The sequence below is a fragment of the Rhizobium anhuiense genome, from assembly GCF_003985145.1.
Lineage (GTDB): Bacteria > Pseudomonadota > Alphaproteobacteria > Rhizobiales > Rhizobiaceae > Rhizobium > Rhizobium anhuiense.
In genome coordinates, this window is sequence record NZ_ML133521.1 from 227430 (window position 1) to 453122 (window position 225693).

Here is a 225693-nt window from a genome sequence, read left to right on the forward strand (position 1 = left end):
GATCTTCTCGATCCTGCTGCCCGATACGTTCCCGACCGTGTTGAACATCCGCTCGATCGTTTCCGACAAGGCAATCATTGCGCTTCTGTCGCTCGCCGCGATGATCCCGATGGCGTCGGGCCGCATCGATCTCACCGTCGGTTATGGCATCGTGCTCTGGCACATTCTCGCCATCAGCCTGCAGACGGCCTACGGCCTGCCCTGGCCGGTCGCAGTCCTCATCGTTCTCGCACTCGGCGTCTTCACCGGCTTCATAAACGGCCTGCTGGTGGAGGTCGCGAAGATCGACAGCTTCATCGCGACGCTCGGCACAGGAACGGTTCTTTACGCGCTTGCCCTCTGGCACACCGGTGGGCGACAGGTGGTCGGCGTCCTGCCGGAAGGTTTCTATGCGCTGAACGGCACCATGCTGTTCGGCCTGCCGATCACCGGCTTCTACGTGCTGCTGATCGCCATCTGCATGTGGATCGTGCTCGAATACCTGCCGATCGGCCGGTATCTCTACGCCATCGGCGCCAATCCGAAGGCCGCCGCCCTCAATGGCATTCCGGTCCGCAAATTCGTGATCGGCGCCTTCGTCACCTCGGGGCTGCTGGCGGCCCTGACCGGGGTCCTGCTCGCCTCGAAGCTGCGGATCGGCCAGGCAAGCGTCGGCCTCGAATATCTGCTGCCGGCGCTTGTTGGCGCATTTCTCGGATCGACGACGATCAAGCCCGGACGGGTGAACGTCTGGGGCACCTTGATCGGCGTCATCATCCTGGCGGTCGGAATTTCCGGAATTCAGCAATTCGGCGGATCGTTCTTCGTCGAACCGCTGTTCAACGGCGTCACCCTGCTGATTGCCATCGGCATAGCAGGTTACGCCCAGCGCAAACGCGGAGCTGTGAGGAGGATCACACCCGCATCCAAATGAGGATGCCGGCTCATCCCGGCATTTCACAACAAACAAAATGGAGGAGTGAACATGAAGCGCAGAATGTTATTGCAGGCAACGGTCGCAACCGTCGCCGTTATGCTGAGCATCCCGGCATTGGCCGATTCCATGGCCGACGCCAAGGCCGTGGTCGACAAGTATGCTTCCAAGGTAAGCGCCTGGGATGGCCCGACGAGCGGCCCCAAGGGCGCGACCGGAAAGAACATCGTCATTCTTGCCGCCGATATGAAGAACGGCGGCATCCTCGGCGTGGTCAATGGCGTTCAGGAAGCGGCAGGCGCGCTGGGCTGGACGGTGAAGGCGCTCGACGGCGCCGGTTCGATCGGCGGGCGGACCGCCGCCTTCGGCCAGGCCATGGCGCTGAAGCCGGATGGTATCATCATCAACGGCTTCGACGCGGTCGAGCAGAAGCCGGCGATGGAAGCGGCCAAGGCTGCCGGCATTCCGATGGTTTCCTGGCATGCGGCGTCGGCTGTCGGTCCGGTTCCCGAAGTCGGTGTCTTCGCAAACGTCACCACCGATGCGATGGAAGTGTCGAAGTCCGCGGCGGATTGGGCCTTTGCCGATGCCGGCGGCAAGCCCGGCGTCATCATCTTCACCGACTCCACCTATGCGATCGCGATCGCCAAGGCCGATCGCATGAAGAAGGAGATCGAGGATCTCGGCGGCACGGTGCTCGAATATGTCGACACGCCGATTGCCGAAACCTCTCAGCGCATGCCGCAGCTCACCACCTCGCTTCTGCAGAAATATGGCGCGAAGTGGACGCATTCCCTGGCGATCAACGACCTCTACTACGACTTCATGGGACCTTCGCTCGCCTCAGCCGGTATTGCAGGCGACGGAAAACCGGTGAACGTCGCCGCCGGCGACGGTTCGGAGAGCGCCTATCAGCGGATCCGCGCCAAGCAGTTTCAGGCCGTCACGGTCGCCGAGCCGCTCAACCTTCAGGGCTGGCAACTCGTCGACGAATTGAACCGCGCCTTTGCCGGCGCTCCCTGGTCGGGCTACGTCTCGCCGCTGCATGTGGTAACGAGCGCAAACGTCGAGTTTGACGGCGGACCGAAGAACAGCTTCGATCCCGACAACGGTTACCGCGATCAATACAAGAAAATCTGGGGCAAATAAGCCTTTCAGTCAGGGCGTATCGACCGATACGCCCTGATATTCCGACAACACACCACCATCGATCCAGCTCCGGCGAGTTTTGGAAAAGAGACCCTATGATCATTCGTTATGCTTTGTTTGAAGGCGAAATCCATCCCGGCAGAGAAGCGGAATTCCGCGCATTCGTGCGGCAGCGGCTCGTCCCTCTCTGGACGAAGTTTCCGGGCGCCGAGGAAATCCGGGTACTGGACGGAATGGAACGAGACGAAGGCGCCCCGATCTATGCCATGGCGCTCGCCATTCGTTATCCCGATATGGATGCGGTGAAGGCGGCACTGCTTTCCGGTGTGCGGTCCGAGAGCCGCGAAGTCACCGGCGAACTCCTGCAACTCTTCACCGGCAAGGTGCATCACCACGTATTCTCGGCCAACGAATACGCACCGGCCTGACATCAGGCGAGTTTGACGTCGACGCCGGTTCGGGCGAAGGTCGATTACTCCGGCCGTCGCCTGCTCTTATCAACAGAAGAGACCTATTAAGCGCCGCGGACGATGTCCCAGGCGCTTTTTTTACGCCTGCTCACCCCGATCATCCTGCGAAGGTGCCGGATGCGATCGTTCCGGATGCTCGACTTTTGGGGACAATTTTCCACCAGCGACGCTTTTATTAAACTAAATAGTCTACCGATTTAGTAGATTATCCGCCATTTTACCGTGCATCGTTCCTGCAAACAACAATCCGAAACGGGAAGATTGACGATGACATTGGCAAAGACATTCAAAATTGCGTTGTTCAGTCTGCTTGGTCTCAGTGCCGTTCATGGTCCGGCGGCGGCCCAGGCAGATGCCCCCCTGCTTGCCAAAGTGCCGCCAGGCACGGTGCTGACGATCGGCGATCCGGTCACCCAGAAAGCTCTCGAAGTGTCCGGCCTCGACAAAGAGCTCAGTTTTGAAGTGAAATGGGCCAATATCAGCGGCGGGCCGCAGACGTCGGAAGCTTTTCGCGCCCATGCGCTTGATGTCGGATCGGTGGCCGAGATCCCCTCGATCTTCGCCAACTGGAACAACCTGCCCGTCCGCAATATCGCCTATCGCGAACGTCGTGACCCAATCGCCAATCCCATCTACCGCTTCGGTATCGCACCCGGCGCAGCCGTCAAGACGCTGGCCGATTTCCGCGGCAAACGCATCGCCTTCAGCCCGGGCCAGGCCCAGGGCACGCTCGTCCTTCGGGCGCTGCATGCGGCAGGTCTGAAGAGCAGCGACGTCACCCTGGTGGAACTGCCGAGCACCGGCGACGTCTATCCGAAGGCATTGGCGAGCAAGCAAGTCGATATCGCGCCGCTCGGCGGTGTCTATATCAGGCGGTACATCAGCCAATATGGATCGGACGGAGCGACCCTCGTGGAGCATGGCCTGCGGGACGATCCGAGCCATCTTTATGCGCCGCAATGGGTTCTCGATGATCCCGCCAAGGCGGCAGCTCTCTCCGAATATGTTGGCCTGTGGGCACGCGCCACCGAATGGGTGAACCGCAATCCGGACCTCTGGATCAAGGAATATTATGTCGGTCAGCAGGGCCTCAGCCAGGAGGATGGGGAATTTCTCGTCAAGCTGACCGGCGAACAGATCGTTCCCGCCGATTGGAGCGAAGTGAAGAAGCGCCACCAGGAAACCATCAACCTGCTGGCGGACGAGCTCGGCTACCAATCTTTCGATGTGGAAACGATTTTCGACAACCGTTTCGAAAAGCTCGGTGCCGCGGCTCTCGCCAAGAGCCAGTAACGTTCGACGTCCCTTCGGAGAGGAGACCTGAAGCATGGCAACCACTTGGGATGCAGATGAGGCGAAACTATCCCTGACATCAGGCGGGAGAGTTGCGCATCGAGTTTCACGAACGGCAAGGCCGGCCGGCTCGACTGGCTCCGCCGGCCCTCGCGCCCGTCGTAGGCTGGGTCCAGGACCCGCAATCCCTTTCGGGCTGCAGATCGGGCCGGCATTGCTTGTCCTGACCTGGGTCGTCGGCTCGGCGCTCGGATGGATCGACCCGCGCATCCTGTCGGCGCCGTGGACGGTCATCGAGGCTTTCGCAAGGCTGATAGAGCAGGGCCGCCTGCAGGACAATTTCGTGACGTCGGCGACGCGCGCCCTGCTCGGCCTGAGCATCGGATTGCTGATCGGTACGCTCCTGGCGGTTGTCGCCGGCCTGTCCCGGATCGGCGAAGCCCTGATCGATGGTCCGGTCCAGATCAAACGCGCGATACCGACGCTGGCCCTGATCCCCTTGCTGATCCTGTGGTTCGGCATCGGCGAGGGCATGAAGGTCACCACCATCGTGCTTGCCGTCATCGTGCCGATTTACATCCACACCCATAATGCGCTCCGCAGCATCGACAGCCGTTATGTCGAACTGGCCGAGACGCTGCGCATGAGCCAGAAGGACTTCATCCTTCAGGTGGTGCTGCCGGGCGCCTTGCCGGGTTTCCTCTTAGGCCTGCGGTTTGCCGTTACCCTCTGCTGGGTCTCTCTCGTCGTGGTCGAGCAGATCAACGCCACCAGCGGGCTCGGCTACATGATCGATCTTGCCCGCAATTACGGGCAGACCGACGTCATTCTCGTCGGCCTGGTGGTCTATGTGCTGCTGGGTCTCATTTCGGACGGTCTCGTCCGTCTGCTCGAACGGAGGGTCCTCTCATGGCGCCGCACCCTGGCAAACTGAAGCCCGCGACCAAGGCCGTCCACGTGCGGAACCTCGTACGCCGGTTTGCGAAAAAGACCATCCTTGACGGCGTCGATCTCGACATCGAGGAAGGCGAATTCGTCGCCCTGCTCGGCCGAAGCGGCTCCGGCAAAAGCACGTTTTTGAGGGCTCTTGCCGGTCTCGATCACGATGTCGAGGGCACCGGCACCCTCGAGACGCCGGAAAGCCTTTCGGTGGTTTTCCAGGATGCCCGCCTGCTGCCGTGGCGCAGCGTGATCCAAAACGTCACGCTCGGCCTGGCCGGCACCACCGGTCAGGAAGCCGGAAGGAAGGCTTTGGCGGAAGTGGGACTTGAAGGGCGGGAAACGGCGTGGCCGAACCAGCTTTCGGGCGGCGAGCAGCAGAGGGTCGCCCTTGCCCGTTCGCTGGTGCGGGAGCCGGCCCTACTTCTCGCCGATGAGCCGTTCGGCGCGCTCGACGCGCTGACCCGGCTGAAGATGCACGATCTGCTGCGGGAATTGTGTGCAAGGCACCGTCCTGCGGTGCTGCTCGTCACCCACGATGTCGACGAGGCGATTTCGCTGGCCGACCGGATACTGGTCCTCGACGAAGGCCGTCTCATCGAGGATCTCAAGATCGATCTGCCGACGCCGCGCGATCATGGCGATCCGCGCTTTGCACAATTCCGCGCCCACCTCCTCAGCCGGCTCGGGGTCGACCTCCCGGGCCGCAAGGCTGCCTGAAACGGGCAGCAGCTCAATTTGATCTGGAGATAAGCCAATGAGCACATCGAAACGGCAAATGCGGCTTGGCGCGTTCATCATGGCGACCGGCCATCATATCGCCGCCTGGCGCCATCCGGAGGCGCAGGCCGATGCCGGCCTCAATATCGATCACTACCGGGAGCTCGCCCAAACCGCCGAGCGCGGCAAGTTCGATCTCGTCTTCGTCGCCGATAGTCCTGCGGGATGGGACCGCGCCAAGGACCCGGAAGCGCTTCGTCGCACCGCCCAGGGCGCGCATTTCGAGCCCCTGACCCTCTGGGCCGCCCTCTCGCAGGTCACCAAGCATATCGGCTTCGTCGCGACCGCATCGACGACCTATGAGGATCCCTATCTTCTCGCCCGCAGGTTTGCGTCGCTGGACTACATCTCCAAGGGCCGTGCGGCCTGGAACGTCGTCACGACGGGCGCGGATGTTTCGAAGAATTTTTCGATCGCCGGCCATCCCGCCCATGCCGATCGTTATGAGCGGGCCGAGGAATTCGTCGACCTGGTGAAGGGCCTGTGGGATTCCTATGAAGACGACGCCTTCATCCGCGATAAGGAGAGCGGCGTCTATCTCGATCCCGACAAGGTGCATCTCGTCGATCACAAGGGCAAGTTCTTCTCGGTGGCCGGTCCGCTCAACGTCGGCCGTCCGGTTCAGGGCTATCCTGTCATCGTGCAGGCCGGCGCATCCGAACCGGGACGCGAGCTTGCCGCCCGCACGGCCGAGATGATCTTTACCGCCAACCAGACTCTCGAGGATGCGCAGGAATTCTACTCCGACGTCAAAGGCCGGCTCGCCCGCTACGGCCGCCGGCCGGACGAACTGCTGATCAGTCCCGGGATATTCCCCGTTCTCGGCGGCACGGAAGCCGAAGCCCAGGCGAATTACGACTATATCCAATCCCTGGTTCATCCCTCCATTGCCTGGAATATCCTCGCCCGCCACTACAGGGGCGTCGATCTTTCCGGCTACTCGCTTGACGACCCCGCCCCGCCCCTGCCCGATAATACCGAACTTAACAAAAGCCGCCTCAAGCTGGTTTCCGACCTGGTGTCGCGCAACAATCTGACACTGCGCCAGTTCTATCTGGCGGTCGCCACCGCTCGCGGCCACCGGACGGTTGTCGGAACACCCGAGCAGATCGCCGATGCGATGCAGACATGGTTCGAGAACGGAGCCGCCGACGCCTTCAACATCATGCCGCCGGTGCTGCCCACGGCGCTGACCGATTTCGTCGATCAGGTCGTCCCCATCCTGCGCAAGCGCGGCCTGTTCCGGCACGAATATGAAGGCACGACGCTGCGGGAGAACCTCGGCCTCCAGCGCCCGCCGAATGGCTTCGCACTTCAGGTGCAGCAGCAAAAGGCGCAGGCCGCCGTATGATCTCCCGGGGGCTTCCCGGTTTCCGTGTTCCGATCACCGACAGAACTGCAGCATCGCATGAGCAATCATTCCGAATTTCTCTGGTATATTCCCAACGACGTCAGACCCGGTCATCGCGGCGATTCCGCCGTCGAGAACCACAACAGCCTGGATACGCTGACCAGCCATGCGCGGGCGCTCGAAGAGCATGGCTGGAAGGGGGCGCTCATTGGCACCGGTTGGGGCCGCCCCGACACGTTCACCGTCGCGGCCTCGCTCGCCGCACGGACCACCACCTTCGAACCGCTCATCGCGATCCGCCCTGGCTATTGGCGACCGGCGAATTTCGCATCCGCGGCGGCGACACTGGACCACCTCACAGGCGGCCGCGTGCGGATCAACATTGTGTCGGGCAAGGACAACTTAGCCGCCTACGGCGACAGCGAGGGCGATCAGGCGCATCGTTATAGCAGGACCAGGGAGTTCATGCGTCTGGTCCGCCGATTGTGGACGGAAGAAAACGTCACCTCGGCGGGCGAGCACTTCCGGGTCGCCGAATCCACCGTCGCGCCACGTATAGAGGTTCGTGGCGACCGTCGGCACCCCAAGTTCTATTTCGGCGGCGCCTCGGAGGCGGCCGAGCGGGTGGCCGCGGCCGAGGCCGATGTCCAGCTTTTCTGGGGTGAGCCGTTGGATGGTGTCCGCGAGCGGATCGACCGGCTCAAGGCGCTGAGCCGGGAGCTGGGCCGCGACCTCCCGCCGCTGGAATTCGGCCTGCGGATCACGACGCTGGTCCGCGACACCACGGAACAGGCCTGGGCCGACGCCGAGGCGAAGGTCGCCGAGATGGCGAGAAACAAAGGTACCGGCTGGCACGATCACCAGCGTGTGCTCGCCGTCGGCCAGCAGCGGCTTCTCGAGCTGCATGAGCGCGGCGACGTGCTCGACGACAACCTCTATACGGCGCCGGGCAAGTTCGGCGGCGGCGGTGCCGGCACCACCTGGCTGGTCGGCTCGGCGGCGGATGTCGCCCGCTCGCTGCGCAAATACCAGGATCTCGGCATCACCCACTTCGTGCTGTCCGACACGCCCTATCTCTCCGAGATCAGGCGGCAGGGCGATCAGCTCCTGCCGCTGCTACGCGGCTGAGGCAGAAGCAGGAATTCCTCGCCGCCCATGCGGATTGCCAGGCTACCTTCCCTCCCGGCATCGCCCAGCAAGCCGGCAACGTGGCGCAGAACGATATCGCCGATGGAATGAAAAGATGTCGTTGATGCTTTTGAAATGGTCGATGTCGACCGATAATAGGGCGGCATGGGTCAGGCTGGAACCGACCCAGTCCGAGTGCGGCATTCCCGGTCCAGGTGCATGGCGCTGTCGAGCAGTTCCCGCCAGCTCGCTGCCGGGTTCTCGTCATGCTTTGACTCGGAAGAAGCCCGGCGTGCCACCTCCGCCCCATTTCTTTCCACGCCGCATCGTCCATGAGAACCTCTAACAATTCTCAAAGTGTTGGGCTTAACAACCGGCGAACTCCGCTGATCGGCATCGACTCGCTGTCCTAATACAACCGGAAAGACTCGTAATTATTGTTGGTCATTCGCCGAGATCGTCGCTCGAATCGGGCGCAAGAAAAGTGCTACGGTCTAATCTTACAACATAAGATCTGTGCAAATTCTGCCGGACAACTTATCATATTCTCTTGATGCGGGCATATGCCCAGCGAATGCGCAAATTTCCGCGAAAATATACGAAAAGCGCTGCAGAATGGCGCCCTGTCGGCTCCGTTTACACTCTATAAAATATATTCGCCTAAATTTTTTGATGTCGGAGCGACGGTCTCAGGATCGTCACCTATGCCATGATGGCGCACCAGGCCCCGAAATCTCGCATAATATCGACGTTGTTACTTTGACACACCGCCTCGCATCTTGGGCGCGATGGCTCCGCGCACTCACAGGGTAAACGCGCAAGGGCATGCAAATGGCATCGTTCCGGCGCGCAAACGCGCCTTTCGGCGCATTCGGGGACAGATCGAGGGCCTCGCATTTGAACGAGATATCACGCGCGACCCTGGCGACCAGACACGTTTCAACAAACCTCGCCCACACGATGGAGAGTGCGAATGAAGAGCATTAAGAGTTTCGGGATCGCGGTGCGTCTCACCCTTGGCTTCAGCTTCCTGGTTCTGCTGATGGCCGGCCTGACCATCTATTCGGCGGTCAAGGTCGCTGAGATCAACGACAATCTTGAAACGATCAACGACGTCAACAGCGTCAAGCAGCGCTTTGCCATCAACTACCGCGGCAGCGTGCACGATCGGGCGATCGCGATCCGTGACGTCACTCTGGTGACCTCTGCCGATGAGCGGAAGACTGCCGAGGCATTGATCGAAAAGCTGGCCGCGTCTTACGCCGAGAATGAAAAGCGCATGGCGGAGATGGTTGCATCGCCGGCAGGTGCGACGGAACAGGAAAAGACCATTCTCAGCGAAATCGCCGACATCCAGGCGAAGACCAATCCGCTGGTCGCCCAGATCATTGCGCTGCAGGAGAAGGGCGACGGCGAGGCAGCCCGCAAGATCCTGCTCGAACAGGCGAGGCCGGCCTTCGTTGCCTGGCTTGGCGCCATCAACAAATTCATCGACTATCAGGAAGCGCTGAACAAATCGATCGGCGGCGAGGTTCGCAGCGCGGCGAGCGGCTTCAATCCGATAGCGATGACTGCGCTCGGCATTGCGGCTGTTCTGTCCATCATTGCCGCTGCCATCACCGCACGCACGATCGTCGGCCCGCTGGCAAAACTTCAGCTTTCGCTGAAGGCTATGGCCGAGGGCAATCTCGACGGCGACCGTCGCCTCGAAGCGCGTGGCGACGAGATCGGCAGGCTCGCACGGGCCGTGGCCGGCTTGCGCGACGCCATTTCGGCAAAGGCCGAACGGGAAGCCGATGCGGAAGCCAAGAGGTCGGTAGCGGAACGGCACCGGCTCGAGCAGGATGCCGGCGAACGCCGCACCCTGGCCGAGCAGACGGACCAGGCTGTCGGCCGGCTGGGCACCGCATTGCAGGCGCTGGCCGACGGTGACCTCACGCAGCAGATCGACACGCCGTTCATTCCGTCTCTGGAAAAGCTCAGAGCCGACTTCAATTCCGCGGTCGAAAAGCTCCGCGCCGCCATGCAGAAGGTTGCCCAGAACGCCAGCGCCATCGCCGGCGGCGCGCAGGAGATCCGCTCCGCCTCGGATGATCTCGCCAAGCGGACCGAACAGCAGGCTGCATCCGTCGAGGAAACGGCGGCTGCGCTGGAGGAGATCACCACCACCGTCGCCGACTCGAGCAACCGGGCTCAGGAAGCCGGCCAGCTCGTTCGTAAGACGAAGGAAAATGCGGAACGCTCGGGCAGCGTCGTTCGCGATGCGGTCGACGCCATGGGCAAGATCGAATCCTCCGCCACCGAAATCGGCAGCATCATCGGCGTCATCGATGAAATCGCCTTCCAGACGAACCTGCTGGCGCTGAATGCCGGCGTCGAAGCGGCGCGCGCCGGCGAAGCAGGCAAGGGCTTTGCCGTCGTCGCCCAGGAAGTGCGCGAGTTGGCGCAGCGTTCGGCCAAGGCGGCCAAGGAAATCAAGGAACTGATCAACGCGTCGAATGGCCATGTGAAAAGCGGTGTCGCCCTGGTTGGCGAGACCGGAAAAGCCCTGCAGGAAATTGCAGTGCAGGTACAGCAGGTCGACGGCAATGTCGTGGCGATCGTCGGCGCTTCGCAGGAGCAGGCGACGGGGTTGAAGGAGATCAATGCCGCCGTCAACAAGATGGATCAGGGCACCCAGCAGAACGCCGCCATGGTGGAAGAAGCGACAGCCGCCGCCCATAGCCTCGCCAAGGAAGCCGACGCGCTGTTCCAGTTGCTGGGCCAGTTCAACATCGGCGGAGCGGTGGCGCCGAAGCGCATATCGCAGCCCGCTGCCGTGGCACAGCATGCTCAACCGGTGGCCTCGCCGGCGCGCCAGATGATTGCCAAGGTGGGCAAGTCGTTCCAGGCGAATGGCAATGCGGCGCTGGCCGGCGATTGGGAAGAGTTTTAAGTCGAGCTGATCCCCCTCCAGCTTGTGCTGGAAAGCAAATGGTTACGAAGGGCAGCGTTTGCTGCCCTTCGTATTTTCATCCTAGGCCCGAGCCGGAACCTTGGCCGGAAGCAGGGCGTTGACCACGACCGCAACACCGATGTTTGCCGCAAGCGCCAGCAGTCCCGTGTAGACGGTGAAGGGTTCGCCGCCGAGGCTGATCAGGTGCAGAGGTTTCCAACCGGCATCCCAGACGAGGAAGGTGCCGCCGCAGAAGCCGACGAACCAGCCGGCAAGCAGGCCGGGTGCGCGGAACCAGTTGGTATAGAGACCGAACACCAGGGCCGGAAGTGTCTGCAGGATCCAGATGCCGCCGAGCAGCTGCAGGTCGAGGGCGAATTGCGTCGGCAGGAAGATGATGACGAGAAGCGCGCCGACCTTCACCACCAGCGACGTCACCTTGGCGACCTTGGCCTCACCCGCATCGCTGACTTTGGGATCGACATAGGCTTTCCAGAAATTGCGGGTGAAGAGATTGGCGGCGCCGATGCTCATCACCGCTGCCGGCACCAGCGCGCCGATGGCGATCGCCGCAAAGGCGAAGCCGGAGAACCAGCCCGAAAACAGCGTCTTGAACAGCGTGGGAACGACGTCATTGGCGCTGTCGAGCTTCAGGTTGGCGGCGTGGCCCATATAGCCGAGCAGCGCCAGAAGGCCGAGCAGCAGCGTATAGGCGGGCAGCATGATCGCATTCTTGCGGATCGTCTTGCCGCTGTTGGAGGCAAAGATGCCCGTCAGCGTATGCGGATACATGAAAGCCGCGAGCGCCGAACCCAAAGCGAGCGTGGCATAGGCGACATACTGGTTGCCGCCGAGCAGCAGGCTGCCGGAACCCTTGGCCTGGAAGGCCGCGTCAGCCGAGGCAAAGACATTGGCGTAGCCTCCGAGCTTCGACGGGATCAATGCGACGGCTGCGATCACGACGATATAGATCATGATGTCCTTGACGAAGGCGATCAGAGCCGGCGCGCGCAGACCCGCTGAATAGGTGTAGAGCGCCAGCACGATGAAGGCGATCGCCAGCGGCAGTTCGCCATGCAGCCCGAGTGCCTTCAGCACCGCCGTCATGCCGACGAGCTGCAGGGCGATGTAGGGCATGGTGGCGATGACGCCGGTTGCCGCCACCGCGAGTTCGAGACTGCGCGATCCGTATTGACCGTGAACGACGTCGGCCGCCGTCACATAACCGAAATCCTTGGCGCGTTTCCACAAAACCGGCATGACCATGAAGACGAAGGGATAGACGACGATGGTATAGGGCAGCGCGAAGAAGCCGTAGGCGCCGACGGTATAGACCAGCGCCGGGACGGCGATCACGGTGTAGGCGGTATAGAAATCACCGCCGACGAGGAACCAGGTGATCCAGGTGCCGAAGTTGCGTCCGCCAAGGCCCCATTCATCGATATGGGCGAGTGTCTCCGGCTTGCGCCAGCGGCTGGCGACGAAGCCCATGACGGTGACGAGCGCGAAAAAGAAGATGAAGACGGCAAGCGCCGTGCCGTTGATGTCAGTCGTCATGGCGGGTGCTCCGATAGGCGATCCAGGTCAGCGTCGCGGTGATCGGCACCCAGAGAAGCTGATACCAGTAGAAGAACGGAAAGCCGAAAAGAGCCGGCTCGCGGAGATTGTAGAATGGCGGCCAGAGCAGACCTATAAACGGAATGACAAGCAGCCAGAGCGCTGCCTTGCTACGTGGTTTTTCCATGTCGGGATCCCTTTCAGGCGCCGCGGGCGGCGGTCGCCATGTTCCAGTTGTCGGCGTGGAAGGCAGGTCTGTCAGCCGGCGGCCGCGGCAGGCCCGGTTCGGGTCGCTTGCGGTTTTCCGGTCGATCGGAAGCTGATGTAACGCATGTGAATTCCTCCCAACGGCTCGCACTCGGCCAGCCGTGAGGGGAGTCCTAGGACGCTGGTTTCATCCCCACAAGATGGGTGCAAGGGTGAAATGCCGGGGCCTACCCAGAAGTGGGTAGGCGCGAATTCACGTCGACTTTTGCAACGATGCCGTGGTCGAGCGCATAGCGGATGAGGCCCGCCGTGGTTGCGATGCCGAGCTTTTTCTTGAGATTCTTGCGATGGGTTTCCGCCGTGGCGGAGCTTATCCCGAGCGCCTCGGCGATCTCCCGGTTGCTCCTGCCGGCAACGATCAGCCCGAGAATGTCGCGTTCGCGCGGTGTCAGGGGATCGCTCCCCTCCTCCACCCGCTCGCCCATCAGCGCGTCGAAGACGCCGGAGGAGAAATAGGTGCCACCGCCTGCGACGGTCTCGATGGCCGAGACGATCTCGTCGGTAGAAACGTCCTTCAGGATATAGCCGGCTGCGCCATGCATGACCGAGGAGGAAATATATTCGCGGCTGTCATGCATGGAGAGCATCACCACCCGCGCCTGGGGCAGTTCGTTCCGGAACAATTCGATCGCATCGATGCCGCTCAGCTTCGGCATGTTGATGTCCATCAGCACGACCTGCGGCAGAACCTGCCGGCCGATGTCGAGCCCCGTTTGTGCGAGCCCCGCCGTGCCGGCGACTTCGATATGGTCGAATGTTTCGAGCACTGCCTTCAACCCGTCCAGCACCAGCGGGTGGTTGTCGATCAACAGCACCCTGATTTTCAGGCGTTCCGTCATGCGGCTTCCGCCTGCCGATCGGCGGGACGATTGGCCGATTTCGGCAGCATCGCCGTCAGCGTCGTGCCGGTCTCGCTGCTGTTGATCAGCAACAGACCGCGGAAGTGGGCCATCCGTTCCTGCATGTTGCGCAGGCCAAGACCCGATCTGCCGGATAAGTCGCCCCTGGCGCCGTCGAAGCCGGTGCCGTTGTCGGTGACGGTCATGCGGGCGCGGCCGCCGTCGCTCCAGAGCTTGACCGAGAGTTTGGAGGCGCCCGAGTGGCGTTCGACATTGTTGAAGGCTTCCTGGGCGACGCGATAGAGCGCGGTGCTCGCCTCGGCCTTCAGCGTGTCGGTGAAGCCCGAAGCATCGATCTTCGTCTCGATCCCCGTCCGCTCGGCGAAATGATAACACAGCGCCTCTAACGCCGCCGTCAGGCCGAGATCGTCGAGCACACGCGGCCGCAGATCGTGCGACAGCCGCCTGATCTCCTTGATGGCGCCGTTCAGCGCCTCGACGCCGCGGTCGATGGTAAGAGCGGCATCGTCGACATTGGTCCTGACCTTGCGGCCGGCAAGGTCCATCGCATAGCGCACGCCGACGAGATTCTGGGAAATGCCGTCATGCAGCTCGCGCGCAAGCCGCGCGCGCTCTTCTTCCTGGGTGTCGATGACCCGCTGCGTCAGCGCCTTGAGCCGGCTGTCGGCCATGCGGCGCTCGTGGAAAGTCAGCAGCATGCAGGTGGTGAAAACGACGAGCACCGAAGGCACGGCGATCAGCGCGACGATGATGAAGGTCCGTCTGATGTTGGCGCGCATGTCGGCATTGGCGGCGGCACTCTGGGCAAAGACATCGTCGAGGTAAACGCCGGTGCCGACCACCCAGTGCCACTTGTCGAGACTGACGACGAAGGAGAGCTTGTCGGCGATCTGTCCGGTCGATGGTTTCTGCCATTTGTACTGATGCAGGCCGCCGCCCGCTTTTGCCGTGGCGATCAGTTCGGCAATGACCTTGTCGCCATCCGGATCGGTCAGGTCGAGCCAATTGTGCCCGTGCCGGAACGTCTGGCGCGGATGGACGATATTGTTGCCGTCATAGTCGTAGACGAAGAAATATCCGTCCTTGCCGTAGTCGAGCGAGGTCAGAATCGCCGCCACCTGCTGCTTGGCAGCCTCGTCGTCGGCGCCGGCCTTGTCGTAGATCGTCTGGATGGCGGACAGGGCAAGGTTGGTCAGATTGAGGATTTCGGCTTCCTTGGTCTTCAGCATGTTCTGCTCGAACGTATCGATGCTGTTCTTGGCGAGGTTTGCCGATTGCCATGTGATGAAGGTGGTGATCGCAAGGATCGAAATGACGAGCGGGACGATCGCCAATGCGATGATCTGGTGTCGTAGCGTCAACGATCATTCCTCCCGAGAATGTGTGCCCGGAATTATGCCCTTTGCCGAATGCGAGTCCAGCGGCTTGTCCGCGCGGCCGCGCCAGCGCTATTCCAGCGGCACGAACAGACCGAGCTTGACGTCGCGCAGCACGACATTCGTGTGCATGCGGCGGATCTGCGGATTGTCTGCCATGATCAGCGCAGCGATATCGTCATAATGTTCGACGTCGCGGGCGGTGACGATCGCGATCAGATCGACCGCGCCCGTGACGTAATAGACCTGCTGTATGTGATCCTGCTTCTCCGCCCACAGGCGGAACTTCGCCAGCGCGTCGTAATTGTCCCGCTCGATCTCCATCCCGACGATGAACACCATCGCCGTTCCCGTCGCCTTGCGGTCGACGACGGCCACCTCCGCCTTGATGATCCCCTCCTCGCGCAGCCGCTTCAACCGTCTTTGCACGGCCGAGACCGACAGCCCGATCCGTTCGGCGATCGTTTCGGCTTTCAGCTGGCAGTCGCGCTGAACGATATCGAGAATGTCACGGTCAAAACGATCCAGTTGTTCCATTGTTCAGTCCAATTCTCGCTGCGGCACTTCGCGGTTTCTGCCGCATTCGCCGCGTGAGGAAGATTATTTTGCACAAATTATGCAGAAGAGACAAAAATTGCGCGAAAAAACCGCGTTATTTTATCATTATCCTTCGCAAATCCAGTCCAGCCGGAACCATGCATGTCGGATCAACCCTTTCCTGCTCTTCGCGTCGAAGATCTTCATAAAAGCTTCGGCTCGCAAGAGGTTCTCAAGGGTATTTCGGCGCAAGCCCACAAGTCTGATGTGATTTCGATCATCGGCTCGTCGGGCTCCGGCAAGAGCACCTTTCTCCGATGCATTAATTTCCTGGAAACGCCGGATCGTGGCCGCATCGCCGTGAACGGCGAGGAGATCGCGCTGAAGATGGGGCGGGACGGCCGGCTGCAGCCGCGCAGCTGGCGGCAGATCGAACGGCTCCGGACCGGGCTCGGAATGGTCTTCCAGAGCTTCAATCTCTGGGCTCATCGGACGGTGCTGGAAAACGTCATCGAGGCGCCGGTGCACGTGATGGGCATTTCCCGGCGCGAGGCCGTCGAAAAAGCCGAGGCCCTGCTCCACAAGGTCGGGCTCTTCGACAAGCGTCACGCCTATCCGGCTTTCCTCTCGGGCGGCCAGCAGCAGCGCGCGGCGATTGCCAGAGCCCTCTGCGTCGATCCCGATGTCATGCTGTTCGACGAACCGACATCGGCGCTTGATCCGGAGCTGGTCGGCGAGGTCCTGAAAGTCATCCGCGATCTCGCGGAAGAAGGCCGGACCATGCTGATCGTCACGCATGAAATGCGCTTTGCCCGCGATGTCTCGAGCCGTGTTCTCTTCCTGCATCAAGGACGGATCGAGGAGGAAGGTCCGCCGGAGCAGATATTCGGGGCGCCGGTCAGCGCCCGCTGCCGGGAATTCACCGGTCTCAGCGCCCACTGATGCCGACCGCTCTCTCATCGACAACACAAACCAGGAGAATCCTGCGAATGAAACTGCTCCCCACGCTTTTCGCCGGCGCGGCACTCGTGCTTTCCGCCGTCACCGCACAGGCCGAAGTCCGCTTCGGCGTCATGAACGAATCCTATCCGCCCTTCTTCGCCAAGGACGCGTCGGGCCAATGGCAGGGATGGGAAATCGACCTGATGAATGCCGTCTGCGAAGAGATGAAGGAGAAATGCTCGATCGTCGACATTTCCTGGGACGGTCTCATTCCGGCGCTCCAGAGCAAGAAGTTCGACGTGATCTGGTCGTCGATGTCGAACACCGCGGAACGCTCGAAGGTGATCGACTTCACCGACAAATATTACAACACGCCAAGCACCCTGATCGGTCCCAAGGACCAGAAGCCGGGCGCCACCGCCGAGGACGTGAAGGGCAAGACCATCGGCATCCAGGTGTCGACGATCCAGTCGGAATATTACAAGAAGTATTTCGCCGGCGCTGCCGAGGAAAAGACCTACCAGACGCTCGACGAGGCTTTTCAGGACCTCGCCTCCGGCCGTATCGACTATGTCTTCGGCGATTCACTGGCGCTTGACGCTTTCCTGAAAAGCGATGGCGGCAAGGATTGCTGCGCAAAGGCGGGCGACGTCGCCGACGACAAGGAGATCCTCGGCGCCGGCGTTTCGGGCGGCCTGCGCAAGGAAGACACGGAGCTGAAGGCCAAGCTGAACGCGGCCATCGCTGCAGTCCGTGCCAACGGCCAGTATGACGCCATCACCAAGAAATACTTCGATTTCGACATCTACGGCGCGAAGTAAGCAATCCCGATAATGGCGACCGCGCAACAAGGTATTCTGGACCTGCTGTCTCCCTATCCTCCGGGATGGGGCGGCGTTCTCTTGGCAGGTGCGGTCTCCACGGTCGCCATCTCGGCTTGCGCTTTCGCGATCGGCCTCCTGCTCGGCACGGGCGGCGCGCTGGGGAAGCTTTCGGGCAATCGCCTGCTCCGCCTGCTGCTCGATCTCTATACCACGCTGATCCGCGCCGTTCCCGAACTGATCCTGATCGTCGGGCTCTATTATGCCGGCACCGACGGCCTCAACCGGCTGCTCGCCGTGTTCGACCTGCCGCCGGTCAATGTGAATGGTTTCGTCGCGGCCGTTGCGGTGCTGGGCTTCGTGCAGGGCGCCTACATGACGGAGGTGCTGCGCGGCGCGATCCTCGCCATTCCCGTCGGCCAGATCGAAGCTGCCAAGGCCTTCGGCATGGGGCCGGTGCTGCGGTTTCGCCGCGTCCTGCTGCCGGCGCTCTTGCCGAACGCCCTGCCGGGTCTTGCCAATCTGTGGATGTCGGTCACCAAGGACAGCGCGCTGGTCGCCGTCGTCGGCTATCAGGAATTGGCGCTCGCCACCCGTCTTGCCGGGGCAAGCACAAAACACTACTTCGTCTTTTTCCTTGCTTCGGCCCTTCTCTACCTCGCTATCACGCTCGTTTCCAACCTCGTCTTCAAACTGATCGAGGGGCGGGTACGGCGGGGGCAGCCGCGCCTTGCCTGAAGAAAGCGCCCCATGAGTTTCACCTGGATCTCTTCCTATTGGCCGCTGCTTCTGACGGGCGCCTGGCAGACCATTTGCCTGCTGGTGATCTCTGTGGTGTTCGGCTTTGCCCTCGCCATCGGCCTCGCCTTCGCGCAAGTCAGCGGCGGCAGGCTGACGCGGCTACTGGCGCGGGGCTACTGCACCTTCTTCCGCGGCACGCCGCTGCTGATACAGCTGTGGCTTCTCTACTATGGGGTGGGATCGCTGCTGCCGATGATCCCCGGTATCCGCCAGAGCCTGTTCTGGCCGATCCTGCGCGAGGGCTTCTTCTTCGCCGCCGTCAGTTTCACCCTGAACTATGCGGCCTATGAGGCGGAGGTATTGCGCGGCGCGCTGCTCGCCGTTCCCAAGGGTGAGCTCGAAGCCGGCCGGGCCTTCGGCCTGTCGCCCTGGATGCTGACCCGCCGCATCTGGCTGCCGCGCGCCATTCGCATCGCCCTGCCGACCATTGCCGGAGAGATCGTCATGCAGCTCAAGGCGACGCCGCTCGCCTTTACGGTGACAGTGATGGATCTCTATGCCGTGGCGAACAAGGTCCGGCAGGACACGCTGCTCGTCTATGAACCGCTGCTGGTCGTCACCCTCTTTTATCTCGCCTTGACCGCAGTGGTCGCCCGCGTCTTCCGAGGTCTCGAAGCGCAGGTGCCGGTTCGCCGTTAGGCGGACGGAAAGGGACTGGCCCATGAACTACCTCGCGCACGAACCACGTGCATCTCGCCCACTTTGTTATGAAAAGCCCGCCGCCGGCCACGGCGCGACGGCCTGAATGGAGACCTCTTCATGAGCACGACGCGAATTCTCGATGGCGGCATGAGCCGCGAGCTGCTGCGGCTGGGCGCCGAACTGAAACAGCCGGAATGGTCGGCATTGGCGCTGATCAACGCGCCTGATATCGTTCGCAAGGTCCACCAGGAATTCATTGCCGCCGGCTCCGAGGTCGTGACGACGAACAGTTATGCGCTGGTGCCCTTTCACATCGGCGAGGATCGGTTTTGGAAGGAAGGGCCGGCGTTGATCCGTCTCGCCGGTCGGTTAGCCCGCGAGGCGGCAGATGCCGTCTCGCATCGCAAGGTGCTGGTCGCCGGCTCGCTGCCACCGATCTTCGGCTCATACGAGCCACAGAACTTTCAGCCGTCGCGGGTGCAGGACTATCTCGAGGTGCTCGTCGAAAACCTCGGCCCCTTCGTCGATATATGGCTCGGCGAGACGCTGAGCCTGATCGCCGAGGCGGAGGCCGTCCGCAACGCGGTGGCGGCATCAGGCAAGCCGTTCTGGATTTCCTTCACATTGGCGGATGACGAGGCAGCCATCGGAGGCGGCGAACCGAAGCTTCGCTCCGGCGAAACCGTCGCTGACGCGGCGTCCTGGGCGGTGTCATCGGGCGCTGAAGCCTTCCTGTTCAATTGCAGCAAGCCCGAGGTCATGCAGGCGGCCGTGGAGACGGCGGCGCGCGTCTTCCGGACAATGGACGCTTCCATCGAGATCGGCGTCTATGCCAACGCCTTCGAAGGGGAAACAGGCGAAGCGGCCGCCAATGAAGGGCTGCATGAAACCCGCAACGATCTGAATGACGATGCCTATTCGCGTTACGCCTGCTCCTGGGCCGAAGCCGGCGCGACGATCATCGGCGGCTGCTGCGGGATCGGCGCCGCCCATATCCATCGGCTCAAGAAGACGCTCTTGAGTTGACGCGGCACGTAGGCCGCGCCGCGGCGACTGTTATTCAGCTTTCGGCGCCGTTTTCTGCAGTTCGAGGAGGAGCTTGATCAGCTTCGGCGCCATCTCCCGTATTTCTGAAAGATGGACGGCGCTCAGCCGCGTCAGCAGCGCGTCCGCCTTGTCGGTCAGCAGAATCGTCTGGCGGCGCCTGTCGGCCGGATCGGCATGACGTTCGACCAATCCGGCATCCGACAGCCGCCCGACAAGTTCGGTCGCCGTATGCGGCGCGATGATCAGCCGCTCGGCCAACATGCCGATGGTTACGGCACCGCCGCGTTGTCCCTTGATCGCCAGCAGCGCCTGATGCTGTTGCGTCGGCAGTCCTTCCGACTGGGCGGCGGAGGCGCTGAAGTCCATGAACTGGCGAAGCGCGAACCGGAGGTCGGCGAGAGCCTGGTAATCTTCCTGTCTGAGCGGCGGCGCGGTCTTCTTCAAAGCCATTCTCCTTTGCCGCAGCGGCTGCCCAGGTTGGAAGCCATTCGGCCATCTCGAATAGAGGGGCAGTCGCCAGCCGGTCAAGGGAGGCATCTTATGAGACATGATCGTCTTCATGTTTTCGTCCCTTGATTTATATCGTATCACGATATATTGACGCCCCTCAAGCGTATCCGTTCCGCGTAGCAGAGGCTTCCATGGCGCAGCATCAACCAAGCAACCGGCCGCACGATTTCACCGGCGGTCTTTCCCGGCGTGAGGCCGGAGATTTCACCACCGACCGGCGGGTCCTCCTGCTGGTTGGCATGTCCATCATTGTCGGCACGGCAGGCGCGTTTGCCGCCTGGTGTCTCGTCAGCCTCATCGCGCTGGTGACGAATGCCATCTGGTTCGGGCAGATCGGCATCCGGCCCGCCTCTCTGGCTGCGGTGCCGCGCTCGCTATGGGTGGTTCTGGTTCCGCCGCTCGGCGGACTGGTCATCGGGCTCATGGCCCGCTTCGGGTCGGAGAAGATACGCGGCCACGGCATTCCGGAGGCGATCGAGGCCATCCTGATCGGCGGCAGCCGGATGTCACCGAAGGTCGCGATCCTCAAGCCGCTGTCATCGGCAATCTCCATCGGAACCGGCGGTCCGTTCGGCGCCGAGGGGCCGATCATCATGACCGGCGGTGCGATCGGCTCGCTGTTCGCCCAATTCTTCCACATGAGTGCCGCAGAGCGGAAGACGCTGCTCGTCGCGGGTGCCGCCGCAGGCATGACGGCGATCTTCGGCTCGCCGATCGCCGCGGTCATGCTGGCGGTCGAACTCTTATTGTTCGAATGGAAGCCGCGCAGCTTCATTCCGGTCGCCGTCGCCGCTTGCGTATCGATCTGCTGGCGTCCGCTGCTGTTCGGTACCGGTCCGCTGTTCCCGACCCACTTTCAGCCAGACTTGCCCTGGTGGGGGATTTTCGCCTGTGCGGCGATGGGCATCATCTCAGGCCTGCAATCGGGATTGCTGACGACACTGCTCTACCGGATCGAGGATCTGTTCGAGGCCTTGCCGATCCACTGGATGTGGTGGCCGATGCTCGGCGGTCTCGTCATCGGCCTCGGCGGCCTGATTGAACCGCGAGCAATGGGCGTCGGCTACGACATCATCGATGGCTTGCTCAACAACCGGCTGCTCGCGCCGGCTGTGATGTCGATCCTGCTGGTGAAGACGGTCATCTGGCTGTTTGCCCTGTCGTCGGGCACCTCGGGCGGCGTGCTTGCACCGCTTCTGATTTTCGGCGGCGCTCTCGGATGGCTGGTCGGGCTTGTTATGCCGGGCAACGATCCCGGCTTCTGGGCGCTGCTCGGCATGGCGGCGATGATGGGCGGAACCATGCGCGCGCCGCTGACGGGAACCTTCTTCGCGATGGAGATCACCGGCGACATCAGCACGCTCGTTCCGCTGCTTGCCGCAACGGTTACGGCCTATGCCGTCACGGTTTTGCTGCTGCGCCGCTCGATCCTCACCGAGAAGATCGCACGCCGCGGCCAGCATATCACCCGCGAATATGGCGTCGATCCGTTCGAGCTATCGCGGGCAAGGGAGATCATGATCAGCGATGTCGATACGCTTCCGGTCACCATGACGGTGGGAGAGGCGTGCGACTTCTTTGCCTCGCTGGAGAAAACGCACCGGATCTATCCGGTGGTCGATGCAGGAGGCAAATTGGCAGGCATCGTATCGAGGGCTGACGCCCTGCTCTGGCAGGGGAATTTGGACCTCGCCGGACAGACGCTTGCGGAAAATGTGACAGACGCGTCCGTTCCTGTCGGGCATCCGGATGATACGGTCGCATTCATCGCCGACCTGATGCTGTCGACCGGCGACGGACGCATTCCGATCGTCGATCCGACCTCAGGGAAATTGTGCGGCCTGATCGCCCGCAAGGATCTCCTGCGGCTGCGCAGTTCCTACCGGTCGGCGGAACTGGATCGGCGGCCGTATCTCACCGCCGGCTCAAAGAGCAGGGCGCAATAGCGGTCCGCTGATGTTCTCTCCCTCGCTCCTGCTACTGCGGCGCGCCACATGGAACAGGTTCCATGTGGCGCGCGCTGACGACTGAAGATGTCAGTGCAGTCCGAACAGGTTCAGCAACTCTTCGCGGTGTCGGACGAATTCCGGGGCGCTGCGGTCGCGAGGACGGGGCAGATCGATTTCGATCAGGCGCGGCTCGCTGCCTTTTTCCCGTGGCAGGATCAGGATCCGGTCGGCGAGATAAATCGCTTCCTCGAGATCGTGGGTCACGAGAATGGTGGTGACATCCTCATCGCGCCAGATCCGTGCTAGCTCCTGCTGCATGCCGATCTTGGTCATTGCGTCGAGCGCGCCGAGCGGTTCGTCGAGCAGCAGGATCTCCGGCTGGACGGCAAGCGCCCGGGCGATCCCGACGCGTTGGGCCATGCCGCCGGAGAGCTGCCGGGGATAGGCCGCCTCGAATTGCTGCAGGCCGACGAGCTTGACATAATGGCGCGCCCGCGCCCTCGCCTGCTCACGTGACAGACCTCTTGTTTCCAGCCCGAAGGAGACATTGTCGAGCACATCAAGCCAGGGAAGCAGCCGCGGTTCCTGGAAGATGACGGCGCGCTCCGCGCCGACGCCGCACACCGCCTTGCCGTCGACGAGAACCTCTCCCGTGTCGGAATCCTCAAGACCTGCCAGAACCCTGAGCAGGGTCGTCTTGCCCGAGCCGCTGGCGCCGACAATGGCGAGGCTTTCGCCGGAGCGGATGTGGAGGTTGATATCCTTGAGAACCTCTAGCTGTGTCCCGTTCAACTTGTAGGATTTGGAGAGGTGACGGATCGTTACCTCTCCGCGGCTCGTGTCCTCAGCGATGCTCATCACGGTTCCTCAGTTGCTTGCCGGCTTGGCGTCGGCGGCAAAGAGGATGTCCTTGGCCGCCAGCTGGCCTTGCTTCAGCTTGCCTTCGCGAACCAGGACGTCGATCCAGAACTGGATGTCGCGCTCGACCGGCAGGCCGCCGGCGCGCACGCCGTAGCCGCGGAAATACTGTGCGATATCCGCGTTCTCGCCACGCTCGCTGAGCGCCTTGGCCAGGATCTTCTTGGTTTCCTCAGGATGCTCGCGGGCATAGTCGAGGGCGCGGGCCGACTGCTCGACGAAAATCTTCGAAGCCTCCGGATGCTGCTGAATGAAATCGCGGCGCAGTACCACAAAGCCGCCGGCAATGTCTCCAAGCACGTCGGTATCGTCGAAAATCGCCCGCAGACCGCCGTTCTTCAGCGCTGCACCCTCGAAGGTCGTCTGCCAATAGCCGAAGGCGGCGATATCGACCTGCTTGGAACGCAGCACCTGCTCGAGCTGCGGCCCGGGGACGACGACCTGATTGGCGACGTCGGTCGGCAGGTCGACGGAATGCAAGGCCTCGCGGATGGTATAGTCGAGATGGGCGCCGAGCGTATTGACCGCGATGCTCTTGCCGGCAATGTCCTTGATGCCTTTGATCGGGCTGTCTTCCAGCACGTAGAAGGTCGACTGCACCTCGTCGTTGATGCCGTTCGAAGGATAGGCGGCGACGAAATCATTGCCGCCGATGATCGAGTTCAGGACGGCGGAGGTTGCAGCGCTGCCAATCTCGACGTCACCGGATGCCAGAGCGATGAGGGAGGCCGGGCCGCCCTGGGCATAGCCGACATTTTCCAGCGTGATGCCCGTGCCTTCGAAATAGCCGAGCTCGGCGGCGAGTTCATGGGCGGCAAGGCCGCCCTGGCTGGCGAGGTAGCGCAGCTTCACCGTGTCGGTGGCTGCGGCCGGTGTGGCAAGGCCGAGAGCGATCACGGCCGGCAGAAGGAGGTTGCGGGGATGGAATGTCATGTGGTGGTCCTTTTCGGAAGAGGAAAATCGGTGGAAGCAGTCAACGGCCCGGCTGAGACCAGCGGCAGAGGCGGCGCTGCAGGAGAACGAGCAAGGCATTGGCGGCAAGCCCGAGGAAGGCGAGCAGAAGGATCGCCGCAAACATCAGCGGAATCTGGAAATTGTACTGGGCGTTCATGACCTGGAAACCGATGCCCTTGTTGGCGCCGATCATCTCGGCGGCAATCAACAGCAGAAGCGCAGTCGTCGCCGAAAGGCGCAGGCCGACGAAGATTGCAGGCACCGAGGCCGGCAGGATGACGCGGCGGAAGATGGTCAGCGGCCCGGCGCCGTAGGTCCGCGCCATCTCGATCAGCTTCTTGTCCACTTCCTTGACGCCGCCGATCGTGGCGAGCAGGACCGGAAACAGCGTCGCCCAGAAGATCACGAAGATCTTCGATGTTTCGCCGAGGCCGAGCAGCAGGATGAAGACCGGGTAGAGCGCCAGCGCCGAGGTCTGGCGGAAGAGCTGCAGGATCGGATCGAGCGCCTGTTCGACCAAGCGAAACTGGCCCATGAACAGGCCGAGCGGAATGCCGATTGCGACGGCAAAGGCAAAAGCGGTTCCCGATCGCTGCAGACTGATGGCGATGTCATCGAGCAGCGCGCCGTTGGCCAGATTGGTCCAAAGGGCCGACAGGATCACGTTCAAGGGCGGGAAGACGGCGGGATTGACCCAGCCCCTGGTGCTCGACACCTGCCAGAACAGGAGGAAGCCGATGAGAAGGCCGTAGCGCGGCAAAAGCGATGCGAGCACTCCGCGCAGGCGGGAGGCGAGAATGGAAATATGGCTTTCGCTGTTTTTCAGGCGGCCAAAGCTTCTCGGGAGAGTCTGGTTGATTTCATAGGTCATGGCCGCTCCTCACTCTGCCGCCTGGAGAGCTGCATGTCCTGCAGTCCACCGATTGGTCGGGAAAGGCAGGCCGAGGTTCTCCCGCAGCGTCTTGCCCTCATAGGCGGTGCGGAACAGGCCGCGGCGCTGCAGTTCCGGGATGACCAGATCGACGAAATCGTCGAGCGCCGTCGGCAGCCAGGGCGGCAGAATGTTGAAGCCGTCGGCGGCTTCGTTCTCGAACCAGTTCTGCAGCGTATCGGCGATCTGCTCGGGCGTTCCGACGATGGTGTAGTGACCGCGGGCGGATGCGATCCACTGATAGAGCTGGCGAATGGTGAAGTTGTTTTCATCGGCGATCTGGCGGATGAGCGCCTGGCGGCTCTTCATGCCTTCGGTCGGCGGCGCCGGCGGCAGAGGCCCGTCGAGGTCATAACCGTGCAGATCGAGCGTGCCGCCGGTCAGGCCATTGAGGAGGCCGATCCCGTCCTCTTCGACGATGAGCGAGGTCAGGCGGTCGTATTTCTCGCGTGCCTCCGCCTCGGTCCTGCCGACGAAAGCGGATACGCCGGGCATGACCAGGATGTGATCCGGGTTTCGGCCGAGACCGCGGGCGCGGGCCTTGATGTCCCGGTAGAACTCCTGGGCGGTTTCGATATGCTGGTGGGCGGTGAAGATGACCTCGGCCGTTGCCGCGGCGAGTCCGCGTCCGTCTTCGGATTGGCCGGCCTGGACGATGACGGGATGCCCCTGCGGCGACCGCGAGACGTTGAGCGGACCGCGCACGCTGAAATGTTCGCCGCGGTGGTCGGTGTCGTGCAGCTTCGACGGGTCGAAGAATACGCCGGTATCCTTGTCCCGGATGAAGGCGTCGTCTTCGAAGCTTTCCCAGAGTTTGCGGACGACGTCGACATGCTCGGCGGCACGGCGATATCGGTCGGCATGCGGAAGCTGGGTGTCGCGGTTGAAGTTCTGCGCCGTCAGGTCGCCCGTCGTGGTGACGACGTTCCAGCCGGCGCGGCCATCCGAGATCAGATCCAGCGAGGCGAATTTGCGGGCGGTCGTGTAAGGCTCCTCGTAGGTCGTCGAGGACGTGGCGATAAAGCCGAGATGGGTGGTGAAAGGCGCAAGGGCGGAAAACAGGGTCACCGGTTCGAAGCCGGCGACGCGGGCATTGCCGCCTTCACGCGCCCCGCCGAAACCGACGGCCAGTCCGTCGGCGAGGAAATAGGCATCGAAGAGCCCGCGCTCGGCCGTCAAAGCGAGGCGTTTGTGGAACTCGAAACTGGTCGCGCCGTCGGCCGGCTGGTCGGGATGCCGCCATGAGGCAACATGCTGTCCGCCACCGGGAAGAAATGCCCCAAGCCTGATTTTCCGTGTCATGTCGCGTCCTCTCCGGTTGCCGTCAACAGTCTGGCCTTCCCCAAGGCCAAGTATAAATGCGCTGTTGGACCACTAAGATACGTTCTCCATAAATTTTATAGAGAAACTTAATTTCATAGTTTCGGAGGAAGCGTGAATAGATTTCCGGGATCGGCTTGAAACTCGAAATTGAACGATCGAGGCCGCCGCCCCTCGAATTATAGGGCAGGCCGACAGGCGGCATTCTACAGGCGTGACAAAGAGCCGCCTGGGGCGGTGATAAGGAGATCATCCGGCGTTCCCTCGCACGAATGTCCGTGCCGCCGGATATCAATATCCTGATTTGCTCAGGCTTCAGCCTCGTTTGGGCCGGGTCGGAGCATGATCCAGTCCGGCGGCGGCCTTCTTCAGGCAGTCGAGGTAGCGGTCGCGGTTGGCGATGCCGTCGTCGCGCGGGGTGACGAGGCAGAGCGTTGCGGCGGCATGGCCTTCTTCGCCGCGCACCGGCACGGCAAAACAATGGGTGAAGCTGTCGACGATGCTGTTGAAAGTGAAGAGACCTTCACGCTCGGCTTGGCGCACTTCGGCGATGAAGGTTTGCGGCTCCAGCCATTCGCCGTTCGGCAGGCGGAAATCCTGCGGCGGAATGAAGTTCAGAATGTCCTGATCGGACAGATGCGCGACGAGCAAGCGGCCTGACGCCGTCCACGGGATCGGCACCGATTGGCCGACATCCGTCGAAATGCGGAAGGGGCGTGCGCCTTCGCGCATGCGCACGACCGTATATCTGTTTCCATCCAGCATGCAGAACTGCGCCGTTTCCCGCGTCTCGTCGGCAAGCTGTTCCAGTGCGGCCTCGCATTCGCGGGTGAAATCGAAATGGTTCTCATAGGCTGCGCCGAGGAAATAGAGCTTGCGGCCGAGATAGACACGCCCCTCGCCGCCGGTGAATTCCAGAATGCCGTTGCTCAGCAGCAGGTTGACGAGTTCGTAAACCGATGAACGCGGCGCGCCGATCTGCGCGGCAATTTCGTTTGGCTTCAAGGCCTGCCGCTTCTGGCGCAGGAAATCGAGGATCTCGAAGGCGCGGTCGAGCCCTCGGGCGCGCTTGCCGGCTGCTTCGTCCTGAACTGCATCCATTCTTTCGATCCTTTTTTGTCCGGCCAAGCTTTTCAAGCCCTCTGCCGCATCTGTCAATCGATCCGGTCATTCATCGCGGATGAAATTTTTCCACCCCTCTTGCGGGGTAGAAAAATCAGCATAAGATCACCTCGTCCGGTATATAGATCATATGTACAATATATTGGACAAAGATGGCAAGCCGTCAACGCTGCCGCTCACAAAAAAGGGGATCGACATGAAGAATTTTGAAAACAGCATTTCTGCTTCGCTGCGCCGCCTTCTTGCGGGCGCTGCCGCCGCGGCGGCCCTCCTCGTCTTTTCCACAGGCACGGCCTCGGCCGCCGCCAATTGCATCAAAGATGACAGGAAGGCGCCCTATACGATCGGCTGGGCGAACATCTATTCGGTGCCGACCTGGATGAAGCAGACCGAAGGCACCATCACGGCTGAAGTGGAGGAGCTGAAGAAGGCGGGCCTGGTGAAGGACCTGATGATCACGGACGCGCAGGGCAACGCCCAGACGCAGATCCAGCATATTCAGTCGATGATCGACGCCAATGTCGACGCCATCGTCGTGATCGCCGGTTCCTCCAATGCGCTCGACCGCGTCATATCGGATGCCTGCGACAAGGGCATCGCCGTCGTGAATTTCGACAGCCTTGTCAATACCGACAAGGTGACCGCCAAGATCAACACCGATTCCAACGAATGGGGCGCGACCGCTGCCAAGTGGATGGTCAGCCAGCTCGGCGGCAAGGGCAAGATCATCATCATGAACGGCCCGGCCGGCATTTCGGTGAGCGACGACCGCCGCAAAGGCGCCCAGCCGGTCCTCGATGCCAATCCGGGTCTCCAGGTGATCACCGAGACGAATACGGAATATAACGTCGCGCCGGCGCAGGAAGCGATGACCAGCCTGCTCTTTGCCAATCCCGAAATCGACGGCGTGCTGTCGCTCGGTGGCGCGCTGTCGGCCGGCTCGGTCCTTGCCTTCGAGCGTCAGGGCCGCGAGCAGGTGCCGACGACCGGTGAAAACGCCCGGCAGTTCCTGGAACTCTGGAAGGAGAAGGGCCTGAAGGGCTGGGCGACGATGCAGCCCAACTGGCTCGGCGCGCTTTCCGTCTATACCGCCGTGCAGGCGCTGCAAGGCAAGGATGTCCCGGCCTTCGTCAAGGTGCCGCTGCCCGTCATCGACGACAGCACGATCGGCAGCTACCTCGCCCGGGCCGACAAGTTCCCGGCTGACGGCTATATCTACTCCGATTACGACCAGGCGCTCTTCGACAAGCTGCTCGCCAAGTAATCCGCCCAAATAATCCGACCAAGTAACTCGGGTTGAGGAAAGCCGTCATGACGGAAGAACGACCCCTGCTGGAAGCCCGGCAGGTGTTCAGGGGATTTTTCGGCAATCCCGTTTTGAAGGGCGTCGATATCGCCCTTCTGCCGGGCAGGGTTCACGCCCTGCTCGGCGAAAACGGCGCCGGCAAATCCACATTGATCAACCTCCTGTCCGGTGCTCTCCAGCCGGACAGCGGTTCCATCCTCGTCGACGGCAAGCCCGTCGGGCGCTTCAGCCCGGCGGCGGCGCGCGCGGCAGGTATCGCCGTCGTTCAGCAGGAGCTGAGCCTGACGGCCAGTCTGTCGATTGCCGAAAACATCGGGCTCGGGGCATTTCCGCGTCGCTTCGGTCTGATCGATTATAAAGCGCTTCATCGCGGCGTGTCGGATGTCTGCGACATGGTCGGGCTTACCGAAGCGCTCGACATGCCGGTCGCCGATCTCGCGCTCGGCCGCCGTCAGATGGTCGAGATCGCCAAGGCGCTGTTCCGCAAGCCGCGCGTGCTGATCCTGGACGAGCCGACTTCGTCGCTCTCCGCCCACGAAGCCGGCATCCTTGCCCGTCTGATCGAGACGCTCAAGGACCGCGGCACGGCACTTCTTTATATTTCCCACCGCCTCAATGAGGTGCAGGCGCTCTGCTCGCATGTCACGGTGCTGAAGGACGGCCTGGTCACCGCCGACCAGTCGCTCTCCGGCATCGACGGCGAGGGCCTGGTGCGCCTCATGGTCGGCCGCGAGACCGGCGACCTGTTCCCGCCGCGCGCCGCCACCAAGTCCGGCGAAACACGCATCAGCGTCGAAGGTTTCTCCGCCGGCATGGTGCGTGACGTCGGCTTCTCCGCCCGCGCCGGCGAGATCGTCGGCATTGGCGGGCTCGTCGGACAAGGGCAGGAAGACCTGCTGCTCGGCCTTTACGGCGCGATTCCAGCCTCAGCCGCTCGCGCGGAAGTATCCGGCAAACCCGCCCTGCCCGCCGATGTCGGCGAGGCGAATGCGGCGGGCATCGTCTATGTCCCTGCCGACCGCAAGCATGAGGGGCTGGTGCTGCCCCACTCCATCGCATCCAATCTCATCCTGCCCTCGCTCGGACGGCTCGCTCGCAACGGCTTACGCGACCGGCCGGCGGAAAACGGCCTGGTCGCCGATCTCGCGCGCAGGCTGACGATCAAGGGCGACACGGCCCGCCCGGTGCAGGCGCTTTCCGGCGGCAACCAGCAGAAGGTGGCGCTCGCCAAATGGCTGCCGCTCGATCCTTCCGTTCTGCTGCTCAACGATCCGACGCGCGGCGTCGACATCGAGACCAAGCGGGAAATTTACCTCATGCTCCGCGCTTTCGCCGCCGAGGGGCGGCTCGTCATCCTGGCCAGTTCCGATACGCCGGAGCTCGTGCATCTTTGCGACCGTGTCGTGGTTCTGCGCGAGGGGCGCGTCGCGGCGGTGCTGTCGCAGGATGCGATCAGCGAAGGGGCGATCGTCGGCGCGGCCATGGGCATCGCGACCGCGACGTAGGGAGAGGCGGCATGAGCACAATTTCATCATCCCGGCTCTACGGCTCGATCCAGCTCCGCCGCAACCGCGGCCTTGCCGGTCTCTATCTGGTCGTCGCCGCCTTTCTCATCCTCTATGCGCTGCTCTTTCCCGGCATCCTTTCCATCGGCGGCTTCTCCAAGTTCACGCAGAACTGGTTCCCGCTGGCGCTCGTCACCATGGCGCAGGCGCTGCTCATGCTGAACGGCGGCATCACGCTGGCGATCGGCCCGCTCGTCAGCCTTGGAGCGGTGATCGCCGCGACGACGATGGAAGGAGCGCTCGGCGTGCCGGGCGGCATTCTCGCGGTCTCGCTCGCCGGTCTTTCGATCGGCGCCGTCATCGGCGCCATCGTCACGTATCTGAGGCTGCCGGCGATCATCGTCACGCTTGCCGGCTCCTTCATCATCGGCGGTGTGGCACTCATCCTGCTGCCGCGGCCGGGCGGGTTCATTCCCGACTGGCTGTCGACCACGCTGGCCGGCCACACGCCCGTCGCTTTCCTGCTGCTCATCGTGATCCTCGTGCTCTGGAAGGTCTTTCTCGCAACCCCGCTCGGCCTCGGCATCTACGCGGCCGGCGACAATCCGGTCGGCGCATTCCGCTCCGGCGTCCCGGTCGAGCGGGTGAAGGTCGCAGCCTTCGCGCTGTCCGGTCTGCTTGCAACGCTGACCGGTTTGTTCGTCGCCGCGCAGACCGGCTCGGGTGATCCGGTGATCGGCACGCCCTTCACGCTGAACTCGATCGCCGCCGCCGTGCTCGGCGGCGTCGGTTTCCTCGGCGGCAAGGGCACGATGCGCGGCGCGATCTGCGGCAGCCTGCTGCTCTCGGTCATGATCAACGTCATGTTCTTCCTGGGTTTCCCGCCGGTCGCGCAATATGTCGCGCAAGGGCTGATCATCGTTGGGGCGGTCGCTGTTCCGGAACTTCTTGGGGTATGGAGGGCAAGGCGATGAACATGATCCGATCCGCGTTCCGCAATCCGCCGCTCCTGACCCTGCTTCTGGTCGCACTCGTCTGGATCGTCGCAAGCCTCTCGCTGCGTGGTTTCGGCGCCTATGGCCACCTGCGCTACCTGCTCGAACTCGCCGCGGTGATCGGCATTGCCGCCGCCGGGCAGACGCTCGTCATCCTGATGGGCGGCATCGATCTCTCCGTCGGAGCGGTCATCACCGTCACGGCGATCCTGCTGCCGCTGATTTCGCCGGCCTGGGACCCGACCGGCCTTGCCGGCATCGTGGCGGCCCTTGCCATCGCCACCGGCATCGGCCTGATGAACGGCGCCGGTGCTGCCTATCTTCGCGTGCCGCCGATCATCATGACGCTTGCCATGGCGACCTTCCTGCAGGGCCTGCTCGTCATCATCGCCGGCGGCAGCGCCGTCACTGTCAGCAATCCGGCGGTCATCCTGCTCGGGCAGGCGCGGCCGCTCGGCATCCCCTCGGGCATCATCCTGTGGCTCGTCGTTTCGATCGTCGTCCTGCTGCTCGTCCACCGCATGCCGATCGGCGCCCGTTTCCTGGCGCTTGGGGCGAACCCGCTGGCGGCCCGGCTTTCCGGCGTCAGCGTCACGCGCAACACGCTGGTCGGCCATACCCTGTCGGGCTTTTTCGCCGGTCTTGCCGGCATTCTCGTGCTCGGCATGAACCGGCAGGGCTATGTCGGCATCGGCGATCCCTATCTCTTGACCTCGATCGCCGCCGTCGTGCTCGGCGGCACCTCCATCCTCGGCGGGCGCGGCACCTATGCCGGGACCGTTCCGGGGGCGATCCTGCTTGTGACGACGACGGCGTTGATCACGGTCGTCAATGCCTCGCCCGGCTGGCGGTCGATCATGTTCGGCACGCTGATCCTCGCCCTTCTGCTGGTTTCCGGCCGGGAGGCGCGCCGATGACCGAACTCTATGACGGGCCGGTGATCGACCCGCACCATCACCTCTGGGACCTTACGCTGCAACGTCATCCCTGGCTTCAGAAGGCGCGGGCATCAGGCGAAGAGATGGTTTTCGGCAGTTTAGCGCCGATCCTGCGCGACTACGGCATCGACGATTATCGCGCCGATGCCGCCCGCCAGAATGTGGTTGCCACGGTGCATGTCGAGGCCGGCTGGTCCGTTGCCTATCCGCTGGAAGAGAGCCGCTGGCTGGATGGCCTCGACCGCAGCTCCGGCGTGGCACACCGTTATATCGCCCGCATTCCCCTCGACGGGCCGGACGCCATGCGCCTGCTCGAGGCGGAAGCGGCAAATCCCAACGTCGTCGGCATCCGCGATATTTTGAGCTGGCATCCCGATGTGGCGAAGAGTTTTGCGTCGCGCGCCAACCGCATGAGCGATCCCGCCTGGCGGGCGGGCCTGGCGCACGCCACGCGGCTCGGGCTGGTCTTCGATCTGATGCTCTATCCCTGGCAGATGAGCGAAGCGCTCGACCTGGTGCGCGCCTTTCCGCAAACGCTTTTCGTGCTCAACCACGGCGGTAGCCCCACCGACCGGACGGCGGATGGCATGGCGCTCTGGCGTGACGGCCTGCGGGCGCTCGGCAACGAGCCGAATATACGCCTGAAGATCTCCGACCTCGTCGCCTACGACAATGATTGGACGCTCGAAAGCCTGCGGCCGGTGATCGAGCATTGCCTCGATTGTTTCGGCCCGGCGCGGGCCATGTTCGCAAGCGACTTTCCGGTTGCGGGCCTGCACGCCTCTTTCGACGAGGTCTATCAGGTTTTCCGCACGGTCGCCGCGCAACTCTCCTACGACGAGCAGCGCGCTTTGTTCTTTGCCACCGCCAATGACACCTATCGCCTCGGCATCGCCGATCCGGCCGAGATCAGGGACTGCCATGTCTGACCTTCATACCACGACCGAAAACCTACTGATCGACGAGCGGGTGCGCGGCTTTCCGCCAGGCAATCCGCCGCTCCCGCTGGATGCCATCGGCAGGCAGGGATGGAAGCCCTATGACGGCAGGATGGCCCTGCCGCTGATCTCGCTCGACCGGCAGGCTTTCTTCGACAATGCCGAACTGATGATGATCTATGTGAAGAGCCATGGCGCCGAAATCGCCCCCCACGCCAAGACGCCGATGTCGACGGCGCTGTCGGAGGCGCTTCTGGCGGCGGGCGCCTGGGGCACGACGGTCGCCGATATCCGTCAGGCGGCCGTGTTGCTCAAGGCCGGACAGCGCCGGCTGATCCTCGCCAACGAGATCGGTGGAGCTGCCGCCGCCCGCCGGCTGGCGGCCCTGCTCGGCCAATATCCCGATGCGGAACTGCATATTTTCGTGGATTCGACGGCGCTCGTCGAGGCTCTTTGCGCCGCATGGCAGGAGCGTGCCGATCTGCCGCCTCTTGGCCTGCTGGTGGAGTTCGGCGCCGGCCGCGCCGGTGCCCGCAGCGCCGCCGCCGCCGAGGCAATTGTCGAGGCGATCCTTGCCGTGGAGACTCCGACCTTCCGGCTGACCGGCATCGCCGCCTATGAGGGCGCGGCGGCCACCGCCGATGCGCAAGAGACGATGCGTCGCATCGACTCGCTGATGGCGGTGACATCCGATTTTCTGCCGAAGCTGCGCGCCCGCATCGGCGACGAGCGGCCGCTCCTCGTCACATCAGGCGGCTCGGTGTTTTTCGACCTTGTGGTTGCCAGGCTTTCAGCCGCCGTTGCGGCCGATCCGGCCTGCCGGCTGGTGCTGCGCAGCGGCGCGATCTTCTTCCACGATCACGGCATCTACGAGCGCGGCCTTGCCGGCCTCGATGCACGCGGCGGCTTGCGCATCGGAGGCGAGATGATTTCCGCGGCCGCGGGTTTCCGTCCGGCGCTGCGGGTTTGGGCCGAGGTGCTGTCGCGACCGGAGCCGCGGCTTGCAATCTGCGGCATGGGCATGCGCGACGTGGCGATGGACCAGGGCCTGCCGCGGCCGCTGGCGCTCTACCGCAATGGTGCGCATCTTGCCGATCTCGAAGGCGCCGAAGTGTTTCGCCTCAACGATCAGCACGCCTTCATCAGCCTTGCCGATGGCAGCGACGTTTCGGTCGGCGACGTCATCGAGTACGGCATCTCGCATCCCTGCACCTGCCTTGACCGGCATGCCATCCTTTACGGGCTCGATCCGGACCATTCGGTGACGGCGGCCTATCTGACCAGCTTCGGCTGAACTCTCCCTCCAAAAGCAAGAAAAGGAAAACCTGCTTATGATCCAGCGCTATCAGAAAGGCTCGCGTATGAGCCAAGCCGTCAGCTACGGCGGTCTCGTCTATATTGCCGGCCAGGTCGCGGAAAATCGCAAGGCGGGCATTGAGGACCAGACCCGCGATGTGCTCGGCAAGATCGACGCCCTGTTGAAGGAGGCCGGGATCGACCGTTCGCGCCTCATCGCCGTCAACGTCTTCCTGCCGGCGATCGTCGATTTCGAGGCGATGAACAGCGTCTATGACAGCTGGATCGACATCGAAAACCCGCCGGCGCGCGCCTGCACCGAAGCTCGTCTCGCCGATCCCGATCTGCGCGTCGAAATGACCGCGATCGCCGCGCTGTAACGGCATCGCAACCGCCCGCACTGGAGAGATCATGCATAGCGGTCTCGTCAATCCGATCGACTTTTCGCGCGAGGGCCGGCAGGCCGGCCACCTCGCCATTCCCTATTCGATCGACCGTTCGCCCTATTATCAGATCCGCATTCCGGTCCTTCGCCTGAAAAATGGCGAAGGGCCGTCCTTGCTGCTGATGGCGGGCAATCATGGCGACGAGTATGAGGGTGAACTCCAGCTCGGACGGTTGATGCGGCTGTTGGACGCCGCGGAAATCCGTGGCGCCGTCACCATCCTGCCGATGGCGAACCTGCCGGCGGTGATGGCGGCCAAGCGCTGCTCGCCCTTCGACGGCGGCAATCTCAATCGGGCCTTTCCCGGTGATCCCATGGGGTCGCCGACGGCGCGGATGGCGCATTTCCTCGAACATGAACTTTTTCCGCGTCATGACGCCGTGCTCGACCTGCATTCGGGCGGCACCTCCATGGCGCACTTGCCCTGCACGCTGATCGAGCGGCAGGCCGATGCGGCCCGCTTCGAACGGTCCGTTTCGCTGATGCGGGCGATGGGCGCGTCGCATGCCTTCATCGCCGATAACGGGCCGACGGCGCCGACATCGATGGGCGCTGCGGCAAGGGCAGGAATCGTCGGTCTTTCCGGCGAGTTCGGCGGCGGCGGAACCGTGACGCCCGAGACGATGGCTTTCACGGCGGCGGCGATCGACCGGCTGCTCGTCACACTCGGCATTATCGAGCGTCCGGTCCTGTCGCGCTCGCCGCTCGCCGAGCCCGGGCCGTTGCAACTGCTGTCGCTATCCCGGCACAGCCAGGGCATCTATGCGAACCGCAGAGGCTGGTTCGAGCCGGCTGTTGCCCTCGGCGCCACCGTTGCCGCCGGCGATCTGGCCGGATGGTATCATGATCTCGAACGGCTGGAGCAGCCGGAGGAAGAGTTGCGTTTTGCCGAGAGCGGCATCGTCATTTCCCACAGGCTGCATTGCGACAGCCAGGCCGGCGACTGCCTGATCCAGGTCGCCGAACCCATCACATCCTGAAGAGCGCCGATCTGCTCAAGTGATGGCATCGACTGCCGCCTTGACCCAGTCGAGACGTTTGGCCGGGATCAGGCCGTAATTGTAGAAGTTCACGCCGTCAGCGCCGGCATCGACGGCGGCCCTGGCGCGCGCTGCCAGCACCGCAGCCGCGCTGACCTCGGGATAGAAGACGCGCAGGCCCACCCCGAGAAATTTGTCCGGCCCGATTGCCGCCCGGCCGGTCCGGATGACATCGCCGATGGCATCAGGCGCCATGTCGTAGCAGCATAGGATCGCCCCGTCGCAGAGCTTGCCGGCGGCTGCGAGATCGACGCCGCCGAGCCAGCCGTCCTTCAGGTCGATCAGCACGACGCGTGTCGCCGGGTCGGCGGCCGCCTTGATTTCGCCGATCAGGCTGGTCACCGGCTCGCTGCGCCAGGTGAGATAGGCATGCAGGTCGGGATGGTCGCGGAAGGCATCGATGCCGGCTGCCGGGAAGTCCGGGAACTGCGGTTCCGGGACAGCCCTTTCGCAGAGCTCGGCGATGAAGCGCGCGACCGAGCGGCGCGCGCCTTCGACCGGCACGCCGGTCTTTTCGGCGCGCGCCGTGCAATGGTCGCAGAAGCAGAGCGATAGCAGGAAGTCGTCTTCGGCGTTCAGGCCGACGCCGTCTTTTTCGTGGTGGTATTCATGCGCGAAGCCCATGAAGTTCGGGCTCTCGAGTTCCACCATGTCGGGCCGGTAGTTCGTCGTGATGTCGCGCACGAGGGTGACGGCATAGTCCCGCGCCGCCGGGCTGGAGGGGCAGAGATTGTAGTAGTTGGCATTGCCGAAGGCGTTTCGCGTCACATGATCGGGATGCAGCATGCCGAGGCGGCTATTGTGCAGGCAGACCGTCCAGCAGGAGACCTTGAGGCCCGTCGCATCGCGCGCCCTGACGAGCGCATCCAGCATGTCGCCGCGCTCAGTGACATTCCCGGCCATCAGCGGCCGGATCAGCTTATCCTGCCAGAGGCTTTCATCCGGTCGGAAATAGACCGTTCCGTCCTCGGGAAAATAGGCCTTCTGCTGCGGGCTGCGCGGCTGAAGGAAGCGGCCGGCATGATAGGAGGTCGCCAGGCTGACCGTGTTCAGGCCCGCGCGGCCGCCAAGCTCGGCGGCAAACGCGCTGAGCCCCTGATCCTGGATGTCCCAGGGATAAGTCCACATGGAAAGATGCATCGCCCGCTCCGTCAAATCTGTCCACTTTATAGAACATGTGTCCATAATAGTGTCCACACTGAATTTGAGCGCGGGCCTCTGCGCTCCCGCCATAGAGCGGGAGCGCAGAGGTTGCGGGCTTAGGCTCTCGCGAGCGACGTCTGCTTCGCGGCATTGTCGATTGCCAGGCGGCCAGGGCCGGCAAAGGCGAGATAAAGGAATACGAAGCAGAACAAGATGGCGGACTCGCCCATGTTGAGCGCCGGCCAGAAGCTTTGCGGCGCATGCGCCATCCAGTAAGCGGCCGCCATTTCGCCTGAAGCGATGAAGGCGGCGACGCGGGTGTAGTAGCCGACCGTCATCAGCAGGCCAGTGATGACCTCGATTGCACCGGCGACGAGGATCATCGTCGGCAAAGGCGACGGTATGCCCGGGATGGCGGCCGGGAATTGAAAGAATTTCATCGTGGCATGTTCAAGGAACAGCAGCGCGGTGACGATCCGCAAAATGGCGAGGATATAAGGCGTCCACTTGGTCGTGTCTGGCATGGTATTTCTCCTGAATGATGGTTTTGATGTTCAAGCGGCGGCCGCCTTGAGCTCGATGTTCTCTTTCCAGAGATTCATCACGAGCTTCAGAGGGCCTTCGACATAGTTGGTGAATGCCGGCATGGAAGCCGGTTCGCGGCCGGCCTTTGCCGCCAGGAAGGCGACGATGTCATCCGACTCGGCAATGTAACGGCCGGGTTCGAGCCGGGCGGCGGGGAAGCTTATCTTGGCGAGATGTGGGCCGAGTTCGGCGCGCACGTCATCCTCCGCCGGCGATCCGGAGACAAATTCGCGGATCTCGACGTCTTCGTTCAAGCCTGCTTCGAGCAGGAACAGCCGGACCTTGAAGCAGAACGGGCAGTTCTGCTTGAAGTAGAGGATCGGTTTCAGGGTGTTGTCGGTCATTGCAGATCTCCCTTGGAAAGGATGGGCCGTGGTGTTGCGCCGAAACGGAAGCTGGATGCGGTGAGCCCGCCGGCAAAGTCGGTCTGGTGATAGGTGACGGCGCCCGGTTCGCTCCCTGCGGCGCCGACCGCGACCATCAGCGGGATAAGATGATCTTCTCTTGGATGCGCGGCGCGGGCGAGCGGCGCCCGCTCCCAGTGTAACAACCGCTCGGCACGTTCTTCGGGCGGCGAACGGAGCAGGGTCTGATGGAGCCAGGCATCGAATTGCCGGGACGGCTCGCGTCCGCTGCCATCCTGGAAAGCCCTCAGATTGTGATAGCTGAGACCGCCGCCGATGATCAGCACGCCCTCGTCGCGCAACGGCGCCAGCGCCCGCCCGACCTTAAGGTGGACGGCGGGATCGTACCCGGCATGGATGGAGAGCTGGACCACGGGCATGTCTTCTTCGGGGTAGAGCGGCTGCATGATGCCGTAGGTGCCGTGATCGAAGCCTCGGGCGGGATCGAGCCAGGCGTCGATGCCGCCGGCCTGCAGCAATTGCTGGACATGCCGTGCGAGTTCGGGAGAGCCCGGAGCGCCATATTTTACGTGGTAGAGATATTCCGGGAAGCCGTAAAAGTCGTAGAGCATCCCCGGCCTTTCGCCGGAGGAGACAGCAAAGCCCTGCTCCTCCCAATGCGCCGAGACCATGAGGATCGCCTTGGGCGCATCGCCGAGTTCGGCCCGCATCTTGATCAGCGACTGCTCGAGCTTGTCGAAGTTGCGACGGAACTCGCCGCTCATATAGGGCCAGGGACCGCCGCCATGACTGACGAAATAGGTGGGAAGACGAAGACTGGTCACGGATTGCATTCTTTCGAAGCGATACTGGCATGGGACCAGGAAATCTGGTTTCGTCAGCCAAATTCGTCGTTTCGTGTCAATTGATCAATCACGCTTTCGTTGAGAGAACGTTTCCCTTATGTTGATAATCGATGGATACGTTAACGAGCCTGCGCGTCTTCTGCACTGTGGCGGAATTGAAGAATTTCACGGCCGCCGCCGATCGTCTCGGTCTCTCGCCGGCCATGGCGAGCAAACATGTGATGCACTTGGAGAAACGGCTGGGAAGCCGGTTGCTCAACCGTACCAGCCGCTCTGTCAGCATGACCGAGACCGGCACGCTCTATTTCAACCAGGCCAGGCTGTTGCTCGACGGCCTGGACGAGGTGGAAGACGCCGTCAGCAATGTCACGGTGACGCCGCGCGGGACCTTGAGGCTAAGTGTCCCGATGTGGTTTGCGAACACCCCGATTGCCCGCGTGATCGCCGAATATCATCAGCGCTATCCCGACGTGTGCTTCGACATGGATTTCAGCGGCCGGCTGGTCAATCTCGTCGACGAGGGCTTTGACCTGGCGCTCCGCGCCACGTCGCCCGACCGGCTCGATCCCGGCCTCATCGCGCGGCCGGTGATGGACGTCCCTTTTCATCTTGTCGCGTCCCCTGCCTATCTCACGCGCACCGGCCGGCCATCGAAAGTCGGCGACCTCAACGGGCATTCGATCTTGCTCTACAAAGGCATGAATTCCAGCGGCAGCATGACTCTCGACGGACCGAAGGGCCAGGCGACGGTGAAGTTCCGCCCCGTCATGCTGAGCGAAAACGAGATCATGCTGCACCTGGCCGCATTGGAGGGCATGGGTCTGGTCTTCCTGCCGGCGTGGATGACGCAGACCGATATCGCCGAGGGCCGGCTGGAAGTGGTGCTCCCCGAAGAGGTGATGTTCAGCACGACCCTGCACGCCGTCTATCCCAGCAGGAAATATCTGTCCGCCAAGGTCCGCACCTTCATCGACTTCCTGGCTTCGCGAAAGAACCTCTGCTCTGAGACCGGCGAGAACCGGCCGACAGGCTGACCTGCATCAATCGAACACGCGTTGATTGGCGGCATTCTCGGTGTAACGCGCGCGGGCTCGCTCGAGCCGCTCCGGGCCGCCGACCTGCGGAACGGCGACATCCCACCAATGGCCGCCTGCGTCGCTTCCAGGAACCGCATCGGTGTCGATCACCAGAACGCTCGGAATGTTCCGCCCCCGCGCGGCGGCGATGCGTGCCTCGAGTTCGGCGATCGACCCTATCTTTTCGGCACGGGCGCCCATCGAGGCGGCGTGCGCGACAAAGTCGATCTCGGGCTGCACATCGACATTGCAGTCCTTGTACATGTTGTTGAACTCGGCGCCGCCGCACTCGATCTGGAGACGGTTGATGCAGCCGTAGCCGCGATTGTCGGTCAACACGACGGTGAACGGCACCCGCCGCATGACGGCGGTGGCGAGTTCCGAATTGGCCATCATGTAGGAACCGTCGCCGACGAAGCAGATGACGTCCTTGTCGGGGCGCGCGAGCTTGATGCCCATGGCGCCTGCCACTTCGTAACCCATGCAGGAGAAACCATATTCCATGTGGTATCCGCCCTTGGCGGACTGCCACAGCACCTGCAGTGCGCCCGGCATGGTGCCGGCCGCGCACATGACCACGGAGGTTTCCGTCGCCGCCCGCTGCACGGCGCCGATGACCTGTGCGTCGGTGGGCAGGTTTCCAGGCCCGTCCGTATCCGGTGCCGCCGTCACGCGCTCGACCGTTCTATGCCAATCGGTCCTGCTCCCGGCGTCGACGTCGGGCCCGCGATAGGCCTCGAGAGCTGCGGACAAGCGCGTGAGCGCGATCCGGGCATCGCCGACGCAGGGCAATGCCGAATGCTTGGTCGCGTCGTATCCGGCAAGGTTGATCGAGGCGAGCCGCCGCGTGGGATTGCGGAAAAGCGCCCAGCTGCCGGTGGTGAAATCCTGGAAACGCGTGCCGATGCCGATCACGAGATCCGCTTCGGCGCAAAGGGCGTTGGCCGACGCCGATCCGGTCACGCCAGGCGACCCGAAATTCAGCGGGTGCTCCCAGCTGTTGGCGCCCTTCCCGGCTTGCGTTTCGACAAAGGGGATATGGTGCTTCTCCGCGAATGCGGCGAGCTCGGCCTCGGCCTCAGAATAGATGACGCCGCCGCCTGATATGATGACTGGCCTGCGCGCAGCCCGGATGGCGTCGGCAAGATCTTCGACCTCCCGCGGGTCCGGTTCGGGACGGCGGATGCGCCAAGCTTTCGGTTCGAAAAATGCTTCCGGGTAGTCGTAGAGTTCTGCCTGCACATCCTGGCAGAATGCCAGCGTGACCGGGCCGCAACTGCCCGGATCGGTCATGACCGCCAGGGCGCGCGGCAGGCAGGTCAGGAGATGCTCGGGACGGGCGATCCGGTCGAAATAGGCCGAGACCGGCCGGAAGCAGTCATTGACGCTGACGGTTCCGTCGTTGATGTCCTCGATCTGCTGCAGCACCGGCTCGGGGCGGCGGTTGGCAAAGATGTCGCCGGGTATGAACAGCACGGGCAGTCTGTTGACATGGGCAAGCGCACAGGCCGTGATCAGATTGGTGGCGCCCGGGCCGATCGAGGACGTCACCGCCTGGGCGCGCCTGCGCTTCAGGGTCTTCGAATAAGCGATCGCCGCATGCGCCATGGTCTGTTCGTTCTGGCCGCGCCAAGTGGGAAGGGCATCGCCGATCCCATGCAGGGCCTCTCCGATACCGGCCACGTTGCCGTGACCGAAGATCGCCCAGACGCCTTCGATGAAGCGCTCGCCATCCTCCGTCATCTGCACCGAAAGCCATTTCACCATGGCCTGCGCCGCAGTCAGTCGTATCGTTCTCATTCTGCTGCCTCCTGTACGCGCGCCCGTGCGCCGTCCCAGACCGCGCAGAGCCTGGAGTATCGTGTCGCCATCTCCTCGACGGCCTCTTCGTCACCGATCGTGCCTTCGAACCAGCCGCGGGCGACCGAGCCGAAGATCGTCCGGCCGACGGCAAATCCCTTGACGAGCGGGAAGCGCGCGGCAACTTCGAAGCTCGCCTTCAAGAGGTCCTCCGGCGCATCCAGGCCGAGGACGACGATCCCTCTGGTATGACGATCGTTTTCCTCGATGGCGGCGCAGACCCGCGCCCATGATTCGGGTTCGTCCAGCGGCTCGAGCTTCCACCAATCGGGATAAATGCCTTCGGCATAGAAGCGGCGGATCAGTATCGCGGTCGTATCCGTGGTGACGCTAGCGACCTTAGAGGGGATGACCTCAAGCAGGAATTCCAACCTGTTGCGGCGCGACGCCACGTAAAGCCGCCGCACTTCCGCCAGTTGCCGGTCCCAGGTCGCATCGTCGTCATCAGGGTGGCAGAAACAGAGCACCTTGACGACGTTCTCGCGCGCCCATTCCGAAAGTCCCCCGCAATCGGGACCGAGCGACGGCTCCAGGCTAAGCGGCCGCGACCCCGGCCATTCGCAGGGTCTGCCGATCCACAGGCCGGTCCCGGAGGCGGCATGGAGCGCGCGCCGGCCGATCCGGTCGTCGCAGAGGACCCCGTAGCCGGATCGCCCCTTCTGCACTGCCAGGGCGGCCTGAAGGCAGAGTTCCTTGAAGGCGCCGCCCTTCGACGGCGTGTAACCCGTCATGCTTTCGAGCTGCATCCGGTGATCGAAGGCGAAGACGCGCATCTCGGACCAGTCGCCATGCCGGTTGGTCGACCAGTGTAGCTGCTCCAGCGCGGCATCATTGCGCAGGTCGGGGCGCGTCATGCCGCGCTTAAGGAAGAAATTCAGCTCCTGAAGTGACGGATAGGCCGGCGTGCAGCCGTGACGGGAGACGGCAAAAGCGCCGCAGGCATTGGCGTATCGGAGTGCGGTCGGCCAATCCTCGCCGTCAAGCCAGCCTTTCAGCAGCCCGGCGAAAAAACCGTCTCCGGCGCCGAGAACGTTGAAGACTTCGACCGGGAAACCTTCGCCTGAAATGCCCTCGTCGAGATTATCCGATATCGCATCTTCGAATGCGACCGCTCCCTTGGCGCCGCGTTTGCAGACGAGCGTCGCCGCGGTGACGGCGCGCACGGTCCTGAGCGCCGCCACGGTATCGGTCGTCCCGCCGGCGATGTGGAATTCTTCCTCGGTTCCGACGATCAAATCGAACAGATGAAGCGTCGCCTGCAGTTTTTCGGTCACCTGCCCACTTGCCACATAGCGGCTTTCCCCCTCGCCATGACCGGCCACACCCCAAAGGTTCGGACGATAGTCGATGTCGAGAGCCGTCCGGGCGCCATGCTTGCGAGCAAAGGCGAGCGCCTTCAGCACGGCGGCTTCCGTGCGCGGATGCGACAGATGTGTTCCCGTCACCAACACCGAGCGGGCGCTGGCAACGAAGGCCTCGTCGATATCCTCCTCGCAAAGCGCCATGTCGGCGCAGTTTTCCCGGTAGAATATCAGCGGGAACCGTTCCTCGTCGCGGATGCCGAGGATGACGAGTGCCGTCAGGCGCTCGGGATCGGTCACCACACCCCTACCGTCGACACCATGTCGGGCAAGCTCCTCGCGGATGAACCGGCCCATATGCTCATCGCCCACCCGGGAGATCAGCGCCGAGTTGAGGCCCAGTCGCGCCGTGCCGCAGGCGATGTTGGTCGGACTGCCGCCGATATATTTTTCGAACGATCCCATATCCTCCAGCCGTCCTCCGACCTGTGCGCCATAGAGGTCGACGCCGGCTCGCCCGATCGTGATCACGTCCAATGTCTTGGTCATGTCGGTTTCCTCGCAGTCCTATTGAAATCTGTCTTGGTGATCGGTTTGGGCATCGCCGGCCTCTTCGCAGCAAACGACGAATGCAGGGGGGCGCGGGCGAATGTCGCCCGCGCCTGCCCATCAGCGGCTGATCGTTGCCTGCAGCGCATCGATGGAGGACTGGATGCCGGCCTCGGTCGACATGGTGAAGTCTTCCATTTCCAGGCTGACCCAACCGTTGTAACCGACCATGCGGACGACGGAGAAGAATTCCTTCCACCACTGCAGATCATGTCCGGCACCGACGGCAACGTAGTTCCAGGTGCGGTTGGCGACATCAGTGACGTCCTTGAGTTCAAGGAGACCGTTGACATCGGCAAGCCCGCGTTCGATGCGCGTGTCCTTGCCATGGCAATGGTGGATTGCGTTTCCAAGCGCCCGGGCGGAGGCGATCGGGTCGGCACCCTTCCAGAACAGGTGACTGGCGTCGAGGTTCATGCCGACGGTCGGGCCGACCTCGTTGCGCAGACGGAACAGAGTCTCGGGGTTCCAGACGAGCATGGCCGAGAAGTTTTCCAGCGCATACTTCTCGACGCCCACTTCCTTGGCAAGCTTCACGAGATCATGCCAGAGTGGGAATGCGCGGTCCTCCCACTGGTAGCGATCGCGCTCGGGCATCTCCTCCGGCCAGCTTTTCGTGTAGACCAGCCAGTTCGGAACCATGTCGCCGGGTGCGGCTTCCGGCAGTCCGGACATGGTGACGATGGTCTTCACGCCGATTTCACCGGCGAGACGGATCGTCTGCTCCATCTCCTTGCGGTGGCGCTTGCCCATGTCACCCGGATCGAGCGGGTTGGCCGAGCAATTGAGGGCAGCGATTTCCAGGCCCCGCGCTTCAATTTCCTTGAGCTTCGTCTTCAAGAGACCCTTGTCGGCAAGCAGCTCGTCGGCGCGGAAATGCGGCGCACGAGACCAGCCGCCGCCGGTCATCTCGATGCCTTCGACACCCAGTTTGACGCATTTGTCGAGCATGTCGGTGAAGGAAAGGTCGCCCATCACGTCGGTGCAGATCGATAGTTTCATGTCATTGTCTTTCTAAAAGCGGGGTTGGGGACGCGCCTGGGAGGAGGATGGAGGAGATCCGGCACGTCCCCTGGTTGATCAATTGAACTCGACCCAAGCCGAACCTGCGTCTGCCGAGCGGACGCAGTTTTCAAGCCAGCGCACACCTTCGGTGCCGGCTTCGATGCCGGGATAATGATGGTTCTTGAGGAAGGCCTCGTCGCCGCGGCGTTTTGCGTCGATCGCCTGGGCGATCCAGAGGTAGATGTTCGCCCAGCTGTCACCGAGGCCCTCGGTATGCAGCGCGCCCATGCGATCGCAGGCGAGGCTTTCCTCTTCGAGGTAGGGCATGCCGTGGTGCAGGGTGCGGTTCGGTTCGCCCTGCACTTCGTAAATCAGCTGATCGGGATGGGAATCGGACCATTCGATCGAGGCCTTGGAACCGACGAAACGGTAGCGCTGCGAACCCATATTGCCGGCATTCACCGAGGACACCCAAAGACGGCCCCGGGCGCCGTTGTCGTAATGCATGAGAACGGTCGCGTGGTCTTCGAGCGGCGCACGGGTCGGAATGAAGGCCTTGCGGTCGCAGAGCAGCTTTTCGATCTTCATATGCGGCAGCACCACTTCGGAGAGATAGTAGAGGTGCGTGCCGATATCGCCGAGAACGAAGGTCGGACCGGCGGTCTTGGGATTGGTGCGCCACTTCACGGCTTCGCCGGCGCCGATATCGTCGCCCGCGTTGAAGCCGTGGGTATATTGCATGTCGACAATTCTTATATCGCCGAGCATGCCCTTCTTGACCATCGCCGCCATCTGATGAACCAGCGGATGGCCGGTGAAGCCGTAGGTGACGCCGACGATCAGGCCCTTCTTTTCGGCGAGTCTCGCGACCTCGTCACATTCGGCGACGGTGAAGAACAGCGGCTTTTCGCAGATCACATGAAGGCCGGCTTCGAGGCATGCCTTGGTGATCTCGTAATGGGTGAAGTTCGGGGTGGCGATCGAGACAACCTCGACACCGTCCTCGCGTCCGGCCTCCTTGGCGAGCAACTCCTTATAGTCATCGTAGCACCGGTCGGCGGCGACGCCGAGCTTCGTGCCGAAGTCGCGCCCGCGCTCGGCGTCGAGATCGAAGGCGCCGCAGACGAGCCGGTATGTGCCATCGCGCTGGGCGCCGGTTCTGTGCTTGTAGCCCACCTGCCCGGTGCGGCCGCCGCCGACCATGCCCCAGCGCAGCGGGCGCTCGATGGTTCTTTCTCCGTTGATCATCTTCTGTCCTTCCAGGAATGAATGTCTGTGATGTTTGAGCGTTCTGGGCAGAACCCCGGTCGCGGTCGCTCGCGCCAATCACCTGGCTGCATCGCGAAGCGCTGGAGGGGCATCGCGCGTTATTTCGCGGTCCAGTACTTGTCGACAAAGCGCTGCATTTCGGCGCGCATGAACTTGCCGGAGTGGTCGGCCTTGTCCTCCCAGGCGAAAACACATGCGGTCATGATGCCGTCGAACCCGATCTCGGCCAGCGTGCTGAAGAAATCCTCCCAGGGAACCTCGCCCTGGCCGATGTTCAGGTGCTGGTGCACCCTGGCCTGCGTGCCCGGAGGGTTGAGGATGTAGCGGAGCCCGGAGGAGGCCTTGTGATTGAAGGTGTCGCCGACATGGACATGGGCGAGCACGTCCTTTGCTTCCCGGAGCATCGCCTTGGTGTCGTCACCGAAATAGAAGGTATGCGGCGCGCAATAGAGAAACTTGACGTTCTTCGAGTTGACCGTCCTGATGATATCGAGTGCTGGCTGCAGGGTTTCGCACCAATCCTCGGGGTGCGGTTCGACGTGCAGATTTATGCCTTCCTTTTCAAAGATCGGCACCAACTCTTCCATCGAACGCCACCAGGCTTCTTCGCAGGCCTCGATCATGGAACCGGTATGGCAGCAGTAGCACGAACCCTTGTCCGGGTGGGGCCCGCGGCCGAATTCCGAATTCATCGTGTCGACGCCGAGTTCGACACTGATCTCAATGGCGCGCTTCCAGTGCTTGACGGCAGCTTGCCGCTCATTTTCATCGTTCGAGGCCCACCGGTACATCGGCAAGATCGAGGCAATGCCGACCTTGGCGTCGGAAAGTGCTTTCTTGAATGCTTTGGCGCGGGCCGGAAACACCCGCGGCGCCTTGAACCACTCGAGAAAATCGGCCCGCGGGCTGAGTTCTATCCACTCGTATCCGAGTTCGGCCACTTTCGAGGGCAATTCTTCGAGTGAGAGGTGGCGATGCATAAAGGGGTCGATTGCTATCTTCATGGCTGTTACCTGTCCGATGATTGTGCTGGGCCATCCCGCCGGCGTAGGCGAGCTCATTAGAGTTTCTGGAGTTCATCCGTTGCGGCGGTCGCTCAGACCGGCGGGGGATGTCCGCTGTGCGCCGTCGAATACGCTTCGATTTCGGCTTCGAGTTCGGCCATGGCCTCGCCTCCTGCCATCAGGTCGGTGATCTCTTCGCGTGTCTTTTCGCCCTTGCGGAAATCTGCCGCCTTCGCACCCTTGATGAGCACCGCGAAGTGGTCTCCCACCGTCATGGCGTGAATGACGTTGTGGGTGATGAAAATGACGGCGAGGCCGCGACGGCGCGCTTCCAGGACAATGCGCAGCACATGCGCCGCCTCCTTGACGCCGAGAGCCGCGGTCGGCTCGTCGAGGATCAGCACTCGGGCGCCGAAGTGGACGGCTCGGGCGATTGCCAGGGATTGCCGCTCCCCGCCCGACAGACCGCCGATCAGGCGATCGCCATCGTCGATACGGGTGATGCCGAACTCGCGCACGGCCTTGACGGCGATTTCATTTGCGGCTTTGCGGTCGTAGATCTTGAACGGGCCGAAGCCCTTGGTCAGCTCCCGCCCCACGAAGAACGAACGGCCGATGCTCATCAGCGGAAAGGTGCCGCCGAACTGATGCACCGTTGCGATGCCGAGGTCTGCAGCTTCGCGCGGATTCTGGAAGACGATCGGCCGGCCTTCGAACTTCACCGTGCCGCTCGTCGGCTTGTAGACACCGGCAAACGTCTTGATCAGGGTGGACTTTCCCGCGCCGTTGTCACCCAGCAGGCAAAGCACTTCACCGGGATGAACGCTCAATGTGATGTCGTAGAGCACATCGATCGGGCCGAAGGACTTGTTGACGTTTTCAAGTTCAAGAATTGGGCCAGCCATGTCTCAGCTCTCACTTCTTCTTCTTGGGTGAATAGGTCAGCGCCATCTGGCGGAACGTATTGTTCATCAGGACGGCCACGAGCAGCATCACGCCGATGATCAGGCTCGACCAATTGCGGTCGAAGGTCGTGAAATAGATGCCTTGGTTGACGACGGCAAAGGTGATCGTGCCGAAGAAGATCCCGATCACGGACCCGAAGCCTCCGGTCAGCAGCACACCTCCGACGACGACCGAGATGATCGAGTTGAAGATGAATGTCATCCCGCCCGAAACCTGCGCGGAATTGAACAGGATGGCTTGGCACATGCCGACGAAGGACGCGCTCATCGCCGAGAGGACGAAGAGAACCATCGTCAGGCGGGTCGTCGGAATGCCGGCGTTGCGGGCACTGACCTTGTCGCCGCCCATCGCGAAAATCCAGTTTCCGTAAGGCGAGAAGTGAATGAAGAAGATGAAGATCGCGGTGATGGCCACCCACCACAGAATGATCACCTGAAACGATCCGCCCAGGAATTGCCCGAAAAGGAACTTTGCCCAAGGGTCGGCCGTCAGTGCCACGCTCGTCGTGCCGGTGACGAGAACCGAGGTGCCAAGCATCAGGCCCTGTACCGCAAAGAGGGTGCCGAGCGTAACGATCAGCGAAGGCACGGCCGTGTGCACGACGAGGTAGCCGTTGACCAGCCCGACGATGAGGCCGAAGGCAAGCGCACCGAACATTCCGACCCATATGGGAAGATCGTAGTAGCCCGAGAGGACCGCGACGGTCATGGAGCCGGCGGGGATCATCGCGCCGATCGAAATGTCGAGATCGCCTGCGATCATCAAAAGTCCGATGGGAAGAGCGATAATGCCGAGATTGGCGGCGACGTTGAGCCAACTTGCGGCGCCGGCGGGCTCCAGGAATTTGGTGCTGCCGAACACGACGAAGAACAGGAGGACGCCGACAAGTCCGAGGAATGCACCCGCCTCGGGACGGCGCAACAGGTTGCCGAATGAAAGATTGTTCATATGCCTATCCCAGTTTGGGCGTGAATCTCCAGGCGTGCGGACGCGGTGGTCCGCACGCCCGATAGACTTCGACCCGCGTATTTTTCCGCGGGTCGGAGCCCGTTTCGAACGATCAGCGAGCGCCTTCCTTGACGCCGGCCAGGGTGGCGTCGATGTTCGACGTATCGACGATGCCCGGGCCGGTCAGCACCGGTGCGGTCGGCAGGTTGGTGCCGTAGTCGATATGCGCGGCGAGAAGCGAAACCCCCAGCAGCGACTGCAGGTAAGGCTGCTGGTCGATCGCAAAGGTCTGCGAACCGTCCTTGATGCGGGCAAGGCCCGAGGCATTGAGGTCGAAGGTGCCATGCGCGACCTTGCCGACTTTGTTCGCCTGAGCGATCCCGCTCGCAGCCGCATCAGCGTCGGAAGCCCCAACATTGAGGACGCCGTCGATGGTGTCGTCCTGGAGCAGTGTCGCCTTGACGGCCTCGGCGATCGCCGTCTGATCGCCGAAGCTGGTCGCCGGCAACGGCAGCTGCTTGCCAGTGCCGCCCTTTCCGGTGATGCCGTCGATGACACCCTTGCAACGGGCCTCCTGGTTTGCCGCACCCGGGAGCGTATTGACGCAAATGACATTTTTCGCACCCTTGGACGCGAAATATTCGCCGCCTGCCTTGCCGGCGGTGTATTCATCCGAGCCGACATAGTTGATCGCGCCAAGCTCGCGAGCCTTGTCGATGTTGCCGGCATTCATGAGGATGACTTTGATGCCCGCAGCGACGGCAGCCTTGATGGCCTCGTCTTCCGCCTCGGGCACCCAGTCGGGCACCACGATGCCGGTCACGCCCTGGCTGATGGCCGTGCGGACGAGCTGTGCGGCGTCAGGCCCGAGATTGTCGTAGGTCTGCAGCTGCAGATAGCTGACGGAGCCACCGTTCTTCTCGACGACGAGCCGGGCGTCGTCGACGCCCTTCTTGATGCGGCTCCAGAATTCGTCGTCGGTCTTGCCGCCGACGACGGCAATATTCGCGGCCAGGACAGAAGAAGCGCCAAGAACGAAAACAGCGCCAGCCAGCAGCCCGCGTACGGCGCGCATTGAAAAACTCATGTGATTTCCTCCCAAAAAGGCGGTCGAGAGTAACAATTCCTCAAAGCAAGGCTCCCAACTCGCTGGAATATTTGTATCAACTGACATCTGGAAATGGAATGTCTATTGCGTTTCTGTGAAATTAATATATCATTTCGTTTCATCCAAGAATGGAACAAAATATATCATGAAGAGACCGACCATTGCCGATCTTGCCCAGGCCTCCGGCGTCAGCATCGCCACGGTCAACCGCATCCTCGGAGGTGCCGGCGCAGTGCGTGCGGAAACGATCGAGAGGGTGCAAAATGCCGCGGAAGAGATTGGATTTTATGGCCGCGGCGTGATCGAGGACCGCCGGCAGCGGCTCCTGCCGAATTATCGTTTCGGCTTTCTTCTCCAGCAGTCAAGCCGCGAGCTTTACCGGCTGTTCGGCTCCAAGATCACGGAAGCCGCCGCGAGACGCCAGCACGAGAAAATCGTGGCTGTGGTCGATTTCGTCGATGTCCTCGAGCCACAAAATATTGCAGATCGGCTCGAAGCGCTCGGAAAACGCTGTGATGCAGTTGCTGTCATTGCGGGTGACCACCCGTTAATCGGGCAGACCATCCAATCCCTCAAGGAGAGGGGAAAGCCGGTTGTTGCCTATATAACCGATCAGTCCGCCAGGGATCGCGCCGGCTTCGTCGGCACCGACAATTGGAAACTCGGGCGGACCGCTGCATGGTTTCTGGCTCAGACCACGCCGATGCCCGGCCGGATCGCCGTGTTCATCGGCAATCATCGTTATCAGTGCCAGGATGTCTCCGATGCGAGCTTTCGATCCTATATGCGCGAGCACGCGCCCCATCTTCAGGTCGATGACAGCAGACCGACACATGAGGAGCCGCAGGAAGCCTACCGGATCGTGAGCCAGCTGCTTTCCGAACTCGATGACCTCAGAGGCATTTTCATCGTTGGAGGGGGAATTTCCGGGGTGCTGCGTGCTCTTCGCGAAGCCCCTGCCGAAAAACGGGATCAGGTCAGGGTCGTCTGCCGCGACATCGGCCCGGAAACGCGCAAGGGCCTGACGGAAGGCCTGATCATGGCGGCCTTGTGCCATCCCTTGGATCAGATATCAGACGAATTGATTGGCACGATGATCGCAGCGCTCGAACACCGCGACAGTACAACCATCCTTCAGCGCGTGGTTCCCTTTGAAACGATCACGCCCGAAAGTGTTTGAACCGTTCTAGTTTTGCATAAGGCGGCTGGCCGAAAAGACCAGCCGCCCTATAAGGTGGCAGGGCTGATAGCTATTGCGCTGTCGCGTCAGATGTCGACGACGAGGCCCTTGGCTTTCAGCACCGGTTCGAGATTGCTGACCTCGATAACCGATTTACCCTGCTTATATGCCGCGATATAGCCGGCCTCGGCATCTTCGCGGGCCTGTGACAGCCTGGCGACTTCCTGCGCTTCCTGGCGACGCACGATCACCAGACCGTCGGCATCGCCGGCGATGATGTCGCCGGGATGGATGATTTCGCCGCCGACGATGATCGTGTCGTTCACCGCCGCGATGGTTTCCTTCACTGTTCCCTTGATGCAGACGCTGAGTGAGAACACCGGGAAGCCAAGTTCCCTCAGCTGAAGCGTGTCGCGTACGCCGGTGTCGGTCACGAGACCGCCGATGCCCTTTGCCAGGCAGGCGTTGGCGAGGACATCGCCGAAGGATCCGGCCTCTTCGTATTCGCCCGCCGAGACGACGATGATATCGCCCGGCTTTGCGTAGTTGATGGCAAGCTGCAGCATGATGTTGTCACGCGGCGCGCATTTTACCGTAAAGGCTGGACCGCAGAGTTTCATGCGGTAGTCGACGGGCTTCAGGCGGGAGGAAAGGGCTCCGCGGCGTCCTTGGGCTTCGTGGATCGTTGCGGGCGAAAATTTGGAAACGGCGTCGATATCGGCTTTGCTTGGCCGTTCGGCAATATCTTTAATATGGATCATGTGTGCCTCCCATCGTTGGCCGACGGCGGGCATGTCCCGCCGTCTGATTTCGTTTGGATATCGTCATCGGACGATGCCGAGGTCTTAAGGGATCGGGTCGAACTTCAGTTCGGAGAGCGATACGACCTTGTCGGTGCGCTTCATCTTGTATTCGGTATCCGGGCCGAGCCATTTGTCCCAGATCTTGTTGATCTCGCCCGATGTGTCGAGCTTGCGGAGGATCTCGTTGATCTTGGCGGTCAGCGCCGGCTGATCCTTGGCCATGCCGATGCCGATCGGCTGGTAGAGCATCGGCTCCTCGATCATCCGCATCGGCTTGCCCTTGCTCTTCGATTCATTGACGAATTTGGTCGTCGTCATGGTGTTGGCCACCATGCCGCGGGCCTTGCCCTGCTGGACGGCGAGATAGGCAGAGGCGGTATCCTGGAAGGTCAGCGGGTCGGATTTGTTGAGCTTGATCGACATTTCCGACGTCGAGCCCTTGGTCGAAGCGATGCGCTGGCCTGCGAAATCGGCCTTCGTCTTGCCGGCGTCGTCCGCCGGCACGATCAGCATTTCCTTGGCGAGATAATAGGGATCGCTGAACTGGATCTGCTCGGCGCGGCTGAGCGTATAGGCAAGGTTGGCAACGGTGATGTCGACGCGGCCGAGCTTGACCTCGGGCACACGCGCCTCGACCGAAACCGGCTTGATTTCAGCCTTGACGCCCAGTTCCTTGGCGATGGCGCCGCAGAGGTCGACGTCGAAACCGGCCATTTCGCGGGTCTTCGGATCGGGCGAGGCGAAGGGAGGAACGTCGGCGAATGTCGCGCAGCGCAGGGTTTTCGCCGAGATGATGTTGTCGAGCTGATCGGCTTTCGCGGGCACGGCGGCCGCCATGCCGGCAAATGCGACGGTGAGGGTTAGGCATTTCCAGTTCATTGCTGTTCTCCGTTGTTTTTGGTGGTTGGTATCAATGCCGGAGATCAGCGAGAAAACGCTGAGCCCGGGGATGGCGTGGATTGTTGAAGAATTCTTCGGGTGTCGCCATTTCGATGATCTGGCCGGCATCGATGAACCAGATCCGATCCGCGACGTCGCGCGCGAAACCCATTTCATGGGTGACGCAGAGCATGGTCATGCCTTCGGACGCCAGGCTCTTCATGACGGCGAGCACTTCGCCGACCATTTCGGGATCGAGTGCGCTGGTCGGCTCGTCGAACAGCATGACCGGCGGTTCCATGGCAAGGGCGCGGGCGATCGCCACCCGCTGCTGCTGGCCGCCTGACAGCTGACCGGGATAGGCCCGGGCCTTGTCGGCAAGACCGACCCGATCGAGAAGCTTGAGCGCCTTCTCCTCGGCGACGTCGGGCGCCACGCCTTTCACCCGGATCGGCGACATCGACACGTTTTCGACCACCGAAAGATGCGGAAACAGGTTGAAGTTCTGAAACACAAAGCCGATCCGGCTGCGCAGCGCGTTGAGTTCCTTTGCCCGCATGGCGGCGTGAATGTTTTGCCCGTCGAGCGTGATCGAGCCGCTGTTGATCTCTTCGAGGCGATTGATCGTGCGGATCAGCGTCGATTTCCCCGAGCCGGACGGTCCGCAGATGACCACGACCTCGCCACGCGCCACCTGCGCATCGATATCCTTGAGGACCGGATAGTCGCCGTAGCTCTTGCAGACCTGGGAAAGCCGGATCGTCTGCTGTTCCTGTGCTGGGACTGTCATGGTCATAGCTGCTCCGAGATGATTTTCGATGGCGCGACCAGAGAGGCGGCGGGAAGGCCGGAAAGTCCCGCACGCCGCCGCGTGATGCGCCGCTCGAGGCGATTTGCGAAGTGGGTGAGCGTCCAGCAGATGGCGAAGTAGACGATCGCCAGGATGAGGAAGACCTGGAAAGGCTGCGTCAGCAGCTGGTTGTTGACCTGGCTTGCGGCAAAGGTCAGGTCCGGCACGTTGATCACGTAGCCGAGCGTCGTGTCCTTGATCGTCGAGACGAAGGTGGAGATGATGCTCGGGATCATGTTGTAGAGCGCCTGCGGCAGGATGATGAAGCGCATTGCACCGATATAGCTGTGGCCAAGCGCACGCCCCGCATCCATCTGGCCCGGTCCGAGCGCGACGATGCCGGCACGGACCACTTCGCTCAGGAACGCGCTTTGATAGACAACGAGCGTCGTCAACATCGTGACGAAGCTCGGCACATCGGCGCCGGTCATGAGCGGAACCAGGAAATAGCTCCACAGGATGAGCATCAACAGCGGCACGCCCCGGGTGAAATAGACGAGTGCCGTGACCGGCCAGCGCAGCAGCGCCGACTTGGAGAGCCGCGCCAATGCGAAGAGGATGCTGACCGGAAAGGCGAGAGCGATGCTGAGCGCCGACAGGATCAGCGTGTTGGCGAGCCCGCCGAGCGGTCCGTTCGGATATTGGCCGATCAAGAGCAGCAGCCAGTAGTCCCGGACGATGGCGATCATGTCGTGGATCATGCGCGCGCACTCCTGGCAGGATCGGTGCGCATCGATACATAGGCGCCGATGCTCATGATCACGAGCGAGAAGAAAAGGTAGAGAACCGTGCCGATCAGGTAGATCTCGAAGGTCCGGAAGCTGAGGTTCTCGATTTCCTTGACGGCATGCGTCAGTTCCGAGGCCCCGATGACGACGGCCAGACTGCTGTTCTTGAACAGGGAAACGCTGTGATTGATGAGCGGCGGCAATGCGTTGCGCACGCCCTGCGGCATGATGACGAAACGCATCGCCGAGATATAACCGTGGCCGAGGGCGCGGGCCGCCTGCATCTGGCCGGGGCTGACCGAGCGCACGCCCGACCGAAGATCCTCGCTGAAATAAGCCGCCTGGCAGAGGCCGAGCCCGATCACCGCGAAAATGGCCTCGGCATTATGGATGGCGAGCCACGACGACACCCCGCTTGGCATCAGGGTGAAAATCCCGAAATACCACAGCATCAGCTGAACCAGGGTGGGGACGTTGCGGTGATAGGAGACGTAAGCGGCGACTAACGGATCGCCAAAGCGAAAGGGCGACAAACGCAAAGCCAGCAGCAGAAGCGCCAGCACCATCGCCATCGACCAGGAACCGGCATAGATGATGAAGGTCATCTCGATGCCATGCAGCAGCATGGCGGTATATTCCGGATTTGCCAGGATTGCCGAAAGGTCGAAACCGCTCACGGATTTGGCTCCCCGGATTGAGCCGTCTTTGCCGGAGTCTGGGGCTTTGCCGTCTGCAGGCCACCCATGACCTGCAGTGTCGGCGTGATCTCCATGTGTCCGATGTTGACGGCGACGGGGGCTGCGATGGCGAAGGCAATCGCGTCTGCTATATCGGCTGCCTGCGGCAGTTCGAAGCCGTCGATGAACCGTTCGCGGATGCTCGGGTCATCGCCGTGGACGTGATTGAAAATATCCGTGGCGACCCGGCCGGGGCAGATTTCCGTGACCCGCACCCGCTTGCCGAAGGCGTCGATGCGCAGCTGGTTGGACAGCATGCTCACCCCTGCCTTGGTGGCGTGATAGGACGAGTTGCCACCGAAATTATAGGCGCCGGCGATCGACGAGATGTTGATGACATGCCCGCGATCCCGCGCCACCATGCCGGGCACGACCAGGCGGCAGAGATGCAGGACTGCGCGGAGATTGACGTCGACGATGAGATCGATATCGCCCTCTTCGGCTTCCAGGAACTTCTTCGGCCGATCGACGCCGGCATTGTTGACGAGAATATCGAACTCCACCCGGCGGGTGAGCTCGGCCATGGCCTGACGGTCGGTCACATCGGTGACATGGGCGATGCAGCCCGTGCGTGCGGCCAGCTGCTGCAGCGCGTCGGCGCTGCGGGCAATGGCATGGACCTCGATGTTCTCCCGGCGGAGCCGCTCAACCACGGCTGCGCCGATACCGGAGGATGCGCCGGTCACCAGTGCGGTCTTGTAGTCGGAGAATGGCATTGTCGTTCCCTTGTTGTTGATCGAGACAGTAGCGAAGCTTTAACCCCTTGCCTAAGACCGATTATCTCTGGAGCAATAAGCAACGGTTATGGAGGCGAGACGGCTGCCGAAGAAGAGAAACAGGTGATGTCGGCATCACCGGTCCCTCGGGCTGTCAGAGACCGTGTCGCGTTGCAAAAGCATTGCGCGTCTGCAAACATGTAAGCCACGCACATCAGAACGGTACCCCGATCCTCATGGACATCAGACGCCTCAAATCTTTCATCGTGATCGTCGACAGCGGCAGCATCACGCGAGCGGCGGATCTTTTGCACATTGCCCAACCCGCCCTCAGCCAGCAGCTTGCGGCACTGGAGGAACATTTCGGCCACAAGCTGCTGATCCGCAGCCAGCAGGGCGTCAGCATGACCGATGCGGGGCATGCGGTGTATCGCCATGCGCAGATCATCCTTCGGCAGATGGAGCAGGCGCAAGCGGATGCGTCGGCAGCCGGCAATTCGCTTGCCGGGCGCGTCTCGGTCGGTCTCGTGCCGTTCAGCAGTGCCGCCACGCTATCGGTCGACCTCCTGGCGGAGACCCGTAAACGCCATCCCGGCATCCTGCTGCATCTGACCGAAAGCGTCGGGCAGACCTATAGCCAGATGATCATGAACGGCCGGCTGGAGATGGCGCTTCTCCACGGAACCGGACCGATCAAGGGCGTCCGGTTCGAACCGATCCTCAGCGAAGAGTTTTTTCTTGTCGCGCATCGCGACTTTGCGATCGAAGCGGATGCGAAACCCGTTCCGGTCAATGCGCTCGACGGAATACCGCTGCTGTTGCCGCCGGCCTATAATTTCGTCCGCCGCGCAGTCGACACCGCCTTCACGCGCACCCGCACCAATCTGAAGGTCGTGGCCGAAGTCGAAATCGTCCGCACGCTGGCCCGCGCGGTCGGCAGCGGCCTCGGCGCGACGATCATGCCGAAAGCCATTGCCGATCGTATCGTGTCGGAATCGAGCGAGCCGCTGATCTGCCGGCTCGTCTCACCACGGATCGAGGAAACTCTGTCGCTATGCGTTTCCGACCAGAATCCCCTGTCGGAACCGGCCCTTGCCGTCCGCGACATCCTTCTCGAGCTGACGGCACGGCTGAAAGTCTGAGGGGGCTACGCTCAGCGCATATCCCTGCAGAACTGAGCTATGCGCGCGCAGCCTTCGCCGAGCTTTTCCATGCTGGTCGCATAGGAAATACGGAAGAAGGGGCTCATTCCGTAAGCCGCCCCTTGCACGGTCGCGACATGATGCTCTTCGACGAGTGCCATGACGAAATCGACGTCGGTCTCGATCTTTCGCCCGCCCTTGCTGGTCTTGCCGATCAGCCCGGAGATATTGGGGTAGATGTAGAAGGCGCCTTCGGGCCGATGGCACCGCAGCCCTTCCACCTCAGACAATCTGTCGAGGACGAAGTCGCGTCTTTCCTTGTAGATCGCGGCACGCTCCTTCAAGAGATCCTGAGGACCATCAAGCGCCGCGGTCGCCGCAGCCTGCGTCAGCGTCGCGATACCGCCGCCATTCTGGCCGTTGACGTTGCTGACGGCGGAGATCAGGTCTTTCGGCCCGGCGCAGAAGCCGAGCCGCCAGCCTGTCATCGCGTAAGCCTTGGAGACGCCGTTCATCGTTAAAACGCGCTCATAGAGCCTGGGCTCGACTTCGGCGATCGTGCAGAACTGGAAGTCGTCATAGACCAGGTGTTCGTAGATGTCGTCGGTCATGATCCAGACGTTGGGATGGCGCAGCATGACCTCGGCGATGGCGGCCATCTCCGCCCGGGAGCAGGCCGCGCCGGTGGGATTGTTCGGGAAATTCAGGAAGAGCCATTTGGTGCGCGGCGTGATCGCCGCCTCCAGATCCTCCGGACGCAGCTTGAAGCCGGCCTGCTCGTAGCAGGGGACCGGAACCGGGACGCCGCCGGCGAATTTGACGATATCGGCATAGCTGACCCAGGAGGGCGTGGGAATAACGACCTCGTCGCCCGGATTGCAGGTGGCCAGCATGGCATTGAAGATCACCTGCTTGCCGCCGCCGGAGACGACGATCTGGCTGGCATCGTAGTCGAGATTATTGTCGCGTTTGAACTTCCGGATGATGGCGGCCTTCAGCGCCGGCGTGCCGTCCATCGGCGGATATTTCGTATCGCCGGCAAGAGCTGCCGCATGGGCCGCTTCGATTGCGTGCGCCGGGGTGGGGAAATCCGGCTCGCCGGATGACAGGCTGACGACCTTGATGCCCTTGGCGGCAAGTTCCCTGGCGCGCTGGGTCATGGCGGCGGATGCGGAGATGGAGACGTTTTTCAGGCGGTCAGCGATGACGGACATCGACATGGTCCTTCGATGAGAGATGGGAACGGGAGACCGCCCGCAGGCGATCGGGATTGCGTCAGTCGGCGAGTTCGGCGGCGGGCGCGAGCGCGGCACCCGTGGCTTCGATCTCGCCGCGCACGATGCCGGCAAGTTCCAGGGCGCCCGGCGTGTCGCTGTGGACGAGAATGGAGCGGGCCGGCATGGCGATTACGGCTCCGTCGATCGTCTGAACGGTTCCGTCGAGCAGGAATTGTCGGACACGCGCACGTACGGCGGCTTCATCCTTAATGACGGCCCCAGGCAGCCCGCGCGCGACGAGTTTCCCGCCGGCGTCATAGGCCCGGTCGGCGAGGAAAAGCGCCAGCGTCTTCAAACGCGCGCGTTTCGCCGCCTGCTGAATCTCGCTGCCATGGGTGACGAAGACGACGAGACCGGCATCGACCGTGGCGATTGCATCCATCATCAGGTCGGCTAGCACAGGATCGCGATTGACCATATTGCCCATCGCCGCGTGGAAGCTGATATGGGAGACAGTGACACCCTCGGCTTTGGCGATCGCCATCAGTGCGCCGAGCTGATAGAGCATCTGCTGGCGAAGCTCGTCTGCCGGAAACGGTATTTCGCGCCGGCCGAAGCCGAGCCGATCAGGCAGGCCGGGATGCGCGCCGATGCCGACGCCGTTCAGCTTCGCGAGCCGGACCATGCGCCCCATGATCTCGGGGTCGCCGCCGTGGAAACCGCAGGCGATGTTGGCCGACGAGACGAGTTTCATCATCGCTTCGTCGTCGCACAGCCGGTAGGGGCCAAATCCTTCGCCCATGTCGGAATTCAGATCGATCTTCATCGGTTCCTCCTTTTGACGGCCTTTTGGGAGACACCCATTAGGCCATCGCCTTCAGGGCGCGCTTGACCATCCGGCATGTCTGCCTGACGTCGCCGACATAGCGGGCGACTGCCTGTTCCACCGCGCGGGCCTCCGCATGCGTCGAGCGAACGAAGCGCAGGCGGGCGCCGATGCGGGCTTGGCCGAGCCGCCACAGGTCGCATTCGATCACGCCAGCGATCTTCGGATAGCCGCCGGCGGTGTTCGCATCGCTCATCTGCACGATCGGTTCGCCACCGGGCGGAAACTGGATCACGCCGGGCACGACGCCGTGGGAGCGCATCTCGATGGACGCCGTCGGCTTGATCGGTTCGCCGGACAGGCGATAGCCCGTCCGGTCGCTGCGGGAGGAAATCCTCCAGGTCTGGCTCCAGAAGGCTTCGCCATCTCCGGCGAAAAGATCATGCTCGCCGGCCGGCAGCGCGCGGATCGTCAATGCGCCGTCGACAGGTGCGGGGAAGACATCGCGCAGTGCCACGGCCGGTTCGACGACGGCGAGACCCGAGGCCGGCAGCATGGCGATCTCGGCGTCCTCGCCGACCGCGATCCGATCGCCCTTCGCCAGAGGCCGGCCGGCATTGCCACCGAAACCACCGCGCAGCGACGTGCTGCGCGAACCCATGACAACGGGAATATCCAGCCCGCCTCCGAGCGAAATATAGGCACGTGCGAGCCGCGGCGGCTGCTTCAGTTCGAGAACCTCTCCGGGCTCTGCCGTATAGGCGCACCAGGCAAGCAGTTCCGATCCGTTGAGATGAGGATTGCCGTCGGCGCCGGTCACGGCAAAGACCACACGCTGCTCGAAACGCAGGCTGAACGGGAAGGTCTGCACCTCGATCACAGCCGCATTGTCGTCATTGCCGACGAGAATGTTGCCGATCCGGACCGCCAGCGGATCCATGGCGCCGCTCGCCGACACGCCGATGTCGCGATAGCCGGGGCGGCCAAGATCCTGCACCGTGTTGAACGGGCCGCTTTCCAAAATCTCGATCATAATTCGATCCTCGCCGGCAGGAAGCGCACCGTATCGCCCGGCGCCATCATGGCAGGGCTCGGCGAGGTGGGGTCGAACATCTCAAGCGTGGCAAAGCCGATGGAATTCCAGCCATTCGGACCCGTGAGCATGGCGACGCCGGTCTGCATGCCGCCGATGGTCACGCAGCCCTTCGGCATCTTCAACGAGGGAACGGTCTTTCGCGGCATGTAGATACGCGGATCGAGGCCATGCAGATAACCGAAACCGGGAGCGCTGCCCAAGGCGAAGACACGGTAGGTCGCTTCATGATGGATGCGCACGACCTCGCGGTCGCTGAGCCCCGAGAGATCGCAAAGGGCTGCAAGATCGGTCGCATGTTCGCCGCCGTAATGGACGGGGATCTCGATGGTCTTGCCGTTGAGATCGATGCTGCGCGCATTCTCCCATGCCTCCAGCAGCCGGGCGACCATCGTATCGGGAACTTCGGGCGTCTCCTTGAAGATCACCAGCAGGTTGGTCATGCCGGGAATGTTTTCCGCAAGGTCCGGCCAGCTCTTCACCGTCTGGGACAGAGCCCAGATCCGCCGCTGCGCAACGAGGTCGAAATCGCCTGGTGCCTCGAGCAGGAAGGATCTGGCGCCGATCGAGGAAACTCGCGCCCGGCTGTTGGTGGCCGGAACGATCTCACGTTGCGATGCATGTCTGTTCGTCGTGACGATCATGGCTGGAGCTCGATTTCGAACAGAGGATCACCGAAGCCGACCGGCGCGCCGGGTTCTGCGAGCAGCCTGGTCAAAACACCGGAGCGGCCGGCGCGAAGGGGAAGCAGGATATGCCCTACCCCGATGAAGCCGACGATATCCGCATCGGATACGGAGCGCGGCAGTTTTTGCGGCGCGGCGGAGTCGGCCGGATGCTCGACGCAGAAGCGGCCCGCCATCGGCGCCTTTACGACGGCGGATGCTGAGCCGGGAGCGCGTGGCGTCGCTTCGCTCGAGCTGACACGGGCGCCGCTTTTTCCGGCGACGACGATACGAAGCTGTCCGCCCGGCCGGGAGATTTCAAGGCCGTCCACGCCGGCGGCCGTCAGCGCCTCGGTGAGCAATGCGATGGTCGCCGGATCGCTGAAATCGATCGCGCTCATGCCGCCCTCCGCAGCTTCAGCCATTGTTCGAGATAGTGAATGTCGGTCTCACCGCGCGCGAATGCGTCGTCCTCGAATAAAACGCGCAGGAAGGGGATATTGGTGGAAATCCCTTCGACCTCGGTGCCGGCAAGCGCTTCGCGCATTCTTGCCATCGCTTCGGTCCGCGTCGGCGCATGGACGATCAGCTTGGCGATCAGCGAATCGTAATAGGGCGAAACCTTGTAGCCGGCATGAATATGCGTATCGACACGGATGCCTGGTCCCTCGGGCAAGGCCAGACGGGTGACGACACCCGCCGACGGCAGGAAGGTTTCCGGATCCTCGGCGTTGATGCGGCATTCGAAGGAATGGCCTCCGCATGTCACATCGCCTTGGATGAGATCCAGAACGTGACCCTGAGCCGCCCTGATTTGAGCCTGGACGATATCGACACCGCTCGTCATCTCGGTGACGGGATGTTCGACCTGAAGTCGGGTGTTCATCTCGATGAAATAGAAGGCGCCGTCCTCATAGAGAAATTCGAAAGTTCCGACCCCCCGGTAGCCGATCTGAAGGCAGGCCTGCACGCAGGCCATGCCGACCGGCTGGATGATGTCGGGTGCGATCCCCGGCGCCGGCGCCTCCTCAACCACTTTCTGATGGCGGCGCTGCATCGAGCAATCCCGGTGTCCGAGCCACACGGCATTGCCGTGATCGTCGCAAATGACCTGGATCTCGATGTGGCGCGGATGCTCTAAGAATTTCTCCATGTAGAGGGCGGGGGAGCCGAAGGCCTTGCGAGCCTCTTCCCGCGTCAACGCGATTGCTTCATGCAACATATCGGCCTTTGGCACGACGCGCATGCCGCGTCCGCCGCCACCGCCGGCTGCCTTGATGATAACGGGATATCCGATCTCCAGCGCTGTGCGCTCGATGGTGGCAGGGTCGTCGGGCAGCGCCGTGTCCGGGCCGGGAACGCAGGGTACGCCGGCCGCCATCATCGCCCGCTTTGCCGAGATCTTATCGCCCATGATCGCAATCGATGACGCGGTCGGACCGATGAAAATCAGCCCGGCCTTGTCGACGGCGTCGGCGAAGGCGGCGTTTTCCGACAGAAAACCGTAACCCGGATGGATGGCGCCCGCACCGGCAAGACGCGCCGCCAGAAGGATGGCGTCCTGATTGAGATAGCTCTTGGCGGCGCTCGACGGGCCGATGCAGAGAAAGCTGTCGGCGGTACTGCCGTAAGGCGCTTGCCTATCCGCCTCGGAACAGATGGCGACCGTCTTGAGGCCGAGCTCGCGGCAGGCGCGCTGGATCCGGGCGGCGATCTCGCCGCGATTGGCGATCAGAACGGTATCGAAGCGGCCGGCCGCAGATTGTTCAGGCGTTTCCGGCATCAGCCAATCTCCGCGAGCAGGTCGCCGGTCTCGACCTCGCCATTGTCGATATGGGTTAGGTGCGTGATGCGCCCGGACCGCGGCGCGGCGATCGTGTTGAAGACCTTCATCGCTTCGATGATGAAGAGCGTCTGCCCCTCCTCCACCGCGTCACCGATCGCGACAAATGGCGGCTCCCCGGGCGCCGGGGCCTTGTGCAGAACGCCGAAGACGGGCGCCTTTACCGCATAGGAGGTTTTCTTGACGCTCGAAGGCGCTTGGGAGACGGGATTTGTCGTCGATTCCGGCTCCTTCGAGGGCTCGGCAACAGCCTCCTGACCCGGCGACGTGCGGAAAATCCGCACCGTCACGTCCTTTTCAGTCACGGTCAGCTCGCTAATGTTCGATCGTCCGACAAAGTCGATCAGCGTCTTGATCTTCGAGAGGTCCATGTGCGTGCTCGGAATTTCAGAATTCCACCGCGCGGACCTGACATCGCAAGTCGCTCGGTGTTGTGATTTTTCGTAGCACGACGTGCAGACTGATGGGGTCAGACGAAGTTTTGATGGAGTGCAATCAGCGCCCGATAGGGCATCTCGCCAGCGAGGCCGGTTTCGTCATCATCAGCTCTTCGGGGCGGCGACGCTCTCCCGCAGGATAAGCCTGCTGCGGATGACGGTGCGGACCTCCGCCGTCTTTTGCCGCTGGTCAATGGCGTCGAGCAGCAGATCGACCGCCGCGCGTCCCATCTCTTCCACCGGCTGCTCGATCGTCGAGAGCGGCGGTGAGGAGAATTCGCAGACGGGCGAGCCCTCGAAGGAGACGACGGACAGATCATCGGGAATGCGCAAGCCCCCCCGCTGGATGCAGCTGACAAATGAGATGGCCATGTCGTCGCTGGTGGCGATCACCGCTGTCGGCTTCTCGGTCAGTTGCGCGAAATCGTCCGCTGCCTGCACTCCAATATCGAAGCCGTGTTGATAATCAAGATGACCACCCGAGCGGCGCACCAGCTCGTCGGACAGGCCAGCCGCCTCGAGCGCCTCGAGCACGCCGGCATAACGCTCGACATCGTGATAATTGCCTTCAGGCCCGGCGAGATAGAAGAACCGTCGATGGCCCAGCCGGATCAGTTCGGCCGTGACGTCGCGCACTGCCTCGCGGTCGTTGGTGACCACGCTCTGCAGGCCGGCATCGCTCATGTCGAGCAGCATCGACACGATCGGCAGGCCGGAATTCGCCAGCGAACGCCCGTCCACCTCTGGAAGCTTCGACGACAGGATGATGGCGCCGCGCACGCTGCCGCCGAATGCCAGGTCGAGAATATGCCGTTCGGAAATCTCGTCGCGATCGAGGTTGGCGATCATCAGGTTATAGCCGCCCTGGATCAGCGACTTGTTGATGCTCTGCAGCACCTGCGGAATGATCTGCGAGACGCCGTAATAGAGCGATCCCGGCAGGATGATCATGATGATGTTGGATTTGCCGACCCTGAGGCCGCGCGCCATCGCATTCGGGGTGTAGCCGAGTTGCCTGGCTGCGGCATTGATCTTGGCGCGCGTCTTCTCGTTGACCCGTCCGGGATTGGCGAGCGCCCGGCTGACCGTCGATATCGCCACACCGGCGAGCCTGGCAACATCGGCCATCAAAGCGCCCGATGGTTCCTCTCCGGCCACATCCTTGTTTTTGTTCATGTTTATTTCATTCTCCCGGATGCTTCGATTTGCAACTCTAGGACAGGCGACGGTTTTTAGCAAACGTTTGCCAAAAACCGCTTGCTTAAAAAACCGGCTTGGCTATTATCTAGTCATGGCAAACGATTGCCATTTCTTAATGCGTTGAAAATCCATGGCTTATTGGATGCGGAACTCTCCTTCCGCACGCGGGTAGGTCATGCCTCGAGAAATGGATAGGTTATGGCTTCTGGCGATAGGCTGCGCTTCGGCGTCGATCTCGTGACATTCTTCCATCCCGGCTTCTGGGGCGTCGACAGCCACGATGCGATCGTCGACCATGCACGCGCCGAGCCGCGGGCCTTCTGGGACAAGATCCTCGACAGTGTCCAGGCCTCCGGCGTTACCGGCGTCGAGCTGACCTTTTCTCCCTTCAACTGGCAGGACGCGATCAAGACCTATGGTTCCGTCGATGCTTTCGCAGCCGAGCTGTCAACACGCGGTCTGACGCTGTGCAGCGGTTTCTTTGCGGAACTTGAGGCGGCCGGCGACTTCGCCGAGCCCGCGGCCCAGCGCGCGCTGATCGACAAGGCGGAACGCTATGCCGACTTCCTGAAAGCCTGCGGCAGCGACATCATGGTGATCGGCGCGCCCTTACGCCAGACGCTCGGCGCCCAGCCGGTGCAGTTCCATGATTTCGACCGCGCCAAGGTGATCGCCGATTTTCTGAACCGGCTCGGCGCGACCCTCCATGCCAGGGGCGTACGGCTGGCGCTGCACACCGAGGCGCACTCGATCTTTGCCGCCGCGCGCGACGTCGATCTGATGATGCTTTTGACCGACCCGGCCTATGTGCACATGTGTCCGGACACCGCCCACATCATCGTTGCCGGCTCCGATCCCGTCCAACTCGTCGATCGCCATCACGAGCGCATGATCATCGCCCACTGGAAGGATGCGATCGGCCCGATGCCCGCCGACACGCCGATCGACAAGCATATCCATGAACGCCACCAGCCCTATTTCTGCAGCTTCGGCCTCGGACGGGTCGACTGGCCGGCCTGGATCCGGCTGCTGCGCGACCGGGCCTATGAAGGCTGGGCGATCCTCGAACTCGATGCCGCGCCGGATCCCGTCCGCGACATCGCCAACGGGCTCACGCTCGTCCGGCAGGCGCTCCTGCCGATCTATCGCTGACAACAATTCCGACGACAACAAACGCCCCGCAAAGAGGGCATTTTCAAGAGGTGGAACTATGAAGACCATGATGAAGCTTTTTCTTGCCGGCGTGGCATTCGCCGGTCTCATGACCTCGGCGCATGCCGAGGACAAGCCGACGATCGAGATCATGTCGTCCTGGACGTCGGGCGGCGAAGCGGCGGCCCTCAACGTCATCAAGACCGAGTTCGAAAAACGCGGCGGCGTCTGGAAGGATTCCTCGATCGCCGGCTTCGGCGCCGCCGATGCCGCCTTCCAGAACCGCATCGTCGCCGGTGACGCGCCCGGCGCCAAGCAGGGCGTCATCGGGCTGGCTGCCGCCGATTTCATCAACCAGGGCCTGTTCAATCCGATCGACGACGTGGCCGCCGGCGGCAAATGGGCCGACGCCCTGCCGAAATCGATCCATGATCTCATCTCCTATGACGGCAAGGTCTACCTTGCGCCGACCGGTGCCCATGGCGAAAGCTGGCTCTTTTATTCCAAGGAAGCCTTCGGCAAGGCCGGCATCGCGCAAGAGCCCAAGACTTGGGACGAGCTCTTTGCCGATCTCGACAAGCTGAAGGCTGCCGGTATGGTTCCGGTCGCCTGGGGCGGCCAGCCCTGGCAGCAGACCAAGGTCTTCAACATGATCCTGCTCTCGCAGGTCGGCATCGACGGATTCCTGAAGATCTATGTCGACAAGGACAAGAGCCCGGCATCGGTCGAGGGCGTGAAAAAGACACTTGCAGTCCTCGGTAAGCTGCGCGGCTATGTCGACGCGGGTGCCGCCGGCCGCAACTGGAACGATGCGACCGCCATGCTGATCACCGCCAAAGCCGGCGTGCAGTTCATGGGCGACTGGGCCAAAGGCGAATTCACCGTCGCCGGCAAGGAGCCGGGCAAGGACTACGGCTGCATGATCGTTCCGGAGTCGAAGGGCATGGTCTACATCGCCGACGCCCTCTGGTTCCCCAAAACAGGCAAGGCCGAAACCGACAAGGCCCAGAAACTGCTCGCCGAAGTCGTCATGGACCCGACCATCCAGGTCGAATTTGCTCTCAAGAAGGGCTCGGTTCCGATGCGCGCCGACGTCGACAAGTCGAAGCTGGACGCCTGCGCCCAGAAGGGCGTCGAGCTGATGAGCGCCGGCGCCATCGTGCCGGATCAGGCGATCGTGCTGACGCCCCAGCAGGTCGGTGCGCTCGACGATTTCGTCGACGAATATTGGAGCGGCGGCTCGAACGATGCAGGCGCTGCGGCCGAAAACTTCTTCGCCATCTTCGAGTAGGATAGTGACTGTGGCGTCGGTCTGACCCGACGCCACAGCTGCCGGGCGCCGCCTCGCGCGGCGGCGCCAGCCCTGCTTTCCATTCCGTCAACGAGCTGGCCGATGTCCGTCAAACGCAAGCCCAATCTTTCCGCCACCATCGCGCTGCTGCCGACATGGTTCGTTGCGGTCGTGGTCTTCATCGGCACCATGGCCTGGTCGATCCGGCTGTCCTTTACCAATTCGACGCTCTTTCCGTCCTCGAGCTATGTCGGCTTCGCCCAATATTCGAAGCTCTTCTCTTCCGCCAAATGGCTGGCATCGCTGCAAAACGTGTTGATCTTCGGCGTCCTTTACGTCGCAGGCTGTCTGCTGCTCGGCTTCCTGCTGGCCGCAGCACTGGACCGCAAGATCCGTTTCGAAAGCGCCTTCAGGACCATATTCCTCTATCCCTACGCCATGTCCTTCGTGGTGACGGGACTGATCTGGCAATGGATGCTCAATCCGACGCTCGGCATCCAGGCAAGCGTGCGCTCGCTCGGCTGGGAAAGCTTCGTCCTCGACTGGGTGGTCAACCGCGACATGGCGATCTATGCGCTGGTGCTTGCCGGCGTCTGGCAGGGCGCGGGGCTGGTCATGGTCATTGCGCTCGCCGGCATGCGCGGCATCGAGGCCGAGCAGTGGAAGGCGGCGCGGATCGACGGCATTCCCGTCTGGCGGATCTATGTCTCGATCATCCTGCCGCAGCTCGGGCCGGCGCTGGCCGCCGCCGGCATGCTGCTCGCCATGGGCGTGATCAAGACCTATGACATAGTCGTCGCCATGACCAATGGCGGCCCCGGCAATGCGACCGAGGTGCCTGCGAAATTCATCATGGACAATCTGTTCGGACGCCAGAACCTCGGCCTCGCCACAGCCGGCGCGACGGTGCTTGTCCTCGGCGTGATCATCGCCGTCGCCCCATTCCGCTACATCATGCACATGCGCGACAAAGCGAAGGGAGCCGCGTGATGGCCGATCCTCATCCGAACGGGCCGAAACCGGCACGGATCACCGCCGGGCGCATCGGCCTCTATGCCTTCCTCGTCGTCGCCGCACTGTTCTTCCTTCTGCCGCTCTATACCATGGTCGTCACCTCCTTGAAGTCCATGGACGAAATCCGGCTCGGGCAGATCTTTTCCCTGCCGGCGACGCTCGATTTCTCTGCCTGGATGACCGCCTGGTCGGGCGCCTGCATGGGAACCGTCTGCGTCGGCATTCGCAGCGGCTTCTGGAATTCGGTGGCGATCACCCTTCCCTCGGTCGCGCTCTCGGTCTTCATCGGCGCCGTCAACGGTTATGCGCTGTCGCTTTGGCGGCCGCGCGGGGCAAACCTGCTCTTCGGTCTGCTGATGGCCGGCGGCCTCATCCCCTACCAGATCTTCCTCTATCCGATGGTCCGGGCGATGGCGAATATCGATCTCTACAATTCGCTGGCGGGTATCATCCTCGTGCATGTCATCTTCGGCCTGCCGTTGGTGACGCTGCTCTTCCGCAACTATTTCGTCAGCGTGCCGGAAGAGCTCTGCAAGGCGGCGCGCGTCGACGGCGCGGGCTTCTGGCGCATCTTTTTCGAGATCATGCTGCCGATTGCCGTACCGATGGTCGTCGTGGTCTCCATGCTGCAGTTCACCGGCATCTGGAACGACTTCCTGCTCGGTCTCGTCTTTGCCGGGCGCGACAACCTGCCGATGACCGTGCAGCTCAACAATATCGTCAACACCACGATGGGCGAGCGCACCTACAACGTGAACATGGCGGCGACCATCCTCACCGCCATTGTTCCGCTCGCCATCTATTTCCTGTCCGGCCGCTGGTTCGTGCGCGGCATCGCGGCCGGCGCCGTCAAGGGGTAACGCTTCCATGCAATCTGCCGTCTCCGTCAAGGATCTGAAGATCGCCTATGGCGACCATACGGTGATCGAGAAGATGTCGATCGACATCGCGCCACGAGAGTTCCTGGTGCTGCTCGGCCCTTCCGGCTGCGGCAAGTCCACGCTTCTGAACGCCATTGCCGGCCTTCAGGAGATTACATCAGGTGAGGTCTGGATCTCCGGCAAGAACGTCAGCTGGGAGGAGCCGAAGGATCGCGGCATCGGCATGGTCTTCCAGTCCTACGCGCTCTATCCCCGCATGTCGGTGCGCAAAAACCTCTCCTTCGGACTTCGCGTCGCCGGCCTGCCGAAATCCGAGATCGAGGCGCGTGTTGCCCGCACCGCCGCCCTTCTCCACCTCGACAAGCTGCTCGACCGGCGCCCGGCCGCGCTTTCGGGCGGCCAGCGCCAGCGCGTCGCCATCGGCCGGGCGCTGGTGCGCGAAGTCGATGTTTTCCTGTTCGACGAACCGCTGTCGAACCTCGACGCCAAACTGCGCAACGAATTGCGCGTCGAAATCAAGAAGCTGCATCAGCGCCTCGGCAATACGATGATCTATGTCACCCATGACCAGGTCGAGGCCCTGACGCTTGCCGACCGCATCGCCATCATGCGCGATGGCGTGATCCAGCAGCTCGCCTCCCCGGCCGAGATCTACCGCCGCCCGGCCAATCTGTTCGTTGCCGGTTTCATCGGCGCTCCGGCGATGAATTTTATCGAGGGCCGGATCGAGCGCAGCGTCGGGGCGCCGGTCTTCCGGGGTAACGGGCTGACCATCGATCTTTCCGGTTATTCTTTCCGTGCCGTTGCGGCGGACGGCCCGGCTACACTCGGCTTTCGCCCGGAACACCTTGTGCTCGATGGGTTCACCAGTGGCCTGCCCACCATTCCCGGCCGCGTTTCTGTGGTCGAGCCGATGGGCCCGGATGCTGTTGTCTGGTTCGACTGGGCAGACCAAAGCCTCTCGCTCCGGCTGATGGGCGACGTGACCCTTGAGCCCGGTGATGCTCTGGCTCCCGGGCTCGATATCGCCAAGGCGTCCCTCTTCGGCGCCGATGGATCGCGGCTGTGATGTGCCGTCCCTTTGTTTTCCCGCAATTCCGGGCGCGTTTCGCGCCGTTTTGAGGATTGCCTCCAGGACAGGATTTGAAAAGACATGGCTGAGATCGTCTATGATGCGCTGGTGATCGGCTCCGGCGCCGCGGGTTCATTTGCGGTCAAAGAACTGACGGCCCAAGGACTGTCGGTGCTGCTGCTCGAGGCCGGTCCCGCCGTCGGGCCGAAGGATTTCGATCCCGCCCGCAAGAAGGCGCCGGCAAGCAGCATCAATATCTGGGAGCGCGCGCGCGCCACTCTCAAGGGCCAGCCGATCCAGGCGCGTGCGGCGTTTTTCACCGAGCGTTTCAGCCATTTCTTCGTCAACGACCGCAAGAACCCCTATACGACGCCGAAGGGCGCGCCCTTCCTGTGGATCCGCGGCCGCCAGGGCGGCGGGCGCCTCCACAGTTTCGGCCGGGTGCTGCTGCGCTGGACCGACGACGATTTCAAGCTCCGCTCGCGCACGGGAAAGGGCATCGACTGGCCGGTCTCCTATGAAGAGCTGACGCCTTTCTACGACGAGGTTGAGGGCTATCTCGGGCTCTACGGCAACAAGGACAATGTGGCGACACTGCCGGACGGCGTCTATGCGAAGCCGGCCAGCCTGACGCCGGCCGAACAGACCTTTAAGCAGGCGGTGGAAAGCCGCTGGCCGGAGCGGAACGTCGTCTCCTGGCGTTATATCGCGCCCGATGCCGACCGCATGCCGCGACCGCTGCGCGAAGCAAAGGCGACCGGCCAGCTGAGCGTCCGCTACGACGCCGTCGTTCGTCGCATCACCACGGATGAGAAGACGGGCCGCGCCACCGGCGCGGAGTTCATCGATCGCAATACGGGCGAAGTATCGACCGCGCGGGCTGCGATGGTTGTGCTTTCGGCCTCGCCGATAGAGAGCGTGCGATTGCTGTTGAATTCGGCTTCGGCGAAACATCCGGGCGGGCTTGGCAACGGTTCGGGCGCCCTCGGCCGCTATTTCATGGATCAGCTTCCGTGTCTCGCGTTCGGCTCCTTTTCGAAGGCCAAGGGTTGGGCGACGGACGAGTCCGCGCCGACCGACCCGTTCTACAATCCGTCGGGCGGGATCTTCATTCCCCGCTTCGGCGAGGGCGACGCCGCCCGCGGCGATTTCGACTACCAGGGAAGCGTCGGCCGGGCGCCGGTCTCCGCGGACGCAGATGCGCGTCTCGCCTTCTTTGGTTTCGGCCGAATGCTGCCCTATGCCGACAATCGCATCACGCTCGACGCCAAGCGCAGGGATGCCTGGAACATTCCCGTGCCGCATATCCGCTGCGTCATGCAGGAGGAGGAGCAGGCGCTGCTCAAAAGGCAGGAAGAAACGCTGATTGCCATGATCAAGGAGGTCGGCGGCGACCTCGAATTCATTGGTTCGCCCACCGGCCTCAAGGAGATGGGCAAAGGCGCCTTTCCCGAAGCCGATGCCTTCAGCCGTTTCATGTTCCGCACATGGTTCCGCAAGACCATGTGCATGGGCGCGGCCATTCATGAGACGGGCGGCGCGCGCATGGGCGAAACCCCGGAGGCTTCGGTGCTCAATCCCTACAACCAGGTGTGGGATGCGCCGAACCTGATCGTCACCGATGCCAGCGCCTTTCCCGGCAGCGGCATCGCCGGCACGACGCTCACCGTCATGGCCCTGACGATCCGCGCCTGCCGGAACCTTGTCGACCAGTACCGAGCAGGGCAGCTGTAGACGCACTGATCCCACTCGGCACCTGTTTCTGTCGAGTGCGTGGAACGAGAGAGGCAAGTAGCCGTTTTGGTCTTCGCGAAGTGGTCGTCACACAAACTTCGCACTGACATGCTCCTGTCAAAAGAAGCAAAAGGAAAAGGCCATGTCGCAATCACATCAGGACCAGCTCAACCGGATCAAGGCCGAAATCGCCGACAGCTTCGATGAGGAGCTGGAAATGCAGATGGAGGAAGACCGGCTGGACGATCTGGTCGCCAAAGGAATGTCGGAACCGGCGGAGCAGACGCTCGAGCGAAAGATCTACTTCCGGGAGCTTTTCCGGCTTCAGCATGAACTGGTGCGGCTGCAGGACTGGGTTCAGCATAAGAAGCTGAAAGTGGTGGTACTGTTTGAAGGTCGGGATTCGGCCGGCAAGGGAGGCGCGATCAAGCGCGTGACCCAGCGGCTTAATCCTCGCGTATGCCGGACGGTCGCGCTGCCCGCCCCGACCGAGCGGGAGCGGCATCAATGGTATTTCCAGCGTTATGTCCCGCATCTTCCGACAGCCGGTGAAATGGTGCTCTTCGACCGAAGCTGGTACAATCGCGCCGGTGTCGAGCGCGTCATGGGGTTCTGCACCCCTGATGAACTCGAGGAATTCTTCCGCTCGGTGCCTGAATTCGAGCGGATGCTGGTCCGTTCCGGGATCGTGCTGATCAAGTACTGGTTTTCGATCACCGACGAAGAGCAGGAATTCCGCTTCAAGATGCGCATCCACGATCCGCTGAAGCAGTGGAAGCTCTCGCCGATGGATATGGAGAGCCGTGTCCATTGGGAGGAATATACCAAGGCCAAGGAAGAGATGCTGGCGCGCACGCACACCAAGGATGCACCCTGGTGGGTGGTGCAGGCCGTGGATAAGAAACGGGCGCGGTTGAACTGCATCGCCCATCTTCTCGAGCAGATCCCTTACGAGGATGTTCCGAAACCGGAGATCCAGTTGCCGGACCGCATCCGTCACGCCGATTACAATAGGGCGCCGGTTCCGGCTGAAATGCTCGTGCCGGAGCGCTATTGAAGTGGGACCGCAATCGGCGGCCCAGAATTGTGCCGCTACGCCATGCAATAGCGTGGCGTAGCGATCGGGGATCAGCTGCGATCTTGCGATAACCGTCAGGCGGCGATATCAGCCATGCGGCTCAATTCCCAGACGGCGTCATCCGGCAGTGCGAGGCTGGCGGTGGCGAGGTTCTCCCTGAGATGGCCGACGGACGAGGTGCCCGGGATCAGCAGGATGTTTTCCGCGCGACGCAGCAGCCAGGCGAGCGCCACCTGCATGGGCGTGGCATCAAGGCGGGCGGCGACATCGGACAGGGTGGACGACTGCAGCGGGGTGAACCCGCCGAGCGGGAAGAACGGCACGTAGGCGGTGCCTTCGCGGGCGAGATCGTCGATCAGCTCGTCGTCGGCCCGATACGCCAGATTGTATTGGTTCTGCACGCAGACGATCTCGGTGATCCGGCGGCCCTCGGCGATCTGCCTCGATGTGGCGTTGCTCAGCCCGACGTGACGAACCAGACCTTGCCGCTGCAGGTCGGCGAGGACCGTCAGCGGTGCTTCGATCGACCCTTCGGCTGGGCCGTGCACGTCGAACATGATCCTGAGATTGACGACATCAAGCACATCGAGGCCGAGATTGCGGAGATTGTCGTGGACTGCCTGCGTCAGTTCCTCCCGCGAGAAGGCCGGAATCCATGATCCGTCCGTGCCGCGGCGGGCGCCGATCTTGGTGACGATGACGAGATCGTCGCGATAGGGATGGAGCGCTTCACGGATGATCTGGTTGGTGACGTGCGGGCCATAGAAGTCGCTGGTGTCGATGTGATTGACGCCGCTTTCCACCGCCTCGCGCAGCACGGCCAGGGCCGCGCCATGATTCCTGGGCGGGCCGAACACGCCGGGGCCGGCAAGCTGCATGGCGCCGTAGCCGAGCCGCTTCACGCTGCGACCGCCGAGATTGAAACTGCCGGCCTGATCGATAATGGACATGGTCTCACTCCATTCAAGAGATGACACCAAGATAGGCGCTGTCGACGCGTGGGATAATCAGGTACAAACCGCACGGGTTGTGCGGAGTGGCGAACAATGAAAGTCGACCTGGGTGATCTGAATGCGTTCGTTGCCGTGGCGCGGGCCGGCGGTTTTCGCGAGGGCGCGCGCGCCAGCGGCGGCAGCGCCTCCTTCCTCAGCGAAGCGGTGCGACGCCTGGAGGCCGAGCTCGGTGTTCGGCTGCTCAACCGCACGACGCGCAGCGTCGTCCCCACCGAAGCGGGCAAGGGTCTATTGGATCGGCTGGGCCCTGCCTTGAGCGAGGTGGAGTCTGCCCTCGACGTGGTCAACGGATTTCGGGACAGGCCGGCTGGTGCGTTGCGCCTCAACGTGCCGGTCAGCGCGGCGCGGCTGGTGCTGCCGGCCATCATTCCACCGTTCCTCGCCGCCTATCCCGACATTCGGCTGGAAGTCGTTGCAGAGGAGAGCTTCGTCGACGTGCTGGCTGCCGGCTGCGATGCAGGCATCCGTTATGACGAGCGGCTGGAGCAGGATATGATCGCAGTGCCGATCGGGCCACGCATCCAGCGTTTTGCCACTGCGGCTTCGCCCGACTACCTCGATCGCCGTGGCCGGCCGCAACACCCTCGCGAGTTGCTCGGCCATGCCTGTCTGCTGGGTCGTTTTGCCAGCGGTGCGCTGACGTCCCCATGGGAATTCGAGCGAGACGACGAGGTGGTACGGGTCGAACCGACCGGACCATTGATCGTGAGGGTCGGCGGGGCAATGGATCTTGCCGTCGACGCCGCAATATCGGGCACGGGGATCATCTCCGTTTTCGAGGACTGGCTGCGCCCGCATCTTGACAGCGGTGCGCTCGAACCCATCCTCGAACCGTGGTGGCAGAGCTTTTCCGGGCCGTTCCTCTATTATCCCGGTCGGCGCCTGGTGCCCGCACCGCTGCGGGCCTTCATCGACTTCGTCAAGGCATCGGCAAACCAGGCCTAAGGCCCGTCGTCTGCAAAACGTATCTCAGCGTCAGAGTTTGACCTCGGCATTGTCGCCCATATCGGGTTTGCTGTTCGAGACCGCGGCGGCCGCCATCTTGATATAGCTGATGATGGTGCCCGGGCTGTCCCAATATTCTGCCGAAGAAGGGGTAATCTTGAGGATGCGGATGGAGGGGTCAGCAGGATTGTCCCACCACGCCTTTGCCGGCGTCGCCCATAATTCCCTGATCTTGTCGCGGTCGTTCTGCACTTCGGCTGTGCCTGACACGGAAACATATTTTTGTCCCTTGGTGTCGGCAAAGGCCAGGCACACATTTGGCCAGCGAACGATCTCATCGTCCTTGTGGCTGCTGACATCCGTCAGAAAATAGATCGCGTTCTCGATTTGCGCGGTATAGGCGGACATCGGGCGGGCTCTGAGATCGTCGCTGCTGCGCGTTGTCAGCATGCAAAACCCGATCTTGTCGATCAGCTCCCATACCCGCATCGCATCGTCATGCTCGGCCATCATCATCTCCATCTGTCAAGGAGACGGAGTAACCATCTGCCGCGACCGATGTTCCGCGCCGGCAGCCACGCTCTGATAGCCACTGCGCCCGCGCCTCAATGGACGCTTGGGGTTTTCATGACCATTGCGAAGTCTTCCGCGACCAGTTCGCTGACGGCGATGAGGATTTCTTCACGGGAAAAGCCCGATGTCAAAGCACTCTGGATCAGATCCTGCAGATCCGGCTCCACGACATCGCGGCAATCCTCGAGGCGTTCTTCCGAAACGGTGAGGCTATTGAGTTCGTCCATTGTCTGTTCCTTTCAGGGAATGTAACCGCCGAAACCCGGTCGGAATGGGTCGCTAACGGGCGGCCACCGCCCGTTTTGGCGCGGCGATCAGACCTTCACGCTGCATCTTCTTGCGTGCGGCCTTGCGGTGCCGGCTGATCGCCTGCGCCTTTTCCCTGACACGCCGTTCGGACGGCTTCTCATAAGCGCGCCGTTCCTTCATTTCACGAAACAGCCCTTCGCGCTGCATTTTCTTTTTCAAGACCCTGAGTGCTTGATCGACATTATTGTCTCTGACGAGTACCTGCATTTCGAGTTCTCCTTGTTTGGATGGTGCGCCAATCGCGCTCAGCCGAGCTGCTCGGCGATCAAAGCCTGCAATTCACGGCGGGTGAGCAGGCAGGGAGACGGCTTCCAAGTCTTGGCAGCGCTACGGACAGCTTCGTCATCCTCACGCGGGCTCGCCGCCGCAACGGCGGTGGCTGTATGTATGTCGTTCAAAATGAAATCCTTCGTCGGCCGTGGCCGCGTCATCGATTGTTTGTGGGATTGCGCATCACCTGGCCCTAGGCGCACCGATGCATAAAGCGCCTCAATCAGGCCAGAAGCGGGCTTCGATTTTGCTTGGATCGGGCACATCCGCAACATAGGTATCGGCGGCTGCGATTGCAACGGATGGCCCAGATAGCACGACGTCGGCATCGCCAGTCGCCTTCAGATATACTTCATACGATTTTATTCAAGTTATCCGGGTGTAGTTCGGGCCGAAATTTCTAAGATTCGGCTCGAATGTGACATTATTTCGCCGGAATGGAAGCAACGTGGAGACCATCAGCCAAATTAACCTTCCGTTAAATAGGCCATTGACTTGTAGTATTAATAGGTTGTTAAAGGAGCGGCTCGCAGAGGTCGAAATTGACCCGATGATAAACAATTTTAGGAGAGAGCGATGGCTTCGCCGATACACGCAACTGATGATAGTGCAACTTTTCTTGAAACTGACGTAATTTCCGGAAATCTTCTTTCCAACGATTCATCCGATAACGGCCACTTGTTCCTGCGTGCCTTCGACGGCGCGAGCGTTGGCGCCAAGAGCGGCAACAGCCAGGTCACCGAGATCCAGGGCGACTACGGCACCTTCTTCGTCAAGCCGGACGGCAGCTACACCTATGTCCTGAGCGACGCTGCCAAGATCGGCTTCGCCAATGGTGAATCCTACCAGGAGAAGGTTTCCTACAAGATCTCCGACGGCAGCGGTCATACCGACGTCGGTCTGTTCACCCTGAACATCCAGGGCGTCACTCAGGTCAAGCCGATCGCGGTCGACGATACTTTCCACTTCACCGAAGGCAGCGCCATCGCTGGTAACGTTCTGGACAACGACATTGCCGGCGATAACGGCAAGATGTTCCTCCGCCAGTTCCTGAGCACCAAGGTCGATGCCAATAATGACGCCGTTACCGACGTCGCCGGCACGTATGGCACGTTCCATGTCAAGTCGAACGGCGAATTCACCTACGAACTGACGAGCGATCTGAATGCGGGCCAGACCTACACGGAAGTTCTGCGCTACTACAAGATCTCCGACGGCGAAGGCCACACGGACACCGCCAAGGTGACGCTCAACATCACCGGCACGGATTTTGATTCTTCCCATATCGCTTGAGCGACAACGGTAGATCAGTAAGACACGACGCCCGCCGCGCAATTGGCGGGCGTTTTCATTTCCGCTTGTCAGAAGGTCTGCAAAACGGCATAGTTCTTTTTAGCTAGTTCTTATAAACGCCGGAGAGCGGTAGGCTCGATGTATCGGAGGATACGCCGTTGACCGAACATATCGAACCCAGCCAAATCGAAACGGACGATCTGACCAAAGTCTGGTCCGTTACCGAGTTCTGCGCGCGACACCGTATAGACGCCGAGCAACAAGCGCTGTTGCTCAAACTTTTTGGGCCGTTCGCGACCGCCTGCGAACTGCTTCACAATGCCAAACGTGCGCCAAGGTTCCGATGAGGCGTCCTGGCATTTTTCAACGATCCGCTCACAAATCTCGGCAAGCCAGTCAACTGATTGGGTGATGTTCGCTGCGTCCCCTTGCCGAAAACGCTTTTCGGTACGGCGCCAGCCTGTTGGAACTCAGCGTATCGGCCAGCGACCGAACAGCCGTTCTTCTCCACCCGCCGCGAGCAGGGCGGCACGGTATGGGTCTCGGCATCGTCCGCGCCATGCTGAGCTCCCATGGCGGTACGATCCGGCCGCTGCAGACGACCGGCGACGGCGCCGAGTTTGAAATCACCATCCCGGTTCAGTTCTCAAAGGGCTGAGGAGAGATTGCTGAATTGCGCCTCAGACGTGGGCGGCACCGAACCGAGCTCCCCGACCCCGAGGCCTGCGTCTCACCGCGTTGTATAACCGCCGTCGATGACAAGCACTTCGCCGGTGACATAACTTGCCGCGGCCGAGCAGAGAAACAGTGCAGCGCCGGCCACCTCCTCAGGCTGCCCGACGCGTCCCATGGGGGTCATGCTGCGCCAGGTCGGGAACCAGTCGGGATTGTCGATGCCGCCGCGTGACAGATCGGTCTCGATATAGCCGGGTGCGATGGCGTTGACGCGGATGTTTTCGGCGGCAACCTCGCTGGCGATGCTCTTGGTCATCATGTGGACGGCCGCCTTGGAGGTGTTATAGGCGACCTGGTTTTGCGGAATATTGGACACGATGCCCGACATCGAACCGATATTGAGGATCACGCCACCGCGCTGGCGTCGCATGGGGGCGAGCGCGGCGCGGCAGGCGCGGAAGACGGCGTCGAGGTTGATGGTCATGATCTCGCGCCAGATGGCATCGGAGAATTCGCCGCTGTCGCCGTGAATGGCGATGCCGGCATTGTTGACGAGGATGTCGAGCCGGCCCGCGCGCGAAAGGGTTTCGGTGACGAGCTCGTCGGCAGCACTTTCCTTCCTCAGATCGGCGGCGATGAAATCGCATTCGACGCCGGCCTTGGAGAGCCGATCTTCCGCCGCCGCATTGCGGGCCCGGCCCGTAATGATGACTTTGGCGCCCGCCTCGCCGAGCGCCTCGGCGATGGCAAGCCCGATGCCGCGCGTGCCGCCGGTCACCAGCGCCACCTGTCCGTTCAGGCGAAATCTGTCGAAGATCATGTTCGGTTCCTCTTACGTGGGCGTTCGCACTTTCGTCAGATGTCGGCGCTCTGCGGCAGGATGACGAGATCGCGGATGGTGATGTTGCGTGGGCGCGTCAGCATGAAGAGCACCGCTTCGGCCACTTCGTTCGCTTCCATCAGGCCGCCTGCGGCGAGCGCCTCATCCAGCTTCTCCTGCGGCCAATCACTGAGAAGAGCGGTGACCACGGGGCCTGGAGCGACGGCGCCGACGCGCAATCCATGTTTGGCCACCTGCCGCCTCAACGTATGGACGAATGCCTGGACCGCGTGTTTGGACGCCGTGTAAATCGGCTCCCAGACGACAGGGATCATGCCAGCAACGGAACTCGTCAGGATGATATCCCCGGTCTTGCGCTCGACCATATGCGGCAGAACGGCATGCACCGAACGGAAGGCAGCATTGACGTTCAGATTGAGCATCCGATCCCAGGCATCAGGATCGCCACCCAGCACCTCACCGCCGATATAGGAGCCTGCATTGGCGTGGAAGATATCCAGCTGGCCGGCTCTTTCCAGGATCTGCGGCATCATCCGTTCGACGCTTTTCGGATCGGTGAGTTCGATGACCAGTGGAATGGCATTGGCGCCCAGTTTCGAGCAAATTTCCCGCAACGCTTCCTCATTGCGGTCGACCAGCACGACCCGAGCGCCCGCGGCAAGCAAAGCCTTGGCGCATTCAAGTCCGATACCCGACGCCGCCCCGGTGACGGCCGCGACTTTTCCAGACAGATCCTGTCCCATTTTCTTCCTCTGTTTTCCCAGTTGGTGAGAGCATTTCCGTTCTTCTTCGAATCACGGAAGCGCTCTATCTCTTTGTCTTCACGCAATTCCGGACGGCAAAACCGCTGCGCGCTTTTGCTGAAATTGCTCTAAGCTCGGCCGTGCGAGATCCGCGATCGGCGTGCCAGCGAGTCGACAATGACGGCGACGGCAAGGACAGCACCGGTGATCATGTATCGAAGCGACGACGACAGATCGAGAAGCGTCAGCCCGCTGGCGATCGACTGGATGACGATGATGCCGAGAAGGGCTGAGTAGGCACTGCCGCGCCCACCGAACAGGCTCGTGCCGCCGATGACGGCTGCCGCAATGGCGTTGAGATTGACGTCGCCGGTGCCGGCCTGCTGGCTTGCCGTCGCCAGCCGTGCGGCCGACAGCACGCCGCCGGCTGCCGCCAGCAGCGCGCACATGACGAAGGCGCTCGTATAGATGCGCGAGACGTTGATGCCGGAGCGGCGGGCCGCTTCCCTGTTGCCGCCGACGGCATGCATGGAGCGCCCCCATTTCGTGCGCGTCAGCGCATAGTTCATTGCGGCGACGAGTCCGACGAAAAGGCCGAACATCCACGGAATGCCGCGCGACTGGTTGAGATAGAATGCGACGGCTTCCAGGGCGAGCGTGATGATGACGGCGCGCAGCAGCAGCCCGCCGGTCGATTTTGCCGACAGGCCGGCTGCCCGCCGGCGTGTCGCCGTACGGTAGCCGGAAAAGAAAAAGGCAATGCCGGCAAGTAACACCAGCGCATAGGCGATCGGATCCGGCATGACCATGATCTGGCCGAAACTGACGAGCCAGGAACCGTAGGGGAGATTGATCGAACCGGTCGCTCCCAGGATATAGAGCTGGAGGCCGAGAACCGCGAGTAGCCCGGACAGGGTGGACACGAAACTCGGCATGCCGAAGCGGTTGAAGACAAACGCGTAAAGCGAGCCGATGAGGGCGCCGACAATCATGGCGGCGAGGATTGCCAGGACCACTGGCCAACCCTGGTTGACCCAGAAGACGCCGACCAGCGCCGAGGCGAAGCCGCTGACGGAGCCGACGGAGAGGTCGATCTCACCCACCATCAGGATGCAGACGATACCGAGCGAGATGACCCCGACCGTCGAGCAGTCGAACAGCATGTTGACGAGGTTGCTGCTGGAGAGAAACACCGGATTGAGCGCCTGGAACACCGTCCAGATGATCGCCAGGCCGACAATGACCGGCAGGGAACCGAGATCGCCGGAGCGGATGCGATCCCAAAAGGCCTGGATCGAGCCTCCCAGACTGTCATCGTGGCGCACTCTCTCGTCACGCCGGTCGAGCAGCGCCGGCGCCGCCGGGTCATTCTGGATGGTCTTCATTATGGCCTGCCCTCCTCGTTCTCTCGGCTTTGCGCCTGGCGGCGCGACGCGCGGCGGGAGACGGAATTGTTGGCGGCGCCGGTGATGGCGCTGACCAGCTGTTCGTTGGACGCGTCGGGCGGCATGGTGCCATTGTTGCGGCCGAGACGAAGGACGACGATGCGATCGGCAACGGCGCGCACATCCTCCATATTGTGGCTGATCATGATGACGGCGAGGCCGCGTTCCCGCACGCGCTCGATGAGGTCAAGCACTTCGGCGGTCTGAGCAACGCCAAGCGCTGCTGTGGGTTCATCGAGCATGATCAGTTTCGGCTCAAGCAGCAACGATCGGGCGATCGCCACGGTCTGGCGCTGCCCTCCGGAGAGTGAGGCGACCGGCTCGCGCACACTTGGAATGCGAGCCGAAAGCTCGTTCAAGAGCTGCCAGGCGCGGATCTCCATGGCGACCTCATCGAGCTGAAACGGACTGAGTTCCTTGCCGAGAAAGATATTGGCGACGACGTCGAGATTTTCGCAAAGTGCCAAATCCTGGAATACCGTTGCAATGCCGAGCCCGAGAGCAGCACTTGGGCTCGGCAGGTTCACCGGTTTGCCCTCGAACAGGATCGTGCCCGAGCTTGGCTGGTGCACACCGGCCAGGATCTTGACCAATGTCGACTTGCCGGCGCCGTTGTCGCCAACCAGCGCCACAACCTCGCCGGCATGCACGTCGAGTTCGATATCGGTGAGCGCCGACACAGCCCCGAAGTTCTTCGATATTCCGCGCAGGCTGAGGACAGGCTGACGGTAGGGGTGAAGGGTATGGGAGGTTTCAGACATCGCCTGGCCTTTCAGGAAAGCGAAGCGGGAAGCACAGCCGGCGAACCGGTCGCGCTTCCCGTTGCGGATTACTTCGTGATGCCGAGCTTCTTGCAGCCGTCAGCATAGCGGCCGGTGCACAGCTCCTCGGCGGTGTTGATCTTCTTGTCGATGATCTCAGCCTTGAGGTTTTCGGCAGTGACGACCGCAGGGACGAAAAGTTGCGCCGGCGTGTCGTACAGCGTCATTTCGGCCTTCGGCGTTTCTCCGGCCAGGAGCTTCACGGCGACGTCGGCAGCGGCAGCGGCAACGATTTCGCTCGGCTTGGAGATCGTATTGTACTGATCCCCTGAGATGATCAGCTGTAGTGCCGCGATCGTCGCGTCATTGCCGGTCACCGGCGGCACGGGATCGACGCCCGCTGCCTTGAAAGCTGCAATTGCGCCGCCGCCGGTACCGTCATTGGCGGCGACCACGCCAACGATCTGCTTGCCGAAACGGGTGATCTGGCCGGCTGCCCATTGCTGCGCATTCGAGGGCTGCCAGTTGGGTGTGTCGAATTCGGCAAGCGTCTTATATCCGCCGCTCGCCAGCCCCTCGTGAATGCCGTCCTTGATCAGCCCGGCAGCCGCATCGGTCGGCGAACCGTTGATCTGCAGGATGCCACCGCCATCGGTCGGCACATTCTGAGCCTTGAGATGCTGAACGAGCGATTCCGCAATTGCCTTGCCGATCGCTTTGTTGTCGAAGGAGACGTAGAAATCGGCCTTGCCTTTTGGAATCGGACGGTCATAGGCAATGACCTTCACGCCCTGGCTCTGTGCGAGCTGGACGAGCGATGCGGCCGCTGCCGAATCCACCGGGTCGAGCACGATGACCTTGGCGCCTTGGGTGATCGCCGAATTGAACTGTTGCTGCTGTTTTGCGATATCGGCATCGGCGTTCTGATAAAGAACCTTGCATGACGCGCAAAGCTTCTTCATCTCCGCGACGAAACCCGGATGGTCGTGCTCCTCATAGCGGGTCGAGCCCTGGTCGGGCATGAGGAATGCAACTGTCGCATCCGAAACGGCTGCTTGCGCAAAGGCGGAAGTACCGCCCAGCAAGGACAGAACGAAGACCGCGGCGCCTGCCGACTTTGTCGAGAATTTCATCATTTCCATCTCCTCCCATTGGTAAAATTGTGTAGGTTCGCGATTGCACTGTTCTGCTCTGGCCGTTCGGCTGAATGAACGGTCGCGCCTGTCCCTGCGGTTTGACGTTTTGAGGACAAGCATCTCCGATCGCGAGCGCGCTCATCGCGCGCCCACGTTCAAGTCAGTGTCAGTTTTGGTTCCTCCTCTTTGTCCTCCCTCGGGCTGTGCCCTTTCGACTCCTCCTCTAGGCCGCCTTTGCCACGTTGATATTGTCACCCAGCAATCGCCGGAAACGAGAAGGCGTCATGCCTTTTTCCGCGAGAAACTGCCGGTTGAAGTTGGACAGATTGTTGAAGCCGACCTCGAAGCAGATATCGGTGATCGATGCATGGTCATCGCTCATCAAAATCTGGCAGGCAAGATTGATGCGCAGGCGTTTCACATACTGTACCAGCGACATGCCGGTATGGCGTCGGAAGGCGCGCGAAAAGGCGCCTGTCGACTGATCGGCAATCGCTGCGAGATCGGCTTCGTCGAAGGACTTCGTCAGATTTTCCCTGATATAGGCGAGCGCCTTGTTGATGCCGGCCGACATGTATCCCGATGGATCGGGCAGATAGCTCGGGCTGGCGAGAAGTTGGGAATCCTGCGCCCGGCTGAGCAGGCCGACGATCATCATGAACAGTTCGATGCGACGCACGCCGTGCGCCTGCTGCACCTCGTTCATCAGGGGAGCAACCTCGCGGCTGGTGTCGGCTCCGAAGAGCACGCCGCGGCGGGAGGCTTCGAGAACCGCATCGAAGGGACCGAGTTCGGCGAACACCTTCATCGTGTCGCTGATGAAATTCTCGCTAAACTGGATGAGCTGGCAGCGAAGCGGAATACTCGATCCTTTCGGGACATCGCTGATCCAGTTGTGAGGAAGGTTAGGCCCCGCCAGCACGAGATTGCCAGGCTCGAACTCGCCGATGAAATCGCCGACGAAATACCGTCCTGTCGTCGCCACGACCAGATGAAGTTCGTATTCGGGGTGAAAATGCCAGCGAACCGTATGGTAGGGATAGCCGTGCGCCTTCGTTGCGAAAGATTCGCCCGGCCTGATCTGAATGACTTCCAAGTCAGGTTCCATTGTTTCCTCCTCCGAGGACGGCTCCACGCCAGCCCGCCAAATTCCCTTTTTGGCTTTATTGTTAAGGGGAGTGTAGTGGTCTCGTTTCACGCCCGCCACCACGATTCCCAGTCAAAACCGATACTTTTTTGACAATTGACGCTGCGGAGCGGACGGAAAGACGGCAACAATCCGCATGCATATCGTCCGAGGACGCAGTTCAGGCTGCCAAGGCGGCAATGACGTTTCTGACCAGTGCAGAGGAGGACAGCCGGCTCGTGGCGCAGCTCGGGGTGCCGATCGCGCCGACACGCACGGAAACGCCGCCGCGGGCATTGGCGATCGCAAACATCGACTCGTCGGTCAGGTCATCGCCGATCGTAATCGGGCAGCGGTTCCTGAAGGGATCGGACTGGAAAAATCGCTCCAGTGCATCGCCCTTGCTCGACCGTGCCGGCCGCAATTCAAATACCCTCTTGCCGAGTTGCAATGCCCAGTTCGGTCCGGCGAGCTCGGCATAGTATTGCATGCGGTCTTCAAGCACCTTTTCATATTCGGGTGCGAGACGGTAATGGGCGGCAACGGCCGCGCCCTTGTCTTCGATCAAGACACCGGGATAGTGCTCGGCTTCCGCGGTCAGCGCATGTTTCAGTGCCTGAAACTCAGGTGTCGCCTCGACCGTCTGCATGCCGGTGGCGCTTCTGATCTCGGCACCGTGCAGGCCGGCTGTCGGAAATTCAAAGGGTTTGAACAGCTCGTCGGCATAAGAAAGTGATCGTCCGGTGACCAGCGCCAGGGCACCGCCGAGCTTGTTCGACAGGCGATGAAGTTGTCCGGGAAGCGCTTCTGGGACCTCGATCGCATCCGGTGTGGGCGCAAGATTGAGCAGCGTCCCGTCGATATCGAGAAACATCGCCCAATGGTCCGGCTCTTCCAAGACCAGTGAAAGCATTTCCTGGGTAGCGGTGTCGTCCTGCACGGTATTCTCCAAACTCTGCAATGATTGAAGCTAGGTCGCCGGCCAACAAGGACAAGGTGGCTTTTCAGACTCCGGAACATCCTGAGGCTAGTCCGCGTTGTATCTCGCCGCCCGTTCGAGCACTCGCGCCGTAGAAGGTACATTGATGGCCAAAAGCAGTTCTGATCCCCGTGATGAGGTCAACGCCCCGCTGGCACATGGCGCTTTAAATCTGCCATTGGTGACGATCGACGACTACAACAACGAACTGCGTGACAAGGATGGTTTCGTTGGCGACAACGCCAACAAGAAGACTTTCCAACAGAAGCTCGACGACTGGAGAAAGCGCATCCGCAAGGTCGGAGATGACCCGATCGGCAAGACCGCGACGGCGAAGCTTTCCAAGAAGAAGATCGATGCCTTTCTGAAAGGCGACGATATGGAGGCGGCGGCATTGGTCATGGGGGCGGTGGAGGACTTTTCCCAGGACTTTGCCGACGTGATCGGAAAGTTCCTCAAAGACAAGCGCTGGGGCAGGACGGAACGCATCGTCGTCGGCGGTGGCTTCCGGCAGAGCCGTTTTGGCGAGCTGGCGATCGCCAGGACCATGGTTCTTCTCAAGGTGGCGGGCATTGATGTCGAGGTGGTGCCGATCGTTCACCATCCCGATGAGGCCGGACTGATCGGCGCGGTTCACCTGATGCCGCCGTGGATTTTCAAAGGCCACGAGGCGATGCTCGCCGTCGACATCGGCGGGACAAATGTTCGCGCCGGCGTCGTTAAATTCGGAAAGAACGACGTACCGAATTTTAAAGATGCGAGCGTCTGGGAATCAGCCATCTGGCGCCACGCCGACGACGAGCCAAGCCGTACCGCAACCATCGAGAGATTGGCCGCGATGTTGCAGGATCTGATTGGCAAGGCTGAGAAAGCCAATCTCAAACCCGCGCCCATCATCGGGATCGCATGCCCCGGAATCATCAAAGCCGATGGCTCCATCGAACGCGGCGGACAGAACCTGCCGGGCGGAAACTGGGAGAGCGACAGCTTCAACCTTCCCGGCGCGCTGATGAAGGCCATTCCCGAGATCGGCGACGACAGCACATTCGTGATGATGCACAACGATGCCGTCGTGCAGGGATTGTCGCAGATCCCTTATATGAACGACGTGTCGAGATGGGCCGTGCTGACCATCGGTACAGGTTTGGGCAACGCGCATTTTACCAATCGCGAGGCAACGAAGGCGCGATAGGCTCACCCCCTTCCTCACGTAGCACCAAATGACAAAGGCGCGCGGATGGGCGGCGATGCGGGCTTGGCGGTGATCGGGGGCGTTATGGTAAACATGCGGTAAACAAAGAAGAATTCCGTATACGGAAGCAAACTCATCAATCAGTTCCTCTAGGAAGGATCGTGGTTTTGCGGAGCGTATAGGTGGGGGACTGGCTCGGGAGCTGAACGATACTGCGTGAACCCGCTGGCCTGCCGATCATATCGGCTGATGCCTGATTCGCCTAGCGCGCTATTGCGATCTTCGACGTGGAGGCCGCGTCGTCCCGGCATGATTACAGCTATGACCCCGTTCTGACGCCGGCACAGGACTAGGACTGTGATCGCTTGGCCATTGACAGGATCCTGACGCAACCGAAGCCCCACCCCTCTGATACCAGCTGCTCGCCGACTTAGATTGGGGCGGAGAAGACCAAGGCCGAATGTCCCCTCACCCCGATAGGCTGCGCAGCAAAGCGCTTCTGCAGGAAGACCTCCACCGCGATGAAGCACGATCAGCGGCAGTGCCGGCTCGCCCTTGCTATCAAAGATGGGCCGCCTTCCTTTCACGCCCGGCCTGTGTCTGCGAGGCTCCTTTCCAACTTGGTAAGCAGAGTGATCCGAAATCCCCATCGTGGCCGCCGGTCGCTGCATTTTTAAACCACCTGAAAGATGGAGGCCCTCCCCTTCCCGGCCCCAGGAAAAGATGGTGATAACGCTGCCTGGCGGTTATCGGCGGGTTCGAATTACGCTTATCTCTGCGGCTTCACGCAATCTATGACGAAGGATGTGTCAATGAACTTCAAGGGAATAAGCGCTCCGCTCAATGCGGGCCGTCTCGAACAAATGCTGGCCCTTGCAGCGTCACGCCGCGATGCCGAAACCCAGGACGCAAATGACAAGCCTTCCGGCAATGAACCCGTCCGCGGGCTGGAAGCCGAAAACCTGTACCGTTCGTCCGCCTACAAATGAGAAATCGAACAACCTGATCGGTCTATGCCAGGCGTCCGAAGGTGCGCTTGGATGGAGCGCTAGCGACGCTGAGTCGTATCGATTATGTGCCGCGATACTTTGAGGCTGGCTTTCATCGACCCGGAGCAGGCCGTCGTTGTCAGCTGACAATGGTGCTAAGATTCCGGAATTCCACATGATTTTTTTGCAGAATCCATTTTATAATAGATTGGCCATCCAAGAAACCGCTTGACGGAATCAGCAGACTCACGATCATTTGCGCAAAATCACTCGATTTATCAGGATTTGCGTGAATGCCGACCAAGGTCGCGATTGTTGAGAAAGCCAAGAGAGCGAGTCCAGTCTCGATCGACGAGACGATTGCGCAGGACTCGACGATGCTCGGCAGCCAGCTGCAGGTGCTGTTCGAGCGATTGTTTTCACCCAATGCCCGCAAATCGTTGCGGCGGTTCAGCAGCACCGAGGCAGCCAAGCTGCTCGGCGTCACCGACAGCTATGTTCGTCATCTCGCCGCCCAGGTCGAGAGCATCAGTCCGGAAAAGACGGCGGCTGGCCGTCGGGTATTCTCGCTCGAGGAAATCCATGCGATGCGCCAGCACCTCGGGCGCACCAAACCCTCCTATTTGCCGATGCGCCGACCGGGCGACCATCTCCAGGTGATCGCCGTGACCAATTTCAAGGGCGGCTCCGGCAAGACGACGACATCAGTCCACCTGGCGCAGTTCCTGGCTCTGCGTGGCTACCGCGTGCTCGCCGTCGACCTCGATCCGCAGGCGTCGATGTCGGCGATGCTCGGATATCAGCCCGAATTCGATGTCGGCGAAAACGAGACACTTTACGGCGCCATTAAATATGACGAGACGCGCCGCGATGTTAGCGACATCGTCCGTCAGACCTATTTCCCTGGGCTCGATCTCATTCCCGGCAATCTCGAACTGCACGAGTTCGAACACGATACGCCAAAGGCGCTTGCCGACACCAACCGCGACGACAAGGACATGTTCTTCATGCGGGTTGGTAATGCGCTGCATTCGCTGGAGCAGAACTACGACGTCGTCATCATCGATTGCCCACCGACCCTGGGCTTCCTGACGCTGTCTGCCCTCTGCGCCGCAACCTCCGTCCTGATCACCGTCCATCCGCAGATGCTCGACGTGGCGTCGATGAACCAGTTCCTAACGATGACCTCCGACCTGCTGGCCGTAGTCAAACAGGCAGGCGGCAATTTGGATTACGACTGGATGCGTTATCTCATCACCCGCTATGAGCCCAATGATGGGCCGCAGGCGCAGATCGTCGCCTTCTTGCGCAGTCTGTTCGGCGAGCGCGTGCTGACGGCGATGATGGTCAAGTCGACGGCTGTCTCGGATGCGGGACTCTCTAAGCAGACAATCTACGAGGCAGGACGCGAGACGATGCATCGTCAGACCTATGACCGCGGGGTGGAATCCGTCGACAGCGTCAATGCCGAGGTCGAGCAACTCATCCGCAGCGCATGGAGCAGGACATGAGCCCAAAGGGACGCGACATCCTGAAAAGCATGGTCGGCGCCGTCGAGCCGACACGGCCGGAGGCGCCAATCGCGCAGCCGCCGCACCGCCCATCGGGAGCGGTCAAGGCGATGAATTTGTCGCTTGGCCGGTTGGGAGAGGAAGCGGCTGCCGCCAAGGCGCTGCGTGAATCGCTGGCCTCCGGCGACAAGGTACTGGAGATCGATCCGGCTGCCGTCGAAATGTCCTTTATCCGCGACCGTATCCCGGTCGATAGGGATGCAGAGTTCGAGCGATTGAAGCAATCGATCCGGGACAGCGGCCAGCAGGTTCCGATCCTGGTACGGCCGGACCCGGTAAGGGCTGGGCACTACCAGGCCGCCTATGGCCACAGGCGCCTGCGAGCCGCGGCAGAGATCGGGGTTCCCGTCAAGGCCGTCGTGCGAAAGCTCACGGATGAAGAGCTGATCCTCGCACAGGGCCAGGAAAACGGCCCCCGAGTCGACTTGAGTTTTATCGAGCGGGCACTGTTTGCGCGCCGCCTGGATGAGCATGGATTCAGCCGCGAGATGATCGCCACGGCGCTGACAACCGACAAGCCGGAAACCTCACGGCTCCTGCAGGTGGCTCAGACCATCGACCCCGAGATTATTCTCGCCATTGGGCCGGCTCCCAAGGTTGGACGCCCGCGCTGGCTGGCGTTTGCCGAAAAATTCAGGGAGACGGGCGGGCAGAAGAAGGCCCAGGCCGCAATCGGTGCCCGCGGCTTCCTGGCGTTGGACACCAACAGCCGCTTTGATGTCATCTGGAAAGCGCTGGAGGAGAAGACCCCACCGCAGCGGGCCGAGCAGACCCTCCGGGCCCAGGGTGGCGCTCCGCTTGCTTTGGTGGCCCGCTCCGGCAAAACCTTTCGCATCACCGTCAAATCGGCGGCGTTTTCGGAATTCCTGGCTCAGCGGTTGGTAAGCCTCGCCGCCGAGTTCGAAGAGGAGAATGAGGGAAAATGAGGCAGTCAGACCGGATTGTCAGCTGACAATCCGGATAGGAGATAACGCGCAAAAGAAAAAAGCCCCCGAACGTCACCGTCACGGAAGCTTTCCTCGTAGTCTTGAACACCTCCGAGAATCGCACTTCCGAGAATCGCTGTCAAGAGTTTTTGGCGCCGTTTTGGCGAGCGGATTTCTTTTGCCTCGTTGAGGTGGAAGATATGGAAACCGGGAATGTGACGACGCCCTTCGGGCGGCGGTTAATGACGCTTGGCATGCTCACAAGCCAGGTTATGGCACGCGAGATCAAGACTGATCAGTCCGTCGACAAGTGGAGATTGTTTCGCGCGCTATGCGAAGCAAAGCCGCTTCTCGGCATCAGCGATCGAGCGCTTGCCGTACTCAACGCTCTTTTGAGCTTTTATCCGAAGAACGAGCTGGCGCAGGAAAACGGTTTGATCGTATTCCCATCAAACATCCAGCTTTCGCTCAGAACGCACGGCATGGCCGAGCAGACCGTCCGGCGTCATCTCGCCGCGCTCGTCCAGGCAGGTCTGCTGTTGCGCAAGGACAGCCCCAACGGCAAGCGTTATGTCCGCAGGAATAGGGCAGGGGAGGTCAACGAGGCGTTCGGCTTCTCGCTCGCGCCACTGCTTGCCCGTGCTAGCGAGATCGAACAACTCGCAGCCGAAGTGACGGCCGAGCGGCTGCATGTCCAGCGTCTGCGCGAACGCATCACTCTCTGCCGTCGCGACATCGCAAAATTGATCGAAGCAGCCGTCGAGGAACAGATCCCTGGCGACTGGCAAGGCCTGTATTGCGAATTCCGAGACCTGATCGAAGGCCTGCCCCGATCCCCGACGGCGTCGCAGCTCGAACTGTTGCTGGATGAATTGACGACTCTGCGGGCAGATGTCCTTAACCGGTTGGAAATTCGGATTGAATCAATAAAAGAGCGCGGCAATGCCAATTATATTGAGCGCCACATACAGAATTCGAATCCCGAATCTAATTCTGAACTTGAACCAGACTTCGACCCGAAGCAGGGCGCGATGCCGGAGCAAGACAACGGGCGACGGGCCGCGACGTCAGAAGAGGGTAGAGCTGAGGCAGCCCATTCGAGTCGGTGCGAGAAAGAGCACAGTCTACGGACAGGCGGCCGCAATGAAGGTGACCGACTGACATCCTTCCCGCTCGGCTTGGTTCTGCAAGCCTGCCCGGAAATTCTCGCCTATGGTCCGGGCGGTATCATCCGCAACTGGCGCGATCTGATGACCGCGGCGGTCAAGGTTCGCTCGATGCTCGGCGTCAGTCCGTCGGCCTACGAAGAGGCCGCCAATGTGATGGGTCCGGAAAACGCGGCAACCGTCATGGCATGCATCCTGGAGCGCGGTGGCCACATTAATTCGGCCGGTGGCTATCTTCGTGGCCTGACACGACGAAGCGAAAAGGGAGAATTCGCGATCGGCCCGATGCTGATGGCTCTTCTGCGGGCAAATGCGCCGGCCGGACGGAAATTTGGATAGGTCTTGGGCTCGATGCGGGCGGCGGCGGTGGCCAAGCGGGCAAAAGTCTCTGCAGGCTGCTATGAAGAGCTCCATCCCAAAAGCCTTCGAAAGAGCTCTTTGGTTTTGGGGGTCGTATGGATGGAGGTGCCACCAATGCAAGAGGTCCAAGCTTTGCAACGGGCGTGCAGCAGGCCCTTTTCGACAATGTCGTATCGGCTGGACCGATGCGGGCATAGACGGCGTCGCCGCGTATGATGGCGATTTCCTCGCCACGGTTGGCGCGTTCGAAGAGGTCGGCAAATTCTTGCGAGCCTCACAGTTTGTGGCTGGGTCTACCTGCGTGGTGTCGGCCTCCGCGAAAGACTGTCGGTTACGGTGCTACGACCTATGGGAACGTCAGAACACCTTGAAGACCTCCCTTCGATAACGAATCCTTCTCGGAAGTGAGGGAGAAATGCACAAGTCCATCCTAAGCGGCGGAAGTAATAGGCGATATTACTTCTGGTTAACGGAACGTTTGCTATGGCATCAATGGGTTATGAGATAAGGGCGGTTAGGGCCGCTTGTCCTCAGGCAGGAATCGGCCATGGTACTGCGGGATCGTATCTGGGCCCTGGATCGTATAGCTTGCCTGCTCGTAGAAGCAGGTCAGCTTCACGATATGGGGGCAAGGACGTCGCGCGCATAATGTGCGCCTATGCGGTAACACGCCCTTGATGGCGGCCAGGCCAGTGTACGGGTTGGAAAATCCCTCAGGCTCGGTGCATGGGCTCTCGATGTCGCGTTCCGCGTCTTCAGCGAAAAGAACACCATACGGAATTAGGATTGGCTGTCGGCCAGACGTTTGCCGATGCGCGCGAAGGATTCCGCAGCGGGGCGCAGTTGCCCTCCTCGACCTGCCGGTTGGTGCGCCAGCATCTTTAGGATGCGCCAACGTCTCCTGTGTTCTTCATATTGGCCGTCGTCCTGAAGTACGGCTTTCGCTTCTCCGTGAAGCGTAATGACGACCGGCTGCGAATGATCCTTCAGTGTCCGAAGGATCGTCGGCTCATGCGCCTTGAGGTCGCTGATCGGCTTTAGCTGTTCTGACAGCTTCATTCACTTACGCCCTTTCGACCGGAAAATTGATCCTTGAGTGGTCGATTGAAAGAAGCCCTCCGCTGCCGGTGAGACCCAGTTCCGGCAGGCGATTTCCATCTTATGTGCGGCCATCTTTTTTTCACTCAGCGTGTTCGAAAGAGAATGTCATTTCTTATAATGATGTTTGTCTACTGATTTTATAGACTAAGCTTTGCAACCAGGGATCGGATCGTGGCGTCATGACCTACCTCCTCAGTCTTCTCGACAAAAGCCCGATCGAACAGGGTTTAACCGCCGCAGATGCGCTGCGGGCGACGGTCAAGATTGCTGCCCGGGCCGAGGAACTTGGTTATCACCGTTTCTGGGTCGCCGAGCATCATAACATGTCCAATCTGGCGAGCTCTGCGCCAGAGGCGCTGATAGCTTACCTTCTCGCAAAGACGTCGAAAATCCGCATCGGCTCCGGTGGCGTCATGCTGCAGCATTACAGCGCATATAAGGTTGCGGAGACCTTCAATCTTCTGGCTTCGCTTGCGCCCGGCCGCGTCGATCTCGGTGTCGGCAAGGCGCCGGGCGGCTTTCCGCTGTCGACGCGCGCTCTCCAGCTAGCCGTCGATCCATCCAGGAAGCCGGATTTTGCCAGCCAGCTTGCCGATCTCAACACCTATCTCGCCGCCGACCCGAGTTACGATGGTGCGCAGGCGACCCCTTTCCCGCCGATGGCTCCCGAACGTTTCCTGCTCGGCGCCAGCGTCGAAAGCGCCGAGCTGGCCGCCGAGAAGGGTTGGGAACTTGTCTTTGCCGGTCACCTGAACGGCGATCCGGACAATCTGCGCAGGACCTTCGAGGCCTATGAGCGGGCATCCGGCGGCAAGCGTCCGATCCTGGCGCTCGCAGCCTTTGCCGCCGAAAGCGAGGACTACGCCCGCGAGCGCGTCGGCAAGCTGCGCATCGTCAAGGTGTTCCTGCCGAACGGCCAGACCGTGAATGTCGGCAGCGAGGAGCAGGCGGCCGAATTCGCCCGCCAGGCCGGCGTCACCGATTACCGCACTGAGGAAAAGGTGCCGAGCGTGCTGCATGGCACGGCGAAGCAGATCCGCAAGAAGCTGGACGAGCTTCACCGCAGCTACGGGGTCAAGGAGTTCGTGCTCGACACGCCGGCGCTTTCGGTCGCCGAGCGTCTTGCCTCCATCGAACTGCTCGCCGCGGAGCGGCTTTCCCTCGTCGCCTGACCGTTTCCAAGGAGGATTGATCCCATGGCCCAGAAACACGTCACGTTCGGCATCATGCTGCAAGGTCCCGGCGGCCACATGAATGCCTGGAAACATCCAAGCGGACCGGCCGATGCCAGCGTCAATTTCGACTTCTTCGTCAAGACGGCGCGTAAGGCGGAGGCGGCCGGCATCGCCTTCGCCTTCGTTGCCGACGGGCTTTATATCAACGAGCAGTCGATCCCGCATTTCCTCAATCGGTTCGAGCCGATCGCCATCCTCTCGGCGCTTGCCGCCTCGACCTCGAAAATCGGCCTCGTTGGCACGGTCTCGACCTCCTACAGCGATCCCTTCACCATCGCCCGCCAATTCGCCTCGATCGATCTCATCAGCGGCGGCCGGGCAGGGTGGAATGCGGTGACCTCGCCGCTAGAGGGTTCGGGGCGCAATTACAGCCGCGAACATCCCGAACACGAACTGCGCTACGAGATCGCCGAGGACTATATCGATGCGATCAAGGGTCTATGGGATTCCTGGGACGATGACGCCTTCGTGCGCAATCGCGAGACCGGCGTCTATGCCGACAAGACGAAGATGCATCGCCTCAATCACAAGGGCCGGTTCTTCCGTATCGAGGGACCGCTCAATATCGGCCGTTCCAAGCAGGGCCAGCCGGTCGTGTTCCAGGCGGGCGCCTCGGATTCCGGCATCAGGCTCGCCGGCAAGCATGCCGATGCCGTCTTCACCAATGGCGGGCCGTTCGAGGAGGCGCAGGCCTTTTATCGCCAGTTGAAGGACAGCGTCATCGCTCATGGGCGTCCGGCGGCGGAAGTCGGCATCTATCCGGGTATCGGGCCGATCGTCGGGGCGACGCAGGAAGAGGCGGAAGCCAAGTACCAGGCGATCCGCAACCTCGTCACGATAGAGGAGGCGCTGCTCTATCTCGGCCGCTTCTTCGATCATCATGATTTCAGTGTTTATCCGTTGGACGAGCCGTTCCCCGAACTCGGCGATATCGGCAGGAACAATTTCCGCGCCACCACCGACCGCATCAAACGGACGGCGCGGGAGAAGGGCTTGACGCTCCGCCAGGTCGCGCTCGATTCGGCAACGCCGCGCACCGCCTTCATCGGCACCGCCGAGCATATCGCCGACGAAATCATTCGCTGGGCGGATCAGGGCGCGGCCGACGGCTTCATTCTCGGCTTTCCCGTCATCGCCGAGGGTTTCGACGATTTCTCCAGATACGTTCTGCCGATCCTCACGGAGCGCGGTTATTTCGATCCGGTCCTGAAGGGTGAGACACTGCGCGACCATCTCGGCCTGCCCTTCCGCGAAAGCCGCTATGCGGCGGATGCGGAGCAGCTCGAACGCGGAAAGGCCGTCGGCGCCTGAAGCGCCGGCGAACCGTCATGGATATCATCGCTCAAAACCCGCGCAGCAACGATCCGGTCGAGAAGGGCATCGCTGCTTACCTCGACGAGATCATCGCGCTTCGCCACGATCTGCACCAATATCCGGAGCTTGCCTTCCAGGAGCTCAGAACCAGCAAGCTTGTGGCATCTCACCTTTCCGCCTGGGGCTACGAGGTGGCGACGGGCATTGCCGGCACCGGCGTCGTCGCCACCCTCCGGCGCGGCGACGGCAAGAAGCGGATCGGCATTCGCGCCGACATGGATGCGCTGCCGATCGAGGAGGCGACCGGGCTTGCCTATGCCAGCAGCAATCCCGGCGTCATGCACGCCTGCGGCCATGACGGACATACCGCGATCCTGCTCGCCGCCGCCCGTTATCTCTCAGAGAACGGCAATTTCAACGGCACGCTGCGGCTGATCTTCCAGCCCGCCGAGGAGATTGGCGCCGGCGCCCGTAAGATGATTTCGGAAGGTCTGTTCGATCGTTTTCCTGTCGATGCGGTGTTCGGGCTGCACAATTGGCCGGGTGTGCCGACGGGCCAATTCGGCTTCGTCGCCGGCCCGGCCATGGCTTCGGTTGACAAGGCGATCATCAAGATCATCGGCAAGGGCGGCCATGGCGCCGAACCGCATCGCACCGTCGATCCGGTGCTCGCTTCGGCCGCCTTCATCACCGCGCTGCAGAGCGTCGTCTCGCGCAATGTCGATCCGCAGGAGATGGCGGTCGTCACCGTCGGCTCGATCCATGCCGGCTCCGCCTCGAACGTCATCCCGGAAAGCGTCGAGATGCAGCTGACCATGCGGGCCTACAGCGAAATCGTCCGTCAACTGTTGCGAGAGCGCATTCCGGCCCTTGCCCACGCCCAGGCCGAAAGCTTCGGCGCCGAGGCGGATGTGAATTATCGCCTCGGCTTTCCGGCGCTGGTCAATCATGCCGGGGAAAGCGAATTCGCCAGCCGGGTCGCATATGACGCTCTTGGTCCAGCGGCGATCGAGAAGGATTTCCGACCGAGAACCGCGAGCGAGGATTTCGCCTTCATGCTGCAGGCGAACCCCGGCAGCTACCTCTTCGTCGGGAATGGCGACAGCGCCCCTCTCCACAGCGCCCATTACAATTTCAACGACGCGATCATCGCGCCCGCCGCCCGCTATTGGGTGCGGCTGGCCGAAACCTTCCTCACTGATGACAACGGGTGATGAACGATATGAGCGATACGTTTCTCTATACCAGTCCTCTCGACCCGCGCGCCAAGCCGCTGATCGATGAATTGATCTATGAATATGACAGCCGCTACGGCACCTATTTCAATGCCGAAGGTGCGGCCTCTGAGCTCAACCGTTATCCCCCCGAAGCCTTCGCATCGCCGGATGGCAATTTTCTGCTGTTGATCCGCGATGGCGAAACCATCGGCGGCGGCGCCTTCAAGCGTTATGACGAACGCACGGCCGAGTTCAAACGTATCTGGACGCGCTCCGATCTGCGCCGGCAGGGCCTTGCCCGCAAGGTGCTGGTGGAGCTGGAGGCCCAGGCCGCCCGCCAGGGCTATGCCCGCATCTACCTCACGACAGGCTTTCGCCAACCCGAGGCCGTCGGCCTCTATCTCAACTATGGCTACACCGCGCTCTTCGACACGTCAGCCGATCCCGAGATCTACAAAAGCCTGCCTTTCGAAAAGGACATCACCCATCTCGCCGAGCCTGCTCTCGACGATGCCGAGCCGCGCTTGCGCGTGGCCGGCGCAAATTACTGAAAGCGGCAAAGACCGACAATCGTAAAAGGGAAGCACAATGGCACTGACGACGGATTTCGCCGGCATCGACCCCGGCAGCAGGACGGCAGAATCGAAGGACTATTCCCGGTATCGCATCGTGCCGGCGCGCCATCCCGAACGGCTGGCAGGCACGATCTTCGCCGCTTTTGTCATCGTCGCGGTGCTCTACTCCACCTTCACCAACCCGCGCTGGGGTTGGAACGTCTTTGCCGAATGGTTCTTTGCCGAGCCGGTGCTCGTCGGCCTCGGCAGGACGCTGCTCCTGACCGCGCTTGCCGCCATATCCGGTTCCATCCTCGGAACGGCGCTGGCGCTTGCCCGCGTTTCCAAGTCGCCGCTGCTCTCTGGTCTTTCCTGGGGCTATATCTGGCTGCTGCGCTCGATCCCGGTCATCGTGCTGCTGCTGATCCTGAACAATCTCGGCTATCTCTATGAGACGATCAAGATCGGCATCCCCTTCACCGATACCGTCTTCCTCGACTATCCCACCGTGCAGTTGCTGACACCCTTTGCCGCCGCCTTTCTCGGCCTCACGCTCAACCAGTCGGCCTTCTTTGCGGAAATCGTGCGCGGCGGTATCCTTTCAGTCGATCATGGTCAGCTGGAAGCCGCCGCCGCACTCGGCCTGCCGCGCCGCCGCCAGGCCTTCCGCATTGTGCTGCCGCAGGCCATGCGCTCGATCCTGCCGACCGGCTTTAACGAGCTGATCGGATTGGCGAAGAGCACATCCATGGTTTATGTGCTGGCGCTGCCGGAGCTCTTCTATACCGTCCAGGTGATCTACCGCCGCAATCTCGAAGTCATTCCGCTGCTGATGGTCGCCACCGTCTGGTATCTGATCATCATGACGGTGCTGTCGGTCGCCCAGCACTATATCGAGCGCTATTTCTCAAAGGGTGCCGTGCGCAATCCGACACCGCTGCCCTTCCAGGCATTCTTCGAACGCTTCCGCCGTCCGCTGCCAGCTCTCGATACGGCGAGCGAGCGAGTGCGCAAGCTCGGCTTCGATGATGCGGCGGCCCTGCGGACGGGTGGTGCGGTGCGTATCCATGGTATTTCCAAAAGCTTTGGCTCGCTGAAGGTGCTCGATGATGTCGAGCTCAGCCTTCCCGCCGGCAGCGTGACCGCAATCCTCGGCCCGTCCGGCTCCGGCAAGTCGACGCTTCTGCGTGCCATCAACCATCTGGAGCGTGTCGATGAAGGCTTCATCTCGGTCGACGGCGATTTCGTCGGCTACAGCAGGAAGGGCGACACGCTCTACGAGCTCAAGGAAAAGGATATTCTCACCCGCCGCGCCGATATCGGCATGGTCTTCCAGAGCTTCAATCTGTTCCCGCATCTGACGGTGCTCGAAAACCTCATCGAGGCACCGATCCAGGTGCGCGGCGTCAGCCGCGAGGAGGCGGTGCAATTGGCGCAGGAGCTGTTGGCCCGCATCGGCCTCAGCGACAAGATCAACGCCTATCCGCGCCAGCTTTCCGGCGGCCAGCAGCAGCGTGTGGCGATCGCCCGCGCCCTGGCGCTCCGTCCCAAGGTGCTGCTCTTCGACGAGCCGACCTCGGCGCTCGATCCGGAACTCGTCGGCGAAGTGCTCGATGTCATCAAGGAGCTTGCCCGCACCGGTACGACGCTCGTCATCGTCACCCATGAAATCGGGTTTGCCCGCGAAGTCGCCGACACCGTCGTCTTCATGGACGGCGGCCGCATTCTGGAGGCCGGCCCGCCGGCCCGCATCTTCGCGCAAGCGGAACATCCACGAACACGGGAATTCCTCGCCAAGGTTCTCTAGCGCCCTATAGCGCTGGTGAAATGCCGGGCCGCGACGGGCTGCTCTGGCTGAATGACAATAACTACAACCTAAAGATGAAATGGAGAAGGGGCATGACATTTACAGATAGGGCAAGGCTGCTGATAACGGGAGCCGTCACCATTGCCGCGATCGGTTTCGGTTCCGCTCAGGCGCAGCAGAAATTCGATCTCAGCCCCGAGCAGCCGAACCGGCTGAGGGTGGAAAAGAACGAGAAGCGCATTGCCGAAGTCAAGGACTTCAAGTTCGTCGAAAACGGCGTCTTCACCGTCGGCATCAGCTCGAGCGGCAATCTGCCGCTGCATGATTATGCCTCCGATTCCAAGACCGTTATCGGTTACGACGTCGATCTGGCGCAGGCGATCGCCGACAGCCTGGGGCTGAAGCTCAATCTTGTTTCCGTCGCCTGGGCCGATTGGCCGCTGGGGCTGACCTCGGGGAAGTTCGATGCGGTGATCTCCAACGTGACCGTCACGGAAGAGCGCAAGGAGAAATTCGACTTTTCAACCTACCGCAAGGATGAGCTCGGCTTCTACGTCAAGGCCGACAGCCCGATTGCGGCGATCAAGGAGCCGAAGGATATTGCCGGCCTGAAGGTCATCACCGATGCCGGCACCAACCAGGAGAAGATCCTGCTGGAATGGGACCGCCGGAATGTCGCCGCCGGCCTGAAGCCGATCGAGGTGCAATATTATGACGACGATGCGGTCAAGGATCTCGCCGTCCAGTCCGGCAGAGCCGATGCCGTCTTCAGCGTAAACGCGACGCAGGCCTATTCGGCGGGGATAAACGGCAAGACCAAGCTCGTCGGCACCGTCAGTGGTGGTTGGCCGATCACGGCAGAAATTGCCGTCACCACACGCAAGGGCAGTGGCCTGGCAGTGCCCTTGACCGATGTCGTCAACGATCTGATCGCCAGTGGCGCCTATCGCAAGATCCTCGATACGTGGAACCTCGGTCCCGAGGCAATCGACAAGGCTCAGACCAACCCGCCCGGCTTGCCGAAGAGCGGTTCGTAATCTTGGTCTGGCGGACCGGGTAGCGCGCCGGTCCGTTCCCACTTCTCGACGCAAACGGAGACATATTGAACGTGACGATCCATCCGACATCTCGCACTTTGCTCTTCGCAGCCCTGGTGTCAGTATTGACTGGTTTCGGTTCCGCCCACGCGGCCGAGGATTTTGACCTGAGCCCGGAACAGCCGGGCCGGCTTCATGCCGCCAGGAACGATGCGGCCATCGCTGCCATTCCTAGGGAATTCAAGTTCGTCACACCCGGCAAGTTCACCATCGCCGTCAGCCCCGGCGGCCCGCCACTTGCCACCTATGCCACGGACGCGAAGTCCGTGGTCGGGGCAGATCCCGACTATGCCTATGCCATTGCCGACAGCCTCGGCCTGACGCTGGAGATCGTGCCCGTCGCCTGGATTGACTGGCCACTCGGCCTGACCTCAGGCAAATATGACGCCGTCATCTCCAATGTCGGCGTCACCGAGCAGCGCAAGGAGAAATTCGATTTCTCCACCTACCGCCAGGGGCTGCATGGTTTCTTCGTGAAATCCGACAGTGCCGTCACCTCGATCAAGGAGCCGAAGGACGCCGCCGGCCTCAGGATCATCGTCGGCGCCGGCACCAACCAGGAGCGTATCCTGGTGAAGTGGAGCCAGGAAGATGTCGCCGCCGGCCTGAAGCCGATCGAGCTGCAATATTACGACGACGAGGCAGCAAGTCTTCTCGCGCTGCGGTCCGGCCGGGCCGATGTCATCGTCCAGCCGCATGCGCAGCTCGTCTTCATTGCCGCGCGCGACAAGAACATCAGGCGTGTCGGCACGCTGAGCGCCGGCTGGCCTGATCGCTCGGATGTTGCGATCACCACCCGCAAGGGGAGCGGGCTGGCCGATGCGCTGACTGTCGCCACCAACGGCCTGATCAAGGATGGCACATACGCAAAAATCCTCGACCACTGGCACCTGTCCGAGGAGGCCCTGCCGGCGTCGGAGACCAACCCGCCCGGCCTGCCGAAATATTGATGGGATGGCACGAGTGGGCAATATATCCATCAGCCATATCGGCTTCCTCACTCCCGGCAACTATCCCGACGACGACCCGCTGTCGGGATTGGAGCAGACGCTGCAGCAGCTGCAATATGGCGAGAATCTGGGTTTCGACAGCGCCTGGGTCCGCCAGCGACACCTGGAGCCTGGAATCTCTTCCGCGAGCGCCTTCCTGGCGGCGGCGACACAGCGCACCAGCCGGATCGAGCTCGGAACCGCCGTTATTCCGATCGGTTATGAAAGCCCCTATCGGCTGGCTGAAGATCTCGCCACCGTCGATATTCTATCGCGCGGGCGGCTGAATATCGGCGTCAGCGCCGGCCGGCCGCTGCACGCAGACCTGATCGCCCCGCTCGTCTTCGACGGCGACTGGACGGGTCATGATTTTTCCCATGATCGCGTGCTGCGTTTTGCCGACAATCTGCGCGGCACCTATCTCGGCGACGAGCAGACCTTGATCAAGACGCCGTTCGGCCCGCAGCGGCCGCGACTGCAGCCTTATGCCAAGGGCCTGATCGACCGGATCTGGTATGGCGGCGGGTCGCAGCGCTCGGCCGAATGGGCCGGCCGCAACGGCTTCAACCTGTTGACCGGCAATGTAATCACGGGGGAGGGGACGGATGATTTCTTCACCGCGCAATCGCGGTTGATCGAAACCTTTCGCGCCGCCGGCAAGCAGCGCCGCGTCGCGCTGGGCCGCGTCATCGTGCCTTTCGACAGCGCCGATGCGGCAACGCGGCGCCGATATCGAGACTATGCCGATGGCCGCCATGAGCGGACCCTTTCGCCGCAGGGCGAGCGGCGCACGCTTTTCGCCCGTGATATCGTCGGCACGTCGGACGAGATTTTGGTGCAGCTTTTTGCCGATCCGATCCTGCCCGAGGTCAGCGAGCTGAGGCTGGAACTCCCTTACGAGTTCGAGCACGCGGAATATCGCCAAATTCTCCACGACTTCGTGACGACAATTGCACCGGAGCTCGGATGGAAAGCGCAATCCGGCATCCGTGCCGCTTCCTGAAAGGCGTCGCCCATACGACGCCGGACCATCACCTCTTAGGGAATATGCATCAGTGACCAAATCGGTAGAATATTTCTTTTCGATCGGCTCGCCCTGGGCCTATATCGGCTTCGACGCCTTTGCCGAACTTGCGGCGAAGAACGATGTCGTCATCACACCCTATCTGACGACGGTGGTCGAGGAAAACGGTGGTATCTTTTCTCGCAATCGCCCGGAGATCCGGCGTGCTTATTGGACGCGGGATCTCAAGCGCTGGGCGCGCGTGCGCGGCAAGGACCTGCGGCTTGAGCATCGCCCGGATTTGAGCGATCCGACGCCTGCATCTCTCTTCGTGATTGCCGCCTATCTCGACGGACAGGATTGGATCGGCGTTTCGCGCGCTCTGCAACATGCCTTCTGGAGCGAGGCGGAGGATATCGGCAAGCCCGATGTGCGCGAGGCGATCGTGACCTCGGCAGGTTTCGATGGCGCAGCACTTCTTCGGCGACAAGCCGACGAGGATGTCCAGAACAAGTGGTCGGCGGACCGCGTGCATGCCCGCGACAGCGGCGTCTTCGGCTTTCCTACCTATGTCTATGATGGCGAGATCTATTGGGGGCAGGATAATTTGTCCTTCCTCGAACGTCATCTTCACGGCGACAAGCCTTAGAGACGGATTTTTTCACATAAGTCTATAAAATAGATAGACTTTATTCCCTCTTGCCGATGCCCTGCGATAAATTGGTGTGGTTGATGGGGAAATCACACGCATGCTCGACAGGACTTTGCAGGCCGCCGGGACCATTGTTCCCACGCGTTCGACGGAGTGGCCGACGGTCATTCTTGCACTCGTCATTCATGGTGGGTTTCTGGCGCTCACCTGGTGGTGGCAATCATTGCCGCCGCTCGTGGTCATGACCGCAGGAGGTTGGCTGATTGCCTGGCACGGATCACTTCAGCACGAAGTCATTCACGGCCACCCGACGGGAACCCAGGCGATAAACGATGCGATCGGGTCGATACCGCTGTCGCTGTGGCTGCCTTATCCGATCTACAAGGAAAGTCATCTGGAGCATCATCGCGACGAATATCTGACCGATCCGATCGAGGATCCGGAATCGTCCTATTTCACCAAGGCCGCCTGGGAGCAGCTCGGTGCGACCGGGCGGTTGCTGGCGCGGTGGAATACCACCCTGTTCGGCCGATTGACCATCGGTCCTGTGGTGATGCTGTTGAGTTTCCTTGGGCAGGAATGGCGGCTGATACGGGCGGACGAACCGGGACGGCGGCTGATATGGGCAGCGCACGGCATCGGCGTCGTCGCCGTCCTATTCTGGTCGACCGTCGTCTGCGGTATGCCGCTGTGGCTCTATCTTGTTTTCGTCTATACGGGTGCTGCGATGACGCGGCTCAGATCCTATGCCGAGCACAGATATGCTGAAAGCCATGAGGAGCGCACCGCCATCGTCGAAAACAGCCATCTCTTCGGCTTGCTGTTTCTCTACAACAATCTGCACGTTCTCCATCACCGCCGGCCGGGCATCTCATGGTATCGCCTTCCGGCGGTCTATCGCAAAAACCGCGAAACGCTTGTCCGGTCGAATGGCGGGCTTGTCTATGATGGCTATTGGGATATTGCGCGCCGGTTTTTCCTGAAGCCGCACGACGATCCCACGCATCCTCATCATTCCTAAAATCTCTACCTGAGCCGGACCGGGCAATGATGTTTGAAAAGCCGGGATTTGGGGGCTCAGTCGCCCTGTCTTGCGGCTTCCTTTTGCCCCCATTTCACAGCTCTGCAATTTGTACTTTCAGCGGATGTCCAGTGTGATCAGCTACGGCTGGCGGCGATCAGGGCGTGCGCTGCATCGCGTAGCAAACCGGTGGCCTCGCCGGGTTCAAAGAGCTGCATGCTGACAAAGGCGCCGTTGATCAGAACCGCGAGTTGACCGGCGAGCCGATCGGGCGCGGCAACCGCAAGCCCCTCGGCGATGGTCTTCAGACGCCGCCGCATCTCGCGCATGTGAGCTTCGGCGACCTTGCGGGCAGGGTGATCCGCTTCGGGAAATTCGGCTGCGGTGTTGATCTGCGGACAGCCTCGGTAGTTTTCCCGCCCGACCCGTTCGCCGATCCACTCAAAATGTGCATCGAGCTCGGCTTCGGCATCGTCGGGATGCTGTTCCGTCACGCGATCCCAGGTGCTCCAGAAGTCCAGGTCTTCGCGCTTGAGGAAGGCCGCGATGAGGTCGTCCTTCGTGCCGAAATGGCGGTAGAGGCTGGTTTTGGCGACGCCGGATTTTTCGACCACAAGATCGACACCGACAGCACGCACGCCGCGCCGGTAAAAGAGTTCCGACGCCGTCTCGAGAATTCTATCCCGCACCTCGTTGCCGCCAGAGGCACGGGAGTTCGTTGCGCTTTTCGACATTCGTGTACCTCCAAGGTCGCCAGCATAACAGCAAACGGATTGACACGCTACAGACCTGTATGTTTTATTGAATACAGACAGGTCTGTAGCGCAGGAGAAAACAATGACCATCTACGAAGCCGACATCACGAAGACGTCCCAATCTATCGCGGTCTTGGGAGCGAACGGCCATACCGGTCGTTTTGTCGTCGCCGAACTGTTGCGGCGCGGTCTCAAGCCCATCGCGATTGGACGGAATGCCGAGCGGCTGGCGGCTGCGGGCTTTGCGGAGCGCGGCATCGAATGCCGCGAAGCAGCGGTCGAGGATGACGGGGAACTGGACAGGGCGCTAGCCGGCGCGGCGGCGGTCATCAACTGCGCCGGCCCGTTCATGGACACCGCCGACGCAGTGGTGCGTGCCGCGTTGCGAGCGGGGATTCATTATCTCGACGTGACGGCCGAGCAACCGAGTGTGCAGGCCACGTTCGAGAGGCATGAGGTTGCGGCCCGGGAAGCGGGCATAGCCGTCATCCCGGCCATGGGTTTCTATGGCGGTTTGGCCGACCTGCTCGTGGCAGCTGTCATGGACGAGTGGGAGCACGCCGACGACATCGAAATTCGAGTTGCGCTTGACAGCTGGCTGCCGACGAGAGGCACACGCGTTACCGGAGAAAGAAACACCGCACGGCGCCTGGCCGTCAGCGGTGGGCAGTTGGAGCCGGTGCCTCAACCGCCTGCTGAAAGGGTGTCGATTTTACCGGCCCCGTTCGGCCGGCAGACTTTCGTCGAGCTTCCCTTTTCGGAAGTGCCGCTGATCGCCCGGCACGTCCGGACGAAGGAACTGCACACCTTCTTGAGCACAACCGCTCTGCGGGATGTTCGCGACTCGTCGACGCCTCCGCCGCAGGCAGTCGACGAATCCGGGCGTTCGGCGCAGCGCTTTGCCGTAGAAGTGATCGTCACGCAGGGCGACGTGCGCCGTCAGATTGTCGCACAGGGACAAGACATCTACGCCGTCACGGCGCCGATCATCTGTGAAGCGGTCCAGCGTATCCTCTCGGGACGCATCCGCGATATCGGCGCAAAGGCGCCGGCAGCCATTTTCGATGCCGCTAACTTCCTGCAGGCGCTCGGCCCGGATCTGTCGGTCGAGATATCGGAAACTTAGTTCGGAAACGCCAGACTTTCAGAAAGTCCCTCACAATGGCGTGGGGGACTTAATTCTCCTGGCGTATTCAAAGAGACTGTTCAGAACGATCGTCCCGCTCGGGCGATCATAGCGGATGGAATTCCGTTATCTTGGCAAGATTGCGCATTCCCATCGAAACCACTCCATTCTATTGGAGGAAAAGATAGGGGAAGATTTTTTTACATTGTTTGCTGCAATTAGTTCTTTTATCTCCCATTTCATCGAAACGCGAAACGCCACGATATTGATCGGAGAGAGACAATGAACCCCGCCATGAACATGATGCCGATGATGAACAACATGATGCCCGCCATGATGAACCCGATGATGGGTGGAATGATGCCGATGATGTCAGGCATGCCCATGATGAACGGCGCCATGATGCCGATGATGGCCTCCATGCCGATGATGATGATGATGGGCGCCATGAAGTGCACCATGACTGCCGAGGGCATGGTCTGTGAAATGAAGCCGATGGAAGGCATGGACAAGGACATGTTCATGGAATGCTGCAAGCGCATGATGTCTATGATGTCCGGCGGCATGCCTGTCATGATGAACTGCGGCGGCATGATGATGTGCTGCACGATGGCCGCCTGAGCCATCTCCGGCGCATCTGAAAAGATGCGCGGCGCTCTCACGGCAATGACGAGGAGCCTCCGGAGACGGGGGCTCTTTTTGCGTTAGACGCGAACGTCTTCGAGATAGGTCGTCACCAGGTAGAGGATCGCTTCCGTTCCTGTCATATTGCGGTAGATATGGGGCACGTCGGCATCGAAGATGATGGCGTCGCCTTCGCCCAGGATATGCGGCGCCTGCCTGCCGGCGATGATTTCGACGGTGCCTTGGGCAACGACCAGATTTTCCACCGTTCCATGCTGATGGGCATCGGCACTTTCGCTATGGTGCGGAGCGATCCTCAGCTCGTAGAATTCTACTTTTCGCTCGCCTTCGAAGGGGAAAAGAGCCCGTGTCCGGAAGCGCCCTTCGGACGAGGCGAGGATTTTCGATCTTGCCCGCGGCACCGTAATGATCGAGGTCTCGCCGCGTTCGGCAATCAGTGCTGCGCAGGGAATGCCGAGAGCAAGCGCGATCTTCGAGAGAATGCTGAGCGTCGGGCTGCTTTTGCCCGTTTCGATCTGGCCGAGCATGGCGCGGCTGACGCCAGCGATCTTTGCCAGCCTGTCCAGGGAGTAACCGCGGCGGGTGCGAATGCGCCGCAAATTCTGTCCTGTCTGAACGGTGATCTGCTCGGCGGCGTCTATGGTTTCGACGTCGGAGAGAAGCGCTTGATCAGACGCCATATCCGGCAATGCCCATTGCCATCACCGGGACGAAACCCCAATAGGGCACCCACATCAGAACGGGCTGCATCGCGAAGGATGCCGGCGCGAGCGCCTTGGACGCATCAGCCGCATCTTTGCAGCGCGATTGCCGGTAAGCCTGGAAATCGATGACATCAGCCGTCTGCAATGGCATGAAAAACTCCCGCTAAAATCTATAAGGAATGTATATTTTCTGCGACGGAAAGGGCAGAGCGTGTCATCCAATCGTTCCGCTGAACCGGAAATCTTATACCAATAATATCCAACCTTGCGGCAAAGCCATTTAGCCCGAGCGGTTCACTGGCGCTTTTCCCCCGCTGTGTTTCCATGTTCCAAGACGTCTTTCCCATTGGAGCGATATCCCGTTTCTGCCTGCGGTCGCGAGAACCGGTGACGATCGCCCTGTAGCCTGTGCGTGCCGGGGCGAGAGCGAACGTTTTTTTCAACCAGCCGAATAAGGAGAGATGCACGTTCCTTTAATCTATAAATTTTGTAGACAATAGTTGAGGCAATCCAAAGAGAGGAAAAACCATGTCAGGTTTCAAACTCGTCGGCATTGCTGGCAGCTTCAACCGTCCTTCGAAGACATTGGCACTCGTGCGCCACGTCGCCGACCGCGCGAGCATTCGTTACGGATTTGCGAGCAAGACCTATGATCTCAATGATGTCGGTCCATCGCTGGGCAGGGCCTTGTGGCGCAAGGACCTCGACGAGCAGGCCAGACATGTCGTCGACGAGATCGTGCAGGCCGATGCCCTGATCATCGGCTCGCCGACCTACAAGGGCTCTTATCCCGGCCATTTCAAGCACCTCATCGATCTGCTCGATCCGCACGAGCTTCGTGGCAAGCCGATCATCATCACCGCGACAGGCGGCGGTGACCGGCATGCCTTGATGGTCGAGCATCAGCTTCGGCCGCTGTTCGGTTTCTTCATGGCCCATACCTTGCCGACTGCCGTTTATGCGGCCGATCGCGATTTTACCGACTATGCGGTCTCATCCGATCCGCTTTTGGCCCGCATCAACGAAGTGATCGGCGAATTGGCTGCCTTCTTCCCGGACGCAAACCCTGCACTGGCGGCGGCCGAGTAAGGGGCGCCGCCATGGTTCGATCTCAGGAGGCGAAAATGGATGATGCGGAAAGGCCGGGGCCAAGCGATCAATTGTGGAGCGTCTTCGAATTCGCCCGACGATATCGCCTCGCCAAACGCGAGGAGAACCGCCTGCTGATGCTCTACGGACCGACAGCATCGCTCCGCGATCTTCTCGCCAATGCGAGCCGTCATTCGCTGATGTCCTAGGGCAATTCCAGCAAAAGTGCACAGCGGTTTGCGTCCGGAATTGCGTGAAAACAAATGTTCTCGCTGAAAAGTACCAGTCCCTGACAGGAGGTTCGCATGAAGCTTGATTTTCACCTCTGGCTGAAACTGACGATTGGCCGATTGCTCGAGCCGAAGGCGCCGGCTGCGCACGCGCCTGCCAATGGATTGTTCACGCGCGACGAAGAGCGCGATTGGTCCGCACGCGAATACGAGCTCCATTATTGGGGCGCCATGCCAGGCCTTTGGTATTGAGGAGAGCGGTGTGATGGCGATTGTCGTTGAGACCGAGCTGCGTCGGCACAATGCGAGAAGGGCGGAAAGCAGCGTCATGTCGCAGCTCAGGCATGCGGCCGGGATCTGCACGATCGTCAGCTCTTTCACATTCCTGTTCGCTCTGGTGATCGGGTTGATCCGATGAATGGTGCCAGATGTTTGCCCCGATGGGAAAAAATACCGGCGCGCCGCCCGGGAGAGGATGGCGCCAGATGATCGATGTACTTATTCTTCCCGGGCTTTTCGGCTCGGGAGAAGGGCATTGGCAGCAGCATTGGCTGGAGGATCAGCCGGACAGCCGTTGCGTCGCTCAGGACGATTGGGATCATCCGAATCTGGACAGCTGGCTGTTGCGACTGGAAGGCGCGCTTGAGGAGGCCGGTGAGGCCTATCTCGTTGCCCATAGTCTCGGATGCCTGCTTGCCGCCCGGCTGGCCGGGCGAAGTGCGGCGCGCCGCGTCAAAGGAGCCTTGCTCGTCGCTCCATGCGATCTGCCGGCCACGGAAATTCTGCATCCGGGGCATATCTCGTTTGGCGCCATGCCGACGGCGCCTCTGCCCTTTCCGAGTATCGTCGTCGGCAGCATGAACGATGCCTACATGACGGTCGATCGGTTGACCCTGTTTGGCCGCCTGTGGAATGCCGAGACCAGGAATATCGGCCTTGCCGGCCATATCAATGTTTCCAGCGGCTTCGGCCGCTGGCGCAACGGCTACCGCCTGTTGCAGACCTTGAAGGCGCAGACGCGCGGTCGAAGGCATGTCGCTGCCATGCCGCCGGCTTTTGCGATGTGAGTGGAATCGGATGTCCGACATTGCCGCCGACCTCCTGCGCCTGAGCGAAGATCCGAATGCCGACCCGAGGACCAGGCGCCGGCAAACCATGGAGCGGTTGGTTCAGACGCTGCTTGCCATGGCCGATGCCGAAATCGGATCGGAAGATCCGCAGCATCGCCATTCCATTATCCATTTGACGACAATCATTCGCAATATGACCGGAAGGATCGCAGAGGCCGATGATGCAACATTTTCGGCAATCGTCAGGGAGGCCGTGATGCTGGTCCGCAGCCTGCAGCAGCGCCAGGCCGATGCGGTTACTGTGCACTGACCGATCGCGACATCCACGAGCGATGCCGCGAATTTTCGATACTCGGTGAATCTAGGATGGCCCTAACGGGCGAGCTCGGAGGTTGACGTCAACCCCCGAGCTGCACCGAATATCGCGTACGCAAGCCGATGTTTGGATGGCGCGCCATCCCGCCATTCGGTCAGAGCTTGCCTTTCCAGGGCACGAGGAACGCCTCCAGAAAGCGGATGGCGGCCGAGAAGGTGAAGGCGCAGATCGCGATGATGCCGATGCCGACGAAGACGACGTCGGTCGCCAGGAACTGTGAAGCCGACATGATCATGAAACCGATTCCGCGCGTGGAGGCGATCAATTCGGCCGCCACCAGTGTGCCCCAGCCGACACCGAGCGCAATGCGGATGCCGGTGAGAATTTCGGGCAGGGCGGAGGGCAGGACGATGTCCAGGAAGAGCTGCAGCCGGCTCGCGCCCAGCGAACGCGCGGCATTGACCCGCTCGATCGGCAGCGAACGAACGCCGGCCTGGGCCGAGAGGCAGATCGGCGCAAACATCGCCAGCACCAGCAGCGTGATCTTCGACGTCTCGCCGATGCCGAGCCAGATGATCATCAGCGGCAGGTAGGAGAGCGGCGGAAGCGGCCAGTAGAACTCGATCGGTGCGTCGAGCACGCCTTTTGCCCAGCGGTTCAGTCCCATGAGCAAGCCGAGCGGAATGCCGGCGGAAATGGCGATGAGGGCTGCGACCACGATGCGGAACAGGCTTGCAAAAATATGCTCGGACAGTGACGCGCCGGCGTAACCGTCGCGATAGACGGCGCCGATCTGTGTCAGCACCTCGTCCGGACGCGGCAGGAATAGGTGTGGAACGACGCCGAGCGCGGATACGACCCACCACAGCAGCAGTATGGCAAGCGCCGTGGCAATGCTGATGGCCACCGTCGACTTCTCACCGGCTCCGAAGCTTGCCATTTTCACCAGCTTGACCCGGCGGTCCTCACTACCAGTCGCAATCGGCGATGCCTGGACTATATCGCTCATGCGGCGCTCCTTAAATCTTCGGTGCTGTGCAGAATGGCGCGGATCTCCTCGCGCAGCTCGGCAAATTGCGGCGACGCCTTGATCGATCGGGCGTCGCCGGTTTCGGCGAAGCGGCGAACGAAATCCAGATCGAAACGCGCCACGACGCGTCCCGGTCGAGGCGACATGACCAGGACCTGCGTACCCAGGAACAGGGCCTCTTCGATCGAGTGGGTGATGAAGAAAACCTTCTTTGCCGTTTTATCCCAGATGGAAACCAGCAGTTCCTGCATCTGCTCACGCGTCAGGCTGTCGAGCGCGCCGAACGGCTCATCCATCAGCAGGATGTCGGGATTTGTCGCCAGAGCACGCGCGATGCCGACACGCTGGCGCATGCCGCCAGACAGCTCGTAGGGAAACGCGCCGGCGAATTCATCGAGGCCGACGAGCCTGAGCAACTCCCGGGCGCGCGCTTCGCGCTCCTTGCGCTTGACCCCGGCGAATTTCAAACCGAGCGCGACATTGTCGACGACGGATTTCCACGGCAGCAGCGAGTCCTTCTGAAAGACGACGCCGCGATCGGCACCCGGCCGTTCGACCGCGCGGCCGTCGAGCGTGATCCGGCCTTCCGAAAGCGGAAGGAAACCGGCAATCGCATTGAGAAGAGTTGATTTGCCGCATCCCGACGCTCCAAGCGCGACGACGAAACCCCGTTCGGGAATGTCGAAAGACACGCGATCAAGCGCGTGAACGGTCCGCCCGTCGCGGGCTGCGAAGAAAACACTGGCGTGATCGACTTTAAGCATATTCCTGCTCGCATGTTAGACGCCGGCGCGGCAAGCCGCGCCGGCGTCGGGGAGGATCAGTTGCTGACGCCGGTCAGCGCGTCGGCGGTGACGAAGGCGCCGTAATTGGCCAGCACGTCGGAGACCTTGCCCTGTTCCTTCAGGAATGATGCCGTGTCCTTGAGGATCTTGCCGGCACCCGCCTTTTCGCCGCCGCCGAGCCAGGCATCCGATGCCTGAATCTCAGGCGTCAGAAGCGTGAGGTTCTTCAGGGCCGATGCTTGCTGGTCGGCTGTGCCGCCGAGAAGCTTGGCGAGCGACTTGGCGTTGTCGCTGTCGGGACCCCAGGCGGCTTTGTCCGAGGCGAAGGATGCGTAGTATTTGTTGATGACCGACGCGAAGCCCTTCAGGAATGCCGGGTTGTCGGCGGCAAATTTCGAGGTCGCGACCCAGGCCGAGAATGTCGGCGCACCCTTGTCCGCCACGTCCTTGGAGGTGACAAGAACCTTCCCGTTCTTCTTCAGTTCGGTGAGCGCCGGATCCCAGACGAAGCCGCCGTCGATATCGCCGCGGTTATAGCTGGCGACGATTTCGGGCTGAGGGATGGCGAAGACCTGAACGTCCTTTTCGGTCAGGCCCAACGATTTGATCAGCGCCAGCAGCTGATAGTGGTCGGTGGAAACAGGCGCGGCAGCAAGCTTCTTGCCCTTCAGATCGTTCAGGCTTTCGATGCCGGAACCGTTGCGGACGACGAGAGCCTCGTCGATGCCCGAGATGGAGGCGAGGTAAAAGGCCTTGACCTCGAGCCCGCGTGATACTGCAGCCGCAAACGGGCTGGAGCCGACATAACCGACCTGAACGTCACCGGAGGCAATCGCCGCAAAGATCTCGGCGCCCGAATTAAATCTGCGGAAGTCGATGTCATACCCGGTTTCCTTGGCAAATTCGCCATTGGCGATCGCCACGGAAGACGGCAAGGCATCGGTTTGATAGCCGACCACCACCTTCTGGTCCGCCGCTTCGGCGATAACAGTCGTTGCAAGCGTGCCGACGCCGATAGCGATCGCGGCAACCAAAGTTCTGAAATTCATTTTGAGCCCCTTTGTTCAGGGCCGCACGGCCCTCGATCTCACCCGCAAAAGGGTAATGGTTGGGAACGGGCTAGCGGGAGAAATAACAAACTATATTTATAGACGATAGAGATAATTGTTTCGTGATTCTGCCGCTTGTGCGATCCGTAAGGCACGGCGAGCGATCTCGAGGCGTGAATGACGAAATGTCTCGCCGGGCGTTGCGGAGCTTCAGGGAGAATGCGTTGATATACGATGTTATCGTGGTCGGTTCCGGTTTTTCAGCGATTGCCGTGACCTGCAATCTCATCGAGCAGCTTCCCGCCTCGGCGAAGGTTGCCGTCGTCGGCGACGATCCCGGTTTCGGGCGCGGGACGGCGTACCGAACGGAGCTCTATCTCCATCGCCTCAATGTTCCCGCCGGCCGCATGAGCCTGCTGCCGCATCAACCCGACGACTTTGTCGACTGGCTGAAACGTCATGGACGCCTGATGCAGGCAGGCGATTTCGCCTCGCGCAGCGATTACGGTCTTTATGTCCGCGACACACTTGCGCGGCTGCTTCGAAAGCGGGACGGTCGTTGCCGGGTCGATTTCATCAAGGCCAAGGCGGCCGGATGCGTGGAACGTTACAGCAGCACGCTGGCCTTCCATCTCGGTAATGGCGACGAGATTGCCGGCAGGAACGTGGTGCTTTGTCTCGGTGTCGGCAATGCCAGCCTTCCGGTCGATCCGGATGGCGTCCCGCCATCGCTGCGATCACGGATCATCGAGAACCCGTGGCGGCTTTCGTGGCTAAGGCGCGTCGCATCGTCCGATGCGGTGTGCATCCTCGGATCCGGTCTGACGATGATCGATCAGGTTCTGGCGCTACGCGCCCACGGCCATAGCGGCAGGATCGATGTACTTTCGCGGCGCGGGCTCGCACCGCTCGGACATGCGAGGGAATTGCCGGCGCCATTGTCGATCGACGTCGAGGCGCTTCCGGATACGATCAGCGAGATATTGAAGAGCTTGCGGGGCAAGAGCAGGACGGTTGCCGACTGGCGAGGCGTGATGGACGGTCTGAGGCCCGCAACGCAGGCTCTCTGGCAACGGCTTTCCAGCAAGGAACGGTCGCGATTCCTCAGGCATGCGCTTCCCTGGTGGAATATCCATCGCCATCGGGTCGCGCCCGACGTGTTCGACAAGTTTGAGAAGCTGGTCTCGGACGGAATCGTTCGTTTCCACGCGGGTTTCCTGAAATCGCTCGGAGCCCAGGAGGGCAGGCTCCTTGCCAGCTACAGGGTGAGAGCAACGCCGCAGATCGCCGGGATCAATGCGGACTGGCTCGTCAACTGCACGGGAATGGAGCGCGCCGGGATCAGCCACTCACCGCTCCTGAAGGAGATGAGCCGGTTTCAATTGATCGTCCCCGATCCCCTTGGTCTCGGGATCCAGGTGAATGCCGCTTCCGAGGTGACAGCCCCGTCCGAGATCTCGCCGGCCCGACTCTTCGCAGTCGGCGCCCTGACGGCGGGACAATTCTGGGAGATCACCGCCGTTCCGGATATCCGGGTGCAAGCCAAGGCCGTAGCCGAGGAGATCGTTTCGAGAGGCTGAACCTTTCCGGGCGGCACGGCGCTTGTTGAATTGTCGGTCGCCGACAGCTACAGTATCTGGTACGCCATAATACGATTCTTGCATTCGGCTGCCGCTGGGGAATTTGAGCGTGCGAAGTCAGTCCAACACTGAGGTACAGAATGAGCGGTGCTCTGAAGGACGCCATTAGAGTCGAGCGTCCTGCAAAGACCTTGCGGGAATTGGCGCTCGACAAGGTCCGCGAGGCCATCGTCAACGGATATTTCCGTCCCGGAGATCGCCTTGTCGAGCGCGATCTCTGCGCCCAGCTCGGGGTCAGCCGAACGGTGGTGCGCGAGGTTCTGAGACATCTCGAATCGGAAGGGCTTGTCGCCAATCTGCCGAACAAGGGGCCGATCGTCGCGCAGCTCGACATCGAGGAAGCCAAACAGATCTATGAGATCCGCGGCGCGCTCGAAGGCATGGCGGCGCGGCTATGCGCCGAGCGCCGCAGCCCCGAGATCGTCGCCGCGCTGGAGGAATCCCTGAGTGGGATTCGCAACAGTTACCGCGATAACGATATGGCGGGTGTGCTGACCAACACCTCTTCCTTCTATCAAACACTGTTCACGATGGTCGACAGGCACGTTGCCTGGGGCGTCGTCAACCTCCTCACCGTGCGCATAAACCACTTGCGTTCGATGACGATCAAGACGGAGGGGCGCGGCATCGAAGGACCGGCACAGATGTCGAAGATCGTCGATGCCATCCGCCGCGGCGACGGCGAGGGGGCTTACCGGGCGGCGATGGATCACGTCGCCGCTGCGAGCGCGATCGCCGAAGCGGTACTGTCCGCCAAGAAGCCGGCCGAATAGGCGAGGCGCAGGCCGCTGCGGTATTGCGGCATATTGCGAGGGTGGCCTCATCCCTGTTCGAGGAATTGCGCGATCTTCTCCCATTCTTGCTCGATATGCCGTCGACGCAACACCCGTTTCAGCCATGACAGAAGACGAAAACGTCGCCGCGACAGCGATTGGAACATGATGGTTTGGACATCGTTCTCGCGCCAACCGGCCCATTCTCCTGCAACGGAGCAGAGGTTTGATGCAAATGCCGGGGCCACCTCGTCCTCCAGGATGGATCGGAGCTCCGCAAGGGAGTATCCGGATATGTCGAGCGCCTTGGCGATCCGGCGATAGTCCTTTGCCTGCAATTCGCTGTCGAGGAACACCTCCGACATCGCGTGCCAAACCGGCAACCTTCTCTGCACATCGAACAAGGCAATTTGCGTCAAAGTGCGGGCACCCCCTGCGAGCTTGCAAGGCGTGCGAGCAGACCGGCTTTGACGCTCTCCGACGCAAAGCTCGCTTCGATCGATGCGCCACGTTCAGGACGCATGTGGATTTCCGCTTTCGGCAATGTGCGGAAGGAGATAGATCGACGACACGGCTTTTTCCCTCTCCCGACCCGCGGTCATAATCCTTCTGGGAAACATACGCATTCACTGCGCAAGGGCGCGCATTTATCCAAAATTGCCTGTCTTCAGGCGGTAGACGGTGAAGTCCAAAAAGGCGGGGAGCACAATGCCGATGATCACGACCTGACGGATCATCCGCATGCGTTTTTCTTGTGGCGACAAGCTCATTCCCCGGGCGAGAATGATCAAAGCTCGATAGGCGCCCGCAGACAAATGCGTCAAGCCGTATCAAGGTCCCTTTGCGGAGCATGGACGTTGAGCGAGCTGCCGCACGGAACTGAATCCACATACCGGCCGGATGCAGACGGCATTCGCCATGATGACCCCGTGCAATTCACGACAATTCATACTCCGCGCTTGACACTCAACTTTGCTCAATGTGATGGTATGCCATAATAAATAATATATGAGGCGGTATCATAGGAACTGGGATGGTTGTGGCGTCCGGCTTCGTTGCGCCTGCGGGCCGCCGCGGGGCCCCTGGCGGTTCACCACAGGCTGAAAGAAGGAAAGTGCTTCCGGAGCGTCGAATGCGCACGCGTGCCGACGTCGAGATTCGGGAGCCGGCCAACATTGGCAGCAGCTGATCTGCGGCGATCGCGTTCAACGGATAAGCCTTTGTTTTTGAATGAGTATCTTGGGAGGATTGTCTAAGTCCGCGTCTTCGCGGGAACGAACTTGACACTCATATATTATGGTATACCATCATACGAAACTGAGAAATGAGGTGTTCGGTGGCCATTCAAATTCGCAAGACGGGACTGCAGATCGAGACGACGTTGATCGAGGGCGGCAAGGCCGCGGCGGTTCCGCTGAAGCTGTTTACCGCCTTCGCGGTCGTGAAGAATCCCTGGGCGGGCCGTGGCTTCGTCGATGACCTCAAGCCTGAAATCCATGCAGGCGCTCCGGTGCTCGGCGAGTTGCTGACCAAGATGATCATCGATGCGGTCGGCTCCGGTGACGCCGTCGAAGCATATGGAAAGTCCGCGGTCGTCGGCCTGGACGGCGAGATCGAACACGGATCGGCGCTCATCCATACGCTGCGCTTCGGCAATTTCTATCGCCAAGCCGTCGGCGCCAAGTCCTATCTCGCCTTCTGCAACACACGCGGTCCTGCCAACGCGCCGATCATGATCCCGCTGATGGACAAGAACGATGAGGGTCGCCGCTCGCATTACCTGACCATCCAGACGTCGATCCCCGACGCGCCTGCCGCCGACGAGATCGTCGTGGCCCTCGGTGCTTCGATAGGCGGACGCCCCCATCACCGCATCGGCGACCGCTACCAGGATCTGAAGGACCTGGGGCAGGACGTCGCCAATCCTGCGGGCGTTTGAGGGAGCGCTTTGAGATGCTGACAGCCGGATCGACCGCAGGCACCGCTGCAGCAACGAACGCCGCCGGTGCCTTGCCCCGAAAGAAGACGGCAAGCGGCACGGCCTATCACGAGGCCGGCAGTGGTGAGCCGCTGGTTCTCATTCACGGCGTCGGCATGCGGCTCGAGGCCTGGGCTCCGCAGATCGCATTTCTGTCTGCGGACCATCGCGTCATCGCCGTCGACATGCCGGGACACGGTGAGAGCGCAAAGCTGCCGGCAGGCAGTCGGCTCGAGGAATTCGTCGCCTGGTTCGGCCGCTTTCTCGACGAGATGGCGATCGACGCGGCAAATGTTGCCGGGCACTCGATGGGCGCATTGGTATCGGGAGGGGCGGCAGCGACCTTTGGCAAGCGTATCAGCCGTGTCGCATACCTCAATGGCGTCTACAGGCGCGACCCTGAAGCCAAGGCTGCCGTCTTGGCGCGGGCTGCGGCCATTCCGGTGGCGGGCGTCGACAAGGAAGGGCCTCTGGCCCGCTGGTTCGGCGATGATGCGGACAGCATCGTTGCGCGTGAATTGACACGAAAGTGGCTGAACCTCGTTGATCCCCAGGGCTATGCCGTCGCTTACGCTGCCTTTGCGGGCGGAGACGAGACCTACGCCGATGGCTGGAAGGATGTGGCCGGTCCGGCCCTGTTCCTGACGGGGTCCGATGATCCGAATTCGACACCCCTGATGGCGACGCAAATGGCAGAGCTTGCGCCGCAGGGCTACGTCCGTATCGTCGAAGGTCATCGTCACATGGTGAACCTGACCGCGCCTGATATCGTCAATTCGCTGCTCGCTGAGTGGCTGTCGTTCGGGGAGGATGAACGATGACAATCCAGACTGTCGACCCAAGGGCATTGCGAGATGCATTCGGCGCTTTTCCCACAGGCGTGACCGTCGTCACCGCCTGCGACGGGGATGGAAATCCGATCGGCTTCACGGCGAACTCCTTCACCTCGGTCTCGCTCAATCCACCTCTGCTGCTCGTCTGCCTTGCCAAGACGTCGCGCAATTTCGCCATCATGACCGGAGCGCCGCATTTTGCCATCAACGTGCTTTCGGAAACGCAGAAAGACGTGTCGAACACTTTTGCGCGCCCGGTCGAAGACAGGTTTGCGGCGGTCGAGTGGGCGAGGGGATCGGCAGGCTGCCCGATATTCTCGAATGTGGCGGCCTGGTTCGAATGCGCCATGGAACAGGTCATCGAGGCCGGCGACCACGTCATTTTGATGGGACGCATCGAAGCTTTCGACAATAGCGGCCGCAACGGTCTCGGCTATGCGCGCGGCGGTTATTTCACGCCGACGCTGGCAAGCAAGGCGGTTTCCGCGGCAAGCGAGGGCAATATCAAACTGGCCGCCGTCGTCGAGCGCCGCGGAGAGGTACTGCTGCTCGGCGAGGATGTGCTCTCCCTGCCAAGCGTCGACGCCTATGATGGCAACCCGACCGAGGCGTTGCAAACATACCTGGAGTCGCTCACCGGGCTGAAGGTCAGCATCGGCTTTCTCTATTCGGTCTATGAGGGCAAGAGCGACGGCAAGCAGCACATCGTCTATCACGCCGTTGCCGGCGAGGGCGAGCCTGCCGGCGGCAGGTTCGTAAAACCTGACGCCTTGGTTGCGGCAAAGTTCAAGACCAGTTCGACCGCCGATATCGTCAACCGTTTTGCGATGGAAAGCTCGATCGGCAATTTCGGCGTCTATTTCGGCGACGAGACCGGCGGCACCGTTCATCCCATTCCAGCCAAGGGCGCAAAATCATGAAGTTCTCCCTCTTCGTCCATATGGAACGGCTCGACGCCAGCCAGAGCCACAAAAGCCTCTATGAGGAATTCGTCGCGCTCTGCGAGATTGCCGACAAGGGCGGCATGCATGCGATCTGGACGGGCGAGCACCATGGCATGGATTTCACCATTGCGCCCAACCCGTTCGTGACCATTGCCGATCTGGCGCGCCGCACATCGCGGGCACGGCTTGGGACGGGGACGGTGATCGCCCCCTTCTGGCACCCGATCAAGCTAGCCGGCGAGGCCGCCATGGCCGACATCATCTGCGACGGAAGGCTCGATATCGGTATCGCGCGCGGCGCCTATTCCTTCGAATATGAACGTCTGCTGCCCGGTCTCGATGCCTGGGGCGCCGGCCAGCGCATGCGCGAGCTTATTCCGGCGGTCAAGGGCATATGGGCCGGCGACTACGCCCATGACGGGGAGTTCTTCAAGTTTCCCTCGACCACCTCGGCGCCGAAGCCGCTGCAGCAGCCGAACCCGCCCATCTGGGTTGCGGCGCGCGATCCGAACTCGCATGAATTTGCCGTTGCCAACGGCTGCAACGTTCAGGTGACGCCGCTCTGGCAGGGCGACGACGAGGTCCAGTCGTTGATGGAGCGCTTCAACGACGCCTGCGCCAAGAATCCCGATGTCGAGCGGCCGAAGATCATGCTGCTGCGCCATACCTATGTCGGCTCGTCAGAGGACGATGTCGCCCAGGCCGCCCATGAACTCAGCGTCTACTACAATTATTTCTTCGCCTGGTTCAAGAATGAGAAGCCGGTTACCCAGGGCCTGATTGAACGGATTCCGGACGAACAGATCAGAGCAAACGAGATGCTCTCGGATCAGGTCATGCGCACCAACAATGTGGTTGGCGACGCTGAGACCGTCATCGCCAGGCTCAAGGCGTATGAAGCGCTCGGCTATGACGAATATTCCTTCTGGATCGACACCGGCATGAGCTTCGAGCGCAAGAAGGCGTCGCTCGAACGCTTCATCACCGAGGTCATGCCGGCATTTCAGGAGTAAGACCATGCGGCGTTTCCAGCACTATATCGACGGCGAATTCTCCGATGGCGAGGCCAGCTATCCGAGCATCGATCCCGCCTCTGGCGCGGTCTGGGCTGAGATGCCCGAAGCGCGCGAAGGTGATGTCGATCTGGCTGTCAACGCGGCCGACAGGGCGCTTTACGAAGGCCCCTGGCCGAAAATGACGGCCACGCAACGCGGCAAGCTGCTTTACAGGCTGGCCGATCTGGTCGCCGCCAACGCACAGGTCCTCGCGGAGCTGGAGACGCGCGACACCGGCAAGATCATCCGCGAAACATCGGCGCAGATCGCTTATGTCGCCGAATACTACCGCTATTATGCCGGCATATCAGACAAGATCGAAGGCGCCTATCTGCCGATCGACAAGCCTGACATGGATGTCTGGCTTCGCCGTGAACCGATCGGCGTCGTTGCGATGGTCGTGCCGTGGAACAGCCAGCTTTTCCTGTCGGCGGTCAAGATCGGCCCGGCGCTGGCGGCCGGCTGCACCATGGTGGTCAAGGCCTCCGAAGACGGGCCGGCGCCGCTTCTCGAATTTGCGCGCCTCGTGCACGAGGCGGGTTTTCCCGCAGGCGTCGTCAACATCATCACCGGTTTCGGCGCCTCCTGTGGTGCGGCTCTCGGGCGGCACCCGAAGGTCGCGCATGTCGCCTTCACCGGCGGTCCTGAAACCGCCCGGCACGTCGTTCGCAACTCGGCCGAAAACCTCGCTTCCACCTCGCTTGAACTTGGCGGCAAGTCACCCTTCATCGTCTTTGCCGATGCGGATCTCGAAAGCGCCGCCAACGCCCAGGTCGCGGGCATCTTTGCGGCAACGGGGCAGAGCTGCGTTGCCGGATCGCGCCTCATCGTCGAGCGCAGCGTCAAGGACAAGTTCGTCGCCCTGCTGCGCGAGAAGGCGGAGGCGATCCGGATCGGTGCGCCGCTCGATATGGCGACCGAAGTCGGCCCGCTTGCCACCAAGCGCCAGCAGGACCATATCGGCGCGCTCGTCGCCAGGTCGATCGAAAGCGGCGCCCGCCTTGTCACGGGCGGCAGCAAGATCGACGGTGCAGGCTATTATTTCCCGCCGACGATCCTCGACTGCGACGATGTCGCCTCGCCCTCGCTGATCGAGGAATTCTTCGGGCCGGTCTTGTCCGTCGTGTCGTTCGAGACCGAGGCCGAGGCGCTGCGCCTTGCCAACGACACCCGTTATGGCCTGGCCTCCGGCGTCTTCACCCAGAATCTCACCCGGGCGCACCGACTGATGAAGGGGATCCGCGCCGGGATCGTCTGGGTCAACACCTACCGCGCCGTATCGCCGATCGCACCGTTCGGCGGTTTCGGCCTGTCGGGCAATGGCAGGGAAGGCGGCATGGCAGCAGTGCTCGACTATACCCGCACCAAGACGATCTGGCTCAGGACATCGGACGATCCGATCCCCGATCCCTTCGTGATGAGGTAGCGCCGATGTTTTACGAAATCCGGACCTATCGGCTGAAGAACGGCACGATCCCGCAATATCTCAAGGTCGTCGAGGAAGAGGGGATCGAGATCCAGAAGGGCCATCTCGGCACACTCGTCGGTTACTTCTTTTCGGAAATCGGGACGATCAACGAGATCGTCCACATCTGGGCCTTTACCAGCCTGGACGACCGGGAGGCGCGGCGCCAGAGGCTTATGGCCGATCCCCGGTGGCAGGCCTTCCTGCCCAAGATCCGCGATCTGGTCGAAGTGGCGGAAAACAAGATTATGAAGCCAGCTAACTTTTCTCTCAGGAGCGAGGCGCACTGACGGCATAGGCATACCCGTAGGACAAACCAGAACAAGGATAAGGGAACATGAAAACAACATTTGCTTTCGCGGCGGTTGCCGCATTCGTGGCTGTGTCTGCACCGGCACACGCCGACAACATGGTCTTCTCCAGCTGGGGAGGAACGACCCAGGACGCGCAGAAGGCGGCATGGGCAAGCCCGTTCACCGAGAAGACCGGCATCACCGTCGTGCAGGATGGACCGACCGACTACGGCAAGCTCAAGGCGATGGTCGAGGCCGGTGAGGTCACCTGGGACGTCGTCGACGTCGAAGGTGACTATGCCGCCCAGGCCGGCAAGAACGGCCAGCTTGAGAAGCTCGATTTCTCCGTCATCGATAAATCCAAGCTCGATCCGCGCTTCGTCACCGACTATTCTGTCGGCAGCTTCTATTATTCCTTCGTGATCGGCTGCAATGCCGATGCCGTCAGCGCCTGCCCGAAGACATGGGCCGATCTGTTCGACACCGCCAAGTTTCCGGGCAAGCGTACATTCTACAAATGGTCGGCTCCCGGTGTAATCGAAGCTGCGCTGCTTGCCGACGGCGTGCCTGCCGACAAGCTTTATCCGCTTGATCTCGATCGTGCCTTCAAGAAGCTCGATACGATCAAATCCGATATCATCTGGTGGTCGGGCGGCGCGCAGTCGCAGCAGCTTCTGGCATCCGCCGAGGCTCCCTTCGGCAGTGTCTGGAATGGCCGCATGACCGCACTTGCTGCGACCGGCATCAAGGTTGAGACGTCCTGGGAACAGAACATCACCGCTGCCGATGCGCTCGTCGTGCCGAAGGGTTCGCCGAATGTCGAAGCCGCGATGAAGTTCATTGCACTGGCGACCTCGGCCGAACCGCAGGCCGCCCTGGCGAAGGCCACCGGATATGCGCCTATCAACGTCGACTCGGCCAAACTGATGGATCCGGAGACGGCCAAGACCCTGCCGGACCAGCAGACGGCAAGCCAGGTCAATGCCGATATGAACTACTGGGCTGAGAACCGCGATGCCATCGGCGAGAAGTGGTACGCTTGGCAGGCGAAATAGCCTGGAAGATGAGATGAACGGGCACGGCGAATGTTCGCCGTGCCTCCCGCAGCGTCAGTGCCCGTTTGTCAGGCCTCGGCGCCTGTGGAAACTGACGGGTGGGAAGGACTGTCATGTCGACGTATAGCGATGCCTCCGCTGCAATAGCGCCCCTGCCAAAGGTGCGCAGGCCAACAGGTTTTAGCGGGGTCGTTCCGGCGCTCGCCTTCGTGGGGATCTTTTTCATCGCACCGGTGGCGGTGCTCCTGTTGCGAAGCGTGCTGGAACCCGTGCCGGGCCTTGGAAACTATGCGCAGCTGATCGGCTCCGCGACCTATCTCAAGATTTTCGCCAACACCTTCATCGTCTCGGGTCTGGTCACGGTGATCTCGCTGCTGATCGGCTTCCCGGTGGCCTGGGCGCTGGCCATCATGCCCGGGCGCCTGGCGTCGGTGATCTTTGCCATCCTGCTCCTGTCGATGTGGACCAACCTGCTGGCCCGCACCTATGCCTGGATGGTGCTTTTGCAGCGGACGGGCCTCATCAACAAGATGCTGATCGGAATGGGCCTGATCGACAAGCCCCTGGCACTCGTCAACAATCTGACCGGCGTCACGATCGGCATGACCTATATCATGCTGCCCTTCATCATCCTGCCGCTCTACGGCGTGATCAAGAAGATCGATCCGTCGACCCTGCAGGCGGCCGCCCTTTGCGGCGCCAACCGGTGGCAATGCCTGACCCGTGTCCTGCTGCCCCTGGCGATGCCCGGCATGGCGGCCGGCGCCCTCATGGTCTTCGTCATGTCGCTTGGTTATTTCGTCACGCCGTCGCTTCTTGGCGGCACCGCCAACATGATGCTCGCAGAACTGATCGCGCAATTCGTGCAGTCGCTGGTCAACTGGGGCATGGGCGGTGCTGCGGCGCTGGTTCTCCTCGTGGTGACCCTGTCGCTTTATGCCGTGCAACTGCGCTTCTTCGGCAACCAGAACCCGGGAGGGCGCTGACATGCTGCTCAATTTCGACCGCCTCGGCTGGTGGAAATATATCCTGCTGACGATAACGCTTCTGACCGCGGCCTTCCTGCTGCTGCCGATCGTCTTTATCGCGGCGCTCTCCTTCGGCTCCTCCCAGTGGCTGATCTTCCCGCCGCCCGGCTGGACATTTCAATGGTACGGCGAGCTCTTTGCCGATCCGCGCTGGCTGGAATCCGCTTTGACGAGCTTCAAGATCGCGGTCATCGTCACCATCCTGTCGGTGCTGCTCGGGCTTGTGACCTCCTTCGGGCTGGTGCGCGGTTCGTTCCTGTTCCGCGACGCGCTGAAAGCACTGTTCCTGACGCCGATGATCCTTCCCGTCGTGGTCCTTGCGGTTGCCCTCTATGCCTTCTTTCTGAGGATCGGCCTTGGCGGCACCTTGGCGGGCTTCGTCATTTCGCACCTCGTTCTGGCGCTGCCCTTCTCGATCCTCTCCATATCAAGTGCGCTGGAGGGCTTCGACAAATCGATCGAGGATGCGGCGGTTCTCTGCGGCGCCTCGCCTCTGGAAGCAAAGATCAGGGTCACCCTGCCGGCGATCAGCCATGGGTTGTTTTCGGCTGCCGTCTTCTCGTTCCTGACATCCTGGGATGAGGTGGTGGTGGCGATCTTCATGTCCAGTCCGACCCTGCAGACGCTGCCGGTGAAGGTATGGGCGACGCTGCGACAAGATCTGACGCCTGTAGTCGCCGCCGCGTCGACCCTTCTCATCCTTTTGACGATCATCTTGATGGCGCTTGTTGCCGTCGTGCGTAAGGTACTGAAACAATGAAAGAACCATTCCTTCAGATCCGCGGAATACGCAAGGAATACGGCCCTGTCGTCGCCGTGCACGACGTCAATCTCGACGTCCGGCGCGGGGAGTTCCTCACCTTTCTCGGACCGTCCGGATCCGGCAAGAGCACGACCCTCTACATCCTGGCCGGCTTTGAAAATCCGACGAAAGGCGACATCACGCTGGAGGGCAAGACCCTGCTCGCCACGCCGTCGCACAAGCGCAACATCGGCATGGTGTTCCAGCGCTACACCCTGTTTCCGCATTTGACGGTGGGGGAAAACATCGCCTTCCCGCTGAAGGTCCGGCGCAAGTCCAAGGCCGAGGTCGACAGCAAGGTGAAGGAGATGCTGCGCCTCGTTCGGCTCGAAGGCTTCGAGGATCGGAAGCCCGCGCAAATGTCCGGCGGCCAGCAGCAGCGCGTCGCTCTTGCCAGAGCCCTCGCCTATGATCCGCCGGTGCTTCTGATGGACGAGCCTCTGTCGGCGCTAGACAAGAAGCTGCGCGAGGAAATCCAGCATGAGATCCGCCGCATCCACCAGCAGACCGAAGTGACGATCCTCTATGTCACGCACGACCAGGAGGAGGCGCTGCGGCTCTCCGACCGCATCGCCGTCTTTTCCAAGGGCGTCATCGACCAGATCGGGACCGGCCCCGAACTCTATGCCAATCCGAAGACCCGCTTCGTTGCCGAATTCATCGGCGACAGCGACTTCATTTCGTGCGACCTGGTGTCATCTTCCGACGGACAAGCCACCATTACCCTGGGCGGCGGGACCATTTTCAATCAAATTCCGGTGCATGGCAAAGGGACCTCCGGTGCAAGGGCAGCTCTGATGCTGAGGCCCGAGCGCATTCGATTGTCGCGCGCCCGGGCGGCCGGCGCGGGTCTTGCCGCGACGGTCAGCGACATTACCTTTCTGGGCAACAATATCCACGTCTCGACAGAGACGGCGGCAGGCGAGGCGCTTTCAGTCCGCTTGCCGTTCGGTCATGAGGCTATTGCCGGGCTTAGCCGTGGAGATATAGTCCATCTGGATTTCGATCCCGGCGCCGCTCACGTATTCTGTTGAAAGTTGTCCTATGAAGCTCAATGATCCCTCGCTGTTCCGCCAGGCATGCCCCATCGCCGATCGCTGGATCGAAGCCGAAGGCCGCAAGGCGGCGACGGTCCGCAATCCGGCGACGGGCGAGACGCTGGGGGTGGTCCCAGACCTTGGTGCGGCGGAAACGGAGGACGCGATCCGCGCCGCCGTCATTGCCCAGAAGCTTTGGGCGAAGAAGACCGCCGGGGAGCGCGCCAACGTTCTCAAGGCATGGCACCGCCTGATGATCGAAAACCGCGACGATCTGGCGATGATCCTGACGCTGGAGCAGGGAAAACCCCTGGCCGAAGCCAAGGGCGAAATCACCTATGGTGCGAGCTTCATCGAATGGTTCGCCGAAGAGGCACGGCGCATTAACGGCGAGACCATCCCAGGGCATCAGCCGGACAAGCGGATCCTGGTGCTGCGCCAGCCCGCGGGCGTGGTGGCGGCGATCACGCCCTGGAATTTTCCGAACGCGATGATCACCCGCAAGATCGGTCCCGCGCTTGCCGCCGGCTGTGCCGTCGTCCTCAAGCCGGCGCTGCAGACGCCATTCTCCGCCATTGCGATTGCCGTTCTCGCGGAGCGTGCCGGCCTGCCGCCGGGGCTGCTCAACATCGTGACCGGTGACGCAGCGGCCATTGGCGGTGCGCTGACATCAAGCCGTGACATCAGAGTGCTGACATTCACCGGCTCCACCCGGACGGGCGAACTGCTTTACCGGCAATGCGCGCCGACGATCAAAAAGCTCGGCCTCGAGCTTGGCGGCAACGCCCCCTTCATCGTCTTCGACGATGCCGATCTCGACGCTGCCGTCGAAGGCGCGCTCATCGCCAAGTTCCGCAACAACGGCCAGACCTGCGTCTGCGCCAACCGGCTTTATGTCCAGGACGGCGTCTATGAGGCCTTTGCCGCCAAGCTTGCCAAGGCGGTTTCGGGCTTAAAGGTCGGCAATGGTCTCGACCGTGACGTCGTGCTCGGCCCGCTGATCGACGACAACGCCCTTGCCAAGGTCGAAAGCCATATCAGCGACGCCGTTTCAAAGGGCGCCGGGATCGTCTTGGGCGGCAAGCGCCACGCGCTCGGCGGCCATTTCTTCGAGCCGACGATCCTGCGCGATGTCGCTGCCGGCATGCAGGTCGCCCGCGAGGAAACCTTCGGGCCGCTTGCCCCGCTGTTTCGTTTCCGCGACGAAGAGGACGTCATCGAACAGGCAAATGACACCGAGTTCGGACTGGCCTCCTATTTTTACGCGCGCGATCTGTCGCGGGTATTTCGCGTCGCTGAAGCGCTCGAATATGGCATGGTCGGCGTCAATACCGGTCTCGTCTCCACCGCCGAGGCGCCGTTCGGCGGCGTGAAGATGTCGGGCCTCGGCCGCGAAGGCTCAAGGCACGGGTTGGACGAATATACCGAGCTTAAATACGTATGCCTCGGTGGCATTGCCTAAATTGGCCGGGACCAGAATGCCTCTCGTCAGCGTCGACTGTATGTCACATCGGAGCCGCTCGCTGATGTGACGGCTGGGTCGAGGCACGGACCGTCAATTGCCAGTCGCTGCGATAATGCCGATCTCCACGGCGAATTCTGGCCCGGCGAGCCTCGCTTCGACCGTGGCGCGCACCGGCGCATGACCTGGGGACATCCAGGCGTCCCAGACGATATTCATCTCTTCGAACTCGGAGATATCAGCAAGCCAAATGGTTGCGCTGAGGATCCGCGTCGGATTGCTGCCCACGATTTCCAGAAGCGGATTGGGGCAATGGACGAATTCGTCAGCAAGTGTCACCGGTCGACGGGAGCTCGTGGTCGCTTTGGGCAGATTGTGTTGGAAGACTCCACTAGGGCCGCATTCGAAGTGATTTTCACGCGAAACGCGATGAACACAATTCCAACTGTTTGCCTGTGGCGAAACAAGATTGCGCAGAGCCTGTGCAAGCCGTAGTCGCGCAACATCACTTCAGGCAAAATGAGACGCTGATCCGTTGCGGCGTTTGTCAACATAATCCGCCAATAGCGGACATCCTCAAGCGAAAAGCCGACGGACGCGATCAAATGCGTCTGTCACGGCAGGCTTAGGCGGAGCCAATTCGGGGTCCTGCTCAGCCTCAACGACCAACCATCCGCGATAGCGGCCATTCAGCACGAAATCGGCGATGGGGGCGAAATCAACGTCGCCATCACCGGGAACCGTGAACATGCCCCGGCGCACGCCCTCATTGAAGCTGAGATCAACCGCCCTCACCACCTCCATTACCTTGCCACGAACATCCTTGAGATGGATGTGGGCGATCCGGTCGCCGAAGCGATCGATAAGGTGCTTGTAGTCGAAGCCGCCGCCAACCGCGTGTCCGGTGTCCAGAAGAAGGCCGACATCACCTCCAGCTCGGTCGAACAATGTGGAAATTTCGTCAAGGGTCTCTGTGACCATCATGAGATGGTGGTGATACGCGAGCCGGAGGCCATAGGCATCTTGGAGGCGCTTGGCGAATTCCGTAAGCCGGACCGCGTACGCAGCGATTTCGTCGGTGGGCATGACAAGCCTTTTTGACATCGGGGCGTCGAGCGGCGCTCCAGGGGTCATCATCGCCACCTCGCCATAGACCATGACCGAGCTGCCCATGTCGCGAAGAAGGCTGGCATGAGGAGCTACCGCAGCCATCTCGGCCTCGACGTCCCTCTCGGCCAGTTCGCCTGAATGCCATCCCGAGGCCAAGGCCAAACCACGCGAATCCAGAAGCGGTCGAAGAGCGGCGGCGTCGCGGGGAAACTTGCGCCCGAGTTCGACCCCCTGGTAGCCGATTGCGGCCGCATCATCCAGGCAGGTTTCGAGCGGGATGTTCGCGCCCAGGTCCTCAAGAACGTCGTTCGCCCAGGACAACGGACTCACTCCAAGACGGACGCCTGGCGGGAGGGAGGATAGGGACTGGTTCATCTGCGTCTCCAAATTTTGCGCATGGGTTCTCGATCCCGCGCCGCAGGGCGCAGATTCGAATGACAGGTTTCAGATCACGTGGACGACCGGACGACGAGCTTGCCCGGAAGGGAAATGGTCTCTCCTTCGCGCTTGCCAGTGACCATTTCCACGATGAGGTCGACCATCTCGCGGCACGGCTGCTCGTAGGTCGTGAGGCCGAACGCGGGTGTCGCGCCGAGTTCGTAGTTGTCGAAGCCGACGACAGCGATGTCCTCCGGCACGCTAACACCGAACTCGCTGCGGATCGTCTCCATCGCGCCGATCGCCAGGATGTCGTTCTCGCACATCAGGACGTCGACCCGGTCTTCAGGGGAGGTCTTCTTCAAATATTCACGGGCCGAGGCTCCTCCGTCCTCCCGGCTGTAGCGCTCGGCTGAGATGTCCACGATGTGTTCGACACCCTTCTGCCTCCAAAACTCGGCGAAGTGGTGCCTCCGCTTCAATGCGGTCGACAGCGCCGAGGCCCCGGTCATGAAGCCTGGCCGCCGGTAGCCCCGTTCATAAAGGTGGTCCACGATATCCCTCAGGCCGACTTCCGAGTCGCAGACGACCGCCGGGACACCTTCGATCTGGCTATCGCGCGCGAGGACAAACATGGGCGGCATGCCCGGTCCCAAGCGACGGTCGTTCAACGTCTCGTCCCGAAATGCGGTGCCGAGAAGAATGATGGCATCGACCAGGCGCTGGTCGGCATTGAGAAGCGCATGTACATGGTCGAAGTGATTGTTGATGTTGATGAGCATTGCCACGAGACCCGCGGCCTGCAGGCGCTCGGTCAGGGATTCCAGAAACGGAAGTTTCTGCGGGTTGGCGAAGTCGTCGACGAGCACGGCGACCTGATGGGTCACATTCGTCGAAAGGCTGCGCGCGAGCAGATTGGGCGAATAGTTCAGTTTCTCCGCCGCCTCCATGATCTTGCGTTTGGCTTCGTCGGTGATCGACGCGCCGGGCTTGAACGCGCGAATGACCGTCCATTTAGACACCCCCGCCGCCTCCCCCACTTCCTTTGCCGTAGCCCGCTTTCGCATGCCTCTCCCCTGGGATGGAACAAATATTCCATCATCGCCTGCCGATGAAATATCTCTTGCTTTTATAACATCTGACAATAATATGCATCCACTTGCACCCGGGTGCAAGCGATTTTGCACCCGGGTGCAAGATGTTTTTTGGCCGACCTGAGGAGTGGGACGGCATACCAGGAGGAAGAAATGAAAGCTCTGCTGAAGACGCTCGCCATGAGCGCAATCGCATTCGGTGTCGCCACCTCGGCCGCCGTCGCCGTCAAGGCGCAGGAAATCTCCATCATCGCCGTCACGCACGGGCAGGCTTCGGACCCGTTTTGGTCAATCGTCAAGAACGGCATGATGCAGGCTGCCAAGGACAGCAACGTCAAGGTCGACTACCGCGCGCCCGAAACCTTTGACATGGTCGCGATGGGCCAGCTGATCGAAGCCGCCGTCAACCAGCATCCTGCTGGCATCGTCATCTCCAATCCCGATCCGGACGCTCTCGGCCCGGCGATCGAAAAGGCCGTCGCCGCGGGCATCCCGGTCATCTCGATGAACTCGGGCATCGCCGCCCAAGAGAAGCTGGGCATCAGGCTCCATGTGGGCCAGGACGAAACTCCGGCAGGCATCAAGGTCGGCGCGATGCTCAAGTCGCTCGGCCTTAAGCATGTCCTCTGCGTCAACCAGGAAGTCGGCAATGCCGCGCTTGACCAGCGTTGCGCCGGAACCGAGAAGGGCTTTGAAGGCGGCAAGCTAACCGTGCTTCCGACGACCGCCGATCCGGCCGAAATCGAAGCCAAGATTCAGGCTGCCCTGACATCCGATCCGTCAATCGACGTCGTCCTGGGTCTGTCCGCTCCGCTTGTCGGCGAGCGCGCCGTAGCCGTCGTTGAGAAGATGGGCGTTGCCGACAAGGTGAAGGTGGCTTCCTACGACCTGTCCGCCAACTTCCTCCAGGCCGTCGCCGACGGCAAGGCGCTGTTCGCCGTCGACCAGCAGCCCTATCTGCAGGGCTACCTGCCCGTGACCTTCCTCGCGCTCAACGCCCGTTACGGCACCATCCCGGCAGGCAATGTCCCGTCGGGTCCGAGCTTCGTCGAGAAGGACACCGCCGCTTCCGTCATCGAGAAGTCCTCCCAGGGCATTCGCTAAGCGAAGCCCGGCGGTCCCCAACCTCCACGGGGGCCGCCACTCTTGCCTGACGCGCATTGCCATGGAGTCCCTCGCACACTCTGGCTTCGGCGCGACTTGAACGACCATTCGCAAAGGAACGGGCCATGTCCCTCGTCAATGAACAAAACGGCGCGACGGCTTCGCGCGCCGATGAGCGGCTCAAGAAGGTGTCGACCGTCACCTCGCTTCTGCGCCGCCCTGAACTCGGGGCCGTCGCCGGACTTGTGCTCGTTGCAATATTCTTCGTCTTCACCGCGAACCCGGCGATGTTCACGCTCGCGGGCATCATGAACTTCATGGCCCCCGCCGCGCAGCTCGGCATCCTCGCGATAGGAGCTGCCCTGCTCATGATTGGCGGGGAGTTCGACCTCTCCATCGGGTCGATGGTGGCCTTCGCCGGCCTCGTCTTCGGCACAGCTCTCGTCGTGCTCCAGCTTCCCCTCAGCGTCGCCATCCTCATCGCCATGGCTTTCGCGGTCTGCATCGGCGTCACCAACGCCCAGATCACGATCCGGACGGGTTTACCATCGTTCATCGTGACGCTTGCATTCCTCTTCATTCTACGAGGCCTGACACTCGTGGGTCTCAAATGGGCCAGCGGCGGTTCCACCCAGCTCCGTGGAATGAAGGAAGCCGCCGCCAACAGTCCGCTTGCCCCCATCTTCTCGGGCGATGCGTTTGCGGGATTGTTCCGTTGGATGGCCGAGCTCGGCGTAATCGCCAAGCTTCCCAACGGCAATCCGCAGGTGCCCGGCGTTCCCGTCGAAATCCTGTGGTTCATCGCCATCGCGCTCGGTGCGACCTGGCTCCTCCTTCGGACCCGGTTCGGCAACTGGATATTCGCCGCTGGCGGCGATGCATGGGCGGCCCAGAAGTCAGGTGTTCCGGTCCGTCGGGTCAAGACGACGCTCTTTGTGATCACCGCGCTTTGCGCCACCCTCGTTGCCATCCTGACCGTCCTCGATGCCGGCTCTACGGATGCGCGTCGCGGGTTCCAGAAAGAGTTCGAGGCGATCATCGCCGCGGTGATCGGCGGCTGCCTCCTGACGGGCGGCTACGGTTCGGCGATCGGTGCCTTCTTCGGCTCCATCGTGTTCGGCATGGTCCTGATTGGCCTGACCTACACCTCTATCGACCAGGATTGGTATCTCGTCTTCCTCGGCGGCATGCTGCTGATCGCGGTCATCTTCAACAACGTCATCCGCAAGCGCGTTACGGGAGAACGGTGATGAGCAATTCCCAGACGCCCCTCATCGAGGTCAAGGACCTCGTCAAACACTTTGGTTCCGTGATCGCCCTCAACGGCGTGTCGATGAAGGTGCATTCCAACGAAGTTCTGTGCCTGCTAGGGGACAATGGCGCGGGCAAGAGCACGCTGATCAATACGCTCGCTGGCGTGCACAAACCCAGCTCAGGCGAATTCCTCGTCGATGGCCAGCCGAGGCTGTTCTCAGGCCCGCGCGACGCTCTCGATTCGGGCATCGCCACAGTCTACCAAGACCTCGCCATGATCCCGCTGATGTCGGTCACCCGGAACTTCTTCATGGGCCGGGAGCCCCTGAAAGGCTTCGGCCCGTTCAAGACCATGGACATGGACCTCGCCGACAACGTCACGCGCGACGAAATGCACCGTATCGGCATCGATGTTCGCGATCCGCAGCAGGCCGTCGGTACGCTGTCCGGTGGCGAACGCCAGTGCGTCGCCATCGCACGAGCGGTCTACTTCGGCGCAAAGGTCCTGATCCTCGACGAGCCGACGTCGGCCCTCGGCGTGGCCCAGACCTCGATGGTGCTAAAATACGTCAACCAGGTCCGCGCGAAGGGCCTCGGCGTAATCTTTATCACCCACAACGTGCGCCACGCCTACGCAGTCGGAAACCGCTTCACGGTTCTCAACCGCGGCAAGACGCTCGGCACCTTCACGAAGGGCGAGATCAGCATCGACGAGCTTCAGAACCTGATGGCCGGCGGCAAGGAGCTGCAGTCCGTTTCGCAGGAACTCGGAGGCACCATCTAGCCCGCTCCGTGGCCCCGGAGTCCGGAGCCACACCTCACTCCGATCGATGATCGGCTCGATCCAGAAACAAGCCAAGAGGAGTCCGGCGACGACCGGACCAGGTAATGACATGACTTCTTCGTTCCCGCTCGCAGCCTGCGCCGAGATGATCTGGCGCGACAAGCCGATCGAATGGCGCGCCTCCCGTCTCAAAGAACTCGGTTTCGGTGTGGGTCTCTGGAACTGGCCAGAGCACGACATCGGCAAGCTCGAAGCGACCGGAGCGACGTTCACGATCATGAATGGCTATCTGACGGGCCGGCTCACCGATGACGATGGTGCCGCCGAGCTGCTCAAGACGGCCCGCGAGACCGCACAGGTCGGCAAGTGCCTCGGCGTTCAACGCCTGAACCTTCACGGCACCGGACTTGGCGACCGCGGCCTCCCGGTTCAGCCGATCGAGATCGTGACAGGAGCCATGTGGCTCAAGGCCCGCGACACCTTATCCCGCATCGTCGACCTCGCCGAAGAGGAAGGCGTGACATTTACGCTCGAGAACCTGAACCTCCCTGTCGACCATCCAGGGGTCCCGTTCGGCCGCGCCGAGGACACGCTGGCGCTGGTCTCCAGCATTGATCATCCGCGCCTGAGGCTCAATCTCGACCTTTATCACGCGCAGATCGGCGAAGGGAACCTGATCGAGCTGTGCCGCAAATCTCTACCTTGGATCGGCGAAATTCAGGTCGCCGACGTTCCCGGCCGATTTGAACCGGGCACAGGCGAGGTCAACTGGAGTGGCATCGCCAAGGCGCTGGCCGCCATGGGCTATTCCGGTCCGATCGGCATGGAGGCCTGGGCATCCGGAGACTCCGACGTCGCTCTCGAAGCCTTCCGCAAAGCCTTCACTCTCTGACAGTTCAAGTCTCCCAAAACAGGAACAAGACAATGCCTAAGAAACCCGTCAACATCGGCCTCATCGGAGCCGGCCGCATCGGCTCCTTCCATGGCGAGACCGTCGCCCGTCGTCTGGTCGATGCCGAACTCGTCGCCATTGCCGACCCGGCTCCCGGTGCCGCCGCAAACCTAGCCGCCAAGCTTGACGTCGACGCCTCCTATACTGATGTCGCCGAGCTGCTCGCCCATCCAGGCCTCGACGCCGTGATCATCGCCACGCCCGCCCGCTTCCACACCAATGTCGTCGTTCAGGCGGCGGAGGCCGGAAAGGCCGTGTTTTGCGAGAAGCCGATGGCTCTTACCCTCGAAGACGCCGAGCGTGCCGTTGCCGCCGCCAAGTCGGCTGGCGTCCCTCTCCAGGTCGGCTTCAATCGACGCTGGGATCAGGCTTTCGCCGAAGGCCGGGCAGCAATCGACGCCGGGAAGGTCGGTACTCCCCAGCTCATCCGCTCGCTTACCCGTGATCCCGGCCCGTTCGGTGCCGATCCGGACCGCATTCCCCTCTGGACCATCTTCTACGAGACCCTGATCCACGACTTCGACACGCTGCTGTGGCTGAACCCCGGTGCGAAGGTCACCGAGGTCTACGCCGTTGGCGACGCGTTGGTCCGCCCGGACGCCAAGGACGAAGGATTTCTCGATACCGCCGTCGTCACCATCCGGTTCGACAACGGCTCCGTGGCCGTGGCGGAAGCCAACTTCTGCGCCATGTATGGCTATGACATCCGCGGCGAGGTGTTCGGCTCAGGCGGCATGATCACCATGGGAGACGTCCGCCGCTCCAGCATGACCATGTTCGATAAGGACGGCGTGTCCAACGACACATGGCGTCGCGACACCGACCACTTCATCCACGGCTATACCGCCCAACTCGCCTCGTTCGCGAAGACGGTTCGCGAAGGCAAGCTCTCCGGAGGTGCGACGGGGCACGACGCCCGCCAGGCGCTGGCGATCGCGCTCGCTTGCATCGAGTCGGTCCAGAAGAACGCCCCCGTGCCCGTGAAGTGATGTCAACGAACTCGGCCGCGATCAATCCGGAGCTATGGACATGATTGACATAGAGCGATCGGCGCGGCCGACGACAATCAAGGACCTCAAAGGTCTGGTAGTATCCCGGACAGTGGTCCTGCCGGATCAACTTAAAAAGGTTGCACAGTTCGCGTTCGAGCGTCCCGAGGAAATGGCCTTCGGCACCATCAAGTCGATCTCCGTCTCGTGTGGGGTCGCACCGCAGACGGTTCTGCGCCTTGCACATGCGTTCGGTTTCAATTGCTTCCGAGACTTCAAGGCACTATTCCGAGCACATCTTCGGAATATCGCAATAGACTGAGGTAGTGTGTTGGCATTCATCGAGCTATTGCCGCGTGCGCGGAAGGAGCTCCAGCCATCACCGCCGAGAATGGATGTGTAAGACGGGAATGTCGCTCAGGTCGGCTCGAACACGAGAGATCGTCTCGGGCGCGCGGGCGACGACACCCGCCAGTTCCACGCCCTTGCCGCTTGGATGAACGGAGCATGGAAATGCTGCCCTCGGGTTCCATAGCCGACGAGTCCTAAGCGCATCGTCTCAAACTTCCAGCGCCGCGCAATCGTTGCTCGTCAAATCGCCTGCGGTGCGTAGTCGCTCGGCTCCGTCGGAGCGACGGCTTGGAGAAGGTTGACGGAACGAACCAGACCTTCCGTGCTCGACAGTTATGACGTCCTCGTGCGCGATCGACAGCCAGCCGTAATCGTTCATGCTGAGACGGTAGCAGAACTCGCGCTAGCAGCTCTCGCCGTGGCCGTAGCAGAGCTTGATGTAGCTCCACGAGGGAGCGGCGATGTTCACGATCGAGCCGCTCTGCAACCGGCTCGTCGTCGCCTGGACAGATGCGTTGAGAAACGTGTCCTTGGCATGAAAGTGATAAACGGCCTCGCCGAGGGCGTCGATCGCGGCAAGAGGGCCGGCGTGCTGGCAAGCCGAAAAAGCCGTTGACCAACGAAGAGATAAACGAAATCGCAGCTTCAGGCTGGGCCGGCGAGGAATGAAAGTTTCAGTGGATACCAACATTCTTGTTCGGGCCGTCCTGCAGGACGATGCCGAGCAGGGAAAGTCAGCGGCAAAACTCCTCAAGGAAGCATCGCTGATTGCGGTTTCGCTGTCGAGCCTATGCGAGCTGGCTTGGATACTGCATCGAGGCGCCAAGCTATCGAAGGAAGATGTTGCCCAGACGGTTCACGACCTGCTCAACGCGGGCAATGTGGCAATGAACCGCCCTGCGGTCGAAGCAGGACTGGAGATGTTGGAAGCGGGTGGCGATTTCGCAGATGGCGTGATTGCCCATGAAGGAGCATGGCTTGGCGGCGAGACCGTCGTGTCTTTCGACAAGCAGGCCGTCGAACTGCTAGTCCGCCAAGGCCAACCCGCGCGACTTCTCGCCTGACACTCCACAGACTTTTCAGCGAGATGTTGGCCGGCGCTTTTCGTCTGACACTCAATTGGATCGATGCCAAGCGGCGCGCGCCTCAGAACCGATGCTCCGCTCCCTCGACCGGATTTGCCCAGACCGTCATACCGGGCGCAAACGGAGTCTCGCCTTCGGCGCGAACGACCATCTCGCCGAGTTCGGGGACCTCGAGGTAGAGGATCGCGTCGGCACCAAGCCGCTCCAGATGCCGGATCCTGCCCTGCCATTGTCCGGCGCCTTGCGAAAGCCTGATATGTTCGGGGCGGATGCCGTAGGTCGTGCAGTTCAATCGCCGTGCCGTCTCGCCGCCGTACAGGTTCATCTTCGGGCTGCCGATGAAGCCGGCGACGAAGGGTGTCGTGGGGTTACGGTAGAGCTCCATCGGACTGCCGATCTGCTCGACCACCCCGCCATTCAGGACGACGATCTTGTCTGCCATCGTCATCGCTTCGACCTGGTCGTGGGTGACATAGATCATCGTCGATTTCAGCCGGGCGTGCAGATCTGATATTTCAAGGCGCATCTGGGCTCGGAGCGAAGCGTCGAGATTGGAGAGCGGCTCGTCGAACAGGAAGACCTTGGGATCGCGGATGATCGCCCGGCCGATGGCAACGCGCTGCCTCTGGCCGCCGGAGAGGGCTTTCGGTTTTCTCTCCAAGAGCTGGGTGAGCTGCAGCGTTTCCGCCGTCGCCGCGACCTTGGCGGCGATTTCCGCCTTCGGACGGTGGGCGAGCGAAAGGCCGAAGCCGATATTTTCGGCGACGGTCATATGCGGGTAGAGCGCGTAGCTCTGGAACACCATGGCAATGCCGCGTTCGGAGGGCTCGGCATAGGTCACGTCCTTGCCGCCGATGGTCAACGTGCCTGAGGTCGTGTCTTCCAGGCCGGCGATGATGCGCAGCAGCGTCGACTTCCCGCATCCTGACGGACCGACGAACACCACGAACTCGCCGGAGGCAACCTCGAGATCAACCCCTTTGATGACTTCGAGGGCGCCAAAGCTCTTGCGAACCTGTTTCAGAGTGAGCTCAGCCATTTTGCTACCCCTTTACGCCGCCGGCCGTCATACCCGCGACGATCTGCCGGTTGAAGAAGATGAAGACGATCAGCGGCGGGATCGTCACGAGGAGGATGTTCATGAAGAGCAGATTGTACTGGCTCGTATACATGCTCTGGAAATTATAGAGCGTCAGCTGCACCGTGACGTTCTCCTCGCCGGGAAGGTAGTAGAGCGGATTGGTGAAATCGTTGAAGATCGCGATTGACTGCACGACGACATTGGTCACGGTCACCGGTTTCAGAAGCGGCAGGACCACTCTGAAAAAAATCTGCCGGGGTTTGGCGCCGTCGATCAGCGCCGCCTCATCGAGATCGCGCGGTATGGTCGAGATGAATGACCGATAAAGCAATACTGAAAACGAGAGATTATAGGCGACCTGGATCAGGATCATCCCGGTCATGGTCTTGAACAGGCCGATATCCTGCAACAGGCCGATGGTGGGCACCACGGCCGGCGGCATCATCAGGCCCATGAAGAGGGCAATAGAGGCCACCCTGTTCCAGACGGTCTTGCGGCGCTGCATGACATATCCGACCATCGCCGACAGCAGGATCAGGATGGTGACCGAGACGACCGTGATCAGGGTGGAGTTGAAATAGGCAAGCGCAAGCTGATAGTCGCGAGCCTTGAAGACGGCCACCAGATTATCCCAGAACAGCCAATGCTCGGGCAATTCGAAATCGAGCCGGGACGCTTCGGATTTCGATTTGACCGCCTGGAGAGCGACGAAGGCGAACGGCATGACGAAAATCACGGTAGCCACCGCAAGGGCTATCGCGCCGGTCACATAAGGGCGGACGTTTCTCATTCCCCGACCTCGCGCCGGTTGAACCACAGGGTGAAGGGCAGGATGATTGCAGCGATCAGCGCAAACAGGATGACGTTTCCGGCCGTCGACAGGCCATAGAAACCCGCCTGGTATTGCTTGTAGATGACCGAGGCGATCACGTCGGAGGAGAAACCGGGCCCGCCGCGGGTCATGGCCCAGATCAGATCGAAGGAACGGAGCCCGCCGATCAGCGACAATGTCACCACGATGACGGTGGCCGGACGCACGAGCGGCAGAGTGATCCGGGAAAATTGCTGGAGACGCGTGGCGCCGTCAATTCTCGCCGCCTCGTAATAATCGGGGCTGATTGCGGCAAGACCGGCGATGAAGATCAGGGTGGCGAGGCCGACACCCTTCCAGACATCGACCAGAGCCACCGAAAAAAGCGCGAGCGCCGGATTGGTGAGCCATCCAGGTCCCGGAATGCCGAGCGTCTCGAGCGTGACATTGATGATGCCCTTGGTCGGATGCATCATCACCGTGAAGGTGATGCCAATGCCGATCGTCGAGACCAGGACGGGGAAGAAGACCAGCGTGCGCAGAAAACCGCGGGCGAAGATATTGCTGGTGAGCAGCACGGCCAGCAGCAGTCCGCAGACCGTCTTCAGGCCGGAGGTCGTCACGGCGTAGATCAGCGTGTTGACGAGCCCTTTGACCAGAAACGGTTCGGAAAAGAATTGCCGAAAGTTTTCAAGCCCGATGAATTCGGCCGTCGAAAGATCCCAGCGCGTCAGGCTGAACCAGAGAGACGATATCGTCGGAAACAGAAACAGCACGCCGTAGATGACGGCGGCGGGAATGAAAAACCAGAGCGGGTAGGGCGATTTGCGCGAGCGGCGGCGTGTCTCGGTCATCTCAATCTCTTCGATCGGGTGGAGCCTCGCTCCGTCAGGAGCGAGGATAACTGGCCCGAAAGACCGCTACCAGTTGGGCAGGCCGAGCTGCTTGGCCTGCTTGCGGACATCGTCGTCGTAGAGTTTCGCTGCCTCGGCGGGCTGGCGAATGCCGGAGCCGACCTCGACGGTGATCTGCTCGAGAGCCGGTCCCTTGATCGGCGAAACGAATTCCAGCGCTGGCGTCGTCTTGTCCTTGGCCTCGAAATAGGGGAGCATGTCCTTGATCGCAGGCGGTACGCTAGCTGGCAGGTCGCAGCCGTCGATCAGGGAAGGCCCCTGAACGGCGTTGGTTTCCACCATGATCTTGCAGGCCTCGACGCTTCCCGCGAAATCGACGAATTTCCGTGCTTCCTCGGCGTGCTGGCTGGTCACCGGAATGTAAAGGGCTGGCGGCATCCAGACCGTCAAGCCGTTGGTCGCAGCGTCGTCGCTCGGCTGCGCGAAAAAGCCGACATCGTTGAGGTTGTCCGGATAATTCTGTTTGAGGGCGCCGACCGCGAAGCTCAGCATCGGATAATGCGCCGCCTCGCCGGTTGCGACCATTCTCAGGCCATCGTCGTAGCTTGCCGCGCCAAAATCTTCGTTCATCAGACCGGCGTCGTGAACGTCCTTCAGACGTTCGAAGCCCTTCAGGGCCGCAGGCGTCTCGGCGTATTTTGCCTTGTTGGCGGTATAGTCTGCGGCGAAGTTCGGCACGGCCGCATGCAGGTTGTAATAGTCAGCCAGAACGAACAGCTGCGAGGTCCAGGTGTCGCGATAGGTCTGCGCCACGGCGACCTTTCCGGCAGCTTTGACCTTCGCGTTGTTCGCCATGAAGTCGGCCCATGTCTTCGGGACGGAGAGGCCGAGGTCCTGGTAGATTTTCCTGTTGTAGAGGATCCCGCCTGCCATCGCCGTGCCGAAGGGAACGCCATAGAGCTTGCCATCGGCACGCACGACCGCTTTGAAACTTTCGTCGACCTTCGCTTGCGACGACAGGCCGCTCAGATCGACAAGCGTCTGCGTCGGTTTCAGCGCCTGTAAGAGCGAACCGGAATTGTAGAGAAACACATCGGACATCTCGCCGGTCGCCAGCCGCGTCTTGATGATGTTGTCGCCTTCGCCGCCACCGGCCCGCGGCTCGATTTCGATCGTCACGTCGGGTGCCTTTGCCTGATAGGCGGCAACCAGTGCCTCGGCCGCCGCGACTGTGTCCGGGTTATTGTCGATCAGGAATGACAGCGTGACTTCCGCATGCGACGGACCGGCCGCGACCAATGCCAAAAGCGCGGACGTGCCGGCAAGAATGAGCTTTATCCGATGTGTCATGACGTTCCTCCTCTGAACGGTGTGACGTGTATGCTCCTCAAGATTCGGGTAGGGAAAAGACCAGTCTGTGTGTTCCGGCGGGAAGAACGGCTTCCTCGGCCACAGGCGCTCCATTGAGCGACGGGTTTTGATGTCGCTTTCCGGGCCGGAAACGACCGATGCAGCCTTCCGGAAGCGTCAGCACATAGGTGACTTCGTTGCCGTTGCGCTGCCAGCCAACCTCGATGCGCCCTTGGCTCACGTCATGATGGGCTGAAACCGGCGAAAGGGACGGAATCGGTGCGGGATCGACGATCACCTCGGCGAATCCCGGTGCGCGCGGGCTCGGCGAAATCCCGGCGACGCTTTCGAACAGCCATTGGCAGACGGCGCCATAGGCATAGTGGTTGTAGCTGTTCATGTCGGGTTCGTAGATGGTGCCGTCGGGCGCCATGGAATCCCAGCGCTCCCAGATCGTCGTCGCTCCCTTCGAGACCTGATAGAGCCAGCCCGGTACATCTTCCTGCAGGAAGACCTTTTCGGCCAGATCGTCCATCCCAAGCTTCGTCAGCGCCGGCAGCAGGGCAGGCGTGCCGATGAAGCCGGTGCCGATCTTGTAGTCGGCATCGATGATCACCTGCCGGAAATGCTGCTGCGCGGCTTGCTTGTGCTCGGCCGGTATCAACTCGTGGAGGAAGGCGAGCGCATAGGACGTCTGGTCGTTATGCGCGAGCCGTCCCGATGGCGTGATGAATTCGTTGGTGAATGCCCGCCGGATCTCGTCGGCGCGGCTTTTCATTCGCTCTTCAAGCGCATGCTCGCCGAGCGTGGCTGCGATCCTTGCCAGAAGGTCGGTCGAGATGAAGTGGTAGAGCGTCGCCGCGCAATCGTCGGCGATCGTCGGGCGAGGCTTCCGGTTGTCGCCGACCGGCTGCAGCCAGTCGCCGAAGGTGAAGCCGCGGGCACCCCAATGCGACGGCGGGCGCACCAGCGGACCATCCGAGATCGACCAGACGAAATCGACCCAACGCACCATCGAATCCAGGCATTCCGCCAGGACCGCCCGGTCGCCGTAATGGGTATAGAGTACCCAGGGGATGACGACAATCGCGTCGCCCCAGCCGGTCGAGCCGGCATAGCCCGGGAAGTTGGCCGGATGCAGACGTGTCGGATCCGGCGAAAAATGCGAGACGGCGCCGTCCTCGCGCTGGTCGGCCATCACGTCGCGCAGATATTTCCTCAGGAAGGATTGGCTGTCGCTCAGCCAGCAAGCGGTTGCGGCAAATACCTGGGCGTCGCCCGTCCAGCCCAAACGTTCGTCGCGTTGCGGGCAATCGGTGGGTACTTCGACGAAATTGGCGCGCTGCGACCAGATGGTATTCTCGACGAGGCGATTGACCAGCGCATTGCCCGAGGTGAAACCGCCGGCCGGATCGGGGACCGACGAGATCGGGACGGATGCGATCGACAGGATCTTTGCGTCGCCTGTGATGGTCACTCGCGCATAACGGAAACCATGGAAGGTGAAATGCGGCGCGTAGGTTTCGTCGCCGTCGCCACGCAGCGTGTAGACGGTATGGGCGGCCGCCGTGCGATAGTTGCGATTATCGAAATGACGGCCGGGGCCGAGAACCTCCGAATGCTCCACCCGAATTTCGGCACCGGCGGTTCCGCGGACCGTATATCTGGCATAGCCGCCGACATTCTGGCCGAAATCGTAGACGGTCCTGCCGTTATCGTCGGTCCAGCTGTCAACCGGGGTGAGTGGCCGCAACTCGCGCACTGCAGCCGTTTCATGCGCGACAAGCAGCGCCCTGTCGAAGTCCAGCTTCTCGGTGCCATGGGTCTCGGCGTAATTTTCCTGGCGGGCATCATAGATTTCGCCGAAGTAGATCCCGGACTTCAGGATCGGCAGAAGACCGCTTCGCCATGTAGTGTCGGTGGAAAGAAGGTTGCCATCCGGTCCGAGCAGATCGGCGATGGCGCCGATCCTGTTGCCCCAGCAATTCGGGATCGCCTGGGCGCCCCACATCAAAGGCGACCGATACCATCCGTCGGCAAGCCAGATTTCGATGCGGTTCTGGCCCGGCTTGAGCAGATCCGAGACATCATATCGCTGATAGGCAAGGCGATCGTCGTAGTTGGTCCAGCCGGGTGTCAACAGGTCGTCGCCGACGCGAACGCCGTTGATGAAGCAGCGGTAGAGGCCAAGTGCGGAGATAAAGAGCTCGACGGGAAGCTTGGCGCCATCATGTTCAAAAGTCTTGGAGACGAAGCTTGCGGCCGTTCCCTGACCGCTATCCGATAGTGGCGCGATCATATCCCCGGACCAGGCACGCAAAACGAGGTTGCCGCTGATGGCTGCCGGCTGAAAGTTCATCAAGTCCTCCCGACGAGTTGTAGAACGTTCTCCATATAACGTTCTACATTTTCTTCGGAAGCGCAATAGAATTTTCGTTGCCAGTCTGTCATGGTGGTTCTGCGGGCGATGTTGGCGGCCCGCAGCCGCAAGTCAGAGATTTCATGTCAGTCGAAGAAAAACAAAAGCCGCAACGAAACGATCGCGTGACGATCCGGACCGTAGCAGCTCATGCAGGCGTATCGGTCGCAGCGGTTTCCAAGGTGATGCGAAATGCTTACGGCGTCAGTGACGCACTGCGCGCAAGGGTGATGGATGCCATCGAGGCCCTCGCATATCGCCCCTCGCGGGCGGCGCGCGGGCTGCGCGGCCGGAGTTTCACCATCGGTGTGCTCCTGATCGACATCCGCAATCCCTTTCTTCCGGAGGTGATTGCCGGCGTCAACGGGGTGCTGGCGCCCTCGCACTATCAGGCGATGATCGGCGTCAGCGATGCGCGCGTGCAACTGGAAACGTCGTTGATCGAGTCGATGATCGACTACAAGATGGATGGCCTTATCCTGGTTGCGCCGCGTTTGCCCTCGGAGATCCTGGCAAAATTCGCAGTCCAGATACCGATCGTCGCGGTCGGTTACCACGATGCCAACGCCACGGCTTTCGATACCATCAATGCAGACGATCAGCGCGGTGCGGAGATCGCCGTGGAAGCGCTTCTGGCCTGCGGCTATCGCGATATCGAAATGCTCAGCCTTGGCGAGCGCCAGGGGCACGCGGTCTCCGTGGTCCGCCAGCGTGAGATCGGGTTCCGCCGGGCCATGCAGCGTGGCGGGCTCGGCTCCTCGCCAGCGATCGGCAAAATTCCCATTGCTTCGCCAAAGCGGGAAGAGGCGATGCGAAAATTCCTATCGCGGAAAGACAGGCCGCGCGCCGTGTTCTGCTGGAGCGATCTCGACGCGATCACCCTTTTGAGCCTAGCGATGGAAATGGGTGTGCGCGTGCCCGAAGATCTCGCCGTCATCGGATACGACAACTCGTCCACGGCAGCCCTCGGTCTCGTCAATCTCGCAAGCATCGACCAGTCGGGCAGGGAACTCGGTCAGATCGCAACGCGAACCCTCATTTCCAGAATAGAAGGCCGCACAGCTGCCGAGCATATTTTCCAGATACCGTCGCTCGTCAGCCGAAACAGCCTGATCCGTTCCGGAAACTCCAAGAACACGAGATAGGAACGAAAGCCAGAAGGTCTGCCGCGGCCGGGCGACAACGGGCTCTCGCCTGAAAAGTAGCGAGAATGGAAAGACCGGCAACCGCTTGTCGGCGTTTGCCGGCCCCGTTGTCTCAGGCAGCCTGGCGGATCTTCGAGGGGCGCGTGGCCGCGGCCTTCTCCACCATCGCAGTAACTTCAGCGCGGCGGGCGCCAGAAAGCGGCAGGCGCGGCAGGCGGACACGCTCGGAGCCGCGGCCCATGATCTGCTCGGCGAGTTTGATCGACTGCACGAGATCATGTTCGGCATCGAGATGCAGAAGCGGCATGAACCAGCGATAGATCTTGCGGGCCTCTTCCCAGTCGCCGCGTTCGGCGGCGGCCACCAGCTGCACGGATTCCTCCGGGAAGGCGCTGGTGAGGCCGGAGACCCAGCCCTTGGCGCCGAGCATCAGGCCTTCGAGCGCGACGTCGTCGAGGCCGGCGAAGATATCGAAACGATCGCCGAATTCATTGATGAGATCGGTGAAACGGCGCGGATCCGGGGCGCTTTCCTTGACCGCCTTGATATTCGGCACGTCGGCAAGCACCTTCAGCACATCGGCGCCGATATTGACGCGGTAGGCCGGCGGGTTGTTGTAGAGCATGATCGGCAGCGAGGTCGCCTCGGCGACGGTGCGGAAATGCGCGATCAGCTCTTCCGGCTTCGGCACATAGACCATGGCCGGCAGCAGCATCAGGCCATCGGCGCCGAGTTTTTCGGCGTCGCGGGCATAGGCGACGGCACGGCGCGTGTCGAATTCGGAGACGCCTGTCACAACGGGAACGCGGCCGTTGACGACCTCGACGGCGGCTTTCAGGATCGTGCGCTTCTCCTCGGGATCGAGCGAATTGTTCTCACCGCAGGTGCCCATCACGATCAGCCCGTTGACGCCGTCGTTCACCAGCGCGTCCTGGACGCGCTGGGTCGCAGCCAGATCCACGGAAAGATCTTCGTTGAATTGTGTCGTTACGGCGGGAAATACGCCCTTCCATCCTGTTGTCATCGATCGACCTCCTTGAATTTGATTGCGTTATATACAAACTGTCGACAAGATTCAATCCGGCGCGATCCTAAAATTTGCAGGCGGAAGACTGCCGTTGCGGGAATCGGCCGAAACGCAATACAAGGCTCTCATGACAGCGGAGGCGCGGATGCAGAACGAGGCGGATAATGTGCGGGTGCGCGGTTCCGGCACGCAGAGCGTCTATATCACGCTGCGCCGGGAAATCCTGTCGATGGCGCTGGAGCCCGGCAGTCCGCTCGATGAAGTGCGGCTGTCTGAACGGTTCGGGATGTCGAGGACTCCCATTCGCGAGGCGCTGTTGCGGCTCGCCGCCGATGGGCTGGTCACGACCCTGCCGAACAGGAACACGATCGTCGCGACGATCGATTTCGCCAGCCTGCCCACCTATTTCGAGGCGTTGACGCTGATGTACCGGGTCACGACGCGCGGCGCCGCCCAGCGGCGTAACCCCGAAGTCATGAAGGTGATCCGGTCGCATCAGAGGGACTTCGCCGATGCCGTTGCCGCGCGCGACGCCTATGCGATGATCGAGGCGAACCGCGAATTTCACGTGGCGATCGCCGAACTGGCCGGCAATTCCTATTATACGGCCTTCTTCGCCAGGCTGCTCGACGAGGGCCGGCGCATTCTTCGCTTGTATTATTCGACCTTCGACGACCGCCTGCCGCGCCAATATGTCGACGAACATGAGGAGATGATCGCCGCGATCGAGGCCGGCGACGCCGAACGGGCCGATCAGCTGGCGATCGCTCACGCCGGGCAGATCGTCCGCCAGATCCAGGATTATATCGCTCGCGATCTCGACCGGCCGGTGGCAATCAGCATATCCTGAAGCAAGCGATAGAGCCGCCGGCGATCGCCTAATCAAGTATCATTAGTAAACGTTACTTGATTTTTCGTGTGTTGCAAGTTTGACTGTGGTCAAACCTCCAACCCCGAGGATAGGGTGATGGATTTGTTCAGGAAGAGGGACGATGACCCTGCTTTGCAGCAGCAAATGCCATTGCCATCACGATATAGAAATATATTAGGGATGCTTTCTATAGCGGTTGTTGTTTTATCTGTATTCTTGATATCGCTTGGCGCTTTAATTGAGGTTTTTGAGCCGGAATTTCCTCCGAACGTCATCCTCGACCAAATTCCCTTGAGCTACATCTCCTGGTTCATGATTACCTTCGGGATAACCATCGTTGTCATCAACGTGATTTTGGCAGCAAGACGGGAGTTTGCTCGAGAGAGAGCGGAAAGGATGCTTCCATCGGATACGGTGGAGATCAAAAGGCAGGCTTTGCGTGACCTGCGGACGCATCGAAACTGGTATGCGCGATCCTCCAGGGTCAACCAGTATCTCTGGAATTTTCTCACAATGGGGATCATCGTTCTGAGCGGCCTCTCTTCGTTGTTTTCGGCCTATGGCACGGCCGTTCCCCAATGGCTTCCTATGATGAGCTCGGCGCTCGCGGCGCTTTTCGGCACGATCATCGTTCAATTCCGCATCCGAGATGCCTGGCAATTGAGAGAGCAGGGAAGGATCGAAGCCGAGATGCTCGTCGCCGAGGCTCATCTCATTGACATAACGGATGAGCTTGAGACGCTCAAACAGGCCGTCGCTCTTAGAAAGCGCGCTCATGCGCTTGAAATGAAGCAGCTCAACCAGTTCTTCGTGGAGACTACCGCAGCCAATCCCTGAGCCCGTTGTCGGCATCCGGCGGCGGGACCGGCCGAGCCATTCTCCTGAGCGGGTATATGTCCGCTCAGGCAAGCTGGTCACCACCTTCTAATCCTGGACGCCTGGGGCACTCCCTGCCTTGAGCTTGACTTCGATGACCGGGACCACGATCTGAGGCCGGCGCACCGGCAGGACGAATGTCAGTTGATCCTCGCCGACGGGGAACTGGGTGTTTGCCCATAACGTATTGGCGGACGGGCGCAGCCAGGTGACCTCGCTGCCATCATGCAGGAATGCGCATATTCGATCTTGCCCGCCAGCGCATCGAAATGCAGATGGCGATAGGGCCAGTTGAAGAGGTGGATATAGAGACGATCGCCATTCTGGGTCAGGCGGCAATCGGCCGGCGCGGTGAAGTCGGACTGGCTGCAGCCGACAATGCTGCGCTCGTGCAGCGCCATCCATTCCTCATAAGCGGCAAGGGCAGCTATCGCGCGGTGGTCGAGCGTGCCGCGCGCCGTCGGCCCGACATTCATCAGCAGATTGCCGCCCATGGCCACGGTGCCGACCAGCATCTGCACCAGTTGCTCCGTGCTTTTCCAGGTGTCCTCGTCGCGGTGATAACCCCAGGAGCCGCTGAGCGTGTGGCACGCTTCCCAGACGACGCGCTTGCCGTCGCGTAGCGGCCGGGCCCGCGGCATATATTGCTCCGGCGTGACGATATCGGGCTGCAGGCCGGCGAGATCGAGCCGGTTGTTGATGATGATATCAGGGGCGAGTTCGCGCACCAGGCGCACGAGTTTCTCGCTTTCCCAATCCTGATGGCCCTTTCCAACCAGTTCGCCGAGCTTCCACTGCGGATAGCTGAAATCGAACCACATGATGTCGATCTGGCCGAACTCGGTCAGCAACTCGCGCACCTGCTCGCGCATGAAGGCGGCATAGCGGCTGATATCCCGGCCTTCGTTGATTTTCAGCGCATCCGGATGATTGCGCTGCGGGTGGCGCGGATCGACCGTAAAGTCGGGATGATGCCAGTCGATCAGCGAATAGTAGAAGCCGATCCTCAGGCCCTCGGCGCGGAAGGCGTCGACGAAGGGGCGCAACAGATCTTTCCCATAAGGCGTGTTGGTCACCTTGAAGTCGGTGGCCTGGGTATCCCAGAGGCAGAAGCCTTCATGGTGCTTGGTGGTCAGCGCCACATATTTCATGCCGGCGGCTTTTGCGCGCCTCGCCCATTCGCGTGGGTCGTAGAGATCGGGATCGAAGTGATCGAAATATTTCTGGTAGTCGGCGTCGTTCAGTTCTTCGCGGCTCTTGACCCATTCATGGCGTGCCGGCAGCGCGTACAGCCCCCAATGCACGAACATGCCGAACCGGTCGTGAACGAACCAGGCCTTCTTCTCCTCAGGCAGGGCCAGTGACTGCAGATTGTCGATATCCATCGGATATTCCTCCCGTTCCAAACTTTAAGATTGGAGCATGATGTCGTCCGAAGACCGCTCACACGTTTCGGCATCATGCTCCGGGGCGTTCAGGTCGTTTCACGGATGATGAGCTCCGGCACGATGACGATGCCGTGCTGGCGGTTTCTGGTGGCGATGCGGCTGAGCAGCAGACGCACAGCTTCCTCCCCCATTTCCCGCTTCTGCACCCGCAAGGTGGTGAGCGCCGGAGACAGCAGTTCGGCCGTCGGAATGTCGTCGAAACCGATCAGGGCAATCTGCCCGGGGATCGAAATGCCGGCGGCCCGGCAGGCCTTCATGGCGCCGATCGCATTAAGATCGTTGTAGCAGACAAGCGCATCGATGCCGGGCGCTTCCGCCAGCAATTGCGCGGCCGCCGTCTGGCCGCCGGCGGCGGTGGGGTCGCAATAGACGATGCCTTGCGCCTTCAGCCCGTGGGCCGCCAGCGTCTTGCGAATTCCGACAAGACGGCTCTTGCCGCCAAACGAACTGCGCGGCCCGGCGATGATCGCGATCTTGCGGCGTCCGCGCTCGACCAGATGGTCGATGGCGCGCGATGCTCCTGTCTCGTAGTCGGTGACGATCGTCCCGGCGACCTCGTTGGGCGCCTCGCGGTTGATGAGTACCACGGCCCGGTGGGGCGCAAGCGCCTTATGCAAGGCGGCATCGGGCAGTCGCGGGCTGCAGACGATGATCCCGTCGACCCGATGCCTGAGCAGCGTTTCGATGAGCTCTTCCTCCCGCTTGCTGTTCTCGACGACATTGGACAGAAGCAGGTTGTAGCCGGCAGCGCTCGCGGCATCCTCGGCTCCCCGGATGACTTCGGGAAAAAACGGATTGGTGATGTCGGGAACGAGAAGGCCGATGGCCTTCGATCGATCGGACCGCAATCCGCGCGCAAAGGGATTGGGCCGGTAGTTGAGTTCGCTCGCCGCCAGAATAATCCGTTGACTGGTCTCCGCACTGGCTCCGCCCTGGTCATTGAGCACGCGCGACACCGTCATCGGCGACACTCCTGCGGCGCGGGCAACATCGGCGATGGTTATTTTGGATTCTGGCTCTTTAGGGCGGCTCAACGGGACTGTCTCTCGGAGGGGTTAGAAACTTACGATAACGATAACTAGCATAATTTCCCGGAAAGCCAAGGCAACTCCGGCTCAATGCAAGGCAGGGAGAATCTCTTTGACAAGATTGTACGGTAACGATAACGTTCGAGAAAGAGGAGAATACGTTAACGATAACCTAGAGCGGAATATTGGGAGGAAAGAATGCAACACGTCAGAATCTTAAGACAGCAGGTTGTCTCGACCGTTGCCGCGGCGATCCTCATTGGCGCCGGCTGGGCCGGCGCCGCATTCGGCTTTGAAGAATCGCCGGAACTGAAGGCGCTGGTCGATGCCGGCAAGCTGCCGCCTGTGGAAAAACGGCTGCCCAAGGAGCCGCTGGTGCTCACGCCGCTTGAATCGGTCGGTACCTATGGCGGCACCTGGCGCACGGCCACCTTTGGCGGTGGCGACAGCGAGATCGAGCGTTCGATCGGCTATACGAGACTGGTCCGCTGGAACCCGGAATGGACCGAGGTGATCCCCGATATCGCCAAAAGCGTCGAGGTCAATGCCAATGCCACCGAATATACCTTCACCTTGCGCGAAGGCACGCGCTGGTCGGACGGCGAGCCCTTCACCGCCGACGATCTGGTGTGGTGGAACGAGAACGTGCTGCACAACACCAAGATCACGCCTGCAGCGCCCGACTGGCTGACCGCAGGCGGGGAGACCGTCAAGGTCGAAAAGCTCGCCGCCGACAAGGTCGTCTTCAAGTTTGCCGCACCGAACGGCCTGTTCCTGATGAACATGGCCACTGTGCGCGGCTCCGATATTCTGGCAGCCGCACCGGCGCACTACCTCAAGCAATTCCACAAGGATTTCAATCCCGACGGTATCGACGCCCTGGTGAAAGCAGCCGGCGCAACCGACTGGGTCCAGCTCTTCAACAACAAGATCGGCTTTCCCGGCCGCTGGCGCGATCTCGGCCGCCCGACACTCGATGCCTGGGTGCTGACCGCGCCCTATAACGGGACCACGCAGGTCGTTGCCGAACGCAATCCATATTATGCCAAGGTGGATACGGCAGGAAACCAGCTGCCTTACTTCGATCGGATCACCATCGATGTGATGCAGGATACCCAGGCAATCATCCTGAAGGCGATCAGCGGCGAAATCGACATGCAGAATCGCTTCATCGAGACGACCGACGCCCGAACCGTGATCGTGCAGAACCAGGAGAAGGGCGGCTACGGCCTGTTTATCGCCCGGCCGGCGTGGTCGAACGCCCTGCTGATCACCCTCAACCAGACGCACAAGAATCCGGCCTTGCGCGCCGTCTTCTCCAACAAGGATTTCCGCATCGGCCTCAGCTATGCCATCAACCGCGAAGAGCTCAACCAGCTGATCTATGCCGGACAGGCTAAACCCTATCAGGCAGCGCCACGTGAAGGCACCGCGCTCTACGACGAAAAGATGGCGACGCAGTATCTGGAATATAATGTCGATCTCGCCAATCAATATCTCGACAAGGCGGGCCTGACCAAACATGACGCCGAAGGCTATCGCCTCGGCCAGGACGGCAAGCGGATTACCTTTGCGATCGACGCTTTGACCGGAAGCCCGATCCAGGTGGACGCTCTCGAGATGATCCAGCGCTACTGGCGGGCCGTCGGCATTGACATGCAGCCGCGCCCGGCCGAACGTTCGCTGATTTTCTCCCGCCTGCAGAACAATGAAAACGACGGCTTGGGATGGGTTGGCGGCGGGGGCTACGATTTCCTCGGCCTGCTCGATCCCAAATGGTATTTCCCGCACGAATATGAATCGAGCTTCGCGACGGCCTGGGGCCTCTACTACCAGAACCCCAAGGATCCGAACGCTGAGGAGCCGAGCCCCGCTGCCAAGAAGCAGATGGATCTCTACCGGCAGGTACAGGAGGCGCCGACGCTCGAAAAGCAGCTGGCGGCGATGAAGGAACTGCTGGCGATCACCCGTGACGAATTCTACGTCATCGGCACCAACCTGGAGCCGGACCGCGTCGGCATCGTCAAGACCAATATGCGCAATGTCCCGAAGGTCATCCCCAGCACGTCATTCTACATGACGCCAGGACCGGCAAAGCCGGAGACCTTCTACTACCAGCAGTAACGGCACGCGACCGACAGCGATGGCGTCTCCGGGCGCCATCCCAGCAATACCAGCCCAGTCCCAATCATCCGGCGGCGATCGCCGATTGAAGGAGCTTGACCATGGCCGGCTTCATCATCAGACGTCTGCTTTATATGATCCCGATGATGTTCGCGATCTCAGTCGTGACCTTCATCATCATCCAGTTGCCGCCCGGCGACTTCCTGACCGCGATGACCGCGCGTCTGGCCTCCCAAAACGAAACGATCGATCCCGGCGTCATCGCCGGCCTGCGCGAACGCTATGGCCTCGATCAGCCCTGGGCGGTCCAATACTGGAAATGGATCAGCGGCATCCTGCTGCGCGGCGATTTCGGCCAGTCCCTCGATTGGAACAAGCCGGTTAGCGAGCTGATCTGGGCCCGCATGGGCCTGACGTTGGTGGTATCGGTCACCACGCTGCTGTTTGTCTGGGCGGTCGCCTTTCCAATCGGCATCTATTCGGCCGTGCGGCAATATTCGGCGGGCGATTACGTCGCCACCTTCTTCGGCTTTCTCGGCCTTGCCATCCCGAACTTCCTGCTGGCGCTGGTGCTGATGTATGTTTCGGCGCAATATTTCGGCCAAAGTACCGGCGGGCTGTTTTCGCCCGCCTATATCAACGCCGTCTGGAGCTGGGCCAAGCTCGGCGATCTCATTTCGCATATGTGGATCCCGGTCGTCGTTCTCGGCACTGGCGCCACCGCAGCGCTGATCCGCATCATGCGCGCCAACCTGCTCGACGAGCTCAACAAGCCTTATGTCGACATGGCCCGGGCCCGCGGCCTGAGTGAAATCCGGCTGCTGTTGAAATATCCGGTGCGGGTGGCGCTCAACCCGTTCGTCTCGACCGTCGGCTGGGTGCTGCCGCACCTCGTCTCCGGCTCGGTGGTGGTCTCCATCGTTCTCAGCCTGCCGATCACCGGGCCGCTGCTGCTCAACGCCCTGTTTGCCCAGGACATGTATCTGGCCGGCACCTTCATCCTGCTGATGAGCATGCTGACGCTGATCGGCACGCTGATCTCGGACCTGCTGCTTGCCTGGCTCGATCCACGCATTCGCAACGGCTGAAGGACGAGAGATATGACCGATCAAGCCATCGCGCTATCACCTGAACTGATCCAGAATTCCGACGCGGTCGCCGGGCAGTGGAAGCTCATTTGGCGGCGCTTCTGTCGCCATCGGCTGGCGCTGGCCGCTGGCGTCGTCATCTTCTTGATCTACATGGTCGCCCTGTTTGCCGAGGTTCTCGCTCCGGTTTCATCGCAGACCTATGATTCCCGCTACACCTATGCGCCGCCGCAGCAGATCAGATTCGCCGGCCACGACGCGGCGGGGCAGTTTCATCCCCTCTATGTCAACGGTTATTCGATGAAGGTCGATCCGATCGCGCTCAGCCGCAATTACGTGGCCGATCCGGCCGTCGTCATTCCCATCGGCTTCTTCGTGAAAGGCGAACCCTATCGGCTCTGGGGCCTGTTTAATCTGGACCGGCACTTGATCGGCCCGACCGAGATGGGCAAACCCTTCTACCTGTTCGGCGCCGACCGGCTGGGTCGCGATGTCTTCAGCCGGACGGTCCACGGCACCCGCGTTTCGATGTCCGTCGGACTGATCGGGGTCGCAATCAGTCTCATCCTCGGCATCATCCTGGGCGGCATCTCGGGGCTCTACGGCGGCTGGGTCGACGATGTGATCCAGCGCTCCATCGAACTCATCAATTCCATCCCGACCATCCCGCTGTGGATGGGCCTTGCGGCTGCCGTTCCGATCAGTGCCGATCCGATCCTGGTCTATCTCTGGATCACGGTCATCCTGTCGCTGATCGGCTGGACCGATCTGGCACGGGTGGTGCGCGGGCGCTTCCTGTCGCTGAAGACGGAGGATTTCGTGATTGCCGCACGTCTCGATGGCTGTTCGCAGATGCGCATCATCTGGCGGCATATGGTGCCGTCCTTCATGAGCCACATCATCGCCTCGGTGACGCTCGCCATCCCGACGATGATCCTCGCGGAAACTGCGCTCTCCTTCCTCGGCATCGGATTGCGCCCGCCTGTCGTGAGCTGGGGCGTGCTCCTTCAGGAGGCGCAGAACATTCTCGCGGTCACGAGCGCGCCCTGGCTGTTTCTTCCCGGTCTTGCGGTGATCGTCACCGTGCTCGCCCTCAATTTCCTCGGTGATGGATTACGCGATGCTGCAGATCCCTATGAATACTGATCCCAATTTCGCCGCCACTGGCGACCGGCACGGTGCTCGCGACCCGCTGATCGAGGTCGACGATCTCAGGACCCATTTCTTCAGCGGTGCGGGCACGATCAGGGCGGTCGACGGCGTCTCCTTTTCCATTCCGCGCGGCAAGACGGTCTGCGTCGTCGGCGAATCCGGTTCGGGCAAGAGCATTACCGGCCGCTCGATTCTCAACCAGGTTCCGCGCGGAGGGCGGATCGTCTCGGGAGCAATCCGCTACCGGCCGGATCCCGCAGCACCCTCCGTCGACCTGGCGGCGTTCGATCCGCGCGGCCGCGATATGCGGGCGATCCGCGGTGCCCAGATCGGCCTGATCAGCCAGGAGCCGATGGCGGCCCTTTCCCCCGTTCATACGATCGGCAACCAGATGGTGGAAGTGATCCGCCTGCATCTGAAGATGGGAAAGAAGGAGGCGCGCGAGCATGCCATCGAGACATTGGCTCTGGTCGGCATTCCCAGGCCGGCCGAGCGTATGGAAAGCTATGCCTTCCAGTTTTCCGGCGGCATGCGCCAGCGCGTCTGCATCGCGCTCGCGCTCGCCTGCCGCCCCAAGCTCTTGATCGCCGACGAGCCGACGACGGCGCTCGATGTGACCACCCAGGCCAATATCCTCGATCTGCTTGCCTCGCTGCAGGCCGAATTCGGGCTCTCGGTGCTGTTCGTGACCCATGATCTCGGCGTGGTGGCCGAAATCGCCGATGAAGTCGTCGTCATGTATGTCGGCCGGGTCGTGGAGGCAGGCGATGTCGACACGATCTTCCACGCTCCGGCCCACCCCTACACCAAGGCGCTGCTGCAATCGGTGCCGCGCATGCATGGACAACCCAGCGAACGGCTGGCGATCATCGACGGCATGGTGCCCTCGCGTTTCAACCGACCCCAGGGCTGCAGCTTTCATCCTCGATGCAAAGAGGCGAGGGCCGGCCTTTGCGACCAAAGGGATCCGCAGCCCGTCGCCATCGGCGACCGGCATGTCGCCAGCTGTCTACTTTACGAAGGAGGACGATGATGGCCGATCCCATGATCCAACGAAGCCCTCTGCTCGAACTGAATGATCTCAGGATGCATTTCCCCATTCGCAAGGGCGCATTCCGGCGTGTGGTCGGCCACGTCAAGGCGGTCGACGGCGTTTCGCTTCGCGTCGAGGATGGCGAAACACTGGGGATTGTCGGCGAGTCCGGCTGCGGCAAGTCGACGCTTGCCCGCACGGTCCTGCGCATCTATCAGCCGACGAGCGGCGAAATCCGCTATCGTAGCCGCAGCGGTGGCACGGTCGATCTCGCCACGCTGTCCGGTTCCGCCCTCGACGAAATCCATCGCGACCTGCGCATCGTGTTTCAGGATCCGCAATCCTCGCTCAATCCGCGCCTGCCCGTCATCGACATCATCGGCGAGGTGCTTGCTGTCAACGGCATCGCCAAGGGTCGTGAACTCGAACATCGGGTCGCCGAGTTGATGCAGAGCGTCGGCCTGCGGCCGGAATATATGCACCGCTATCCCCATGCTTTCTCCGGCGGTGAACGCCAGCGCATCGGCATCGCCCGGGCGCTGGCGTCCAATCCGCGCCTGGTGATTGCCGATGAGGCCGTCTCGGCGCTCGATGTCAGCGTCCAGGCGCAAACCATCAACCTGCTGCAGGATCTGCAGGAGCAGTTCGGACTGACCTATCTCTTCGTCGCCCACGACCTCTCGGTCGTCCGGCACATCTCGGACAATATTGCCGTCATGTATGTCGGCCGGGTCGTCGAAAAGGCGCCGACGGAAGAGATCTTCTCGCGCCCGCTCCACCCCTACACCGAAGCGCTGCTCTCGGCGGTGCCGATCGCCGATCCGAGGATGCGCCGCCACGGTCAACGCATCCGGCTGGCGGGCGAGGTTGCCGACCCCGCTCATCCGCCGCCCGGCTGCGCATTTCATCCGCGCTGCCGCTACGCCACCGGCCTTTGCAAGCAGGAGGTGCCGGGCTTGCGCACCGTCACCGCCGATGGGCACGCCGTGGCCTGTCACCACGCCGAATCCCTGTCGCTTAATCCTTTCGCCGACCGTACCGTTCCGGAGTTCAATTGATGCCTGAATTCATTCCACGCTCCGAGCAGCGTCCCATCGTGGATACCTCCTCCGCGACGCTCGATCTCATCTACTTCGATCTCGTCACGCTCGCCTCCAACGAGCAGGACATCCGGCGGCTGCCCGCGCACGAAAGCCTCTACGTCGTGCTGTCGGGTCAGGTGGATATCGAGGTGGATGGCATCATGTTCGAAGCTGTGGGCCGGCGAGCCGATATCTGGGGAGGCGATGCGGACTCGGTTTACGCGCCCGTCGGCGCCAATATCCGGATATCGGCTCGTGGCGCCGCGGCGGAAGTCGCCATTGCCGGCGGTCTCTGCGACACCCGCTACGCCCCGTTTCGGGTGACGCCGGATGAGGTCGATGCGGTCAATGTCGGTTCGTCTGACACGCACAGCCAGCGGCGGATCGTCCATCTGCTCGGCCAACGGCAGAACGGACGTTGCGGCAACCTGCTGGTGAGCGAACTCTATGCCGGCGAAGGCTGCTGGTCCGGCTATCCTCCTCACAAGCACGATACCGAAGACGGCGATGTCGAGACCCGGCACGAAGAACTCTATCACTACCGCTTCCAGCCGGAGACCGGCTTCGGCAGCCAGATCACCTATGACGAGGACGGTCCGGTCAAGATCCTGATGACCCGCAATGGCGACACTGTCCTGGTCGACCGGGGTTACCACCCGACGGTCACCTCTCCGGGGCATCGCGGCTATATCTTCACCATCCTGGTCGGCAAGCATCGCCGAGGTCTGATCCAGCGCTTCGACCCCGCCCATCAGCATCTGACCAAAACCATCCCCGGCATCGATGCGATGCGCGACAAGTTCAAATAATCCGGCTCCTGGCCCCGTGTGCCGGCTTTGCGGCGCGCCGCCAAATTTCCGCCCAAGGAGAGACGACTCATGCGTGAACGTACGCGAATAAATATTGATGCCGGCGAAGCGGTGCGCCCGTTCAACCGGTTCTGGCGCGGTACCGGCTTTTCGCCGGCCGAGCTGCTGCTCGAGCCCGAGATGCGCCAGATGCTCGCCTATATCGGCGGCCTGCCGAATGAGGGCATCAAGTTCCTGCGTGTGCATTATCTCTACAATCTGCTGAGCGCAAAGGGCGGGGCTGGCTACGACTGGTCCCTGCTCGACCGCGCGCTCGACGTGATGATCGAACACCGCCTGAAGCCGTTCTTCGAGCTGATGGGCAACCCGTCGGGTGTGTTCACCGACTATGAGGATATGGATCAGGTCAAGCGCTGGCGCGATCTCGTGACGGTGACGGCAGATCGCTATGGCGCACGTTACGGCATGGACGAATTGCGAACATGGTATTTCGAAACGACGAACGAGGCCGACTCCGGCTGGTGGACCTATGGGATCAAGGGTTACACCAATTACTACGACGCCTGCGTCGCCGGCCTCGATGCCGTCGATCCCAGCCTGCCGATGGGCGGGCCTGGCACCGCCCGCACGCTCTCGCCGATCTTTCGCGCCCTGATGGCGCATTGCGACAGCGGCACGAGCTGCCTGACCGGCAACGGCCCGCCGCGCCTCGACTACATCTCGATCCACGAAAAGGGCGTCAATGGCAGCAAGGAAGATCTGACCCCGAAAACCAACGGCATCGTCGACCGCACGCTTCTCGTCGTCGATTATCTCAAGGAGAATCACCCGCGTCTCGCGGGCCTGCCCGTGATCAACGACGAATGCGATCCGCAGCTCGGCTGGAGCGATCATCATAGCTGGCACGGCAAAGCCTATTACGCCGGGATCATCGCCCGCATCATCGAACAGCACGACCGCCGCATCATCGCCCCGAAAGCGGCGAATTTCACCTTCCTCAGCAATGACCATGCCTTTATCGGCGGCTGGAGCCAGCGCACCATCTTTGCCTATTTCGGCCCGCGCAATTTCACCAAGGCGCAATGGGAGCACAAGACCGATCTCAGCACTGTGGTGACGGATGTCGATCGGGCGCCGCCCTTCGACATCATCAAGAAGCCCGGCCTGACATCGATGGAACTGCTCGCAACGCTTGGCGATACCGTCTGCAAGGTGACGGCCGAACCGCCGCTTGCTCCCGACCAGGATGGCCTGGCGATCCTGCCGACACGGCTGCCGGGCGGCGGTGTTTCCATCAGCCTCATCCACAGTGTCGATGCCATCAACCGTTCGGGCCGGACCGCCGTCCGCCTCGAGGTGAGCGGCCTGGTTCCTGGCCGCCATGCGCTTTGCCTGCTGCGCATCGACGAGGAATTCACCAATCCGATGGAGGTCTGGGAAGCCCAGCGCGACGAAAGCAACCCGCGCGGCCCCTTCGAGCCGGTCGGCGCGCCGCCGGCACCTAGTGAAGCGCAGTTTGCCGAGCTGCGCCGGGCACAGGAGCCCGCCTTGCTGCATCCAGTCAGCGTCGTCGCCTGCGACGACGGCCGGATCAGTGTCGATCTCGATGTGCCGCTGCCGTCACTGACGCAGGTGCTTGTCGTTCCCGACACCAGCGCGGCCCCGGCTGCACCGACCGGCCTTGTCGTCGAACGCTACCTCGGTCTCGGCGGCCGGGAGGAGCGCATGCTGTTCTGGGCTGCCGGCGATGCCGGCCCTGCCATCTTCTACGATGTCCTGGCCAGCGCCGATGGCGGGACGTTTGAAAAGGTCAGTCCCGCGCCGCTGATCTCGACCGCATTCCTGCATATGTCGCCGCCGGAGGGCGTGCGTTACGCGGTCTGCGCCCGCGATGCATTCGGCCGCCGCAGCGAGCTTTGTATCGCCCGCTCATGAACAGCGCCTTTCTCTCTGGGATCTGATCCATGGATATCGCCTATTTCACCAAGACCCTGGACGGCCTGCCGCTCAAGAGGGCGGCCGAGATCACTGCCGGCCTGGGATTCGATTGTGCCGATCTTCTCATTCGAGATGGCCATGCCGTTTCCCCGGACAGGCCGGACGAGATCGTCAAGGCCGTAAAACTCTTTGCCGCAGCCGGGGTGCGTGCCCCGATGGCGACCATCGATTCCACACGGCCCGACGATGCCGCATCCCGGCTTCTCGGCTGTTGCGGCGAGGCCGGCATCGGCCAGATCAGGCTTGGCTTCTGGCGTTACGACCCGTTGCGGCGCTGGCAGGTTCAGCTCGATGAGGCGCGGCGTGATCTCGACGGCTTCGAGCGCCTGGCCGAACGCTTCGCCGTCACGCTGACCATCCAGCTCCACGGCGGGACCCTGCACAGCTCGGGCGCGCTGGCGGTGCAATTGCTGGCCGGGCGAGATCCCGTCAGGATCGGCGCTTATGTCGATCCGGCCAATCAGATCATTCGCGAGGGAAGCGAAGACTGGCGTCTGACCCTCGACATTCTTGATCCGTGGTTCTGCTGCATGGGCGTCAAGAACAGCGGTTGGTTCCCCGGCACTTACGGAGCCCACGGCCAGCGCGCATGGCATTCGGACTGGTACGGGCTCGACGAAGGCATGGTGCCGTGGAGCGACATCGTTCCGCATATGGTGACGACAGGATTTACCGGTGTGTTGTCGGTGCATTCGCAATACCGGGTTCCCCGGCAACAGGCGCTCGACAAGGTCCGCGCCGATCTCGCCCATCTCAGGCGCCTGGTCGCCGCAGTGAAAGAGTAGAACCATGAACGAACAGGCTCCCGTCATTGCCGTATTGCTGACCGAAAAGACCCGCCGGATGATGCTGGACGATGCGGCGATAACCCAATTGAACGCCCTTGGCGCGGTGCGCTGGCCGGCCGGCGCCACAATCGACGCCGGCGATGTCGACTACCTGCTGCAAGGCGCCACCGCATGCCTCACCGGATGGGGCACACCGCCCTTCGACCCCGCCGTGCGCGCCCGCCATCCGCAGCTCGCCCTTGTCGCTCATTCGGCAGGCAGTGTCCGCACACTGGTCCCGGCGCGTCTGTTCGACGATGGCCTTCGCGTGACCCATGCCGCCTCGAAAATTGCCGCCTCGGTTGCCGAATTTGTCGTCGCCGAAGCGCTGCTCGCCATGCGCGGCATTCATCGGCTGCATCATCACTTGCGCAATGGCGGTGAATGGCTCGACGTCCGCGCCGCCGTGCCGCAGAGATTGCTGGGCGCCAGAACGGTCGGCATCGTCGGCGCCGGCTATGTCGGGCGGGCGGTGATGCGTCTGCTCGTTCCCTTCGGTTGCCGCGTGTTGGTCGTCGATCCGTTCCTGGATGAGAGCGAGGCCGCAGCCCTCGGCGTTGTCAGCGCCGGGCTGAACGATATGCTCGTGCAAAGCGACGTGATTTCCCTGCATGCGCCTGTCCTGCCCGAAACGCGCCGGATGATCGGCGCCCACGAACTGGCGCTGCTGCGCCCCGGCACACTCTTCATCAATACGGCGCGCTCGCAGCTGGTCGACGAGGCAGCGCTGCTCGCCGCGATCCGCTCCGGCCGTATCGAGGCGGCGCTCGACGTCTTTGACGACGAGCCGCTGCCTCCGGATAGCCCGTTCCGCGATCCGGCCCTGGCCAATGTCACCATTTCACCGCATGCTGCCGGCCATACTGAAGAGGCGCATTTCGCGCAGGGACAGACCATGGTGGACGAGATCGGCCGGCTGCTTCGCCGCGAACCGCTCCGGCATGAAGTGACCCGCGCCATGCTCGACCGGATGGCGTGACGGTGGACAGAAGTATTGGAGATTCCGTGACTGCCCCACGCATCAAGATCATCGAGATCGACGCCTTCGAGCGCGATATCAGCCTGCGTCTGCCGTTCCGCTTTGGCGCGGCCACCCTTGAAAAGGCGCCGCAAGCCTTCCTCAGGGTCCGCGTCGAGGATGAAAAGGGGCGAACCGCCATTGGCGGCGCCGCCGAATTGATGGTGCCGAAATGGTTCGACAAGGATCCGGCGCTGACCCCGGCGCAGAATGTCGATCAGTTGCGCACCTCGATCCGTGCGGCTGCCGCTGCCTCGCTCGAACCGTCTCAGCCGACGACATTGTTTGCCGCAGCCCGCCTGAACGAGGTGGAAACGGTGCGGCGCCTGCCTGGTAATCCGCTCGCCGCCGGTTTCGGCCCGTCGCTCATCGCCCGTGCTGCGCTCGATGCCTATTGCCGCCTTGCCGGCATTTCCTTCTTCGAGGCGGTACGTCAAAACTGGATCGGCATCGGCGGCCCGATGCTGCCCGGTGATATCGACACCGACGCCGCCTCGGCAATGCTGGCCGATCTTCGCCCTGCCGACGCGATCTCGGCCCGGCATACGATCGGGCTTCTTGACCCGATCACCGAGGGCGATATCGTCCGGCCCGTTAACGACGGCCTGCCGGAAAGCCTCGAGGCGGTGATCAGGCGCTATGGCAATCGCTGGTTCAAGATTAAGCTTTCCGGCGCGATCGAGGCCGATATCGACCGCCTGCTGCGGATCGCCGCCGTGCTGGAGAGGGTGCCCGACTATCGGGTGACGGTCGACGGCAACGAACAGTTCGGCTCTGCCGAACAGCTTGCCGCCTTGCTGGCGCGGATCGAGGCGGCGCCACGGCTCGCCAGGCTGCGCGCGGCCATCGCCTTTGTCGAACAGCCGTTCTCACGCGCGATTACCATGGAAACGCCGCTCGGGGGTCTCGCGGCGCAATTGCCCTTCCTGATCGATGAGAGCGACGATGGCGACGAGGCCTTCGCCCGCGCCCGCGGGCTCGGTTACACCGGCGTCTCCTCGAAAACCTGCAAGGGCATTTACCGCTCGCTGATGAAGGCGATCCGCATCAGAACCGGAGCGGTGCCGGGACTGTTCCTCTCGGGCGAGGATCTGACCTGCCAGGCCGGGCTTGCCGTGCAGCAGGATCTGGCGCTGGTGTCCTTGCTTGGCCTCTCCCATGTCGAGCGTAACGGTCATCACTATGTCGCCGGCATGCAGGGCGCGCCGCAGGCAGAGAAGGCGCGCTTTGCCGCGGCTCATCCCGATCTCTACGAGCAGGGTTCCGATGAACCGCTGCTGTCGATCCGCGACGGCCGGATCGCCATCGCTTCGCTCGGGGCCGTCGGCTATGCGAGCGGCGCCTTGCCCGATTTCGAAGCGATGACGCCGCTGTCATGAGGAGTGCTGCCGTGCCAAAGGGTATTGAACTGTTCGATCTGTCCGGCAAAAGGGCGCTTATCACCGGATCGAGCCAGGGCATCGGCTTCAGCCTGGCTCAGGGCCTTGCTGCGGCAGGCGCCGAAATCGTCCTCAATGGCCGTGATGCTGGAAAGCTCGCCGCTGCAGCCGAGGGCCTGGGCGGTGCCGGCACGCCGCCGCGGACACTTTTGTTCGATGCGACCGACGCCAAGGCCGTGCGTGCCGCCATCGACGCATTCGAGCAAGCCAGCGGGCCGATCGATATTCTGGTCAACAATGCCGGCATGCAGCATCGCGCGCCCCTGGAGGAGTTCGACCCCGAGATGTTCGAGCTGCTGATGCGCACGAACGTCTCCAGCGCCTTCAATGTCGGGCAAGCCGTCGCCCGCCACATGATCAAGCGCGGGCGCGGCAAGATCATCAACATCGCTTCGATCCAGACGGCGCTCGCCCGGCCGGGAATTGCGCCCTATACCGCAAGCAAGGGTGCGCTCGGCAATCTCACCAAAGGCATGGCGACCGACTGGGCGCGTTATGGGCTGGCGGTCAATGCCATAGCCCCCGGCTATTTCGATACCCCGCTCAATGCCGCGCTCGTCGCCGATGCGGAGTTTTCGGAGCTGGATCGAACGGCGCACGCCGGCCGGCCGCTGGGGCAGGCTTGAGGAATTGACGGGCGCCTGTATCTTTCTCGCTTCGGACGCTTCAAGCTATGTCAACGGTCACATAGTTTACGTGGATGGAGGCATGTCGGCATGTCTTTGAAAGTGACGAAGACACGGGAAGACCTGCGATCGGCGCGCTGGTTCGCATCCGAAGACCTGCGCGGCTTCGGCCATCGCTCGCGCCTGATGCAGATGGGCTACGACGCCGGCGATTGGGCCGGCAAGCCGCTGATCGGCATCCTGTCGACCTGGTCGGATCTCAATCCCTGCCACGCCCATTTCAAGCATCGCGTCGAAGACGTGAAGCGCGGCGTGCTCCAGGCCGGCGGCTTTCCGGTGGAAATGCCGGCGCTGGCGCTGTCAGAGAATTTCATGAAGCCCACGACCATGCTCTATCGCAACCTTCTGGCGATGGAGACCGAAGAGCAGATCCGGGCCCACCCGGTCGACGGCGTGGTGTTGATGGGCGGATGCGACAAGACCACGCCGGGCCTCATCATGGGGGCGCTCAGCGCCGGGGTTCCGATGATCTACCTGCCGGCGGGGCCGATGCTGCGCGGCAATTATGCCGGCCAGCAGCTTGGATCGGGATCGGATGCCTGGAAATATTGGGACGAACGGCGCGCCGGAACGATATCCGATAAACAATGGGCCGGCATCGAGGCCGGCATTGCCCGTTCCTACGGCCATTGCATGACGATGGGCACGGCCTCGACCATGACCGCGATTGCCGATGCGATGGGTCTGACGCTGACGGGGGTATCATCCATTCCCGCGCCCGATGCCAATCATATCCGCATGTCGGCCCAGTCAGGACGCCGGATCGTCGACATGGTCTGGGAAGATCTGACGCCGGACCGGATCGTGACGCCGGCGGCGGTGCGCAATGCGGCGACGGTCGCCATGGCGACCGGCTGTTCGACCAATGCGGTCATCCATCTGCTGGCGATGGCGCGCAGGGCAGGGGTCGCGCTGACGCTGGATGATCTGGACGCGCTCGGCCGCACCACGCCTGTCGTGGCCAATATCCGCCCTTCCGGAAAGACCTATCTGATGGAAGACTTCTACTATGCCGGCGGCCTCGTGGCGCTGATGTCGCAGATCAGGGAGCGGCTGGATCTCAGCGCCATGACGGTTTCGGGCGAAACCCTGGGCGCGGCGCTGGCCGACGCGAAGGTCTATAATGACGATGTGATCCGGCCGCTTTCCAACCCGATCTACCCGGAGGGATCCCTGGCCGTGCTCAAGGGCAATCTGGCGCCCGATGGCGCGGTGATCAAGCCGGTGGCCTGCGACCCGCGCTTCCATGTCCATCAAGGTCCCGCCCTGGTTTTCGACAGCTATCCCGACATGAAGGCGGCAGTCGAGGACGAGACGCTTGATGTGACGCCCGATCATGTGATGGTGCTGCGCAACGCCGGGCCGCTCGGCGGTCCCGGCATGCCGGAATGGGGCATGCTGCCGATGCCCAAGGCACTGCTGAAACAAGGGTATCGCGACATGCTGCGGCTCTCGGATGCGCGCATGAGCGGCACCAGCTACGGCGCCTGCGTGCTGCATGTGGCGCCCGAAGCCCATGTCGGCGGCCCGCTCGCCCTTTTGCAGAATGGGGACATCGTCAGGATCGACATTCCCAACCGCCGGCTGGACATGCTGGTCGACGAGGTCGAACTGGCGCGGCGCCGTGCCGCCTGGGTGAAGCCCGCCGACCGTTTCGGTCGTGGCTACGGCTGGATGTACGCGTCGCATGTCAGCCAGGCCGACAAGGGCTGCGATTTCGACTATCTGCTGCCGGAATTTGGCCCGGCGGCAGGGGAACCGGATATTTTCTAGCCAGACATTTTCCAGGAGGACATGCAGGCATGACGACACTTTCGGACAGCACGCGCGACAAACTCATGAAGGTCAGCGTTGCCACCATCAGCACCGCGCTGTTCAAGCGCGGCCTGCGCAACCAGACCATTCAGGATGTGCAGCCGGTCGCCGGCAAAGGCCGGAACATGGTCGGCCCGGCCTATACGCTGCGGTATATTCCGGCGCGCGAAGACCTGAACACGCTCGAGGTTTTCCGCAATCCGGAGCATCCGCAGCGCGCCTGCGTCGAAAGCTGCCCGGCCGGGGCCGTGCTGGTGATGGACAGCCGCAAAAATCCGCGCGCCGCATCCGCCGGCTCTATTCTGGTGACGCGGCTGATGGTGCGGGGCGTGGCAGGCGTCGTCACCGATGGCGGGTTTCGCGACAGCCCGGAAATTGCCGGGCTGGGGATCCCCGCCTATCACAACCGGCCGTCTGCGCCGACCAATCTGACGCTGCATCAGGCGCTCGACATCAATGTGCCGATCGGCTGCGGCGATGTGGCGGTGTGGCCCGGCGATATCATGGTAGGCGACGATGAAGCGGTGATCGTCATTCCGGCCGAATTGGCCGACGAGATTGCCGATGAGGCGGTGGAAATGACGGCTTACGAGGATTTCGTCACAGAACGGGTGCTGGCCGGTCAATCGATCATCGGCCTCTATCCGGCAACACAGCCGGGCAATATCGAGGATTTTGCCGCCTGGCGTGCCAAGCATGGTCGTTAGACCTGGCGATTTTCAGGGATGGGGGTGGTTTTCAATTCGCCCGCGACCCGTCCGTCGATCCCGAAAGCCGGGTCAACGACGGCAGGACGCGCAGGCGGCTGACGCCGCCTGCGGGGGGAATACGTCCCGCGGCCTTGTTCCGGGGAGAGGAACTCGACCGAAGAGGTTGTCACTGAGATCGGCAGGAATCGCCCGTATCGGGTTGCGACCCTCTTGCCATTGCAACGCCGCCGATCTTCTCTGCCGCAGTGCGCGCCAAAGCAGCCATCGCTGGCCTTGCCCTCCCTTGGAAAGTTCGGGCTTGAAGGTGATCGTCGTGTGATCGTTGGATGAATGCGCTTCTGTGTCGGCGGTTTCCGGCTCGTTCAGGTCGTCGACGTGTGTGAAAATGACAGGGATGACGATGAGGCTGAGCAGCATCGACATCAGCAGCCCACCGGTCACCGCGATCGCCATAGCCAGGGAGTGCTGGCGTCCAAAAGGGTATTGAACTCGATCTAATCCGGAGCATGTCATCAATCACCCCGTTCCACCAATTGAAATGTCTTCCGACAGAGCATCACGCTCTTTTCGAGCGTTTTCCATACGGTCTGATTTGCTCCTAAGTCTCAAGAAATGAGGCGCTGTGCCGTAATGATTTGAAATATAAAACTGAATTACCATAATAAAGAGTGCGCTCAAGAAAGTATAACAATACTCATAACTTGATTTAAACTTGAGAATGCATCGCGAAGCCTCGGCAAGTATGACTTTCCGCTCCGCGAAGCGGCAACGCAGAATATTTCGATGTGCCTTGGACACACGACACTCCGGATTGAGCTGAGGTCGAACTCTAATAGCTGTTCGGATGTTAAGCGCGGTTAAGGAAGTGTAAAGTTTGGTAAAGATTCAAACGAGGGCAGTTGCCACCAACGCGATGCATGCCTGGACTTTCCACACGGTGCAGGACGCGCAGGCGGCACGATGCCGCCTGCGGGGGCATTACGTCCCGCGGTCTCGTTCCGGGGGAGAGGAACTCGACCGAAGAGGTTGACGATCGCCAGGCGTCGCCCTTATCGGGCGCGGGACCTTCTGGCCAATAACCCGGCGAGAGCAGTCATCTCTGACCTTGCCCCCGCTTCGAAAGCTCAGGCTTGAAGGTGATCGTCGTGTGATCGTTGGATGGATGCGGTTCGGCCTCGGCGGTTTCCGGGCCGGTCCGGTGAACGAGGCGCCTGAGCGCCTCGTTCAAGTCGTCGACGAAGGTGAAGATGACAGGGATGACGACGAGGCTGAGCAGCGTCGACATCATCACCCCGCCGATCACCACGATCGCCATCGGCTGCCGGAAGCTGGAATCGCCGCCTGTCAGGCTGAGGGCCACCGGCAGCATACCGGATGCCATGGCAATGGTGGTCATGATGATCGGTCGCGCGCGTTTGTGGCATGCATCCACAAGAGCATCGAACCGGGGCATGCCCTGGCGGCGCGACATGATCGCGTATTCGATCAGAAGGATCGAATTCTTCGTCACCACGCCCATGAGCATGAGCAGCCCGATGACGGCCGCCATCGAGAAGCTGGTTCCGGTCACCACCAGCGGCACCAGCGCGCCGCCGAGCGAGAGCGGCAGAGCCATCAGAAGCGTGAGGGGCTGCAGGAAGTCGTGGAAGAGCAGAACGAGGATCGCGTAGATGCAGAAAACCCCGATTGCCATCGCCAGACCAAAGCTCTGGAACAGCTCCGAACTGCGCTGGAGTTCTCCCTGTTCGACAAGGGTGACGCCCGATGGCAGATGCTGAAGCGCCGGCAGCGCCTGCGCCTCGCGGTTGACGTCGCCCAGGATGCGGCCGTTGAGCTCGACTGAAAGAGTGACATTGCGCATACGATCGATGCGGTCAATTTCCGACGGGCTGCCGCCGATCCGGATATCGGCAATCGACCCGAGATCGACATTGCCGTTCGTCCCAGACACCCGCATGTTCTTGATGTCGTCGAGTTTGGTGCGCGTCTCGGGGCTGAAGCGGACGACGATGGGAACCTGGCGCTGCGGCAGGTTGAGCTTTGGCAAATCGGCGGAATATTCTCCATCCGTCGCCACGCGCACGGCCTCGGCGATGGCGCTCGACGTCACCCCGAGCGCTGCTGCGCGGGCGAAATCGGGCGTGATCTGGATCTCCGGCGCCTGCCTGGCCGCGGTCGATGTCACCGCGCCGATGCCCTGAAGCGTGCGCAGCTGTTCTTCAAGCGCCGTGCCGGCGCTGTCGAGCGCGTTGGCGTCGTCACTGGCAAGGGTGATCTCGAGCTTCGTGCCGTTGCCGCCGCCGCCAACGGCGATCCGCACACCGGGAAGGACCGAGAGAGCCTGCCGGATGTCGTTTTCGATTTCCGACTGTTTGCGGTCGCGCTCGCCGATGGGTGGGAGCACGGCGACGATGGTCGCGGATCCGACGCTGCTCGAGGTGCTGGAATCTGGGCCGCCGCCCGAGGATGCGGAACCGACCGCGGAAAAGACATGCGTCACGTCCTGGAGCTTGCCGACGATATCGGCGGCCTGCCTTGTCGTGGCGTCTGTCTGCTCGATGGTGGCGCCCGGCTGCATGGTGAGCGTGATCTGGGCCCGCGCGTCGTCGGAAGCGGGCAGGAAGCCGGATTTCAGGAGCGGGATCGTGGCCAGCGAAAGCGCGACGACGACGGCGGTCACGGCCACCGTGGTCTTCCTGTGGTTCATGGCGGCTTTCACGATTGCCATATAGGCGCGCATGATGCGGCCGTCCTTTTCCTCTTTCGGATGGGCCTTCATGAAATAGGCGGCCATCATCGGCGTCAGCAGGCGTGCGACAACGAGCGAAACGAGGACGGCAACGGCGGCGGTGATACCGAACTGGCGGAAGATGAGCCCCGGTATGCCGCTCATGAAGGCCGTCGGCAGGAAGACGGCGACCAGGGTGAAGGTGGTGGCGATGACGGCGAGCCCGATCTCGTCGGCCGCCTCCAGAGCGGCGTCGATCGGCCGCTTGCCCATCTGCAAATGGCGGGCGATGTTCTCGACTTCGACGATGGCGTCGTCGACGAGGATGCCGACGACGAGCGACAGCGCAAGCAGGGTGACGATATTAAGGCTGAATCCGGCCAGGTACATGACGAGGAAGGTCGGTATGACGGACAATGGCAGCGCCACGGCCGACAGGATCGTCGCACGCCAGTCCCGAAGGAAGAGCCAGACGACGACGATCGCCAGGATCGCGCCTTCGTACAGCATGTGCATCGAACCGTCGTAATTGTCGAGGATCGGCCCGATCGTGCTGTAGGCCTCCTCGATCTGCACGTTGGAATGCTTGGCCGCAAACTCCTTCATTGCCTTGTCGACGTCCGCGGCGACACCACTGTCCGAAAAGCCGTTCGAGCGCTTGATCTCGACCGCCACCACCGGTTTGCCGTCGAGATAGGCCATCGAAGATCGCTCCGCGAAGCTGTCGGTGACGGATGCGACGTCGTCGAGGCGAACCTGCTGCCCGTTGGCCAGGGGAATTCGCAGTTCCTTCAGCGCGTCGACCGAGGCAACGGCGCCGAGCGTGCGCAAGGTCTGACGGGTGCCGCCAATCTCTCCGAGGCCACCTGAGGTATCGGCCTGAACCGATTTCAACTGCGCCGACACAGTGGTCGCCGTGACGCCGAATGCGGCCATCGTCGTCGGATCGAGGTCGACGTGAACCTCGCGATCGACACCACCGATACGATTGACCTGTCCAACGCCCGGCACCGAGAGCAGCGCCTTGGTCAGATCGTTGTCGATGAACCAGGAGAGCTCGGTTTCGTTGAGGACGGAAGACCGGACAGCATAGGTGACCAGCGCCGAATTCTGCACGGTGACTTTGCTGACGCTTGGCGTCTGCATCTGCGCCGGCAGATCGGACTTTGCGCTGTCTACGGCATTGCGGACTTCGTTCAAGGCGGTCTCGCTGTCCTTCTCCAGTTTGAAGGAGACGCTGATCGACACCGAGCCGTCGGTAATCGTTGTCGTGATGTGGTCGAGATAGCTCAGCGAGGCAAGATTGTCCTCGATCGTGCGGGCGACCTCGGTTTCCAGCTGCGAAGGTGCGGCGCCGTCGAGCGTCGCAGTCACTTTGATGGTCGGAAGATCCATATCAGGGAAGTTCTGCACCGCCAGATGCTTGAAGGCCAGCAGGCCGCCGACGGCAAGCATCGCAAAGAGCAGGATCGCCGGTACGGGATTGCGGATTGAAAATGCGGAAAAGTTCATCAGCCTTCTCCCGCGACTTTCACGAGATCGTTGTCCGACAGAAACGCTCCGCCCGACGTCACCACTCTCGCCGATTTATCAATGCCCGAGATGATCTCGACTTCGCCGTCATTGCGGCGCCCGGTCTCGACCCGCACCCGTTTTACCCGCTTGTCCTCGCCGACCGCAAAGACGTAGTTGATCCCGTCACGGAAAACGATCGCGGTCTCGGGAACCGTCAGCGCTGGCGTGGTCCTGAGTTCGACGGTGCCGGTGACATAAAGACCGGTGCGCGGCTGAACGTCCTGGGGAAGGGTGACATAGACGATCGCCCGGCTCGTATTGGTGTCGATCGAAGGTCCGACGAGCCTCACCTTGCCCTGAATGCGGCGTCCGTCCGGCCCGTCGATGTCGACGCGCAATCCTTCCGAAATGCGCGAGAGGTAGCGGGCGGAAACCTCGGCCTGCCATTCGACCCGCTGCTGGCGGACCATGCGAAACAATTCGCTGCCGGAGGAAACGACGGCGCCGAGCTCGGCCGAGCGCGAGGTTATCAGACCGTCATCGACGGCCGTGACGGTTGTCTGGTCGAGCTTGATCTTCTGGCTGTCGAGCGCTGCCTCTTCGGATTGGAGACTTGCCGCCGCGGTCTGTTCGTCGGCAAGATATTCGACGATCTTCTCGTCCGCGAGGGCGCCGGAGGGTTGAAGCTGGCGAGCGCGATCGGCATTGGCCTTTGCCTTTGTGAGGTTTGCCTTCGCGGTCACGACGGCCGCCTCCTGCTTGCGAAGATCGGCCTGCACACTGTCCTGCGACATCAGGACGAGGGTCTGCCCCTTCTTAACCACGGAGCCGACATCGGCCAGGATTTCGGTGATGCGAAGTCCGCTCGTCTCGGAGGCGATGATGGCTTCCTGCCAGGGTTTTAGCCAGCCGCTTGCCGGAACGGTTTCCGGCCAGTCCCGCTCAGCCGGCGCCGCCAGCGAGACGGTCAGGGCGGCGGCGGCGGCTTGATCCGCCACGGCACTGCGCAGCGGCAGCAGAAGCGCTACCGCAATAAGAGCGGTGGCGAATATTCCAGATGGTTTTCTCAACGATGCACTCCTTGTGGTCAAAGGCATCGCTGCCCTTTCCCGATCCGCGCCAACTTGGCGGATGATTGCCACTCATGCGCGCAACCGGCCTCGCCGCGCGTCCATGTCATGGCAGGATAAGTAACGGGGCGAACGTTAAGTGCGGTCAAGTTAGTGTTAAGATAGGTAAAACTCGCTCACGCGACGGTGTTTGTGCTGTATGGCTTCATCGAATTAATGACGGACGAAGTGAATGAACAAGGTTCTCCTCATCGACGACGATGCCGAGCTGACGACGCTTCTGCAGGAATATCTCGTTGAAGAGGGATATGACGTCGTAACGGATACGGACGGTCGCGCTGCCATTGCCGCTGCTGCCGGCAATACGGTCGATATCATCGTGCTCGACATCATGATGCCTCGGATGAACGGGATCGAGGTTCTGCAGAGGATCAGGAAGCTCAGCCAGGTTCCGGTGCTGATGCTGACCGCAAGGGGCGATGACGTGGACAGGATATCGGGCCTCAATCTCGGTGCCGACGACTATGTGCCGAAGCCATGCTCGCCGGGCGAACTGGCGGCGAGGCTGCGCGCCATCCTGCGCCGGGCGGGGCAGCCGGCAGCCGGCGCGTCGACCGACACGATCAGGGCGGGGCAGCTCGTGCTCCATCCGGGCAGCAGGATCGCCGAATGGCGCGGAGAAAGCCTGGAGCTGACCGGCACCGAGTTCAGCCTGCTCGAAGTGCTTGCCCGCAGCGCCGGCCAGCTCGTGTCGAAGCAGGACATTTCGAAACGGGCCTTCGGCAAGCCGCTGACCCCGTTCGATCGCCGTATCGACGTCCATATCAGCAGCGTGCGCCAGAAGCTCGGACTGAGGGAGGACGGGCAATCCTGGATCCAGTCCGTTCGCGGCCAGGGCTATCAACTTCTCGTGGACTGACCATGCCTAGGCTTTTCTGGAAATTCTTCGCGACGATCTGGTTGACGCTTGCAACGACGCTCACTGTTATAATCGTGATCGTCAACCTCTTTCAGATCCCGCCGCCTGGCCGCGATCGGGAATACCAGGAGCGAGCGATCATTCTGAAGCTGACTGCGAACGTCCTCGCAAGGGATGGGGAGGACGCCGCAGAGCGCTTCATCCGCTCAAGTGAAGATACGGTGCCGCTGGGCCTGACTCTTTCGAAAACCATGGGGTCGCCTGCGTGCGGAGACGAAGGTAGGGCAGAGACGAAGTCCATTCTGAAGGACGGAATTTGCTACCGGATCTCCGTGGCGCCGGAAGCGAACTTCCTTCTCAACGTGGTGGATAACCTGGCGCTGCTGGTGCCTTGGCTTTCGATTTTCGTTTCGAGTACGGTCGCTGCCGCAGCACTCGCCCGCTATCTCATTCGACCCGTCGTGCATTTGCGCGACGGCCTGAGCGCGCTCGCCCATGGCCGCTTCGACTTCCGTATCGGCGACCAGATGGCCGGCCGAAAGGATGAAGTCACTGCGCTGGCGCATGACTTCGATTCCACCGCCGCGCGGCTTCAGGAGCTTCAGGATGCGCAGCAGCGGCTGTTCCATGATGTCTCCCATGAATTGCGTTCGCCCCTGTCCCGCCTGCAGGCTGCCGTCGGCGTTCTTCGGCAGAGCCCGGCCAAACTCGGCGCCATGCTGGACCGAATGGACCGGGAGGTTGAACGGCTCGACGCGCTGGTCGGCGAAGTTCTGACCCTTGCCAGGCTCACCGCCGGCTCCGGCCTGCCGCTGAAGACCCAGGCCCTGGATGTCATCGAACTGCTGAATGAAATCCTTGGCGACGCCGCATTCGAAGCCCAGGCACGAGATGTGTCGATCACGACAAGCGTCGACGGCAGCTTCCGCGCCGAGGTCGAAGGCGAGCTGCTCTACCGGGCACTCGAAAACGTCGTGCGCAACGCCGTCAAATACACGGCCGAACATTCGCACATATCCGTGTCTTGCGAGGCGGCGGCCGAGCGCCTCAAAATCTGCGTCACCGATCGGGGGCCAGGCGTGAGGCGCGACGAACTCGAACGCATCTTCCAGCCGTTCTCACGCGGGAAAGAGGCGGTGCCAAGAGGCGGATACGGCCTGGGTCTTGCCATCACCCGGCAGGCCATCGAGCGCCATGGCGGGCGTGCGCATGCGTCGTTGCCTGACGCCGGAGGCCTGGCGATCACGCTGGAACTTCCGAGACGGCCGACGCCCTATGGTTCGGTTGATGATCAAGCATCCCGGGATTTTACCTAACTTTACAGTTTCTTTACCGCCATTAACGCTGGCCTCGCTAAGCCTGGATCTCCGATCCCGGTTCAGAAAGCTTGCCAGTGAGTCCGTCGCTCCGCACCAGACTATCATCCCTCCGCTACGCCGCATCCGCCTTCACGCTGCTGCTCGCAGGCTGCGTCAGCGGTCCGGATCACGTTCCCCCTGAGATGCCGCTTCCCGCCAAATTCGAAGAGGGTACCACCAAAAGCAACGGCAATGTCGTGACGGCTGAGTGGTGGAAGGCCTATCGCGACAAGCGGCTCGACGGCCTGGTGGCCCATGGCCTCAGCGAAAACCTCGATGTGCTGCAGGCGCTCGAGAGCATCAATTCGGCTGCCGCCAATGTCACGGTTGCCGGCGCCGGCAGTCTGCCGAGCCTCAGTGTCGACGCATCGCACACGGTATCCGGTGAAAAGGGGCGGCTGCGCACGACGGTCGGCACCACGAATACCACAGGCGGTGAGGCCAGCCTTTCCTGGCTGCTCGACATCTTCGGCCAGTACCGTCGCTCCAAGGAGAGTGCCATCGCCTCGCTGGGAGCCGCCTATGCGACGGCCGACAATGCAAAGCTCACCTTCCTGAAAGACCTGGTCGAGAGTTATATCGACGCCCGCTATTACCAGGAGCGCATCGCGCTTGCACGGGCGAGCCTGAAATCCCGCCAGCAAACTTACGAACTCACGCAGCTGCAGCTCAAGGCAGGTGCGGCCTCCCGCCTCGACGTCGTTCAGGCCGAGGGCCTGGTGCAGTCGACAAAGTCCGACATTCCCGGCCTCGAACAGAGCTTCACCGAATCGGCCCATCACATTGCCACGCTGCTCGGGATGCCGGCGGCCTCGTTGATGGACGAGCTGCAGAAAAGCGCCGGTCAGCCGGTTTTCCGCGGCGATATTCGCGCCGGCATTCCGGCCGATCTCATCCGCAACCGTCCTGATATAAGAAAGGCCGAACGCGAGCTGGCGGCGGCCGTCGCCGATATCGGTGCTGCCGAAGCCCAGCTTTATCCGTCGATCTCGCTCTCCGGTTCGATCTCGCCGAGCTGGGTCAAATCCTCGGGTGCCGGCGGCTCGAGCCTCACCAGCTGGTCCTTCGGACCGACGCTCAACCTGCCGATCTTCGACGGCGGCAAATTGCGCGCGAATGTCGATATCGAGAAATCGGATGCGAGGGCGCAGTATCTCGCCTGGAAAGCGGCGGTGCTGAACGGGGTCGAAGAGGTGGAAAACGCGCTGTCGGCAGTTCGCCGCGACACGCAGACACTGGCGCCGTTGCGCAGGCAGGTGCAGACGGCGGAGGAATCCCTGGCACTGTCGACCGCAAGCTACAAGGACGGCGCCTCGTCGTTGCTCGATGTCCTCGACGCCCAGCGGTCCGTCTCCGATGCTCAGGCAAGCCTTGCCGCTACCGTGCAGCAGGTTGCCAAGGACTATGTGGATCTCTATGTCGCCGTCGGCGCCGGTTACCTCACCCAAGAAGAGCCTGTCGCCTCGAAGCGAGTGGCGAAGTCGGGCTGATCGGCCGCCCGGCTAGAGCAATTCCAGCAAAAGTGTGCAGCGGTTTTGCGCCCGGAATTGCGTGAAAACAAAGAGATAGAGCAATTCCATGATTCGAAGAAAAACGGAATTGCTCTATCCGCGGCGGTGCCGGTCAAATGCTGCCCGCGGCCGTTATATTTCTATATTTTACCCAACTTTACACTGGCTTTACCGCCATTAACGCTGGCCTCTCTAAAAGCTGAATCGATGATCCCGGTTCAGAAGATTCGCCGATGGCTTCCAACATTCAACCCGTGAAAATGCCGACGCAGGCGGCCGTTTGCGCCGTCCTCCTCGCCTTGCTCTCTTCCTGCACGAACGTACCCCTGCAGCAGGGCAGCTCGCTTGGCTCCTATGCGGGAATGGCGGTCTCGGGCGGTTCTCTGACCAACGCAAAATTGCGGGTGAATTCGCCGGCGGTTCTTGCCGCGCAAACGGTGCGCATCGCTCCGACGAGGGTCGAGAATGCCGGCGGCGGTTCTTTCGAACCGAAAGACCTGGCACTCCTGACCAATGCGATCGACCGGGCGCTGTGCAGGGGTCTCAGCGACCGTTTCAAGGTCGTGGGTCCAAACCAGCCGGCGGATCTCGTCGTCCATGCGACCGTCACCGACATCGTCGCCACGAACCGTGCTGTTGCCGCGACCTCCACCGTCGCCACACTCGGCGCTTCGGTGGCAATGGTTCCAATCCCGAGGATTCCGATCGGTCTCGGCGGCTTGTCGGCGGAAGCCGAGGCGGTCGGACAGGACGGTACGCAGCAGGCGGCGATGATCTGGTCGCGCGGCGCGAACATGCTGACGACGAAGGCACGGATATCCTCGGTCGGGGATGCTTATTCCCTGTCATCGGCATTCGGCGCCGATTTCAGCCGCATGCTGATCAAGGGTCAGGATCCGTTCAAGGCAACATCGTCCATCCGGCTGATGCAGAAGATCAAGGCGTCGTTCGACAGCGATCCGAAAGACGACGCCTGCAAGGCCTTCGGACCCGCGCCCGGCATCAAAGGGGCGGTCGCCGGTCAGCTCGGTCTGCCGCCGAGCTGGAGCGATAAGGGCGCGGCGGTCTCTCAATAGCAGCCAGGCGGCGGTCATCTATCACGCGCGGCATGGCGGCTGTGGCATTTCAAAAACCAGCAGAAAGGACATCGACATGAAGACATATCTACGGCTTGCAGGGGCGGTGATGGCAGCACTCGCGGCGAGCCCGGCATTCCCAGCACAGGAACAGTTCCTGCCGTCCGAGAAGGCGGCCGCAATCCTCGCCGATGGAATTCCCTGGTCGGCACTGGCGCCGGATGGCAAGGCACTCAAAGTCACCCTGGAGAAGGACGGCACCGGAAGCATTCGCGGTCCGATGCCCTTTGCGCTCCCCGTCACCTGGACGGTCAAGGACGATGCGATGTGCATATCCGGCAAGATGGGTACGCACTGTCTTCGATTCCGCTCGGTTCCCGGAGGGCTTCAGGGCTGGGACGGCGACAAGCCGGATCTGAAGTTCAGCCGTTGACGTCAGGCGGGCACCTTTCAGAGATGCACCGCAACATGAGGAGTTTCCGATGAATTATTTACTGGTGTTCGCCACGGTCTCGCTGTTTCTGGCAGCGCAATCGGTTGCCATGGCGCAAGTTCCGCCCCCCATCCCGTTGATTCCCGGCCCTCCGGGGCTCCCAACCGTTGTCATGCCGCCACCGCCCGATGCTCCTCCGCCATCGGAGGAATATTCGAATGAATATGACGGGAGACACTATGCTTGGTGCGCGCGCCGGTACCGGTCGTATTCAGCCTATGACAATAGCTTTCAGCCCTCCAGGGGACCGCGCAGGCAATGTTATTCCCCCTACGATTGAGCTGGCATCGTTCCAGGCCCGCCGGAGCGGTTGTCTAACGTCCGACGGCGTTCAGGAGCCGGAGGGCAAGCTTGAGGTGCGGCATATCCAGCATGCGCCCCTCAAGCTGGATGACGCCTGCGTCCGGCCTGGCGGCAAAAGCGGCGGCGACTTTCTCCGCCCAGGCGATCTCGGAAGCGTCAGGCGTGAAAGCGTGGTTGATCGTTTCGACCTGGCTCGGATGGATGGCCATCATGCCGGAAAAGCCGTCGCGCCGCGCGCGGCCGACATAGGCCCTGAGACCGCTATGATCGTGGAAATCGGGATAGACGGTGTCGATGGCCGGAACGGCGGCGGCATGGGCGGCAAATAGCGTCAGCGAGCGGGCAAGCTCGTAAGGCGGCGTGTAACGGCCATCCGTCCGTCGCGCGGTCGCAGCCCCGATCGCGGCAGGCAGATCCTCAGCACCCCAGGTAAGGCCGCAGAGGCTGGCCGCGACGTCCCGGTAGCTGCCGATCTCGAAGATCGCCGACGGCGTTTCGGTTGCGATCGGCAAGATGGGGATTTCAGGTGCAAGTGAGCCTGCGAGCTTCAGCACCGAAGCCGCCCCCTCGGCCTTCGGCAGCATGATCGCGAAAGGATGGAGGCCACTCAGAGCGGCAAGGTCGTTTTCGAACTCCGGGGAGGCGAGGGGATTGATGCGGATCAGGAGATTGGTTTCGCCAGTCTGGCGCAGGACGAATTCTTGGACGGCCTGGCGGGCGCGTGGCTTGTTGGCGGGTGCAACCGAATCTTCGAGATCGAGAATGACGGCATCGGCGCCCGAGGCGAGTGCTTTCTCGAAACGCTCCGGCCGATCGCCGGGCACGAAGAGCAGCGAGCGAAGTCTCATGACGGCTTTACCTTCAGCATGACGGTGCGCAGGCACTGGCAGACGATCTCGCTGCGCTGGTTCAGGGTGATGTGCCGGAAGGTGACGATGCCGGCGTCGGGGCGGGAGTTCGAGCGGCGCAGTTCCGTCACCTCCGTTTCCACCCGCAGCGTGTCGCCGATGAAGACCGGCTTCGGCATCGTCACCTTGTCGTAACCGAGATTGGCGACGAGCGTGCCGAGCGTGGTGTCGCCGACCGAAAGACCGACGGTGAGCGCAAAGGTGAAGGTGCCGTTGACGACGATCCGGCCGAATTCGGTGCCGGCCGCATAATCGGCATCGAGATGCAGCGGCTGCGGATTGTGGGAAAGCGTCGTAAACAGCAGGTTGTCGGTCTCGGTGACCGTGCGGCGGATCTCGTGGGCGATGCGGTCGCCGAGCGTCCATTCGTCGAAATAGCGGCCGGCCATCAATCCTGCTCCTTCGTGACGGTGACGACCAGCTGGTTCTCCGAGACCCTGGCGCCGGTGGAAACCTGCAGTTTTCCGATAATGCCGTCAAAAGGCGCGCGCAGCGAATGCTCCATTTTCATCGCTTCGACCGTCAGCAGACGCTCCCCCTTGGCGACATGATCGCCTTCGGCGACATCCACCGAAATCACGAGGCCGGGCATCGGCGAAAGGATCGCGCCATCGCCCGCACCCTGGCTCGCCTCGATTTCGCTGGCGACGGGCAGGCTGATCGGCCAGGCATTGCCGCCGTCGAAAAGTACGGTCGTTTCACCAATCGTGACGATATTTGCCTCAGGCTTCCGACGTGATTGCCCCCAGAAGAGGTGATCGCCGATACGGATGCGCACCCGATTGTCATCCGCGTCGGCGATGCGGAATCCGGCAAGCGCGGCCCAGGGATCATCATCGGTATTTCTTGAAAGCACGGCGGCTGCGGTGTCGATCGCGATTTCGCTCGGCTCCGTCGCCACAAGGCTATCGCCATGGCGTTCGAGGAAGCCGGTATCGATCTGAGCGGCGCGAAAATCCGGATCGACGGCGATGCGGGCAAGCAGGCCGGCATTGGATCTGACCGGCCAGACCTCGATTTCGGCGCAGGCGGCTGCAAGTTTCGAAAGGGCTGCCTCGCGGTCCGGTCCATGCGCAATGATCTTGGCGATCATCGGATCGTAGAAGGCGGTGATCTCATCGCCCTGTTCGACGCCGCTGTCGACGCGGACGGATTGCGGCAGGCGCAGATGGTCGAGCCGGCCGGTCGAAGGCAGATAACCGGCGGCCGGATTTTCGGCATAGAGCCGGGCTTCGAAGGCCCAGCCATTCATGGCGATCTCGTCCTGGCTTTTCGGCAAGGGCTCGCCGCTCGCGACCTTCAACTGCCAGAGCACCAGATCCTCGCCAGTAATCGCCTCGGTGACGGGGTGTTCTACCTGCAGCCTCGTATTCATCTCCATGAACCAGATACGGTCAGGATGCAGGCCCTGGGAGGCATCGGCGATGAATTCGATGGTGCCGGCGCCGACATAGTTGACCGCTCTTGCGGCCTTGACCGCCGCCTCGCAGATCACCGCCCGGGTGGCGGCATCGAGGCCGGGGGCAGGGGCCTCCTCGATCACCTTTTGATGACGGCGTTGCAGCGAACAATCGCGTTCGAAGAGATGCACGCAATTGCCGAGCTTGTCGGCGAAAACCTGCACCTCGATATGGCGCGGATTGGCGATATAGCGTTCGATCAGAACGCGGTCGTCGCCGAAGGCGGCGGCCGCCTCACGGCGGCAGGAGGCGAGACGTTCGGCGAAATCCTGCGCGCGGTCGACGCGGCGCATGCCCTTGCCGCCGCCGCCGGCAACCGCCTTGATGAGTACGGGATAACCGATGGCCTCGGCTTCCGCCGCCAGCCTCTCTTCGCCCTGGTCCGATCCGAGATAACCGGGGGTCACGGGCACGCCGGCTGCCTGCATCAATTCCTTGGCGGCATCCTTGAGCCCCATCGCCCGGATGGCAGCGGCCGGCGCGCCGACCCAGACGATGCCGGCCTTCTCCACCGCCTCGGCAAAATCGGCATTTTCCGACAGGAAGCCGTAGCCCGGATGGATCGCAGCGGCGCCGCTCTTGCGGGCAGCCTCCAGGATGCGCTGCGGCGAGAGATAGCTTTCGCGGGCCGGCGAGGGGCCGATGGCGATCGCCTCGTCCGCCTCCCTGACAAAGGGCAGGCCGGCATCGGCTTCGGAATAGACGGCAATGGTGCGGATGCCGAGCATCCTGGCCGTGAGGATGACGCGGCGGGCGATTTCGCCCCGGTTGGCAATGAGCAGGCTTTCCATCATCGACGCCTCACATCCTGAACAGGCCGAAGCGCGGCCCTTTCGGGATCGGCGCATTCAGGCAGGCGGAAAAGGCAAGGCCCAGCACGTCCCGCGTCTGGCGTGGATCGATGATGCCGTCGTCCCAAAGGCGGGCGGTGGCATAATAGGGATTGCCCTCGGCCTCGTAGCCGGCGCGGATCGGCGCCTTGAAGGCTTCCTCCTCTTCCATGGGCCAATTCTCACCGCGCGCCTCCATGGAATCTCGGCGAATGGTGGCAAGCACGGAGGCCGCCTGTTCGCCGCCCATCACGCTGATGCGGCTGTTCGGCCAGGTGAAGAGGAAGCGCGGGCGATAGGCGCGGCCGCACATGCCGTAATTGCCGGCACCGAAACTGCCGCCGATGATGACGGTGACCTTCGGCACGGTGGCGGTTGCAACGGCCGTCACCAGCTTGGCCCCGTCCTTGGCGATGCCGCCAGCCTCATAGCGGCCGCCGACCATGAAGCCAGAAATATTCTGCAGGAAAAGCAAGGGTATGCGCCGCTGGCAGGCGAGCTCGATGAAATGGGCGCCCTTCAGCGCACTTTCGGAAAACAGCACGCCGTTATTGGCGATGACGGCGACCGGCATGCCCCAGATGCGGGCGAAACCGCAGACCAGCGTGGTGCCGTAGAGCGGCTTGAACTCATGCAGTTCCGAGCCATCGACGATCCGTCCGATGACCTCGCGCACGTCGTAGGGTGAACGCACATCATCCGGGATGAGACCGCAGAGATCTTCGGGATCGAGTTTCGGCGGTCGCGGCGGCTGGAGGTCGATATCGACTGATTTCACAGTGTTGAGGGTGGCTGCGATATCGCGCACGAGCAGCAGCGCATGTTCATCGTTCTCGGCGACATGATCGACAACGCCGGAGCGGCGGCCATGGGTCTCGGCGCCGCCGAGCTCTTCGGCCGAGATGATCTCGCCGGTCGCGGCCTTCACCAGCGGCGGACCGGCGAGGAAGATCGTGCCCTGATTGCGCACGATGACCGTCTCGTCGGACATGGCGGGCACATAGGCGCCGCCGGCGGTGCAGCTTCCCAACACGCAGGCGATCTGTGGGATTCCCTCGGCCGACATCTGGGCCTGGTTGTAGAAGATCGCGCCGAAATGGTCGCGGTCGGGAAAGACGTCGGCCTGATGCGGGAGATTGGCGCCACCGCTATCGACCAGATAGAGGCATGGCAGCCGGTTCTGCAGAGCAATCTCCTGCGCCCGCAGATGTTTCTTCACCGTCAGGGGGTAATAGGCGCCGCCCTTCACCGTCGCGTCATTGGCGACGATCATCACCTCGCGGCCGCAAACACGGCCGATGCCTGTTATGATGCCGGCGCCGGGCGCCTCATCATCATACATGCCGTTGGCCGCCAGCGTGCCGATCTCCAGGAACGGGCTGCCGGCATCGATGAGCAGCTGGATCCGGTCGCGCGGCAGGAGCTTGCCCTTGCCGGTATGGCGCTCGCGCGCTGCCTGCGATCCACCCTGGCGCGCTTTCGCCGAGCGGTCGTGGAGTTCGTCGCTAAGGGCCTTGTTCTTGGCTGTATTGGCCTTGAAGGTCTCGCTATCGCGGTCGATCGCAGTCGAAATCACCGTCATGATGCGATGAGCTCCCGGCCGATCAGGTAGCGGCGGATCTCGTTGGTACCGGCGCCGATATCGTAGAGCTTGGCGTCGCGCAAAAAGCGTTCGACCGGCCATTCCTTGGTATAGCCGGCGCCGCCGAGTGCCTGGATCGCTTCCAGCGAGACCTTCACGGCATTCTCGCTGGCAAAGAGGATCGCGGCGGCCGCATCCGTGCGCGTCGCGCGGCCGGCATCGCAGGCCCGGGCAACGGTATAGACATAGGCGCGCGCCGAATTCAGCGCGACATACATGTCGGCGATCTTGCCCTGCATCAGCTGGAAGTCACCGATCGGCTTACCGAACTGTTTGCGATCGCTGACATAGGGCAACACGACGTCGAGGCAGGCCTGCATGATGCCAAGCGGCCCGGCGGCGAGCACTGCGCGCTCGTAGTCGAGGCCGGACATCAGGATCTTCACGCCTTCTCCCTCCCGGCCCATCAGCGCCTCGGCCGGCACCTCGCAATCCTGAAAGACCAGTTCGGCGGTATCGCTGCCGCGCATGCCGAGCTTCGAGAGTTTCTTGGAGACGCTGAGGCCCGGCAGGCCCTTTTCGACGATGAAGGCGGAAATGCCTTTCGGGCCGGCTGCGGGATCGGTCTTGGCATAGACGACCAGCACATCGGCATGCGGCGCGTTGGTGATCCAGAATTTGGCGCCGTTCAGAACATAGCGGTCCCCCTTTTTCTCGGCACGCAAGCGCATGGAGACGACATCGGAACCGGAGCCCACCTCGGACATGGCAAGCGAACCCACATGTTCGCCGGAGATCAGTTTCGGCAGATGACGGCGTTTCTGTTCCGGCGAGGCCCAGCGGCGGATCTGGTTGACGCAGAGATTGGAATGGGCACCGTAACTCAAGCCCACGGAAGCCGAGGCCCGTGAAATCTCCTCCATGGCGACGACATGATCGAGATAACCGAGACCGGCGCCGCCGAATTCTTCCTCGACGGTAATCCCATGCAGGCCGAGGGCGCCCATCTCAGGCCAGAGGTGGCGTGGAAACGTGTTGCTTTCGTCGATTTCCGCAGCCAGCGGAGCAATATGAGCGGCAGCAAACCGCGCCGTCGTTTCACGGATCGCGTCCGCGGTTTCGCCGAGCGAAAAATCAAACATGGCACTCCTCCCGCTGAAATATGTAGCGCGGGTTGCGGCGGGGTCAAAGTGCCCTTGAATGATACGGGTGGAGAGCCTTGAGAATTCTCGTCGAGGGCGCGTGAACGCCATTTTCTTGAAAAGATGGAAAATATGGAATATATGGAAATTAAACCGGAGAGTATAGTCATGCGACAGTTCACGACAGGTGATCTCAATAAACAGATTGGTGATGTCACCGATGTCGCGAGCCGCGAGCCGGTTATTCTTACCCGCCACAACAAGCCCCGTTTCGTGCTGATGAGCTATGAACACTATCAGCGGATGCGCAGCGGCGAGGACCCGCGTCGCGCGCATCACATTTCGGAGATGCCGGATGAGCATGCCGAATTGTTCGGCGAGGCGATTGAGCGACTGGCGCGCGGGGAAAGTTACGACGATGAACCATGAGTTTCGCCCTGGCGAGGTGATAACCTATCCCTATCTCTGGGCATGGCAGCAGCAGCGTGGTGAGACGGAGTGGCGCAAACAGCGCCCGGTCTGTGTCATCATTGCGATCCGCAGTGCGAGCGATGGAAATACGCATCTCGCCCTTCTGGCAATCACCACGCAACCGCCGCCGTCGGGAAGGGCTGCGCTGGAAATTCCCGATATCGAACGTCGGCGTGCTGGTCTCGGTGATCTCAAACAAAGTTGGATCGTCGTCGACGAATACAATTACGATATCGTCGAGCGTTCCTGGTACATCGAGCCTCATCAGGAGGTTCTTGGTCGCTTCAGCAAGTCCTTCGTGATGAAGATTGCCGTCATGTTCGCGAACGCGCGGGGCCGGTCAGAACGAGTCAATCGATTCGACTGACATCCTCTCGATTTTCCGTTCCGTCCCGCCGAAAGGCCTCAGGGCTCTTGCCTATCCATTTCCTGAAGGCCCGGAAGAAGGCGCTCGGCTCGGAATAGCCGAGCTGGACGGCGATCTCGCCGATGGTCTTCGGCGTGTTCAGCAGCAGGTCAACGGCGAGATCCCGGCGGATGTCATCCTTGATGGCGGCATAGCTTTGTCCCTCGTCGTGCAGGCGGTGGCGGAGCGTGGAGGGCGGCATGCGCATATCAGCGGCGAGCTCGGCGAAGCTCCGCCACATGGCAGGTGTTGCCTGACTCAAGCGGCGGCGCACGGCTGCGGCGATGCCGGCATCATAGCGGTAGCGCACCAGAATATTGGCGGGCGCGCCGCGCAGGAACTGTTTGAGCGCCTGTTCGCTGCGTGAAATCGGCAGGTCGAGCAGGGTGCTGTCAAAGCCCAGCCGGCTGATGGCTTGCGAGAAACGCACCGGCGCACCGAAGAACAGCCGGTAGTCGGCGCCCTGTTTAGGCTCGGCGCAGCGGAAATCGACGCGCCGGATCGGAATGCGCCGGCCAACCAGCCAGCAGATGATGCCGTGCAGGATGATCCAATAGGTACGGTAGGCGAAGGCCGAACGCGGGCCGCCGGCATCCCGAAGCTCGACCTCGGCCAGACCGTCGCGGATGACGAGCTGTCCCCTGGGATCGTCGAGCACGATATCGAGGAAACGCAGCGCCCGACGAAGCGCATGACCCAGCGTCGGCGCATGCAGCACAGAGTGGCAGAGCAGTGTGAAGCTGCCGCTGCGCATCGGTCGGCCGCCCATGCCGAAGAATTCGTCGTCGAGCTCGGCGGCGATGGCCAGCCACAGCGCGCCGTAGGTTTCTGCCGAGACCGGCTGGTCGACCCGGGGCAGTCCCACGCGCGCAAGAATAGGCTGCGTCGGCTTATCTAGTCGCCGCAGGCTGTCGAGCGCCTCCTCGACAAAGGCCGGCGCAATCATCCGTCGCTCGATTTCGGCCACCCCACCCTCGCTATGGCAAAACTGGCCGAAATAATGGAGCATTTCTGTCATCGCTTGCAATAGGTGGAGCGAATAGAATCGTACCCGTCGGTTGCGCTTGGAGGCGGTCGCCGCCGGCAGGGAGGAACAGATTCATGTTGATCCAAGGAGCAAGCTTCATCGTCACCGGTGGTGGCTCCGGCCTCGGTGCTGCCACGGTGCGCGCGCTTGTCGAGGCAGGCGGGCGCGTGACGATCGCCGATCTCAATGTCGAAGCGGGCGAACATGTCGCCTGGGAATTCGCAAGCGCTGCACAGTTCGTCAAGGCCGACGTGGCCGATGAGAAGCAGGGAGCAGCGGTGGTTGCCGCTGCCGTCGACGCCTTCGGCGGCTTGCGCGGCTTGGTGAATTGCGCCGGCGTCGCACCGGCCGAAAAGGTGATCGGCCGCGACGGGCCGCATCGGCTGGAAAGTTTTGCCCGCACGGTCGGAATCAATCTCATCGGCACGTTCAACATGATCCGGCTTGCCGCCACAGCGATCCAGAAGACCGATCCGGATGCCGAAGGCGAACGCGGCGTCATCGTCAATACGGCCTCGGTCGCCGCCTTCGACGGTCAGATCGGCCAGGCAGCCTATGCCGCCTCCAAGGGTGGGGTGGCGGCGATGACCTTGCCGATCGCCCGCGAGCTTGCGCGTCACGGCATTCGCGTCGTCGCGATCGCGCCCGGCATTTTCGAGACGCCGATGATGGCTGATATGCCGGCTGAGGTTCAGGCCGCACTCGGCAAGAGCGTGCCCTTTCCACCGCGGCTCGGCCGGCCGGCGGAATTTGCCGGGCTGGTGCGCCATATCTTGGAAAACAACATGCTGAACGGCGAGGTCATCCGCCTCGACGGCGCATTGCGGATGGGCGCGCGGTGAACGCGTCGCCCCAAGGAGGAAAGATGGTTTTGCAGGATCCCATCGTCATCGTCGGTGCAGCGCGCACCCCGATCGGCAGCTTTCAGGGAGAGCTGAAAGAGGCGACAGCGCCGGAGCTTGGAGCGACGGCGATCCGCGCAGCGCTTGAGCGCAGCCGCATCGCGGCCGAGGCGATCGAGGAGGTTATCTTCGGTTGTGTCCTGCCGGCCGGGCAGGGCCAGGCGCCGGCGCGCCAGGCGGCGATCCATGCCGGCCTGCCTTTCGCGACGGCGGCCAGCACCGTCAACAAGATGTGCGGCTCGGGCATGAAGGCCGTGATGATGGCGCATGACCTGATCGCCGCAGGCAGCGCCTCGGTGGCGGTTGCAGGCGGCATGGAAAGCATGACGAATGCGCCCTATCTCCTTGACAAGGCCCGTGGCGGCTACAGGCTCGGCCATGGGCGTGTCGTGGATCATATGTTCCTCGACGGGCTGGAGGATGCTTATGACAAGGGGCGCTTGATGGGCAGCTTCGCGGAGGATTGCGCCGAGGCCTATCAGTTCACGCGCGAGGCGCAGGACAGCTACGCCATCGCCTCGCTGACGCGGGCGCAGAAGGCGATTGCCGAAGGCTGTTTCGACCGCGAGATCGTGCCGGTTACGGTGAAATCCGGCAGGACTGAGCAGGTGGCGAGCCGCGACGAACAGCCCGGCAAGGCGAAGCTCGACAAGATCCCGACGCTGAAACCGGCCTTCCGAGACGGCGGCACGGTGACTGCCGCCAATTCCAGCTCGATTTCCGATGGCGCGGCAGCCCTCGTGCTGATGCGCCGTTCCGAGGCGGAGCATCGCGGCCTCAAGCCGCTTGCCACCATCCTTGGCCATGCCACCCATTCGCAGGCGCCCAATCTTTTCGCTACCGCACCGATCGGTGCGCTGCAGAAACTGTCCGATCGCACCGGCTTATCGTTGTCGGAGGTCGATCTTTTCGAAATCAACGAGGCCTTTGCCGTCGTCGCCATGGCGGCGATGCGCGATCTCAACCTGCCGCATGAGAAGGTCAATGTGCATGGCGGCGCCTGCGCGCTCGGCCATCCGATCGGCGCTTCGGGGGCCCGGATCCTGGTGACGCTGCTTGCGGCGCTGGAGCGCTACGATCTGAAGCGCGGCATGGCGGCGCTCTGCATCGGCGGCGGCGAGGCGACCGCCGTCGCCATCGAGCGGCAATAGGAGGAGAGAACAGATGATCCTTTCCGACCTCCAGCAGCAGATTTCAGATCTCGCCCGCGACTTTGCCCGCGACCGGCTGGCGCCGGGGGCAGCCAAACGCGACCGGGAGCATCTCTTTCCGCGCGAGGAACTGAAGGAGATGGGTGAACTCGGGCTGCTCGGCATGCTGGTGCCGGAAGCCTATGGCGGCTCGGATACCGGCGTGGTCGCCTATGCCGCAGCACTTGAGGAGATCGCCGCCGGCGACGGAGCCTGTTCGACGATCATGAGCGTGCACAGTTCCGTTGGCTGTGTGCCGATCCTGAAATTCGGCACCGAGGAGCAGCGGCAGCGTTTCCTGCCGAAACTGGCCAACGGCGAATGGATTGGCGGCTTTGCGCTGACCGAGCCGCAGGCGGGTTCGGATGCCTCGAACCTGAAGACCCGGGCGCGGCGTGACAGTGACCACTATGTGCTCGACGGCTCCAAGCAATTCATCACCTCGGGAAAGAACGGCGATGTCATCATCGTCTTTGCCGTCACCGATCCCGACGCCGGCAAGAAAGGCATTACCGCCTTCATCGTGCCGACGGAGACGCCAGGCTACGAGGTGATCCGCGTCGAAGAGAAGCTTGGGCTGCATTCCACCGATACCTGCCAGATCGCCTTCAACAACATGCGCATCCCGGCCGGGCTGAGGCTCGGTGCGGAAGGTGAAGGTTATCGCATCGCGCTCGCCAATCTCGAGGGCGGGCGGATCGGCATTGCGGCGCAGGCCGTCGGCATGGCGCGGGCGGCCTTCGAGGCGGCGCGCGACTACGCCCGCGAGCGCACGGCCTTCGGCAAACCGATCTTTGAGCACCAGGCCGTGGCCTTCCGCCTTGCCGATATGGCGGTGCGGATCGAGGCGGCGCGGCAGCTCGTCTTTCATGCCGCCTCGCTCCGGGAGGCGGGGCTGCCCTGTCTGTCGGAAGCCTCGATGGCGAAGCTCTTTGCCTCCGAGATGGCCGAGCGTGTCTGCTCCGATGCGATCCAGATCCATGGAGGTTATGGCTACATGGCCGACTATCCGGTCGAGCGCATCTACCGCGATGTGCGCATCTGCCAGATCTACGAAGGAACGAGCGACGTGCAGCGCATGGTGATCGCCCGCAATCTATAGAACGACATCCGGCCCGGCTCTCGGAGGAGAGGGGCAAGGCCGGCAAGGGAGGAAAGAAACGACATGGCGGATTCTGCTCGTTTGAGCCTGCACGTCCCCGAACCCGCCGTCCGACCTGGCGGCCAGCCTGATTTTTCCAATGTCAGGATTGCCAAGGCCGGCGCGGTGCCGCGGCCGGAGGTGGATGTCGCGTCGGAAGACATCCGCGATCTTGCCTATTCCATCATCCGTGTTTTGAACCGCGACGGCGAGGCGGTCGGCCCCTGGGCCGGGTCGCTCTCCGATGAGGAGCTGCTGACCGGGCTTCGCAACATGATGAAACTGCGGGCCTTCGACGCCCGCATGCTGATGGCGCAGCGGCAGGGCAAGACCTCCTTCTATATGCAGCATCTCGGCGAAGAAGCCGTCAGCTGCGCCTTCCGCAAGGCGCTCGAGAAGGGAGACATGAATTTCCCGACCTATCGCCAGGCGGGCCTCTTGATCGCCGACGACTATCCGATGGTCGAGATGATGAACCAGATCTACTCGAACGAGAGCGATCCCCTGCGCGGCCGGCAACTGCCGATCATGTATTCCTCCAAGGAGCACGGCTTCTTCACCATCTCGGGCAATCTCGCTACCCAATATGTGCAGGCCGTCGGCTGGGCGATGGCCTCGGCGATCAAGAACGACAGCCGCATTGCCGCGGCCTGGATCGGCGACGGATCGACGGCGGAATCGGATTTCCACTCGGCGCTGGTCTTCGCCTCGACCTACAAGGCGCCGGTCATCCTCAACATCGTCAACAATCAGTGGGCGATATCCACCTTCCAGGGCATCGCCCGCGGCGGCTCCGGCACCTTCGCCGCCCGCGGCCTTGGCTTCGGCATTCCGGCGCTGCGTGTCGATGGAAACGATTATCTCGCCGTCCATGCGGTCGCCCGCTGGGCGGCCGAGCGCGCGCGGCGCAATCTCGGCCCGACGCTGATCGAATATGTGACCTACCGCGTCGGCGCCCACTCGACCTCCGACGATCCGAGCGCCTACCGGCCGAAGACGGAATCGGAGGCCTGGCCGCTCGGAGATCCCGTGCTGCGGCTGAAGAAACATCTGATCGTCAAGAGTGTCTGGTCGGAGGAGCGGCATGTGCAGGCGGAAGCCGAAATCATGGATGAGGTGATCGAGGCGCAGCGCCAGGCAGAGGCGCACGGCACCCTGCACGCCGGCGGCAGGCCCTCGGTGCGCGACATTTTCGAGGGCGTCTATGCCGAGATGCCGCCGCATATCCGCCGTCAGCGGCAGCAGGCGGGGTACTGACATGGCCAGGATGACGATGATCGAGGCGGTGCGCAGCGCCATGGACGTCTCGATGGCGAAGGACGACAATGTCGTCGTTTTCGGCGAGGACGTCGGCTATTTCGGCGGCGTCTTTCGCTCGACGCAGGGCCTGCAGGCAAAATACGGCAGAACACGCTGCTTCGATACGCCGATCAGCGAATCCGGCATCGTCGGCACGGCGATCGGCATGGCCGCCTACGGGCTGAAGCCCTGTGTCGAAATCCAGTTCGCCGATTACATGTATCCGGCCTATGACCAGCTGACGCAGGAGGCGGCGCGCATCCGCTACCGGTCCAACGGCGATTTCACCTGCCCGATCGTCGTGCGCATGCCGACCGGCGGCGGTATCTTCGGCGGCCAGACGCACAGCCAGAGCCCGGAGGCGCTTTTTACCCACGTCTGCGGGCTGAAGGTGATCGTGCCTTCCAATCCCTACGATGCCAAAGGCCTGCTGATCGCAGCGATCGAGGATCCCGATCCCGTCATGTTCCTGGAGCCGAAGCGGCTCTATAACGGCCCCTTCGACGGCCATCACGAGAAGCCGGTGACGCCCTGGTCGAAGCATGACCTCGGCGAGGTGCCCGATGGCCATTACACTATTCCGATCGGCAAGGCCGAGGTGCGGCGCGTCGGATCGGCGGTGACCGTGATTGCCTACGGCACCATGGTGCATGTGGCGCTTGCCGCAGCCGAAGATGCCGGCATCGATGCCGAGGTGATCGATTTGAGGAGCCTGCTGCCGCTCGATCTCGATGCGATCGTCAAATCGGTCGCCAAGACGGGGCGCTGCGTCGTCGTGCATGAGGCAACCCTGACGTCGGGCTTCGGCGCCGAGGTCGCAGCACTGGTGCAGGAACATTGCTTCTATCATCTCGAGGCGCCGGTCGTGCGTGTCGCCGGCTGGGACACGCCCTATCCGCATGCGCAGGAGTGGGACTATTTCCCCGGTCCCGGCCGTGTCGGGCGGGCGCTTGCCGAAGTCATGGAGGCCTGAGCCGTGGGCGAATTCATCATCAAGATGCCCGATGTCGGGGAAGGGGTCGCCGAGGCCGAGATTGTGGAATGGCACGTGAAGACAGGCGATCCCGTCCGCGAGGACATGGTGATTGCCGCCGTCATGACCGACAAGGCCACCGTGGAAATTCCGTCGCCCGTCCATGGCACCGTCATCTGGCTTGCCGGCGAGGTCGGAGACCGCATCGCGGTCAAGGCCCCGCTGGTGCGGATCGAGACGGCGGGAGATGTCGGCGAGACGCAGCCTGTGGTGATTGGGCAGGCGCCGATTGCCGAAGCCCCCATGGCCGACATTGCAAAACCTACCCCGGCAGCGCCAGCGCCAGCGCCAGTGCCGGCGGCTGCATCGACGGAAAAGCCGCTTGCCGCTCCCTCGGTGCGGCTTTTTGCCAGGGAAAGCGGTGTCGATCTCAGGCAGGTGCAGGGGACAGGACCGGCCGGGCGTATCCTGCGCGAGGATATCGAGCAATTCCTGACCCCAGGAGCCGCTCCCGCAGCAGTGAAGAACGGTTTTGCCAGGAAGACGGCGACCGAGGAGATCAAGCTGACCGGCCTGCGCCGCCGCATCGCCGAGAAGATGGTGCTTTCCGCCTCGCGCATCCCCCACATCACCTATGTGGAGGAAGTGGATATGACCGCGCTCGAGGAGCTTCGCGCCACCATGAACGGCGACCGCAGGCCAGGCCACCCGAAGCTGACTGTTCTGCCCTTCCTGATGCGCGCACTGGTCAAGGCGATTTCCGAGCAGCCTGACGTCAATGCCACCTTCGACGACGATGCCGGCATCATCACCCGCCACGGTGCCGTCCATATCGGCATCGCCACACAGACGCCGGCCGGCCTGACCGTGCCGGTGGTCCGGCATGCGGAAGCCCGCGGCATCTGGGATTGCGCCGCCGAGATGAACCGGCTGGCGGAAGCAGCACGATCCGGGACGGCGACGCGCGATGAGCTTTCCGGCTCCACCATCACCATCAGCTCGCTCGGCGCGCTCGGCGGCATCGTCTCGACACCCATCATCAATCATCCCGAGGTGGCGATCATCGGCGTCAACAAGATCGCCACGCGACCGGTCTGGGACGGCGCGCAATTCGTGCCGCGCAAGATGATGAACCTCTCCTCCAGTTTCGACCATCGCATCATCGACGGCTGGAATGCGGCAAACTTCGTGCAGCGCATCCGCACGCTGATCGAAACGCCGGCGCTCATTTTCATCGAAGGCTGAGATCCATGAAAGAGATCCTCTGCAAGCTCCTCGTCATCGGCGCCGGTCCGGGCGGCTATGTCTGCGCCATCCGCGCCGGACAGCTCGGCATCGATACCGTCATCGTCGAGGCCGGTAAACCGGGTGGCACCTGCCTGACGGTCGGCTGCATTCCCTCCAAAGCGCTGATCCATGCGGCTGAGGAATTCGACGCGACGCAAAAGATGCTGGCTGGCAGGAACCCGATGGGCATCCGCGTCGAAGGCGCCTCGATCGATCTCGGCAGAACGATTGCCTGGAAGGACGGGATCGTCGGCCGGCTCACAGGCGGTGTTTCGGGACTGCTGCAAAAGGCGCGGGTCAAGATCGTCCACGGTCGGGCCCGCTTCCGCGACGGCAAGACGGTGGAGGTGGAGACGGAAACCGGCCAGCAGATCATCCGGGCCGAGACCGTGGTGATCGCCACCGGTTCCGATCCGGTGGAGCTTGCCGATCTGCCTTTCGGCGGCCGCGTCATGTCCTCGACAGAGGCGCTGTCGCTGACCGAGCTGCCGAACAAACTCGTCGTGGTCGGCGGCGGTTATATCGGGCTGGAGCTCGGGACGGCCTTTTCCAAGATGGGATCTGATGTGACGGTCGTCGAGGCGACGCCGCAGGTGCTGCCCCAATATGATGCCGAGCTGGTGCGGCCCGTCATGCGCAAGTTGGCCGAAGGCGGTATCCGGGTGTTGACCGGCGCCAAGGCGATCGGCCTTGCCGACGATGGCGACGCATTGATCGTCGAAACACCGGATGGCCGTCAGCAAAGCCTGCCGGCGGACCGCATCCTCGTCACCGTCGGCCGCCGCCCGAGAACGGCTGGGTCGGGTCTCGAAGAGCTCGATCTCGATCGTGCCGGCCCTTATCTGAGGATCGACGATCGTTGCCGCACGTCGATGCGCGGCATCTATGCGATCGGTGACGTGACCGGCGAGCCGATGCTTGCCCACCGGGCCATGGCGCAAGGCGAGATGGTGGCTGAGATCATTGCGGGCAAGAAGCGGGCCTGGGACAAAAGATGCATTCCCGCCATCTGCTTCACCGACCCGGAGATCGTCAGCGCCGGCCTGTCGCCGGCAGAGGCGAAGGCGCAAGGCTATGAAATCCGCACCGGCCAGTTTCCGTTCAGCGCCAACGGTCGGGCGATGACGATGCTATCCGAAGAGGGCTTCGTGCGCGTGGTGGCCCGCGCCGACACCAATCTCGTGCTCGGCCTGCAGGCGGTGGGCGCCGGGGTCTCCGAGCTCTCGGCGGCTTTTGCGCTGGCCATCGAGATGGGTGCGCGTCTGGAAGACATCGCAGGCACCATCCATGCACATCCGACCCGCAGCGAAGCGGTGATGGAGGCGGCGCTGAAAGCTTTGGGAAGTGCCCTGCATATCTGAGGCCCAAGTCCAGGTCCGGACATTGACAATGCTGGAAGGCGTCGCGATCGGCGGCAAAACCGTCGATCACGGCTCCAATTCCTGGGGTCAAGGGGTCGCTGGTTCGACATCCGTCAGATGCGACGAACCGCGCACGGTCCCGCCGATCATCAACATCAAGGAGAGCGACATCACGATGCTGGCCTCGCGCGGCCGGATCGACGCCGCTCAGCTCGCAGCTGCGACGAGGTTCCCCGCCTTATGGGAAGCGCCATCGACTACGGCCGCGAGCCGTTAGCCGGCGGCAGTCATACGGACCCGATCAGCCACAGGCAGATGCACGCGGCCGAGGAGCTTAGGCGCGTATCCGACCTCGGCTTGGCCCTACATCATTTCGCCAACAGTTAAATTAGGCGCGGTGTTGGAAGTGGCCGGATCCTGAAGATCATCCTGTTTGGCTTCTACGCCAAAGGTGGCTGGGTGGATGAACCCTTCACAACGAAGGGCTATCGGGCGGATTTCGACCTGCTGATCATCGTCAACAACGGGAAGCCCTGCGAGTCCGCCGAGTATTGGTAAAGGCTGCCGACCGTCTGAGGACGGTGGTCGTCGAGATTTTCAGCAGCTTATAGATGTGCGACTTGGGAAGCTGCGGACATCAATTCTTCGGGACTCGGCGCCCGGCATAGATTTTGGCCTTCCTCTTCGGCTTCTGTGAAACTCCAGCGCACAGTGCCTTCCCGATCGAGCAGGAACTCGCCGATAAGCGGCATGTGACCGGCGATCATAATCTGCCGGTCGGCCGCCGTAATTTCATACCAGTCCTTTTTCTCAAGAAAGTCGCCCGCCGCAGCCGGGTTCATCGGCACGGGCAACTCCCCCGGCAGATCGATCCGCATTGTCATGACCGCGTCCATTCCGAGCTTGTGCGGCCATTCGGTTTCATTCTCCGTGAACTCGAGGATGGGTAAACCGAAGGCGCGATGTGAAGCCCCCACCGGGTCGGATGCGCTAAGAAGGTCGGGTAGCGGATGGTAGCGGAAGTAGAGCCGCGCCCGCTCGACTGGCGTCTTGACCACTGCGAGACATTCGATGCCTTTCTCCTTCAGGGCCGGGTTGAGTTGCGCCATCGCCGCGAGATGACGCCGGCAGAACGGACAGTGTAGGCCTCGAAACAAACCGATCAGTAACGGGCTGCGGCCTCGAAAATCATCGAGCGCGATCTTGCCTTCGCGCGAGATCGCGTCGAATACAACATTCGGTGCCCGGTCGCCGGGTTGCAGCGGGCGGTCGACACTACTCGTGGACATGAACAACCTCCTCGCCTCGGATCAGCAAAAAAGGCAACACACCCAGCGCTCCGGGGCTCGAACCCGTGCTGGGCGCAAACTCTCTACGCCGGGGCAAAGTAGCTTTCGGCCATCTGTCATATTGCCGACGTCGAGATTGAGCCGTGCGGCCCATCATAGCACGTAAAAGCGTCTGCGGGCGAGCATTCAGGCTGGTCAGCAATCCGCGGCGCTATGTCCTCTGTGAGGTCTTCGAGGGAAATCTTTTCCGCCGCTCTCGCCGGTCGATCTAAGTTTACAACCTGAGACAGTAAAATATACCATTAAATCCTACGGTAGTTTTCAATTCGTTGGTCTGATAATTTTCGTTGGTCCGCCTTACCCAATCCAACAAGGCGCAACAGTGGAGATCGTGATGACCGATAACTCTAAGACGCCTCCCGCCAAGAAGACAATCCAAGACCCCCCAGAATACGCGGCTGCGCCCGAAGACCCCAGCCAAGCCGCTCCTTCCAACTCGTCTGGCACGGCAAAGCCTCCCCAGCCAGTATCTGAAGATCTTCGGGGCCAGCTTAAATGGAATGAGCAGCGTACCGGCGAGACCGATGATTGGTTGGGCGGGCCGCAAAACGGAGCCGAAGCGCCTGGCTCCAAGGAGAGTGGTCCGACAGGCTCGGGGAAAGTGCAGGGCGAAGGGGCAAGAAACCCCCAAACCGGCGAACGAATTGCAAGGAACCCCCAAACGGGAGAGTAGCAGCCGATACTGCTGCGACTTCGCGGTGTCCCACGACGGGCGCCGGTGCGAGCGCGGTTAAAGGCTTATCGAGGATTCTCACGTCAACTTGGATTGACGGATCGGGGCTGGGTTAGTCCCCGATCCGTAGCACCATCGTTTCCCCGAGAACGTGTTAAGTCGATGCGGCCCGGTCTCTGCGGCATGCCCGCGCCAAAGCTTCTCCGGCCCCACGCCGAAGCATCACGATTTCGATTTCCGCCAGCCGGCGGCCCACGCTTCGAATTCTGAGCAGAACCATCTTTCCCCGAACTGGGGGCTGATCTTCGTCTCTGCGTAGCGTCGCTGCCCCGGCAGGTGGAAGATACGCTCGCCCGTGTTGATGGAGATGTTGCCCTTGATCCTGCACGATTGTCCGGAGCCGCCAGAAGCGCTCCATGAGGCCAGCAAGTCGCTCGCGGTCCAGCCGCCGGCCGCACCAAACGCGAGCGCGCCGATGACCAAACCCGGAAACTTGAGAAGCACCGGTCTCTTCTGTGGATTGCGATAGCCCTGACGCATCCCCCATCCCCGTCATTTCGCGCGATGATTGTAGCGACGGATGGAGCACGACGATATCCGTCCAAAAGGCGTAGTGCGCGGGGGCCTCGCCAACTAACCGCATCAGTCGTTCCGTTCCTTCGGGCTCCAGGGATGATGACGCATAACGTCTCACGTGCCGGAGGTTTGCTACACTCGGCAGGCTCACAACGCGGCTCCTAACGAGAAGGTTGGCCAGACCTTCCCGCTGGGACCAGGATCTCAGGTGGGGATCACGCCTTGCTCTTGCGGATGACGTCCGCAATCTTCACTTGCTTGGGAATGAGCTTCAGTTTGAAAAACGTGTCGGCGATGTTCTGCTGCTGCGCGACGACGGTGTCATCCAGGCTCTTGACCCCGTAGGACTGACGCTCGAGCGCCTTGACGAGCACAGGTTCGGGGATGCCGACCGACGGTGACAGCTCGGCCGCCGCAGCCGCGGTATCGGACTTGGTCCATTCGTCGATCTCGGAAATGGCCTCGATCAAGACATCGATCGCCTCGGCGTGGCCGTCGACCAGCGCCTTGGTGCCGAGATAGAACTGGTGATTGGGAACGATGCCCTCGCCGTTTCTGAGTTCTCGCGCTTCGACCGCCACTTCCGCCGCTGCCTGGAAGGGATCCCAGATGACCCAAGCATCGACCGCGCCCTTTTCGAAGGCGGCGCGACCGTCGGCCGGGGCGAGGAAGGATGCTTCCACGTCCTCATAGCTCAAGCCGGCTTCTTCGAGCGCCTTGACGAGCAGGTAATGCACGTTCGAGCCCTTGTTGAAGGCGACCTTCTTGCCCTTCAGCTCCGCGACCGATTTGATAGGGCTGTCCTTCGGGACAAGTATGGCTTCGCCGCGCGGGGCAGGGGGCTCGTGCGCGATGTAGACGAGCGGAGCGTTGGCGGCCTGGGCGAAGATCGGCGGCGTTTCGCCGGTCGATCCGAAATCGACGGCACCGGCGTTCAGCGCCTCGAGCAGTTGAGGGCCGCCTGGAAACTCGGTCCATTCAACCGTGTAGCCGACCGATTCAAGCTTCTTCTCCAGCGTTCCTTTGCCTTTGAGAAGCACCAGAGTTCCATATTTCTGGTAGCCGATACGCACGACCTTATCAGCTGCGCCAGCCAGTCGAACATGCGTCAAAGGTGTCGCGATGGCGCCTGCCACCACCGCCGTGAAAGCGCGTCTTGTAATCTTCATCATAGCCTCCGGAATAGGATAAGGCTAAATTAAAGTGTATCTATCTTTTTCATAGAATATACGTGCTCCGGCATCCGCTTCTTAGGGATTGGCTTTTTTGTTCTGTTGCGACAACGAGCAAAAAGAACCGCGCCGCGAAATAGGAAACGTCAAGGCGATGTTTCAGGGCGCGACGCGCACGATCAGTTTTCCGAAATTCCTCCCTTCCAGAAGGCCAAGAAAAGCCTCTGGAGCGTTTTCAAGTCCGTCAACGATGTCCTCCTTGTATTTGAGCCGTCCCTCGGTGATCCACGCTCCAGCCTGCTGATAGAAGTCAGGACGCTGATCGGCGAATTCGCGCTGGATGAAACCGCGGATGGCGAGGCTTTTGCGCAGGATGGCGCGCATCACCGCAGGAAGCTGATCATGTCCGCTCAAGGCAGAGGATCCTTCGTTATAATGCGCGATCAGCCCGCAGACCGGTATGCGTGCGAAGTCGTTCAGCAATGGAAACACCGCGCTCCAGACGTGGCCACCGACATTCTCGAAATAGACATCGATACCCTTCGGACAAGCGGCTGCAATTTGTGCCGGAAAATCGCTTGCATGATGGTCTATGGCGACATCGAAGCCGAGCGCCTGGCGTATGTAGTCACATTTCTCAGGCCCGCCTGCAATTCCAACGACACGTGCCCCGGAAATCTTTGCCATCTGCCCGACTGCCGAGCCAACCGCGCCGCTCGCCGCGGCGACCACAAGCGTTTCGCCTTCTTTGGGCTTGCCGATATTGCGAAGCCCGGCATAGGCCGTGAAGCCGGGCATTCCGAGAATGCCGAGTGCCGTCGTGATTGGTGCGGTTTGCGGATCGAGCTTCCGCAAGTCCGCACCATCTGAAATCGCATGGCTCTGCCAGCCGGAATGCGAAAGCACGATGTCCCCTGCCTTGAACGCCGCGTTGCGGCTGCGTGCGATCCGCGCGACCGTGCCCCCTTCCATCACGCCGCCGACGTCGACCGGCTTGGCATAGGATTTGGCGTCGTCCATGCGGCCCCGCATGTAAGGGTCCAGGGAAAGATAGAGCGTCTCAAGAAGAACCTCGCCCTCGGCGAGATCCCGAACCGTCTCCCGCTCGAGCCGGAAATTGGCCGCCACCGGCTTTCCGGATGGGCGCGATGCAAGAACGATGCGGGTGGCAACGGGTTGAGCGGTCATGGATGTGTTCCTCTTCTGATTTTTCCTCGGTGTATCAGGGATTTGCTTCGAAAACTGGGCCTCGCCATCCGGACCGTGCCTGCTTGCCGACCGCGCCTTTGCCGTGACGCCCTTACAACCGCTCATCGATCCCACGACCAAACGAGCTCGATCATTGTCATCGAGCTCGATGTCGTGCCATCGGCGGCCGCCAAACGCGAACATCCTCCTTATGTGGATGATCGGCGTGTGCGAAAGGGCAATGACCTCTCCGAGCGGACTTGATGTCGCCGCCCGATTTATCGAATGCGCATGCCTGCCGCTTCATCGTAGTGAAGCGGTTTGTCAAATTTTGCGAGCGGCGCTTCCGGCACCGAGCCGATGGTCACGCCATGCGGCCAATCCGGAGGGCAGATGGCGATATAGCGGGCATAGCCGCCAAGCCCACCCCCGAATTTCGGATAACCGATCGCGACCAATGCACCCGTTTCCGGGACCTGATCGAGATTGGCAACGCCTTCGGCCTGCGCAAAGCCGTTATGCATCAGCCAGTGTTCGCCCTCGAGGTTGGGCGTGGTGTCGGTATCGAGCGGCTCGTGGCCGTGAAACAGGATCTTGCGCTCGAGATGGAGGAATTTCAGCGCATCCAGGCTGACGCCCGGAAAAGGCGTGGTGGTCGAGAGCGCCGGGTCCGGCCATGTCTTGGACCAGCCCGAGCGGACGAAGACAACCGATCCTTCGGGAATCGTTCCGTGTTTCGCCTCGAAATCCTTGATGTCGGAGACCTGCAGGTGATAGCCGGGATCGGCCTTCACCTTGTCCTCGATAGAAATGACGACGAGCGGGCGGACCGCGAAGGTCGCCGGCAACTCGTCGATTGCGGCATATTCCGGTGCCCAATGGGCCGGCGGATCGAGCTGCGTGCCGAGCTGATCTGTCGTCAGCAGGTAGCTCGTCGCTTCGAAACCATGCTTGTCGTAGGTGTAGACATCGCCCTGCTTGGCGAAGCCTTCTAAATTCGCACCCGCCTTTGCCGGTGCAAAGCTTGAATTGCCGAAGCCCGCCCAAACGGGGATTTTCGGAGTGATGGTATGGGTCAGATCCACATATTTCGCGCCCTTGAAGGCGTCGTTGTAAACCTTCCAGAGCCCCGGCTCGTCGGCCCGAGCGGCCGCAACGGCCGAGAAAAATGTCATCCCGAAAATCATGGCAACGCGTGTCGCAAACCGCCTCATTGCTAATCTCCCTTCTGCCTCGATGTCATCGATAGTGCGCTCTTGGAATCTCACGACAGCGCCGCGCGTATTTCCACATACGCAGAGGGCGCTGTCGACTTTGACATACTGCATGATGTTATCCTTCAATCGATGCCGATTTAAGGAATTTTGCAGCAACCGACTTCAAGTGGATTCCGGAGCCTGCGCCAGCCGAGGCGATCAGCACGGCAAGCGCTTGCGAGTTTCATGTCCTTCCACTGTCCGGCCGCGCTCATGCGGCATTTGCTTTCGGCCGGGCAGCCTTAACGTGGGTGACGCTGCGGCGACCGTCGACACTGGCAGGGACGTCGCCATCGACGGTGGCGCGGCGCACGACCCGGTGCTGGTCGCCGTAGTCGTTGACCGCATAGTGCTGGGTCGCGCGGTTATCCCAAATTGCGACATCTCCGGCTCTCCAGCGCCAGCGCACGGTATTTTCCGGGGCGGTCACGTAGGACTGGAACACCTCGTAAAGTTTCGCGGAGTCGCTCTTCGACAGGCCGACTAGACGCTGAACGAAATTGCCGAGCAGCAGCGATCTTTCGCCGGTTTCGGGATGGACACGCACGACTGGATGCTCGGTCTCGTAGATGGTCGAGGTGAAGACTTCCTCGAAATGCTTCTTCTCTTCAGCGGTGGCGCGAGGGCGCACGGCTGCGTAGTCATAGGCATTGCTGTGAATGGCCCATAAATTGTCCGCCAGCAATTTGAGCGGCGCCGGCAGACTTTCATATGCGGCATGCGTGTTGGACCAGATCGTATCGCCTCCAGCTGCCGGAATGACGACGCCGCGAAGGACCGAGAATTTAGGATAGGCATCCACGAAGGTGACATCGGTGTGCCACTGGTCCGCCCTGCCGCCGCCGCGGCTGGAATCGAGATTGAGGATGGAAGCCGTGCCGGCCACCGGACCCTGGGTTGGATGCGGTACAAGGTCGCCCAGGCGGCGTGCGAAGGCTTCCTGTTCGGTATCGTCAAGATGTTGCTGGTCGCGGAAGAAGATGACCTTGTGTTTCAGGAGAAGCTGGTTGATGGCTGCCACCGTCGCGTCGGAAAGTTCTCCGCCAAGGCGGATACTCCTGATTTCGGCGCCGACACGGCCGGTCAGCGGCACGACATCGGACTCGGGAATGATCTGATTGACGAGAACTGGATTGCTCATGGAAAGCTCCTGGTTGGTCTTGGAAGAAGACGGCAAGTCACATGCACCCGATGGGCATCCACCGGGCGATCGAAAATCTCATCGCTAAACTCGACAGGGCTAGGGAACAGGATAATCTATAAATTCTATAGATAAATAATTCTAATTTTGCCCGCTTCCCCGAAACGGCTGCGTTAGATATTTCCTCTTGTCGGTGAATTCTCGCCTGCCGACGCAACCGAAGAAAAGATCATGTTTACGGCCGTCCATGGAGGCCGCCGGAAAGGAACTTTCGATGGCAACAGTCAAGCTCCTGTCTGACCAAGAGGCTGCGGCCATTCCGGCCGTTCAAGCCGCGTTCGACGACATCAGGGCGACGCGCAAGACCGACTTCATCAACAACTTCTGGCGTGCGCTTGCGAACGATCCCGCAAACCTCAAGCGGGTATGGGAAACGCTGAAATCGGTCATGACCGTGGAAGGTGCGATCGATCCATTGACACGTGAAATGATCTACATAGCGGTGTCGACGGCGAATGCTTGCCAGTACTGCATTCAATCCCATACCGCAGCGGCCCGTTCGCGCGGCATGACGGATGCACAGCATGGCGAACTTCTAACGATCATCGGGCTTGCGGCGCAGACAAATCATCTTGCGCTGGCCTTGCAGGTCCCGCCGGATCCCGAATTTGAGGTCCGGTAAAACCCGGCTCGGGATTGGGTCGCAACGCCAGCCGATCGATAATGGAAGCGGTCGACAGGTCGATGATGGTGTTGACAGTCACTTCTTGAGCGCTGACGGCGCTGTTCAGGATGGCGTGAACAGCGGGTGCGCTTTCAATGGCGGTGCCGATACTGGCGCGAAGAGATTTCGATGGTGAGCTCCGCGTATGTCGATTGGAGTTCCCTATCCGTGCCGTCTTCGAAATGGTCGTCGAGAAGCAGGGAGCGATACTCTCGAGCAAGCAACCTCGTTTCGAGCTCGTCGCGCAACGCAGAGAGCCGGAAGAATTGGCGTAGCCTGCCCATGGTGTTTCTCCGATCAGGCGGCGCGATGAATGCCGGCTTGTGATGCCGACATCAATTTGTGGATTGCTCGCAGCACGTCCGACGGCGCGGCGAAGTGCTGGCCGTCGAGGTCATGCACGTGAAACTTCACGGCGATGAACCTCAGCTGGTCCTTGTCTGGAACGACGATGCCGACCGGAACGCCGGCATACTCGATCACCTGTTTGGCCATTGCGATCATCCGTAAAATGGGTCCTCTTGCGACGCATATTCGGCGGCGGGCATGTTTATAGTCTATTAATTTAATAGACTATATAAGCGGTAAACGGAGATGACTATTCCGATCGATTCCAAATAACTCCTATGATCGGAGAAAATAGTTCTAGAACTGCGGCTTTTTTGACCGCTCCCGGGGCTGAGCCGACAGGGCCTCCGTGTCCGGAAAAGACTTCGCTAACGCGTATCGCCACCCTCGCTCGCCCGGCGCAGCGGGATTCGAACGACTGGGACGAGCACTGCCAAAAAAGCATGCTGCAAATTTTTGAAATGACTTCAACGCCGGACTCGGCCGGGTGTCAAAAGGCGGGTTCGCGTCCTCGTTCCGGCGCCAATCAAGGCATCTGGAGCGGCGGATGCAAGAATGCAGGCATGGGCGTCTCACCGGCGCTCGTGGAGAGATATAGCCGTGCGGTGTCCAACGCTTCGCGAATAGTGACGTCCATGTCGAGATAGCGGTAGGTCCCGAGCCGGCCGACGAAGGTGACGGAAGCCTCCTGTAAGGCGCGCCTGACATATTGGCCAAGCTGCTGCTTTTCCTTTATCAGGCGGATCGGATAGTAGGGGATGTCGTCCGGACCGCAGGCCCTGGAAAATTCGCGATAACAGACCGAACCGGCATGATCTTCCCATGGGGAAAAATGCTTGTGTTCCGTCACCCGCGTATGGGGCACGGCGACATCCCCATAATTCATGACCGCGCAGCCCTGGTAGTCGCCCTCATAGGTAAAGCGCTCGAAATCCAGCGTGCGATATCCCAGACGGCCATATTCGTATTCGAAATAGCCGTCGAGCGGACCGGAATAGAATATGTGGTCAAAGCTCTTGCGCAGACCGCTATCGAAGCGCGTTTCCAGATGGACTGTTATATTTGTGTGATCGAGAATTCGCCCGATCATCTCGGTATAGCCGTGCTCCGGCATGCCCTGGTATTTGTGGAAGAAATAATTGTCGTCGTAGTTGAAACGGACTGGAAGCCGTTTCAGGATGGACGCCGGAAGCTCGGCCGGCGAACATCCCCATTGCTTCTGCGTATATCCCTTGAAGAAGGCATCATACAGGTCCTTGCCGACGAAGCGCAGCGCCTGATCCTCGAAGGTCTTCGGATCGCTTATGCTTTTGTCCGAGCAGCTGTCGATGAAAGCGCGCGCCTCGTCAGGCCTGAACACCTTGCCAAAAAACTGATTGATCGTGTGAAGGTTGATGGGCAGGGAATAGACCTGCCCGGAACTGGTCGTCTTGACCCGGTTCTTATAGGGCAGGAAATTCTGAAAGACATTCACATAGTCCCAGACGTCCTTGTCATCGGTGTGAAAAATGTGCGGCCCGTAGACATGAACCATGACGCCGGTCGCCGCGTCGCGCTCCGTGTGGCAATTTCCGGCAATATGGTTTCGCGTTTCGAAGACGTCGACCTCGTGACCTGCCTTGGCCAGTTCACGCCCGATGACTGCACCTGAAAGGCCCGCGCCGACGACGGCAATTTTTTCAATCCGCGGCATTGCCGATCAGCTCTTCCCGGTGGCGCTTATTGTCGAGGCGGTGAACCCTTCCGTCGCCAGGCGGCCGTCGTAGGGGAAAGGCGCATAATCGTGCCATTCGGCCAGCTTGTTGCGGTAAGCCTGCCTGTAAGCCCGATCGTCCGAAAACGCGATATTGTCCTGAACGAGTTCCATCCCGATGTCGTAATAAATGTCGAGGTTGCGCAAGTCCGGCACAGGTGTTTCACCGCCTTCGGATTCTGCTTGCATTTGCCAGAAAAGCGCCTCGAGGCGGGCGGCAAGAGCTGGAATGTCGCGCAACGTGCAGCTCTCCCGTTTTGCCTGCAAGGATTCCCTGATCGTTCTCAGGCTCTTGGGATCGTTTGCAAAGCCAATGGCTCTTTCGATGTAGCTCTGCGGCCCCGAGCAGATCAGTTCCGGGACGCCGGCGGCGGCAACGATGCTATGGCAGAAACGCGCGGCAAAGCTCTTGCCGGGGAATGTCAGGATAGGCAGTCCCATGGTGAGCGCGTCGGCTGCGGTGGAATGCGCTCCATAGGGAAATGTGTCGAGGAACAGGTCGGCGAGCGCGATGCGGGCGAGATGCTTCGCATTCGGCGCCTTGGGCGCGAAAATGAGCCGTTCCGGCGCGACACCGGCTTTCTCCGCTGCCTGGCGCAGGCGTTGATCCACATCGTCGTTTCCAGCGAGCAGCCAGAGCACGCTGCCGGTCGTCGCAAGAAGAATTTTCATCCAGTCGGCAAAGGTTTCCTGCGTGATTTTCTGCATGCCGTTGAAGCAGGCAAAAACGAAGGCGTCTTCCGGCAGTCCGGCTTCTGCTCGCGACGGCCTTTCGGCGATCACCCTCTTGCGATCGATCGGCTGGTTGCAGGCAATCCTGAGCACCTTTTCCGAATAATAGATCTCGTTCTCGGGCGGGATGATGTGTTCGTCGGCGATGATGTAGTGATGGAACGGGCTGGCCATGGTGCCGGGATAACCGCAAAAGTTGACCACCACAGGCGCTGGCCGGTAGGCAAAGATTTTCGTTCGTGCATGCTTGGTGTAGCCGTTGACATCGACAAGAATGTCGATGTCGTCGTCGGCGATCTGCCTTGCAGCGTCGGCATCGCTCAGCGCGGCAATATCGCGCCAACAATCAACGGCAGCTTTCATGCGTGCCTGGGTCGCATCCCCTGCAACCGGCTCGCCGCAATAATAGGCGTAGATTTCGAGGCTCTTCTTGTCATGCAGCTCCAGCACCTCTCTAAGCGCAAAACCGACCGCGTGGTCGCGCAGATCCGAGGAGACATAGCCGACGCGAAGGCGCTGGCCGGTTCCCGTCTTCTGCTTGGGCACCTTGCGTGAGAAGCCGCTGGTATCCGGACGTCCGACGAAGGCCTTGTTGTAGCGGTAGGCTTTGGCGAGCTGGAATAATGGATCATCGGAAAAGCAGGCGAGCGCCAGCGGCGACATGGAATCGAGCAGGTGACGCATGGAGACATGGTCCGACGGCACCAGCGTCGGCCACTTGCACTGGCGCTGGCGGAGCGCGCTCCAATGTTGCCCGGCTTCCGTCTTGTCGGGCCGCAGTTCCATCGCCTGCCACAATGCCGTTTCCGCGTCTTCCAGGAGGCCCGCGTTTTCCATGACGCGCCCGATGTGCTGAAGCGCCAGCAGGCGATGCAGCAGCCCGTCGGCTGTGCTCTCCGCAGTCATCTCCACGAAACTCTGCCATTGCAGAATGGCCTGCGTGGCAACGCCGCTGTCTTCCAACGCCCGTCCAAGATTGATGTGCGCCGGTCCAAAGCGCGGATTAAGTTTCAAGCAGGCGCGCAATGCGTGGATCGAGCCTGCCACGTCGCCCAACTGCCGCAGGGTGACCGAATAATTGAAATAGACGAGATGCAGGAAAGGATGAGTCTCGTTGAAGGCGATCCAGACTTTATAGACGTCTGCCGCCTCGAGTCTCTGCCCGACGGCGCTGCGACTTTCGGCGAACTGAAACAAGTCCGTGAATGAAAGGCGCTGAGTGCGCGCGAGCTCCAGGATCCCAGCCAGTGACGGAACGGGAATTGGCGCTGATGCATCATTGGTGACCATGGACATCCCACGAATTGACGGCCGGCATTGCTACCATTTGCGAAAGGCTAACGATAGCTAACGGCGATAGCTTGCTCTAAACATGTCGGGCAGACGCCTGTTGAAATCAGCGTGGGACTGCGACCCTTGCGATGGCCGAAATCCTTGCGCTGCTCGCTCGCGCTCCCGCCGTGCGATCAGGCATTCAGATAAACCGAAATGACTGCCGCTATCTGGTCCGAACTCAGATTGCCCATTTGGGTTTCCATGAGAGCATTCAGTTGCTCGCTCGACAGGCTCACAATATCGTCCGTGGACAATCCAGCCACACCGGTCGAGCTGAACGATGCGATATCGGCGGTCGAGAAGGTTGCCAGCTCCTCGGTGGTCAGTGCCGCGACTTGGGCCGAAGTCAGGCCGGTGACCTGGCTTGAGGTCAAAGCCTCCGCCTGATCTGTCGTCAAGGCGGCGATGGCTCTGGTGGTCAGTCCCGAAATCGCACTTGAACCCAAGGCGATGATGTCGTCGGTGGAGAAGAGAGCGAGGTCGTCCGTGTCCAGTGCGGCGAGCTGCACTGCATTCAGGGCACTGATCTGCGCCGTCGACAAGGCCGCGATTTGATCGGCGCTCATGGCCGCCACTTGCTTGTAACCCAGCGAGGCGACCTGGCTTTTTGTCAAAGCGGCGACCTGCTCGCTGGAAAGCGTGGCGACAACGGCTGTGGACAATCCCGATATGGCGCTCGAGCTGATCGCCACCAGTTCTTTTGTCGAGAAGCTTTCCAGATCCTCGGTGGTCAGGCCTGCGACGCCAGCCGAGCTCAATGCTGCAATCTGGGTGGTGGAAAGCGCTTCAACCTGTTCGATACTGAGGGCTGCGACCTGAACGCTGCTCAGACCGGCAATGCTTGCCGTGCCCAGGCCGGCAATTTGAGCCGTGGAGAGATTGGCGATAAAGTCGGTAGACAATCCCTGTATGGCAGCCGAGCTGATCGCTGCGATATCGGCTGTTGAGAAGGTTGCGAGGTCGTCGGTGGCGAGGCCCGCGATGCCGGCCGAACTCAACCCGGCAATCTGTGTGGTGGAAAGCACCTCAACCTGCTCGATGCTCAAAGCACCGACCTGCGCGCTGCTCAGACCGGCGACGCTGGCGGCGCTCAGAGCCGCGATCTGCGCGGTCGACAAGGCCGCGAGATCATCGGTCGTCAAGACGGCAACCTGTGTGGAACCAAGCGCGCCGACCTGAGCGGTGGTCAGGGCCTCCAGCTGATCGGTGCTCAAGGCCTCGATCTGTGCGGTGGAAAGGCCCGCAATGCCAGCCGTGCCCAGGGCCGCGATCTGACCCGTCGATAAGGCTGCGATGGTGGCCGTGCTCAAACCGGATATGGCAGTCGAGCTGATCGCCGCGATATCGGCGGTCGAGAAGGTCTCGAGATCGTCCGTTCCGAGCGCCGCAATCTGGGCTGAGCTCAGCACGGCAACCTGGCTCGTCGTCAAAGCCTTGGCCTGATCGGTGCTCAATGCGGCAATCTGCGCGGTCGCCAGGCCGGCGATGCCAGCCGTGCTCAGGGCCGCGATCTGGGCAGTCGACAGAGCCGCGATAACGGCCGTGGACAATCCCGATAGCGCGCTCGAACCGATCGCTGCGATATCGGCGGTCGAGAACGCCTCGAGATCGTCCGTTCCGAGCGCCGCGGTCTGCTTGGAGCTGAGAGCCCCGACCTGGGTCGTCGTCAAGGCCTCAACCTGACCTGTGCTGAGTGCTGCAATCTGCGCGCTGCTAAGACCTGTGATGCCGGCGGCACTCAGAGCCGCGATCTGCGCGGTCGACAGTCCCGCGATATCATCGGTACTCAAGGCAGCAACCTGCTTGGAACCAAGCGCGCCGACCTGAGCGGTCGTCAGGGCCTCAAGCTGGCCAGTGCTCAAGGCAACGATCTGCGCGGTGGAAAGGCCCGCAATGCCAGCCGTGCCCAGGGCCGCGATCTGGCCCGTCGAAAAGGCTGCTATCGTGTCTGCGGTCAATCCGGATATTGCGCTCGAACTGATCGCTGCGATATCGGCGGTCGAGAAGGTCTCGAGATCGTCCGTTCCGAGCGCCGCGATCTGGGTCGAGCTCAAGACTGCGACTTGCAGTGTCGTCAGGGCACTGGCCTGATCGGTACTCAATGCGGCAATCTGCGCGGCGCTCAGACCTGCGATGCCGGCCGTGCTGAGTGCCGCGATCTGCGCGGTCGTCAGTCCCGCGATATCAGCGGTCGCCAAGACAGCAACTTGCTTGGAACCAAGCGCGCCGACCTGAGCTGTGGTCAGGGCCTCCAGCTGATCGGTGCTCAAGGCCTCGATCTGCGCGGTGGAAAGGCCCGCAATGCCAGCCGTACCCAGAGCCGCGATCTGGTCCGTCGAAAAGGCTGCGATCGTGTCCGCGCTCAATCCCGAAATGGCACTCGAACTGATCGCCGCGATATCGGCAGTCGAGAAGGTCTCGAGATCGTCCGTTCCGAGCGCCGCAATCTGGGTCGAGCTCAGCACCGCAACCTGGGGCGTCGTCAGAGCCTCGGCCTGGTCCGTGCTCAATGCGGCAATCTGCGTGGTCGTCAGGCCGGCGATGCCGGTCGTGCTCAGCGCCGCAATCTGGGCGGTTGACAGGGCCGCGATATCATCCGTGCTCAGGGCGACAAGCTGCTTGGAGCTGAGAGCCCCGACCTGTGTCGTCGTCAGGGCCCCAACCTGACCTGTGTTGAGCGCAGCGATCTGCGTGGTGGTCAGACCCGCAATACCGGACGTGCTGAGCGCGGCAACTTGCGTGCTGGAAAGGGAAGCGACCGCAGCGGTGCTCAGGGCGGCGATCTGCGTCGAGTTGAGCACAGCAACCTGCTTGGTCAGCAAGTCGTCGATTTGCCCGGCGTCCAAGGCCGCGATCTGTTTGGTGGAAAGGCCGGCAATCCCGGCCGTGCTCAGGGCAGCGATCTGAGCACTGGACAGCGCGGCGATAACCGTCGTGGACAATCCGGTGATCGCACTCGAACCGATCGCCGCCATATCCTTGGTTGAGAAAGTCGCTATATCGTCCGTATCCAGGGCCGCAAGCTGCGTCGCACTCAGCGCCCCGACCTGGATCGTCGTCAATGCCTCGGCCTGTGCGGTGCTCAGGGCGGCGATCTGTTTGGTGGAAAGCTGTGCGATGCCGGATGTGCTCAGGGCCGCGATCTGATCTGTCGAGAGGACGGCTATGACAGCGGTGGGCAATCCCGCTATGGCGCTCGCACTGAAGGCGGCGATATCCTTGGTCGAGAACGTGGCTATGTCGTCGGCATCCAGCACAGCAAGCTGTGTCGAACTGAGGGCGCCGATCTGAGCGGTGGTCAAAGCGTCAAGCTGTGCTGTGCTCAAAGCGACGATCTGTTTGGTGGAAAGGCCCGCAATGCCTGACGTGCTCAGGGCCGCGACCTGATCCGTCGAGAGGGCCGCGATAACGGCGGTGGACAATCCCGATATGATACCCGAACTGATGGCCGCGATATCCTTGGTGGAGAACGTGGCTATGTCGTCCGGACTCAAAGCAGCGATTTGCTTGGAATTGAGAGCGCCGACCTGCGTGGTCGTCAAGGCCTCGGCCTGGGCGGTGCTCAGCGCCGCAATCTGTGTGGTGGAAAGGCCTGCGATGCCTGATGTGCTCAGGGCTGCGATCTGCTCAGTGGAGAGGGCGGCGAGAAGATCCGTACTCAAGGTGGCGACTTGCGTCGAACTCAGCGCTGCAATCTGCCTGGTGAGCAAGGCGTCGATCTGACCGGAATTCAGCGCATTGATCTGTTCGGTGGTCAGACCCGCAATGCCTGACGTGCTCAGGGCCGCGATTTGATCCGCCGAGAGGGCAGCCATAGCGGTCGTGGACAAGCCTGATACGGCGCTCGAGCCGATCGCCGCGATGTCCTTGGTCGAGAAAGCGGCCAGATCATCCGTCTGCAGGGCGGCTATCTGATTTGAGCTCAGCATGGCGACCTGCGTCGTCGTCAGGGCCTCCGCCTGTACAGTGGAAAGGGCGGCGATCTGCTCGGTGGTCAGACCCGCAATGCCGGATGCGCTCAGAGCGGCGACCTGCGCAGTGGAAAGGGCGGCGATGACATCGGTGCTCAAAACAGCCACCTGCGCTGAGCTGAGCACCCCAACCCGCGCGGTGGTCAAGGCGGCAATCTGCGACGTGCCGAGGGCGGCGATCTGGCTGGTGGTCAGCCCGGCGATCGCGGATGCACTCAAGACGGCGATCTGATCCGTCGAAAGCGCCGCTATGACAGCCGTGCTCAAGCCCGACATGCCTTTACTGGTGATCGCCGCGATATCGGCGGTCGAAAAAGTGGCGACGTCATTGGGTTCCAGAGCACCCACCTGGGTGGAGCTCAGCGCGGCGACCTGAGCCGTCGTCAATGCTTCTGCCTGCGCCGTGCTCAAGGCCTCGACCTGATCGGTTGTCAGACCCGCAATGCCGGATGTGCTCAGGGCGGCAATCTGTGCGGTGGAAAGGGAAGCGACGACATCCGTACCGAGGGTGGCGACTTGCGTTGAACTCAGCGCCGCAACCTGCTTGGTGAGCAGGGAATCAATTTGACCGGTGCTCAGCGCGTCGATCTGTTTGGTGGTCAGGCCTGTGACGCTGGCCGTGCTCAGTGCGGCGATCTGATCCGCCGAGAGGGCTGCTATGGCGGCCGTGCTCAAGCCCGATATGGCTTTGCTGCCGAGCGCCGCAATATCGGCAGTCGAGAATGCGGCGATATCGTTCGCATCCAGGGCCGCAAGCTGGGTCGAGCTCAACATGGCGACCTGCGTCGTCGTCAATGCCGCTGCCTGGGCCGTGCTCAGGGTGTCGATCTGTTCGGTGGTCAGACCCGCAATGCCGGCCGCGCTCAGGGCAGAGATCTGCGCAGTGGAAAGGGAAGCAACGGCGTCCTTGTCGAGAGCCGCCACTTGCGCCGAACTCAGTACCGCAACCCGCGCGGTCGTCAAGGCGGCAATTTGCGCCGGCTTCAGGGACGCGATCTGGCTGCTCGAAAGACCTGCAACCCCTGCTGCGCTCAGGGCAGCGATCTGATCCGTCGAGAGGGCTGCCGTGACGGCCGTGCTCAAGCCCGATATGGCTTTGCTGCCGATCGCCGCAATATCGGCGGTCGAGAAGGTCGCGATATCATCCGTCCCCAGGGCGGAATACTGTGTTGAACTCAGCGCTGCAGCCTGGGTCGTCGTCAATGCTTCCGCCTGCGTCGTGCTCAGGGCGGAGATCTGTTCGGTGGTCAAACCCGCCGTACCGGCGGCGCTGAGGGCCGCAACCTGCGCAGTGGAAAGGGATGCGACGACATTCGCCCCCAGGGCCGCGACTTGCGTTGAACTCAGCACCGCAACGCGAGCGGTGCTCAAGGCGGCAACCTGGCTGGTGTTCAGGGCTGCGATCTGGCTGGTCGTCAGGCCAGTAACCGCGCTCGCGCTGAGGGCCGCAACCTGTGCGGTGGAAAGCTCTGCGATCTGTTCTGCGCTCAAGCCCGATATGGCTTTACTGCTGATCGTCGCGATATCGGCGGTCGAGAAGGTGGCTATGTCATCCGTCCCAAGAGCGCCGAGCTGGGTTGAGCTGAGGACCGCGACCTGGGTCGTCGTCAGCGCGCCAGCCTGGCTGGTGCTCAAGGCGGCGATCTGGCTGGTCGTCAGGGCAACGACGGCGCTCGTGCTCAAGGCGGCGATCTGATCGGTCGAGAGTGCGGCAATGCCGTCTGGGCTCAAGCCGGCCATGGCCTTGCTGGTGATCGCCGCCATATCGGCGGTCGAGAATGTGGCCAAGTCGTCCGTTCCGAGCGCCGCAATCTGGGCGGAGCTCAGCACTTTCACCTGTGAGGCGGACAGTGCCTCGGCCTGCGCCGTGCTCAAGGCGGCGATCTGGTCGGAGGTCAGTCCCGTGACACCGGATGTGCTGAGGGCGGCAACCTGCGCGGTAGAAAGCACCGTGATGTCTTTGGTGTTCACGACCGCGATTTGCGACGCCTTGAGGGCGCCAACTTGTTCCGTCGTCAAGGCGGCAATCTGCGATGTGCCGAGCGCTGCGATCTGACTGGTCGTCAGGGCAACGACGGCGCTCGTGCCCAGAGCAGCGATCCGATCCGTCGAAAGCGCGGCAATGCCGGCCGTGCTCAAGCCGGTTACCGCTTTACTGGTGATCGCCGCCATATCTGCAGTCGAGAAGGTGGCCAAGTCGTCCGTTCCGAGCGCCGCGATCTGGGCGGCGCTGAGCGCCTTCACCTGTGAGGTGGTCAGTGCCTCGGCCTGCGCCGTGCTCAGGGCGACGATCTGATCGGAGGTGAGACCCGTGATGCCTGATGTGCTGAGGGCGGCAAGCTGCGTGGTGGACAGCGCCGCGATGTCGGCCGTGTCCAGGACCGCGATTTGCGATGCCTTGAGGGCGCCAAGCTGGGTCGTCGTCAAGGCGGCGACCTGCGATGGGCTCAAGGCGGCGATCTGACCGGTCGTCAGGGCAACGACAGCGCTCGTGTTCAGAGCAACAAGCTGTTCCGTCGAGAGGGCCTCGACCTGACTGGTCGCCAGACCCGCGATCGCGCTCGTGCTAAGGGCGGCGACCTGCGCGGTGGAAAGCGCCGCGATAAGGCCCGTGCTCAAGCCGGTGACCGCCTTGCCGGTAATTGCCGCGATATCGGCGGTCGAGAAGGTGGCTATGTCGTCCGTTCCGAGCGCCGCGATCTGGGTTGAGCTCAGCGCCTTCACCTGTGCGGCAGACAGGACCTCGGTCTGTGTCGTACTCAAGGCGACGATCTGGTCGGAGGTCAGCCCGGTGATGCCTGATGTGCTGAGGGCGGCAACCTGCGCGGTGGACAGGGATGCGACGATAGCCGTACCTAAAGCCGCAATCTGCCTGGAGCTCAAAACCGCGGCCTGGCTCGCCGTCAATGCTCCAGCCTGCGCCGTGCTCAAGGCGGCGATCTGCTCGCTCGTCAAGCCCGCAATGCCGGCCTTGCTCAGTGCCTCGATCTGGTCCGTCGAGAGGGAGGCGATCACGGCCGTGCTCAGGCCCGGCATGGCTTGACTGGTGATCGCCGCCATATCGGCGGTCGAGAAAGTGGCTATGTCGTCCGTTCCCAGGGCCGCGATCTGGGTCGAGCTCAAGGCTGCGACCTGGATCGTCGTCAATGCCTCGGCCTGTGCCGTGCTCAGGGCGGCGATCTGGCCGGACGTCAGACCCGCAATGCCTGATGTGCCGAGGGCGGCAACCTGCGCGGTGGAAAGCACCGTGATGTCGTTGGTGTCCATCACCGCGATTTGCAACGCCTTGAGGGCGCCGACCTGGGTCGTCGTCAAGGCGGCAATCTGCGCGGTGCTGAGGGCGACGATCTGGCTGGTCGACAGCTCAGTGATCGCGGCTTTGCTCATGGTGGCAACCTGCGCGGTGGAAAGCACCGTGATGTCGTTCGTGTCGAGGACCGCGATTTGCGATGCCTTGAGCGCGCCGACCTGGCTCGTCGTCAAGGCGGCAATCTGCGCGGTGCTGAGGGCGACGATCTGGCTGGTCGTCAGACCAGCGATCGCGCTCGTGCTCAGGGCAGCCACCTGTTCGGTGGAAAGGGCGGCGACAAGGCCCGTGCTCAAGCCCAATATGGCTTGACTGGTGATCGCCGCCATATCGGCGGTCGAGAAGGTGGCCAAGTCGTCTGTTCCCAGGGCCGCAATCTGGGTAGAGCTCAGCGCCTTTACCTGCGTGGCCGACAGTGCCTCGGCCTGTGCCGTGCTCAGGGCGGCGATCTGGTTGGTCGTCAAGCTCGCAACCGCACCTGTGCTGAGAGCAACAAGCTGGGCGGTGGAAAGCACCACAATGTCTTTCGTGCCCATGGCCGCGATTTGCGATGCCTTGAGGGCGCCGACCTGGGCCGTCGTCAAGGCGGCGACCTGCGATGTGCTCAGCGCCGCGATCTGGCTGGTGGTGAGCCCCGCGATCGCGCTCGCGCTCAAGGCAGAGATCTGATCCGTCGAGAGGGTTGCGATAGCGGCCGTGGACAGGCCCGATATGGCTTTGCTGGTGATCGCCGCGAGATCGGTGGTCGAGAAAGTCGCCACATCCGCGGCGCTTAAAGCGGCGAGCTGCAACGAACTGAGAGCACCCACCTGAGATGAGGTCAGGGCCTGTGCCTGATCTGTCGTCAATGCGCCAATCTGCGCGGTCGTGATTGCCGCAATTTGAAGCGAGCTCAGGCTTTCGATGTCAGTGCTGTTCAAGACAGCCAGTTGATCCACGGTCAAACCGACAATGGCACTTTGTGAAATGGCACTTAATTGCTGCGAGCTGAGAACATCGACATCTTCCGTGTCCAAAGCAGCGATTTGAGACGACGAAAGGGCGCTGATCTGCTTGGTGGTAAGCGAGGCCACATCTTCCGTCGTCCAGGCTGCAACCGTGGACGTTGCAAGAGACCTGATCTGACTGCTGGTAAGGGAGGAAACAATCGACGTCATATGTAAAAACTCTTGCGTTAGCCAATACAATAAAGTTCAGCGTTTCGAAGCCTGCACCGCCTGTTTGGCCGGGCTCTGAAAAGAACCAACGCTCTGAAAATTCACTGCCCAGCAAAGAGGAGTGTAATCAGATTGGCTTGCGCGAACCTGTAGTTGTCAAACTGATCGGTACCGGAATTGTGCGGTGAGCCGCCGCTCGATCCCGTCCCAGGGCCTGATTTGCAGGTCGATGTCACGCGTCGGTTCGAGAAGGTCGTTGGGGTGAGGCGGTCCGAACGGTTCGAAACCCAGTTTTTTGTAGACGGCAATCGCTCGTTCGTTGCCAGGATGAGGATCGGTTGCGATCACGGCGCCTTCTCATCAAAGAGAGCCTGCATTCTGGCGCCGATAAATGCTGATCCGTGCCCAACACCGATCGTATCGGGGTCGCCAATGTATTGGTCAATTCCCCGCGAAACCCTCGGGAAGTTTGGCAAAATGGTGATCTTCCCACCCATGGACTGTGTAGTCCTGCATGAACGCGAAGGGAAGTCCGAAGGATGAAACAATCCAGCGTGCTACCCGAGGATCAGCTCTTCATCGTATGGCTCATCCGAGTTCCACCATTCACGCAGATGAGGCTTTGATTGCCATTCCATGAGCAAATCGAGGTCGTTCAGTGTCGCTCTGCGAAAACTGTATTGATCGGGTGTCATCATGAGCTCAGTTTACCAGATCATCCGCCGGAGGGTATGGCAGCCGAATGCTGGACGATCTGAAAAACGTCACTTAAATCCGCTGCTCATTCGTTTCCGAACGAACTTAGCTTCTCCAGAAGCGCTTCCGAGATCTCGAACTGACGCGCCGTTCCACGACCCATAGAGTTCTTGACGATCGTCTCGGTCAACATTCCTCGCCTCACCAGAAGGTCCACCGTCTCCTTGACGCCGCTGCGCGTTAGGGCCGTGATTTCCATGATAGTGGAAAGAGTTAGCTTCTGGTGCGCTTGGTTCATGCTGTAGAGGACCGTCATCATGCCGACCTGCTTCAGCCTTGCCTGAGGCGTCTCGTCTTCCTGGGGGTGATCGAGGATCTCATGCAGGATAAGGCCTGAGAAAGCCAGATTACGCCACTGGGTTGCAATTGCTCTTGTCATGTCTTTTTACTGTGTTATATAAATCAGTATAAATCGCACTAGCACCACGCTACCTCTTCCGCAATGGGACGTCTTTGAAGGGTCGTGCTCATGAAAAACCTTCTGTTCAACACGGTTGTCGCGGCCTGCTGCATATTGCCACCCTATCTTAATTCACCAGGCAGGGCGCAAGCAAATGAGTGGGGTTGCGAGGTTATTCTGTGCCTTTCCAACCCCGGAGGCCCGACGCAGTTTGCAGAATGCCGCCCGCCGATCGAAAAGCTCTGGCGCGAGCTTGCCGAGGGGCATTCGTTCCCCACTTGCAGCGGCGCCACCTTCCACAGTTCCCGCCCGGGCTATGAGCCGTATTACTGCGAAAGCGGATACCGGCTGCAAAGCGATTATGGTCCGCGCGGGCAGGAAATAACCTGCGTGTCGATCGCCCTTCAGCCGGTGAGCGACGCGTTCTGCCCCGATCTCGGGGAGAGCAGCAGTTCCAGCAACAATTCGGTTTTGGCGCCGCGATGGCAGCTGGTCGATGGTCGGCGCCAATGCATGGGTTATCCGACCGCTCGCCCGATGGTGAGATCGCAGCCCCACTATGTCGACGTCACCATCGATGGGGTGGGCACGCAACGGGTCTGGTACTGAACTATGGCTGTGGCATTCGTTGATCTCGCCCAGAACTGCGCACCCGTGGTGGACGTCAGGACGCTTGCCGCCGTCGTCAGTCTGGAGAGCGGCTTCAATCCACTCGCCATTGCTATCAACAGCGGTCCGCCGCCTGAGCGCCAACCCGCGTCGAAGGCGGAGGCGATCGAGCGCGCGACCTCCCTTGTTGCCGATCGGCAGGACATCCGGATCGGTCTGGGCGGCATTGGGGCGGCGGAGCTAGGCAGACTGAAGCTTTCGATTTCGGATGCGTTCGATCCCTGCTTGAACCTCAAGGCGACGGCCACTCTGCTCGATGGCTACTATCGCCTTGCCTTGCGCTCCGGGGCCGATGCGACGCAAGCCGAAAAGGTGATGCTTCAGTCCTACTACGGGCGTGACGATCCGTCTGTTGGCGAAATGATCAAATATGACGCTGAGGTCCGCCAGGAAATGAGCCGCCTGCCTTCCGACCTTGCGTCTCTCACTATCGCCGAGCCGCGGCAAGAAACCCCTGTCGCGGACCCGTCAGCCAGGCGGGAGATATCGCCGGCTACACAATTGCTTTCCCAATCCGGCGGAGCCGCATCGTGGGACGTCTTCAACGTCCGGCGGTCATCCCAGGTTCTCGTGTTTCAAGACGAACGATCGGAGCAACGAAAATGATCTCAAGAGCAGACTTTCGCCCTGTCGCAGCCCCTCTCCTGATGGCCGCCGTCATCAGCGCCTGCCTGGTAGAGCCGGCCTTCGCGCAGGCGGCCGGCGTCGAAACCGTCCTGCAGAACATCGTCGACATGCTGACCGGCAATATTGCCAGGCTGCTTGCGGTCATCGCCGTCATCATCATCTGCATCGCCTGGATGTTCGGCTACATGGATCTTCGCCGCGCCGGTTTCTGGATTATCGGCATCGGCGGAATCTTTGGTGCGACGGAACTCGTCAATACGATCGTCGGAAGCTGATCATCATGCAAACAGCCGCCGCTATCGAGGAAGATATCTTGTTTCTTGCCTGCACGCGCCCGGCGATGATTGCCGGCGTGACGATGGAGGCGATGGGCCTCAACGTCATGCTGACGACCATCCTCTATATCACCGCGGGATCGATCGCCTACGCACTTGTCGGCGTCGTCTTCCATTTCATATTCCGCACGCTCGTCAAGCATGACCACAACATGTTCCGCATCCTGATCTCCTGGATCGAGACCCGCGGCCGGTCGCGCAACGCCGCCTATTGGGGCGGCGCCAGCTTGTCGCCCCTGAGGCTCATCCGGCGCTATGACGAAAAGGATTTGAGCTTTGCCTAGCACCGCAACGCTTCGCTCGCGCGAACTCGGGCCCGAAACTTTCATTCCATACGTCCGTCATGTCGACGAGACGACGATCGCGCTCGAATCCAGGGCCTTGATGGTGATGGTCGCGCTTGAAGGCATATCCTTCGAAACTGCCGATGTCCTGGACCTCAACAGCCTGCACCGCGATCTTAATACGCTTTACCGCAACATCGCTGACGACCATCTGGCGCTCTGGACTCATGTCATCCGCCGCCGCGACAACGCCTACCCGGACGGAGCCTTCGCCAACCCCTTCTCGCAAGGTCTGAACGCTCGATATCGCGACCGCATGATCGAAGAGGATCTGTTTCGCAATGATCTTTACCTCTCGCTTGTCTGGCATCCGGGCCGGGATCCCGCAGAAAAAGCCGCCCATCTTCTCTCCCGCCTGCGCAAGGCGCGCCGCGACCGTGTCGAGCTTGATGAGGATGCCCTGAAGCATCTGAGGGACAAGGTCTCCGACGTGACTGCCGGGCTGAAACGCTTCGAGCCTCGTGTGCTTTGCCTCTACGAACAGGACGACATCGTCTTTTCCGAGCCGAGCGAGGTTCTGCATCAGATCGTCGGCGGCCGGCGGGAGCGGGTCCCGCTGACGGAAGGCCGCATATCCTCGGCGATCTATTCGCATCGGGTGATCTTCGGGCGGGAGACCGTCGAGATCCGTCATGAGGCCGCAAGCCGTTACGCCGGCATATTCGGGTTCAAGGAATATCCGGCGACCACCCGCAGCGGCATGCTCGACGGCATCCTGACGGCGCCCTTCGAGCTTATCCTGACGCAATCTTTCGCCTTCGTCGCGAAAGCCGATGCGCGCACGATCATGGGGCGCAAGCAGAACCAGATGGTCAGCGCCGGCGACAAGGCGGCGTCGCAGATCGAAGAGCTCGGCGATGCCATGGACGATCTGGAATCGAACCGCTTCGTGCTTGGAGAACATCATCTGGCCCTGTCGGTCTTTGCGCCCTCGGTGAAGGAACTCACCGACAATATGGCCAAGGCACGCGCCTATCTCACCAATGGGGGTGCGGTCGTCGCCCGCGAGGATCTTGGCCTTGAAGCGGCCTGGTGGGGGCAGGGGCCGGGCAATTTCCGCTACCGGGCAAGATCGGGCGCCATCACCTCGCGAAATTTTGCAGCACTTTCCCCTTTCCATTCCTATCCCGCCGGCAGGAAAGACGGCAACGAATGGGGACCGGCCGTCGCCATGCTGAAGACCGCCTCCGGTTCGCCCTTCTATTTCAATTTCCACCATAGCGATCTCGGCAACACCTTCGTCTGCGGCCCGTCCGGCACGGGCAAGACGGTGCTCTTGAACTTCATGCTGTCCCAGCTCGAAAAACATGATCCGCACATGGTCTTCTTCGACAAGGATCGCGGAGCCGACCTGTTCGTCCGGGCCGCGGGTGGCACCTACCTGCCGCTTCGAAACGGTGTCGCCACCGGCTGCGCGCCGTTGAAGGCATTTGAACTCACCCCGGAAAACAAGGTGTTCCTCGCCCGCTGGGTCGGCCAGCTGGTCGGGTCGGCAAAGCGTCAACTGACGGTCTTGGAGCTGCGCGACATCGCCTCGGCGATCGACGGGCTGGCGGACCTGCCGGTCGAAGGGCGTTCGATCGGCGCCTTGCGCACCTTCCTCAACAATACCGATCCCGAAGGCATCGCGGCGCGGCTCAGGCGGTGGGAAAGGGGTGGGCCGCTCGGCTGGGTGTTCGACAACCAAACCGACGACATCGGGATCGGGGCCAAGTTCATCGGTTACGACATGACCGATTTCCTCGACAATGAGGAAATCCGCACCCCGTTGATGGCCTACCTGTTCTTCCGCATCGAGCAGCTGATCGACGGGCGGCGCATCATCATCGTCATCGACGAGTTCTGGAAGGCGCTGCAGGACGAAGGCTTTCGCGACCTCGCGCAGAACAAGCTGAAGACGATCCGCAAACAGAACGGCCTGATGCTGTTTGCGACCCAAAGCCCGCGCGACGCGATCGTCTCGCCGATTGCCCATACGATCATCGAGCAGTGCCCGACGCAGATCTTCCTTCCCAATCCGCGCGGCGACCATGGCGATTACGTCGACGGGTTCAAACTGACGGAGCGCGAATTCGAACTGCTCTCGCGCGAGCTTTCGGTCGAAAGCCGGCGCTTCATCGTCAAGCAGGGCCATAACAGCGTCGTCGCCGAATTGAACCTCAGGGGCTTTGACGACGAGCTCGACATCCTGTCCGGCCGCACCGCCAACGTCGAACTCGCCGAGACGATCCGGGCGGAGATCGGCGACCGGCTGGCAGACTGGCTACCCGTGTTTCGGCAAAGAAGGAGGACGGATTGATGGAAAGGATCAGAATGGAGTTTGCTCTGGCGATGATGGTTGCACTGTTGCCGGCTGGAACGGCATTCGCGCAGGGCATTCCGGTCATCGACGAGACGGCGATCGCCAAGCAGATCGAGAGCATCACTCAGCTGAAATCCCAGCTCGACACGCTCAATCAGCAGCTCCAGCAGGCGCAGCAGCTTTACGCATCGCTGAACAAGCTTACCAACATGGCCGATGTCGCCGGTCTGCTGAACGACCCTTCGATCCGCAAGGCATTGCCGCAGGATTTCAATGCCATCGAAGGCTTGCTCAAAGGCTCGGGCAGCGGTGTCTTCGCCACCTCCGCCTCAAAATTCCTCGAAGAAAATTCGACCTATCGCACCGATGCCAATGATTTCTATGCGCAAGAATTGGCCCGCGCTCAGAACCAGAATGCCGGGCAGATGAGCCTCGGCCAGCAGATCTACGATGCCGCCACCAAGCGCATCGACGGCATCGATCAGCTACGCCAGCAGATCTCGGGTGCAGCCGACGCCAAGGATATCGCCGACCTTCAGGCACGCCTGCAGGCCGAAACCGCCTTTCTGCAAACCGACGTGCTGCGCATGCAGGCTCTGCAGATGGTCCAGCAGGCACAGGTTCAGGTCGACGACCAGCGCAGGGCCGAGGATTGGCGCAAGCGCCTGGATGCCATGGCAGAGGCGCTCAAATGAAATATCTCCTTCCTGGTATCGCCGCGCTTGCGCTTTCGGGCTGCTTCGGCGAGGGCGACAAGATCTATACCGGCGACGAACTGATGGCTGCTCAGGCCCTGCTCGCGAAGATCACAAGCGAATGCCGCAACAACCCTGGCGCCTTGCGTCAGACGCCCAATTGCCAAAACGCCGAGGCGGCGCACTGGAAGCTGTGGCTCCGCACTACGCCTGGAGGCTGAGCCATGTACCAGGTCTTCAGCTTCGTCGATGGTCAGTTCAAGTCGCCGCTCGAGAATTTCATCTCGTCGGGCACGTCGAACATCGCCAGCTGGATCAGCGGCCCACTCACCGCGGCGCTGACGCTCTACGTCGTGCTCTATGGCTATCTTGTCCTGCGGGGCTCGGTCCAGGAGCCGATTGTCGAATTCGCCTTCCGGGCGATGAAACTTGCGATCATCGTCATGCTGGTGCGCAACGCCAGCGAATATCAGACCTATGTCACCCAGATTTTCTTCGAGACGCTGCCGCGCGAGATTTCCCAGGCGCTGAACTCGGGTAGCGCACCGAGTGCCTCCACCTTCGACAGCCTGCTCGACAAGGGCCAGAAATGCGCCAAGGACATCTGGGCGCGCGCCACCTGGCCCGCCGACATCGTCAACGGCATCGGCGGGATGATGGCCATCGGCGCGAGCTTCACGGTGGCGGCGATCGGCTATATCGTCTCGCTCTATGCCCGGCTGGCGCTCGCCATCGTGCTGGCCATCGGGCCGATCTTCGTGGCGCTGGCGATGTTCCAGTCCACCCGTCGTTTTACCGAATCCTGGATCGGTCAGCTCGCCAATTTCGTCATTCTCCAGGTCCTGGTCGTCGCGATCGGTTCACTGCTGATCAGCTGTATCGACACGACCTTCACGGCGGTCGAAAGCTATACCGATGTCATGATGCGCCCGGTCGCCCTTTGCGCCATCTGCCTTGCTGCCCTTTACGTCTTCTACCAACTGCCCGGAATCGCCTCAGCGCTTGCGGCGGGCGGGGCGTCGCTGACCTACGGCTATGGTGCTGCCCGAGACGCCCATGAGGGCACGCTCGCCTGGGCCGCCTCGCATGGTGCCAGAGCTGTTGGTCGCGGCGCCCGTTCCGCCGGCCGCCGTCTCAGATCTTGAGGGGCCGCAAGACGACTTCTCCACGACAAATGTTTCAGAGGTTTGCATTTCAATGATCCGCATTATCGTCTCGCTCCTCCTTGCCTTGGAGTTCACCGGCTGCGCATCGAGGTCCCATCCTTTGCCCAAATGCGATGGCTATTCGCGCCGGCCGCTTAACCGCGCCATGTGGCAGTGGGAGGACAACAAGCCCGCCAAGCAAAGCGGCAATGACGCAGTCCCGGCGACGGCGGCCGGCCAGGTGTCTTCCTATGGAAAAGAGCCGCTGACGGAGGGGCCAGCCGACTTCGCGCATTTCGATGCCGCGGGTTCCTATCGGCTATGCGAGGAGGGGTGAGATCGTGAGTACCGACAGTCTGAAGAGCTATTTCGAAAGGGCACGCCGCTTCGATCAGGATCGGCTGGTCCAGGTGGAGCGGTCGGCGCGCATCGCCTGGTCTATCGCGATTGCCGCAAGCGTGCTTGCCGCCACCTCGATCGTCGCCGTTGCCGGGCTGACGCCTTTGAAGACGGTCGAGCCTTTCGTCGTTCGGGTCGACAATTCGACCGGCATCGTCGACGTCGTCTCGGCGCTGACGTCGACTGCCGGCAGCTACGACGAGGCGGTGACCAAGTATTTCGCCGCCAAATATGTGCGTGCGCGGGAAGCCTATGTCTGGAGCGAGGCCGAGGAGAATTTTCGCACCGTCGCTCTGCTCTCGACCCAGCCGGAGCAGACGCGTTTTGCGGCGATCTACCGAGGCGGCAATCCGGACTCTCCGCAGAATATCTATGGCCGCGGCGCGACGGCACGCGTCAACATCGTCTCGATCTCGCTGATCAACGCCAATGTCGTATCGGTGCGCTATACCAGGACCGTCACGCGTGGTGACGACGTCCGGACCACCCACTGGGTGGCGACGCTCACCTTTTCTTATGTCAACGCGCCGATGTCCTCGACCGACCGGCTGACCAATCCGCTTGGTTTTGCCGTCAGCGAATATCGCGCCGATCCGGAGGCCATCAATTGAAGCAGAGTTTCCTCATCGCCCTGACGGTGACCGCAGGACTCACCACGACCGCGCTGGCGCTCGATATCCCGCGAGGCGCATCGCAGGATAGCCGCGTCCGTTTCATCGACTACCAGCCCTATAACATCACCAAGATCGTCGGCACGTTGCGGTCTTCGGTGCAGATAGAGTTCGCCGCCGATGAGGAGATCGCCCATGTGGCACTCGGCAACAGCGTCGCGTGGGAAGTGGCGCCGGCCGGCAACATCCTGTTTTTAAAACCCCGCGAAAACCAGCCGGTGACGAACATCTCGGTCGTCACGACCAGGCGGGATGGCTCGACCCGCAGCTACCAGATGGAGCTGACGGTGCGCGATGGCAGCGTCGAGGCCGGGCAGAACACCTACTTCTATGTGAAGTATCGCTATCCCGCCGACGAGGCCGAACGCCGGAAGCTGGAGACCGCTGCCCGCGCGCAAGCAGCTCAGGCCGGAGAAGCTGACAAGGTTCTGGCTCTCCACGAGGCCTATGGGCCACGCAACTGGCGCTATTCGGCTCAAGGGACCTCGGCACTTGAACCGCAGGCCGTCTACGACAATGGCAAGGTCACGACCTTTTCCTTTGCCGGCAACCAGGAAATGCCGGCGATCTACATGGAAAATTCCGACGGCAGCGAGAGCCTCGTGCCGAAGTCCGTCGAGAACAACCTGGTGCTGGTGCACGCGATCAGCCGCAAGTTCATCCTGCGCAGGGGAGGCGACGTCCTCTGCGTCTTCAACGAGGCCTATGACCGTATCGGCATCGATCCCGATACGAATACGACCTCACCCTCTGTCGAGCGCGTCGTGAAGACGCAGGCTGTGGCAGGACAATAGGAGGACGCCATGGCCGAGGAAGACAGCACCCACATTCCCGGTGAGCGCGCCGAAACGACGACGGGCCGCGGTCTCGACAGCAATCCGACGGTGAGACGCGGTGCGGTGGCGCTCGCCATCGTCGCCTTCGTCGGCTTTGCCCTCTGGTCGATGCGCGGCCAGGATAAGCCCGTAGATGGCATCCAGCCCGAACGCGTCGTCATCCGGCAGACGTCGGATTTCGAGCCGGCGAAGGAACCGGTCCAACCGGTCGCCACGCCGCCGGAAACGCTGCTGCCAACACCCGGGATGCCCGAACAGGCGGGCGAGGACGAGAAGCTTCTCGACGCTGCCCGACGCGCGCCGGTCATCGCCTATGGTGGGAAGCAATCCTCTCCGTCTCATTCTCGAGACCAGGACGCCAGCGCCGATACCGCGTCAAATTACGTTCCGCTCGGGAGCAACTCGGGCGGTCCCGGTGCCCAGGCCGAAAACGAGGACCAGCGCTTCAATCGGCTGTTGACGCCGACCCAGCTGCAGGGCTCGCGCGCCGGCACGCTTGGGAATCGCGACTTCATCGTCGCCATGGGAACCTCCATTCCATGCGTTCTGGAGACGGCACTGTCGTCGGACCAACCCGGGTTCACGAGCTGTGTCATCAGCCGCGACGTCCTTTCGGATAACGGCCGGGTCGTGCTGATGGAGAAGGGCACGCAGGTGGTCGGCGAATATCGCGGCGGCCTTCGCCGCGGCCAGAAGCGCCTGTTTGTGCTCTGGAACCGGGCAAAGACGCCCAAGGGGGTGATCATCACCCTGGCGTCGCCGGCAACCGACGCCCTTGGGCGTGCCGGAGTCGACGGTTACGTCGATACCCATTGGTGGGAGCGTTTCGGCAGCGCGATCCTGTTGTCGATCGTCGGCGACGCCACCTCCTACGTCAACAGCCAGCTGCAGGACAGCGATGTCGATGCAGACAACACGACGAGCGCCGGCAAGCAGGCCGCGACCATCGCCGTCGAGCAGTCGATCAACATTGCGCCGACGCTATTGAAGCATCAAGGGGAGCTCGTCTCGATCTTCGTTGCGCGTGATCTCGATTTCTCGAGCGTCTATCGCCTCCGCGTGACGGAACCGCGCAACCGAGTCTCCGATCGGGCGGTTCTCGGGGACTTCGCGCCCGCCTCGACCCTGGTCACGAAATAGCCCGCCATGACAGAGGGAGCCGATTCAGGCGTCGTGCGAGAGCTGTTGGCACCCCTGTCGCCCTTCCTGCGCGACAAATCCCTCTATGAGATCATCGTCAACTGGCCGACCCAGGTGGTCACCGAGGGCACGGCCGGGTGGCAGGCCCATGATCTGCCGGAGCTGTCGTTCGACAAGCTGATGCGTCTGGCGCGCGCTGTCGCAAGCTTTTCCAACCAGTCGATCGACGAAACCCGGCCCATCCTCTCGGCAACGCTGCCCGGCGACGAGCGGATCCAGATCGTCATCCCGCCCGCTACGACGAAAGGAACCGTCAGCATCACGATCAGAAAACCGTCTTCCGTGTCGCTCAGCCTCAACGATCTTGAGCAGGGCGGCTTGTTCGCCGAGGTTGCGAGGCAAGAGGCGGACATCTCCTCGGCCGACCGTAGGCTTCTGGAATTCTATAGAACGGGGTCCTACCAGGCATTTCTGCGAGAGGCCGTCTACGCACGCAAGAACATCATCATCTCCGGGGCGACAGGATCCGGCAAGACGACGCTCTCGAAAGCCTTGATTCGCCATATCCCGTCGAGCGAACGCATCATCTCGATTGAAGACACGCCGGAGCTCGTCATCCCGCAGCCGAACCACGTCCGTCTCTTCTACTCCAAGGGCGGCCAAGGGCTGGCAAAAGTCGGGGCGAAGGATCTGCTCGAGTCCTGCCTGCGCATGCGGCCGGATCGCATTCTTCTGCAGGAGCTGCGCGACGGCACCGCGTTCTACTACATTCGCAATGTGAACTCAGGCCATCCGGGTTCGATCACAACGGTGCATGCCGACTCCGCCGACCTTGCATTCGAACAGCTGACTCTGCTGGTGAAGGAATCCGAAGGTGGGAGAGACCTGGAGCGAAACGACATACGCGCGATGCTGAAGATCGCGATCGACGTCATCGTCCAGTGTAAACGCCTCGAGGGTCGGTTTCGGGTGACTGAAATCTACTATCGCGCCGCCGCGGCAACTAAAATCGCTCGCGGCGATGGTCAAAACTGCTGACGCCGGGGTTTCCCGGCACGCCATAGCTGTCAAGGCGAAGCGTCGGATGCATCGCGGGACAGCATCAAATGCAGTCAGCTTTGGGCGGGGTGGATGCTGCATTCTGCTCGATGACACCGACGGCCGCGCTGAACGGCATAGGCCGACCGAAGAGGTAGCCTTGGCCATATGGGCAACCCAAGGCCAAGAGAGCCTCCTCCTGTTCGCGGGTTTCAATGCCTTCTGCGACGGTGTCCAGTCCCATGTCACGGCTGAGCCCGATCAGTGCGCGTGTGATCGCAGCATCGTTCGGCCTGCTGCGAATCTGCTGGATGAAACCGCGATCGATCTTCAGCGTCGTCAGTGGATAGCGCTGCAAGGAACTGAGCGAAGCATATCCCGTTCCAAAGTCGTCGAAGGCGATGCCAACGCCAAGCTCCCGCAGGGCCGTCATCGCCTCCAGAGAACGATCGTCATCGGCAAGTGCGATCGTTTCGGTGACTTCGAGCTCCAGTCCCTCGGGTGCAAGGGAGTGCCTTTGAAGTGCGTTGGCCACTTTGTGGATGAGATTGGGGCCGCGGAGTTGCCCCGGGAAGAGGTTGACGCCGATCTTGATTTTGTAGCCTGACGCCTGCAGTTCGCTGGCGCGCTTTGCTGCTTCGTCAAGCGTCCACCAGCCAATATCCAGAGCCAATGCGCTCTGATCGAGAGCAGGAAGAAAGGCTCCGGGCGTCAGCAGGCCCCGGGTGGGATGATGCCAACGGATCAATGCTTCAAGCCCGATGATTTTACCGTCGGAGAGTCTGACCTGGGGCTGATAGAAGAGCTCCAGCTCACCTTGACGCATCCCGGCAAGCAGCTCATCGCGCAGTTCGCGCCGCGCCGACGTCTCGCTTCGCATGGTGGCGTCATACATCCGGATCGAGTGTCCGCCTGCGGCTTTCGCTCGATACAGGGCGTAGTCGGCACTGGCAATCAGCTCTTCGGCTTCCACCCCGTGGGCCGGTGAAAGAGCAAAGCCGATGCTGGTGCCGAGTTCAAGGACATGTCCGCCGAGTTCAAACGGCTTTGCAAATGCCTGGAGGATAGCATCGGCTTGGGCATAAACGGCACGCGGGTCGCTTACATTCTGCAACAGCACCGCAAATTCGTCGCCGCCGACACGTGCAATATGAGCGTCAGGACGCAGCGTGTATGGGAGCCTGACACCGACGGCCTGCAAAAGGCAATCGCCGACCAAATGTCCGTGCGTGTCGTTGACTTCCTTGAAGCCATCCAGGTCCAAGAGCATGATGGCGGCAGCGTTTCCCGCAGCAAGCGTATCGGCAAGCAGCGCGGAAAAGCGATGACGATTAAGCAGTCCCGTCAGGGTATCCTGGCTTGCCAGGCGCAACAGTCGCCCTTCCTTCTCCCGTCGCTCTGAAATATCGGTGATGACGGCGCCGGCACAGAAGCCGCGTTTGCCACGCCAGGTCGACAGGGTGATTTCGATCGGAAACTCCGTGCCGTCCTTCCTGACCGCCGACACCTCGACCGGCCTGCCACCGAGATTTGGCTTTTGCCCCGCCGACACTTTTTGCAGCCCTGCCATGTGGGCGCCCCGCATCCGCTCCGGGATGATGATAGTGATGGGCTTTCCGATCATCTCGCCTTTGGTGTAGCCGAACAGCGCGCAGGCGGAGGGATTGACGAACTCGATATCTCCGTGGCTGTCGATCGAGATCAGGGATAATTTCGTCGCCTCGGCAAATTTCACCACCGTGAACGGCATGCGCCGCTCCGAGCTGCTCATTGAAGACGACTTGGGTGTCATGCGTGCCTCGTGCATCGTGCCGGGCCTGGTTTCGAAATTATCCGGTTGGGGAAACTGCCGGCCAAGCACAATCACCATGGAATACATGCGTGAACATTGATTTAAGTCGCGTGCATGCCGCTGGCAGAAAAGCCCAGAATAGCGCAACTCGAGAGTGCCACCAGAGGTGATCAAGCAAACTGGACTCTTGAAGGCAGCCCCGCTAGCGTGCGCGGGCTTCGAAACCGGAGGCGGACAATGCTCAACGAAAACGACCAGACGGAACTTACGAATACCCTGTCTGGTCGCGATGTCGCGCAGGCTGGTGCTCTTTGCTATCGTCGGACCGAAGGCGGTGGACTTGAAATTCTTTTTGTAGGCAGCCGACGGAACGGTCGCTGGGGCATTCCGAAAGGGCGCGTCGAGTATGGTGAAATCACCAGCGCTGCGGCGCTCAGAGAAGCGTTCGAGGAAGCCGGAGTGGTGGGCCTCGTCGACACGACCGTGTTCGGTTCCTTTTCGTATCGAAAGGACACGGGTCCCAACCACTACCATGTGTCCGTCCATCTTCTCCAGGTGTCGCGCATCGCGGACGAGTTTCCGGAGAAAAGCATCCGTAAAACACATTGGTTCCCACTGAAGGATGCCATGCGCGAGGCCGCCCGGCCGGGTCTGCGAGCGCTCCTGTGTCGGGTTGAGAACGTCGACCTATGAAGCTCAGTTTCGGCAGATCGCTATTGAGGGTCCTCAGAGCCCAAAAGAAAATCAGTAACCGGATCGAGAAAGCTGTCGCAAAGACCCGACGCAAAACGAAACGTTCAACGCCCCGTCCCGCGAAACCGATTTTGGTCGAGACAACCGCGTTTGGAAGCAATCCGGGCCGCTTGCTGATGAAATCCTTCGTCCCGACCACACGGCTGCCGAAGAACCCTGCGCTTGTCGTCTTGCTTCACGGATGCCATCAGACTCCTGAAAGCCTGGATGCCGCGGCGGGCTTTTCCAAGCTCGCGAAAGAGCGCGGTTTCGTTCTTCTCTATCCACAGCAGAAGAGAGCAAACAATTCGCAAGATTGCTT

The 225693-nt window shown here is 61.6% G+C and carries 215 protein-coding genes and 9 pseudogenes (2 of these 224 running past the window's edge); 131 read left to right on the forward strand and 93 right to left on the reverse strand.

Annotation, left to right across the window (positions count from 1 at the left end; all coding sequences use genetic code 11):
• From EEQ99_RS01105 to EEQ99_RS01140, 8 genes are all read left to right on the forward strand, one after another.
• A protein-coding gene (locus EEQ99_RS01105; protein WP_028757289.1) for an ABC transporter permease crosses the window boundary here: on the forward strand, positions 1–913 show its 3' portion. It extends 128 nt beyond the left edge of the window; 913 of the gene's 1041 nt are visible here — the last part of the coding sequence; its start codon lies beyond the left edge, outside the window; the stop codon is at positions 911–913.
• 51 nt (positions 914–964) lie between these two features.
• Entirely contained in the window at positions 965–2062 is a 1098-nt protein-coding gene (locus EEQ99_RS01110) for an ABC transporter substrate-binding protein (RefSeq protein WP_047612187.1), read from the forward strand.
• A gap of 95 nt (positions 2063–2157) precedes the next feature.
• Positions 2158–2490, forward strand: coding sequence for a hypothetical protein (locus EEQ99_RS01115; RefSeq protein WP_097542531.1), 333 nt, complete (start codon positions 2158–2160; stop codon positions 2488–2490).
• Between the two features lie 309 nt (positions 2491–2799).
• Complete coding sequence (locus EEQ99_RS01120; RefSeq protein ID WP_028757166.1) at positions 2800–3825, forward strand: ABC transporter substrate-binding protein; 1026 nt, start codon at positions 2800–2802, stop codon at positions 3823–3825.
• Between the two features lie 34 nt (positions 3826–3859).
• Positions 3860–4759 (forward strand): ABC transporter permease, encoded by a 900-nt coding sequence (locus tag EEQ99_RS01125; protein ID WP_028757167.1) that lies wholly within the window; start codon positions 3860–3862, stop codon positions 4757–4759.
• Positions 4735–5484: an ABC transporter ATP-binding protein gene (locus EEQ99_RS01130; protein WP_028757168.1), complete on the forward strand. Its 750-nt coding sequence runs from the start codon at positions 4735–4737 to the stop codon at positions 5482–5484. Before EEQ99_RS01125 ends, EEQ99_RS01130 begins: the two co-directional genes overlap by 25 nt.
• Before the next feature lie 37 nt (positions 5485–5521).
• The gene (locus EEQ99_RS01135) at positions 5522–6895 is read left to right on the forward strand and encodes an LLM class flavin-dependent oxidoreductase (RefSeq protein WP_028757169.1); all 1374 of its coding nucleotides are present in this window, start codon (positions 5522–5524) and stop codon (positions 6893–6895) included.
• A gap of 57 nt (positions 6896–6952) precedes the next feature.
• On the forward strand, positions 6953–8023 hold the full coding sequence (locus tag EEQ99_RS01140) for an LLM class flavin-dependent oxidoreductase (RefSeq protein ID WP_028757170.1): 1071 nt from the start codon (positions 6953–6955) through the stop codon (positions 8021–8023).
• Here EEQ99_RS01140 and EEQ99_RS01145 read toward each other — a convergent pair.
• Complete coding sequence (locus EEQ99_RS01145; protein WP_244604743.1) at positions 7996–8190, reverse strand: diguanylate cyclase domain-containing protein; 195 nt, start codon at positions 8188–8190, stop codon at positions 7996–7998. The two genes, EEQ99_RS01140 and EEQ99_RS01145, sit on opposite strands and share 28 nt — an antisense overlap.
• A gap of 806 nt (positions 8191–8996) precedes the next feature.
• On the opposite strand from EEQ99_RS01145, the gene EEQ99_RS01150 reads away from it, so the two are divergent.
• A complete protein-coding gene (locus EEQ99_RS01150; RefSeq protein WP_127429893.1) occupies positions 8997–10958 on the forward strand; it encodes a HAMP domain-containing methyl-accepting chemotaxis protein in 1962 nt (653 codons plus the stop codon).
• An 81-nt stretch (positions 10959–11039) separates the two neighbouring features.
• Here the strand turns inward: EEQ99_RS01150 and mctP are convergent, their stop codons facing one another.
• The 5 genes from mctP to EEQ99_RS01175 form a co-directional block, all read right to left on the reverse strand.
• Positions 11040–12515 (reverse strand): monocarboxylate uptake permease MctP, encoded by a 1476-nt coding sequence (mctP, locus tag EEQ99_RS01155; RefSeq protein WP_028756205.1) that lies wholly within the window; start codon positions 12513–12515, stop codon positions 11040–11042.
• The gene (locus EEQ99_RS01160) at positions 12505–12702 is read right to left on the reverse strand and encodes a DUF3311 domain-containing protein (RefSeq protein ID WP_028756206.1); all 198 of its coding nucleotides are present in this window, start codon (positions 12700–12702) and stop codon (positions 12505–12507) included. The genes mctP and EEQ99_RS01160 overlap by 11 nt, the downstream gene beginning before the upstream one ends.
• A 247-nt stretch (positions 12703–12949) precedes the next feature.
• Entirely contained in the window at positions 12950–13621 is a 672-nt protein-coding gene (gene mctR, locus EEQ99_RS01165) for a two-component system response regulator MctR (protein ID WP_028756207.1), read from the reverse strand.
• Positions 13618–15003: a two-component system sensor histidine kinase MctS gene (mctS, locus tag EEQ99_RS01170; RefSeq protein WP_028756208.1), complete on the reverse strand. Its 1386-nt coding sequence runs from the start codon at positions 15001–15003 to the stop codon at positions 13618–13620. Before mctS ends, mctR begins: the two co-directional genes overlap by 4 nt.
• A gap of 87 nt (positions 15004–15090) precedes the next feature.
• Positions 15091–15555, reverse strand: a complete 465-nt coding sequence (locus EEQ99_RS01175; protein WP_018246856.1) for an Lrp/AsnC family transcriptional regulator — start codon at positions 15553–15555, stop codon at positions 15091–15093.
• A gap of 162 nt (positions 15556–15717) precedes the next feature.
• Between EEQ99_RS01175 and EEQ99_RS01180 the strand changes: the two genes are divergently transcribed.
• The 5 genes from EEQ99_RS01180 (at position 15718) to EEQ99_RS01200 (ending at position 19787) form a co-directional block, all read left to right on the forward strand.
• Positions 15718–16497 (forward strand): ABC transporter ATP-binding protein, encoded by a 780-nt coding sequence (locus EEQ99_RS01180; RefSeq protein ID WP_028756209.1) that lies wholly within the window; start codon positions 15718–15720, stop codon positions 16495–16497.
• A gap of 47 nt (positions 16498–16544) precedes the next feature.
• Entirely contained in the window at positions 16545–17318 is a 774-nt protein-coding gene (locus EEQ99_RS01185) for a transporter substrate-binding domain-containing protein (RefSeq protein ID WP_028756210.1), read from the forward strand.
• 12 nt (positions 17319–17330) lie between these two features.
• Entirely contained in the window at positions 17331–18056 is a 726-nt protein-coding gene (locus EEQ99_RS01190; RefSeq protein ID WP_028756211.1) for an ABC transporter permease, read from the forward strand.
• Between the two features lie 12 nt (positions 18057–18068).
• Positions 18069–18758, forward strand: a complete 690-nt coding sequence (locus EEQ99_RS01195) for an ABC transporter permease (protein WP_028756212.1) — start codon at positions 18069–18071, stop codon at positions 18756–18758.
• A 120-nt stretch (positions 18759–18878) separates the two neighbouring features.
• Complete coding sequence (locus EEQ99_RS01200; protein WP_028756213.1) at positions 18879–19787, forward strand: homocysteine S-methyltransferase family protein; 909 nt, start codon at positions 18879–18881, stop codon at positions 19785–19787.
• A 30-nt stretch (positions 19788–19817) separates the two neighbouring features.
• Here the strand turns inward: EEQ99_RS01200 and EEQ99_RS01205 are convergent, their stop codons facing one another.
• Positions 19818–20252, reverse strand: coding sequence for a MarR family winged helix-turn-helix transcriptional regulator (locus tag EEQ99_RS01205; protein WP_028757039.1), 435 nt, complete (start codon positions 20250–20252; stop codon positions 19818–19820).
• 197 nt (positions 20253–20449) lie between these two features.
• Between EEQ99_RS01205 and EEQ99_RS01210 the strand changes: the two genes are divergently transcribed.
• Positions 20450–22264 (forward strand): chloride channel protein, encoded by a 1815-nt coding sequence (locus tag EEQ99_RS01210; protein ID WP_028755802.1) that lies wholly within the window; start codon positions 20450–20452, stop codon positions 22262–22264.
• A 90-nt stretch (positions 22265–22354) separates the two neighbouring features.
• On the opposite strand, the gene EEQ99_RS01215 is transcribed toward EEQ99_RS01210, so the two are convergent.
• The 5 genes from EEQ99_RS01215 to EEQ99_RS01240 form a co-directional block, all read right to left on the reverse strand.
• Complete coding sequence (locus tag EEQ99_RS01215) at positions 22355–23125, reverse strand: ABC transporter ATP-binding protein (RefSeq protein WP_028755801.1); 771 nt, start codon at positions 23123–23125, stop codon at positions 22355–22357.
• Between the two features lie 9 nt (positions 23126–23134).
• Entirely contained in the window at positions 23135–24118 is a 984-nt protein-coding gene (locus tag EEQ99_RS01220; protein WP_028755800.1) for an ABC transporter substrate-binding protein, read from the reverse strand.
• Between the two features lie 40 nt (positions 24119–24158).
• Positions 24159–25010, reverse strand: coding sequence for an ABC transporter permease (locus EEQ99_RS01225; protein WP_028755799.1), 852 nt, complete (start codon positions 25008–25010; stop codon positions 24159–24161).
• A gap of 9 nt (positions 25011–25019) precedes the next feature.
• A complete protein-coding gene (locus EEQ99_RS01230; protein WP_028757034.1) occupies positions 25020–26372 on the reverse strand; it encodes an LLM class flavin-dependent oxidoreductase in 1353 nt (450 codons plus the stop codon).
• Positions 26373–26705: 333 nt separating this feature from the next.
• Positions 26706–27491, reverse strand: coding sequence for an IclR family transcriptional regulator (locus EEQ99_RS01240; protein WP_028755797.1), 786 nt, complete (start codon positions 27489–27491; stop codon positions 26706–26708).
• A 217-nt stretch (positions 27492–27708) separates the two neighbouring features.
• Here EEQ99_RS01240 and EEQ99_RS01245 point away from each other — a divergent pair, with 217 nt between their 5' ends.
• From EEQ99_RS01245 to EEQ99_RS01280, 8 genes are read left to right on the forward strand one after another with little or no spacing between them, the layout of a single operon-like run.
• A complete protein-coding gene (locus tag EEQ99_RS01245; RefSeq protein WP_097622654.1) occupies positions 27709–28776 on the forward strand; it encodes an ABC transporter substrate-binding protein in 1068 nt (355 codons plus the stop codon).
• Positions 28777–28823: 47 nt separating this feature from the next.
• Positions 28824–30323, forward strand: coding sequence for a sugar ABC transporter ATP-binding protein (locus tag EEQ99_RS01250; protein WP_097622469.1), 1500 nt, complete (start codon positions 28824–28826; stop codon positions 30321–30323).
• Between the two features lie 11 nt (positions 30324–30334).
• Complete coding sequence (locus EEQ99_RS01255; protein ID WP_028755794.1) at positions 30335–31297, forward strand: ABC transporter permease; 963 nt, start codon at positions 30335–30337, stop codon at positions 31295–31297.
• Complete coding sequence (locus EEQ99_RS01260; RefSeq protein WP_028755793.1) at positions 31294–32235, forward strand: ABC transporter permease; 942 nt, start codon at positions 31294–31296, stop codon at positions 32233–32235. The genes EEQ99_RS01255 and EEQ99_RS01260 overlap by 4 nt, the downstream gene beginning before the upstream one ends.
• Positions 32232–33185 (forward strand): amidohydrolase family protein, encoded by a 954-nt coding sequence (locus tag EEQ99_RS01265; protein WP_127429894.1) that lies wholly within the window; start codon positions 32232–32234, stop codon positions 33183–33185. Before EEQ99_RS01260 ends, EEQ99_RS01265 begins: the two co-directional genes overlap by 4 nt.
• Positions 33178–34488, forward strand: coding sequence for an alanine racemase (locus tag EEQ99_RS01270; RefSeq protein WP_127429895.1), 1311 nt, complete (start codon positions 33178–33180; stop codon positions 34486–34488). The genes EEQ99_RS01265 and EEQ99_RS01270 overlap by 8 nt, the downstream gene beginning before the upstream one ends.
• A gap of 37 nt (positions 34489–34525) precedes the next feature.
• Positions 34526–34870 carry a RidA family protein gene (locus EEQ99_RS01275; RefSeq protein ID WP_028755790.1) on the forward strand — a complete coding sequence of 115 codons (345 nt, stop codon included), beginning with the start codon at positions 34526–34528 and terminating at the stop codon, positions 34868–34870.
• A 31-nt stretch (positions 34871–34901) separates the two neighbouring features.
• Positions 34902–35915 (forward strand): succinylglutamate desuccinylase/aspartoacylase family protein, encoded by a 1014-nt coding sequence (locus tag EEQ99_RS01280; protein ID WP_127429896.1) that lies wholly within the window; start codon positions 34902–34904, stop codon positions 35913–35915.
• A gap of 15 nt (positions 35916–35930) precedes the next feature.
• Here EEQ99_RS01280 and EEQ99_RS01285 read toward each other — a convergent pair whose 3' ends face one another.
• The 4 genes from EEQ99_RS01285 to EEQ99_RS01300 form a co-directional block, all read right to left on the reverse strand.
• Entirely contained in the window at positions 35931–37115 is a 1185-nt protein-coding gene (locus tag EEQ99_RS01285) for a hypothetical protein (protein WP_127429897.1), read from the reverse strand.
• Between the two features lie 119 nt (positions 37116–37234).
• Positions 37235–37642, reverse strand: a complete 408-nt coding sequence (locus EEQ99_RS01290; protein WP_028755787.1) for a DoxX family protein — start codon at positions 37640–37642, stop codon at positions 37235–37237.
• A 30-nt stretch (positions 37643–37672) separates the two neighbouring features.
• Positions 37673–38047, reverse strand: a complete 375-nt coding sequence (locus EEQ99_RS01295; RefSeq protein ID WP_127429898.1) for a glutathione S-transferase N-terminal domain-containing protein — start codon at positions 38045–38047, stop codon at positions 37673–37675.
• Positions 38044–38892 (reverse strand): DODA-type extradiol aromatic ring-opening family dioxygenase, encoded by an 849-nt coding sequence (locus EEQ99_RS01300; protein WP_127429899.1) that lies wholly within the window; start codon positions 38890–38892, stop codon positions 38044–38046. Before EEQ99_RS01300 ends, EEQ99_RS01295 begins: the two co-directional genes overlap by 4 nt.
• Positions 38893–39023: 131 nt before the next feature.
• Between EEQ99_RS01300 and EEQ99_RS01305 the strand changes: the two genes are divergently transcribed.
• Positions 39024–39947: a LysR family transcriptional regulator gene (locus EEQ99_RS01305; protein WP_127429900.1), complete on the forward strand. Its 924-nt coding sequence runs from the start codon at positions 39024–39026 to the stop codon at positions 39945–39947.
• Positions 39948–39953: 6 nt separating this feature from the next.
• On the opposite strand, the gene iolD is transcribed toward EEQ99_RS01305, so the two are convergent.
• The 8 genes from iolD to EEQ99_RS01345 all read right to left on the reverse strand — a co-directional run bounded on the left by iolD (position 39954) and on the right by EEQ99_RS01345 (position 50038).
• A complete protein-coding gene (iolD, locus tag EEQ99_RS01310) occupies positions 39954–41789 on the reverse strand; it encodes a 3D-(3,5/4)-trihydroxycyclohexane-1,2-dione acylhydrolase (decyclizing) (protein WP_127429901.1) in 1836 nt (611 codons plus the stop codon).
• Entirely contained in the window at positions 41786–43699 is a 1914-nt protein-coding gene (locus tag EEQ99_RS01315; RefSeq protein ID WP_127429902.1) for a bifunctional 5-dehydro-2-deoxygluconokinase/5-dehydro-2-deoxyphosphogluconate aldolase, read from the reverse strand. Before EEQ99_RS01315 ends, iolD begins: the two co-directional genes overlap by 4 nt.
• 120 nt (positions 43700–43819) lie before the next feature.
• Entirely contained in the window at positions 43820–44761 is a 942-nt protein-coding gene (locus EEQ99_RS01320; protein WP_127429903.1) for a sugar phosphate isomerase/epimerase family protein, read from the reverse strand.
• Between the two features lie 78 nt (positions 44762–44839).
• A complete protein-coding gene (locus tag EEQ99_RS01325) occupies positions 44840–46012 on the reverse strand; it encodes a Gfo/Idh/MocA family protein (protein WP_028755780.1) in 1173 nt (390 codons plus the stop codon).
• 119 nt (positions 46013–46131) lie between these two features.
• Complete coding sequence (locus tag EEQ99_RS01330) at positions 46132–47037, reverse strand: sugar phosphate isomerase/epimerase family protein (RefSeq protein WP_028755779.1); 906 nt, start codon at positions 47035–47037, stop codon at positions 46132–46134.
• A gap of 92 nt (positions 47038–47129) precedes the next feature.
• Positions 47130–47942: an ATP-binding cassette domain-containing protein gene (locus EEQ99_RS01335; RefSeq protein ID WP_028755778.1), complete on the reverse strand. Its 813-nt coding sequence runs from the start codon at positions 47940–47942 to the stop codon at positions 47130–47132.
• A gap of 10 nt (positions 47943–47952) precedes the next feature.
• A complete protein-coding gene (locus tag EEQ99_RS01340) occupies positions 47953–48951 on the reverse strand; it encodes an ABC transporter permease (protein WP_028755777.1) in 999 nt (332 codons plus the stop codon).
• A gap of 112 nt (positions 48952–49063) precedes the next feature.
• On the reverse strand, positions 49064–50038 hold the full coding sequence (locus EEQ99_RS01345; protein WP_028755776.1) for a substrate-binding domain-containing protein: 975 nt from the start codon (positions 50036–50038) through the stop codon (positions 49064–49066).
• Positions 50039–50204: 166 nt separating this feature from the next.
• Here EEQ99_RS01345 and EEQ99_RS01350 point away from each other — a divergent pair, with 166 nt between their 5' ends.
• Positions 50205–51239, forward strand: coding sequence for a LacI family DNA-binding transcriptional regulator (locus tag EEQ99_RS01350; protein ID WP_063475819.1), 1035 nt, complete (start codon positions 50205–50207; stop codon positions 51237–51239).
• Between the two features lie 86 nt (positions 51240–51325).
• Here EEQ99_RS01350 and EEQ99_RS01355 read toward each other — a convergent pair whose 3' ends face one another.
• The 6 genes from EEQ99_RS01355 to EEQ99_RS01380 all read right to left on the reverse strand — a co-directional run bounded on the left by EEQ99_RS01355 (position 51326) and on the right by EEQ99_RS01380 (position 55952).
• On the reverse strand, positions 51326–52000 hold the full coding sequence (locus tag EEQ99_RS01355) for a 4-carboxy-4-hydroxy-2-oxoadipate aldolase/oxaloacetate decarboxylase (RefSeq protein WP_028755774.1): 675 nt from the start codon (positions 51998–52000) through the stop codon (positions 51326–51328).
• Between the two features lie 84 nt (positions 52001–52084).
• Positions 52085–52921 carry an ABC transporter substrate-binding protein gene (locus EEQ99_RS01360; RefSeq protein ID WP_028755773.1) on the reverse strand — a complete coding sequence of 279 codons (837 nt, stop codon included), beginning with the start codon at positions 52919–52921 and terminating at the stop codon, positions 52085–52087.
• 31 nt (positions 52922–52952) lie between these two features.
• On the reverse strand, positions 52953–53717 hold the full coding sequence (locus EEQ99_RS01365; protein ID WP_028755772.1) for an amino acid ABC transporter ATP-binding protein: 765 nt from the start codon (positions 53715–53717) through the stop codon (positions 52953–52955).
• Positions 53714–54472: an amino acid ABC transporter permease gene (locus EEQ99_RS01370; protein ID WP_028755771.1), complete on the reverse strand. Its 759-nt coding sequence runs from the start codon at positions 54470–54472 to the stop codon at positions 53714–53716. Before EEQ99_RS01370 ends, EEQ99_RS01365 begins: the two co-directional genes overlap by 4 nt.
• Positions 54469–55176 (reverse strand): amino acid ABC transporter permease, encoded by a 708-nt coding sequence (locus tag EEQ99_RS01375; protein WP_097542529.1) that lies wholly within the window; start codon positions 55174–55176, stop codon positions 54469–54471. The genes EEQ99_RS01370 and EEQ99_RS01375 overlap by 4 nt, the downstream gene beginning before the upstream one ends.
• On the reverse strand, positions 55173–55952 hold the full coding sequence (locus EEQ99_RS01380; RefSeq protein WP_097542528.1) for an SDR family oxidoreductase: 780 nt from the start codon (positions 55950–55952) through the stop codon (positions 55173–55175). Before EEQ99_RS01380 ends, EEQ99_RS01375 begins: the two co-directional genes overlap by 4 nt.
• A 182-nt stretch (positions 55953–56134) precedes the next feature.
• On the opposite strand from EEQ99_RS01380, the gene nac reads away from it, so the two are divergent.
• Positions 56135–57094: a nitrogen assimilation transcriptional regulator NAC gene (nac, locus tag EEQ99_RS01385; protein WP_028759096.1), complete on the forward strand. Its 960-nt coding sequence runs from the start codon at positions 56135–56137 to the stop codon at positions 57092–57094.
• An 11-nt stretch (positions 57095–57105) separates the two neighbouring features.
• On the opposite strand, the gene EEQ99_RS01390 is transcribed toward nac, so the two are convergent.
• The 8 genes from EEQ99_RS01390 to EEQ99_RS01425 form a co-directional block, all read right to left on the reverse strand.
• Positions 57106–58308, reverse strand: a complete 1203-nt coding sequence (locus tag EEQ99_RS01390) for a pyridoxal phosphate-dependent aminotransferase (RefSeq protein WP_097542663.1) — start codon at positions 58306–58308, stop codon at positions 57106–57108.
• A 61-nt stretch (positions 58309–58369) separates the two neighbouring features.
• Entirely contained in the window at positions 58370–59137 is a 768-nt protein-coding gene (locus tag EEQ99_RS01395; protein WP_097542527.1) for a 5-oxoprolinase subunit PxpA, read from the reverse strand.
• 37 nt (positions 59138–59174) lie between these two features.
• The gene (locus EEQ99_RS01400) at positions 59175–60170 is read right to left on the reverse strand and encodes a 5-oxoprolinase subunit C family protein (protein ID WP_127429904.1); all 996 of its coding nucleotides are present in this window, start codon (positions 60168–60170) and stop codon (positions 59175–59177) included.
• Positions 60167–60874: a 5-oxoprolinase subunit PxpB gene (gene pxpB, locus EEQ99_RS01405; RefSeq protein WP_097542525.1), complete on the reverse strand. Its 708-nt coding sequence runs from the start codon at positions 60872–60874 to the stop codon at positions 60167–60169. The genes EEQ99_RS01400 and pxpB overlap by 4 nt, the downstream gene beginning before the upstream one ends.
• On the reverse strand, positions 60871–61296 hold the full coding sequence (locus EEQ99_RS01410) for an acetyl-CoA carboxylase biotin carboxyl carrier protein (RefSeq protein ID WP_028758234.1): 426 nt from the start codon (positions 61294–61296) through the stop codon (positions 60871–60873). Before EEQ99_RS01410 ends, pxpB begins: the two co-directional genes overlap by 4 nt.
• Positions 61293–62678, reverse strand: a complete 1386-nt coding sequence (locus EEQ99_RS01415) for an acetyl-CoA carboxylase biotin carboxylase subunit (RefSeq protein ID WP_028758235.1) — start codon at positions 62676–62678, stop codon at positions 61293–61295. The genes EEQ99_RS01410 and EEQ99_RS01415 overlap by 4 nt, the downstream gene beginning before the upstream one ends.
• A complete protein-coding gene (locus EEQ99_RS01420) occupies positions 62678–63109 on the reverse strand; it encodes an acetyl-CoA carboxylase biotin carboxyl carrier protein (protein ID WP_097542524.1) in 432 nt (143 codons plus the stop codon). The genes EEQ99_RS01415 and EEQ99_RS01420 overlap by 1 nt, the downstream gene beginning before the upstream one ends.
• Positions 63110–63280: 171 nt before the next feature.
• A complete protein-coding gene (locus tag EEQ99_RS01425; protein ID WP_127429905.1) occupies positions 63281–64351 on the reverse strand; it encodes a LacI family DNA-binding transcriptional regulator in 1071 nt (356 codons plus the stop codon).
• A gap of 222 nt (positions 64352–64573) precedes the next feature.
• Between EEQ99_RS01425 and EEQ99_RS01430 the strand changes: the two genes are divergently transcribed.
• The 7 genes from EEQ99_RS01430 (at position 64574) to ppk2 (ending at position 72576) form a co-directional block, all read left to right on the forward strand.
• The gene (locus EEQ99_RS01430) at positions 64574–65527 is read left to right on the forward strand and encodes a sugar phosphate isomerase/epimerase family protein (protein ID WP_028756038.1); all 954 of its coding nucleotides are present in this window, start codon (positions 64574–64576) and stop codon (positions 65525–65527) included.
• A 58-nt stretch (positions 65528–65585) separates the two neighbouring features.
• Positions 65586–66818: an ABC transporter substrate-binding protein gene (locus EEQ99_RS01435; protein WP_028756036.1), complete on the forward strand. Its 1233-nt coding sequence runs from the start codon at positions 65586–65588 to the stop codon at positions 66816–66818.
• Positions 66819–66920: 102 nt separating this feature from the next.
• Positions 66921–67808 (forward strand): carbohydrate ABC transporter permease, encoded by an 888-nt coding sequence (locus tag EEQ99_RS01440; RefSeq protein WP_028756035.1) that lies wholly within the window; start codon positions 66921–66923, stop codon positions 67806–67808.
• Positions 67808–68692, forward strand: a complete 885-nt coding sequence (locus tag EEQ99_RS01445) for a carbohydrate ABC transporter permease (protein WP_028756034.1) — start codon at positions 67808–67810, stop codon at positions 68690–68692. The genes EEQ99_RS01440 and EEQ99_RS01445 overlap by 1 nt, the downstream gene beginning before the upstream one ends.
• Before the next feature lie 7 nt (positions 68693–68699).
• Positions 68700–69782: an ABC transporter ATP-binding protein gene (locus EEQ99_RS01450; RefSeq protein WP_028756033.1), complete on the forward strand. Its 1083-nt coding sequence runs from the start codon at positions 68700–68702 to the stop codon at positions 69780–69782.
• Positions 69783–69866: 84 nt separating this feature from the next.
• Positions 69867–71519 carry a GMC oxidoreductase gene (locus EEQ99_RS01455; protein WP_028756032.1) on the forward strand — a complete coding sequence of 551 codons (1653 nt, stop codon included), beginning with the start codon at positions 69867–69869 and terminating at the stop codon, positions 71517–71519.
• 142 nt (positions 71520–71661) lie between these two features.
• Positions 71662–72576, forward strand: a complete 915-nt coding sequence (ppk2, locus tag EEQ99_RS01460) for a polyphosphate kinase 2 (RefSeq protein ID WP_028756039.1) — start codon at positions 71662–71664, stop codon at positions 72574–72576.
• Positions 72577–72671: 95 nt separating this feature from the next.
• Here ppk2 and EEQ99_RS01465 read toward each other — a convergent pair whose 3' ends face one another.
• The gene (locus EEQ99_RS01465) at positions 72672–73547 is read right to left on the reverse strand and encodes an aldo/keto reductase family oxidoreductase (RefSeq protein ID WP_127429906.1); all 876 of its coding nucleotides are present in this window, start codon (positions 73545–73547) and stop codon (positions 72672–72674) included.
• A gap of 96 nt (positions 73548–73643) precedes the next feature.
• Between EEQ99_RS01465 and EEQ99_RS01470 the strand changes: the two genes are divergently transcribed.
• On the forward strand, positions 73644–74555 hold the full coding sequence (locus EEQ99_RS01470; protein WP_028757537.1) for a LysR family transcriptional regulator: 912 nt from the start codon (positions 73644–73646) through the stop codon (positions 74553–74555).
• A 30-nt stretch (positions 74556–74585) separates the two neighbouring features.
• On the opposite strand, the gene EEQ99_RS01475 is transcribed toward EEQ99_RS01470, so the two are convergent.
• From EEQ99_RS01475 to EEQ99_RS34385, 4 genes are all read right to left on the reverse strand, one after another.
• On the reverse strand, positions 74586–75065 hold the full coding sequence (locus tag EEQ99_RS01475; protein ID WP_028755952.1) for a pyridoxamine 5'-phosphate oxidase family protein: 480 nt from the start codon (positions 75063–75065) through the stop codon (positions 74586–74588).
• Between the two features lie 95 nt (positions 75066–75160).
• A complete protein-coding gene (locus EEQ99_RS01480; protein WP_028755951.1) occupies positions 75161–75355 on the reverse strand; it encodes a hypothetical protein in 195 nt (64 codons plus the stop codon).
• Between the two features lie 52 nt (positions 75356–75407).
• Positions 75408–75644, reverse strand: a complete 237-nt coding sequence (gene rpsU, locus EEQ99_RS01485) for a 30S ribosomal protein S21 (protein ID WP_028755950.1) — start codon at positions 75642–75644, stop codon at positions 75408–75410.
• 38 nt (positions 75645–75682) lie between these two features.
• The gene (locus EEQ99_RS34385) at positions 75683–75835 is read right to left on the reverse strand and encodes a hypothetical protein (RefSeq protein ID WP_164735882.1); all 153 of its coding nucleotides are present in this window, start codon (positions 75833–75835) and stop codon (positions 75683–75685) included.
• A 448-nt stretch (positions 75836–76283) separates the two neighbouring features.
• On the opposite strand from EEQ99_RS34385, the gene rapA2 reads away from it, so the two are divergent.
• The 3 genes and pseudogenes from rapA2 to EEQ99_RS35535 form a co-directional block, all read left to right on the forward strand.
• Positions 76284–77000, forward strand: a complete 717-nt coding sequence (rapA2, locus tag EEQ99_RS01490) for a calcium-binding lectin RapA2 (RefSeq protein WP_028755949.1) — start codon at positions 76284–76286, stop codon at positions 76998–77000.
• Between the two features lie 158 nt (positions 77001–77158).
• The gene (locus EEQ99_RS01495) at positions 77159–77347 is read left to right on the forward strand and encodes a hypothetical protein (protein WP_028757536.1); all 189 of its coding nucleotides are present in this window, start codon (positions 77159–77161) and stop codon (positions 77345–77347) included.
• An 80-nt stretch (positions 77348–77427) separates the two neighbouring features.
• Positions 77428–77658, forward strand: a pseudogene (locus EEQ99_RS35535) (ATP-binding protein); the annotation flags it as partial.
• Between the two features lie 72 nt (positions 77659–77730).
• On the opposite strand, the gene EEQ99_RS01505 reads toward EEQ99_RS35535, so the two are convergent.
• The 7 genes from EEQ99_RS01505 to otsB all read right to left on the reverse strand — a co-directional run bounded on the left by EEQ99_RS01505 (position 77731) and on the right by otsB (position 84688).
• Complete coding sequence (locus EEQ99_RS01505; protein WP_028755947.1) at positions 77731–78495, reverse strand: SDR family NAD(P)-dependent oxidoreductase; 765 nt, start codon at positions 78493–78495, stop codon at positions 77731–77733.
• Positions 78496–78530: 35 nt separating this feature from the next.
• Positions 78531–79259, reverse strand: coding sequence for an SDR family oxidoreductase (locus EEQ99_RS01510; protein WP_028755946.1), 729 nt, complete (start codon positions 79257–79259; stop codon positions 78531–78533).
• A gap of 128 nt (positions 79260–79387) precedes the next feature.
• Entirely contained in the window at positions 79388–80644 is a 1257-nt protein-coding gene (locus EEQ99_RS01515; RefSeq protein WP_049810866.1) for a sugar ABC transporter permease, read from the reverse strand.
• Entirely contained in the window at positions 80644–81465 is an 822-nt protein-coding gene (locus tag EEQ99_RS01520) for an ATP-binding cassette domain-containing protein (RefSeq protein WP_028755944.1), read from the reverse strand. The genes EEQ99_RS01515 and EEQ99_RS01520 overlap by 1 nt, the downstream gene beginning before the upstream one ends.
• Before the next feature lie 68 nt (positions 81466–81533).
• On the reverse strand, positions 81534–82607 hold the full coding sequence (locus EEQ99_RS01525; protein ID WP_028757411.1) for an ABC transporter substrate-binding protein: 1074 nt from the start codon (positions 82605–82607) through the stop codon (positions 81534–81536).
• A gap of 217 nt (positions 82608–82824) precedes the next feature.
• Complete coding sequence (locus EEQ99_RS01530; RefSeq protein ID WP_028755942.1) at positions 82825–83709, reverse strand: helix-turn-helix domain-containing protein; 885 nt, start codon at positions 83707–83709, stop codon at positions 82825–82827.
• 199 nt (positions 83710–83908) lie between these two features.
• On the reverse strand, positions 83909–84688 hold the full coding sequence (gene otsB / locus EEQ99_RS01535; RefSeq protein ID WP_028755941.1) for a trehalose-phosphatase: 780 nt from the start codon (positions 84686–84688) through the stop codon (positions 83909–83911).
• A 124-nt stretch (positions 84689–84812) separates the two neighbouring features.
• Between otsB and EEQ99_RS01540 the strand changes: the two genes are divergently transcribed.
• From EEQ99_RS01540 to repC, 5 genes are all read left to right on the forward strand, one after another.
• A complete protein-coding gene (locus tag EEQ99_RS01540) occupies positions 84813–85898 on the forward strand; it encodes an ROK family protein (RefSeq protein ID WP_028755940.1) in 1086 nt (361 codons plus the stop codon).
• 812 nt (positions 85899–86710) lie between these two features.
• Positions 86711–86887 (forward strand): hypothetical protein, encoded by a 177-nt coding sequence (locus EEQ99_RS34390; protein WP_164735883.1) that lies wholly within the window; start codon positions 86711–86713, stop codon positions 86885–86887.
• Positions 86888–87180: 293 nt separating this feature from the next.
• On the forward strand, positions 87181–88398 hold the full coding sequence (gene repA / locus EEQ99_RS01545; RefSeq protein WP_028755939.1) for a plasmid partitioning protein RepA: 1218 nt from the start codon (positions 87181–87183) through the stop codon (positions 88396–88398).
• Entirely contained in the window at positions 88395–89384 is a 990-nt protein-coding gene (repB, locus tag EEQ99_RS01550; protein WP_028755938.1) for a plasmid partitioning protein RepB, read from the forward strand. The genes repA and repB overlap by 4 nt, the downstream gene beginning before the upstream one ends.
• Positions 89385–89584: 200 nt before the next feature.
• A complete protein-coding gene (gene repC / locus EEQ99_RS01555) occupies positions 89585–90889 on the forward strand; it encodes a plasmid replication protein RepC (protein ID WP_127430144.1) in 1305 nt (434 codons plus the stop codon).
• A 193-nt stretch (positions 90890–91082) separates the two neighbouring features.
• Here the strand turns inward: repC and EEQ99_RS35540 are convergent.
• Together EEQ99_RS35540 and EEQ99_RS01565 are read right to left on the reverse strand one after the other, a co-directional pair.
• Positions 91083–91172: pseudogene (locus EEQ99_RS35540) on the reverse strand (prevent-host-death protein); the annotation flags it as partial.
• Positions 91173–91690: 518 nt separating this feature from the next.
• Positions 91691–91969 (reverse strand): annotated as a pseudogene (locus EEQ99_RS01565) (prevent-host-death protein).
• Positions 91970–92190: 221 nt separating this feature from the next.
• Here EEQ99_RS01565 and EEQ99_RS01570 point away from each other — a divergent pair.
• The 10 genes from EEQ99_RS01570 to EEQ99_RS01615 all read left to right on the forward strand — a co-directional run bounded on the left by EEQ99_RS01570 (position 92191) and on the right by EEQ99_RS01615 (position 102900).
• Positions 92191–93183, forward strand: coding sequence for an LLM class flavin-dependent oxidoreductase (locus EEQ99_RS01570; protein ID WP_127429908.1), 993 nt, complete (start codon positions 92191–92193; stop codon positions 93181–93183).
• Positions 93184–93207: 24 nt separating this feature from the next.
• Entirely contained in the window at positions 93208–94557 is a 1350-nt protein-coding gene (locus EEQ99_RS01575; RefSeq protein WP_047612295.1) for an LLM class flavin-dependent oxidoreductase, read from the forward strand.
• A gap of 17 nt (positions 94558–94574) precedes the next feature.
• Positions 94575–95774, forward strand: coding sequence for a M20 aminoacylase family protein (locus tag EEQ99_RS01580; protein ID WP_127429909.1), 1200 nt, complete (start codon positions 94575–94577; stop codon positions 95772–95774).
• Entirely contained in the window at positions 95771–96328 is a 558-nt protein-coding gene (locus EEQ99_RS01585) for a GNAT family N-acetyltransferase (RefSeq protein WP_127429910.1), read from the forward strand. Before EEQ99_RS01580 ends, EEQ99_RS01585 begins: the two co-directional genes overlap by 4 nt.
• Before the next feature lie 37 nt (positions 96329–96365).
• Positions 96366–98138 (forward strand): amino acid ABC transporter permease/ATP-binding protein, encoded by a 1773-nt coding sequence (locus EEQ99_RS35330; protein ID WP_127429911.1) that lies wholly within the window; start codon positions 96366–96368, stop codon positions 98136–98138.
• Between the two features lie 92 nt (positions 98139–98230).
• Positions 98231–99175: an ABC transporter substrate-binding protein gene (locus tag EEQ99_RS01595; RefSeq protein ID WP_127429912.1), complete on the forward strand. Its 945-nt coding sequence runs from the start codon at positions 98231–98233 to the stop codon at positions 99173–99175.
• Positions 99176–99246: 71 nt separating this feature from the next.
• Complete coding sequence (locus tag EEQ99_RS01600) at positions 99247–100185, forward strand: ABC transporter substrate-binding protein (protein ID WP_127430145.1); 939 nt, start codon at positions 99247–99249, stop codon at positions 100183–100185.
• 4 nt (positions 100186–100189) lie between these two features.
• Positions 100190–101227 (forward strand): LLM class flavin-dependent oxidoreductase, encoded by a 1038-nt coding sequence (locus EEQ99_RS01605; RefSeq protein ID WP_127429913.1) that lies wholly within the window; start codon positions 100190–100192, stop codon positions 101225–101227.
• A gap of 52 nt (positions 101228–101279) precedes the next feature.
• Positions 101280–101876, forward strand: coding sequence for a 2-hydroxychromene-2-carboxylate isomerase (locus EEQ99_RS01610; RefSeq protein ID WP_047612301.1), 597 nt, complete (start codon positions 101280–101282; stop codon positions 101874–101876).
• A 100-nt stretch (positions 101877–101976) separates the two neighbouring features.
• On the forward strand, positions 101977–102900 hold the full coding sequence (locus EEQ99_RS01615; protein WP_127429914.1) for a fatty acid desaturase: 924 nt from the start codon (positions 101977–101979) through the stop codon (positions 102898–102900).
• A gap of 137 nt (positions 102901–103037) precedes the next feature.
• On the opposite strand, the gene EEQ99_RS01620 is transcribed toward EEQ99_RS01615, so the two are convergent.
• A complete protein-coding gene (locus EEQ99_RS01620; RefSeq protein WP_127429915.1) occupies positions 103038–103634 on the reverse strand; it encodes a TetR/AcrR family transcriptional regulator in 597 nt (198 codons plus the stop codon).
• Between the two features lie 103 nt (positions 103635–103737).
• Here EEQ99_RS01620 and EEQ99_RS01625 point away from each other — a divergent pair, with 103 nt between their 5' ends.
• Positions 103738–104781 (forward strand): saccharopine dehydrogenase family protein, encoded by a 1044-nt coding sequence (locus tag EEQ99_RS01625; RefSeq protein WP_127429916.1) that lies wholly within the window; start codon positions 103738–103740, stop codon positions 104779–104781.
• A 282-nt stretch (positions 104782–105063) separates the two neighbouring features.
• Positions 105064–105402: a hypothetical protein gene (locus EEQ99_RS34395; RefSeq protein ID WP_164735884.1), complete on the forward strand. Its 339-nt coding sequence runs from the start codon at positions 105064–105066 to the stop codon at positions 105400–105402.
• A gap of 83 nt (positions 105403–105485) precedes the next feature.
• Here EEQ99_RS34395 and EEQ99_RS01635 read toward each other — a convergent pair whose 3' ends face one another.
• Positions 105486–106106, reverse strand: coding sequence for a helix-turn-helix domain-containing protein (locus EEQ99_RS01635; protein WP_028756770.1), 621 nt, complete (start codon positions 106104–106106; stop codon positions 105486–105488).
• Positions 106096–106281, reverse strand: coding sequence for a hypothetical protein (locus tag EEQ99_RS01640; protein WP_063475849.1), 186 nt, complete (start codon positions 106279–106281; stop codon positions 106096–106098). The genes EEQ99_RS01635 and EEQ99_RS01640 overlap by 11 nt, the downstream gene beginning before the upstream one ends.
• Before the next feature lie 377 nt (positions 106282–106658).
• Between EEQ99_RS01640 and msuE the strand changes: the two genes are divergently transcribed.
• From msuE to EEQ99_RS01660, 6 genes are all read left to right on the forward strand, one after another.
• A complete protein-coding gene (msuE, locus tag EEQ99_RS01645; protein WP_028756772.1) occupies positions 106659–107219 on the forward strand; it encodes an FMN reductase in 561 nt (186 codons plus the stop codon).
• An 11-nt stretch (positions 107220–107230) separates the two neighbouring features.
• Positions 107231–107428, forward strand: a complete 198-nt coding sequence (locus EEQ99_RS01650) for a hypothetical protein (protein ID WP_028756773.1) — start codon at positions 107231–107233, stop codon at positions 107426–107428.
• 96 nt (positions 107429–107524) lie between these two features.
• Positions 107525–107701: a hypothetical protein gene (locus EEQ99_RS34400; protein WP_164735886.1), complete on the forward strand. Its 177-nt coding sequence runs from the start codon at positions 107525–107527 to the stop codon at positions 107699–107701.
• A gap of 13 nt (positions 107702–107714) precedes the next feature.
• Positions 107715–107867, forward strand: coding sequence for a hypothetical protein (locus EEQ99_RS34405; RefSeq protein ID WP_164735887.1), 153 nt, complete (start codon positions 107715–107717; stop codon positions 107865–107867).
• Between the two features lie 67 nt (positions 107868–107934).
• Positions 107935–108516 carry an RBBP9/YdeN family alpha/beta hydrolase gene (locus tag EEQ99_RS01655; RefSeq protein ID WP_028756774.1) on the forward strand — a complete coding sequence of 194 codons (582 nt, stop codon included), beginning with the start codon at positions 107935–107937 and terminating at the stop codon, positions 108514–108516.
• Positions 108517–108526: 10 nt separating this feature from the next.
• Positions 108527–108829, forward strand: coding sequence for a hypothetical protein (locus tag EEQ99_RS01660; protein ID WP_028756775.1), 303 nt, complete (start codon positions 108527–108529; stop codon positions 108827–108829).
• Between the two features lie 160 nt (positions 108830–108989).
• Here EEQ99_RS01660 and EEQ99_RS01665 read toward each other — a convergent pair whose 3' ends face one another.
• From EEQ99_RS01665 to tauA, 3 genes are read right to left on the reverse strand one after another with little or no spacing between them, the layout of a single operon-like run.
• Positions 108990–109844 carry an ABC transporter permease subunit gene (locus EEQ99_RS01665; RefSeq protein WP_028756776.1) on the reverse strand — a complete coding sequence of 285 codons (855 nt, stop codon included), beginning with the start codon at positions 109842–109844 and terminating at the stop codon, positions 108990–108992.
• Entirely contained in the window at positions 109841–110629 is a 789-nt protein-coding gene (locus EEQ99_RS01670; protein WP_028756777.1) for a taurine ABC transporter ATP-binding protein, read from the reverse strand. The genes EEQ99_RS01665 and EEQ99_RS01670 overlap by 4 nt, the downstream gene beginning before the upstream one ends.
• A gap of 56 nt (positions 110630–110685) precedes the next feature.
• Positions 110686–111699 (reverse strand): taurine ABC transporter substrate-binding protein, encoded by a 1014-nt coding sequence (gene tauA / locus EEQ99_RS01675; protein ID WP_028756778.1) that lies wholly within the window; start codon positions 111697–111699, stop codon positions 110686–110688.
• 185 nt (positions 111700–111884) lie between these two features.
• On the opposite strand from tauA, the gene EEQ99_RS01680 reads away from it, so the two are divergent.
• Together EEQ99_RS01680 and EEQ99_RS01685 are read left to right on the forward strand one after the other, a co-directional pair.
• Entirely contained in the window at positions 111885–113279 is a 1395-nt protein-coding gene (locus tag EEQ99_RS01680; RefSeq protein ID WP_174824434.1) for an FAD/NAD(P)-binding protein, read from the forward strand.
• Positions 113280–113419: 140 nt separating this feature from the next.
• Positions 113420–114112 carry a GntR family transcriptional regulator gene (locus EEQ99_RS01685; RefSeq protein ID WP_028756780.1) on the forward strand — a complete coding sequence of 231 codons (693 nt, stop codon included), beginning with the start codon at positions 113420–113422 and terminating at the stop codon, positions 114110–114112.
• 47 nt (positions 114113–114159) lie between these two features.
• Here the strand turns inward: EEQ99_RS01685 and EEQ99_RS01690 are convergent, their stop codons facing one another.
• The gene (locus EEQ99_RS01690) at positions 114160–114507 is read right to left on the reverse strand and encodes a DUF7079 family protein (RefSeq protein WP_425299636.1); all 348 of its coding nucleotides are present in this window, start codon (positions 114505–114507) and stop codon (positions 114160–114162) included.
• 72 nt (positions 114508–114579) lie between these two features.
• On the opposite strand from EEQ99_RS01690, the gene EEQ99_RS01695 reads away from it, so the two are divergent.
• The 12 genes from EEQ99_RS01695 to EEQ99_RS01750 all read left to right on the forward strand — a co-directional run bounded on the left by EEQ99_RS01695 (position 114580) and on the right by EEQ99_RS01750 (position 126064).
• Positions 114580–115110 carry a hypothetical protein gene (locus tag EEQ99_RS01695; protein ID WP_127429919.1) on the forward strand — a complete coding sequence of 177 codons (531 nt, stop codon included), beginning with the start codon at positions 114580–114582 and terminating at the stop codon, positions 115108–115110.
• A gap of 338 nt (positions 115111–115448) precedes the next feature.
• Positions 115449–116051: an amino acid synthesis family protein gene (locus EEQ99_RS01700; protein ID WP_028756781.1), complete on the forward strand. Its 603-nt coding sequence runs from the start codon at positions 115449–115451 to the stop codon at positions 116049–116051.
• 14 nt (positions 116052–116065) lie between these two features.
• Complete coding sequence (locus EEQ99_RS01705; protein WP_028756782.1) at positions 116066–116911, forward strand: alpha/beta fold hydrolase; 846 nt, start codon at positions 116066–116068, stop codon at positions 116909–116911.
• The gene (locus EEQ99_RS01710; protein ID WP_028756783.1) at positions 116908–117843 is read left to right on the forward strand and encodes a flavin reductase family protein; all 936 of its coding nucleotides are present in this window, start codon (positions 116908–116910) and stop codon (positions 117841–117843) included. The genes EEQ99_RS01705 and EEQ99_RS01710 overlap by 4 nt, the downstream gene beginning before the upstream one ends.
• Positions 117840–118880, forward strand: coding sequence for an LLM class flavin-dependent oxidoreductase (locus EEQ99_RS01715; protein WP_028756784.1), 1041 nt, complete (start codon positions 117840–117842; stop codon positions 118878–118880). Before EEQ99_RS01710 ends, EEQ99_RS01715 begins: the two co-directional genes overlap by 4 nt.
• A gap of 4 nt (positions 118881–118884) precedes the next feature.
• Positions 118885–120348: an aldehyde dehydrogenase gene (locus tag EEQ99_RS01720; protein WP_127429920.1), complete on the forward strand. Its 1464-nt coding sequence runs from the start codon at positions 118885–118887 to the stop codon at positions 120346–120348.
• A gap of 5 nt (positions 120349–120353) precedes the next feature.
• A complete protein-coding gene (locus EEQ99_RS01725; RefSeq protein ID WP_097622472.1) occupies positions 120354–120677 on the forward strand; it encodes an NIPSNAP family protein in 324 nt (107 codons plus the stop codon).
• A 47-nt stretch (positions 120678–120724) separates the two neighbouring features.
• A complete protein-coding gene (locus EEQ99_RS01730; protein ID WP_097622473.1) occupies positions 120725–121735 on the forward strand; it encodes an ABC transporter substrate-binding protein in 1011 nt (336 codons plus the stop codon).
• 113 nt (positions 121736–121848) lie between these two features.
• Positions 121849–122721 (forward strand): ABC transporter permease, encoded by an 873-nt coding sequence (locus EEQ99_RS01735; protein ID WP_097622474.1) that lies wholly within the window; start codon positions 121849–121851, stop codon positions 122719–122721.
• A 1-nt stretch (position 122722) separates the two neighbouring features.
• Positions 122723–123523: an ABC transporter permease gene (locus EEQ99_RS01740; RefSeq protein ID WP_047612339.1), complete on the forward strand. Its 801-nt coding sequence runs from the start codon at positions 122723–122725 to the stop codon at positions 123521–123523.
• On the forward strand, positions 123520–124599 hold the full coding sequence (locus EEQ99_RS01745; protein WP_047612341.1) for an ABC transporter ATP-binding protein: 1080 nt from the start codon (positions 123520–123522) through the stop codon (positions 124597–124599). Before EEQ99_RS01740 ends, EEQ99_RS01745 begins: the two co-directional genes overlap by 4 nt.
• A 10-nt stretch (positions 124600–124609) precedes the next feature.
• Positions 124610–126064 (forward strand): NAD-dependent succinate-semialdehyde dehydrogenase, encoded by a 1455-nt coding sequence (locus EEQ99_RS01750; protein WP_097622475.1) that lies wholly within the window; start codon positions 124610–124612, stop codon positions 126062–126064.
• A gap of 93 nt (positions 126065–126157) precedes the next feature.
• Here the strand turns inward: EEQ99_RS01750 and EEQ99_RS01755 are convergent.
• The 3 genes and pseudogenes from EEQ99_RS01755 to EEQ99_RS01765 form a co-directional block, all read right to left on the reverse strand.
• Positions 126158–126364 (reverse strand): annotated as a pseudogene (locus EEQ99_RS01755) (RidA family protein); the annotation flags it as partial.
• A gap of 276 nt (positions 126365–126640) precedes the next feature.
• Positions 126641–127549 (reverse strand): myo-inosose-2 dehydratase, encoded by a 909-nt coding sequence (gene iolE, locus EEQ99_RS01760; protein ID WP_097622478.1) that lies wholly within the window; start codon positions 127547–127549, stop codon positions 126641–126643.
• A 74-nt stretch (positions 127550–127623) separates the two neighbouring features.
• Complete coding sequence (locus EEQ99_RS01765) at positions 127624–128619, reverse strand: LacI family DNA-binding transcriptional regulator (RefSeq protein ID WP_097622479.1); 996 nt, start codon at positions 128617–128619, stop codon at positions 127624–127626.
• A 180-nt stretch (positions 128620–128799) separates the two neighbouring features.
• Between EEQ99_RS01765 and EEQ99_RS01770 the strand changes: the two genes are divergently transcribed.
• The 8 genes and pseudogenes from EEQ99_RS01770 (at position 128800) to EEQ99_RS01810 (ending at position 135144) form a co-directional block, all read left to right on the forward strand.
• Positions 128800–129750: a sugar ABC transporter substrate-binding protein gene (locus EEQ99_RS01770; protein ID WP_097622480.1), complete on the forward strand. Its 951-nt coding sequence runs from the start codon at positions 128800–128802 to the stop codon at positions 129748–129750.
• 125 nt (positions 129751–129875) lie between these two features.
• Complete coding sequence (locus tag EEQ99_RS01775; protein WP_097622481.1) at positions 129876–131000, forward strand: ABC transporter permease; 1125 nt, start codon at positions 129876–129878, stop codon at positions 130998–131000.
• Positions 131000–131788 carry an ATP-binding cassette domain-containing protein gene (locus EEQ99_RS01780; RefSeq protein WP_097622482.1) on the forward strand — a complete coding sequence of 263 codons (789 nt, stop codon included), beginning with the start codon at positions 131000–131002 and terminating at the stop codon, positions 131786–131788. Before EEQ99_RS01775 ends, EEQ99_RS01780 begins: the two co-directional genes overlap by 1 nt.
• Before the next feature lie 109 nt (positions 131789–131897).
• A complete protein-coding gene (locus tag EEQ99_RS01785; RefSeq protein WP_127430146.1) occupies positions 131898–132680 on the forward strand; it encodes a TIM barrel protein in 783 nt (260 codons plus the stop codon).
• Between the two features lie 32 nt (positions 132681–132712).
• Positions 132713–133729 carry a Gfo/Idh/MocA family oxidoreductase gene (locus EEQ99_RS01790; RefSeq protein WP_097622483.1) on the forward strand — a complete coding sequence of 339 codons (1017 nt, stop codon included), beginning with the start codon at positions 132713–132715 and terminating at the stop codon, positions 133727–133729.
• A gap of 40 nt (positions 133730–133769) precedes the next feature.
• Positions 133770–134051, forward strand: a complete 282-nt coding sequence (locus tag EEQ99_RS01795) for a MurR/RpiR family transcriptional regulator (RefSeq protein WP_164735888.1) — start codon at positions 133770–133772, stop codon at positions 134049–134051.
• A gap of 611 nt (positions 134052–134662) precedes the next feature.
• Positions 134663–134749 (forward strand): annotated as a pseudogene (locus tag EEQ99_RS35445) (AbrB/MazE/SpoVT family DNA-binding domain-containing protein); the annotation flags it as partial.
• Positions 134746–135144: a type II toxin-antitoxin system VapC family toxin gene (locus tag EEQ99_RS01810; RefSeq protein WP_097622485.1), complete on the forward strand. Its 399-nt coding sequence runs from the start codon at positions 134746–134748 to the stop codon at positions 135142–135144. The pseudogene EEQ99_RS35445 and the gene EEQ99_RS01810, both read left to right, overlap by 4 nt.
• Before the next feature lie 82 nt (positions 135145–135226).
• Here the strand turns inward: EEQ99_RS01810 and EEQ99_RS01815 are convergent, their stop codons facing one another.
• The 5 genes from EEQ99_RS01815 to EEQ99_RS01835 all read right to left on the reverse strand — a co-directional run bounded on the left by EEQ99_RS01815 (position 135227) and on the right by EEQ99_RS01835 (position 141620).
• Complete coding sequence (locus EEQ99_RS01815) at positions 135227–136204, reverse strand: ABC transporter ATP-binding protein (protein WP_097622486.1); 978 nt, start codon at positions 136202–136204, stop codon at positions 135227–135229.
• Between the two features lie 4 nt (positions 136205–136208).
• On the reverse strand, positions 136209–137036 hold the full coding sequence (locus tag EEQ99_RS01820) for a carbohydrate ABC transporter permease (RefSeq protein ID WP_127429921.1): 828 nt from the start codon (positions 137034–137036) through the stop codon (positions 136209–136211).
• On the reverse strand, positions 137033–137911 hold the full coding sequence (locus tag EEQ99_RS01825; RefSeq protein ID WP_097622488.1) for a carbohydrate ABC transporter permease: 879 nt from the start codon (positions 137909–137911) through the stop codon (positions 137033–137035). Before EEQ99_RS01825 ends, EEQ99_RS01820 begins: the two co-directional genes overlap by 4 nt.
• Before the next feature lie 66 nt (positions 137912–137977).
• Positions 137978–139261, reverse strand: a complete 1284-nt coding sequence (locus EEQ99_RS01830; protein WP_047612371.1) for an ABC transporter substrate-binding protein — start codon at positions 139259–139261, stop codon at positions 137978–137980.
• A gap of 37 nt (positions 139262–139298) precedes the next feature.
• Positions 139299–141620 carry an alpha-L-rhamnosidase gene (locus tag EEQ99_RS01835; protein ID WP_127429922.1) on the reverse strand — a complete coding sequence of 774 codons (2322 nt, stop codon included), beginning with the start codon at positions 141618–141620 and terminating at the stop codon, positions 139299–139301.
• Positions 141621–141763: 143 nt separating this feature from the next.
• On the opposite strand from EEQ99_RS01835, the gene EEQ99_RS01840 reads away from it, so the two are divergent.
• Positions 141764–142825, forward strand: a complete 1062-nt coding sequence (locus EEQ99_RS01840) for a LacI family DNA-binding transcriptional regulator (RefSeq protein WP_097622490.1) — start codon at positions 141764–141766, stop codon at positions 142823–142825.
• Positions 142826–142937: 112 nt separating this feature from the next.
• Here the strand turns inward: EEQ99_RS01840 and EEQ99_RS01845 are convergent, their stop codons facing one another.
• Positions 142938–143849 carry a dihydrodipicolinate synthase family protein gene (locus EEQ99_RS01845; protein ID WP_097622491.1) on the reverse strand — a complete coding sequence of 304 codons (912 nt, stop codon included), beginning with the start codon at positions 143847–143849 and terminating at the stop codon, positions 142938–142940.
• A 148-nt stretch (positions 143850–143997) separates the two neighbouring features.
• Between EEQ99_RS01845 and EEQ99_RS01850 the strand changes: the two genes are divergently transcribed.
• The gene (locus EEQ99_RS01850) at positions 143998–144702 is read left to right on the forward strand and encodes a GntR family transcriptional regulator (protein WP_127429923.1); all 705 of its coding nucleotides are present in this window, start codon (positions 143998–144000) and stop codon (positions 144700–144702) included.
• Between the two features lie 117 nt (positions 144703–144819).
• The gene (locus tag EEQ99_RS01855) at positions 144820–145560 is read left to right on the forward strand and encodes a DUF4231 domain-containing protein (protein WP_063475873.1); all 741 of its coding nucleotides are present in this window, start codon (positions 144820–144822) and stop codon (positions 145558–145560) included.
• An 87-nt stretch (positions 145561–145647) separates the two neighbouring features.
• On the opposite strand, the pseudogene EEQ99_RS01860 reads toward EEQ99_RS01855, so the two are convergent.
• Positions 145648–146984, reverse strand: a pseudogene (locus EEQ99_RS01860) (alpha-L-fucosidase).
• Between the two features lie 89 nt (positions 146985–147073).
• Positions 147074–148081, reverse strand: a complete 1008-nt coding sequence (locus tag EEQ99_RS01865) for a LacI family DNA-binding transcriptional regulator (protein ID WP_080759860.1) — start codon at positions 148079–148081, stop codon at positions 147074–147076.
• A gap of 192 nt (positions 148082–148273) precedes the next feature.
• Here EEQ99_RS01865 and EEQ99_RS01870 point away from each other — a divergent pair, with 192 nt between their 5' ends.
• The 13 genes and pseudogenes from EEQ99_RS01870 to EEQ99_RS01930 all read left to right on the forward strand — a co-directional run bounded on the left by EEQ99_RS01870 (position 148274) and on the right by EEQ99_RS01930 (position 163853).
• Positions 148274–150199, forward strand: coding sequence for an ABC transporter substrate-binding protein (locus EEQ99_RS01870; RefSeq protein WP_127429924.1), 1926 nt, complete (start codon positions 148274–148276; stop codon positions 150197–150199).
• A 101-nt stretch (positions 150200–150300) separates the two neighbouring features.
• On the forward strand, positions 150301–151287 hold the full coding sequence (locus EEQ99_RS01875; RefSeq protein WP_097622494.1) for an ABC transporter permease: 987 nt from the start codon (positions 150301–150303) through the stop codon (positions 151285–151287).
• Between the two features lie 12 nt (positions 151288–151299).
• Entirely contained in the window at positions 151300–152433 is a 1134-nt protein-coding gene (locus tag EEQ99_RS01880; protein ID WP_047614726.1) for an ABC transporter permease, read from the forward strand.
• Positions 152423–153472, forward strand: a complete 1050-nt coding sequence (locus EEQ99_RS01885) for an ABC transporter ATP-binding protein (protein ID WP_127429925.1) — start codon at positions 152423–152425, stop codon at positions 153470–153472. Before EEQ99_RS01880 ends, EEQ99_RS01885 begins: the two co-directional genes overlap by 11 nt.
• Positions 153472–154530, forward strand: a complete 1059-nt coding sequence (locus EEQ99_RS01890) for an ABC transporter ATP-binding protein (RefSeq protein ID WP_174824423.1) — start codon at positions 153472–153474, stop codon at positions 154528–154530. Before EEQ99_RS01885 ends, EEQ99_RS01890 begins: the two co-directional genes overlap by 1 nt.
• A complete protein-coding gene (locus EEQ99_RS01895) occupies positions 154530–155363 on the forward strand; it encodes a 5-deoxy-glucuronate isomerase (RefSeq protein WP_047612405.1) in 834 nt (277 codons plus the stop codon). Before EEQ99_RS01890 ends, EEQ99_RS01895 begins: the two co-directional genes overlap by 1 nt.
• Before the next feature lie 69 nt (positions 155364–155432).
• Complete coding sequence (locus EEQ99_RS01900; protein ID WP_127429927.1) at positions 155433–157298, forward strand: GH39 family glycosyl hydrolase; 1866 nt, start codon at positions 155433–155435, stop codon at positions 157296–157298.
• 29 nt (positions 157299–157327) lie between these two features.
• Positions 157328–158146: a sugar phosphate isomerase/epimerase family protein gene (locus tag EEQ99_RS01905; RefSeq protein WP_127429928.1), complete on the forward strand. Its 819-nt coding sequence runs from the start codon at positions 157328–157330 to the stop codon at positions 158144–158146.
• Positions 158147–158150: 4 nt separating this feature from the next.
• Positions 158151–159167, forward strand: a complete 1017-nt coding sequence (locus EEQ99_RS01910) for a hydroxyacid dehydrogenase (protein ID WP_063475882.1) — start codon at positions 158151–158153, stop codon at positions 159165–159167.
• Positions 159164–160585 carry an enolase-like domain-containing protein gene (locus EEQ99_RS01915; protein ID WP_127429929.1) on the forward strand — a complete coding sequence of 474 codons (1422 nt, stop codon included), beginning with the start codon at positions 159164–159166 and terminating at the stop codon, positions 160583–160585. Before EEQ99_RS01910 ends, EEQ99_RS01915 begins: the two co-directional genes overlap by 4 nt.
• A pseudogene (locus EEQ99_RS01920) lies at positions 160582–161371 on the forward strand (SDR family oxidoreductase). Before EEQ99_RS01915 ends, EEQ99_RS01920 begins: the two are co-directional and overlap by 4 nt.
• Positions 161362–163104, forward strand: a complete 1743-nt coding sequence (gene araD, locus EEQ99_RS01925) for an L-arabinonate dehydratase (RefSeq protein WP_097630231.1) — start codon at positions 161362–161364, stop codon at positions 163102–163104. The pseudogene EEQ99_RS01920 and the gene araD overlap by 10 nt, the downstream one beginning before the upstream one ends.
• Before the next feature lie 29 nt (positions 163105–163133).
• Positions 163134–163853: a ribonuclease activity regulator RraA gene (locus EEQ99_RS01930; RefSeq protein ID WP_097630232.1), complete on the forward strand. Its 720-nt coding sequence runs from the start codon at positions 163134–163136 to the stop codon at positions 163851–163853.
• Between the two features lie 267 nt (positions 163854–164120).
• On the opposite strand, the pseudogene EEQ99_RS35545 reads toward EEQ99_RS01930, so the two are convergent.
• The 3 genes and pseudogenes from EEQ99_RS35545 to EEQ99_RS01945 form a co-directional block, all read right to left on the reverse strand.
• Positions 164121–164309 (reverse strand): annotated as a pseudogene (locus EEQ99_RS35545) (hypothetical protein); the annotation flags it as partial.
• Between the two features lie 640 nt (positions 164310–164949).
• Positions 164950–168096, reverse strand: coding sequence for an efflux RND transporter permease subunit (locus EEQ99_RS01940; RefSeq protein ID WP_063475887.1), 3147 nt, complete (start codon positions 168094–168096; stop codon positions 164950–164952).
• On the reverse strand, positions 168096–169196 hold the full coding sequence (locus EEQ99_RS01945; protein WP_174824424.1) for an efflux RND transporter periplasmic adaptor subunit: 1101 nt from the start codon (positions 169194–169196) through the stop codon (positions 168096–168098). Before EEQ99_RS01945 ends, EEQ99_RS01940 begins: the two co-directional genes overlap by 1 nt.
• 205 nt (positions 169197–169401) lie before the next feature.
• Between EEQ99_RS01945 and EEQ99_RS01950 the strand changes: the two genes are divergently transcribed.
• From EEQ99_RS01950 to EEQ99_RS34960, 6 genes are all read left to right on the forward strand, one after another.
• Positions 169402–170088 (forward strand): response regulator, encoded by a 687-nt coding sequence (locus tag EEQ99_RS01950; protein WP_047614748.1) that lies wholly within the window; start codon positions 169402–169404, stop codon positions 170086–170088.
• Between the two features lie 2 nt (positions 170089–170090).
• On the forward strand, positions 170091–171404 hold the full coding sequence (locus tag EEQ99_RS01955; protein ID WP_063475889.1) for a HAMP domain-containing sensor histidine kinase: 1314 nt from the start codon (positions 170091–170093) through the stop codon (positions 171402–171404).
• A 77-nt stretch (positions 171405–171481) separates the two neighbouring features.
• Complete coding sequence (locus EEQ99_RS01960; RefSeq protein ID WP_097542484.1) at positions 171482–172936, forward strand: efflux transporter outer membrane subunit; 1455 nt, start codon at positions 171482–171484, stop codon at positions 172934–172936.
• A gap of 254 nt (positions 172937–173190) precedes the next feature.
• Positions 173191–174033 (forward strand): DUF3313 domain-containing protein, encoded by an 843-nt coding sequence (locus EEQ99_RS01965; RefSeq protein ID WP_047612445.1) that lies wholly within the window; start codon positions 173191–173193, stop codon positions 174031–174033.
• A gap of 76 nt (positions 174034–174109) precedes the next feature.
• Positions 174110–174466 (forward strand): hypothetical protein, encoded by a 357-nt coding sequence (locus EEQ99_RS01970; RefSeq protein ID WP_088930359.1) that lies wholly within the window; start codon positions 174110–174112, stop codon positions 174464–174466.
• A 172-nt stretch (positions 174467–174638) separates the two neighbouring features.
• A complete protein-coding gene (locus EEQ99_RS34960) occupies positions 174639–174806 on the forward strand; it encodes a BA14K family protein (protein ID WP_373289068.1) in 168 nt (55 codons plus the stop codon).
• Positions 174807–174840: 34 nt separating this feature from the next.
• Here the strand turns inward: EEQ99_RS34960 and EEQ99_RS01980 are convergent, their stop codons facing one another.
• The 5 genes from EEQ99_RS01980 to EEQ99_RS02000 are packed head-to-tail and all read right to left on the reverse strand — an operon-like array spanning position 174841 to position 180751.
• Entirely contained in the window at positions 174841–175677 is an 837-nt protein-coding gene (locus tag EEQ99_RS01980) for an HpcH/HpaI aldolase/citrate lyase family protein (protein WP_047614756.1), read from the reverse strand.
• Positions 175674–176126 carry a MaoC family dehydratase gene (locus tag EEQ99_RS01985; protein ID WP_047612454.1) on the reverse strand — a complete coding sequence of 151 codons (453 nt, stop codon included), beginning with the start codon at positions 176124–176126 and terminating at the stop codon, positions 175674–175676. Before EEQ99_RS01985 ends, EEQ99_RS01980 begins: the two co-directional genes overlap by 4 nt.
• Positions 176126–177991 carry an acetyl/propionyl/methylcrotonyl-CoA carboxylase subunit alpha gene (locus EEQ99_RS01990; protein ID WP_127429932.1) on the reverse strand — a complete coding sequence of 622 codons (1866 nt, stop codon included), beginning with the start codon at positions 177989–177991 and terminating at the stop codon, positions 176126–176128. Before EEQ99_RS01990 ends, EEQ99_RS01985 begins: the two co-directional genes overlap by 1 nt.
• 7 nt (positions 177992–177998) lie before the next feature.
• Positions 177999–179609, reverse strand: a complete 1611-nt coding sequence (locus tag EEQ99_RS01995; protein ID WP_127429933.1) for a carboxyl transferase domain-containing protein — start codon at positions 179607–179609, stop codon at positions 177999–178001.
• Positions 179606–180751 (reverse strand): isovaleryl-CoA dehydrogenase, encoded by a 1146-nt coding sequence (locus EEQ99_RS02000; protein WP_127429934.1) that lies wholly within the window; start codon positions 180749–180751, stop codon positions 179606–179608. The genes EEQ99_RS01995 and EEQ99_RS02000 overlap by 4 nt, the downstream gene beginning before the upstream one ends.
• A 168-nt stretch (positions 180752–180919) precedes the next feature.
• Here EEQ99_RS02000 and EEQ99_RS02005 point away from each other — a divergent pair, with 168 nt between their 5' ends.
• Both EEQ99_RS02005 and EEQ99_RS02010 read left to right on the forward strand, forming a co-directional pair.
• Positions 180920–181180 (forward strand): type II toxin-antitoxin system Phd/YefM family antitoxin, encoded by a 261-nt coding sequence (locus EEQ99_RS02005; RefSeq protein ID WP_097542661.1) that lies wholly within the window; start codon positions 180920–180922, stop codon positions 181178–181180.
• Positions 181170–181589: a hypothetical protein gene (locus EEQ99_RS02010; protein WP_127430147.1), complete on the forward strand. Its 420-nt coding sequence runs from the start codon at positions 181170–181172 to the stop codon at positions 181587–181589. The genes EEQ99_RS02005 and EEQ99_RS02010 overlap by 11 nt, the downstream gene beginning before the upstream one ends.
• On the opposite strand, the gene EEQ99_RS02015 is transcribed toward EEQ99_RS02010, so the two are convergent.
• On the reverse strand, positions 181573–182637 hold the full coding sequence (locus tag EEQ99_RS02015) for an AraC family transcriptional regulator (protein WP_244604744.1): 1065 nt from the start codon (positions 182635–182637) through the stop codon (positions 181573–181575). The two genes, EEQ99_RS02010 and EEQ99_RS02015, sit on opposite strands and share 17 nt — an antisense overlap.
• Before the next feature lie 92 nt (positions 182638–182729).
• Between EEQ99_RS02015 and EEQ99_RS02020 the strand changes: the two genes are divergently transcribed.
• The 9 genes and pseudogenes from EEQ99_RS02020 to EEQ99_RS34965 form a co-directional block, all read left to right on the forward strand.
• The gene (locus EEQ99_RS02020; protein WP_097595464.1) at positions 182730–183497 is read left to right on the forward strand and encodes a 3-hydroxyacyl-CoA dehydrogenase; all 768 of its coding nucleotides are present in this window, start codon (positions 182730–182732) and stop codon (positions 183495–183497) included.
• Between the two features lie 23 nt (positions 183498–183520).
• A complete protein-coding gene (locus EEQ99_RS02025) occupies positions 183521–184708 on the forward strand; it encodes an acetyl-CoA C-acyltransferase (RefSeq protein ID WP_097542474.1) in 1188 nt (395 codons plus the stop codon).
• A gap of 13 nt (positions 184709–184721) precedes the next feature.
• Entirely contained in the window at positions 184722–185849 is a 1128-nt protein-coding gene (locus EEQ99_RS02030; protein WP_097542473.1) for an acyl-CoA dehydrogenase family protein, read from the forward strand.
• Between the two features lie 63 nt (positions 185850–185912).
• Positions 185913–187145, forward strand: coding sequence for a 3-methyl-2-oxobutanoate dehydrogenase (2-methylpropanoyl-transferring) subunit alpha (locus EEQ99_RS02035; RefSeq protein WP_127429935.1), 1233 nt, complete (start codon positions 185913–185915; stop codon positions 187143–187145).
• Position 187146: 1 nt separating this feature from the next.
• Entirely contained in the window at positions 187147–188160 is a 1014-nt protein-coding gene (locus EEQ99_RS02040; protein ID WP_097542471.1) for an alpha-ketoacid dehydrogenase subunit beta, read from the forward strand.
• Between the two features lie 3 nt (positions 188161–188163).
• The gene (locus tag EEQ99_RS02045; protein ID WP_127429936.1) at positions 188164–189405 is read left to right on the forward strand and encodes a dihydrolipoamide acetyltransferase family protein; all 1242 of its coding nucleotides are present in this window, start codon (positions 188164–188166) and stop codon (positions 189403–189405) included.
• Between the two features lie 5 nt (positions 189406–189410).
• Positions 189411–190808 (forward strand): dihydrolipoyl dehydrogenase, encoded by a 1398-nt coding sequence (gene lpdA / locus EEQ99_RS02050; RefSeq protein ID WP_097542469.1) that lies wholly within the window; start codon positions 189411–189413, stop codon positions 190806–190808.
• Between the two features lie 28 nt (positions 190809–190836).
• Positions 190837–191085 carry a hypothetical protein gene (locus tag EEQ99_RS34410; protein ID WP_164735889.1) on the forward strand — a complete coding sequence of 83 codons (249 nt, stop codon included), beginning with the start codon at positions 190837–190839 and terminating at the stop codon, positions 191083–191085.
• Between the two features lie 131 nt (positions 191086–191216).
• Positions 191217–191383 (forward strand): annotated as a pseudogene (locus tag EEQ99_RS34965) (nucleotidyltransferase); the annotation flags it as partial.
• A 30-nt stretch (positions 191384–191413) separates the two neighbouring features.
• On the opposite strand, the gene EEQ99_RS02060 reads toward EEQ99_RS34965, so the two are convergent.
• From EEQ99_RS02060 to EEQ99_RS02090, 6 genes are all read right to left on the reverse strand, one after another.
• Positions 191414–192097 (reverse strand): redoxin family protein, encoded by a 684-nt coding sequence (locus EEQ99_RS02060; protein WP_097542467.1) that lies wholly within the window; start codon positions 192095–192097, stop codon positions 191414–191416.
• A gap of 955 nt (positions 192098–193052) precedes the next feature.
• The gene (locus EEQ99_RS02070; RefSeq protein WP_097630243.1) at positions 193053–193370 is read right to left on the reverse strand and encodes a sunset domain-containing protein; all 318 of its coding nucleotides are present in this window, start codon (positions 193368–193370) and stop codon (positions 193053–193055) included.
• A gap of 251 nt (positions 193371–193621) precedes the next feature.
• Positions 193622–194575: a sulfonate ABC transporter substrate-binding protein gene (locus EEQ99_RS02075; RefSeq protein WP_097542464.1), complete on the reverse strand. Its 954-nt coding sequence runs from the start codon at positions 194573–194575 to the stop codon at positions 193622–193624.
• Positions 194576–194737: 162 nt separating this feature from the next.
• Positions 194738–195766 carry an NADP-dependent oxidoreductase gene (locus EEQ99_RS02080; protein WP_097542463.1) on the reverse strand — a complete coding sequence of 343 codons (1029 nt, stop codon included), beginning with the start codon at positions 195764–195766 and terminating at the stop codon, positions 194738–194740.
• A gap of 278 nt (positions 195767–196044) precedes the next feature.
• On the reverse strand, positions 196045–196941 hold the full coding sequence (locus EEQ99_RS02085) for a cyclase family protein (protein WP_164735890.1): 897 nt from the start codon (positions 196939–196941) through the stop codon (positions 196045–196047).
• Positions 196942–197233: 292 nt separating this feature from the next.
• A complete protein-coding gene (locus EEQ99_RS02090; protein ID WP_097542461.1) occupies positions 197234–198163 on the reverse strand; it encodes a TauD/TfdA dioxygenase family protein in 930 nt (309 codons plus the stop codon).
• 274 nt (positions 198164–198437) lie between these two features.
• Between EEQ99_RS02090 and EEQ99_RS02095 the strand changes: the two genes are divergently transcribed.
• Entirely contained in the window at positions 198438–198845 is a 408-nt protein-coding gene (locus tag EEQ99_RS02095; RefSeq protein WP_127430148.1) for a carboxymuconolactone decarboxylase family protein, read from the forward strand.
• Positions 198846–198979: 134 nt separating this feature from the next.
• On the opposite strand, the gene EEQ99_RS34415 is transcribed toward EEQ99_RS02095, so the two are convergent.
• From EEQ99_RS34415 to EEQ99_RS02135, 7 genes are all read right to left on the reverse strand, one after another.
• Positions 198980–199171 (reverse strand): hypothetical protein, encoded by a 192-nt coding sequence (locus tag EEQ99_RS34415; protein WP_164735891.1) that lies wholly within the window; start codon positions 199169–199171, stop codon positions 198980–198982.
• A gap of 13 nt (positions 199172–199184) precedes the next feature.
• The gene (locus EEQ99_RS02105; protein ID WP_097595561.1) at positions 199185–199382 is read right to left on the reverse strand and encodes a hypothetical protein; all 198 of its coding nucleotides are present in this window, start codon (positions 199380–199382) and stop codon (positions 199185–199187) included.
• Between the two features lie 379 nt (positions 199383–199761).
• Positions 199762–200928 carry a UDP-galactopyranose/dTDP-fucopyranose mutase family protein gene (locus EEQ99_RS02110; RefSeq protein WP_097595458.1) on the reverse strand — a complete coding sequence of 389 codons (1167 nt, stop codon included), beginning with the start codon at positions 200926–200928 and terminating at the stop codon, positions 199762–199764.
• Positions 200929–200934: 6 nt separating this feature from the next.
• A complete protein-coding gene (locus tag EEQ99_RS02115; RefSeq protein ID WP_127429938.1) occupies positions 200935–203010 on the reverse strand; it encodes an O-linked N-acetylglucosamine transferase, SPINDLY family protein in 2076 nt (691 codons plus the stop codon).
• 176 nt (positions 203011–203186) lie between these two features.
• Entirely contained in the window at positions 203187–211490 is an 8304-nt protein-coding gene (locus tag EEQ99_RS02120) for a hypothetical protein (RefSeq protein ID WP_127429939.1), read from the reverse strand.
• A 156-nt stretch (positions 211491–211646) separates the two neighbouring features.
• Positions 211647–211838: an N-acetyltransferase gene (locus EEQ99_RS35450; RefSeq protein ID WP_308422483.1), complete on the reverse strand. Its 192-nt coding sequence runs from the start codon at positions 211836–211838 to the stop codon at positions 211647–211649.
• Between the two features lie 433 nt (positions 211839–212271).
• Positions 212272–212625 carry a MarR family transcriptional regulator gene (locus tag EEQ99_RS02135; RefSeq protein ID WP_127429940.1) on the reverse strand — a complete coding sequence of 118 codons (354 nt, stop codon included), beginning with the start codon at positions 212623–212625 and terminating at the stop codon, positions 212272–212274.
• A 90-nt stretch (positions 212626–212715) separates the two neighbouring features.
• Between EEQ99_RS02135 and EEQ99_RS02140 the strand changes: the two genes are divergently transcribed.
• From EEQ99_RS02140 to virB11, 13 genes are read left to right on the forward strand one after another with little or no spacing between them, the layout of a single operon-like run.
• A complete protein-coding gene (locus EEQ99_RS02140; protein WP_097542455.1) occupies positions 212716–213255 on the forward strand; it encodes a hypothetical protein in 540 nt (179 codons plus the stop codon).
• Between the two features lie 3 nt (positions 213256–213258).
• Positions 213259–213921 (forward strand): lytic transglycosylase domain-containing protein, encoded by a 663-nt coding sequence (locus EEQ99_RS02145; protein ID WP_097542454.1) that lies wholly within the window; start codon positions 213259–213261, stop codon positions 213919–213921.
• On the forward strand, positions 213918–214217 hold the full coding sequence (locus tag EEQ99_RS02150) for a TrbC/VirB2 family protein (RefSeq protein ID WP_097542453.1): 300 nt from the start codon (positions 213918–213920) through the stop codon (positions 214215–214217). The genes EEQ99_RS02145 and EEQ99_RS02150 overlap by 4 nt, the downstream gene beginning before the upstream one ends.
• Positions 214218–214222: 5 nt before the next feature.
• Positions 214223–214561: a VirB3 family type IV secretion system protein gene (locus tag EEQ99_RS02155; protein WP_127429941.1), complete on the forward strand. Its 339-nt coding sequence runs from the start codon at positions 214223–214225 to the stop codon at positions 214559–214561.
• A complete protein-coding gene (locus tag EEQ99_RS02160) occupies positions 214554–216920 on the forward strand; it encodes a VirB4 family type IV secretion/conjugal transfer ATPase (protein WP_127429942.1) in 2367 nt (788 codons plus the stop codon). Before EEQ99_RS02155 ends, EEQ99_RS02160 begins: the two co-directional genes overlap by 8 nt.
• A complete protein-coding gene (gene virB5, locus EEQ99_RS02165; RefSeq protein WP_127429943.1) occupies positions 216920–217618 on the forward strand; it encodes a P-type DNA transfer protein VirB5 in 699 nt (232 codons plus the stop codon). The genes EEQ99_RS02160 and virB5 overlap by 1 nt, the downstream gene beginning before the upstream one ends.
• The gene (locus EEQ99_RS02170) at positions 217615–217839 is read left to right on the forward strand and encodes an EexN family lipoprotein (protein ID WP_127429944.1); all 225 of its coding nucleotides are present in this window, start codon (positions 217615–217617) and stop codon (positions 217837–217839) included. The genes virB5 and EEQ99_RS02170 overlap by 4 nt, the downstream gene beginning before the upstream one ends.
• A gap of 3 nt (positions 217840–217842) precedes the next feature.
• Positions 217843–218763, forward strand: a complete 921-nt coding sequence (locus EEQ99_RS02175) for a TrbL/VirB6 family protein (protein WP_097595446.1) — start codon at positions 217843–217845, stop codon at positions 218761–218763.
• Between the two features lie 52 nt (positions 218764–218815).
• Positions 218816–219100: a hypothetical protein gene (locus EEQ99_RS02180; RefSeq protein ID WP_127429945.1), complete on the forward strand. Its 285-nt coding sequence runs from the start codon at positions 218816–218818 to the stop codon at positions 219098–219100.
• 1 nt (position 219101) lies between these two features.
• A complete protein-coding gene (locus tag EEQ99_RS02185; protein ID WP_097595557.1) occupies positions 219102–219773 on the forward strand; it encodes a VirB8 family type IV secretion system protein in 672 nt (223 codons plus the stop codon).
• Positions 219770–220627, forward strand: coding sequence for a P-type conjugative transfer protein VirB9 (gene virB9, locus EEQ99_RS02190; protein WP_097595443.1), 858 nt, complete (start codon positions 219770–219772; stop codon positions 220625–220627). The genes EEQ99_RS02185 and virB9 overlap by 4 nt, the downstream gene beginning before the upstream one ends.
• Positions 220628–220636: 9 nt before the next feature.
• Positions 220637–221809, forward strand: coding sequence for a type IV secretion system protein VirB10 (virB10, locus tag EEQ99_RS02195; protein WP_097622517.1), 1173 nt, complete (start codon positions 220637–220639; stop codon positions 221807–221809).
• Between the two features lie 6 nt (positions 221810–221815).
• Positions 221816–222847 (forward strand): P-type DNA transfer ATPase VirB11, encoded by a 1032-nt coding sequence (gene virB11, locus EEQ99_RS02200; protein WP_127429946.1) that lies wholly within the window; start codon positions 221816–221818, stop codon positions 222845–222847.
• 64 nt (positions 222848–222911) lie between these two features.
• Here virB11 and EEQ99_RS02205 read toward each other — a convergent pair whose 3' ends face one another.
• A complete protein-coding gene (locus tag EEQ99_RS02205) occupies positions 222912–224813 on the reverse strand; it encodes a putative bifunctional diguanylate cyclase/phosphodiesterase (protein WP_244604746.1) in 1902 nt (633 codons plus the stop codon).
• A gap of 63 nt (positions 224814–224876) precedes the next feature.
• Here EEQ99_RS02205 and EEQ99_RS02210 point away from each other — a divergent pair, with 63 nt between their 5' ends.
• Positions 224877–225332 (forward strand): NUDIX hydrolase, encoded by a 456-nt coding sequence (locus tag EEQ99_RS02210; RefSeq protein WP_097622519.1) that lies wholly within the window; start codon positions 224877–224879, stop codon positions 225330–225332.
• Positions 225329–225693, forward strand: partial view of an extracellular catalytic domain type 1 short-chain-length polyhydroxyalkanoate depolymerase gene (locus tag EEQ99_RS02215; RefSeq protein WP_127429947.1) — the 5' end (the start) only. It continues 658 nt past the right edge of the window; the window shows 365 of its 1023 coding nt (coding positions 1–365); its start codon is at positions 225329–225331; the stop codon falls past the right edge of the window. Before EEQ99_RS02210 ends, EEQ99_RS02215 begins: the two co-directional genes overlap by 4 nt.

Bases quoted from the DNA above. Each gene is read 5' to 3' on its own strand.
- EEQ99_RS02020 (WP_097595464.1), top strand. From the start codon at position 182,730: ATGTTGATCCAAGGAGCAAGCTTCATCGTCACCGGTGGTGGCTCCGGC.
- EEQ99_RS01380 (WP_097542528.1), bottom strand. From the start codon at position 55,952: ATGCCATTCTCCGACTACAAGACCGCACTGGTGACCGGCGCATCCTCC.
- EEQ99_RS01120 (WP_028757166.1), top strand. From the start codon at position 2,800: ATGACATTGGCAAAGACATTCAAAATTGCGTTGTTCAGTCTGCTTGGT.
- EEQ99_RS01185 (WP_028756210.1), top strand. From the start codon at position 16,545: ATGAAACTGCTCCCCACGCTTTTCGCCGGCGCGGCACTCGTGCTTTCC.
- EEQ99_RS01850 (WP_127429923.1), top strand. From the start codon at position 143,998: ATGCAGAACGAGGCGGATAATGTGCGGGTGCGCGGTTCCGGCACGCAG.
- EEQ99_RS01990 (WP_127429932.1), bottom strand. From the start codon at position 177,991: ATGATGGAAAGCCTGCTCATTGCCAACCGGGGCGAAATCGCCCGCCGC.
- EEQ99_RS01665 (WP_028756776.1), bottom strand. From the start codon at position 109,844: ATGAGCGATATAGTCCAGGCATCGCCGATTGCGACTGGTAGTGAGGAC.
- EEQ99_RS02155 (WP_127429941.1), top strand. From the start codon at position 214,223: ATGCAAACAGCCGCCGCTATCGAGGAAGATATCTTGTTTCTTGCCTGC.
- EEQ99_RS01335 (WP_028755778.1), bottom strand. From the start codon at position 47,942: ATGGCTGGCCCAATTCTTGAACTTGAAAACGTCAACAAGTCCTTCGGC.
- EEQ99_RS01685 (WP_028756780.1), top strand. From the start codon at position 113,420: ATGAGCGGTGCTCTGAAGGACGCCATTAGAGTCGAGCGTCCTGCAAAG.
- EEQ99_RS01305 (WP_127429900.1), top strand. From the start codon at position 39,024: ATGGATACGTTAACGAGCCTGCGCGTCTTCTGCACTGTGGCGGAATTG.
- EEQ99_RS01275 (WP_028755790.1), top strand. From the start codon at position 34,526: ATGATCCAGCGCTATCAGAAAGGCTCGCGTATGAGCCAAGCCGTCAGC.
- repA (WP_028755939.1), top strand. From the start codon at position 87,181: ATGCCGACCAAGGTCGCGATTGTTGAGAAAGCCAAGAGAGCGAGTCCA.
- EEQ99_RS01430 (WP_028756038.1), top strand. From the start codon at position 64,574: ATGGCTTCTGGCGATAGGCTGCGCTTCGGCGTCGATCTCGTGACATTC.
- EEQ99_RS01825 (WP_097622488.1), bottom strand. From the start codon at position 137,911: ATGACCGAGACACGCCGCCGCTCGCGCAAATCGCCCTACCCGCTCTGG.
- EEQ99_RS01965 (WP_047612445.1), top strand. From the start codon at position 173,191: ATGGCTTCCAACATTCAACCCGTGAAAATGCCGACGCAGGCGGCCGTT.
- EEQ99_RS02135 (WP_127429940.1), bottom strand. From the start codon at position 212,625: ATGACAAGAGCAATTGCAACCCAGTGGCGTAATCTGGCTTTCTCAGGC.
- ppk2 (WP_028756039.1), top strand. From the start codon at position 71,662: ATGTCGCAATCACATCAGGACCAGCTCAACCGGATCAAGGCCGAAATC.
- EEQ99_RS01885 (WP_127429925.1), top strand. From the start codon at position 152,423: ATGAATACTGATCCCAATTTCGCCGCCACTGGCGACCGGCACGGTGCT.
- EEQ99_RS02080 (WP_097542463.1), bottom strand. From the start codon at position 195,766: ATGACCGCTCAACCCGTTGCCACCCGCATCGTTCTTGCATCGCGCCCA.
- EEQ99_RS01730 (WP_097622473.1), top strand. From the start codon at position 120,725: ATGAAAACAACATTTGCTTTCGCGGCGGTTGCCGCATTCGTGGCTGTG.
- mctP (WP_028756205.1), bottom strand. From the start codon at position 12,515: ATGACGACTGACATCAACGGCACGGCGCTTGCCGTCTTCATCTTCTTT.
- EEQ99_RS01130 (WP_028757168.1), top strand. From the start codon at position 4,735: ATGGCGCCGCACCCTGGCAAACTGAAGCCCGCGACCAAGGCCGTCCAC.
- EEQ99_RS01230 (WP_028757034.1), bottom strand. From the start codon at position 26,372: ATGACACGGAAAATCAGGCTTGGGGCATTTCTTCCCGGTGGCGGACAG.
- EEQ99_RS02175 (WP_097595446.1), top strand. From the start codon at position 217,843: ATGTACCAGGTCTTCAGCTTCGTCGATGGTCAGTTCAAGTCGCCGCTC.
- EEQ99_RS35330 (WP_127429911.1), top strand. From the start codon at position 96,366: ATGGCACTGACGACGGATTTCGCCGGCATCGACCCCGGCAGCAGGACG.
- EEQ99_RS01815 (WP_097622486.1), bottom strand. From the start codon at position 136,204: ATGGCTGAGCTCACTCTGAAACAGGTTCGCAAGAGCTTTGGCGCCCTC.
- EEQ99_RS02010 (WP_127430147.1), top strand. From the start codon at position 181,170: ATGAACCATGAGTTTCGCCCTGGCGAGGTGATAACCTATCCCTATCTC.
- EEQ99_RS34390 (WP_164735883.1), top strand. From the start codon at position 86,711: ATGAACTTCAAGGGAATAAGCGCTCCGCTCAATGCGGGCCGTCTCGAA.
- EEQ99_RS01910 (WP_063475882.1), top strand. From the start codon at position 158,151: ATGAACGAACAGGCTCCCGTCATTGCCGTATTGCTGACCGAAAAGACC.
- EEQ99_RS01145 (WP_244604743.1), bottom strand. From the start codon at position 8,190: ATGCCGCCCTATTATCGGTCGACATCGACCATTTCAAAAGCATCAACG.
- EEQ99_RS01470 (WP_028757537.1), top strand. From the start codon at position 73,644: ATGAAAGTCGACCTGGGTGATCTGAATGCGTTCGTTGCCGTGGCGCGG.
- EEQ99_RS01480 (WP_028755951.1), bottom strand. From the start codon at position 75,355: ATGGACGAACTCAATAGCCTCACCGTTTCGGAAGAACGCCTCGAGGAT.
- EEQ99_RS02085 (WP_164735890.1), bottom strand. From the start codon at position 196,941: ATGACATTTTTCTCGGCCGTTGCGGCCGCTCGGGCCGACGAGCCGGGG.
- EEQ99_RS01390 (WP_097542663.1), bottom strand. From the start codon at position 58,308: ATGTCCGTCATCGCTGACCGCCTGAAAAACGTCTCCATCTCCGCATCC.
- pxpB (WP_097542525.1), bottom strand. From the start codon at position 60,874: ATGATCGTCACGACGAACAGACATGCATCGCAACGTGAGATCGTTCCG.
- EEQ99_RS01355 (WP_028755774.1), bottom strand. From the start codon at position 52,000: ATGATCCATATTAAAGATATTGCCGAACGGCCAAGCAAAGCCGATATC.
- EEQ99_RS01650 (WP_028756773.1), top strand. From the start codon at position 107,231: ATGGTTCGATCTCAGGAGGCGAAAATGGATGATGCGGAAAGGCCGGGG.
- EEQ99_RS02145 (WP_097542454.1), top strand. From the start codon at position 213,259: ATGGCTGTGGCATTCGTTGATCTCGCCCAGAACTGCGCACCCGTGGTG.
- iolE (WP_097622478.1), bottom strand. From the start codon at position 127,549: ATGAACCAGTCCCTATCCTCCCTCCCGCCAGGCGTCCGTCTTGGAGTG.
- EEQ99_RS01705 (WP_028756782.1), top strand. From the start codon at position 116,066: ATGCTGACAGCCGGATCGACCGCAGGCACCGCTGCAGCAACGAACGCC.
- EEQ99_RS01735 (WP_097622474.1), top strand. From the start codon at position 121,849: ATGTCGACGTATAGCGATGCCTCCGCTGCAATAGCGCCCCTGCCAAAG.
- EEQ99_RS01350 (WP_063475819.1), top strand. From the start codon at position 50,205: ATGAAGAGACCGACCATTGCCGATCTTGCCCAGGCCTCCGGCGTCAGC.
- EEQ99_RS01820 (WP_127429921.1), bottom strand. From the start codon at position 137,036: ATGAGAAACGTCCGCCCTTATGTGACCGGCGCGATAGCCCTTGCGGTG.
- EEQ99_RS01140 (WP_028757170.1), top strand. From the start codon at position 6,953: ATGAGCAATCATTCCGAATTTCTCTGGTATATTCCCAACGACGTCAGA.
- EEQ99_RS01240 (WP_028755797.1), bottom strand. From the start codon at position 27,491: ATGGATGCAGTTCAGGACGAAGCAGCCGGCAAGCGCGCCCGAGGGCTC.
- lpdA (WP_097542469.1), top strand. From the start codon at position 189,411: ATGAAAGAGATCCTCTGCAAGCTCCTCGTCATCGGCGCCGGTCCGGGC.
- EEQ99_RS01670 (WP_028756777.1), bottom strand. From the start codon at position 110,629: ATGCTTAAAGTCGATCACGCCAGTGTTTTCTTCGCAGCCCGCGACGGG.
- EEQ99_RS01905 (WP_127429928.1), top strand. From the start codon at position 157,328: ATGGATATCGCCTATTTCACCAAGACCCTGGACGGCCTGCCGCTCAAG.
- EEQ99_RS02110 (WP_097595458.1), bottom strand. From the start codon at position 200,928: ATGCCGCGGATTGAAAAAATTGCCGTCGTCGGCGCGGGCCTTTCAGGT.
- EEQ99_RS34395 (WP_164735884.1), top strand. From the start codon at position 105,064: ATGAACCCCGCCATGAACATGATGCCGATGATGAACAACATGATGCCC.
- EEQ99_RS01855 (WP_063475873.1), top strand. From the start codon at position 144,820: ATGGATTTGTTCAGGAAGAGGGACGATGACCCTGCTTTGCAGCAGCAA.
- EEQ99_RS01605 (WP_127429913.1), top strand. From the start codon at position 100,190: ATGGCACGAGTGGGCAATATATCCATCAGCCATATCGGCTTCCTCACT.
- EEQ99_RS02015 (WP_244604744.1), bottom strand. From the start codon at position 182,637: ATGCTCCATTATTTCGGCCAGTTTTGCCATAGCGAGGGTGGGGTGGCC.
- EEQ99_RS01505 (WP_028755947.1), bottom strand. From the start codon at position 78,495: ATGATCTTCGACAGATTTCGCCTGAACGGACAGGTGGCGCTGGTGACC.
- EEQ99_RS01515 (WP_049810866.1), bottom strand. From the start codon at position 80,644: ATGAAGACCATCCAGAATGACCCGGCGGCGCCGGCGCTGCTCGACCGG.
- EEQ99_RS01950 (WP_047614748.1), top strand. From the start codon at position 169,402: ATGAACAAGGTTCTCCTCATCGACGACGATGCCGAGCTGACGACGCTT.
- EEQ99_RS01410 (WP_028758234.1), bottom strand. From the start codon at position 61,296: ATGAGCGCGATCGATTTCAGCGATCCGGCGACCATCGCATTGCTCACC.
- EEQ99_RS34405 (WP_164735887.1), top strand. From the start codon at position 107,715: ATGGCGATTGTCGTTGAGACCGAGCTGCGTCGGCACAATGCGAGAAGG.
- EEQ99_RS01875 (WP_097622494.1), top strand. From the start codon at position 150,301: ATGGCCGGCTTCATCATCAGACGTCTGCTTTATATGATCCCGATGATG.
- EEQ99_RS02000 (WP_127429934.1), bottom strand. From the start codon at position 180,751: ATGTTTGATTTTTCGCTCGGCGAAACCGCGGACGCGATCCGTGAAACG.
- EEQ99_RS02040 (WP_097542471.1), top strand. From the start codon at position 187,147: ATGGCCAGGATGACGATGATCGAGGCGGTGCGCAGCGCCATGGACGTC.
- EEQ99_RS01945 (WP_174824424.1), bottom strand. From the start codon at position 169,196: ATGCCTTTGACCACAAGGAGTGCATCGTTGAGAAAACCATCTGGAATA.
- EEQ99_RS34400 (WP_164735886.1), top strand. From the start codon at position 107,525: ATGAAGCTTGATTTTCACCTCTGGCTGAAACTGACGATTGGCCGATTG.
- EEQ99_RS01985 (WP_047612454.1), bottom strand. From the start codon at position 176,126: ATGGCCGGCCGCTATTTCGACGAATGGACGCTCGGCGACCGCATCGCC.
- EEQ99_RS01195 (WP_028756212.1), top strand. From the start codon at position 18,069: ATGAGTTTCACCTGGATCTCTTCCTATTGGCCGCTGCTTCTGACGGGC.
- EEQ99_RS01780 (WP_097622482.1), top strand. From the start codon at position 131,000: ATGAGCAATTCCCAGACGCCCCTCATCGAGGTCAAGGACCTCGTCAAA.
- EEQ99_RS02060 (WP_097542467.1), bottom strand. From the start codon at position 192,097: ATGTCCACGAGTAGTGTCGACCGCCCGCTGCAACCCGGCGACCGGGCA.
- EEQ99_RS01440 (WP_028756035.1), top strand. From the start codon at position 66,921: ATGTCCGTCAAACGCAAGCCCAATCTTTCCGCCACCATCGCGCTGCTG.
- EEQ99_RS01970 (WP_088930359.1), top strand. From the start codon at position 174,110: ATGAAGACATATCTACGGCTTGCAGGGGCGGTGATGGCAGCACTCGCG.
- EEQ99_RS01190 (WP_028756211.1), top strand. From the start codon at position 17,331: ATGGCGACCGCGCAACAAGGTATTCTGGACCTGCTGTCTCCCTATCCT.
- EEQ99_RS02090 (WP_097542461.1), bottom strand. From the start codon at position 198,163: ATGAGCAATCCAGTTCTCGTCAATCAGATCATTCCCGAGTCCGATGTC.
- EEQ99_RS01370 (WP_028755771.1), bottom strand. From the start codon at position 54,472: ATGATCCACGACATGATCGCCATCGTCCGGGACTACTGGCTGCTGCTC.
- EEQ99_RS01160 (WP_028756206.1), bottom strand. From the start codon at position 12,702: ATGGAAAAACCACGTAGCAAGGCAGCGCTCTGGCTGCTTGTCATTCCG.
- EEQ99_RS01900 (WP_127429927.1), top strand. From the start codon at position 155,433: ATGCGTGAACGTACGCGAATAAATATTGATGCCGGCGAAGCGGTGCGC.
- EEQ99_RS01180 (WP_028756209.1), top strand. From the start codon at position 15,718: ATGTCGGATCAACCCTTTCCTGCTCTTCGCGTCGAAGATCTTCATAAA.
- EEQ99_RS01775 (WP_097622481.1), top strand. From the start codon at position 129,876: ATGTCCCTCGTCAATGAACAAAACGGCGCGACGGCTTCGCGCGCCGAT.
- EEQ99_RS01660 (WP_028756775.1), top strand. From the start codon at position 108,527: ATGTCCGACATTGCCGCCGACCTCCTGCGCCTGAGCGAAGATCCGAAT.
- EEQ99_RS01880 (WP_047614726.1), top strand. From the start codon at position 151,300: ATGACCGATCAAGCCATCGCGCTATCACCTGAACTGATCCAGAATTCC.
- EEQ99_RS01655 (WP_028756774.1), top strand. From the start codon at position 107,935: ATGATCGATGTACTTATTCTTCCCGGGCTTTTCGGCTCGGGAGAAGGG.
- EEQ99_RS02025 (WP_097542474.1), top strand. From the start codon at position 183,521: ATGGTTTTGCAGGATCCCATCGTCATCGTCGGTGCAGCGCGCACCCCG.
- EEQ99_RS01980 (WP_047614756.1), bottom strand. From the start codon at position 175,677: ATGAGACTTCGCTCGCTGCTCTTCGTGCCCGGCGATCGGCCGGAGCGT.
- EEQ99_RS01635 (WP_028756770.1), bottom strand. From the start codon at position 106,106: ATGGCGTCTGATCAAGCGCTTCTCTCCGACGTCGAAACCATAGACGCC.
- EEQ99_RS01840 (WP_097622490.1), top strand. From the start codon at position 141,764: ATGTCAGTCGAAGAAAAACAAAAGCCGCAACGAAACGATCGCGTGACG.
- EEQ99_RS01295 (WP_127429898.1), bottom strand. From the start codon at position 38,047: ATGACCGACAACACCCTGAAACCGATCCTCTACTTCAAGCAGAACTGC.
- EEQ99_RS01745 (WP_047612341.1), top strand. From the start codon at position 123,520: ATGAAAGAACCATTCCTTCAGATCCGCGGAATACGCAAGGAATACGGC.
- EEQ99_RS01890 (WP_174824423.1), top strand. From the start codon at position 153,472: ATGGCCGATCCCATGATCCAACGAAGCCCTCTGCTCGAACTGAATGAT.
- EEQ99_RS01625 (WP_127429916.1), top strand. From the start codon at position 103,738: ATGACCATCTACGAAGCCGACATCACGAAGACGTCCCAATCTATCGCG.
- EEQ99_RS02210 (WP_097622519.1), top strand. From the start codon at position 224,877: ATGCTCAACGAAAACGACCAGACGGAACTTACGAATACCCTGTCTGGT.
- EEQ99_RS01765 (WP_097622479.1), bottom strand. From the start codon at position 128,619: ATGCGAAAGCGGGCTACGGCAAAGGAAGTGGGGGAGGCGGCGGGGGTG.
- EEQ99_RS01845 (WP_097622491.1), bottom strand. From the start codon at position 143,849: ATGACAACAGGATGGAAGGGCGTATTTCCCGCCGTAACGACACAATTC.
- EEQ99_RS01570 (WP_127429908.1), top strand. From the start codon at position 92,191: ATGACCTACCTCCTCAGTCTTCTCGACAAAAGCCCGATCGAACAGGGT.
- EEQ99_RS02035 (WP_127429935.1), top strand. From the start codon at position 185,913: ATGGCGGATTCTGCTCGTTTGAGCCTGCACGTCCCCGAACCCGCCGTC.
- EEQ99_RS02115 (WP_127429938.1), bottom strand. From the start codon at position 203,010: ATGGTCACCAATGATGCATCAGCGCCAATTCCCGTTCCGTCACTGGCT.
- EEQ99_RS01465 (WP_127429906.1), bottom strand. From the start codon at position 73,547: ATGTCCATTATCGATCAGGCCGGCAGTTTCAATCTCGGCGGTCGCAGC.
- EEQ99_RS02075 (WP_097542464.1), bottom strand. From the start codon at position 194,575: ATGAAGATTACAAGACGCGCTTTCACGGCGGTGGTGGCAGGCGCCATC.
- EEQ99_RS01220 (WP_028755800.1), bottom strand. From the start codon at position 24,118: ATGACATTCCATCCCCGCAACCTCCTTCTGCCGGCCGTGATCGCTCTC.
- EEQ99_RS02005 (WP_097542661.1), top strand. From the start codon at position 180,920: ATGCGACAGTTCACGACAGGTGATCTCAATAAACAGATTGGTGATGTC.
- EEQ99_RS01330 (WP_028755779.1), bottom strand. From the start codon at position 47,037: ATGAAGATAGCAATCGACCCCTTTATGCATCGCCACCTCTCACTCGAA.
- EEQ99_RS01795 (WP_164735888.1), top strand. From the start codon at position 133,770: ATGATTGACATAGAGCGATCGGCGCGGCCGACGACAATCAAGGACCTC.
- msuE (WP_028756772.1), top strand. From the start codon at position 106,659: ATGTCAGGTTTCAAACTCGTCGGCATTGCTGGCAGCTTCAACCGTCCT.
- EEQ99_RS01620 (WP_127429915.1), bottom strand. From the start codon at position 103,634: ATGTCGAAAAGCGCAACGAACTCCCGTGCCTCTGGCGGCAACGAGGTG.
- EEQ99_RS34415 (WP_164735891.1), bottom strand. From the start codon at position 199,171: ATGGGCAGGCTACGCCAATTCTTCCGGCTCTCTGCGTTGCGCGACGAG.
- EEQ99_RS01740 (WP_047612339.1), top strand. From the start codon at position 122,723: ATGCTGCTCAATTTCGACCGCCTCGGCTGGTGGAAATATATCCTGCTG.
- EEQ99_RS01835 (WP_127429922.1), bottom strand. From the start codon at position 141,620: ATGAACTTTCAGCCGGCAGCCATCAGCGGCAACCTCGTTTTGCGTGCC.
- EEQ99_RS01340 (WP_028755777.1), bottom strand. From the start codon at position 48,951: ATGAACAATCTTTCATTCGGCAACCTGTTGCGCCGTCCCGAGGCGGGT.
- EEQ99_RS01125 (WP_028757167.1), top strand. From the start codon at position 3,860: ATGGCAACCACTTGGGATGCAGATGAGGCGAAACTATCCCTGACATCA.
- EEQ99_RS01525 (WP_028757411.1), bottom strand. From the start codon at position 82,607: ATGGAAATGATGAAATTCTCGACAAAGTCGGCAGGCGCCGCGGTCTTC.
- EEQ99_RS01930 (WP_097630232.1), top strand. From the start codon at position 163,134: ATGACGACACTTTCGGACAGCACGCGCGACAAACTCATGAAGGTCAGC.
- EEQ99_RS01315 (WP_127429902.1), bottom strand. From the start codon at position 43,699: ATGACCAAGACATTGGACGTGATCACGATCGGGCGAGCCGGCGTCGAC.
- EEQ99_RS01245 (WP_097622654.1), top strand. From the start codon at position 27,709: ATGAAGAATTTTGAAAACAGCATTTCTGCTTCGCTGCGCCGCCTTCTT.
- EEQ99_RS01895 (WP_047612405.1), top strand. From the start codon at position 154,530: ATGCCTGAATTCATTCCACGCTCCGAGCAGCGTCCCATCGTGGATACC.
- EEQ99_RS01530 (WP_028755942.1), bottom strand. From the start codon at position 83,709: ATGGAACCTGACTTGGAAGTCATTCAGATCAGGCCGGGCGAATCTTTC.
- iolD (WP_127429901.1), bottom strand. From the start codon at position 41,789: ATGAGAACGATACGACTGACTGCGGCGCAGGCCATGGTGAAATGGCTT.
- EEQ99_RS01680 (WP_174824434.1), top strand. From the start codon at position 111,885: ATGTCTCGCCGGGCGTTGCGGAGCTTCAGGGAGAATGCGTTGATATAC.
- EEQ99_RS01475 (WP_028755952.1), bottom strand. From the start codon at position 75,065: ATGGCCGAGCATGACGATGCGATGCGGGTATGGGAGCTGATCGACAAG.
- EEQ99_RS01995 (WP_127429933.1), bottom strand. From the start codon at position 179,609: ATGACGGTGATTTCGACTGCGATCGACCGCGATAGCGAGACCTTCAAG.
- EEQ99_RS01540 (WP_028755940.1), top strand. From the start codon at position 84,813: ATGGCCAAAAGCAGTTCTGATCCCCGTGATGAGGTCAACGCCCCGCTG.
- virB11 (WP_127429946.1), top strand. From the start codon at position 221,816: ATGACAGAGGGAGCCGATTCAGGCGTCGTGCGAGAGCTGTTGGCACCC.
- EEQ99_RS02095 (WP_127430148.1), top strand. From the start codon at position 198,438: ATGGCAACAGTCAAGCTCCTGTCTGACCAAGAGGCTGCGGCCATTCCG.
- EEQ99_RS01770 (WP_097622480.1), top strand. From the start codon at position 128,800: ATGAAAGCTCTGCTGAAGACGCTCGCCATGAGCGCAATCGCATTCGGT.
- EEQ99_RS01285 (WP_127429897.1), bottom strand. From the start codon at position 37,115: ATGCATCTTTCCATGTGGACTTATCCCTGGGACATCCAGGATCAGGGG.
- EEQ99_RS01420 (WP_097542524.1), bottom strand. From the start codon at position 63,109: ATGGACCTCTCGAAGATCAAGACGCTGATCGACTTTGTCGGACGATCG.
- EEQ99_RS01790 (WP_097622483.1), top strand. From the start codon at position 132,713: ATGCCTAAGAAACCCGTCAACATCGGCCTCATCGGAGCCGGCCGCATC.
- EEQ99_RS01710 (WP_028756783.1), top strand. From the start codon at position 116,908: ATGACAATCCAGACTGTCGACCCAAGGGCATTGCGAGATGCATTCGGC.
- EEQ99_RS01830 (WP_047612371.1), bottom strand. From the start codon at position 139,261: ATGACACATCGGATAAAGCTCATTCTTGCCGGCACGTCCGCGCTTTTG.
- EEQ99_RS02180 (WP_127429945.1), top strand. From the start codon at position 218,816: ATGATCCGCATTATCGTCTCGCTCCTCCTTGCCTTGGAGTTCACCGGC.
- EEQ99_RS01580 (WP_127429909.1), top strand. From the start codon at position 94,575: ATGGATATCATCGCTCAAAACCCGCGCAGCAACGATCCGGTCGAGAAG.
- EEQ99_RS01940 (WP_063475887.1), bottom strand. From the start codon at position 168,096: ATGAACTTTTCCGCATTTTCAATCCGCAATCCCGTACCGGCGATCCTG.
- EEQ99_RS01715 (WP_028756784.1), top strand. From the start codon at position 117,840: ATGAAGTTCTCCCTCTTCGTCCATATGGAACGGCTCGACGCCAGCCAG.
- EEQ99_RS01280 (WP_127429896.1), top strand. From the start codon at position 34,902: ATGCATAGCGGTCTCGTCAATCCGATCGACTTTTCGCGCGAGGGCCGG.
- mctR (WP_028756207.1), bottom strand. From the start codon at position 13,621: ATGACGGAACGCCTGAAAATCAGGGTGCTGTTGATCGACAACCACCCG.
- EEQ99_RS01640 (WP_063475849.1), bottom strand. From the start codon at position 106,281: ATGCCATTGCAGACGGCTGATGTCATCGATTTCCAGGCTTACCGGCAA.
- repC (WP_127430144.1), top strand. From the start codon at position 89,585: ATGGAAACCGGGAATGTGACGACGCCCTTCGGGCGGCGGTTAATGACG.
- EEQ99_RS02030 (WP_097542473.1), top strand. From the start codon at position 184,722: ATGATCCTTTCCGACCTCCAGCAGCAGATTTCAGATCTCGCCCGCGAC.
- virB5 (WP_127429943.1), top strand. From the start codon at position 216,920: ATGGAAAGGATCAGAATGGAGTTTGCTCTGGCGATGATGGTTGCACTG.
- EEQ99_RS34410 (WP_164735889.1), top strand. From the start codon at position 190,837: ATGCTGGAAGGCGTCGCGATCGGCGGCAAAACCGTCGATCACGGCTCC.
- tauA (WP_028756778.1), bottom strand. From the start codon at position 111,699: ATGAATTTCAGAACTTTGGTTGCCGCGATCGCTATCGGCGTCGGCACG.
- EEQ99_RS01200 (WP_028756213.1), top strand. From the start codon at position 18,879: ATGAGCACGACGCGAATTCTCGATGGCGGCATGAGCCGCGAGCTGCTG.
- EEQ99_RS01415 (WP_028758235.1), bottom strand. From the start codon at position 62,678: ATGCCGGAAACGCCTGAACAATCTGCGGCCGGCCGCTTCGATACCGTT.
- EEQ99_RS01955 (WP_063475889.1), top strand. From the start codon at position 170,091: ATGCCTAGGCTTTTCTGGAAATTCTTCGCGACGATCTGGTTGACGCTT.
- araD (WP_097630231.1), top strand. From the start codon at position 161,362: ATGTCTTTGAAAGTGACGAAGACACGGGAAGACCTGCGATCGGCGCGC.
- EEQ99_RS01455 (WP_028756032.1), top strand. From the start codon at position 69,867: ATGGCTGAGATCGTCTATGATGCGCTGGTGATCGGCTCCGGCGCCGCG.
- EEQ99_RS01260 (WP_028755793.1), top strand. From the start codon at position 31,294: ATGAACATGATCCGATCCGCGTTCCGCAATCCGCCGCTCCTGACCCTG.
- EEQ99_RS01725 (WP_097622472.1), top strand. From the start codon at position 120,354: ATGTTTTACGAAATCCGGACCTATCGGCTGAAGAACGGCACGATCCCG.
- EEQ99_RS01520 (WP_028755944.1), bottom strand. From the start codon at position 81,465: ATGTCTGAAACCTCCCATACCCTTCACCCCTACCGTCAGCCTGTCCTC.
- EEQ99_RS01210 (WP_028755802.1), top strand. From the start codon at position 20,450: ATGGCGCAGCATCAACCAAGCAACCGGCCGCACGATTTCACCGGCGGT.
- virB10 (WP_097622517.1), top strand. From the start codon at position 220,637: ATGGCCGAGGAAGACAGCACCCACATTCCCGGTGAGCGCGCCGAAACG.
- EEQ99_RS01150 (WP_127429893.1), top strand. From the start codon at position 8,997: ATGAAGAGCATTAAGAGTTTCGGGATCGCGGTGCGTCTCACCCTTGGC.
- EEQ99_RS01870 (WP_127429924.1), top strand. From the start codon at position 148,274: ATGCAACACGTCAGAATCTTAAGACAGCAGGTTGTCTCGACCGTTGCC.
- EEQ99_RS01225 (WP_028755799.1), bottom strand. From the start codon at position 25,010: ATGACCTATGAAATCAACCAGACTCTCCCGAGAAGCTTTGGCCGCCTG.
- EEQ99_RS01720 (WP_127429920.1), top strand. From the start codon at position 118,885: ATGCGGCGTTTCCAGCACTATATCGACGGCGAATTCTCCGATGGCGAG.
- EEQ99_RS02105 (WP_097595561.1), bottom strand. From the start codon at position 199,382: ATGGCCAAACAGGTGATCGAGTATGCCGGCGTTCCGGTCGGCATCGTC.
- EEQ99_RS02140 (WP_097542455.1), top strand. From the start codon at position 212,716: ATGAAAAACCTTCTGTTCAACACGGTTGTCGCGGCCTGCTGCATATTG.
- EEQ99_RS34960 (WP_373289068.1), top strand. From the start codon at position 174,639: ATGCCGCCACCGCCCGATGCTCCTCCGCCATCGGAGGAATATTCGAAT.
- EEQ99_RS01265 (WP_127429894.1), top strand. From the start codon at position 32,232: ATGACCGAACTCTATGACGGGCCGGTGATCGACCCGCACCATCACCTC.
- EEQ99_RS01135 (WP_028757169.1), top strand. From the start codon at position 5,522: ATGAGCACATCGAAACGGCAAATGCGGCTTGGCGCGTTCATCATGGCG.
- rapA2 (WP_028755949.1), top strand. From the start codon at position 76,284: ATGGCTTCGCCGATACACGCAACTGATGATAGTGCAACTTTTCTTGAA.
- EEQ99_RS01255 (WP_028755794.1), top strand. From the start codon at position 30,335: ATGAGCACAATTTCATCATCCCGGCTCTACGGCTCGATCCAGCTCCGC.
- EEQ99_RS01360 (WP_028755773.1), bottom strand. From the start codon at position 52,921: ATGAACTGGAAATGCCTAACCCTCACCGTCGCATTTGCCGGCATGGCG.
- EEQ99_RS01575 (WP_047612295.1), top strand. From the start codon at position 93,208: ATGGCCCAGAAACACGTCACGTTCGGCATCATGCTGCAAGGTCCCGGC.
- EEQ99_RS01175 (WP_018246856.1), bottom strand. From the start codon at position 15,555: ATGGAACAACTGGATCGTTTTGACCGTGACATTCTCGATATCGTTCAG.
- EEQ99_RS01595 (WP_127429912.1), top strand. From the start codon at position 98,231: ATGACATTTACAGATAGGGCAAGGCTGCTGATAACGGGAGCCGTCACC.
- EEQ99_RS01270 (WP_127429895.1), top strand. From the start codon at position 33,178: ATGTCTGACCTTCATACCACGACCGAAAACCTACTGATCGACGAGCGG.
- EEQ99_RS01110 (WP_047612187.1), top strand. From the start codon at position 965: ATGAAGCGCAGAATGTTATTGCAGGCAACGGTCGCAACCGTCGCCGTT.
- EEQ99_RS01510 (WP_028755946.1), bottom strand. From the start codon at position 79,259: ATGGGACAGGATCTGTCTGGAAAAGTCGCGGCCGTCACCGGGGCGGCG.
- repB (WP_028755938.1), top strand. From the start codon at position 88,395: ATGAGCCCAAAGGGACGCGACATCCTGAAAAGCATGGTCGGCGCCGTC.
- EEQ99_RS01365 (WP_028755772.1), bottom strand. From the start codon at position 53,717: ATGACCATGACAGTCCCAGCACAGGAACAGCAGACGATCCGGCTTTCC.
- EEQ99_RS01785 (WP_127430146.1), top strand. From the start codon at position 131,898: ATGACTTCTTCGTTCCCGCTCGCAGCCTGCGCCGAGATGATCTGGCGC.
- EEQ99_RS01325 (WP_028755780.1), bottom strand. From the start codon at position 46,012: ATGATCAACGGAGAAAGAACCATCGAGCGCCCGCTGCGCTGGGGCATG.
- EEQ99_RS01810 (WP_097622485.1), top strand. From the start codon at position 134,746: ATGAAAGTTTCAGTGGATACCAACATTCTTGTTCGGGCCGTCCTGCAG.
- rpsU (WP_028755950.1), bottom strand. From the start codon at position 75,644: ATGCAGGTACTCGTCAGAGACAATAATGTCGATCAAGCACTCAGGGTC.
- EEQ99_RS01425 (WP_127429905.1), bottom strand. From the start codon at position 64,351: ATGAACAAAAACAAGGATGTGGCCGGAGAGGAACCATCGGGCGCTTTG.
- EEQ99_RS01450 (WP_028756033.1), top strand. From the start codon at position 68,700: ATGCAATCTGCCGTCTCCGTCAAGGATCTGAAGATCGCCTATGGCGAC.
- EEQ99_RS02120 (WP_127429939.1), bottom strand. From the start codon at position 211,490: ATGACGTCGATTGTTTCCTCCCTTACCAGCAGTCAGATCAGGTCTCTT.
- EEQ99_RS01290 (WP_028755787.1), bottom strand. From the start codon at position 37,642: ATGCCAGACACGACCAAGTGGACGCCTTATATCCTCGCCATTTTGCGG.
- EEQ99_RS01320 (WP_127429903.1), bottom strand. From the start codon at position 44,761: ATGAAACTATCGATCTGCACCGACGTGATGGGCGACCTTTCCTTCACC.
- EEQ99_RS01395 (WP_097542527.1), bottom strand. From the start codon at position 59,137: ATGAAGATCGATCTGAATTCCGACATGGGCGAAGGATTTGGCCCCTAC.
- EEQ99_RS01750 (WP_097622475.1), top strand. From the start codon at position 124,610: ATGAAGCTCAATGATCCCTCGCTGTTCCGCCAGGCATGCCCCATCGCC.
- EEQ99_RS01215 (WP_028755801.1), bottom strand. From the start codon at position 23,125: ATGAGCATCGCTGAGGACACGAGCCGCGGAGAGGTAACGATCCGTCAC.
- EEQ99_RS02070 (WP_097630243.1), bottom strand. From the start codon at position 193,370: ATGCGTCAGGGCTATCGCAATCCACAGAAGAGACCGGTGCTTCTCAAG.
- EEQ99_RS01435 (WP_028756036.1), top strand. From the start codon at position 65,586: ATGAAGACCATGATGAAGCTTTTTCTTGCCGGCGTGGCATTCGCCGGT.
- EEQ99_RS01445 (WP_028756034.1), top strand. From the start codon at position 67,808: ATGGCCGATCCTCATCCGAACGGGCCGAAACCGGCACGGATCACCGCC.
- EEQ99_RS01250 (WP_097622469.1), top strand. From the start codon at position 28,824: ATGACGGAAGAACGACCCCTGCTGGAAGCCCGGCAGGTGTTCAGGGGA.
- EEQ99_RS01400 (WP_127429904.1), bottom strand. From the start codon at position 60,170: ATGATCGAGATTTTGGAAAGCGGCCCGTTCAACACGGTGCAGGATCTT.
- EEQ99_RS02170 (WP_127429944.1), top strand. From the start codon at position 217,615: ATGAAATATCTCCTTCCTGGTATCGCCGCGCTTGCGCTTTCGGGCTGC.
- EEQ99_RS01115 (WP_097542531.1), top strand. From the start codon at position 2,158: ATGATCATTCGTTATGCTTTGTTTGAAGGCGAAATCCATCCCGGCAGA.
- EEQ99_RS02150 (WP_097542453.1), top strand. From the start codon at position 213,918: ATGATCTCAAGAGCAGACTTTCGCCCTGTCGCAGCCCCTCTCCTGATG.
- EEQ99_RS01345 (WP_028755776.1), bottom strand. From the start codon at position 50,038: ATGAGTTTTTCAATGCGCGCCGTACGCGGGCTGCTGGCTGGCGCTGTT.
- EEQ99_RS01615 (WP_127429914.1), top strand. From the start codon at position 101,977: ATGCTCGACAGGACTTTGCAGGCCGCCGGGACCATTGTTCCCACGCGT.